151 protein-coding genes, 2 tRNA genes and 1 pseudogene are annotated in these 185,797 nt (G+C 71.3%); 49 read left to right on the top strand and 105 right to left on the bottom strand.

All coding sequences use genetic code 11. The annotated features are described in order from the left end of the window. Nucleotides 1-683 precede the first annotated feature (683 nt). Together ACF07B_RS02720 and ACF07B_RS02715 are read left to right on the top strand one after the other, a co-directional pair. A complete protein-coding gene (locus ACF07B_RS02720; RefSeq protein WP_369482107.1) occupies nt 684-1,202 on the top strand; it encodes a hypothetical protein in 519 nt (172 codons plus the stop codon). A 168-nt stretch (nt 1,203-1,370) separates the two neighbouring features. Next, complete coding sequence (locus ACF07B_RS02715; protein WP_369482106.1) at nt 1,371-1,994, top strand: class F sortase; 624 nt, start codon at nt 1,371-1,373, stop codon at nt 1,992-1,994. A 61-nt stretch (nt 1,995-2,055) separates the two neighbouring features. Here the strand turns inward: ACF07B_RS02715 and ACF07B_RS02710 are convergent, their stop codons facing one another. After that, entirely contained in the window at nt 2,056-2,838 is a 783-nt protein-coding gene (locus ACF07B_RS02710) for a sulfite exporter TauE/SafE family protein (RefSeq protein WP_392177501.1), read from the bottom strand. A 216-nt stretch (nt 2,839-3,054) separates the two neighbouring features. On the opposite strand from ACF07B_RS02710, the gene ACF07B_RS02705 reads away from it, so the two are divergent. The 3 genes from ACF07B_RS02705 to nirD are packed head-to-tail and all read left to right on the top strand — an operon-like array spanning nt 3,055 to nt 7,372. Then, nucleotides 3,055-4,395, top strand: coding sequence for an NAD(P)/FAD-dependent oxidoreductase (locus ACF07B_RS02705; protein WP_392177500.1), 1,341 nt, complete (start codon nt 3,055-3,057; stop codon nt 4,393-4,395). Next, nucleotides 4,395-7,013 (top strand): nitrite reductase large subunit NirB, encoded by a 2,619-nt coding sequence (nirB, locus tag ACF07B_RS02700; RefSeq protein ID WP_392177499.1) that lies wholly within the window; start codon nt 4,395-4,397, stop codon nt 7,011-7,013. Before ACF07B_RS02705 ends, nirB begins: the two co-directional genes overlap by 1 nt. After that, a complete protein-coding gene (gene nirD, locus ACF07B_RS02695; protein WP_369482102.1) occupies nt 7,010-7,372 on the top strand; it encodes a nitrite reductase small subunit NirD in 363 nt (120 codons plus the stop codon). The genes nirB and nirD overlap by 4 nt, the downstream gene beginning before the upstream one ends. 116 nt (nt 7,373-7,488) lie before the next feature. Here the strand turns inward: nirD and ACF07B_RS02690 are convergent, their stop codons facing one another. Then, nucleotides 7,489-8,415 (bottom strand): oxidoreductase, encoded by a 927-nt coding sequence (locus ACF07B_RS02690; protein ID WP_392177948.1) that lies wholly within the window; start codon nt 8,413-8,415, stop codon nt 7,489-7,491. 713 nt (nt 8,416-9,128) lie between these two features. Between ACF07B_RS02690 and ACF07B_RS02685 the strand changes: the two genes are divergently transcribed. Continuing rightward, entirely contained in the window at nt 9,129-10,124 is a 996-nt protein-coding gene (locus ACF07B_RS02685) for a hypothetical protein (protein ID WP_392177498.1), read from the top strand. On the opposite strand, the gene ACF07B_RS02680 is transcribed toward ACF07B_RS02685, so the two are convergent. The 5 genes from ACF07B_RS02680 to ACF07B_RS02660 form a co-directional block, all read right to left on the bottom strand. Continuing rightward, the gene (locus tag ACF07B_RS02680) at nt 10,091-11,599 is read right to left on the bottom strand and encodes a hypothetical protein (RefSeq protein WP_392177497.1); all 1,509 of its coding nucleotides are present in this window, start codon (nt 11,597-11,599) and stop codon (nt 10,091-10,093) included. The two genes, ACF07B_RS02685 and ACF07B_RS02680, sit on opposite strands and share 34 nt — an antisense overlap. Nucleotides 11,600-11,694: 95 nt before the next feature. Then, nucleotides 11,695-13,374 carry an LCP family protein gene (locus ACF07B_RS02675; protein WP_392177496.1) on the bottom strand — a complete coding sequence of 560 codons (1,680 nt, stop codon included), beginning with the start codon at nt 13,372-13,374 and terminating at the stop codon, nt 11,695-11,697. A gap of 297 nt (nt 13,375-13,671) precedes the next feature. Beyond that, nucleotides 13,672-15,147, bottom strand: coding sequence for a hypothetical protein (locus ACF07B_RS02670; RefSeq protein ID WP_392177495.1), 1,476 nt, complete (start codon nt 15,145-15,147; stop codon nt 13,672-13,674). Nucleotides 15,148-15,415: 268 nt separating this feature from the next. Continuing rightward, the gene (gene ppdK, locus ACF07B_RS02665) at nt 15,416-18,157 is read right to left on the bottom strand and encodes a pyruvate, phosphate dikinase (protein ID WP_392177494.1); all 2,742 of its coding nucleotides are present in this window, start codon (nt 18,155-18,157) and stop codon (nt 15,416-15,418) included. A 612-nt stretch (nt 18,158-18,769) separates the two neighbouring features. After that, entirely contained in the window at nt 18,770-19,996 is a 1,227-nt protein-coding gene (locus ACF07B_RS02660) for an ROK family protein (protein WP_392177493.1), read from the bottom strand. Nucleotides 19,997-20,157: 161 nt separating this feature from the next. Here ACF07B_RS02660 and ACF07B_RS02655 point away from each other — a divergent pair, with 161 nt between their 5' ends. Then, complete coding sequence (locus ACF07B_RS02655) at nt 20,158-21,774, top strand: hypothetical protein (RefSeq protein WP_392177947.1); 1,617 nt, start codon at nt 20,158-20,160, stop codon at nt 21,772-21,774. Continuing rightward, nucleotides 21,771-23,708 (top strand): glycogen debranching N-terminal domain-containing protein, encoded by a 1,938-nt coding sequence (locus tag ACF07B_RS02650; RefSeq protein ID WP_392177492.1) that lies wholly within the window; start codon nt 21,771-21,773, stop codon nt 23,706-23,708. The genes ACF07B_RS02655 and ACF07B_RS02650 overlap by 4 nt, the downstream gene beginning before the upstream one ends. 96 nt (nt 23,709-23,804) lie before the next feature. Here the strand turns inward: ACF07B_RS02650 and dusB are convergent, their stop codons facing one another. After that, nucleotides 23,805-24,971, bottom strand: a complete 1,167-nt coding sequence (dusB, locus tag ACF07B_RS02645) for a tRNA dihydrouridine synthase DusB (protein WP_392177491.1) — start codon at nt 24,969-24,971, stop codon at nt 23,805-23,807. 96 nt (nt 24,972-25,067) lie between these two features. On the opposite strand from dusB, the gene ACF07B_RS02640 reads away from it, so the two are divergent. Further along, the gene (locus ACF07B_RS02640; protein WP_369483017.1) at nt 25,068-26,531 is read left to right on the top strand and encodes an MFS transporter; all 1,464 of its coding nucleotides are present in this window, start codon (nt 25,068-25,070) and stop codon (nt 26,529-26,531) included. Between the two features lie 269 nt (nt 26,532-26,800). Here the strand turns inward: ACF07B_RS02640 and ACF07B_RS02635 are convergent, their stop codons facing one another. Beyond that, on the bottom strand, nt 26,801-27,838 hold the full coding sequence (locus ACF07B_RS02635) for a helix-turn-helix transcriptional regulator (protein ID WP_392177490.1): 1,038 nt from the start codon (nt 27,836-27,838) through the stop codon (nt 26,801-26,803). A gap of 101 nt (nt 27,839-27,939) precedes the next feature. Between ACF07B_RS02635 and ACF07B_RS02630 the strand changes: the two genes are divergently transcribed. The 3 genes from ACF07B_RS02630 to ACF07B_RS02620 all read left to right on the top strand — a co-directional run bounded on the left by ACF07B_RS02630 (nt 27,940) and on the right by ACF07B_RS02620 (nt 30,998). Further along, nucleotides 27,940-29,370: an MFS transporter gene (locus ACF07B_RS02630; RefSeq protein ID WP_392177489.1), complete on the top strand. Its 1,431-nt coding sequence runs from the start codon at nt 27,940-27,942 to the stop codon at nt 29,368-29,370. A 180-nt stretch (nt 29,371-29,550) separates the two neighbouring features. Beyond that, nucleotides 29,551-29,757, top strand: a complete 207-nt coding sequence (locus ACF07B_RS02625) for a hypothetical protein (protein ID WP_362390535.1) — start codon at nt 29,551-29,553, stop codon at nt 29,755-29,757. Between the two features lie 188 nt (nt 29,758-29,945). Further along, nucleotides 29,946-30,998 carry a chitinase gene (locus ACF07B_RS02620; RefSeq protein ID WP_392177488.1) on the top strand — a complete coding sequence of 351 codons (1,053 nt, stop codon included), beginning with the start codon at nt 29,946-29,948 and terminating at the stop codon, nt 30,996-30,998. 130 nt (nt 30,999-31,128) lie between these two features. Here ACF07B_RS02620 and ACF07B_RS02615 read toward each other — a convergent pair whose 3' ends face one another. Continuing rightward, entirely contained in the window at nt 31,129-32,511 is a 1,383-nt protein-coding gene (locus ACF07B_RS02615) for a glycine--tRNA ligase (RefSeq protein WP_362390531.1), read from the bottom strand. 197 nt (nt 32,512-32,708) lie between these two features. On the opposite strand from ACF07B_RS02615, the gene ACF07B_RS02610 reads away from it, so the two are divergent. The 4 genes from ACF07B_RS02610 to ACF07B_RS02595 are packed head-to-tail and all read left to right on the top strand — an operon-like array spanning nt 32,709 to nt 35,833. Further along, nucleotides 32,709-33,671: a metal ABC transporter substrate-binding protein gene (locus ACF07B_RS02610; protein ID WP_392177487.1), complete on the top strand. Its 963-nt coding sequence runs from the start codon at nt 32,709-32,711 to the stop codon at nt 33,669-33,671. Beyond that, nucleotides 33,671-34,456 carry a metal ABC transporter ATP-binding protein gene (locus ACF07B_RS02605; protein ID WP_384232859.1) on the top strand — a complete coding sequence of 262 codons (786 nt, stop codon included), beginning with the start codon at nt 33,671-33,673 and terminating at the stop codon, nt 34,454-34,456. Before ACF07B_RS02610 ends, ACF07B_RS02605 begins: the two co-directional genes overlap by 1 nt. Next, the gene (locus tag ACF07B_RS02600; RefSeq protein ID WP_369483022.1) at nt 34,456-35,358 is read left to right on the top strand and encodes a metal ABC transporter permease; all 903 of its coding nucleotides are present in this window, start codon (nt 34,456-34,458) and stop codon (nt 35,356-35,358) included. Before ACF07B_RS02605 ends, ACF07B_RS02600 begins: the two co-directional genes overlap by 1 nt. Before the next feature lie 58 nt (nt 35,359-35,416). Then, nucleotides 35,417-35,833, top strand: a complete 417-nt coding sequence (locus ACF07B_RS02595; RefSeq protein WP_369483023.1) for a Fur family transcriptional regulator — start codon at nt 35,417-35,419, stop codon at nt 35,831-35,833. A 13-nt stretch (nt 35,834-35,846) separates the two neighbouring features. Here the strand turns inward: ACF07B_RS02595 and ACF07B_RS02590 are convergent, their stop codons facing one another. The 5 genes from ACF07B_RS02590 to ACF07B_RS02570 form a co-directional block, all read right to left on the bottom strand. Further along, nucleotides 35,847-36,413, bottom strand: coding sequence for a YcxB family protein (locus ACF07B_RS02590; RefSeq protein ID WP_392177486.1), 567 nt, complete (start codon nt 36,411-36,413; stop codon nt 35,847-35,849). 74 nt (nt 36,414-36,487) lie between these two features. Next, on the bottom strand, nt 36,488-37,333 hold the full coding sequence (locus ACF07B_RS02585; protein ID WP_369483025.1) for an isoprenyl transferase: 846 nt from the start codon (nt 37,331-37,333) through the stop codon (nt 36,488-36,490). Nucleotides 37,334-37,441: 108 nt separating this feature from the next. Continuing rightward, complete coding sequence (gene recO, locus ACF07B_RS02580) at nt 37,442-38,188, bottom strand: DNA repair protein RecO (protein WP_339129238.1); 747 nt, start codon at nt 38,186-38,188, stop codon at nt 37,442-37,444. A 149-nt stretch (nt 38,189-38,337) separates the two neighbouring features. After that, the gene (locus tag ACF07B_RS02575) at nt 38,338-38,553 is read right to left on the bottom strand and encodes a hypothetical protein (protein WP_369483026.1); all 216 of its coding nucleotides are present in this window, start codon (nt 38,551-38,553) and stop codon (nt 38,338-38,340) included. A 5-nt stretch (nt 38,554-38,558) separates the two neighbouring features. Continuing rightward, nucleotides 38,559-38,717, bottom strand: coding sequence for a hypothetical protein (locus ACF07B_RS02570; RefSeq protein ID WP_328452692.1), 159 nt, complete (start codon nt 38,715-38,717; stop codon nt 38,559-38,561). A 242-nt stretch (nt 38,718-38,959) separates the two neighbouring features. Between ACF07B_RS02570 and ACF07B_RS02565 the strand changes: the two genes are divergently transcribed. Then, nucleotides 38,960-39,793 carry a helix-turn-helix domain-containing protein gene (locus ACF07B_RS02565; RefSeq protein ID WP_392177485.1) on the top strand — a complete coding sequence of 278 codons (834 nt, stop codon included), beginning with the start codon at nt 38,960-38,962 and terminating at the stop codon, nt 39,791-39,793. After that, nucleotides 39,775-39,969, top strand: coding sequence for a DUF397 domain-containing protein (locus tag ACF07B_RS02560; RefSeq protein ID WP_392177484.1), 195 nt, complete (start codon nt 39,775-39,777; stop codon nt 39,967-39,969). Before ACF07B_RS02565 ends, ACF07B_RS02560 begins: the two co-directional genes overlap by 19 nt. A 40-nt stretch (nt 39,970-40,009) precedes the next feature. Here ACF07B_RS02560 and ACF07B_RS02555 read toward each other — a convergent pair whose 3' ends face one another. Together ACF07B_RS02555 and ACF07B_RS02550 are read right to left on the bottom strand one after the other, a co-directional pair. Next, entirely contained in the window at nt 40,010-40,420 is a 411-nt protein-coding gene (locus tag ACF07B_RS02555; RefSeq protein ID WP_392177946.1) for a protein-tyrosine phosphatase family protein, read from the bottom strand. Between the two features lie 146 nt (nt 40,421-40,566). Next, a complete protein-coding gene (locus tag ACF07B_RS02550; protein WP_369483056.1) occupies nt 40,567-41,307 on the bottom strand; it encodes a FadR/GntR family transcriptional regulator in 741 nt (246 codons plus the stop codon). Between the two features lie 270 nt (nt 41,308-41,577). Here ACF07B_RS02550 and ACF07B_RS02545 point away from each other — a divergent pair, with 270 nt between their 5' ends. The 5 genes from ACF07B_RS02545 to ACF07B_RS02525 are packed head-to-tail and all read left to right on the top strand — an operon-like array spanning nt 41,578 to nt 48,228. Further along, nucleotides 41,578-43,206 carry an ABC transporter substrate-binding protein gene (locus ACF07B_RS02545; protein WP_392177483.1) on the top strand — a complete coding sequence of 543 codons (1,629 nt, stop codon included), beginning with the start codon at nt 41,578-41,580 and terminating at the stop codon, nt 43,204-43,206. A gap of 19 nt (nt 43,207-43,225) precedes the next feature. Continuing rightward, nucleotides 43,226-44,188 carry an ABC transporter permease gene (locus ACF07B_RS02540; RefSeq protein ID WP_369483030.1) on the top strand — a complete coding sequence of 321 codons (963 nt, stop codon included), beginning with the start codon at nt 43,226-43,228 and terminating at the stop codon, nt 44,186-44,188. Next, complete coding sequence (locus ACF07B_RS02535; protein ID WP_392177482.1) at nt 44,185-46,161, top strand: dipeptide/oligopeptide/nickel ABC transporter permease/ATP-binding protein; 1,977 nt, start codon at nt 44,185-44,187, stop codon at nt 46,159-46,161. Before ACF07B_RS02540 ends, ACF07B_RS02535 begins: the two co-directional genes overlap by 4 nt. Before the next feature lie 31 nt (nt 46,162-46,192). Beyond that, a complete protein-coding gene (locus ACF07B_RS02530; RefSeq protein ID WP_369483032.1) occupies nt 46,193-47,293 on the top strand; it encodes an oligopeptide/dipeptide ABC transporter ATP-binding protein in 1,101 nt (366 codons plus the stop codon). Beyond that, nucleotides 47,293-48,228 (top strand): dihydrodipicolinate synthase family protein, encoded by a 936-nt coding sequence (locus ACF07B_RS02525; protein ID WP_392177481.1) that lies wholly within the window; start codon nt 47,293-47,295, stop codon nt 48,226-48,228. Before ACF07B_RS02530 ends, ACF07B_RS02525 begins: the two co-directional genes overlap by 1 nt. Here the strand turns inward: ACF07B_RS02525 and ACF07B_RS02520 are convergent. From ACF07B_RS02520 to leuA, 6 genes are all read right to left on the bottom strand, one after another. Then, nucleotides 48,131-49,468, bottom strand: coding sequence for an exo-alpha-sialidase (locus ACF07B_RS02520; protein ID WP_392177480.1), 1,338 nt, complete (start codon nt 49,466-49,468; stop codon nt 48,131-48,133). The genes ACF07B_RS02525 and ACF07B_RS02520 overlap by 98 nt on opposite strands. Nucleotides 49,469-49,659: 191 nt before the next feature. Beyond that, the gene (locus tag ACF07B_RS02515; RefSeq protein ID WP_392177479.1) at nt 49,660-50,337 is read right to left on the bottom strand and encodes a response regulator; all 678 of its coding nucleotides are present in this window, start codon (nt 50,335-50,337) and stop codon (nt 49,660-49,662) included. Beyond that, a complete protein-coding gene (locus ACF07B_RS02510; RefSeq protein WP_392177945.1) occupies nt 50,334-51,674 on the bottom strand; it encodes a sensor histidine kinase in 1,341 nt (446 codons plus the stop codon). The genes ACF07B_RS02515 and ACF07B_RS02510 overlap by 4 nt, the downstream gene beginning before the upstream one ends. 84 nt (nt 51,675-51,758) lie before the next feature. Next, nucleotides 51,759-53,840: an MMPL family transporter gene (locus tag ACF07B_RS02505; RefSeq protein ID WP_369483037.1), complete on the bottom strand. Its 2,082-nt coding sequence runs from the start codon at nt 53,838-53,840 to the stop codon at nt 51,759-51,761. A gap of 155 nt (nt 53,841-53,995) precedes the next feature. Beyond that, nucleotides 53,996-54,691, bottom strand: coding sequence for a TerB family tellurite resistance protein (locus ACF07B_RS02500; RefSeq protein ID WP_362390496.1), 696 nt, complete (start codon nt 54,689-54,691; stop codon nt 53,996-53,998). A gap of 185 nt (nt 54,692-54,876) precedes the next feature. Beyond that, complete coding sequence (leuA, locus tag ACF07B_RS02495) at nt 54,877-56,625, bottom strand: 2-isopropylmalate synthase (RefSeq protein ID WP_392177478.1); 1,749 nt, start codon at nt 56,623-56,625, stop codon at nt 54,877-54,879. Nucleotides 56,626-56,945: 320 nt separating this feature from the next. On the opposite strand from leuA, the gene ACF07B_RS02490 reads away from it, so the two are divergent. From ACF07B_RS02490 to ACF07B_RS02475, 4 genes are all read left to right on the top strand, one after another. Further along, a complete protein-coding gene (locus ACF07B_RS02490; RefSeq protein WP_369483041.1) occupies nt 56,946-58,016 on the top strand; it encodes a M4 family metallopeptidase in 1,071 nt (356 codons plus the stop codon). Nucleotides 58,017-58,071: 55 nt separating this feature from the next. Beyond that, a complete protein-coding gene (locus tag ACF07B_RS02485; protein WP_392177477.1) occupies nt 58,072-58,338 on the top strand; it encodes a protealysin inhibitor emfourin in 267 nt (88 codons plus the stop codon). Nucleotides 58,339-58,432: 94 nt separating this feature from the next. Next, complete coding sequence (locus ACF07B_RS02480) at nt 58,433-59,737, top strand: GH1 family beta-glucosidase (protein WP_392177476.1); 1,305 nt, start codon at nt 58,433-58,435, stop codon at nt 59,735-59,737. Further along, complete coding sequence (locus tag ACF07B_RS02475; protein ID WP_369483044.1) at nt 59,734-60,996, top strand: MFS transporter; 1,263 nt, start codon at nt 59,734-59,736, stop codon at nt 60,994-60,996. Before ACF07B_RS02480 ends, ACF07B_RS02475 begins: the two co-directional genes overlap by 4 nt. A 99-nt stretch (nt 60,997-61,095) precedes the next feature. On the opposite strand, the gene ACF07B_RS02470 is transcribed toward ACF07B_RS02475, so the two are convergent. After that, nucleotides 61,096-61,974 carry an NAD-dependent epimerase/dehydratase family protein gene (locus ACF07B_RS02470; RefSeq protein ID WP_392177475.1) on the bottom strand — a complete coding sequence of 293 codons (879 nt, stop codon included), beginning with the start codon at nt 61,972-61,974 and terminating at the stop codon, nt 61,096-61,098. A gap of 119 nt (nt 61,975-62,093) precedes the next feature. On the opposite strand from ACF07B_RS02470, the gene ACF07B_RS02465 reads away from it, so the two are divergent. The 4 genes from ACF07B_RS02465 (at nt 62,094) to ACF07B_RS02450 (ending at nt 66,489) form a co-directional block, all read left to right on the top strand. Beyond that, on the top strand, nt 62,094-62,936 hold the full coding sequence (locus ACF07B_RS02465) for a helix-turn-helix transcriptional regulator (RefSeq protein ID WP_392177474.1): 843 nt from the start codon (nt 62,094-62,096) through the stop codon (nt 62,934-62,936). Between the two features lie 292 nt (nt 62,937-63,228). After that, nucleotides 63,229-63,705, top strand: coding sequence for a hypothetical protein (locus tag ACF07B_RS02460; protein WP_369483045.1), 477 nt, complete (start codon nt 63,229-63,231; stop codon nt 63,703-63,705). A 306-nt stretch (nt 63,706-64,011) separates the two neighbouring features. Next, complete coding sequence (locus tag ACF07B_RS02455) at nt 64,012-65,340, top strand: beta-xylosidase (protein ID WP_392177473.1); 1,329 nt, start codon at nt 64,012-64,014, stop codon at nt 65,338-65,340. A gap of 123 nt (nt 65,341-65,463) precedes the next feature. Then, the gene (locus tag ACF07B_RS02450) at nt 65,464-66,489 is read left to right on the top strand and encodes a WxL protein peptidoglycan domain-containing protein (RefSeq protein WP_392177472.1); all 1,026 of its coding nucleotides are present in this window, start codon (nt 65,464-65,466) and stop codon (nt 66,487-66,489) included. Here the strand turns inward: ACF07B_RS02450 and ACF07B_RS02445 are convergent. Further along, nucleotides 66,383-66,721, bottom strand: a complete 339-nt coding sequence (locus tag ACF07B_RS02445; protein ID WP_362390478.1) for a P-II family nitrogen regulator — start codon at nt 66,719-66,721, stop codon at nt 66,383-66,385. The two genes, ACF07B_RS02450 and ACF07B_RS02445, sit on opposite strands and share 107 nt — an antisense overlap. After that, entirely contained in the window at nt 66,718-68,025 is a 1,308-nt protein-coding gene (locus tag ACF07B_RS02440) for an ammonium transporter (RefSeq protein ID WP_392177471.1), read from the bottom strand. The genes ACF07B_RS02445 and ACF07B_RS02440 overlap by 4 nt, the downstream gene beginning before the upstream one ends. Before the next feature lie 259 nt (nt 68,026-68,284). Between ACF07B_RS02440 and era the strand changes: the two genes are divergently transcribed. Continuing rightward, nucleotides 68,285-69,277, top strand: a complete 993-nt coding sequence (era, locus tag ACF07B_RS02435) for a GTPase Era (RefSeq protein ID WP_362390475.1) — start codon at nt 68,285-68,287, stop codon at nt 69,275-69,277. Nucleotides 69,278-69,331: 54 nt separating this feature from the next. Here the strand turns inward: era and ACF07B_RS02430 are convergent, their stop codons facing one another. Together ACF07B_RS02430 and ACF07B_RS02425 are read right to left on the bottom strand one after the other, a co-directional pair. After that, the gene (locus ACF07B_RS02430) at nt 69,332-69,685 is read right to left on the bottom strand and encodes a cytidine deaminase (protein WP_362390474.1); all 354 of its coding nucleotides are present in this window, start codon (nt 69,683-69,685) and stop codon (nt 69,332-69,334) included. A gap of 43 nt (nt 69,686-69,728) precedes the next feature. Continuing rightward, on the bottom strand, nt 69,729-70,550 hold the full coding sequence (locus ACF07B_RS02425; RefSeq protein ID WP_369483057.1) for a helix-turn-helix transcriptional regulator: 822 nt from the start codon (nt 70,548-70,550) through the stop codon (nt 69,729-69,731). A 141-nt stretch (nt 70,551-70,691) separates the two neighbouring features. Between ACF07B_RS02425 and ACF07B_RS02420 the strand changes: the two genes are divergently transcribed. Then, nucleotides 70,692-72,251: an MFS transporter gene (locus tag ACF07B_RS02420; protein ID WP_392177470.1), complete on the top strand. Its 1,560-nt coding sequence runs from the start codon at nt 70,692-70,694 to the stop codon at nt 72,249-72,251. Between the two features lie 32 nt (nt 72,252-72,283). Here the strand turns inward: ACF07B_RS02420 and ACF07B_RS02415 are convergent, their stop codons facing one another. From ACF07B_RS02415 to ACF07B_RS02395, 5 genes are all read right to left on the bottom strand, one after another. Then, a complete protein-coding gene (locus ACF07B_RS02415) occupies nt 72,284-72,643 on the bottom strand; it encodes an MmcQ/YjbR family DNA-binding protein (protein ID WP_392177469.1) in 360 nt (119 codons plus the stop codon). Further along, nucleotides 72,640-73,956, bottom strand: coding sequence for a hemolysin family protein (locus tag ACF07B_RS02410; protein WP_392177468.1), 1,317 nt, complete (start codon nt 73,954-73,956; stop codon nt 72,640-72,642). The genes ACF07B_RS02415 and ACF07B_RS02410 overlap by 4 nt, the downstream gene beginning before the upstream one ends. Then, complete coding sequence (gene ybeY, locus ACF07B_RS02405; RefSeq protein WP_369483052.1) at nt 73,953-74,450, bottom strand: rRNA maturation RNase YbeY; 498 nt, start codon at nt 74,448-74,450, stop codon at nt 73,953-73,955. Before ybeY ends, ACF07B_RS02410 begins: the two co-directional genes overlap by 4 nt. Before the next feature lie 12 nt (nt 74,451-74,462). Beyond that, nucleotides 74,463-76,601 (bottom strand): PhoH family protein, encoded by a 2,139-nt coding sequence (locus tag ACF07B_RS02400; protein WP_392177467.1) that lies wholly within the window; start codon nt 76,599-76,601, stop codon nt 74,463-74,465. Between the two features lie 141 nt (nt 76,602-76,742). Further along, nucleotides 76,743-77,846, bottom strand: a complete 1,104-nt coding sequence (locus ACF07B_RS02395; RefSeq protein WP_384232830.1) for a carbohydrate kinase family protein — start codon at nt 77,844-77,846, stop codon at nt 76,743-76,745. A gap of 431 nt (nt 77,847-78,277) precedes the next feature. Between ACF07B_RS02395 and ACF07B_RS02390 the strand changes: the two genes are divergently transcribed. Beyond that, nucleotides 78,278-79,645, top strand: a complete 1,368-nt coding sequence (locus tag ACF07B_RS02390; protein WP_392177466.1) for an MFS transporter — start codon at nt 78,278-78,280, stop codon at nt 79,643-79,645. An 82-nt stretch (nt 79,646-79,727) separates the two neighbouring features. On the opposite strand, the gene ACF07B_RS02385 is transcribed toward ACF07B_RS02390, so the two are convergent. The 10 genes from ACF07B_RS02385 to hrcA form a co-directional block, all read right to left on the bottom strand. Further along, nucleotides 79,728-80,720 carry an adenosine deaminase gene (locus ACF07B_RS02385; protein ID WP_392177465.1) on the bottom strand — a complete coding sequence of 331 codons (993 nt, stop codon included), beginning with the start codon at nt 80,718-80,720 and terminating at the stop codon, nt 79,728-79,730. Between the two features lie 141 nt (nt 80,721-80,861). After that, nucleotides 80,862-81,767, bottom strand: a complete 906-nt coding sequence (locus ACF07B_RS02380; RefSeq protein ID WP_392177464.1) for a ribonuclease Z — start codon at nt 81,765-81,767, stop codon at nt 80,862-80,864. A 6-nt stretch (nt 81,768-81,773) separates the two neighbouring features. After that, complete coding sequence (locus tag ACF07B_RS02375; protein WP_362390455.1) at nt 81,774-82,151, bottom strand: histidine triad nucleotide-binding protein; 378 nt, start codon at nt 82,149-82,151, stop codon at nt 81,774-81,776. Between the two features lie 100 nt (nt 82,152-82,251). Beyond that, complete coding sequence (locus ACF07B_RS02370) at nt 82,252-85,464, bottom strand: S41 family peptidase (protein ID WP_392177463.1); 3,213 nt, start codon at nt 85,462-85,464, stop codon at nt 82,252-82,254. A 73-nt stretch (nt 85,465-85,537) separates the two neighbouring features. Further along, nucleotides 85,538-86,101: a hypothetical protein gene (locus tag ACF07B_RS02365; RefSeq protein ID WP_392177462.1), complete on the bottom strand. Its 564-nt coding sequence runs from the start codon at nt 86,099-86,101 to the stop codon at nt 85,538-85,540. 145 nt (nt 86,102-86,246) lie between these two features. Continuing rightward, on the bottom strand, nt 86,247-86,639 hold the full coding sequence (locus ACF07B_RS02360) for a VOC family protein (RefSeq protein WP_362390449.1): 393 nt from the start codon (nt 86,637-86,639) through the stop codon (nt 86,247-86,249). Nucleotides 86,640-86,688: 49 nt separating this feature from the next. Then, nucleotides 86,689-87,438, bottom strand: a complete 750-nt coding sequence (locus ACF07B_RS02355) for a 16S rRNA (uracil(1498)-N(3))-methyltransferase (protein WP_392177461.1) — start codon at nt 87,436-87,438, stop codon at nt 86,689-86,691. After that, nucleotides 87,435-88,529, bottom strand: a complete 1,095-nt coding sequence (locus tag ACF07B_RS02350) for a nitronate monooxygenase (protein ID WP_392177460.1) — start codon at nt 88,527-88,529, stop codon at nt 87,435-87,437. The genes ACF07B_RS02355 and ACF07B_RS02350 overlap by 4 nt, the downstream gene beginning before the upstream one ends. Nucleotides 88,530-88,638: 109 nt before the next feature. Next, nucleotides 88,639-89,775 carry a molecular chaperone DnaJ gene (dnaJ, locus tag ACF07B_RS02345; RefSeq protein WP_326787892.1) on the bottom strand — a complete coding sequence of 379 codons (1,137 nt, stop codon included), beginning with the start codon at nt 89,773-89,775 and terminating at the stop codon, nt 88,639-88,641. Further along, complete coding sequence (gene hrcA, locus ACF07B_RS02340) at nt 89,776-90,792, bottom strand: heat-inducible transcriptional repressor HrcA (protein ID WP_326787891.1); 1,017 nt, start codon at nt 90,790-90,792, stop codon at nt 89,776-89,778. A gap of 177 nt (nt 90,793-90,969) precedes the next feature. On the opposite strand from hrcA, the gene ACF07B_RS02335 reads away from it, so the two are divergent. Both ACF07B_RS02335 and ACF07B_RS02330 read left to right on the top strand, forming a co-directional pair. Continuing rightward, on the top strand, nt 90,970-91,710 hold the full coding sequence (locus ACF07B_RS02335; RefSeq protein ID WP_392177459.1) for an MBL fold metallo-hydrolase: 741 nt from the start codon (nt 90,970-90,972) through the stop codon (nt 91,708-91,710). 31 nt (nt 91,711-91,741) lie between these two features. Continuing rightward, nucleotides 91,742-92,548 (top strand): DUF3097 domain-containing protein, encoded by an 807-nt coding sequence (locus ACF07B_RS02330; RefSeq protein ID WP_369484729.1) that lies wholly within the window; start codon nt 91,742-91,744, stop codon nt 92,546-92,548. A gap of 96 nt (nt 92,549-92,644) precedes the next feature. Here ACF07B_RS02330 and hemW read toward each other — a convergent pair whose 3' ends face one another. Next, nucleotides 92,645-93,877, bottom strand: coding sequence for a radical SAM family heme chaperone HemW (hemW, locus tag ACF07B_RS02325; protein ID WP_369484728.1), 1,233 nt, complete (start codon nt 93,875-93,877; stop codon nt 92,645-92,647). A gap of 136 nt (nt 93,878-94,013) precedes the next feature. After that, complete coding sequence (locus ACF07B_RS02320; protein ID WP_392177458.1) at nt 94,014-96,137, bottom strand: SpoIIE family protein phosphatase; 2,124 nt, start codon at nt 96,135-96,137, stop codon at nt 94,014-94,016. A gap of 370 nt (nt 96,138-96,507) precedes the next feature. On the opposite strand from ACF07B_RS02320, the gene ACF07B_RS02315 reads away from it, so the two are divergent. Next, nucleotides 96,508-97,092 (top strand): two-component system response regulator, encoded by a 585-nt coding sequence (locus tag ACF07B_RS02315; RefSeq protein WP_369484726.1) that lies wholly within the window; start codon nt 96,508-96,510, stop codon nt 97,090-97,092. A gap of 144 nt (nt 97,093-97,236) precedes the next feature. Here the strand turns inward: ACF07B_RS02315 and ACF07B_RS02310 are convergent, their stop codons facing one another. Together ACF07B_RS02310 and lepA are read right to left on the bottom strand one after the other, a co-directional pair. Continuing rightward, the gene (locus tag ACF07B_RS02310; RefSeq protein ID WP_369484725.1) at nt 97,237-99,108 is read right to left on the bottom strand and encodes a long-chain fatty acid--CoA ligase; all 1,872 of its coding nucleotides are present in this window, start codon (nt 99,106-99,108) and stop codon (nt 97,237-97,239) included. 226 nt (nt 99,109-99,334) lie between these two features. Beyond that, entirely contained in the window at nt 99,335-101,203 is a 1,869-nt protein-coding gene (gene lepA / locus ACF07B_RS02305) for a translation elongation factor 4 (RefSeq protein ID WP_351866950.1), read from the bottom strand. Nucleotides 101,204-101,517: 314 nt separating this feature from the next. Here lepA and rpsT point away from each other — a divergent pair, with 314 nt between their 5' ends. Continuing rightward, on the top strand, nt 101,518-101,784 hold the full coding sequence (rpsT, locus tag ACF07B_RS02300; RefSeq protein WP_261702665.1) for a 30S ribosomal protein S20: 267 nt from the start codon (nt 101,518-101,520) through the stop codon (nt 101,782-101,784). Between the two features lie 338 nt (nt 101,785-102,122). Here the strand turns inward: rpsT and holA are convergent, their stop codons facing one another. After that, nucleotides 102,123-103,109, bottom strand: a complete 987-nt coding sequence (gene holA, locus ACF07B_RS02295) for a DNA polymerase III subunit delta (RefSeq protein WP_384232818.1) — start codon at nt 103,107-103,109, stop codon at nt 102,123-102,125. Here holA and ACF07B_RS02290 point away from each other — a divergent pair. Further along, the gene (locus tag ACF07B_RS02290) at nt 103,102-103,278 is read left to right on the top strand and encodes a hypothetical protein (protein ID WP_392177457.1); all 177 of its coding nucleotides are present in this window, start codon (nt 103,102-103,104) and stop codon (nt 103,276-103,278) included. The two genes, holA and ACF07B_RS02290, sit on opposite strands and share 8 nt — an antisense overlap. 88 nt (nt 103,279-103,366) lie before the next feature. On the opposite strand, the gene ACF07B_RS02285 is transcribed toward ACF07B_RS02290, so the two are convergent. The 7 genes from ACF07B_RS02285 to leuS all read right to left on the bottom strand — a co-directional run bounded on the left by ACF07B_RS02285 (nt 103,367) and on the right by leuS (nt 113,665). Continuing rightward, on the bottom strand, nt 103,367-103,612 hold the full coding sequence (locus ACF07B_RS02285) for a hypothetical protein (RefSeq protein WP_369484723.1): 246 nt from the start codon (nt 103,610-103,612) through the stop codon (nt 103,367-103,369). Between the two features lie 91 nt (nt 103,613-103,703). After that, a complete protein-coding gene (locus ACF07B_RS02280) occupies nt 103,704-104,534 on the bottom strand; it encodes an arylamine N-acetyltransferase (protein ID WP_392177456.1) in 831 nt (276 codons plus the stop codon). Nucleotides 104,535-104,538: 4 nt separating this feature from the next. Then, the gene (locus ACF07B_RS02275; protein ID WP_392177455.1) at nt 104,539-107,328 is read right to left on the bottom strand and encodes a ComEC/Rec2 family competence protein; all 2,790 of its coding nucleotides are present in this window, start codon (nt 107,326-107,328) and stop codon (nt 104,539-104,541) included. Between the two features lie 251 nt (nt 107,329-107,579). Then, a complete protein-coding gene (locus ACF07B_RS02270) occupies nt 107,580-108,869 on the bottom strand; it encodes a ComEA family DNA-binding protein (RefSeq protein ID WP_392177454.1) in 1,290 nt (429 codons plus the stop codon). 129 nt (nt 108,870-108,998) lie between these two features. Beyond that, nucleotides 108,999-109,844, bottom strand: coding sequence for a DegV family protein (locus ACF07B_RS02265; RefSeq protein WP_392177453.1), 846 nt, complete (start codon nt 109,842-109,844; stop codon nt 108,999-109,001). 72 nt (nt 109,845-109,916) lie between these two features. Further along, on the bottom strand, nt 109,917-110,648 hold the full coding sequence (locus ACF07B_RS02260; RefSeq protein WP_369484718.1) for a hypothetical protein: 732 nt from the start codon (nt 110,646-110,648) through the stop codon (nt 109,917-109,919). A 125-nt stretch (nt 110,649-110,773) separates the two neighbouring features. Continuing rightward, entirely contained in the window at nt 110,774-113,665 is a 2,892-nt protein-coding gene (leuS, locus tag ACF07B_RS02255) for a leucine--tRNA ligase (RefSeq protein ID WP_392177452.1), read from the bottom strand. Between the two features lie 406 nt (nt 113,666-114,071). Here leuS and ACF07B_RS02250 point away from each other — a divergent pair, with 406 nt between their 5' ends. Next, nucleotides 114,072-115,352, top strand: coding sequence for a cytochrome b/b6 domain-containing protein (locus ACF07B_RS02250; RefSeq protein ID WP_392177451.1), 1,281 nt, complete (start codon nt 114,072-114,074; stop codon nt 115,350-115,352). Further along, nucleotides 115,349-116,968, top strand: coding sequence for an NADH-ubiquinone oxidoreductase-F iron-sulfur binding region domain-containing protein (locus ACF07B_RS02245; RefSeq protein WP_392177450.1), 1,620 nt, complete (start codon nt 115,349-115,351; stop codon nt 116,966-116,968). Before ACF07B_RS02250 ends, ACF07B_RS02245 begins: the two co-directional genes overlap by 4 nt. A 138-nt stretch (nt 116,969-117,106) precedes the next feature. On the opposite strand, the gene ACF07B_RS02240 is transcribed toward ACF07B_RS02245, so the two are convergent. The 10 genes from ACF07B_RS02240 to ACF07B_RS02195 all read right to left on the bottom strand — a co-directional run bounded on the left by ACF07B_RS02240 (nt 117,107) and on the right by ACF07B_RS02195 (nt 123,185). Beyond that, a tRNA-Ala gene (locus ACF07B_RS02240) sits at nt 117,107-117,179 on the bottom strand. Nucleotides 117,180-117,734: 555 nt separating this feature from the next. Continuing rightward, nucleotides 117,735-117,968: a hypothetical protein gene (locus ACF07B_RS02235; RefSeq protein WP_037618755.1), complete on the bottom strand. Its 234-nt coding sequence runs from the start codon at nt 117,966-117,968 to the stop codon at nt 117,735-117,737. A gap of 3 nt (nt 117,969-117,971) precedes the next feature. After that, on the bottom strand, nt 117,972-118,145 hold the full coding sequence (locus tag ACF07B_RS02230) for a hypothetical protein (protein ID WP_261702676.1): 174 nt from the start codon (nt 118,143-118,145) through the stop codon (nt 117,972-117,974). 464 nt (nt 118,146-118,609) lie between these two features. Beyond that, nucleotides 118,610-118,682 (bottom strand) — tRNA-Ala (locus ACF07B_RS02225). Nucleotides 118,683-118,799: 117 nt separating this feature from the next. Next, entirely contained in the window at nt 118,800-119,486 is a 687-nt protein-coding gene (locus ACF07B_RS02220; protein WP_392177449.1) for a histidine phosphatase family protein, read from the bottom strand. Then, nucleotides 119,483-119,926: a ribosome silencing factor gene (gene rsfS / locus ACF07B_RS02215; protein WP_392177448.1), complete on the bottom strand. Its 444-nt coding sequence runs from the start codon at nt 119,924-119,926 to the stop codon at nt 119,483-119,485. Before rsfS ends, ACF07B_RS02220 begins: the two co-directional genes overlap by 4 nt. A gap of 125 nt (nt 119,927-120,051) precedes the next feature. Further along, a complete protein-coding gene (locus ACF07B_RS02210; RefSeq protein WP_392177447.1) occupies nt 120,052-121,887 on the bottom strand; it encodes a LytR C-terminal domain-containing protein in 1,836 nt (611 codons plus the stop codon). Nucleotides 121,888-121,904: 17 nt separating this feature from the next. Further along, complete coding sequence (nadD, locus tag ACF07B_RS02205; protein WP_392177446.1) at nt 121,905-122,636, bottom strand: nicotinate-nucleotide adenylyltransferase; 732 nt, start codon at nt 122,634-122,636, stop codon at nt 121,905-121,907. Between the two features lie 68 nt (nt 122,637-122,704). Continuing rightward, nucleotides 122,705-122,866, bottom strand: coding sequence for a hypothetical protein (locus ACF07B_RS02200; RefSeq protein WP_037618764.1), 162 nt, complete (start codon nt 122,864-122,866; stop codon nt 122,705-122,707). Between the two features lie 127 nt (nt 122,867-122,993). Beyond that, nucleotides 122,994-123,185 carry a hypothetical protein gene (locus tag ACF07B_RS02195; RefSeq protein WP_392177981.1) on the bottom strand — a complete coding sequence of 64 codons (192 nt, stop codon included), beginning with the start codon at nt 123,183-123,185 and terminating at the stop codon, nt 122,994-122,996. 70 nt (nt 123,186-123,255) lie between these two features. Between ACF07B_RS02195 and ACF07B_RS02190 the strand changes: the two genes are divergently transcribed. Then, complete coding sequence (locus ACF07B_RS02190) at nt 123,256-124,410, top strand: M48 family metallopeptidase (RefSeq protein ID WP_392177445.1); 1,155 nt, start codon at nt 123,256-123,258, stop codon at nt 124,408-124,410. A gap of 88 nt (nt 124,411-124,498) precedes the next feature. Here ACF07B_RS02190 and ACF07B_RS02185 read toward each other — a convergent pair whose 3' ends face one another. From ACF07B_RS02185 to proB, 5 genes are all read right to left on the bottom strand, one after another. After that, nucleotides 124,499-125,566 (bottom strand): hypothetical protein, encoded by a 1,068-nt coding sequence (locus ACF07B_RS02185; RefSeq protein ID WP_392177444.1) that lies wholly within the window; start codon nt 125,564-125,566, stop codon nt 124,499-124,501. Between the two features lie 123 nt (nt 125,567-125,689). After that, a complete protein-coding gene (locus ACF07B_RS02180) occupies nt 125,690-126,295 on the bottom strand; it encodes a hypothetical protein (protein ID WP_392177443.1) in 606 nt (201 codons plus the stop codon). A gap of 236 nt (nt 126,296-126,531) precedes the next feature. Then, nucleotides 126,532-127,818 carry a glutamate-5-semialdehyde dehydrogenase gene (locus ACF07B_RS02175; protein ID WP_392177442.1) on the bottom strand — a complete coding sequence of 429 codons (1,287 nt, stop codon included), beginning with the start codon at nt 127,816-127,818 and terminating at the stop codon, nt 126,532-126,534. Nucleotides 127,819-127,879: 61 nt separating this feature from the next. Continuing rightward, nucleotides 127,880-128,347, bottom strand: a complete 468-nt coding sequence (locus ACF07B_RS02170; protein WP_384236581.1) for a hypothetical protein — start codon at nt 128,345-128,347, stop codon at nt 127,880-127,882. Nucleotides 128,348-128,529: 182 nt separating this feature from the next. Continuing rightward, complete coding sequence (gene proB / locus ACF07B_RS02165; RefSeq protein WP_392177944.1) at nt 128,530-129,636, bottom strand: glutamate 5-kinase; 1,107 nt, start codon at nt 129,634-129,636, stop codon at nt 128,530-128,532. Nucleotides 129,637-129,892: 256 nt separating this feature from the next. Here proB and ACF07B_RS02160 point away from each other — a divergent pair, with 256 nt between their 5' ends. Further along, nucleotides 129,893-131,290, top strand: coding sequence for a polysaccharide pyruvyl transferase family protein (locus ACF07B_RS02160; protein WP_392177441.1), 1,398 nt, complete (start codon nt 129,893-129,895; stop codon nt 131,288-131,290). Between the two features lie 80 nt (nt 131,291-131,370). Here the strand turns inward: ACF07B_RS02160 and ACF07B_RS02155 are convergent, their stop codons facing one another. From ACF07B_RS02155 to ACF07B_RS02105, 11 genes are all read right to left on the bottom strand, one after another. Further along, the gene (locus ACF07B_RS02155; RefSeq protein ID WP_392177440.1) at nt 131,371-132,588 is read right to left on the bottom strand and encodes a glycosyltransferase family 2 protein; all 1,218 of its coding nucleotides are present in this window, start codon (nt 132,586-132,588) and stop codon (nt 131,371-131,373) included. Nucleotides 132,589-132,809: 221 nt separating this feature from the next. Then, nucleotides 132,810-134,915 (bottom strand): hypothetical protein, encoded by a 2,106-nt coding sequence (locus tag ACF07B_RS02150; RefSeq protein WP_392177439.1) that lies wholly within the window; start codon nt 134,913-134,915, stop codon nt 132,810-132,812. Between the two features lie 170 nt (nt 134,916-135,085). Then, the gene (locus tag ACF07B_RS02145; protein WP_369485419.1) at nt 135,086-136,585 is read right to left on the bottom strand and encodes a D-ribitol-5-phosphate cytidylyltransferase; all 1,500 of its coding nucleotides are present in this window, start codon (nt 136,583-136,585) and stop codon (nt 135,086-135,088) included. Between the two features lie 516 nt (nt 136,586-137,101). After that, on the bottom strand, nt 137,102-138,652 hold the full coding sequence (locus ACF07B_RS02140) for an alkaline phosphatase D family protein (protein WP_392177438.1): 1,551 nt from the start codon (nt 138,650-138,652) through the stop codon (nt 137,102-137,104). Nucleotides 138,653-138,929: 277 nt separating this feature from the next. Then, entirely contained in the window at nt 138,930-140,438 is a 1,509-nt protein-coding gene (locus ACF07B_RS02135) for an FG-GAP-like repeat-containing protein (RefSeq protein ID WP_392177437.1), read from the bottom strand. Between the two features lie 365 nt (nt 140,439-140,803). Next, nucleotides 140,804-142,240, bottom strand: a complete 1,437-nt coding sequence (gene obgE, locus ACF07B_RS02130) for a GTPase ObgE (protein WP_369485416.1) — start codon at nt 142,238-142,240, stop codon at nt 140,804-140,806. Between the two features lie 190 nt (nt 142,241-142,430). Beyond that, nucleotides 142,431-142,685: a 50S ribosomal protein L27 gene (gene rpmA, locus ACF07B_RS02125; protein ID WP_037618784.1), complete on the bottom strand. Its 255-nt coding sequence runs from the start codon at nt 142,683-142,685 to the stop codon at nt 142,431-142,433. A gap of 16 nt (nt 142,686-142,701) precedes the next feature. Next, the gene (gene rplU / locus ACF07B_RS02120; protein WP_164320786.1) at nt 142,702-143,022 is read right to left on the bottom strand and encodes a 50S ribosomal protein L21; all 321 of its coding nucleotides are present in this window, start codon (nt 143,020-143,022) and stop codon (nt 142,702-142,704) included. 267 nt (nt 143,023-143,289) lie between these two features. Next, nucleotides 143,290-147,345 carry a ribonuclease E/G gene (locus ACF07B_RS02115; protein WP_392177436.1) on the bottom strand — a complete coding sequence of 1,352 codons (4,056 nt, stop codon included), beginning with the start codon at nt 147,343-147,345 and terminating at the stop codon, nt 143,290-143,292. Between the two features lie 261 nt (nt 147,346-147,606). Then, nucleotides 147,607-148,395, bottom strand: a complete 789-nt coding sequence (locus tag ACF07B_RS02110) for a TIGR03936 family radical SAM-associated protein (RefSeq protein ID WP_362390379.1) — start codon at nt 148,393-148,395, stop codon at nt 147,607-147,609. Nucleotides 148,396-148,443: 48 nt separating this feature from the next. Continuing rightward, the gene (locus tag ACF07B_RS02105) at nt 148,444-149,682 is read right to left on the bottom strand and encodes a hypothetical protein (RefSeq protein WP_392177435.1); all 1,239 of its coding nucleotides are present in this window, start codon (nt 149,680-149,682) and stop codon (nt 148,444-148,446) included. Nucleotides 149,683-150,004: 322 nt separating this feature from the next. Here ACF07B_RS02105 and ACF07B_RS02100 point away from each other — a divergent pair, with 322 nt between their 5' ends. Further along, entirely contained in the window at nt 150,005-150,772 is a 768-nt protein-coding gene (locus tag ACF07B_RS02100) for a hypothetical protein (RefSeq protein ID WP_392177434.1), read from the top strand. Nucleotides 150,773-150,927: 155 nt separating this feature from the next. Continuing rightward, nucleotides 150,928-151,101 carry a hypothetical protein gene (locus ACF07B_RS02095; protein ID WP_362390373.1) on the top strand — a complete coding sequence of 58 codons (174 nt, stop codon included), beginning with the start codon at nt 150,928-150,930 and terminating at the stop codon, nt 151,099-151,101. A 3-nt stretch (nt 151,102-151,104) separates the two neighbouring features. Here ACF07B_RS02095 and ACF07B_RS02090 read toward each other — a convergent pair whose 3' ends face one another. Beyond that, nucleotides 151,105-152,445: a hypothetical protein gene (locus tag ACF07B_RS02090; RefSeq protein WP_392177433.1), complete on the bottom strand. Its 1,341-nt coding sequence runs from the start codon at nt 152,443-152,445 to the stop codon at nt 151,105-151,107. Nucleotides 152,446-152,773: 328 nt separating this feature from the next. Between ACF07B_RS02090 and ACF07B_RS02085 the strand changes: the two genes are divergently transcribed. Next, nucleotides 152,774-154,204 (top strand): DUF2252 domain-containing protein, encoded by a 1,431-nt coding sequence (locus ACF07B_RS02085; protein ID WP_392177432.1) that lies wholly within the window; start codon nt 152,774-152,776, stop codon nt 154,202-154,204. 33 nt (nt 154,205-154,237) lie between these two features. Here ACF07B_RS02085 and ACF07B_RS02080 read toward each other — a convergent pair whose 3' ends face one another. Further along, complete coding sequence (locus tag ACF07B_RS02080) at nt 154,238-154,726, bottom strand: potassium channel family protein (protein WP_392177431.1); 489 nt, start codon at nt 154,724-154,726, stop codon at nt 154,238-154,240. Nucleotides 154,727-154,966: 240 nt separating this feature from the next. Between ACF07B_RS02080 and ACF07B_RS02075 the strand changes: the two genes are divergently transcribed. Further along, the gene (locus tag ACF07B_RS02075; RefSeq protein WP_392177430.1) at nt 154,967-155,692 is read left to right on the top strand and encodes a hypothetical protein; all 726 of its coding nucleotides are present in this window, start codon (nt 154,967-154,969) and stop codon (nt 155,690-155,692) included. Nucleotides 155,693-155,767: 75 nt separating this feature from the next. On the opposite strand, the gene ACF07B_RS02070 is transcribed toward ACF07B_RS02075, so the two are convergent. Further along, the gene (locus ACF07B_RS02070; RefSeq protein WP_392177429.1) at nt 155,768-156,169 is read right to left on the bottom strand and encodes a hypothetical protein; all 402 of its coding nucleotides are present in this window, start codon (nt 156,167-156,169) and stop codon (nt 155,768-155,770) included. A 389-nt stretch (nt 156,170-156,558) separates the two neighbouring features. Between ACF07B_RS02070 and ACF07B_RS02065 the strand changes: the two genes are divergently transcribed. Continuing rightward, a complete protein-coding gene (locus tag ACF07B_RS02065) occupies nt 156,559-156,894 on the top strand; it encodes a VOC family protein (RefSeq protein WP_392177428.1) in 336 nt (111 codons plus the stop codon). Between the two features lie 111 nt (nt 156,895-157,005). Here ACF07B_RS02065 and ACF07B_RS02060 read toward each other — a convergent pair whose 3' ends face one another. The 21 genes and pseudogenes from ACF07B_RS02060 to ACF07B_RS01960 form a co-directional block, all read right to left on the bottom strand. Further along, the gene (locus ACF07B_RS02060) at nt 157,006-158,994 is read right to left on the bottom strand and encodes a hypothetical protein (RefSeq protein ID WP_392177427.1); all 1,989 of its coding nucleotides are present in this window, start codon (nt 158,992-158,994) and stop codon (nt 157,006-157,008) included. Nucleotides 158,995-159,266: 272 nt separating this feature from the next. Beyond that, nucleotides 159,267-160,631 carry a glutamate decarboxylase gene (locus ACF07B_RS02055; protein ID WP_392177426.1) on the bottom strand — a complete coding sequence of 455 codons (1,365 nt, stop codon included), beginning with the start codon at nt 160,629-160,631 and terminating at the stop codon, nt 159,267-159,269. A 107-nt stretch (nt 160,632-160,738) separates the two neighbouring features. Then, on the bottom strand, nt 160,739-161,914 hold the full coding sequence (locus tag ACF07B_RS02050) for an amino acid permease (RefSeq protein WP_392177425.1): 1,176 nt from the start codon (nt 161,912-161,914) through the stop codon (nt 160,739-160,741). Next, on the bottom strand, nt 161,911-162,426 hold the full coding sequence (locus tag ACF07B_RS02045) for an ISAs1 family transposase (RefSeq protein WP_392177424.1): 516 nt from the start codon (nt 162,424-162,426) through the stop codon (nt 161,911-161,913). The genes ACF07B_RS02050 and ACF07B_RS02045 overlap by 4 nt, the downstream gene beginning before the upstream one ends. A gap of 389 nt (nt 162,427-162,815) precedes the next feature. After that, nucleotides 162,816-163,400, bottom strand: coding sequence for a hypothetical protein (locus ACF07B_RS02040; protein WP_392177423.1), 585 nt, complete (start codon nt 163,398-163,400; stop codon nt 162,816-162,818). Nucleotides 163,401-163,495: 95 nt separating this feature from the next. Beyond that, entirely contained in the window at nt 163,496-164,248 is a 753-nt protein-coding gene (locus tag ACF07B_RS02035) for an ABC transporter ATP-binding protein (protein WP_392177422.1), read from the bottom strand. 12 nt (nt 164,249-164,260) lie between these two features. Further along, complete coding sequence (locus tag ACF07B_RS02030) at nt 164,261-164,842, bottom strand: hypothetical protein (protein ID WP_392177421.1); 582 nt, start codon at nt 164,840-164,842, stop codon at nt 164,261-164,263. Further along, nucleotides 164,839-166,215 carry a hypothetical protein gene (locus tag ACF07B_RS02025; protein ID WP_392177420.1) on the bottom strand — a complete coding sequence of 459 codons (1,377 nt, stop codon included), beginning with the start codon at nt 166,213-166,215 and terminating at the stop codon, nt 164,839-164,841. The genes ACF07B_RS02030 and ACF07B_RS02025 overlap by 4 nt, the downstream gene beginning before the upstream one ends. 88 nt (nt 166,216-166,303) lie before the next feature. Next, the gene (locus ACF07B_RS02020; RefSeq protein ID WP_392177419.1) at nt 166,304-166,858 is read right to left on the bottom strand and encodes a hypothetical protein; all 555 of its coding nucleotides are present in this window, start codon (nt 166,856-166,858) and stop codon (nt 166,304-166,306) included. A gap of 581 nt (nt 166,859-167,439) precedes the next feature. After that, nucleotides 167,440-167,739: pseudogene (locus tag ACF07B_RS02015) on the bottom strand (transposase); the annotation flags it as partial. Nucleotides 167,740-168,141: 402 nt separating this feature from the next. Next, nucleotides 168,142-170,112, bottom strand: a complete 1,971-nt coding sequence (locus ACF07B_RS02010; RefSeq protein ID WP_392177418.1) for a TIGR03960 family B12-binding radical SAM protein — start codon at nt 170,110-170,112, stop codon at nt 168,142-168,144. A gap of 132 nt (nt 170,113-170,244) precedes the next feature. After that, a complete protein-coding gene (locus ACF07B_RS02005) occupies nt 170,245-171,756 on the bottom strand; it encodes a CHAD domain-containing protein (protein ID WP_392177417.1) in 1,512 nt (503 codons plus the stop codon). Between the two features lie 140 nt (nt 171,757-171,896). Beyond that, nucleotides 171,897-173,093, bottom strand: coding sequence for a rod shape-determining protein RodA (gene rodA / locus ACF07B_RS02000; RefSeq protein ID WP_362390349.1), 1,197 nt, complete (start codon nt 173,091-173,093; stop codon nt 171,897-171,899). A 34-nt stretch (nt 173,094-173,127) separates the two neighbouring features. Then, the gene (mrdA, locus tag ACF07B_RS01995) at nt 173,128-175,386 is read right to left on the bottom strand and encodes a penicillin-binding protein 2 (RefSeq protein ID WP_392177416.1); all 2,259 of its coding nucleotides are present in this window, start codon (nt 175,384-175,386) and stop codon (nt 173,128-173,130) included. A 193-nt stretch (nt 175,387-175,579) separates the two neighbouring features. Continuing rightward, nucleotides 175,580-176,251, bottom strand: coding sequence for a rod shape-determining protein MreD (gene mreD / locus ACF07B_RS01990; RefSeq protein ID WP_369480975.1), 672 nt, complete (start codon nt 176,249-176,251; stop codon nt 175,580-175,582). Nucleotides 176,252-176,269: 18 nt separating this feature from the next. Next, the gene (gene mreC / locus ACF07B_RS01985; protein WP_369480974.1) at nt 176,270-177,208 is read right to left on the bottom strand and encodes a rod shape-determining protein MreC; all 939 of its coding nucleotides are present in this window, start codon (nt 177,206-177,208) and stop codon (nt 176,270-176,272) included. 219 nt (nt 177,209-177,427) lie between these two features. After that, on the bottom strand, nt 177,428-178,447 hold the full coding sequence (locus ACF07B_RS01980) for a rod shape-determining protein (protein ID WP_355851969.1): 1,020 nt from the start codon (nt 178,445-178,447) through the stop codon (nt 177,428-177,430). Nucleotides 178,448-178,887: 440 nt separating this feature from the next. After that, a complete protein-coding gene (ndk, locus tag ACF07B_RS01975; RefSeq protein WP_057615965.1) occupies nt 178,888-179,301 on the bottom strand; it encodes a nucleoside-diphosphate kinase in 414 nt (137 codons plus the stop codon). Between the two features lie 255 nt (nt 179,302-179,556). Next, entirely contained in the window at nt 179,557-179,928 is a 372-nt protein-coding gene (locus tag ACF07B_RS01970) for a DUF4233 domain-containing protein (RefSeq protein ID WP_392177415.1), read from the bottom strand. Between the two features lie 5 nt (nt 179,929-179,933). After that, nucleotides 179,934-181,469 (bottom strand): bifunctional folylpolyglutamate synthase/dihydrofolate synthase, encoded by a 1,536-nt coding sequence (locus tag ACF07B_RS01965; protein ID WP_392177414.1) that lies wholly within the window; start codon nt 181,467-181,469, stop codon nt 179,934-179,936. A gap of 359 nt (nt 181,470-181,828) precedes the next feature. After that, complete coding sequence (locus ACF07B_RS01960) at nt 181,829-184,480, bottom strand: valine--tRNA ligase (protein ID WP_392177413.1); 2,652 nt, start codon at nt 184,478-184,480, stop codon at nt 181,829-181,831. Nucleotides 184,481-184,617: 137 nt separating this feature from the next. Here ACF07B_RS01960 and ACF07B_RS01955 point away from each other — a divergent pair, with 137 nt between their 5' ends. Continuing rightward, the gene (locus tag ACF07B_RS01955; RefSeq protein WP_369480970.1) at nt 184,618-185,568 is read left to right on the top strand and encodes a hypothetical protein; all 951 of its coding nucleotides are present in this window, start codon (nt 184,618-184,620) and stop codon (nt 185,566-185,568) included. Nucleotides 185,569-185,797: the final 229 nt, after the last annotated feature.

The following is a 185,797-nucleotide window of genomic DNA, read 5'->3' as shown; positions in this document are numbered from 1 at the left end:
GGGGGGGGGTGGGGGGGGTTGCTGGGGGTTTCCCCCGCCTGGGCGGGGGGGGCGCTGTGGGTTTGGTTTTTTGTTGTCTGCGGCGGGGGGGGGGGGGGGGGGCGCGGGCGGGGCCCCCCCCCCACGGCTCCGGGGGAGCATGTCCGTCCCCGGCCGCCGCTACTCCTCCCGCACCGGCCGTTACCCACGCACGTCCGCACCGGGTCCTCGCGGTGACGGCGGAAACGTGTTCGAGCGGGCGTTCCGTCCCGCCCTCGGGGAGGATCGTCGCCCCGCCGCCGAGGATCACCGGCGTCCGGATCGGCCGAAACTCCCGGAGGACGGACGCGGACTCCCCGGCGAGAGAGCCCGCACCCCCGGCGGGCGGGCCCGCACCCCTCGGCGGACGGGCCCGGACTCCCCCGGCGGACGAGCGCCGGGTCACCCGTCACCCGTTCACACCCGCGCCCCGGCTCCTTCGGATTCCCGTGCGCGGTACACCAGGTTCACACCGGTGACCTGCCGGAATGCCGGGGCTCCCGCCCCGTCCGGCGTCATGTCTGACACCCGTTCACATCATTTCTGACGCTCCATCAGAGAGCGGTTCCGGTCCTGTGCCACTTACCTCGGAAGAGCAGGGGTGCGACCGACGCTGCGGCACTTGAGGGTGCCGCGGGCCGTGCCCCCTCGGAGGAGCTGGCACGATGCGACGTACCGCCCGTCTGCTGACCGGCACCGCGCTGGCCGTCGCCGTCGCGGGGCTGGCCGCCGCACCCGTGTACGGCGGGGACACCGGAAGCCTGGAGGTGTTCCCCTCCAGCGTCGTCCCCGGCGCGGACGTCACCGTCAACACGGCCGCGTGCGGCTCGGACGGCACCGCGAGCGGGGACGCGGGCGCGGTGGGCGGCGGTTCCTTCACGCTCGCCGCCAGCGCGCACGAGCACGACGCGATCGGCCAGTTCCAGGTGCCGCCGAGCGCGCAGCCGGGGACGTACGAGATCGTCGCGACGTGCTCCCACGGCCTGCGCGTCACCGGCGACCTCCTGGTGACCCTCGCCGCCACGCGCGAGCAGGTCCAGCCGCGCGGGCATGTGGACACGGGTGTCGGCGGCGCGCTGGGCCCCGACCCCGTTCAGACCGCGGCGGGAGTGGCGGCTCTGGCCGTCGCCGCCGCGGGCGGTACCTGGCTCCTGCATCGCCGGGCGAGAGGCGACGGGATCTGACGGACACCCTCCGCTGTCCGTCCACCGGTACCGCCGTCCCTCCCCCTCCGTGGCCCGACGCCCCTCGCGGCCCGGAGGGGGAAGGGACCGGCATCGTCCGAACACCCCCACGGCCGTCGCGGGCGCCGGCCGGTCCCACCCCTGAAGGGAACCCGTGAGGAGGCTCGCGTGCGCCGGGTCAGCAATGCCGTCATAGCGTCGGTCACGGTCGTCGCCCTGTGCTCGGGTGCCTGGCTGCTGGGCAGCGGCGCCGAGGCGCACCCGCCTCCCCAGCCGTCCGCGGCACAGGCGGCGTCCGCCGGAAACCGTGCGCGGTCCACCGCCCCCGCGATGCCCCACTCCCCGCCCGACCGCATCCGCATCCCCGGGATCGGCGTCGACGCTCCCCTGATCGGCCTCGGCCTCACCCCGCAGGGCAGCCTGGACGTGCCGCCCGCGCGGAAGAAGAACCTGGCGGGCTGGTACGAGGCCGGGACCAGCCCCGGTGAACGCGGTACGGCGATCGTGGCCGGGCACGTCGACAACGCGGAAGGCCCCGCCGTCTTCTACGACCTGGGCTCGCTCCGCACGGGCAGCACCGTCGAGGTGGACCGGCTCGACGGCAGAACGGCCGTCTTCACCGTCGACGCCGTCGAGGTGTACGACTCCCGTTCCTTCCCCGACGCGAAGGTGTACGGCGCCGCGCGCCGGCCGGAGCTGCGGGTCATCACCTGCGGGGGCGGCTACTCGCAGACGACGGGCTACCAGGGGAACGTGGTCGTCTTCGCCCATCTCACCGGCAGCAGCCGGTAGTCCGGCGCGGGCCGCCGAACGTCACCGGGGCGCGAGGAACGAACGGCTGCCGGGGCCGGGTTCAGGCGAGCCACTGCTGGTACGCCAGGTTCGCCACCAGCGCGAACACCACCGTCAGCAGGACCGCCCGGACGAACCCGCTGCCCTGCTTGAGCGCGGTCCGCGCCCCCACCATGCCGCCCGCCAGATTGAACACGGCCATCAGGGCGGCGAGCTCCCAGAACACCGTGCCCTTCCAGGCGAACGTCGCGAGGGCGCCCGCGTTGGTGCAGCAGTTGACGATCTTGGCGGTGGCGGAGGCGGTCACCAGGTCGAGGTGGAGCAGCGCGGTGAGGGCGAGCACGAGGAACGTGCCCGTGCCGGGGCCGATGAGCCCGTCGTAGAAGCCGATGCCGAGGCCCGCCAGGCCGATCGCGGCGAGGACCCGGCGCGCGCTGACCGGGGTGGTCGGCGGCGCCGTGCCGAAGGCGGGCCGCAGGATCACGAACGTACCGACGGCGAGCAGGACGACCATGACGACCGGCTTGAGCACGTCGGTGCTCAGCCCGGCCGCGACGAACGCGCCCGCCGTCGAACCGGCGAGGGCCGCGACGCCGATCCGTACGGCCAGCCGCACGTCCACGGGGGTCTTGCGCGCGTACGTCACCGCTGCGCCCGTGGTGCCGACGATCGCGACCGCCTTGTTCGTGCCGAGCGCGTACGCCGCCGAGGTGCCGGCCGGCAGCCCGAGCAGCATGGCGGGCAGCAGGAGCAGCCCTCCGCCGCCGACCACCGCGTCGATCCAGCCGGCCGCCAGCGCGGCGACACAGAGCACAAGAAGCGTGGTCAGAGATATGTCGGGCATGATCGCGACCCTAAGGGACGGATGGATGCGCGATGCACGGACCCCGGGAAGCTTGAGCGATTCCAGAGGTTCGCGCGGCCGGTCACCGCGCCCTCCGGCCCGGGGCCCGCCTCCCCCGCTCCCTCACACCGCCGCCCCGTCCCCGCTGAGGGCAGCGTTCCTCCCGGGAAACAGGGGTGATGCCACCGGGTAACACCGGCACCGCACGGTGTGGTCATGACCTCGAATACGCGTGTGGTGGTGATCGGTGCCGGCCTCGCGGGCGTCCGGTTCGCCCGGCGGCTCGGTGAGCTCGGCGGGTCCGCGCTGGTCGTCGGCGAGGAGGAGCACCTGCCCTACAACCGGGTGCTGCTGGCCGAGGTGCTGGCCGGACGCTACGCGCCGGAGGTGATCTCGCTCCCGGCCCCGCCGGAACTGGTCCGCGCCCGGGTCACCGGCATCGACCGCCTCGCGCGGACCGTGCGCTGCGCGGACGGTACGGAGATCGCGTACGACACGCTGGTCCTGGCCACCGGCTCCAACCCGGTGCTGCCGCCGCTGCGCGGCCTGTTCACGGACACGCACCTCGCATCGGCACACCGGGCAGGCGATCCGGCCCGCTCTTCCGGCCAGGAGTCCGGGGGGCGTCCCCCGGGAAGGCACAGCGCCCCCGACCACGAACTGCCCGAGGGTGTCCACGCGTTCCGCACCATGGACGACTGCCTGGGCCTGTCGAAGGCGCTGCGGCCGGGGACACGGGCGGTCGTCGTCGGCGGCGGTCTGCTGGGCGTCTCCGCCGCCCGGGCACTCGCCGTGCGTGGCGCCCAGGTGGTCCTCGCCCAGCAGTCCGAGCGGCTCATGGAACGCCAGCTCGACCCGAGCGCCTCGAAGCTGGTGCTGCGGCATCTGCTCGGCCTCGGCGTCGAGGTGCACACCGAGTGCCGGGTACGGAACGTGCGCTGCCCGGGCGGCGCGGTCCGCTCGGTGGAACTGGCCGACGGCTACGCGCTCGACGCCGACCTGGTGGTGCTGGCCTGCGGGGTGCGTCCGCGCGCGGGCCTGGCCAGGGAGGCCGGTCTCGCCGTCCACAAGGGCGTCCTCGTCGACGACGAACTGCGCACCAGCGACCCGCACATCCGCGCCCTCGGCGACTGCGCCCAGCACGACGGCACGGTCTACGGTCTCGCCGCCCCCGCCCTGGAACAGGCGGACCTGCTGGCCGGACTGCTCGCGGGAGCCACCGACGCCCGCTACACCGGCACCCGTTCACTGACCCGGCTCACCCTGACCGGACGGGGCGCCCCTTCCGGGCCCACGCCCTCCGGTCTCGCCCCCTTCGACCTGGCCGCGTTCGGCGAGACCGAACCGCGCCCCGGCGACGACGTCGTCCAGCTCACGGACGCCACCCGCGGCACCTACCGCAGGGTCGTCGTCCGCGACGACCGCCTGGTCGGCGGGGTTCTCGTCGGCGAACTCGGCACCGTCGGCGCGCTCGCCCGCGCCTGGGAGGGAGCCGAGCCGCTCCCCGCGGACGGCGCCCCCCTGCTCCACCTGCTCACCAACGATGGAGGCTCCTGATGTCCACGACCGCCACCGACGGGGGCCGGCCCCGCCCCACGATCGTGCTCGTCGGCCACGGCATGGTCGGCCAGCGCTTCCTCGAAGCGCTCGCCGAACGCGGTCTGACCGCCACACACCGCGTGGTCGTGCTGTGCGAGGAGCCGCGCCCCGCCTACGACCGTGTCGCCCTCACCTCGTACTTCTCCGGGAAGACCCCCGAGGATCTCTCCCTGACCGACATGGAGTTCATCCGCGGGCACGGCATCGAGCTGCACGTCGGCGACCCCGCCGAGTCGGTCGACCGGGCCGCCCGCACCGTGACGGCCAGGTCCGGTCTGACGGTCGGCTACGACACCCTCGTCCTGGCCACCGGTTCCTTCCCCTTCGTTCCGCCGGTCCCCGGCAAGGACGCCGAGGGCTGTTTCGTCTACCGCACGATCGACGACCTGCTCGCCATCGAGGAGTACGCGAGGTCGCGGGCGACGACCGGAGCCGTCGTCGGCGGCGGTCTGCTGGGCCTGGAGGCCGCGGGTGCGCTCAAGGGCCTCGGACTCACCAGCCACATCGTGGAGTTCGCACCCCGGCTGATGCCGGTGCAGGTCGACGACGGAGGCGGGGCCGCGCTCCTGCGCACGATCGAGGACATGGGCCTGTCCGTCCACACGGGCGTGGGCACACAGGCGATCGTGGTCGGCGAGGACGGCGCGGTCACGGGCATGAAGCTCTCCGACGGCTCCGAACTCTCCACCGACCTGGTGGTGTTCTCCGCCGGTGTCCGCCCCCGCGACCAACTCGCCCGCGACTGCGGTCTGACGGTCGGCGAGCGCGGCGGCATCACCGTCGACGAGCAGTGCCGTACGGTCGCCGACCCCCGGGTGTTCGCGATCGGCGAGTGCGCGCTGGCGGCGGACGGCCGGGTGTACGGCCTGGTGGCGCCCGGCTACGAGCAGGCGGAGACGGCCGCGGCGACCCTCGCCGAGGACGAGAAGGCGTTCACGGGCGCGGACCTGTCCACCAAGCTCAAGCTGCTCGGCGTCGACGTGGCCTCCTTCGGTGACGCCCACGGCACCACCGAGGACTGCCTGGACGTCGTCTACTCCGACTCCCGCGCGGGCCTGTACAAGAAGCTGGTCATCGGCCGGGACGGCACCCTGCTCGGCGGCATCCTGATCGGCGACGCGGAGGCGTACGGAACGCTGCGCGCCTTCACCGGCTCGGTCCCGCCGGTCTCCCCGGAGTCCCTGGTCCTGCCGGCGGGGGCGGGCGGGACCGTACAGCTCGGCCCGTCCGCGCTGCCGGACGAGGCGGTCGTCTGCTCCTGCCACAACGTCACCAAGGGCACGATCCGCGGCGCGGTGAGCGAGCACTCCTGCACCACCGTCCCCGAGGTGAAGAAGTGCACCAAGGCCGGTACGGGCTGCGGCAGTTGCGTCAAGGTGCTCAGCCAGCTGGTCACCGCCGAGCTGGAGGCGAGCGGCGTCGAGGTCGACAAGGGCCTGTGCGGCTGCTTCGGACAGACCCGCGAGGAGCTGTACGAGATCGTCCTGGCGCTCAGGACCACCTCGTACCGGACGCTGCTGGACCGGTACGGCCGCGAGGACGCCCGGGGCGGTGACGGCTGCGAGGTCTGCAAGCCCGCCGTGGGCTCGGTCATCGCCTCCCTCGCCCCCACGATCGGCGCCGACGGCTACGTCCTGGACGGCGAACAGGCCGCGCTCCAGGACACCAACGACCACTTCCTCGCCAACCTCCAGAAGAACGGCTCGTACTCGATCGTGCCGCGCATCCCCGGCGGCGAGATCACTCCCGAGAAGCTGATCGTGATCGGCGAGGTGGCCCGGGACTTCGGGCTCTACACGAAGATCACCGGCGGTCAGCGGATCGACCTGTTCGGTGCTCGCGTGGAGCAACTCCCGCTGATCTGGGCACGGCTGGTGGACGCCGGCTTCGAGTCCGGGCACGCGTACGGCAAATCGCTGCGGACGGTGAAGTCCTGCGTCGGGCAGACCTGGTGCCGGTACGGCGTGCAGGACTCGGTCAGGATGGCGATCGACCTGGAGCTGCGCTACCGGGGTCTGCGGTCCCCGCACAAGCTCAAGTCGGCGGTCTCCGGGTGCGCCCGCGAGTGCGCCGAGGCCCAGTCGAAGGACTTCGGCATCATCGCCACCTCCAACGGCTGGAACCTCTACGTCGGCGGCAACGGCGGCGCGACCCCGCGCCACGCGGACCTGCTGGCCCAGGACCTGTCGGACGCCGAACTGGTCCGTCTGATCGACCGCTTCCTGATGTTCTACATCCGCACCGCGGACCGCCTGGAGCGCACCTCGACCTGGCTGGAGCGGATCCCCGGCGGCCTCGACCACGTCCGCGAGGTGGTCGTGGAGAACTCGCTCGGCATCTGCGAGGAGTTGGAGTCGCTGATGACCGCGCATGTCGCGAACTACCGGGACGAGTGGGCCGAGACCATCAACGACCCGGAGAAGCTGTCCCGGTTCGTGTCGTTCGTGAACGCCCCGGACACCCCGGACCCGGTCGTCGGCTTCGTTCCCGAGCGCGACCAGATCAAGCCCGACCTGCCGCTGCTGACCATCGGACACCGTCCCCTTGAGGCCCTGGAAGGAAGTGCCCAGCGATGACCCTGGCACCCGAGACGACCCGGACGACGACGGCCCCCACGCTCCAGCTCCTGCTGGAGGGCGACTGGTTCACGGTCTGCGAGCTGTCCCTGCTGACCCCGGGGCGGGGCGTCGCCGCCCTCCTCCCGGACGGCCGCCAGGTCGCTCTGTTCACCGACCGCGCGGGACGGCCGTACGCGATCGACAACCGTGATCCGTTCAGCGGGGCCGCGGTGCTCTCCCGCGGGCTGACCGGCACCCACCGGGGCCGCCCCTTCGTCGCCTCGCCGCTGCTCAAGCAGCGCTTCGACCTGGAGTCCGGGCGGTGCCTGGACGACGAGGAGGTAGGGGTGGCGACGTACGAGGTGCGGGCCGCCTGAGCCGGCCCGGCCACCGGATCACCCGGCCCGACCGCCCGGCCCTGCCACCGGCCCGACCGCCCGGCCGGACCGCCCGGCCTGCCACCGGCCGAACCGCTGGGCCGGGCTCGCGGCCGTCAGCCCTTGAGACCCTCGTAGACGACGCCCGTCAGCCGCTCCGAGGCGGCCCAGAGCAGCTCCGCCCTGGTGTCGTCGCGGGTCCGGCCGGCCCGCCAGGACGTCGAGGGCGAGCCGCGCCACATCGCGAAGGACGGTCCGACGAAGGTGTCGGGCCGCACTCCGGGCGCGGTGGCCGCGTACAGCGTCGGCAGGGCCCCGGCCTCGGCGCTCTGCCCGAAGACGCGGTTGCCGATCTCCATCAGCCGCTCGGCTCCCTTGCGCCCTTCCAGCCGGGGCCCGGTGGTCTGCAGGTTGGTGGAGGCGTACCCGGGGTGCGCCGCGGCCGCGACGACGTCGGACCCGGCGCCGGACAGCCGCCGTGCCAGCTCGTGAGTGAAGAGGAGGTTGGCGCTCTTGGACCGGCCGTAGGCGATCCACTTGCGGTACGCCTTCTCGCTGTTGAGGTCGTCGAGGTCGAGGTCGGCGAGGGCGTGCATCATGCTGGACACGGTCACGATCCGCGCGCCGGGCGTCGCGAGCAGGACGGGGGCCAGCAGCCCGGTGAGGGCGAAGTGCCCCAGGTGGTTGACCCCGAACTGCGTCTCGAACCCGTCGGCCGTCGTCCCGTACGGCAGCGCCATCACGCCCGCGTTGTTCACGAGCAGGTCGAGGCGGTCGTAGGAGAAGGAGTCCGCGAACTCCCGTACGGACGCGAGGTCTCCGAGATCGAGACGGCCGAACTCCACCTCGGCTCGGGGCACTTCGGCGACGATCCGCTCGGCCGCCTCCCTGCCACGCACCTCACTGCGGCAGGCGAGCACCACCCGGGCCCCGCCTCGCGCCAGCTCGCGCGCGGTGACGAGCCCCAGTCCGCTGTTGGCCCCGGTGACGACGGCGATCCGCCCCCGCTGCGCCGGTATGTCCTTCGCGCCCCAGCCACCCATGCTCCGCGCCTCCCACTGCCTCGACATCGCCCTCGGCCTCAGCCTACGGAAGCCGGTCCGCCCGGCACGCGCCGCTCCGGATCCCGTACCGCGCGCCCACCCCGGTCACCTGCGAAGTCCCCGTACTCCGCGAGGACAAACCCGAGGCCGGCGCCCGCGTTGCGGGGCGCACCGACCAGGTGAACAGTGGAATGTGGGCCCGGTCCGCAACGGATGAAGCAAGCACCCCGCGAAGCGCATCTGGAACCCCCATGGCCAGAACCTCCAGGCGACGCGCCGTCCACAGCGTCAACGCATCCCTCTTGGCCGCGACCCTCGCGTTCCCGGCAGGCCTGACCAGTGCGATAGCCGCGCTCCAGACCCCCGGCACGAGCGGATCGTCGGCGGTCGCGAGCACACCACCCCCTCCTCCGGGGGACAGCCCGCCTCCCTCGCCGACGCCGAGTGACCCGCCGGCGCCCAGCGGCACGGCCTCCGCACCGAGTGGCACGCCCACGCCCGGCGGCACCACCTCCGCACCGAGTACCGCGTCGTCGGATCCGGGGCACACAGCGGCCTCTGACGAGTCGTCACAGCCTCCGGGCTCCGGTGACACGGGCCGGGGGAACACCGACCCCCTCGCCGAACAGGCGGAACAGATCAAGGACGTCTCGACGCGCCTGAACGAGACGAAGGCAATCGTTCCCGGGGAACTCGCGCCGACTGTCGACGAATTGACCACCACGCTCGAAGCGGTCCAGGACCCCGAGACGTCGCTGCGGGACCGGCAGGGAGTCATCGAGAGCGCCGACCATCTGACCATCGCGCTGACGGCCACCGGCGACGACGGCACACCTCCGCGGCTCCGGAAACAGCTGACCGCACTCGTGAAGCAGGTGTCCTCCGCCCTGAAGGCGGGATACGACGCGCAGGTGCCGCCCGAGACGCGGTCCTCCGTCCTCCTGGTCATGAAGCGCACGACGTCCGCGCTGGACATGATCTGCGACTCCCGGACACCCGCGGAGCTGCGAGAACAGCTGCTGGCGATCACGGAAGGGCTGAGCAGCGCGGTGACGGGTGACCATCAGACGGCCTCGCTTCGGGGGTTCGAGGAACAGATGAGCGTCGCGCAGGCGGACGCCTCCACCACCCCGCGGACGTCCCCGGCGAGCACGGCCGCGGCCATGCCTCCGAAGCACCGGTACGCGCTCGTTCAGGCCGTGCACGAGCAGAACGAGAAACTGCGGGTGTTCAGCGATCCCGAGTCGTCGTCGAAGGACCGGACCGAAGCCGAGAAGGACATGCGGGACCGGTCCGCTCGCATCAGCGACCAGCAGGAGGCCGCGGGCTCGGCCCGGGGACGGCCGGAGGACCCCCTCGGCAAGGCGGCCGAGACCTGCACCAACGCCATATTCGAATCGTCGGCCGGGGACGAACTCCCCCAGGAGCTGAAGGACCTGGTTCCCGGCAGTTGGCGCCCGGAAGGGGTCAAGGACTTCTGGAAGAGCAAGGAGAAGAGCGACATCGCGCTCGACGTCCTCGCCGAGTTGCGGAACAACGAGAACGTCCGCGCGCCGATCAAGATCGCACCGCTCGTCACCGAGCTCGCCAAGGTCGTCCCCAAGGACGATCTGTGGTCCACCATCGGCCAGCGGGCCTCCTACTGCCAGTCGACCGCCGCTTACCTCGACGAGGACTACGGGGTCGCCGTCGGCACCTGGCTCGAATAGCCCGGTGGCAGCAGGACAGGGGGCGGAGCCAGCAGCTCCGCGAGGGAGACCTCGTAACTCACATGCGCCTCCGCGACCCCGTATCTTCCCAGCTCCCTCTTCTCCTTCTGCACCAGACCCGTCTCCCCTTTGAAGTCGAACGGGGAGATGAACGACTCGGGGTCGCGTCCCGGGGACCAGATCGCCGTCACATAGCGCGGCCTGCGCGTCAGATTGACGAGGTTGTCGTTGTGCCGCACTTTCCCGTGGTAAATGATCTGTCGGAAACAACCCTTCTCCGGGGCGCAGTAGTATCGCCCGGCATGCGGATCCCATGAATAATGAGGGGTTTTGAATTCCTCCACGCCGAGTTTCCCCCGGTCCTTCCTCATGTAGGAGATCGTGAGGTCGACGCTCAGGATGTCGTACCTGGCATCCTTGGGAAGCTGGAACACATGCTTGCGCGCGTATTCCTCCCCGATTTCGAGCCGGTTGCCGGGGCCGTAGAAATGTCCGCTGCTGATCGTGGTGTGCACGAGGTGGTCGACGTAGCGCTCCGCTTCCCCCGAGTCCTCGCCCCGCCGGCCCGCGCTCTCCCGCCACTCCCGCATCAGGTCCCTGTCGGCAGGGTTTCTGGAGTACGCGCCCCCTCTGCCGGAGACCGTGTAGCTGTCGTTCAGGATGTACACCGGAATCCCTCCGGTGTTCTTCATGTAAAGCGTCAGCGGGACCTGGAGAAACCCGAGTGAACGATCCACCCGCGACCTCCCGAATTCCGCCTTCAGATGGAGGTGCATCGGGGCCGCCGCGGGCTGGTACATGGTCGAATACGCCAGGCTGACGCCGGTCAGGAGCGCGGTGGCGACCACTCCGGCCGCGAACCTCTTGGGCTGGGGGATTTCCTTCCACGACCTGTTCCGCACAAGAAGGCAAAGGGCCCACAGAGACCAGCACCAAAGGGGCATGAACACCAGCACATAGGGCGTGAACTCCCTCTCTTCGAGCCACATGAACAGCAGCAGACTGTCGGTGGCCAGGGAGATGAGCACGCCGAGCAGGACGATCGCCCCGGAGGCACGGAACTGTCGTTTCCCCCCGTAGTCGAGTGCCGCGGCGGCCGCCACGCCCTGCACCGCGCCCGACAGGACGAACACGATCCCGTTGAGCCGTTGCGCGAAGGTCAGGGCCCCGAAGGCGTCCGGCCCCCCGACGATCGCGCTGAGGACCATGGACGCGAGCAGCCCGGCCGCCATGAGCGCGGTGACCGCGTGCCGTCTCCCCGCGCGGTCGGGCCACGCCCCGCTGTCACCTCCGCGCCAGCAGACGGTTGCCGGATCCTCCAGGTCCAGGTCCTCCGGGTGACCGAGACGCCCGAGGATCCTCCGCAGTCCGGCCGCCGACCAGGCATGACCCACCGTCTCCCCGCCCACGACGACCCGCCGCAGCCCACGGCTGTCCGGCGGCTCGACAACGACCCAGGGACGGATGCTCATCATGGGCCCAGACTGGAACCCGCCATGGCCCGGTGCACGCGGGGCTACCCCGTTCGGCTCCCCGGAGTCCGGGTTGCGGCACTCGCGTCAGCCCACTGTCAGCCGACGCACACGTTCTTGTCGGCATGCGACTGCGGGATGCCGGCCGGGGGCTTGGCCGGGCCGGTGAGAGGCACTCCGGGCCCCTGGAAGTCACGTCCGAGGGTGAGCGTCATGTCGGTGCCGGTGCGTGAGCCGTCCTTGGCGGGGTGGAGGGCCGAGGCGGACAGACCCATCATCGCGGCGAGGGACCGGGCCTGGTCGGCCTGGTCGGGCCCGTAGGCCAGGGTCGTACGGTCCTGCCGCGCCCCGGAGGCGTTGCCGCCGTTGGTGGAGTGGGCGACGCCCTTGGTGTTCTGCAGCCACTGAAGGGTGGTCTGCGCCGCGCCCTGGGGGCCGCCCCCGTTGTAGACGACGACCCGCACCCGCGACGGGTCCGCCTTGGAGCCCTTCAGCTTGGCGTCTGCGGCCGTGGGCTTCTTCGCGACCTCGGTCAGCGAGACGTCGTTCTTGATCGCCGCGAGAAGCGCGGGCGCCCTGGTCCCGTCGGCCACCACGGTCCGGTGATTCTTCCCCTCGGCCGGGTTGTCGACGACCGGGAACGTCGTGAAGGTGATGTGCTCGGAGTCGACCCGGTTGAGATCCTTGGCGAGGTCGGTGAGCTTGCCGACCCCGCCGATCCCGGTGTCCACCGTGAGCGACTTGGTGGCCGCGTTCGCCAGTTTGAAGAGCTTCCCGGGATCGGTGAGGGTGTTGCGGGACTTCATCTGACGGATCATCGAACCCAGGAACTGCTTCTGCAGGTCGATGCGGTCCAGGTCGCTGCCGTTCTTCAGCGAGTGACGGGTCCTGACGAACTGCAGAGCCTGTTCGCCCTGGACCGTGTGCGGGCCGGCGGCCAGACGCAGATGGGAGCCCTGGCCCTGGCGGTCCGTGTCGTCGATGGCGTGGGTGAGACAGATCGGGACGCCTCCGACAGCCGAGGAGAGGGTCTTCACCGCCTCGAAGTCGACCAGGATGAAGTGGTCGACCGGCAGGCCGGTGAGTTGGGTGACGGTCCGCATGGTGCAGCCCGGGTCGCGGCCCGCCTGGCCGAGACTCTCGTTGAAGCGCGGGCTGAAGGTCGCTCTGGGCGTCCCCTTGATCGTCTTGGTGGAGCCGTCCTTCTGCTTGGTCGGGCAGTCCGGGATGCCGGTGACCATGTCGCGCGGGATACTCATCGCCGTCGCGTTCGACCGGTCCTTCGCCACATGGAAGAGGATCGTGGTGTCGGCGTGGCCCGGGCTCCCGGCGTCTCCGTACTTCCCGCCCAGGCCTATTCGGCTGTCGGTGCCGATGACCAGGATGTTCACCGCGTCGTCGCTGGTCGCGTTCTTGCTGCCCGCCGTGCCGACGTCGACCGTGCTGATGTTGTCGTTGAAGTGGCGGTACAGCAGGTAGGCCCCGGTACTGCCCGCCAGCAGCACGAAGCCCAGCGTCCCCGCGGTCCACGTCAGGACCTTCCGCTTCGTGGACCGCTTGGCTTTCCGCGGCCTCCCCGCACCGCCGCGGCGAGCGCCCTCGCCCGGCTCCGGGACGGGCCGCGGCTCCCCGTCGCGGCGCGCGCGACCCCTTCTCTGCCCCGGCACCGTGGCGGCCGACGCGCCATCGGCTCCTGTTCTCAGCCGGTACTCGCCGGTCTCCGGGTCGAGGACCCACTGGTCCGCGGGGTCGATGTCGCTGCCGCCTTGCGTGTCCACGGTCCTCCGTCTGTGCTGCGCGGCCCCCGGGGGTCCTGCCACCCGACCCCTGCCGGATCCGCCCCGCGGCCGACCTCGGGATGCCCGTTCAGACATTCGAACGCGCCCGATGGTTGCACGCGGACACCACACAACAGCCCTGCCGGCCGGCGACCTTGCCGGAACCCCTCGCACGCAAGTGCCGGGCTGCATCGGGTCGGTGGAGAGCATGCCGGCGCGGGCGCTGCTGCTGCGACCGTCACCGACGGCTTCCGTCCCTGACCCGTCCGGGGCCCCTCCGGACCCCCGGACGAGGCGTCAGTTCCCGCCGCGGGACCGTCGGGAGAGCGCTACGGCCACACCACCGGCCAGCAACAGCGCGCCGGCCGCCCAGCCGATCCAGCCGCCGCCGAATCCGGTGCCGGCCAGCGGTCCGGACCCTGCGGAAGAGCCGCCCTGCGCCAGCCGCAGGATCAGCGGCGCGCTGTCGTTGGAGGCGTCGGGGTCGAACCCCTCGAAGAACTCCTGCGTCTGGATCTGGCCCGCGGAGACGGCCGGGGTACGGGGGCCGATGGCGAAGGTGAACGACAGGACGTGTCTGTCTCCCGGGGCGGGGTCGCCGAAGTAGCACTCGTAGGTGGTCCAGCCCAGCCGGGGGCCGTGGTACGACCCGTCCGTGCCCGGCGGGTAGCAGTCGTGCGGGATCTTCGTGGCCTTCGTGCCCGGCGGCAGCTTGACGAGGACCGTGAGACCGGTCTCGTCGTCGAGGAGGTCCTCCACCAGCGCCGGCCCCCGGTCGACCACGGTGACGTGCAGCGTGGCGTGACCGCCGCGCCGCCCGGTGGCGGTGTCCCCGGTGACGGCGAAGTCGGCGTGGTTGACGCTGTCGACGTAGGTGGTGAAGGACGGCTCGTGGTTGTCGTCGGACGGCGTCGCGCCATCGGGGACCAGGGTCAGCGGGGTCCCGGGGCCGTTCGCCGGGGCGGCGTCGGCGAGCGGGGTGACGTCGTAGTAGATCTTGTCGTGCAGGGCCTCGTCGCCGACCTTGACCCGCAGCGGCGACGACAACGCGTACTGCCGGCCGGGCTCCACCGGGGTGGGGAAGTCGCACAGGGTCTCGTGCACGATGTGCCCCCCGCGGCCGCTCGCGGACACGTCGCGGCAGTTGGCCCAGGAGCCCTGGAGGTGCAGCCCGGCGGTGGTGTCGATCCGCAGCTCCACCCCCTTGGCCGCCGGGAGTTGGCCGGTGTTCCACACGTCGAGCGGAAAGGTCAGCATGTCGCCCGGCACCTGGTCCAGCTGCTCGGCGGACTCGCTCACCTTCAGCTGCGTCTTGCCGTTGGTCAGGGTGACGTGGTCGCCGGTGACGGTGGCGTCCGACGCCGTGCCGGCGACGGTCATGGTGCCGCTGCTGCCGATGGCCGCACCGGGCTTCGGCACCAGCGTGATGGCGTGGTAGTCCGAGGTGGCGGACGTCAGGTCCAGCGTGCAGAGGTTGCCGTCGCAGTGCTCCGACGGTGCCGGCTCGGCGAAGTCGGCCACTCCGGACAGGTCGACGGTCAGGTGGACGTGGTGTGCCGCGCCCCCGCCGGCCACCTTCCACCGGTAGGCCACGAACGCGTTCGCCGGCTCCGTCCCGATGAAGATCTCGTGCTCGACGAACCGGACCGTCATCCCTCGTACGCCGTCCGCCGCGTCGGCGCGGGCCGGACCCGTGCCGAACAGCCCCGCCATCAGCGCCAGCGCGCCCGCCACCGCCGTCGCGACCGCGCGTACCCGTGATCGTCGTGCCATCCGGCCGAACCCTTCCCCGCGCGCCGGGAGGGTCCCGGCCCGCCGTACTTCACAGGTGTGACCCGCCAGGTGCGGAAATGGTTGTGGCCGGCCGTGCATCACGTGTCCGCCTTGCCTGGTCAGCGACGTAGCTCGACAGCGCCCGCCGAAAACCCCGAAAGGGCGGCACCCCCGCACAGGGTGTCGCCCTTTCTCGTGGGCCGGGCCGCCGCCCATCGGTGTTGAGGGTCGGGGACAGGCGGCGGACCCGGGGTCCGGTGCTCAGGGGCTAGCGGTGGTCGCTGCCCTTCGAGCTGGAGGCCGCCCGGCCCGCTTCCAGGCGGGCGACCGGGATGCGGAACGGGGAGCAGGAGACGTAGTCGAGTCCCACCTCGTGGAAGAAGTGGACCGACTCGGGGTCACCGCCGTGCTCGCCGCAGACGCCGAGCTTCAGGTCGGGGCGCGTCTCGCGGCCGGCCTTCACCGCGGACTTGACCAGGGAGCCGACGCCGTCCCTGTCGATCGTCTCGAAGGGGCTGACGCCGAAGATGCCCTTCTCCAGGTACGCCGTGAAGAAGGAGGCCTCCACGTCGTCGCGGCTGAAGCCCCACACCGTCTGGGTGAGGTCGTTCGTGCCGAAGGAGAAGAACTCCGCCGCCTCGGCGATCTGGCCGGCCGTCAGCGCGGCGCGCGGCAGCTCGATCATCGTGCCGATCGCCAGCTTCAGGTGCACGCCGGTGGCCGCCTCGACCTCGGCGATGACCTGGTCGGCCTCCTCGCGGACGATCTCCAGCTCCTGGACGGTGCCGACGAGCGGGATCATGATCTCCGCGCGCGGGTCGCCCTTGGCGTTCTTGCGCTCGGCTGCCGCCTCCGCGATGGCCCGTACCTGCATGGTGAACAGGCCGGGGATGACCAGGCCGAGGCGCACACCGCGCAGGCCCAGCATCGGGTTCTGCTCGTGCAGCCGGTGCACGGCCTGGAGGAGACGGAGGTCGTTCTCGTTGGAGTCCTTGCGGGACTCGGCGAGCGCGACCCGCACCGACAGCTCGGTGATGTCCGGCAGGAACTCGTGCAGCGGCGGGTCGAGGAGACGGACGGTGACCGGGAGGCCGTCCATCGCCGAGAACAGCTCCACGAAGTCCTTCTTCTGGAGCGGCAGGAGCGCCTTCAGCGACTCCTCGCGCTCGGCCTCGGTGTCCGCGAGGATCAGGCGCTCGACCAGCCCACGGCGGTCGCCCAGGAACATGTGCTCCGTGCGGCACAGACCGATGCCCTGGGCGCCGAAGCGGCGGGCGCGCAGCGCGTCCTCGGCGTTGTCGGCGTTGGCGCGTACACGCAGGCTGCGCTTGCGGTCGGCGAAGGCCATGATCCGGTGGACGGCCTCGACCAGTTCGTCGGCGTCGTCGGCGCCCGCGTGCATCCGGCCCTCGAAGTACTCGACGACCGGGGACGGCACGACGGGGACCTCACCGAGGTACACCTTGCCGCTGGAGCCGTCGATCGAGATGAGGTCGCCCTCCTCGACGACGTGCCCGCCGGGCACGGTCATCCGGCGGCGCTTGGTGTCGACCTCCAGCTCCTCGGCGCCGCAGACACAGGTCTTGCCCATGCCGCGGGCGACGACGGCCGCGTGGGAGGTCTTGCCGCCGCGCGAGGTGAGGATGCCCTCGGCGGCGATCATGCCGTCCAGGTCGTCGGGGTTCGTCTCGCGGCGGACCAGGATGACCTTCTCGCCGGAACGGGACCACTTCACCGCGGTGTACGAGTCGAAGACGGCCTTGCCGACGGCGGCGCCCGGCGACGCGGCGATGCCCCGGCCGACCTGCTGGACCTTCGCGTCCTCGTCGAAGCGCGGGAACATCAGCTGCGCGAGCTGGGCGCCCGTCACCCGCTGGAGTGCCTCGGCCTCGTCGATCAGGCCCTGGTCCACGAGCTGCGTGGCGATGCGGAAGGCCGCGCCCGCCGTGCGCTTGCCGACGCGGGTCTGGAGCATCCAGAGCTGGCCGCGCTCGATGGTGAACTCGATGTCGCAGAGATCCTTGTAGTGGTTCTCCAGGGTCTCCATGATCTGCATGAGCTGGTCGTACGACTTCTTGTCGATCGACTCCAGCTCGGCGAGCGGGACCGTGTTGCGGATGCCCGCGACGACGTCCTCGCCCTGGGCGTTCTGGAGGTAGTCGCCGTAGACGCCCTGGTGGCCGGAGGCGGGGTCGCGGGTGAAGGCGACGCCGGTGCCGGAGTCGGGGCCGAGGTTGCCGAAGACCATCGAACAGACGTTGACGGCCGTGCCGAGGTCGCCGGGGATGCGCTCCTGGCGGCGGTAGAGCTTGGCGCGGTCGGTGTTCCAGGACTCGAAGACCGCCTTGATGGCGAGGTCCATCTGCTCGCGCGGGTCCTGCGGGAAGTCCCGGCCGGCCTCGGTCTTGACGATCTTCTTGAACTTGGTGACGAGCTTCTTGAGGTCGGCCGCCTCCAGGTCCGTGTCGACGGTGACCTTCTTGAGGTCCTTCGCCGCGTCCAGAGCCTCCTCGAAGAGCTCGCCGTCCACGCCGAGGACGGTCTTGCCGAACATCTGGATGAGACGGCGGTAGGAGTCCCACGCGAAGCGGTCGTCGCCGGACTGCCGGGACAGACCCAGCACGGACTTGTCGGAGAGCCCGATGTTCAGGACGGTGTCCATCATGCCGGGCATGGAGAACTTGGCCCCGGAGCGGACGGAGACGAGCAGCGGGTCGTCGGCCTGGCCGAGCTTCTTGCCCATCGTGGCTTCGAGGGCCACGAGGTGCGCACTCACCTCGTCACGCAGGGCCGCCGGCTCCTCGCCACTGTCGAGGTAGGTCTTGCACGCCTCGGTGGTGATGGTGAAGCCGGGCGGGACGGGAAGACCCAGGTTGGTCATTTCGGCGAGGTTGGCACCCTTGCCTCCGAGCAGGTCCTTGAGGTCCCTGTTGCCCTCGGTGAAGTCATAAACGAACTTCGCTCCGCCAACGCCGCTTTCGGCTACGTGGGGATCTTTGTTTTCCGACACGAGTCTCGACTCCTCGACGTCGCGGTGGCTGCCCTGACGACGGGGAACATACCCAGATCGAAGGCACCTGGGTACGTCCACTTGCGCGTCATGTGCCTGTAACCAGTCGTCCGCCACCAGATCCAAAGTCAAGGCTTGGCAAGTCATCGCGTCTGATGTTTTCACTTCTTGAACGAATCAACGCCCGTAGACCGTCCCTGACGCTCAAGTGAGCAGGCTCAGGCACGTCTGAGTTTAATCGATGAACGATCAGAGGGTGGCACTGAGTGCCACCCCTTAGGGAAGTGCAGTCGCACAAGATCCGCTCATCTGAGCGTGACCCTTATCAAGGGTGGCGAGAATCACGCCACCAGGAGGAGTCAGATTTCATCATCCGGACCACGATCCGGGCGCGACACACGGGGATACGGGCGCGGCCCGCGGATGTCTCACACGGATGCCGCGCCGCGATGCCCGCACGAGTGAACCCGGCCGCGATGACGGCAGGGGCGAACTCGCTCGCGATGACCGCTCGAGTGATCCCGGCCGCGACGTCCGCGCGGGCGAACTCGGTCGCGGCGCCCGCACGGATGGCCCCGGAACCGATCACCCCGGAACGCGTGGCCCCGTCCGTCACACCCCGAGAGCCGCCAGCCGCTCCTCGGCCCGCTCCGGCGCGTACAGGTGCTCCACGACCAGCGCACCCGCGCCCACGAGGCCGGCCCGCTCGCCGAGCCGGGAGGTCACCACGTCCAGATGGGCGGTGGAGCGGGGCAGCGCCCGCTGGTACAGCAGTTCCCGTACGCCCGTGAGGAACGGGGTTCCGGCCAGATCCCCGGCGATCATCAGCACGCCCGGGTTGAGCAGCGTCACCACGGTGGCCAGGACGTCCCCGACCTGGCGGCCCGCCTCCCGCGCGAGCGCCGTCGCCTCGGGGTGCCCGGCCGCCAGCAGCTCGCGCACGTCCGAGCCGGACGAGGCCGCGACGCCGGACTCCGCGAGCCGGCGCGCCACCGCGCCACCGCTGGCGACGGCGGCCAGACAGCCGTACGAGCCGCACCGGCACAGCGCGTCGGCGCCCACCCGGATGTGCCCGATGTCCCCGGCGCCGCCGTCGACGCCCCGGTAGACGGTGCCGCCGACGACCATGCCCGCGCCGATACCGGTGGAGACCTTGACCAGCGCGAACGCCGAGCAGTCCGGATAGCCGGCGCGCTGCTCCCCGTACGCCATGAGGTTGGCGTCGTTGTCGACGAGCACGGGGACCCGGACGGCACCGGTGCCCGCGTGCTCGGCGAAGGCGCGGCCCAGCCGGCCCCTTATGTCGTAACCGTCCCAGCCCGGCATGATCGGCGGCTGGACCACGCGGCCGGTCTCGCTGTCGACGGGACCCGGCACCGCGAGCCCGATGCCGCAGACGGCGTCGGCCGGCCGGCCGGACTTCACGACCAGCTCGGCGAACCAGCGTCCGAGCTCACCGAGGACCGCCTCGGGGCCGTCGTCGATCACCAGGGGTCCCGCGTGCTCGGCGAGGATCTCACCGGTCAGGGTGAGGACGGCGGCCCGGCCGTGCCGGGTGTCGAGGTCGGCGGCGAGGACGACGGCGTGTTCGTCGTCGAACTCCAGGGTGATGGAGGGGCGCCCGCCGAGCGGCGAGTCGACGGGACCGCCCGCCCCCTCGCGGAGCCAGCCCGCGCGGAACAGCCGGTCCAGGCGCTGGCCGACCGTGGCCCGCGACAGACCGGTGGCCCGCTGGAGCGCCCCGCGCGTGGTGGCCCGGCCGCTGCGCACCAGTTCGAGCAGTTCTCCGGCGCTTGCCTGGTTCCCGGTCTTCACGGTCACTCCCCGCCTTTCTGTCATGCGCACCCTCTTGCGTTCCCCAACTCTGCATTACATATTGAGTTTTGCGTGTTAAATAGACGTAACCCTACGGCAGATACTGCCGAACCGGCCGGCCGGACGTCTTCGGGGAGACCTGAGTGGACAGCACAACCCAGCTCACCGCCCTGCACCGGGGCCTCATGGCCCCTGCGGGCACCACCGGGATGCCCTCGCGCGCCTCCGGCCCGCCCTCCCCGCCCCGTGCGGCCGAGATCGTCCGCAGCGGACCACCCGTATACGATCCCGGCGGTCCGTCGGGGTCGCTGCACCTCAGGGCCTGCCGGGTGCTGGACGGCAACTGGACCGGAACGTCCACGGTGCCCTCCCGCGGTCTGTACCCACACCAGTGGTCCTGGGACTCTGCGTTCATCGCGATCGGCCTGCGCCATCTGTCCCCGCTGCGGGCGCAGACGGAGCTGGAGACCCTGCTCGGCGCGCAGTGGGCCGACGGGCGTGTGCCGCACATCGTGTTCAACCCCTCCGTCCCGCTCGACGCGTACTTCCCTAGCCCCGACTTCTGGCGTTCCTCCACCGCCGGGCGCGCCGCGGGCGCCCCGCGCACGGTACAGACGTCGGGCATCGTGCAGCCACCGGTGCACGCGCTCGCGGTGTGGCTGGTGCACCGGGCGGACCCGGGACTGTCCAGGGCCCGCTCGTTCCTCTCCCGGATGTATCCCCGCCTGGCGGCCTGGCACCGCTATCTCCTGCACCGCCGGGACCTGGGCGGCGGCGGCCTCGCCAGCGTGGTCCATCCCTGGGAGCAGGGGATGGACAACAGCCCCTGCTGGGACGCCCCGCTCGGCCGGGTCACCCCGGCGCCGGCCCGCTCCTTCCGGCGCGCCGACCTCGACCACGGCGCTCCCGAGGACCGGCCGACGGATCTCGACTACGGGCGGTATGTACGGCTGGCCGCGGACTACCGGGACCGGGGGTACGCCGACGGCGGCGGCGAGTTCGCCGTCGAGGACCCGGCGTTCAACGCCCTGCTGATCGCCTCGGAGCACGCGCTGGCCTGCATCGCGCAGGAGCTGGGCGCGGCGGGGACCGCCCGCCACGCGCGCGCGGAACGGCTGACGGCGGCGCTGGTGGACCGGCTGTGGGACCCGGCGGAGGGCATGTTCTTCTGCCGCGACGGGCGGAGCGAGGCGAGCGGCGACGGCGGCGGCGACAGGACCGGTGCGGGCGGCGGCTCCGCGGGAAGCGGCGGGAACGGCGGGCGTGGGGCGCTGATTCCCGAGCGCAGTGTCGCCGGGCTGCTGCCCCTCATCCTGCCCGCGCTGCCACGTGACATCGCCGCCACGCTCGTACGGACGGCGGGCGGGCCGCATTTCGGGCTGGGTGAAGCGGCGCGCCTCGTACCCAGTTACGACCTGACGGGCGAGGCGTTCGATCCGCACCGCTACTGGCGGGGGCCCGCCTGGTTCAACACCAACTGGCTGCTGGAGCGCGGGCTGCGGCTGCACGGGGAGCACGGACGGGCGGACGCGCTGCGGGCCGCCCTGCTGGACACCGCCGGGGAGTCCGGGTTCGCGGAGTACGTGGACCCGTTCACCGGCGAGGCCTGCGGAGCACTCGGTTTCAGCTGGACGGCGGCACTGACGCTCGATCTGCTGCACGAGCCCTCCGGCGCGCCATCGCTCGTGACCCCGCAGGGGCGCGACGCGTTGACCGACACGGCGTTCGGCACGGGCGCCGGCGGTGCGGGACAGCGCGCATGCGAGTTCGGGACGGAAGCCAAGGGAGGGGACCGGGGATGACGGACCGGCATCATCTGCTCGTGCACGGTGGGACGTTCGCCGCCGTGGGCGACGGAGGGGACATCAGCGGAGTACGAGGCGGCAGTTCACCGGACGGGTTATTCGTACGGGACGCCCGGCACCTCAGCCGCTGGCAGCTCACCGTGGACGGCGCGGTGCCCGAGGCACTCACGCCGGTCGCGGACGGTGACACGGCGCGCTGTGTACTGGTGCCGCGCGGCGGCCGCAACGAGCCGCCCGCCTACACACTGTTCCGTGAACAGGCCGTCGCCGAGGGCTCGTTCGTGGAGGCCCTGCGCGTCACCAGCAATCGTCCGACGGCCACCACGGTCCGCATCGCGGTCACCGCGGACGCCGACTTCACGGATCAGTTCGAACTGCGCTCCGACCACCGTACGTACGCCAAGACAGGGGTCGTACGTCAGCGCCAGGTCCTGGACGACGGCGTGGAGTTCAGCTACCGGCGCGGGGAGTGGCGGTCCCGTACGACGGTCACCTCCGAGCCCGCTCCGGACGGGGTGGAGGAGACGGGCACGGGCGCGCGCCGCCTCGTATGGACCCTCGACCTCGAACCGCACGGCTCGGCGGAGCTGGCGCTGCGCGTCGCGGCCCGGCCGCACGGCGCCACGCACGAGCCACGCGTTCCCGCCTCGCCCGCCGCGGCGGGCGAGCGGCTCCTGGCCCTGGAGGACGAGTTCGCGCAGGGGGTGCCGTTCCCGACCGGCTGGCCCGAGCTGGCCGCGGCCTGTGCGCGCGGCCTGTCCGATCTGGCCGTCCTCCAGGTGCCGGCGACGGGCCTGGACGGCGAGGAGCTGCGGGTGCCGGCGGCCGGGGTCCCCTGGTTCCTCACCCTGCTGGGCCGCGACGCCCTGCTCACCTCGCTGTTCGCGCTGCCCTACCGGCCTCAGCTCGCCGCCGCCACCCTGCCCGCGCTGGCGGCCACCCAGGCGGTCGAGGTGGGAGCGGGCGCGGTCGCGCAGCCCGGCAAGATCGTGCACGAGGTGCGGCACGGCGAGCTGGCGCACTTCGGGCAGGTGCCGTACGGGCGTTACTACGGTTCGGTGGACGCGACTCCGCTGTTCCTGGTGCTGCTCGGCGCCTACACCGAGCACACCGGCGATACGGCCCTGGCCCGCCGGCTGGAGCCCAACGCCCGTGCGGCGATCGGCTGGATGCTGGACCACGGCGGGCTGACCTCGCGCGGCTATCTCGTCTACCGCGCGGACGGCGGCGGCCTCGCCAACCAGAACTGGAAGGACTCCCCGGGCGCCATCTGTTCGGCCGACGGCAGCCGCCCCACGGGGCCGGTGATGGCGGCGGGCGCGCAGGGATACGCGTACGACGCGCTGCGCCGCACCGCCCAACTGGCCCGCGCGGTCTGGGAAGACGAGGTCTACGCGGCGCTCCTGGAACAGGCCGCCGCCGACCTGCGCGACCGTTTCCAGCGGGACTTCTGGATGAGCGAGCACGCCTTCCCGGCGCTGGCGCTCGACGGCGAGGGCCGGCATGTCGACGCGCTCGCCTCGGACGCGGGGCATCTGCTGTGGTCCGGTCTGCTGGACAAGGAGTACGGCGAACTCGTCGGCCGGCGGCTCCTCGAACCGGACTTCTTCTCCGGCTGGGGAGTGCGCACGCTCGCTTCCGGCCAGCCCGCGTACCACCCGCTGTCGTATCACCGTGGTTCCGTCTGGCCGCACGACAACGCCCTGATCACCTTGGGGCTCGCGCGGTACGGGCTGCACGACGAGGCCCGTACGGTGGCGCACGCGCTCGTGGACGCGGCGACGGCCGCGGGACACCGGCTCCCGGAGGTCATCGCGGGCTACGACAGAGACACCCATGCGCAGCCCGTGCCCTACCCGCACGCCTGCGTACGGGAGTCCCGTTCGGCGGCGGCACCGCTGGCGCTGCTCGCGGCGGTGGGCGGCGCCTGACCGGCCGCCGCGCCGGGAGACCGGGCGGCGCCGGGGGACGGCGCCCGGGCCGTCCGGTGCGCGCGCGGGCGGCGCGCGTGCCGGACGGCCGACGGATCAGCCGCCGGAGGTGTCCAGTTCGGCGTCCTCGGACACGCCCGCGCAGTCGTAGGGGTCCTTGAGCCAGCCGTCCGGCAGCACGACCCGGTTGTTGCCGGAGGTACGGCCGCGCGGCCCGTCGGCGCCCGACGGCCACGGCTGGTCCTGGTCCAGCTCGGCCAGCCCGTCGGAGAGTTCGGCGAGCGAGGAGGTGATGGCCAGGCGCTTCCGCATCTCCGAGCCGACGGAGAAGCCCTTGAGGTACCAGGCGACGTGCTTGCGGAAGTCGATGACACCGCGCGTCTCGTCGCCGATCCACTCGCCGAGCAGGGTGGCGTGGCGGACCATGACGGCCGCGACCTCGCGGAGCGTCGGCCGCGCGTAGGCGTCGGGGCGGCCCTCGAAGGCGGCCACCAGGTCGCCGAACAGCCACGGCCGGCCGAGGCAGCCGCGCCCGACGACGACCCCGTCGCATCCGGTCTCGCGCATCATCCTCAGCGCGTCGTCCGCCGACCAGATGTCGCCGTTGCCGAGGACGGGGATCTCGGGCACGTGCTCCTTCAGCCGGGCGATGGCGTCCCAGTCGGCCGTGCCGCCGTAGTGCTGGGCCGCGGTACGGCCGTGCAGCGCGATGGCCGTCACGCCCTCCTCGACCGCGATCCGCCCCGCGTCCAGGAAGGTGATGTGGTCGTCGTCGATGCCCTTGCGCATCTTCATGGTGACGGGCAGGTCCCCGGCACCGCTGACGGCCTCGCGCAGGATCGCGCGCAGCAGGTTGCGCTTGTACGGGAGGGCGGAGCCGCCGCCCTTGCGGGTGACCTTGGGGACCGGGCAGCCGAAGTTGAGGTCGATGTGGTCGGCGAGGTCCTCTTCCGCGATCATGCGGACGGCCTTGCCGACGGTGGCGGGGTCGACCCCGTAGAGCTGGATCGAGCGCGGCTTCTCGGTCGCGTCGAAGTGGATCAGCTGCATGGTCTTCTCGTTGCGCTCGACCAGCGCCCGTGTGGTGATCATCTCACTGACGAACAGGCCCTTGCCGCCGCTGAACTCACGGCACAGCGTGCGGAACGGCGCGTTCGTGATCCCGGCCATGGGGGCCAGGACGACGGGCGGCCGCGCCGTGTGGGGGCCGATCGAGAGCGAGGAGTTCAGCGTGGAGTCCACCGTGGACATGGGCGTGGGCATTACCCCATTGTGGCGTACGGCGCCGGGTGCTCGCGCGGAAGATCGTGTAGCGGTCATTAGTTAGACACACTATCGACAACGACGTACCCTGACGGCATGCCTGAGCTCAGCCACCGCCACCGGATGCTGGTGCTCTCGATCTGCTGCCTGAGTCTGCTGATCGTGAGCCTGGACGTCACGGTGCTGAACGTCGCCCTGCCCTCGATGCAGCAGGAGCTGCACGCGAGCGTCGCGGGGATGCAGTGGACCATCGACGCGTACACCCTGGTGCTGGCCTCTCTGCTGATGCTCGCGGGCTCCACCGCCGACCGCATCGGCCGGCGCAAGGTGTTCATGACGGGCCTGGTCCTGTTCACCATCGGCTCGGTGCTCTGCTCGCTTGCCCCGAACCTCGACACCCTCATCGTCTTCCGGATGGTCCAGGCCGTCGGCGGCTCGATGCTCAACCCGGTGGCGATGTCGATCATCACCAACACCTTCACGGACCCGCGCGAGCGAGCCCGCGCGATCGGCGTCTGGGGCGCCGTGGTCGGCATCTCCATGGCCGCGGGACCGCTGGTGGGCGGACTGCTCGTCGACACCGTGGGCTGGCGGTCCATCTTCTGGATCAACCTCCCCGTCGGCCTCGCCGCGCTCCTGCTGACCCTGCGCTTCGTCCCCGAGTCCCGCGCCCCGAAGGCCCGCCGCCCCGACCCCGTCGGCCAGCTCCTCGTCATCGCCCTGCTCGGCTCCCTGACGTACGCGATCATCGAGGCGCCCACCTCCGGGATCGTCCACACCCTCTTCTTCGGCGCGATCGCCCTCGCCGCGCTGCTCGGCCTCCTGCGGTACGAGCCCCGGCGCGACGAACCCCTCATCGACCTGCGCTTCTTCCGCTCGGTGCCGTTCAGCGGGGCCACCGTCATCGCGGTGAGCGCGTTCGCCGCGCTCAGCGGCTTTCTGTTCCTGTCGACGCTGTACCTCCAGAACGTGCGCGGTCTGAACGCCCTGCACGCGGGCCTGTGGATGCTGCCCATGGCGTTCCTGTGCTTCGTCTGCGCCCCCGTGTCGGGACGCCTGGTCGGCAGCCGCGGTCCCCGGCCCTCGCTGCTGATCGCCGGTGTCGCGATGACCGTGAGCGGGGTGCTGTTCGCCGCGTTCGAGGCGGAGACGTCGAACGCCACGCTCGTCATCGGCTACGTCTTCTTCGGCATCGGCTTCGGCTTCGTGAACGCGCCCATCACCAACACGGCCGTCTCCGGCATGCCCCGCTCCCAGGCGGGCGTGGCCGCCGCCGTCGCCTCGACCAGCCGGCAGATCGGCGGCACCCTCGGGGTCGCCGTCATCGGCGCGGCCCTCGCCTCCGGCATCCAGGCCTCCGCCTACCGGGACACCTTCGTCGCGGCCTCCCGCCCCGGCTGGTGGATCATCACCGCCTGCGGTGTCGCCGTCCTCGTCCTCGGCTGGCTCAGCAGCGGGCGCCGGGCCCGCGCGTCGGCGGAGGACACGGCCCGCCTGCTGGAGTCCCCGGAGATCCGGGACACCGCGGGCGTACGCGCCCAGGACCCGTCGGCCGCCTGAGAGGACCGGCCGCACTCGGACCGGCGGCGCCCGGACCGGTGGAGGCCGAACCGGTGGAGGCCGGACCGCCGGAGGCAGAACCGGCGACGGCCGAACCGCCGGAGGCAGAACCGGCGACGGCCGGACCGCCGGAGGCAGAACCGGCGACGGCCGGACCGCCGGAGGCAGAACCGGCGACGGTCGGACCGGTGGAGGCCGGACCGCCGGAGGCAGAACCGCCGATGCCCGGACCTGCGGTGCCCGGGCCGCCGGTCCGAACCGTCCCCGGATCAGACCGCCCCCGCCGCCTCCACCCGGGACCGCGCTCCGGCCCCGTCCTGGTTCTCCGCCCGCGCCTCGGCCTCGGCCTCCAGGGCGATCGCGTACAGCCTGTCCAGCCGTTCGCGGCTCTCGTCGTCGTGGGGCGCGTACGTCACCATGCGGGCGCCCAGGTCGGGGGCGAGCCACAGGTCCGTGTGATCGACGGTGACCAGGCCGACGTACGGGTTCAGGAACTTCTTGGTCTTGCCGCGGCTGCCGGCCACCTCGTACCGGTCCCAGTTCTCGCGGAACTCGGCCGACTCGGCCCGCAGCCGCTTCAGCAGCGTCTTCCAGGCGGGTTCCCCGAGATGCCCGGCCATCGACGCGCGCAACCGCGCGGCCATCAGCCGCATCGTCTCGTCGAGCAGGACGATCGACGCGCGCCACTCCGCGTCGGTGTAGGCCAGGAGCACGCAGTTGCGGTCGGCGGGCGGGACCGTGTCGAGGTCGCGCATCATCAGCCGGGCGTAGGTGCGGTTGTACGCCAGGATGTCGTACCGGTTGTTCTGGATGCAGGCCGGCACCGGCTCCAGGTGCGTCAGGATCTGGCGCAGCGCCGGGGTGATGACCGCGCACTGCGCGGCGGGCGAGGGGTCGACCGCTCCGGCGAGCTGGAAGAGGTGGGCCCGCTCGCTGGTGTCCAGCAGCAGGGTGCGGGCCAGGGCGTCGAGGACCTGTTCGGAGACCTGGATGTCGCGGGCCTGCTCGAGCCAGGTGTACCAGGTGACCCCCACCGCGGAGAGCTGGGCGACCTCCTCGCGGCGCAGGCCCGGCGTGCGCCGCCGGCGGCCACGGGGAAGCTGGACCTGCTCGGGCGTGATGCGTTCGCGGCGGCTGCGCAGGAAGGTGGCCAGCTCGTGCCGCCGGATCTCCCCCGCACGGGACGCCGCACCGGCGCCCGGACCCGCCCCGCCGCCGGCCGGGCGTACCGGGTCAGGATCCTGGCCCGTGGCCGCCGGTCGCGCGGGCACCGCGCTCGTGGTCGTCTCGCGTGCCATCGTCGTCATGCCTCCAGCCTGCCGCTCGGCGCAGCCTGTTGCCAGGTACTGCTTCTACCAGGATAAGAAGACTCTGGTACCCGTCTGAGTTCGGGAGAAGTCTGGAAGACGTGACCGAAACCGGAACTCTCACGACCACCGTCCGCGCCCCCACGACGCCACCCGCGCTCAGCGGCCTCGGACTGTTCACCGTGCTGCTCGGCGCGGCGCTCCCCCTGATCGACTTCTTCATCGTCAACGTAGCCCTTCCGACCATCGGGCATGACCTGAACGCGAGCGAGGCCGTCCTCGAACTCGTCGTCGCCGGCTACGGGGTCGCGTACGCCGTCCTGCTCGTCCTCGGCGGACGGCTCGGCGACCTGTTCGGGCGCCGCCGGCTCTTCCTCGGCGGCATGGCGGCCTTCGGCCTGACCTCGCTCGCCTGCGGCCTCGCGCCCACCGCGTGGACCCTGGTGGCGGCGCGGGTCGCGCAGGGCGCGGCGTCCGCGGCGATGCTGCCGCAGGTCCTCGCCACCATCCAGTCGGCGACCTCCGGGCCCCGCCGGGCCAAGGCGATGGGCCTGTACGGCGCCACGGCCGGCCTGTCCATGGTGGCCGGGCAGATCCTCGGCGGCCTGCTGGTCGCGGCCGACATCGCGGGCACCGGCTGGCGCTCGGTCTTCCTCGTGAACGTGCCCGTCGTCCTGCTCGGCCTGGTCCTGGCCCGCCGTGCCGTCCCCGAGACGCGCTCGCAGCGCCCGGAGCCGATCGACACCCCCGGCACGATCCTGCTCGCGGTCGCCCTGCTGGCCCTGCTCGCCCCGCTCACCGAGGGCCGGAACGCGGGCTGGCCGCTGTGGACGTGGGTGTCCCTCGCCCTGTTCCCGCTCGCGGCCGGCACCTTCTACCTCGTCGAACGCCGAGCCGACCGCCTCGGCCGCACCCCGCTCGTCCCGCCGAGCCTGTTCTCGCTGACCTCGCTGCGCCGGGGCCTGATCATGATCGTGCCGTTCTCCATCGGCTTCAGCGGCTTCATGTTCGTGATCGCGGTGGCGCTGCAACGCGGCGCGGGGCTCGGTCCCGTCCCGGCCGGGCTGGCCCTCGCGCCGATGGCGGTCACCTTCTTCGTCACGTCCCTGTGCGGCCCCCGGCTGATCGCCCGGTACGGCACCCGCGTGGTCACCGCGGGCGGACTGATCCAAGGCACGGGTCTGGCCCTCATCGCGCTGGCCGTCCGGCGCTCCTGGCCGGACCTCGGGGTGATGGAACTGCTGCCCGGAGCGGCCGTCGCCGGCGCGGGCCAGGCGCTCCAACTGCCCGTCCTGATCCGGATCGTCCTCTCCGAGGTGCCGCCCGCGCGGGCGGGCGTGGGCAGCGGCGTGATGGCCACGACCCAGCAGGCGGCGTTCGCCGTCGGGGTGGCCACCCTCGGCACCCTTTTCCTGTCCCTGGTTTCGTCCCACGGAATGCGGGGCGCCCTGGTGACGACCCTCCTGGTCCAACTGGCCGGCGTGGCCCTGACCACCGCGCTGAGCCTGCGTCTGCCGCGCACGGTCGGCTGAGGTTCCGGCCCGCGGCCGAAGGCCGGAGGCGGGCGGCGGCGGGTGACGGGCGGGCGGCGGGCCTTCGTCCGTCCCACCCGCGCCGGAGGCGGCGAACTCACCGCCGAAGAACCCCCGTTGATCTTCGCCATGCTGCACACTCCTTGCTGCGCAGACGAAGCGGGAGAACCAGGAGGCGTCATGCTTCAGATGAACACGAGCAAAGTGAGCCGCTGGGACCAGCACGGCCGCGAGCACACCGTCCGCGTACAGCGCGCGGGGGTCCAGCGCACCATCCGGTGCGAGACGTGCGGCTGGCGCAAGAACACCCAGTTCCTGCCCTGGCTGAAGGCGGAGGAGCACCTGGCCGAGGAGCACCAGGCGACGGTCGACCCCAAGGAGGCCTAGGGGCCGGTCGACCCCGGGGAGGCCCGGGGCGGGGAGGGCGGAACGGGCCCGGGTCCGGTCGGCGACGGTCGACGGCCGTCGGCCGGACCCGGTGCGGGCACTTTGGTCCAGACCTATTGACGAAAGGTCTGGACCGCGCGACTGTCATGCCTACGACACCTCACCGCACCCCCACCGGGAGGCCTCGCATGATCCGTCGGAAACCGCGTCTGCTCGCCGTCGCGCTGGCCGCGGCCGTCCTCACCCCCCTGTCGATCGCGGGCGCCCCCGGCGCCCAGGCCGCGGACACCTGCGCGGTGAAGTCCCGTCCCGCCGGCAAGGTCCTCCAGGGCTACTGGGAGAACTGGGACGGTTCGGCCAACGGTGTGCACCCGCCCTTCGGGTGGACGCCGATCACCGACTCCCGTATCGCCGCGCACGGTTACAACGTGCTCAACGCGGCCTTCCCCGTCATCCGCTCGGACGGCACCGCACTGTGGGAGGACGGGATGGACGCGGGCGTGAAGGTCGCCACGCCCGCCGAGATGTGCGCGGCCAAGGCGTCGGGGCAGACGCTCCTGCTGTCCATCGGCGGAGCGGCCGCCGGAATCGACCTGAGCTCGACCGCGGTCGCCGACCGTTTCGTCGCGACGATCGTGCCCCTCCTGAAGAAGTACAACTTCGACGGCATCGACATCGACATCGAGACCGGTCTCGTCGGCAGCGGCAGCGTCGGGCAGCTCTCCACGTCCCAGGCCAACCTGATCCGGATCATCGACGGCGTGCTGTCCCGGATGCCGTCGAACTTCGGGCTGACGATGGCACCGGAGACCGCCTACGTCACGGGCGGCAGCATCACGTACGGGTCGATCTGGGGCGCCTACCTGCCCATCGTGAAGAAGTACGCGGACAACGGGCGCCTGTGGTGGCTGAACATGCAGTACTACAACGGCAGCATGTACGGCTGCTCCGGTGACTCCTACTCCGCGGGCACCGTACAGGGCTTCACCGCCCAGACCGACTGTCTGAACAAGGGGCTTGTCGTGCAGGGGACCACGATCAAGGTCCCCTACGACAAGCAGGTCCCGGGGCTGCCGGCCCAGTCCGGAGCGGGCGGCGGGTACATGACGCCGAGTCTCGTCTCCCAGGCCTGGCGCCACTACGGCACCTCCCTCAAGGGCCTGATGACGTGGTCGGTCAACTGGGACGGCTCGAAGAACTGGACCTTCGGCGACAACGTGAAGGCGTTGCAAGGCCGCTGAGGCCCGCAGGGCCGCCGGGCGGCGCTCCACCCCCGCCGGCCGCGCAGACGCCCGGACACCCCATGGTCCGGGACAACGCGAAGCCCCCGGTTCCCTGCTCGGGAAACGGGGGCTTCGTGCAGCGCGTGGGTCAGCAGCCGACGAGACGGGCGGCCAGGTAGCCCTCGATCTGGTCGAGCGAGACACGCTCCTGCTTCATGGAGTCGCGCTCGCGCACCGTGACGGCGTTGTCGTCGAGGGTGTCGAAGTCGACGGTGACGCAGAACGGGGTACCGATCTCGTCCTGGCGACGGTAGCGGCGGCCGATGGCGCCGGCGTCGTCGAACTCGATGTTCCAGTTCTGGCGCAGCGCCGCGGCGAGGCCCTTGGCCTTCGGGGACAGCTCCGGGTTGCGGGACAGCGGCAGCACCGCGACCTTCACCGGGGCGAGACGGTGGTCGAGGCGCAGCACCGTGCGCTTCTCCATCTTGCCCTTGGCGTTGGGGGCCTCGTCCTCGACGTAGGCGTCGAGCAGGAAGGCGAGCATGGCACGGCCGACACCGGCGGCGGGCTCGATGACGTAGGGGGTCCAGCGCTCCTGGGCCTCCTGGTCGTAGTACACGAGGTCCGTGCCGGAGGCCTTGGAGTGCGCGCCGAGGTCGTAGTCGGTGCGGTTGGCGACGCCCTCCAGCTCACCCCACTCGTTGCCGCCGAATTGGAAGCGGTACTCGATGTCGGCGGTGCGCTTGGAGTAGTGGGAGAGCTTCTCCTTCGGGTGGTCGAACCACCGCATGTTCTCCTCGCGCATGCCGAGACCGGTGTACCAGTTCCAGCGCTGCTCCATCCAGTACTCCTGCCACTGCTCGTCCTCGCCCGGCTTGACGAAGAACTCCATCTCCATCTGCTCGAACTCGCGGGTGCGGAAGATGAAGTTGCCGGGCGTGATCTCGTTGCGGAAGGACTTGCCCATCTGCGCGATGCCGAACGGCGGCTTCTTGCGCGAGGCGACCTGCACGTTGGCGAAGTTGGTGAAGATGCCCTGGGCGGTCTCGGGGCGCAGGTAGGCGACGGAGCCGCTGTCCTGCGTCGGGCCGAGGTGGGTGGAGAGGAGGCCCGAGAACTGCTTGGGCTCGGTGAAGGTGCCCTTGTTGCCGCAGTTGGGGCAGTTGAGGTCGGCGAGGCCGTTCTCCGGGAGGCGGCCGTGCTTGGCCTCGTAGTGCTCCTCCAGGTGGTCGGCGCGGAACCGCTTGTGGCACGAGGTGCACTCGGTCAGCGGGTCCGTGAAGGTGGCGACGTGACCGGAGGCGACCCACACCTCGGGGGCCAGGATCACGGACGAGTCGAGACCGACCACGTCCTCGCGCGACGTGACCATGTAGCGCCACCACTGGCGCTTCAGGTTCTCCTTGAGCTCGACGCCGAGCGGGCCGTAGTCCCAGGCGGCCTTCTGTCCCCCGTAGATCTCACTACAGGGGAAAACGAAGCCACGGCGCTTGCTCAGGCTGACGATGGAATCGATCTTGTCGGCGGCCACGGTGCTCTCTTCATTACGAACGGACGGCAGCGAATGCTTCAGGTTACCGGCGTCGCCCACCCCCGCATCAAATCGGTTCCTGCGGTAGGCCGCTTCCTGCCGATTGGATCCGCTTGATACCTGTTGCCGGAGGGCGCGCGGGCGCCGCCACGAGGGCTTGTTGACAATCGTTTCCAGATTTGTTGAAAATGACTGTCATGAACGTACGACGACGCCTCATACCGGGATTCGCCGCCGTGGCGGCCACCGCCCTCGGCCTCGCCGCCCTCACGGCCTGCTCGGGTTCCGCCTCGGCCGACGCCCGGAACGACGGCAGACTGGACGTCGTCGCGTCGTTCTACCCGCTCCAGTACCTCGCCGAGGAGATCGGCGGGTCGCATGTGAGCGTCACGAATCTCACCCGCCCCGGCCAGGAACCGCACGACCTGGAGATCAGCGCCCGCCAGACCGCGCGGCTCCAGGAGGCCGACGCGGTGTTCTACATCAAGAACCTCCAGCCGGCCGTCGACGACGCGGTCGCCCAGTCCGGGGTGAGGACCAAGGTCGACGCGGCCTCGCTGACGACGCTGGAGAAGCACGGCAACGAGGTCGGCGGGCACGCCGCCGCCCACGACCACAGCGAGGGCGAGGAGACCGGCGCCACCGACCCGCACGTCTGGCTCGACCCCGTGCGCTTCGGCCAGGTGGCCGAGGGAGTGTCGGCCGCGCTGAAGAAGGCCGACCCGAAGCACGCCGCGGACTACGAGAAGAACATGACGGCGCTGCGGACGAAGTTCACCGCGCTGGACAAGGACTTCCGCGACGGGCTCGCGGACACGAGGACCAAGACCTTCATCACCACCCACGCCGCGTTCGGCTACCTCGCCGAGCGCTACGGGCTCACCGAGGAGGCCGTCAACGGCCTCGACCCCGAGTCGGAGCCCAGCGCGAACCGGGTGAAGGCCCTGGAGAACATGGCGAAGGCCGACGGCGTCACGACGGTGTTCTACGAGACGCTCGTCAGCGACCGGACCGCCGGCACCATCGCCCGGGACGTGGGGCTGCGGACGGATGTCCTCGACCCCCTCGAAGGCATCACCGACAAGTCCAGGGGCGGCGACTACATGCAGGTCATGCGGTCGAACCTGAAGGCCCTCCAGACAGCTCTCGGAACGAAGTGATCACTGTGGAGGACGTCGTGAGCGAGTCCGTCGTAACCCTGCGCGGTGTCCGGGCGGAACTGGGTTCACGCCCGGTCCTGCGCGGCGTGGACCTGACCGTGCGCCGCGGGGAGGTCGTCGCGCTGCTCGGCGCGAACGGCTCCGGCAAGTCGACCGCCGTGCGCAGCGTCATCGGCCAGGTCGCCGTCAGCGCCGGCGAGATCGAGATCTTCGGCGTTCCGCGCCGCCGATTCCGCGACTGGCACCGGGTGGGCTACGTCCCGCAGCGGACCACGGCCGCGGGCGGTGTGCCGGCCACGGTCACCGAGATCGTCGCCTCGGGACGGCTGTCCCGCGCCCGCCTCGGCATCCTGCGCAAGGCCGATCACGCGGCCGTACGACGGGCCCTGGAGCTCGTCGGGATGGCGGACCGCGCCAAGGACTCCGTGAACGCCCTGTCGGGCGGACAGCACCAGCGGGTCCTCATCGCCCGCGCGCTGGCCTGCGAACCCGAACTGCTGATCATGGACGAGCCGATGGCGGGCGTGGACCTCGCCAGCCAGGAGGTGCTGGCCGCGACCCTGCGCGACCAGGTCGCCCAGGGCACGTCCGTGCTGCTCGTCCTGCACGAACTGGGCCCCCTGGAGCCGCTGATCGACCGCGCCGTCGTCCTGCGGGACGGCTGCGTCCTGCACGACGGCCCGCCGCCGCGGGCGGTCGGCCAGCACGCCCTGCCGGGCCACGACCACGTACACCCGCACGCGGCTCATGACGCCGAACCCCTCCGGACGGGACTGCTGAGCTGATGGACATCCTCGACTACGCCTTCATGCAGCGGGCGCTGCTCGCCGCCGTCCTGGTGGGCGTCATCGCGCCCGCCGTCGGCATCTACCTCGTCCAGCGCCGTCAGGCCCTGATGGGCGACGGCATCGGCCATGTGGCGATGACGGGTGTCGGCCTCGGTTTCCTGCTGTCCACGTCACCGGTGTGGACGGCGACCATCGTGTCCGTGCTGGGCGCCGTGCTCATGGAGCTGATCCGCTGGTACGGGAAGACCCGCGGGGACATCGCCCTGGCCATGCTCTTCTACGGGGGCATGGCGGGCGGCGTGATGTTCATCAACCTCGCTCCGGGCGGCTCGAACGCCAACCTGACCTCGTACCTCTTCGGCTCGCTGTCGACGGTGAGCGAGTCCGACGTGACGGCGATCTTCCTGCTGGCCGCCTTCGTCATGGTGGTCACGCTCGGGCTGCGCCGGCAGCTGTTCGCGGTCAGCCAGGACGAGGAGTTCGCCCGGGTGACCGGCCTTCCGGTGCGGGCCCTGAACCTGCTGACGGCGGTCACGGCGGCCGTCACGGTCACCGTCGCGATGCGGGTGGTCGGCCTGCTGCTGGTGAGCGCGCTGATGGTCGTGCCGGTCGCGGCGGCCCAGCAGCTGACCCGGAGCTTCGCGGCGACCTTCGCCGTCGCGGTGGCGATCGGGGTGAGCGTGACGATCGGCGGCACGGTGACGTCGTTCTACCAGGATGTGCCGCCCGGCTCGACGATCGTCCTGCTGACGATCGGCGCGTTCATCGCGATGACGGCGCTGGCGTCACCGCTGGCCCGGCGCCGGGCCCGTGCGCGGGCCGCCGCCCAGGCCGCCGGGGATCCGGCGGAGTGCGCGATTCCGGCCACCCGTGGCCCGGAGAGCACCGTCGGCGTCTGACCGGGTACCGCCCGGACTGGCACAATGGCCGGGCAAGGGCAGACGTGAGGAGGCAACGGTGACAACCGCTGGATCGCCCGTCCGGGGCCGCTCCACCCGGCAGCGTGCCGCCGTGGCGGCCGCGCTCGACGAGGTGACCGAGTTCCGCAGCGCGCAGGAGCTCCACGACATGCTCAAGCACAAGGGCGACTCGGTCGGGCTCACCACCGTCTACCGCACGCTCCAGTCCCTCGCCGACGCCGGCGAGGTCGACGTCCTGCGCACCTCGGAGGGCGAGTCCGTCTACCGGCGCTGCTCCAGCGGCGAGCACCACCACCACCTCGTCTGCCGCGTCTGCGGCAAGGCCGTGGAGGTGGAGGGCCCCGCGGTCGAGAAGTGGGCCGAGGCCATCGCCGCGGAGCACGGCTACGTGAACGTGGCGCACACGGTGGAGATCTTCGGCACGTGCGCGGAGTGCGCGGCGGCGAGCGTCTGAGCCCCCGGGGGGATCAGACGCGCGTCGCGTTGCTGTCGAGGATCGCCCGCAGCCGGTCCACGTCCTCGGGGGCCCGTACGGCCCGCTTGGGCAGCACGGTGAAGCAACTGGCGTTCTTGTCCCCGCTGAACATGACGAACACGTCCGGCCTCTCGCGGTAGCGGGGCTGGGCGGTCCAGTCGACCGACGCCGTCGTGTTGTCGGTGACCACGGACACCCCGGCGTCCGTCACCGTCACCCGGAAGGTGCCCCGCTGCTGCGAAAGACGCTGGATCTGGCGGGCCTGGAGCCGGGGCATGAAGGCGACCAGCAGCACGCAGAACAACAGCCAGACCAGCAGGAAGTCCGGCTTCTCCCCGCTGATCACCGAGGCCGCGGTCCCCATGACGACGCAGAAGCCCACGCCGGCGAACATCCGGCGCTGGATCCGGCCCGCCCGGCTGACCCCTCTGCGCGCGATGAGCGCCGACGTGAAGTCCTCGACGACCGGCCGGTACTCCAGCTCGACGGCGTCCGCCTCCGGCCCCTGCGGCTGTCCCGGCAACTCCTGATGCTGCGCAGCACCCTGGCCCTCGGCCACGGCCCCTCCCCGGTTCGGTGGTGATGAGCCGTGATCGTAACGCCGGACGCGAACAGCGCTCCGGGCCGCGGGTGTTACGACCCGTCGCCCCGCATGGCCTGCTCCATCGCGAGCAGTTTCTCGTTCGGGACGGCGCCGCCGAAGCGGCGGTCGCGCTGCGCGTACTCGATGCAGGCGCGCCACAGGTCACGCCGGTCGAAGTCGGGCCACAGCACGTCCTGGAAGACCATCTCGGCGTAGGCGCTCTGCCAGAGCAGGTAGTTGGAGGTGCGCTGCTCACCGCTCGGGCGCAGGAACAGGTCCACGTCCGGCATGTCCGGGTAGTACAGGTACTTCTGGAGGGTCTTCTCGTTGACCTTGGACGGGTCGAGGCGGCCGGCCTTGACGTCCTCGGCGAGCGCCTGCGCCGCGTCGGCGATCTCGGCGCGGCCGCCGTAGTTCATGCAGAAGTACAGCGTGAGCGCGTCGTTGTCCTTGGTCTGCTCCTGGGCGATCTGGAGCTCCTTGGCGACCGACTTCCACAGCTTGGGCATGCGGCCCACCCAGCGCACCCGGATGCCGAGCCCGTCGAGGGTGTCGCGGGTCTTGCGGATGAAGTCGCGGTTGAAGTTCATCAGGAAGCGCACCTCGTCGGGCGAGCGCTTCCAGTTCTCGGTGGAGAAGGCGTACAGGGAGATGCTGCCGACGCCGACCTCGACCGCGCCCTGGAGCACGTCGAGGACGCGCTCGGCACCGACCTTGTGCCCCTCGGTGCGGGGCAGTCCGCGCTCCTTGGCCCAGCGGCCGTTCCCGTCCATGACGATCGCGACATGGTTCGGGACGAGCTCGCCGGGGAGTTTGGGCGCGCGGGCACCGGAGGGGTGCGGTTCCGGCGCCTTGTACTCGCGGCGCCGGCTGCCCAGGATCCCGCGTACGACCATGTGCTTCTCGTCTCCCTCTTGCTCGCGTGCGCCGGGCGCTCGTCTCGCTCTGCTTGCTGTCTGTGCTGCTGTGCCGCGCTGCCGCCGCCCCGGTCCGCCGGGCGGCGCCTACTTCTCCACGTACCGCAGGGAGCGCAACCCGCGCTCCAGATGCCAGTGGAGATAGGCCGACACCAGCCCGCTGCCCTCCCGGACGTGCCGCGGCTCGCACGCGTCCGCGGTCTCCCAGTCTCCCGTGAGCAGCGCGCCGAGAAGTTCGAGGGCCTGAGGCGAGGGTACGACGCTGCCGGGCACCCGGCAGTCGACGCAGACGGTTCCTCCCGCGGCGACCGAGAAGAACCGGTTCGGTCCCGGCATGCCGCATTTGGCACAGTCGCTGAAGCTGGGCGCGTATCCGTTGACCGCGAGGGAGCGCAGCAGGAAGGCGTCGAGGACGAGGTGCGGCTCGTGCTCGCCGCGGGCGAGGGTGCGGAGCCCGCCGACCAGCAGCAGATACTGCTGCACCGCGGGCTCCCCCTCGTGGTCGGTGAACCGCTCGGCGGTCTCCAGCATCGCGGTGCCCGCGGTGTAGCGCGGGTAGTCGGTGACGATCCCGCCACCGTACGGAGCGATCGTCTCGCTCTGTGTGCACAGGGGCAGCCCGCGGCCGATGAGTTCACTGCCCCGCGCGAAGAACTGCACGTCCACGTGGGAGAAGGGTTCGAGGCGCGCCCCGAACTTCGACTTGGTCCGGCGGACCCCGCGCGCCACCGCCCGTACACGGCCGTGACCGCGTGTGAGCAGCGTGATGATCCGGTCCGCCTCACCCAGCTTCTGGGTGCGCAGCACGATGCCGTCGTCGCGGAACAGACTCATGCGGCCCATTCTCGCCTACGGCGCACGCGCCCCGGCCCGGATGGGCCGCTTTGCGTCCGGGGCCTTCCCCGGAGCGCCGCCCGGGCCGCCTCACCGCGCCCCGGGAGCACCCCGGGGCCACCCCGGCGCTTCACGGCGCCCCGGCCGGCTCACAGCACCTCGCCGCGGCTGCGGGCGTTGACGTACGCGGTCGCCGCGCTGATCCGCTCCGCCGAGGTCGCCTGGCGGACCGCCTCCGGCACGCAGTCCCACTCCCTGCCGCCGCCGAGCGGCCTGAGCTGTACGTACGGGCCCTCGTGCCCCATGACCACGCCGACCCTGCCCGTACGGGTGTCGACGGCGCAGGAGCCGGTCGCCGGCCGCACGGCCTTCATCGCAGGGCCGCCGCGAGCCTGGCCGCGACCTCGACGGAGCAGCCGCCCAGGACGATCAGCGGACAGGGTGTGTCGCGCGCCACGCTCGCCGGGTCGATCCGCAGGGACGGCAAGGTGATGCCGGCCCGCGCGAGCGCCGTCCGTAAGTCCTGCACAGTTTCCTCCGCCTCTTCGACGCGATGCGCCGAGTCCCGCCGACCGTCAGGTGGCGCGTGTACGTGGGTCTGTCCGTGCGTTCGTCCGTGCGTTGGCGCTTGTGCTCGTGCGTGCTCTTCCTTCACCTGTCTCACCGGCCCCTGTCGATTTCACGCTTCGCATCCTCATCGTGACGCTCCGCATCTAAAATCGGCAGGGTTCCGTCCGCTACAAGCACGGTGCAGTGCAAGGGGGTTGGCCCATGGCCAACGGTTCGCGGCAGGCTGCCTGGGAATTTTTCGGTTCAGAACTGAAACGACGCAGGGAGGACGCGGGTTTCACCCAGGTGGAACTGGGGGCTCGGGTTTTCGTCTCCGGTGGCTATATCGGCCAGTTCGAACAGGCCATCCGCAAGCCGCAGTTGGACGTGGCCCGGCGCATCGACACGCTGCTGCGCGGCGACGGCTTCTTCGAGCGCATGTGGCACAAGCTCATCGACGACAAGCGGTACGCGGGGTATTTCGCGGCGGTCGTCGAACTGGAGCGGACGGCCACGAAGATCGCGGAGTTCGCGCCCGCGCTGGTGCCGGGTCTGTTGCAGACGGCGGGGTATGCGCGCGCGGTCATGCTCGCGGGCAACCCGTTCGCCCCGGACGAGTACATCGAGGAGAAGGTGAGCGCCCGCCGAGAACGGGCGCACATCCTGGACGACACGGGCGTGCCCGTCTACTGGGTGATCCTGCATGAGCAGGTGCTGCGGGTCCCGGTCGGCGGACCGGTGGCGATGGCAGAGCAACTGGACCACGTCATCGGCCTCGTACGGCGACGGCGCGTGCTCGTGCAGGTACTTCCGTACGCGGTGGGGGCGTATCCGCTCATAGGCCGGATGGTCCAGCTCATGGAGTTCCCCGACGCCCCGCCGACGGCCTATACAGAGGCCGTGTATTCCGGCAACCTGCTCGATGAACCGGCCCTGGTTCAGCGGGTACGGGAGGCATACGATCTGCTCAGGGCCGCCGCACTGCCGCCTGACGCGTCCCTGTCTCTGATCGAATCGGCGACGGAGGACCACAGACGATGCGCGAGTACGACCTGAGCCTTACTCAGTGGCGCAAAAGTACTTACAGCGACGACAACGGCGGCAGTTGCCTCGAAGTCGCCGACGGAGTCCCCGGTGTTGTTCCCGTCCGGGACAGCAAGGTGCCGGACGGGCCCGTGCTGCTGATCGGCGCCGCCGCCTGGGCCGCGTTCGTCGCCGGCGTCGAGGGCTGAGCGGGGGCACCCCTCGCACATCGGGCGTCCGTCGGCCCGATCAGTCCTGGGCGCCGAAGCCGCGTACGTACGCGCGCTGCCAGGGAGTCTCCACCGCGTGCCGGTCGTAATGCACACGCACGAACGCCACCGCCTCGCGGGGCGGTACGCCGTCGAGGACGGCGACGCAGGCCAGGGCCGTGCCGGTGCGGCCCCGGCCGCCGAAGCAGGCGATCTCGACGCGTTCGCCGGCGGACCGCCGCCAGGCCTCCGTGAGCACCGAGCGGGCCTCCGCCCGGTCGGCGGGCAGCCGGAAGTCCGGCCAGCGCAGCCAGTGGGCCTCCCAGGGGACCGGGGGCGGCTCCTTGCCGAGCAGATACACGGCGTACGCCGGTTCGGGACCTCCGTCGGCCGGAAGCGGGCGGCGCAGCCCCCGGCCCCGGATCAGCCGTCCGGAAGGCAGCGACAGCACCCCGGCGCCGTCCGGGTCCCAGGTACCGCCGTCGGCGCCGGTGCCTGCTCGCGCGCCGGTCGGCGCGCCGGGTTCGGTTTCGGGTTCGGCCACGGGACCAGCGTAGACCGGTGCGCGGGGGCCGAGCGGTCGGGCGCGGACAGCGTTCAGCTCACGCCGCGGGAGCCCTGGGCGGCGCGCGCCTCGATGCCCCGGAAGTGGTCGGCCATCGCGCGCTGGGCGCCCTCGACGTCCCGTACCCGCAGGGCGGTGAGGATGTCGCGGTGGCGGCGGGCCGTGACCTCCGGGGTGATGTCGTCGGTCCAGCCGCGCACCACGGCGACCCGCCGGAAGACGGTCCAGAACGCGCCGAGCAGCTGGGGAACGAGCGGGTTGCCGAGCGAGGCGTACAGCAACTCGTGGAACCGGCTGTCGAGTTCGGGGAAGGAGCGGCCGTCGTCGCCCGCCGTCTCCATCTCCGTGACGACGGCTTCGAGCCCGTCCAGCTCCTCCTCGGTCAGCACCTGGGCGACCCGGCTTATCAACCCCTCCTCCAGCACCTCGCGGACCTGGAGGATCTCGGCCAGCGCCGCGGTCGGATCGTCCGGACGGGCGAGCGTGCGGAAGGTCAGTCCGTCGACGAACGGCGTCATGGACGCCTCACCCACATAGGTGCCGTAGCCGTGCCGGATCTCGACTATGTCGAGCGCCTGAAGGGCCTTGAGCGCCTCGCGGACCGAGTTGCGGCTCACGCCGAGATCGTTCATCAGCTCGGTCTCGGTGGGCAGCGGCGCCCCGGCCTGAAGTCCCTGGTCGAGGATCAACTGCATGACCTCGCGCTGGATCTGGCTGCTCACCCGGCGCTCGGGCCGGCGCCGGTTCCCGGTCTCCTCAGGCATGCGCCGCATCGTACGCTCGCTGGACATCGGACGTCCCACCTCCGGGCTGATTAAACGCCAAGTTCGGCCAACTGCCCCTGTATTCCAACGCCATTGGTCGCACCTGTGGAAGATACGCCATTCGTGTGCGGGCCCTTGACCCCCTCCGCGCCCCCTCCTAGGGTCGCGCTGCCGTCCATGACGTAGGACGTCGTATCTCCTGCTTCCCGGGCCGGCCGCACCGACCGTTCCACCGCCTCACCGGACCGCTCAACTGGACCACTCCTTGCTGGAGGAACCGTGCGCGACGTGAACCGCACTCCGGCGCCGCACCGCCGGTCGTTCCTGAAGTACACCGGGGCCCTGGGCGCGGCCGCCGCCCTCTCCTCGTCCCTGGCCGCCTGCTCGTCCGGGCCGGAGTCGACCAACGACACCGGCGGCTCGGGCAGCGGCCAGAACGCCACGCTGACGGCCGTGATCGGCTACGGGAACGACGGGAGCTGGGACCCGACGCAGACCGCGTCCGCCTTCTGCATGGCCGCCAACAACCACATCTACGAAGGCCTGCTCGACACCGACCCGATCTCCCGTGAGCCCTACGCCGCGCTCGCCACCCAGGTACCCGCCGACCTCACCGGCACGTCCTGGAAGTTCACGCTGCGCGCCGGTGCCACGTTCCACGACGGGAAGCCGGTCACCGCCGACGACGTGGTCTTCGTCTTCGACCGGATCCTCGATCCCAAGACCCAGACGCTCGCCAAGGGCTTCTTCGCGAGCTGGCTGAGGGAAGTCCGCAAGATCGACGCGCAGAACGTCGAGCTGGTCCTCAAGTTCCCCTTCCCGGAGGGGATCTCCCGGCTCACCCTGGCGAAGATCATGCCCCGGCACGTCTTCTCGCGGCCGGGCGCCTGGGACGACGCGATCAAGGGCAAGGCGGTCGGATCGGGGCCGTACCGGCAGACCGCGCACCATCCGAAGTCCAACACGACCTTCGAGGCGTTCGCCGCCTACAACGGGCCGCGCAGGCCCGCCTTCAAGAAGATGAACTGGCTGACCATAGTGGACGCCGCGCCCCGCGTCGCGAAGATCTCCGGGGCGAGCGCCGGAGCCCAGATCGCCGACAACGTCCCGTACGCCAACATCGCGCGGCTCCGCGAGGGCGGCATGCGCGTCCAGGGCGGCGCGGGCATGAACAACCTGTTCCTGATGTTCAACACCCGGCACAAGCCGTTCGACGACGTGCGCGTCCGGCAGGCGCTGCACTACGCCATCGACACCGACACGTTGGTCGAGGTCGCGCTCAAGGGCCACGGGAAGCCGTCGAGTTCCTTCCTCAACGAGGCCAACCCCTCCTACCGGCCGGCCAGGACGGTCTACTCCTACGACCCGGAGAAGGCGAAGAAGCTCCTGAAGGAGGCCGGGGTCAAGGGGCTGAAGATCGAGATCCTGTCGGTGAACGTGAGCTGGGTCGTCGACTGTCTGCCGACCGTCAAGGCGTCCTGGGACGCGATCGGGGTGCGGACGACACTGTCCCCGCAGGAGACCACGGCCGTGTTCACCAAGATGGACCAGAAGCAGGACTACCAGGTCGTCGCCGCCGCCTCGAACCCCAATCAGTTCGGCCTCGACGCCGACCTGATCATGCACTACAACTACGGCCCCCAGAACCTCTGGATGGGCTACGCCCGCTGGGCCGGTGACCCGGTCGCCAGGCAGCTCTTCAAGGACATGGACCGGGCGACACGGGAACCGGACGCCGACAAGAAGAAGGCGATGATCCAGGACTGCATCGACGTCGTCGCCGAACAGGCCGTGCTCTACCCGGTCGTGCACAACGAGCTGATGACGGCCTGGAATCCGCGCCGGCTCGCGGGGATAAGGCCTCAGCCCTATCCGGGCATCAACCTGCTGCAAGCCACGTGGGTCTAGACGACGGAGGAGTTCGTACGTGGTCGCCATCGTCAGGATCCTGCTGCGCCGCGTGGCGCTGCTCGTACCGCTGATGCTCGGGATCGTCCTGTTCGTCTTCCTGGTGATGCGGTTCTCGGACGTCGACCCGGCGTCCGCGTTCTTCCAGGGGGCCAACCCGACCCCGCGGCAGCTCCACGACTTCAGGGAGAGCAACGGACTGCTCGACCCGCTGCCCGTGCGCTACGTCGACTTCGTGGCGGACCTGCTGCACGGCGACCTGGGCACCAGCGCGCTCACCAGGGCGCCGGTCCTCGAACAGGTCACCACCGCACTGCCGCTCACGCTCCAGCTCACCTTCCTGGGGCTCGGCATCGCGGTGGTGCTGGCACTGCTCGGCGGGGTCACGGCCGCGATCCACCGCGACCGGCTGCCCGACCAGATCATCCGGGTCGTGTCCCTGACCGGCGTCGCCGCACCGGGCTTCTGGCTGGCCCTGCTGATGATCCAGTATCTCGCCGTCGACCAGGGCTGGTTCCCGACCGGCGGCTACATCAACCCGGCCGACTCGCTGTCCGGATGGCTGAAGACGATGGCGCTGCCCGCGCTCGCGCTCTCCCTGCCGGTGGCGGCCCAGCTCACCCGGATCGTGCGGACGTCCGTGGTCGAGGAGCTCGACAAGGACTATGTGCGCACCGCGATCGGCAGCGGGCTGCCGCCCCGGGTGGTCGTCGGGCGCAACGTCCTGCGCAACGCCCTGATGAACCCGCTCACCGTGCTGGGCCTGCGCGTGGGCTATCTGCTGGGCGGGGCGGTCGTCATCGAGACGATCTTCTCGCTGCCCGGCATGGGCAAGCTGATGATCGACGCCGTGCAGAACGGGGACCCGGCCGTCGTGCAGGGCGTGGTGCTGACCACGGCCATGGGCTTCGTGGTCGTGAACCTCGTCATCGACATCCTGTATCTGCTGGTCAACCCCCGGCTGAGGGAGGCGACCCGATGATCACGCGGAAGGATCTCGCGAGGGCTCTCGCCCGGCCCGGAATCCGGCTGCGCGGCTGGCGCAGGCTGCCGCCGCTGTCGAGGATCGCGGTCGGTTTCCTGGCCGTGGTCCTCGTGGTGGCGGTGTTCGCCCCGCTGCTCGCGCCGCACGACCCGCTCGACCAGCAGTCGCAGGCGGACGGCACCGGGCATCCCTCGGCGGACCACTGGATGGGTCAGGACAGCCTCGGCCGGGACATCCTCAGCCGGCTGATGTACGGGGCGCGCTGGTCCCTGGCCATCGGTCTCGGCGCCACCGCGCTCGCCCTGGTCGTGGGAGCACTGCTCGGCGCGCTCGCCGCGACCTCGCGCAAGGCGGTCGACGAGACGCTGATGCGCTGCCTGGACGTGGTGATGGCGTTCCCCGGGATCGCGCTCGCCGCCGTTCTCGTCGCCGTGTTCGGCGGCGGCATCACCGTACTGATCTGCGCGATCGCCTTCCTGTTCACCCCGCCCGTCGCCCGGGTCGTCCGGGCGAACGTCCTCGACCAGTACGGCGAGGACTACGTCACCGCCGAGCAGGTGATCGGCGCCCGCACCCCGCACATCGTGCTGCGGCACGTGGCCGTCAACTGCGCCGCCCCGGTCCTGGTGTTCTGCACCGTGCAGGTCGCCGAGGCGATCGTGTTCGAGGCCTCGCTGTCCTTCATCGGCGCGGGCGTGCGGCCCCCGGACCCGTCCTGGGGCAGCGTCATCGCCGACGGCAAGAACATGGTGCTGACCGGCGGCTGGTGGGCCACCGTCTTCCCGGGCCTGCTGATGCTGGTCACCGTGCTGTCGCTGAACATCCTCTCCGAGGGCGTCTCCGACGCGTGGGCCGCGCCGGCCGCCCGCGGGGTGTCCGTACCTCCCGCCGAGGACCGGCTGGAAGCCCCGGAGCCGGGCAGCGGCACGGTCGTCGAACTGCCGGGACTGGCACAGGCAGCGGCCCGGCTGCGCGCGCGGGCCCGCCCGCCGGTCACGGACGGACAGCCCGTCCTCGCCGTCGAGCGGCTGGCCATCGGCTTCGACGAACGGCACGACGGTGTGGACATCGTCGACGGCATCAGTTTCGAGGTCCACCCCGGCGAAGTCCTGGGCCTGGTGGGCGAGTCGGGCTGCGGGAAGTCGCTGACGGCCCTGGCCGTGATGGGCCTGGAACCGAAGGGCGCCCGGGTCCGCGGCCAGGTCCGGTTCCGGCAGCGGCAGTTGGTCGGCGAGCCGATGCGGGCACGGCGCCGGCTGCTGGGCCACGAGATGGCGATGGTCTACCAGGACGCGCTGTCGTCCCTGAACCCTGCGATGACGATCAGGGCGCAGCTCAAGCAGGTGACACGGCGCGGCGGCCGGCGCACGGCGGCCGAACTGCTCGCCCTGGTCGGCCTCGATCCCGAGCGGACCCTGCGCAGTTACCCCCACGAACTCTCCGGGGGCCAGCGCCAGCGCGTCCTGATCGCGATGGCGCTGTCCCGCGAACCCGCGCTGATCGTCGCGGACGAGCCGACGACGGCCCTGGACGTGACGGTCCAGGCGCAGGTCATGGAGCTGCTGCTGCGCCTGCGGGCGGAACTGGACTTCGCCCTGGTCCTCGTCTCGCACGACCTCGCGCTGATCTCGGCGGTCACCGACCGGGTGGCCGTGATGTACGGCGGCCAGATCGTCGAGACGGGGGTGACGGCGGACCTGGTGGAGTCCCCGGCCCACCACTACACGCGCGGGCTGCTGGGCAGTGTCCTGTCCCTGGAGTCGGCGGCCGAGCGCATGACGCAGATCAAGGGGGTCGTCCCCTCCCCCGCCGGCTTCCCGGCCGGCTGCCGGTTCGCCGACCGGTGTCCGCCGGCGGACGAGGTGTGCCGGACGACGGCGCCGGACCTCGTCGGCACGCGCACGCACACGGCGGCCTGCCACCACCCGGCCGTCGACCTGGTGACCGCGGAGAGCGAGGCCGTGACATGACCATTCCGGCGATGACCCTCGGGGCAGTCGGATGACCGCGCCGGTGCGGGAGGCCGAGATCCACCGGACGGACGCCCTCGTCCGGCTCACCGACGCGCATGTCGTCCACCGGGCGCGCAGCGGTGGTGTGTTCACCCGGGACCGGGTGTACGCGCTGACGGGCGTCGATCTCAGCGTCGCGCCCGGCGAGACGGTCGGCGTCGTCGGCGAGTCGGGCTGCGGCAAGTCGACGCTCGCGAAGGTGCTGGTGGGGGTGCAGCGGCCGGCCTCCGGCACGGTGACCTTCCGCGGCCGCGACCTGTGGTCCCTGAAGCCGGACGAGCGGCGCACGGCCGTCGGCGCGAGCACGGGCATGATCTTCCAGGACCCCTCGACGGCCCTGAACCGCCGGCTGCCCGTGCGCCGGATCCTGCGCGACCCGCTGGATGTGCACCGGCGCGGCAGCGCGGCCGAACGGACCGAACGGGTGAAGGAGCTGATGTCCCTGGTCGGCCTGCCGCGGGCCCTCGCGGACGCGCTGCCCGGCCAGCTCTCCGGCGGTCAGCGCCAGCGGGTGGCGATCGCCCGCGCCCTGGCCCTGGATCCCGGTCTGGTGGTGGCCGACGAGCCGACGAGCGCGCTGGACGTGTCGGTGCGCGCGCAGATCCTCAATCTGCTGCTCGACCTGAGGGAACGCCTCGGCCTGGCCCTGGTGTTCGTGTCCCACGACATCCAGACGGTCCGCCGGATGAGCGACCGGGTGATCACGATGTACCTCGGCCGGATCGTCGAGGAGTGCCCGGCCGACGAGGTCACCGACGGCTCCCGTCACCCGTACACCCGGGCGCTGTTCTCGGCGACCCCGGGTCTGCTTGACCCGATCGAGCCGATCCCGCTGACCGGGCCCGTCCCCTCGGCGACGCGCCCGCCGAGCGGCTGTCCCTTCCGCACCCGGTGCTGGAAGGCGGACGGGGCGTGCGCGACCCGGATGCCGGAGTTCACGGCCGCGTCGGCGCCCGGCCACCGCTTCCGGTGCCACCATCCTGTCGAGGAGGGCCGGTCGACGCGCGCCCTGGTCGCGCAGGCCGAGAGCGCCGCGGAGGCCGCCGCCCCGGCCGACGTTCCGTTCCAGCAGCACCTCAGGGAGCCTTGATGACCTTCCCCGCCCCGCTGACCGGTGTCGTACCGCCCGTCTGCACGCCCCTGACACCGGACCGCGAGGTGGACGTCCCGTCGCTCACCCGGCTGATCGACCACCTGGTGGACGGCGGGGTGCACGGCCTGTTCGTTCTCGGCTCGACGTCCGAGGTGGCCTATCTGACGGACGCGCAGCGCCGACTGGTGGTGGAGACGGCGACCGGGCATGTCGCCGGTCAGCTCCCCGTCCTCGCCGGCGCGATCGACATGACGACCCCGCGCGTCCTGGACCACGCGCGCACCGCCCGCGGCGCGGGCGCCGACGCGATCGTCGTCACGGCCCCCTTCTACACCCGCACCCATCCCGCGGAGACCGACCGCCACTTCCGCCTCGTCGCCGCCCGCGCGTCGCTCCCCGTGTTCGCGTACGACCTGCCGGCCTCCGTGCACACCAAGCTGAGTTCCGAGCTGGTCCTCGAACTCGCCGCCGACGGCGTCCTGGCCGGTCTGAAGGACTCCAGCGGCGACCTCGGCGCCTTCCGCACGGTCGTCACCGGCGCTCGTACGCGCCCCGGCATCGACGGCTTCACCGCGCTCACCGGCTCCGAGGTGATCGTCGACTCGGCCCTGGCCCTGGGCGCGGACGGCGTGGTCCCCGGTCTGGCCAACGTGGACCCGGCGGGCTACGTACGGCTGTACGACCTGTGCGCGGCGGGCGACTGGCAGCGGGCCCGGGCGGAACAGGAGCGGCTGTGCGAGCTGTTCGGCCTGGTGGGCGTCGGCGACCCGGCCCGGATGGGCGGCAGCTCCTCGGCGCTCGGCGCCTTCAAGGCCGCGCTGGCCCTGCGGGGCGTCATCGACTGCCCCGCGACGGCGGAACCCCAGGTGCCGCTGTCGCGGGGCGAGGTGGAGAGGGTCGGGAAGTACCTGGCGTCGGCGGGACTGCTCTGAGCCAGGGCTTGTCCGATGAGCCCTGGCCCAGGAGTCCGCTGAGCGGCAGGCGCCGGAACTCGATCGTCTCGTACGGTCCCGCGTCACCGGTCTCGTAGAGGACGCCGACCCGGGAGGCGCCGAGCTGGACGAGGTCCGAGTAGGCGGCCCGCCGCGTGGACAGGGTGGCCGCCTTCACGAAGGTCGCGCCGCCGGTCGTACCGCGCCAGACGGCCATGGACCGGCGCTCGGTGGGGACCGAGGGGCCGGAGAAGAGGAGCGGGGCGAGACGGCCGGTGAGCTGGAGGACGCTGCCCTGGACGACGGGGACGTCGTTCAGGTCGGGCTGGACGGCGAAGGGGCGGTCCAGGGTCTCGGCGCCATCGCTGGAGTAGGAGTCGAGGCGGTTGCCGGCGCTCGTGCCGTTCTGGTCGCGCGAGGTGAAGTAGAGCCTGCCGTCGGAAAGTTCGGCCACCGAGCTCTCGTTGGCGTTGTCGAGGCCGTCGTAGGAGTCGTCGACGAAGCCGAGCCGCCAGGTGAGCCCGCCGTCGTCGCTGTAGAGCGCGTGCGCTCCGTAGTACCTCGCCTCCTGGCCGGTGTCCGGGGAACCGGCGGGCGGGGCCGCGGAATGGTTGGCGGGCACGACCAGGCGCCCCGCGTGGGGTCCGTGGCGCAGGGCGATCGCGTGGCCGGGCCCGGTGGCGTACCAGCGCCAGCCCGGCGGCTTCACCCGGTCCGTGATGTCCCGCGGGGCGGTGAAGTGCCGCCCGTCGTCCCGGCTGGTCTGGACGAAGACGCGCCGGCTCTGCTCCGCCGTGACCTCGCCGCGCATGATCTGTGCCTCGGTCACCGCACCGCTGTTGTAGGACGTGAGCAGGACGATCCGGCCGGTCCGGGGGTCCACCACCGGCGCCGGGTTGCCGCGGGTGTCGCCGTCCCCGGACGCGACGACCCGCGGCGGGCCCCAGGTGCAGCCGCCGTCGAGGGAGCGCCTGAGGACGACGTCGATGTTCCCGGTGTCGCCCGCGCCGCTGTGCCGTCCCTCGGCGAAGGCGAGCAGCGTGCCGGCCCGGGTCGTGACGGCCGCCGGGATGCGGTACGTGTCGTAGCCGTCCTGGCCCGCGGTGTACGGGACGGAGGAGGCGCAGTCCCCGCCGCCCCGGGGCGCGGCCGAGGCGGGGCCGCCGCCGGCGGCGAGGGCGGTGAGGGTGGTGAGGAGTCCGGTGGCGGCGAACGCGACCATGCGGCTCATGCTGGTCATGACACTCCCTGGACTACGTCGGCTATGTCGGCTGCATCGACTGCCTCGGACTGGGGACATGGGACGTGGGATGTCCCGGTGAACCTAATGTGCCCCCGAGCCGCGGCAATGCCCGTATTCGCAGAGTGTGCTGAAGGGATGTCAGTTCACTCGGGCCGCGCCGTGGGCCGCCGCTGTGGGCCGCCGCCGGGTCAGGCGCGGCCCGTGTCTCCCGGAGCCACCAGGCCCGACTCGTACGCCACGATGACGAGCTGGGTCCGGTCGCGGGCGCCGAGCTTGCCCATGATGCGGCTGACATGGGTCTTCGCCGTGAGCGGACTGAGCCCCAACGCCGCCGCGATCTCGGTGTTGTTGAGGCCGCGCGCGACCAGGGTGAGCACCTCGCGCTCCCGCTCGGAGAGCCCCTCGGGACCGCCCGCCGTGAGTTCGGGAGGGGAGGGGGCGCGCAGGAAGCGGGCGACCAGGCGGGCGGTGGGGCCCGGCGAGAGCAGGGCGTCCCCGGCGGCCACCGTGCGGATCGCGTCGAGGAGTTCGGCCGGCCGGGTGTCCTTGACCAGGAAGCCGGAGGCGCCCGCGCGCAGCGCCTCCACGATGTGCTCGTCGGTGTCGTACGTGGTGAGGACGAGCACCCTGACCCCGGCGAGGCCCTCGTCGGCCGCGATGAGCCGGGTCGCCTCGATGCCGTCCAGGTCGGGCATGCGGATGTCCATCACGACGAGGTCGGCGCGCCCGGTGCGGGCCAGTTCCACCGCCTCCCGCCCGGTGGCCGCCTGCCCGACCACCTCCATGTCCCGCGCGGTCTCCACGAGCATGGCGAACGCGGCCCGTACGAGGTTCTGGTCGTCGGCGAGGACCACGCGGATGGTCATCGGATCCCGCCCTCCCCCGGCCCGGCCACGACCGCGGGACCGCTGTCCCGCGCGGATCCGGGATCCCGTACGGGAACGGAGGCGGCCGGTGCTCCGGACGGGTCCGCGCCGTCCGCCGGTGTCCGGCGCTGCTCCGGCCGCTGATCGGGCACCGTCGCACGCAAGGGCAGTACCGCCACCACCGCGAATCCGCCTTCCTCCCGCGTCCCGGTCTCCACGGTGCCGCCCACACTGCGGGCCCGCTCCCGCATCCCCACCAGGCCGAAGCCGGGCGGGCCGCCCGCGTCGCCCATGCCGTCGTCCGTGACCCTCACGCGCAGCGCCCAGCCGTCCATGTCCAGGTCCACGCGGACGCTCGCCCCGGGGCCCGCGTGCCGTACGGCGTTGGTCAGCGCCTCCTGGACGATGCGATAGGCCGCGGCGCCCACCGCGGTGGGAACACCATCGGCGCCCACCACGGACGCCGCCTCCACGTTCGTGCCCGCCGACCGTGCCGCCGCCACCAGATCGGCCACCGCGTCGAGGCCGGGCAGCGGCCCCCGGCCGTCGCCGCCGCCGCGCTCGGAGTCGCGCAGCACCTCCAGCGTGGTGCGCAGTTCGCCCCGCGCGGTCCGGCAGGTCTCGGCGATGTCGTCGAGTGCCCTGGCGACGGCCGTGCGGTCCAGGCGGTCGGGGGCGGCGGCCAGCACGTGCGCGGCGACGGAGGTCTGCACGCCGATCAGGGTGATGCTGTGGGCGAGCAGATCGTGCAGGTCCCGGGCGATGCGCAGCCGCTCCTCGGCGACCCTGCGGCGGGCCTCCTCCTCGCGGGTGCGTTCGGCACGCTCGGCGCGCTCGACGACCGAGGCGAAATACTGCCCGTGCACCCGGACGTACACACCGAGCACGATGAACGCGACGATCCAGCCGGTGACGCGCAGCGCCTCGGTGCCCTCGGCGGTGCCATGCCCGAACTCGACCGCGAGCATGATCCCGATGACACCGCTGCCGATGACCAGGGAGCGCAGCGGGCTCCCGGTGACGGCGACGGTGAACAGCGCGGTCATCGAGACGAGCAGCGGCGCGCTGTGGTCGAAGTCGAGTGCGTGGTACGGGGCGACGCAGGCGACGAGCCCGAGGAACGCGGCGAGCGGGGCGCGCCGCCGGAAGACCACCGGAAGGTGCGCGGCGATCAGCAGGGTCCAGCCGAGCGCGTCCGGCCGCCGGCCGTCCATGGGCACGGTGAGCGTCACGGCGCTGTCGAGGATCAGCAGCAGGCCCGCGAGGAACGCGTCCTGGCGCAGGACCCGCGCCGGGTCGACGTTGCCCCGGTGCCCGAAGCCGGTCAGGTGCAGCATGCGTTTGACGTCCACCGCTTCATCTTCCGTGAGGGGGCGCCCCCGCGGGAGGCGGGGGCGCCCTGTGTCCGTCCAGGACGCGGGTCAGCCGACGGGGACGGGCTCCTGTCGTCCGGTCTGGTCGGGGTCCGGCTCGCGGGAGAGGCCCCCCGGCCACCACACCTTGCGTCCCAGTGCCACGCTCGCGCTGGTCACCAGGTACGTACGGACGAGGAAGGTGTCGAGCAGGACGCCGACCGCGATGACGAAGCCGAGCTCGACGAGCTGGAGGAGCCCCATGTTCGTGAGCACCGCGAAGGTGGCCGCGAGGACGAGGCCGGCCGAGGCGATCACACCGCCGGTGGTGCGCAGCGCGGTGAGCGCGGCGGCCGCCGGTTCGGCGCCGGAGAGCGATTCCTCCCGCATCCGGTGCATGAGGAAGATTCCGTAGTCGACGCCGAGGGCGACCAGGAACACGAAGGACAGCAGGCCGAGGCCGGGGTCGGTCCCCTCGAACCCGAGCAGCGGACCGAAGACGAGGCCGCCGATGCCGAGTGCCGCTCCCCACACCGCGATGACGGCGGCGACGAGCATCAGGGGCGCCACGAGCGAGCGCAGCAGCAGGACCAGGATCAGCAGCACCGACACGAGCACGATCGGGACGACGACGAGCCGGTCGCGGGCGTTGGTGTCCTGGAGGTCGATCTGCTGGGCGCTCGGGCCGCCGACGTACGAGCCGCGCAGGTCGGCCCGCAGAGCCTTGATCGTGGCGGTCTCGGCCGCCGACTGCGGGGCGCCGCGCGCGATGACGGAGATCTCCGTCCAGCCTCCGCCGCTGCGTCCGCGGTCGGCGCTCGCGACCCCGGTGTGCCCGCGGACGGCGGACAGTGTCGTGTCCGTCCGTCCGGTCGGCGTGATCACGGTGATCGGCTGGGTGCCCCGCCCGGGGTAGGCGCGGGCGAGCGTCTCCATGGCGGCGACCGAGTCGGGCCGGTGGGCGAAGGAGTCCTGCTGCTTGAGCGGGCCGGGCAGGTTCAGGGTGCCGAGGGCGAGCACCCCGAGCAGGGCGGCTCCGCTCGCCAGGACGACGAGCGGCCGGCGGCCGGCCGAGGAACCCATCGCGGCGAACAGGCTCCGCCGTTGCCGGGGCCGACTGCCGTAGGCGGGGACGAGCGGCCAGAACACCCGCCGCCCGAGCAGGACGAGCACGGCGGGCAGCAGGGTCAGCATCGCGACGAGGGCGCAGAGCACCCCGACGGTGCCCGTCGGGCCCATGCCCCGGCTGCTGTTGAGGTCGGCGGCGAGCAGGCAGAGGAGTCCGGCGGCGACGGTCCCGGAGGAGGCGAGCACGGCGGGCCCGCAGCCGCGCAGGGCCTGCTTCATGGCGTCGTAGGGCCGCTCCACGCGCCGCAGTTCCTCCCGGTAGCGGGAGATGATCAGCAGGGCGTAGTCGGTGCCGGCGCCGAAGACGAGGATCGTCATCACGCCCGAGCTCTGTCCTGAGACGCTGGTGCCGAACGCCTGGTGCAGGCCGTAGGCGACGCCCATCGACAGATAGTCGGCCACGCCGGCGACGGCGAGCGGGACGAGCCACAGCAGCGGGCTGCGGTAGATGAGGATCAGCAGGACGGCGACGACGGCGACGGTCGTGTAGAGCAGCGGGCCGCCGAGGGAGTCGTAGACCTCGCCCGCGTCGGTGGCCAGGGCCCCGGGCCCGCCGACGACGACGCTCATCCCGTCCGTCGGCCGGGCCACGTCACGGACGCCGTTCACGAACGCGTCGCGCTTCTTCTCGTCGGTGCCGGGCGCGGTGCTGGCGACCGGGTACATCAGGGTGCTGCCGTCGGAGGACGGCACGGCACGAGGGGTGCCGGTGAGCGGGTTTGCCCGGGTGATCGCGGCGACCTGGCGGGCCGCGGTGTCCCGGTCGGCCGGACGGAGCCCCCCGTCGCGGTGGTACACGAGCACCAGCTCGGTGCTCTCGCCGCCGGGCAGTTGATCCTCGATCTTCGCGACCCGGGTGGAGTCGGCGCTCGACGGCAGATAGTCGACGGCACGGTCGTGCTGCACGTCCGACAGCTTCGCCGCGAACGGGCCGACCACGGCCAGCAGCCCGATCCACAGCGCGAGCACCGCCCACGGCACGGCCCGTCGGCGCGACCGCGTACTTGTCTCTCCGGCCCCCATGGACTGGGCCTCCCTTCGGTCCGGATGTCTGTTTTCCGTGTTCCAGACTTCCGGACCGCGAGATCCCTTTCGTCGCTCGCACGACCGAGCCGGGCCCTACTGCGCCGGGTGTGCGGGGGCGGTCGTTACTCCCTGGGGAGTACGGCGGCGGGCGTCTACGACGGCGTACGGGCCGTTGCCAGGAGGCGGGTCACGTCGTCGGAGCAGATCGTCAGGGCCGCGCCCACGGTGGCGAGGACGTCCCGTTCGGCGGGGGTGTAGGGGCCGTCGGCGAGGGCGATGCGGGCGCCCTGGAGAAGGATCGCCTCACGGCCCGTCGCGGCGAGGTGCGGGGCCAGCGGGTCCAGGGCCTCGTGCAGCTCTATGGCCAGGCTCGCTCCGCAGGGCTCGCCGAAGAAGCGGCCCGTGTCGGCGGCGAGGGCCTCGACGAGGGCGCTGAGCTGGTCCTCGGTGCAGTCGTCGAAGCCGGCCGAGCGGACGGTCGCGGCGGCGGTCTCCAGGGACGAGCGGGCGCAGCCGCCGCCCGTCGCGAGGACCGCGAGGGCGACGGTGTGGACGGCGTCGCGGAGCATCGCGGAGAAGCGGGTGGTGGTGGGGTGGTCGAGGACGTCGGCGCCGTAGTGGCTGCGGCAGGCCGCGCACTCGACGACGGGCCCCGTCTCGCCGCGCGGGAGGACGGGAACACCCAGAAGAGTGAAGCGGCGCCGGCCGGTGAGCCGCTGGTAGTTGCGGTCGCCCCCGCAGCCGGGGCAGAAGAACTCCCCGTCGCCGACGGTGCTCCACGCCGTACGGGAGCCCAGGATGCGGGGAACCTGAACTGCACGACCGTTTCGTCCCCATCCTGGCAGCACGTCGCACACCTCCGTAACGCCACGGCAACATCGCCGCGCTGGCGTGATGTTAGCCACATTGTTGAGGTGTAGTCAGTACCTGGGACGAGACCTGCTTGTGACCTGCACATGGATTGGCCGGGAAACGACCGGGCCCCGCCCGCCTCGAAAGGCGGACGGGGCCGGAAAGAGCCAGGTGAACGAGGTCAGCGGGCGGCGCGGTTGACGGCGGAGACGACGGCCTTCAGCGAGGCGCGTGTCGTATTCGCGTCGATGCCGATTCCCCACAGAACCTTGTCGCCGATCGCGCACTCGATGTAGGAGGCGGCCTGCGCGGAGGCCCCCTCGCTCATCGTGTGCTCCTGGTAGTCCAGCAGGCGTACGTCGATGCCGATGGACTGCAGGGCGTCGAAGAAGGCGGAGATCGGGCCGTTGCCGGTGCCGCTCAGGACGGTGTCCGCGCCGTCGACCGTGGCCTCGACGGTCAGCGTGTCCACGCCGTCCTTGTCCGTGGTGGACTGGCCGGTCCTGACCTGGATGCGGCCCCACGGGTTCGACGGGTTGGGCAGGTACTCGTCCTGGAAGGTCGCCCAGATGTCCTTCGGCGTGACCTCGCCGCCCTCGGCGTCGGTCTTCGCCTGGATGATCTTCGAGAACTCGATCTGCATCCGGCGCGGCAGGTCCAGCTTGTGGTCGTTCTTCAGGACGTACGCGATACCGCCCTTGCCCGACTGCGAGTTGACGCGGATGACGGCCTCGTAGGAACGGCCGACGTCCTTGGGGTCGATGGGCAGGTACGGGACGGCCCACTCGATGTCGTCGACGGTGACGCCCTTCGCGGCCGCCTCGGCCTCCATGGCGTCGAAGCCCTTCTTGATGGCGTCCTGGTGGGAGCCGGAGAAGGACGTGTAGACCAGGTCGCCCACGTACGGGTGGCGCGCGTGGACCTCCATCTGGTTGCAGTACTCCCACGTACGACGGATCTCGTCGATGTCGGAGAAGTCGATCTGCGGGTCGACGCCCTGCGAGAACAGGTTCATGCCCAGGGTGACCAGGTCGACGTTGCCGGTGCGCTCGCCCTGGCCGAACAGACAGCCCTCGACGCGGTCGGCGCCCGCCATCAGGGCCAGCTCGGCGGCGGCGACGGCCGTGCCGCGGTCGTTGTGCGGGTGGATCGACAGACAGACGTACTGGCGGCGGGACAGGTGGCGGCCCATCCACTCGAAGCGGTCCGCGTGCGTGGAGGGCGTCGAACGCTCCACCGTGGCGGGCAGGTTGAGGATGATCTCGCGGCCCGGACCGGGCTGCCAGACGTCCATGACCGCCTCGCAGACCTCCAGGGCGAAGTCCAGCTCGGTGTCGGTGAAGATCTCGGGGCTGTACTGGTAGCCGAACTCGGTCTCGGGGCCCAGCAGTTTCTCCGCGTACTCGACGACCAGGCGCGTGCCGTCGACGGCGATCTGCTTGATGTCGTCCCGGGAGCCGCGGAAGACCACGCGGCGGAAGACCGGGGCGGTGGCGTTGTACAGGTGCACGTTGGCGCGCTTGGCGCCCTTCAGCGACTCGACGGTCCGCTCGATCAGGTCCTCGCGGGCCTGGGTCAGTACGGAGATCGTGACGTCGTCCGGGATCGCGGTCTCGTCCTCGATGATCGAGCGGACGAAGTCGAAGTCCGTCTGGCCCGACGCCGGGAAACCGACCTCGATCTCCTTGTAGCCCATCTTCACCAGCAGGTCGAACATCTCGCGCTTGCGCGCGGGCGACATGGGGTCGATCAGGGCCTGGTTGCCGTCGCGCAGATCCGTGGAGAGCCAGCGGGGGGCGACGGTGATCCGGTTGTTCGGCCAGTCGCGGTCGGCGATGTCGACCTGCTCGTACTGCCCGTACTTGTGGACCGGCATCGACGTGGGACGCTGACGGTTCGGGCGGGTTTGCTGGCTCTGGCTGTTCGCCATGATGCGTAGGCTCCTCAGGATGTCCGAAAGGACGGCCGACGGCGCAACGCCAGACTCCGCGGGGAGGGGGTCGGCCTCGACTACAGGCCCTCGCCGCGGCAGCTAAGGAGAAGCAGCCCGAAACGCATGATGCTCCGCAGCGTAGCGGAGCCGCGCTCCGTACGGAGGGCTGTATCAGTATGCGGGATCGCGCGCCCCGAAAGGGACAAAAAGTGCGCCATACCACTTCCGGGCGGAATCGCAGGCTCCTTATCCTCCCGTTTCACCAATCATGGTTGCACGTAGTGACATATACGTCACTCAGTGCAAGGGTGCCGGGCATGACGACCAACGGGGGCTTCGAGCCCGTCCACTGCACCATCGTTCCGCCCCATGTCCTCGACCGGCTCGCCCGCCACGAGGACCCCGCGCTCTCCGGTCCCGCGCGCCAGACCCTGGAGCGCGACGCCTACGAGCGCACCCACCGCCGGCTGACCACCGTCATCGGCGCGCCCGCCGTCGCCCCGCCCCCCGGCGCCCCCGACCACGCGCCGCACCGCACGATCTACGACGCCCGCCACCGCCAGGACCTCCCCGGCAAGAAGGTGCGCGCGGAAGGCGACAAGCCCGGCAAGGACGCGACCGTCAACCGCGCGTACGCCGGCCTCGGCGCGACCTTCGACCTGTACCTGAACGCCTACGGTCGCACCTCGATCAACGGCGAGGGCCTGCCGCTCGACGCCACCGTGCACTTCGACAGGGACTACAACAACGCCTTCTGGAACGGCGAGCAGATGGTGTTCGGCGACGGCGACGGCGAGATCTTCCTCGACTTCACCCTCCCGGTCGACGTCATCGGCCACGAGCTGACCCACGGCGTCACCCAGTACACGGCGAACCTCACCTACTACGGCCAGCCGGGCGCCCTGAACGAGTCCATGTCGGACGTCTTCGGTTCGCTGATCAAGCAGTACACGCTCGGCCAGACCGCGGGCGAGGCGGACTGGCTGATCGGCGCCGGGCTGCTCGCCTCGCGGGTCACCGGCACCGCCCTGCGCTCCATGAAGGCGCCGGGCACCGCGTACGACGACGACGTGCTCGGCAAGGACCCGCAGCCGGGGACGATGGAGCACTACGTCCGGACCGGCCGGGACAACGGCGGCGTCCACATCAACTCCGGCATCCCCAACCACGCCTTCTACCTCGTCGCCCAGGCCCTCGGCGGCCACGCGTGGGAGCGGGCCGGACAGATCTGGTACGACGTACTGACCGGCGGGGAGCTGCCGGAGCAGGCCCTGTTCTCGGACTTCGCGCGGCTCACCCTCGCCGCGGCGCGGACCCGGTACAACGAGGGGGAGGAACTCCAAGCCGTGACCAAGGCCTGGGAGCAGGTCGGCGTGCCGTCCGCGTAGGCCCGGCGGAAAGCGCCATAGCCCCGGGCGCCCGACTCGTACTAGACAGGACCCCATGCATATCGAAGTGCGGCGCACGGGCGGGTTCGCGGGCATCGAGCGCCGTGCCGAGGTGGACACCGCGGCACGGCCCGACGCCCGCGCATGGCACGCCCTGGCCGAGCGGGCACTCACCGCCGGCCGGGACACGCCCCCGGCCGGCGTCCCGGACGGCTTCCACTACGAGATCACCGTGGACGGCAGGACGGTCCACGCCGCCGACCCGGGACTCACGGAGGACCAGCGTGAGCTGATCTCCCGGGTATTGAAGGAAGGAGCCTGAAAGAAGGAGCCTGAGGGAGGGAGCCTGGACACAGCCGACGGCGGGTTCACGACGACCCGTTGACTTCCGTTACCGCGGGTACAGATGATCGCGCATGGCGACGATCCCCCTCCCGCAGTTCCCGGACGGCTTCCTCTGGGGCGTGTCCACCTCGGCCCATCAGATCGAGGGCGCCGTCGACGAACGCGCCCCCTCGGTGTGGGACACCTTCACCGCCGGGCCCGGACACATCAAGGACGGCTCCACGGCGGCGGTGGCCTGCGACCACGTCCACCGCTACCCCGAGGACGTGGCGCTCCTGGCCGGCCTCGGCGTGGACGCGTACCGCTTCTCGGTGTCCTGGCCCCGGGTGAACTCCCCCGGCGGCCTCGACTTCTACGACCGCCTCGTCGACGCGCTGTGCGCGGCGGGCGTACGGCCGGTGCCGACCCTCTTCCACTGGGACCTGCCGGCGGAGCTGGACTGGACGGACCGGGACACCGCTGAGCGGTTCGCCGAGTACACCTCGGTCGTCGCCGGACGCCTCGGCGACCGCGTCAAGAAGTGGATCACCCTCAACGAGCCGGCCGAACACACCCTGCTGGGCCATGCGCTCGGCGCGCACGCCCCCGGCAAGCGGCTCCTGTTCGACGCGCTGCCGGTGGCCCACCACCAGCTCCTCGCCCACGGTCTGGCCGTACGGGCGCTGCGCGCGGCCGGGGCGGACGACATCGGGATCGCCAACTCGCACGGCCCGACCTGGGCGGCCTCGGACCGTCCCGAGGACGTGGAGGCGGCCGACTTCTACGACCTCCTGCTCAACCGTCTCTTCGCCGACCCCGTCCTGCTCGGCCGGTACCCCGAAGGCATCGACGCGCTGATGCCCGGTGACGTCGAGGCCGACCTGAAGATCATCGGCGAGCGGGTCGACTGGTACGGGATCAACTACTACCAGCCGACGAAGGTGGGCGCCCCCGAGGGAGCCGAGATCGAGTTCGGCGGACTCACCCTGCCCGCCGAACTGCCCTTCACCGTCAAGGAGCTGGAGGGATACCCGGTCACCGACTTCGGCTGGCCGGTGGTGCCAGAGGCGCTCACCGAACTGCTCGTCGGCTTCCGCGAGCGCTACGGCGACCGGCTCCCGCCCGTCGTCATCACCGAGAACGGCTGCTCGTACGACGGCATCGACGACCAGGAGCGGATCGCCTTCCTGGACGGTCATGTCCGGGCTCTGCACCGGGCGCTGGAACAGGGCGTCGACGTACGCGGCTACTTCGTCTGGTCGCTGATGGACAACTTCGAGTGGGCGGAGGGGTACGCGCGCCGCTTCGGCCTCGTGCACGTCGACTTCGACACCCTGGAGCGGACCCCGAAGGCCTCGTACGGCTGGCTGCGGGACGCCTTGCGGGCCCAGAGATGACGGCCGCCGACCCGGTCGTACCCGCGGCGGCCCTCGCCGAGCCCGTCGAACGGGTCGGCCGGGGCTGGACCTCGGCGCTCTCGCTCGCCAACGGGGCGATCTGGGTGGGCTGGTACGGCCCGCTGCAGATCCTGCTCGCCTCCCAGGCGGAGGACTTCGCTCCCGGTACCGGCATGTCCAAGGAGACGATGCTGGCCTGGGTGACGGGTGCGGGCGCGGTCGTCTCGCTGGTCGCCAACCCGCTCTTCGGCGCGCTGTCCGACCGTACGACCGCGCGGTGGGGCCGCCGCACGCCGTGGATCGTGGCCGGGGCGGCCGGCGGCGCGCTGTCCCTGCTGCTCCTCGCGGGAGCGGGCGGCGTGTGGACGATGGCGGCGGGCTGGTGTCTGGTCCAGCTCACCCTGAACGCCGCGTTCGCCGCCGTCACCGCGGCCGTGCCCGACCGGGTGCCGCGGCTCCAGCGCGGCAGCGTGGGCGGCTGGCTGGGGGCGGCCCAGATCCTCGGCGTGGTCGTGGGCACGGGGCTCGCGACGGTCGCCGGGGGCATCGGCGGCGGGTACGCGGCGTGCGCGGTGTTCACCCTGGTGGGCGTCCTGCCGTACGTCCTGCGCCACGAGGACCTGCGGCTGCCGGTGTCGGCCCGGCCACCTTGGTCGGGGCGGGCGTTCCTCGCCTCCTTCCGGCTCAGCCCGCGCGAACACCCCGACCTGGCGTGGGCCTGGCTGACCCGCTTCCTGATCAACCTCAGCAACGCCCTCGTGCTGCTGTACCTGCTCTACTACCTGCGGGACCGGCTGCGTCTGGACGACCCCGAACAGGGCGTGCTCGTCCTCACGGCGGTGAACGGGCTCACGCTGCTCGCCACCGTGGTGGTGGGCGGGGTGTGGTCGGACCGGCTCGGCCGCCGCAAACCGTTCGTGATCTGGTCCGGCGTCCTGATGGCGGTGGCCACGGCGGCGCTGGCCTCCTGGCAGACCTGGCCCGGCGCGATCGCCGCCGCGGCCGTCCTCGGCATCGGCTTCGGCGTCTTCACCTCCGTCGACTTCGCCCTGATGACCGACGTCCTGCCGAAGGCCCTCGACCGCGGCAAGGACCTCGGCGTCATCAACATCGCCAACGCCCTCCCCCAGGTCGCGGCCCCCGTACTGGCGGCCCCGATCGTGACGTACCTGGGGGGCTACCGCGTCCTGTACCTGGTCGCGGCGGTGATCGGCCTCGCGGGGGCGGTGCTGGTGGTGCGGATCAAGGGGGTGGACTGAGGGGGTGGACGGAGGGGCCGGCCCCGGTCACTGGGCCGGCCGTCGGCCCGGTCGGAGTGCCGGTCAGCGGGCCGGTCAGCGGGCCGGTCAGCGGGCCGGTCACAGGGCCCCGGCGTCCCTGGCCGTCCACAGGGACGGGTACACCGGGCGGAAGCCCAGGTCGTGGCGGATGCGGTCGGTGGACACGACGCCGTGCCAGGGGTCGGGGTCGGTGCGCTCGTAGAGGGCGGGCGGTACCTCGACGCCGTTGATCCGGTGCAGGTCGACGGTGGTGACGGGGGCGTCGTCGGCGATGTTGTAAATCCGGTTGCCGCCCACCCCCGGGGCGTACAGCAGGCGGAGCAGCCCCTGGGCCACGTCCACGTGGTGGACCATCTGGAGCCGCTGTCCGGCGGCCCAGTGCGCGGCCCACCTCATCGACGCGGCGAGATGGGGATCACCCTCCCCGTACACGAAGGCGAGCCGGCCGACGCGGACGTCCATGCCGTCCTCCAGCGCGAGCAGGCCGCGCTCCGCCTCCGCCTTGGCCGCCGGGTAGGCACCCCACATCCCGCCGCCGGGCACGCTCGGGTCGTCCTCGCTCAGCGGGCGGCCCCGGCCCGTTCCGTACACCAGGTTGGTGCTGACCTGCACGAACCTGCGCACACCCGAGGAGACGGAGGCGCGGCCCAGTTCCAGCGCGGCGTCGCGGTTGACCGCCCAGGCCTCCTCGTCCGGCACCCCGCGGAAGGCGGCCGCGATGTTCACCACCGCGTCGACGCCCGCGAGGGCCTTGCCCAGGGCCTCGGCGTCACGCAGGTCCCCGAGGACGGCCTCCGGCCGGAGGCCGGTCGGGCCGGTGACGTCCGCCAGGGCCGCGGCCCGGGTTTCGTCGCGGACCAGGACCCGTACCCGGTCGCCGGGGGGTGTCCGCTGCAGAAGGCGGGGCACGAAGCGCCGTCCGACCTCGCCGGTGGTTCCGGTCACCAGTGTCAGCATGTTCTGCTCCTCTCGTCGGCCTCCACCGTCCCCCCGTGCCGGACGAAGCGGGAGAGACCTCCTGATCCAGGGACCGGCGGTCCCTGGATGGAACCGGCGGTCCGCGTCACGCTGGAGAGATGGACCGAACCGAGCTCGCCGACTTCCTGCGCCGCGGCCGCGCCCGGCTGGAGCCCTCCGACGTGGGGCTCCCGGCCGGCTCCCGGCGCCGCACCCCCGGCCTGCGCCGCGAGGAGGTGGCGGCACTCGCGGGCATGTCCGTGGACTACTACACCCGCCTCGAACAGTCGCGCGGGCCGCACCCCTCCCGCCAGATGCTGGGCGCGCTGGCGCGGGCCCTGCGCCTCACCGGCGACGAGCGGGACCACCTCTTCCACCTGGCCGGCGAGGAGCCGCCGCGGGCCACCAGCGCGTCGCCGCACGTCCGCCCCGGGCTGCTGCTGATCCTCGACCGGCTGCACGACGCGCCCGCCCACGTCGTGACCGACTACGGCGAACTGCTCGCGCAGAACGCGATGTCGGCGGCGCTGACGGGCGGGACGGAGCCCGGGGAGAACCTCGTGCGGCGGTTCTTCACCGACCCGCGGGGCCACACGCTCTTCCCGCCCGAGGACCGTCCCGAGCACGCCCGCTCCCATGTCGCCAACCTCCGCGCGGTCACGGCGGCCCGCCCCGACGACCCCGCACCCGCCGCCCTGGTGGCCGAACTCCACTCCACGAGTGCGGAGTTCGCGACCCTCTGGGAGTCCCACGAGGTGGCCGTGCGGCGCTCGGCGACGAAGCGCTTCCTGCACCCCACGGTCGGTCTGCTGGAACTGGACTGCGAGGTGCTGCTCAGCTCCGGCGACCACCAGTTCCTCATCGTGCACACGGCACGGCCGGGAACCGAGTCCCACGAGCGTCTCCGGCTGCTGCGTGTGGTCGGCCTGCAGAACATGGCCCCGGCCACCGGTCGCCGGTGAACTCCCGGGCCCGGGAGCCAACTTCGGCCACTTTCTCCAACCGTTGAAGGAAAGGGTCCCCTTCCCTTGCAATCGTGAGGCACCCGCGCCTCAATGGAACCGCACATTCCGACGGACCGTCGGTCACGCCTCCGCACGGCGTCCCGCACCCCACGAGCGGACGGTCCGCGTACACGTCTCCCCGCACCCTCACCGGGCACAGAGGTGAGGAGCCCGTGTGCCCGGACCAGGGCGGACGGCTCCGTCCCGACCATCCCCACATGGCAATTCCCCCACAAGGGAAGGGATTTCGATGAGAGGCAAGCGACTCGCAACGGTCTCGGCGTTAGCCGCCGGCACCCTCGCCGTGACCGGTCTGGCCTTCGCGCCGGCCGCCGCGGCCGTCACTCCCCAGACGGCCACCATCAACGCCACCTGCACCATCGGTGGCGGCGGTGAGGCCACCCTCACGGCCACCCAGGACGGCACGGCCGCGACCATCACCCTCAGCTCCACCGCCATCACGGCCCCGATCCCCATCGCCGCGGACTCGGTCACCTCGACCCTCTCCCTGGTGGACGCGAACGGCGGGACCACCGCGTTCAGCGGCAGGAGGAACCCGGCGATGGCCACCGGCAGCGGAGTGTCGGTGGGCCCCCTCGACGGCACCGTCGCCTCCGGCGACAGCCTGGAGTTCTACGGCGGCTCGCTGAAGATGACCATCTTCGGCATCACGATCACCTGTACGGCGGACGGACCGCAGTCCCCGGGCCCGTTCGTCTTCGACTGACCCGGCGCTCCCCGAGGTGAAGAGGGCCGGTGCCGCCCGCGCGCAGCGGCACCGGCCCGGTTCCCGCTCCGGCCCGGTTCGACCCGGCCCGACTCCCCGCGAGCGTCCCGTGGCCGGCTCGCGACCGGCCCGTGATTGGCCAACTCCTCGACCAGTGAAGCGCGTTGGCGACCATGACAGAAACTGATGGGCCATCAGTCACTGCACCGGGACTCCATTGACTTCTCACACGGCCGGCACATCAATGTCCCCCTGGCGGCGCAGACGAGCCGCTGCGCCCGCATCCCTCAGGAGGGGGCAACACCCATGGCAACCACGGGTCCGACAACCCGAAGACGCCGCCTCGCGGCACTGCTCGGGGCGACCGTACTCGCGCTCACCGCGGGAGGTGCGCTGGCCGCCCCGGCCGGCGCCGCTTCCGTGAACGTGGACTTCGCCACGCACTGCATCCCGCCGGCGATCGCGGGCCTCCCCCCGATCGACGGCACCACCACCGCGAAGATCACGGTGGACAACGCGAGTCCCCAGGTCGGCGACACGGTCACCGTGACCTACACGGTGGTCACACCCGCCGCGAGCAACCCCACCGACCTCGCCCTGCCGGCCGACATCATGACGCCGACCGGCAAGGTCACCGTCGGCGGGGCGCAGACGGGCAGTGTCACGGTCGCGGGGCCGAAGAAGAACGACCCGGTGCCGGGGCGGGGCGCCTTCCCGTCGTTCTCCATGACCGGCACGTTCACGGTCACCGCGCCCGGGGCGATCACCCTCTCGCCCGGTGACTACAACATCCACACCAGCTACATCCTGGAACTGGACACCCCGTGCACGGTCACCAACCCGCCCGCCCCGGTGTCGGAGACGGTCACCGCGACCGGCGGCGGACAGACCAACACCCGGGCCATCCAGCTCGGTTCGGCCTCCGGGAACCCCGGTGACAGCGTGACCGTCACCGGAAGCGACTTCACCCCGGGTGCCACCGTCACCCTCGCCGGACGGTCCGGGGCCACCCAGACCGCCGACACGGCGACCGTGACCGCGAACGCCCAGGGCTCCTTCAGCGGCTCGCTCGTCGTCAACGACAAGACGACGACCGGCGTGGTCGCGTACGAGGGAGGAAGCTGGGACCCGGACACCGGAGCGGGTCCCGCCGCGTATGTCGTCGTCGACAACACGCCCGTCCCTGACGGCAGTCAGAAACTCACCACCACGGTGAGGGCGGGAACCCTGTCGATGACCCAGGCCGGGGACGCCGTAGCGCTGTCGGCGGTCGACTACGGCAAGGGGGGTGCCTCCACGGGCGCCCTGCGGACGGTGACGGTCAAGGACTTCCGCGGCGGCCCCGCGGGCTGGTCCCTGACGGGCAAGGTCACCGACTTCACCGGTCCCGGCGCGAAGATCGACGCCGGTGCCCTGACCTGGACCCCGGCCTGCGCCACCAAGGCCGGCAGCCCGAGCACCTGCCAGTCCGGCTCGTCCGGCACGGTCGGCCTCTCGGGAGCGACCCTGGCGTCCACCCCCAACGGAACCCTCACCGGTGGTGAGTTCACCGTCGACGCCGGACTGTCGCTGAACGTACCGGAGTTCACGCCTCCCGGCTCCTACTCCGGTGTGCTCACGCTGACGCTCAGCTGACCGGTCCGCCACTCGACCGGTCGTCCGCACCCCGGTGGCCGGGCGCGCACCCGCCCGTCCACGCAGGGGCTGTCACGACGACAGCCGCCAGTCCGCCGATGCCGTCCGCGGGGGTCCGCACCCATGCGCAAGCCGTACGCCCTCCTCCTGAGCGTGTTCCTGGTCCTGCCCGCCCTCGTGGCCCTCATGACCACGCCCTCGTACGCGGCCGACAACGGAAGCTGGTCGGTCTACCCCGTCTCCTCGCGCGTCGCCGCGCGACCGTACTTCTATCTCTCCGCCGATCCCGGCCAGACGCTCCGGGACAAGGTCACCGTCGCCAACAAGACCGGTGACCCGCTGACGTTCCGGCTGTACGCCGCCGACGCCTACAACACCGCCCGCGACGGCGGTTTCGCCGTGCGCACCCTGGCGGAGAAACAGCGCGGGGTGGGGGCATGGGCCCGGCCCGCGCGCTCCCGGGTCACCGTGCCCGCGCACGGCAAGGTCACCGTGCTGTTCACCCTGCGGGTTCCGGAGCGGGCCGAACCCGGCGACCATCCGGGCGCGCTGGTGGCGCTCGACGAACGGATCGAGAAGGGCTCCGGCTCCCTCTCGGTCGGGGTGCGACGCGCCGTCGCGGCCCGGGTCTATCTCCGGGTCGGCGGCCCGACGGTCCCCGCCCTCGCGGTGGAGAAGGTCCGCCTCACCCACCACCAGCCGCTCATCCCCGGCACGGGCTCCGGCACGGCGACCGTCTCGTACACCCTCCACAACACGGGCAACGTCACGCTGAACCCGAAGGTGCGGCTGAAGGCCGAGGGGCTCTTCGGGCGGACGCTGCTGTCCCGCGAGCTCGCCGGCATTCCCTCGGAACTGCTCCCCGGCCAGCGGGTCCGGCTCACCGCGCCCTGGCACGGGGCGCCTCAACTCGACTGGGGCGACGTGACGTTGACGGCCAGCGCGGCCGGGACCAGAGAGTCGGCGCGAGTGTCGTTCCTCGCGCTGCCGTGGCTCGTGGCCGTGCTGGCGGCGGTCGCGACCGCCGCGGCCCTGATCACGCTCAGAGTGCGTCGGGCCCGCGTTCGCCCGTCCGAACCCGGACGACCGTCTCCACCGGTACGGACCACACCTTTCCGTCCCCGATCTTCCCGGTCTGCGCGGCCTTGACCACCGCGTCGATGACCGCGTCCGCCTCGGCGTCCCCGACGACGACCTCGATCCGGGCCTTCGGGACCAGGTCGACCTGGTACTCCGCGCCGCGGTACACCTCGGTGTGCCCGCGCTGACGCCCGTACCCGCTGGCCTCGGTGACGGTCATCCCGTGCACACCGAGCTCCTGGAGAGAGGACTTGACCTCGTCGAGTCGGTGGGGCTTGACGATCGCGGTGATGAGTTTCATGCCCGGGGCTTGACCTTCTGCGTGGTGGGAAGGGACGACGACACCGGGGCGCCGTGGCCCAGGACCCCGTGATCGTAGGCGCTCTCGGCGTGCACCGTAAGGTCCAGGCCGGTCCGCTCGTGCTCCTCCTCGGCCCGCAGCCCCATGAGCCGGTCGATCACCGTGCCGATGCCGTACGTGGCGGCGAACGCGTACCCCCCGACGGCCGCCACGCCGACGAGCTGCCGGCCGAGCTGTCCGAGCCCCCCGCCGTACAGCAGCCCCTCGGCCCCGCCGGTCATCCCGTGGACGGCGAAGACGCCGATGAGGAGCGTGCCGATGACCCCGCCGACCAGATGGACGCCGACGACGTCCAGCGAGTCGTCGTAGTTCAGCCGGAACTTCCAGCCCACGGCGTACGAGCAGACGGCGCCGGCGGCGAGCCCGACGGCGAGCGCGCCCAGCAGGGACACCACCCCGCACGACGGGGTGATGGCCACGAGACCGGCGACCGCGCCCGAGGCCGCGCCCAGGGTGGTCGGGTGGCCGTCGCGGCGCTGCTCGACGAGGAGCCAGCCGAGCAGGCCCGTGGAGCCGGCGGCGAGGGTGTTGAGGAAGGCGGCGGCGGCCAGACCGTTGGCGCCGAGGGCGGACCCGGCGTTGAAACCGAACCAGCCGAACCACAGGAGACCGGCGCCGAGCATGACCATCGGGAGGTTGTGCGGCCGCATGGCGTCCTTCTTGAAGCCGAGCCGCGGTCCGAGCACCAGACACAGCGCGAGCCCGGAGGCACCCGAGGTGATCTCGACCGGCATACCGCCCGCGAAGTCGAGGGCGCCGAGACCGTCGCGTATCCAGCCGCCCGGGCCCCACACCCAGTGCGCGACGGGAACGTATACGAGCAGCGCCCAGGCGGGCACGAAGACCAGCCACGCCCCGAACCTCGCCCGGTCGGCGACCGCCCCGCTGATCAGCGCGGCGGTGATGATCGCGAAGGTGAGCTGGAAGGTGGCGAAGAGCAGGGTGGGGACGGACCCCTGCACACTGCCGGGCCCGAGCCCGGCCATCCCGGCGTGCTCCAGGCCGCCGACGAGCCCGCCGAACGCGTCCTCGCCGAAGGCGAGGGAGTATCCGGCGGCCAGCCACACGACCGTGACCAGGGCGATCGACACGAAGCTCATCATCAGCATGTTGAGCACGCTCTTCGCGCGGACCATACCGCCGTAGAACAGGGCGAGCCCGGGGGTCATCAGGAGCACGAGCGCGGTGGCGGCGAGCAGCCAGGCTGTGTCGCCGGTGTCGATCCGGGAAGCGGCCAGAGTCACGGTCTCTCCAACGGAGTGGGGGCACGAGGTGAGGGCGTCGTCAGAGCGTCGTGGGCGTGCGTTTCCGGTTGCGTTCGCCCACGTTTCGGGCGTGTTTCATTGCGCCGTGATTTCCGATTCCTCACCGGGGAGGACCGCGGCCCACGGCTCCGGAACGCCTCGCGCCGACGAACCGGAACGATCGCTTCACTCGTGCGGAGGCGACCGCTCCGCGCCTCTCGAACACCTTGGTACGGCGGGCACCCGACGATCAGGGACAATGGGCGCCATGAGCGTTCGCAATCAGTCATCCGAGCCGTCCGAGGAGAGGGGCACCTCGCGTCCCCTCGACGCGGTGGAGAACCACCGCGCCGGCTTCGCCTGCTTCGTGGGCCGCCCCAACGCGGGCAAGTCCACCCTCACGAACGCTCTGGTCGGCCAGAAGGTGGCGATCACCGCGAACCAGCCGCAGACCACGCGGCACACCGTGCGTGGCATCGTGCACCGGCCCGACGCGCAGCTGATCCTGGTCGACACCCCTGGCCTGCACAAACCGCGCACCCTGCTGGGCGAGCGGCTCAACGACATCGTCCGCACGACCTGGGCCGAGGTCGACGTGATCGGCTTCTGCCTGCCCGCGAACGAGAAGCTCGGCCCGGGTGACCGTTTCATCGCGAAGGAACTGGCGTCGATCAAGAAGACGCCGAAGATCGCGATCGTCACCAAGACCGACCTCGTCGACAGCAAGACGCTCGCCGAGCAGCTCATCGCGATCGACCAGCTCGGCCGGGAGCTCGGCTTCGAGTGGGCCGAGATCGTCCCGGTCTCGGCGGTCGGCGACTCGCAGGTGGGTCTGCTGGCGGACCTGATCGTCCCGCTGCTGCCGGAGGGGCCCGCCCTCTACCCCGAGGGCGACCTGACGGACGAGCCGGAGCAGGTCATGATCGCGGAGCTGATCCGCGAGGCCGCCCTGGAGGGGGTCCGCGACGAGCTTCCGCACTCCATCGCCGTCGTGGTCGAGGAGATGCTGCCGCGTGAGGACCGCCCGGCCGACAAGCCGCTCCTGGACATCCACGCCTTCGTCTACATCGAGCGCCCCAGCCAGAAGGGCATCATCATCGGCCCCAAGGGCAAGCGCCTGAAGGACGTCGGCATCAAGTCCCGCAAGCAGATCGAGGCCCTGCTGGGCACGCCGGTCTTCCTCGACCTCCATGTGAAGGTCGCCAAGGACTGGCAGCGCGACCCCCGGCAGCTCCGCAAGCTCGGCTTCTGAGAGGGCTTCGCCCCGGGGGGTGCGCGTCGGCTCCGCCCCCCGGGAGTCCGCTTCTCAGCCCGCGGTCACCGTCGTGTGCACGGCACCGTCGAGCCCGGCCAGCAGCACCGGCGTCGCGGCCCCGCCGAGATCCCGTACGGCCGCGCGGTCCGCGTCGCTGACGGCCTCGGCCCCGGACACCACGGCCGCCGACTCCAGGGACTTCGCCCCGGACGCCACGGCCATCGCCACGGCCGTCTGCAGAGCGCTCAGCCGCAAGGACTCCAGCTCCACTGTCCCGGCGACGTAGGTACGTCCCGTCTCGTCGCGTACGGCCGCGCCCTCGGGCACACCGTTGCGGGCCCGTGCGGAACGGGCCAGGGTGACGATCTTGCGGTCCTCGGGGTCGAGCGCGCTGCTGTCGGTCATGACCAGAGCATACGAAGTGCCGGCGCCCCCTCCCTCCGAAGGGTCATCCGGCCACCGGGTACATCGACCCCCGGCGCCCCTCGGGCGAGGCGAGCCACTCCAGTTTCGCGGCCGTGTTCGCCTCCGGCAGCGGCGTGTGCAGCACGATCGTGAGGTCCGGCCGGACCGGCACCTTCATCGCGGTGGACTCGACGGCGAGCAGTCCCACGAGCGGATGGTCGAGCTCCTTGCGGATCTGCCCGGCGTCCTCGATGTCCCGCCGCCCCCACAGCTCCGCGAACTCGGCGCTGGCCTCGGTCAGCCGGGCCAGCACCTCGCGGAACCCCTCGTCGTCCGGCGCGGCGGCGCACGACGCGCGGAACTGGGCCACGACGGTACGGGCGTTGTGCTCCCAGGTGCGCGAACGGCCGCGGTAGAGCGGGTCGGTGAAGAAGTCGACGATGCAGTTCTGGGTGTTCTCCGGACGCATGCCGAGGACCACGGCGGCGGCGTCGTTGTACATGACGCAGTTGTAGTACGGGTCCATGATGTGCGCCGGATACGGCATCCACGTGTCGATCAGCCGCCGCAGCCCGTCGCACATGTCCCGGTCCCCGGGGGCGACTTCGGGCGCGGGCGGGTTCAGTCCGGCCAGGGTGTACAGATGGCGCCGCTCGGTGTTGCTGAGCCTCAGCACGCGGGCGACGGCGTCCAGGACCTGCGGCGACACGGATATGTCCCGCCCCTGCTCCAGCCATTGGTACCAGGAGGCGCCCACTCCCGCGAGGACGGCGACCTCCTCACGGCGCAGCCCCGGGGTCCGGCGGCGGGCGCCGCCGTCCGGGAGCCCGGCCTCGGCCGGTGACACCCGCGCCCGGCGGCTCATCAGGAACTCGCGTAGTTCCGGGCGCCGTTGGGTCTTCGTCGCCTCCTCCGCCACGTGTCTCCCCCTTCGGTGACTGGTGGTGCGGCCACCAGCATAAGTTGCGGCTCCCCACGGATATTCCGGCCGCCGCAGGCTCTTGCCATGACCACAGAGACGACCACGAAGACGACCACCGGGTCCACCGCCCGCACCCCCGGCACCGGCACGCCGGGCATCGATCCGGGCACCACGAACGGCCCCCGGGCCGACACCTCCACCACCGCGCCCGCCCGCCCGGAGGACGGCCGGCCACCGCGCGCGGACCGCCTGTCGCGGCGCGACGCACTCGTGCTCTTCGTGCTGTGCGCCGCCCAGTTCATGGTCGCGCTGGACTTCTCCGTGCTGAACGTGGCGCTGCCCGTGCTCGGCCGGGACCTCGGCATGAGCCCGTCCGCGCTCCAGTGGGCGGTCACCGCCTTCGCGCTGCCCTCCGGCGGCTTCCTGCTCCTCTTCGGCCGTATCGGTGACCTGTTCGGCCGCCGGCGGCTCTTCCTGACCGGGCTGACCGTGTTCGGGGCGGCCTCGCTGCTCGCGACCTTCGCCTGGGACCCCGCGTCGTTCCTGGCCGGACGGGCCGTGCAAGGGCTCGCCGCGGCGGCGATCGTGCCGACCGGCATGTCGCTGCTGACCACGACCTTCCGCGAGGGGCCCGCACGGGACCGCGCGCTGGGCATCTCCGGCACGCTCCTGTCGCTGGGCTTCACGGTCGGCATGGTGGCGGGCGGCGTCCTGACCGACGTGCTGGGCTGGCGTTCGACGATGGGGCTGCTGTCGCTGTTCGCGCTGCTCGTGCTGCCGCTCGCCACCGGCCTGCTGCCCGCGTCCGGCCACCGGCACGCGGACACGGCCGGTGCCGGTGCCCCGGACCGCCCCCGTCTGGACCTCCCCAGCGCGGTCACCGTGACCGGAGGCCTGCTGGCCCTGATCTACGCGCTCTCGACGGCGGCGGACCGCGGATTCGGCGGCGCGGACGTCGTCACGACGCTCGTCGCGGGCGTGCTGCTGCTCGGCGCCTTCGTACGGATCGAGTCCCGTGCCGACGCCCCGCTGGTCAGCCTGAGGATGCTGCGCCGCCGCACGGTGGCGTGGGGCAACCTGGGCGGCCTGGTCACCTTCTCGATGATGTCGACGGTCGTCTTCGCGCTGACCCTGTACCTCCAGGAGGCGCTCGGGCTCTCGGCCTTCGAGACCGGCCTGGTCTTCGGCGCGCAGGGCGCCCTGTCGGCCGTCGCCGGGATGGTCGCGCCGAAGGTCATCGGCCGGTTCGGCGCCCGGCGCACCCTGGCCGGCTCGCTGGCGGGACAGGGGCTGTTCGTGGCCGCGATGCTGCTGCTGAACGCGCACACCTGGTCCGTCTGGATCGCCACGGCCGGGGTGTCGCTGGCCAGCATGTGCCACCTGGGCGCGATCATCTCGTACGGCCTGACCGTCACCTCGGGCGTCCCCGACGAGGAGCAGGGCCTGGCCACCGGCCTGGTGACCTCCACCCAGCAGGTGGGCATCACCGTCGGTATCCCGCTCCTCGGGGTTCTCGCGACCACGTCGGACGACCTGCTGGCCGGCGTCCACACGGTCCTCGCCCTGGACGCGGCGATCGTGCTCGCGGCGGCCGCGCTGGTCGCGGTCGGACTCGGACGGCAGGGCGCGGGGCGCACCCGCTGAGGGCGGGGCGGGTTCTGCCGGGTCGCGAGGGGTCAGGGACGGTCGAGACGGAGCCGCTCGGCCCGCGGCAGACCGGCCACGACGAGGTCGTACGAATCCTCGATGAGCTCCCGGACCAGGCCGTCCGGGAGCTCGCCGTCGACGGTCACCGTGTTCCAGTGCCGCTTGTTCATGTGATAGCCGGGGACGATCAGTCCCGGGTGCTGCTCACGCAGCCGGATCGCGTCGTCCGGGTCGCACTTCAGGTTGACCGTGAGCGGGCGTCCCTCCAGGTTCGTCAGCGCGAAGAGCTTGCCCAGCACCTTGAAGACCGAGGTCTCGGGGTTGAAGGGGAAGTCCTCGACACCGGCGTTGAAGGACAGGCAGAACGCGCGCAGTTGCTGCGGGGTCATTCCTGCTTCTCCTCCTTGGCCCCCGCCCGGGTCGGCCCGGCCGGGTCGACCGGCTCGACGAGCACCGTGACGATCTTGTTCCGGCGGCCGGCGGCGGCCTCCGCGGTAAGCCGCAGCCGGCGTCCGTCGGGCAGTTCGACCACCGAGGAGGCACCGGCGATGGGCACCCGTCCCAGGGCCTTGGCGAGCAGCCCGCCGACGGTCTCCACGTCCTCGTCGTCGTAGGCCTCGAAGCCGTACAGCTCGCCGAGGTCGCCGATGTCGAGACGGGCGGTCACCCGGAAGCTGTCGTCGCCGAGCTTGTGGACGGGCGGCAGCTCGCGGTCGTACTCGTCGGTGATCTCGCCGACGATCTCCTCGAGGATGTCCTCGATGGTGACGATGCCGGCCGTGCCGCCGTACTCGTCGATGACGACGGCGACGTGGTTGCGCTCCTGCTGCATCTCGCGCAGCAGATCGCCGGCGTTCTTGGTGTCGGGCACGAACGTGGCCGGCCGCATGGCCGTGGACACCAGCTCGGACTCGGCGTCGCGGCTGATGTGGGTCTTGCGGGCCAGGTCCTTGAGATAGACGATCCCGACGATGTCGTCCTCGTTCTCGCCGGTGACGGGTATGCGCGAGAAGCCCGAGCGCAGGGCCAGGGTGAGGGCCTGCCGGATGGTCTTGTAGCGCTCGATGACGACGAGGTCCGTGCGGGGCACCATGACCTCGCGCACGAGGGTGTCGCCGAGCTCGAAGACGGAGTGCACCATGCGGCGCTCCTCGTCCTCGATGAGCGACTCCTTCTCGGCGAGGTCGACCATCGCCCGCAGCTCGGCCTCGGAGGCGAACGGGCCGCGCCGGAATCCCTTGCCGGGGGTGAGCGCGTTGCCGATGAGGATCAGCAGCGGCGGGATGGGTCCCATGATCCGGGCCAGCGGCAGCAGGACGTACGCGGCCGCGGTGGCGGTGTTCAGCGGGTGCTGGCGGCCGATGGTGCGCGGCGAGACACCGACCGCGACGTACGACACGAGGACCATGACGGCGATGGAGACGGCCAGGGCCTGCCAGGTCCGGTCGAACTCCTTCAGACAGGCGAAGACGACGAGCGCGGCGGCCGCCATCTCGCAGGCCACGCGGACCAGCAGCGCCACGTTCAGATAGCGCGTCGGATCCGCGGTGACCTGGACGAGTTTGGCGCTGCCGCGCCGGCCGCCGCGGACCGCCTCCTCGGCGCGGAAGCTGGAGACACGCGCGAGGCCCGCCTCCGCGCAGGCGGCGAGCCAGGCGACGACGACCAGAACGATGGCACCGATGACCAGCTGTGGACTCATGACACGGTCGGGGCCGGAGACGGACCCGTGATGCCCTTCTCCGCGCGCCAGCCGTCCACGATGGCGGCCTGAAGCCCGAACATCTCGGCCTTCTCGTCGGCTTCCTCGTGGTCGTAGCCGAGGAGGTGCAGCACGCCGTGAACGGTGAGGAGCTGGAGCTCCTCGTCCATGGAGTGCTGCGTCGGGGCGTCCTTGCCCTGCTGCTCGGCGACCTCGGGGCAGAGCACGATGTCGCCGAGCAGACCCTGCGGCGGCTCGTCGTCGTCCTTCGACGGCGGGCGCAACTCGTCCATCGGGAAGGACATGACGTCCGTCGGTCCCTGCAGGTCCATCCACTGGATGTGCAGCTGCTCCATGGCGTCGGTGTCCACGACGATCACCGAGAGCTCGGAGAGCGGGTGGATGCGCATCCGTGCGAGCGCGTAGCGGGCGATGTCGAGGATCGCCTGCTCGTCGACCTCGGTTCCGGACTCGTTGTTGACGTCGATCGACATGGCGGTGCTGGTCTACTTCCCTTTGTGGCCCCGGCTCTTGTGGGAGCCGTTCTCGGTGCCGTTCTCGCTGTCGTACTTCTCGTACGCGTCGACGATACGGCCGACCAGCTTGTGCCGGACGACATCCTGGGACGTGAGCCGCGAGAAGTGGACGTCCTCGAGACCCTCCAGGATGTCCTGGACCTGGCGCAGACCCGACTTCGTGCCGCTCGGGAGGTCGACCTGCGTCACGTCACCCGTGATCACGATCTTCGAGTCGAAGCCGAGCCGGGTGAGGAACATCTTCATCTGCTCGGCGCTCGTGTTCTGAGCCTCGTCCAGGATGATGAACGCGTCGTTGAGAGTGTTGTGCGTCAACAAATAATCCTGCGTGACGTACAGCGAGTCCTCGGCCGCGACCTGGATACAGACGGCCTCCTCCCGGCCCGCGGGCTCAATGGAGTCGATGAAGCGCATGGGGCGTCCGCCGCCTCCGGCCGCGAGGTACTTGTCGCGCTTGCGTGCGAGGCGGAAGGGCTCGATGCCTTCGGGGAGGCGGATGTCGATGATGTGGGCGTCCCGGTTGAAGGGAACGTCACGGCCACGGGCCCTGCCGGACTTTCGGCCTTCGGCCGTCCGGCGGCGGGTGTACGCCACGCCGCCGAGCGACTGCACCAGGGAGATCACGTCGTCGCGGAGCAGGATCGACGTCGTCGTGTACTGGATGCGGCAGGTGCGGTCCGCCTGGGTGACCGGGCCGCCGTCGGAGTCGAGGAGACCCTGGAGAACGGCCAGCCGCACTTCGACGGAGTTCTGCAGATAGTCGTCCGGGACGAACTTGGAGTGCGAGCGAGTACGCAGCAGGTCCGTCTCACGCAGGATCCGGGTCACCGGATTCTCCAGAGTGACGACATCGCCAGGGCTCTTGATCCGGTTGAGGACGTAGTCGGGCCCGCCCTTGTGCCGCAGAGCGACACCCGGGAGCGCGGCTTCCAGAGCTTCGGCCAGTTCCGGGTCCGCCGTCGCGAAGGAAGGGGTGGTGGACCCTGTCAGACAGCCGTCGCCCAGCAGCAGCCCCAGCGCGTACGGATCCATGGGGACCTCACGCTCGGGGAAACCGACCGGTGCGGTGAGCATCGGCAGCTCGTAGCGGCGCGCGTGCGCCGCACGCAGGTTGCCGATCATCTCCTTCGTCTCCAGGACCCTCCACGGCTTGTCGCGGCGCTTGTCCGAAGCCGTGCGCACGGTCCACAGGTGCTCGCCGCAGCACAGGGTCCAGGAGCCGTCCTGGGCGGTGACGCGGTAAATGTCCTTCTCGCCCTGCGGGTAGACACCAAGGACCGGGGTCGGCTCGCCGTTCGAGCCGACGACGAGGTCACCTACCTGCAGGTCGCCGATAGGCCGCCAGCCGTCCGGCGTCAGGACGTTCGTGAATCGCGGCTGCGCGCGGCCGCGCATGTAGGCCAGCGGCGCGACCTCGATCGTGCCCGAGGCCATCAGTTTCGGGATCGAGTCCGGGTCGAGCATGTCGTGCAGCGCGTCGTAGAGCGGGCGCAGATAGGGGTCGATCTTCTCGTAGAGCGTGCCGGGCAGGAAGCCGAGCCGCTCGCCGGCCTCGACCGCCGGGCGGGTCAGGATGATCCGGTTGACCTGCTTGTGCTGGAGCGCCTGGACGGCCTTCGCCATGGCGAGGTACGTCTTGCCCGTACCGGCGGGGCCGATGCCGAACACGATCGTGTGCTTGTCGATGGCGTCGACGTAACGCTTCTGGTTGAGCGTCTTGGGGCGGATGGTGCGGCCTCGCGAGGACAGGATGTTCTGCGTGAGCACCTCGGCCGGAGTCTCCTGGCCGTCGCCCTCCCCGTTCTCGCTCGCCCTGAGCATGGCGATCGAGCGTTCCACTGCGTCCTCCGTCATGGGCTGCCCCGTGCGGAGCACCAGCATCATCTCGTCGAACAGGCGCTGGACGAGCGCGACTTCACCGGCGTCGCCCACCGCGCTGATCTCGTTTCCCCGGACGTGGATGTCGGCCGCCGGGAAGGCCTTCTCGATCACACGCAGCAGCGAGTCTCCGGAACCCAGAACGGTCACCATGGGGTGCTTGGCCGGGACGGTGAAGTGCGCGCGTGCCTGCCCCTGAGCGGGGCCGTGAGCTGTGGGTGTCTGAGTCATGGGCCGGCTCTGTAGGCCTGCGTATCCTCCTCGGTCGGCACGCTTGCCACACGGGCAGCCTTGCGTTTCCCAGCGTACGTCGCGGGGCTCACGGACCCGTAGGGCTTTTCTCGCGGTGACGAGGTCGTGACCTGAGGGCGTTCAGGCCGAGCGGCCGAAACCGATCGTCGGCACCGCCCGGCGCAGCGGCCAGGGGCGGGTGACCTCGGGGAGCCGGCCCTCCAGGAACGCGTACCGGCTCAGGGCCGCGGGATCCTGGTCGGGGACCGACTGGACCCGGCGCCACCAGGCGGCGATCTCCGACCAGCCGGGCGCCGACAGCGATCCGCCGAACTCCTGGACCGACAGGGCGGCGGTCAGCCCGGCGAACGCGAGCCGGTCGGCGAGCGGCCAGCCGGCCAGCGTGCCCGTGACGAAACCGGCGACGAAGACGTCCCCGGCGCCGGTGGGGTCCAGCGCCTCGACGGCGATCGCCGGGACCTCGGCGCTCTCCCCGGAGCGACCGTCCACGGCGTAGGCGCCGTCGGAGCCGAGGGTGACGACCGCCAGCGGCACGTGCTCGGCCAGCGCGTGCGCCGCCGCGCGGGGGCAGTCGGCGCCGGTGTAGCGCATGGCCTCCTCGGCGTTCGGCAGGAACGCCTCGCAGTGCGCCAGATCGGCGAGGCCCGCCAGGTCCCAGCGGCCGGTGTCGTCCCAGCCGACGTCCGCGAAGATCCGGGTGCCCCGGCTCGCGGCCTGCTCGATCCAGGGCGCGGTGACCCCCGGGGTCAGCGAGGCGACGGCGGCACGGGCGTGCGGCGGGGAGTCCGGCGCGGGCTCCTCCGTGGGTGCCTCGTGCCCATGGCTGACCATGGTCCGCTCGCCCTCGTACGCCATCGACACGGTGACCGGCGAGTGCCAGCCGGGCACGGTCCTCGACGTCGACAGATCGATGCTCTCGCCCTGTTCCAGGGCGTCCCAGCAGTACTCCCCGTAGTGGTCGTCCCCGAAGGCGGCGGCCAGCGAGGTGCGCAGGCCCAGCCGGGCGAGGGCGGTCGCCATGTTCGCGACCCCGCCGGGGCTCGAACCCATGCCGCGCGCCCAGGACTCGGTGCCGCGCACGGGGGCGGAGTCGAGCCCGGTGAAGATGATGTCCAGGAAGACCGTGCCCGTCAGATAGACGTCCCAGGGCGGGTCGTCGGCCCTGCGCAGCCCGGCCAGCGGGTCGACATGGGCCTGGAGGAATGGTCCCTCGCCGTTGATCACGGTGCGCTCCCTGGGATGGTCCGGATCTGGCCAGTGTGCACCACACCGGTCGCGCGGGCCGTGCTTCACGCTGGGGTATCCGAGGTCCGTGGGGCGGCTGGGGCACGTCCCGCCCGCGGGTGCCCGTGGCCCGCGCGTTCCGCGTCCGGGGCCCGCTCCGGCCCGCTCACCTGCCAGAACGCCCCCGCGTCCGCCCGCGCGCACGGCGAGAGCGGTGGCCCGGCGACGGGCTCCGCTTCGCGCGCGGCGCCCCGAGGGGGGTGGGGTTACCCCGGGTCCGTCTCCGCAAACAGGAAGTGCCCCAGATCACACCGTCACGCCTTCTTCGCGGACCCCCCACCTTGATACAAATTGCCCGCGCGTTCCTGTCCGTCGACAGCCGCCCCTCCCCCTCTCTTCTTGAGCCGCTCTCGCCTGCCCTGGGAACGCCCGTGTCCGCCCGCACCCCCACGCCCTGGCCCCTCGTCGCCCTTTTCACGGCCGGGTACCTCGCCGCGTATCTGCTCCCCACCACCGTCGGCCGCCTCGACGCGGGACTCCCGCTGTCGGCCACCCAGGCCGGAGCCGTCGGCAGCGTCCTGCTGCTGAGCTCGGCCTCGGCCGGTTTCCTGCTCGCCTCCCGCGTCGACCGCTTCGGCCCGCGCGCGCTGGCCCGCGCCGGGCTGCTCCTCGCGGCCACCGGCTTCGGCACCGCCGCGCTCTCGACGGCCGTCCCGCTCGTGGTCACCGGCGCGGTCGTCGGCGGCTTCGGCTCCGGTACGGCCACCACGGTCGCCGCGACCGGGATCGCCGGCCGCAGCGATCCGCACCGGGTCACCACGCTGGGTCTGCTCGGCGTCTCCGGCCTCGCGGGCGCGCTGTACCTGACCATCCCGCGGCTGGGCCCGGGGCACGGTCTCCCGCTCGCCGCGATCGCCTGCACCGCGCTGCTCGCGCTGTGCCTGACGGGACGGCTTCCCGCCCGAGCGCCGGCCGATCGCGCCGTGCGCGCCACCGCCCCGCTCCCGCACCGCCGCTCGGGGCTGCTGCTCGCCGGCGCGATGCTCCTCTGGTCCCTGGCGCAGAACTCCCTGTGGGGGGTGAGCGGCCGGATAGGTCTGGCACAGGCGGGGCTCACCGAGGTCGAGGTGGGCGCGGTCTTCGCGGTGGCGCTCGGCGCCGGACTGCTCGGGACGATCGGCGCCGGCGCCCTCGGCCCGCGGCTGGGCCGGGCGCTGCCCATCGGTCTGGGCACGGCGCTGATCGCCGGCTGCATCGCGCTGAGCGCGGCGGCCACCGATCTGACGTCCTTCGCGACGGGCGAGATCGCCTGGAACGCGCTGTACCCGGTCGTGCTCTCGTACGTGATCGGCCTCGCCGCGTCCATGGACCCGCGCGGCCGGTGGGCGGTCCTCGTCGGTTCCGCCTCTTCCCTCGGCACGGCGTGCGGTCCGCTCACCGGCAGCCTGCTGTCCGCGTCGGCGGGTTACCCGGCGATGGGCAAGGTCCTGGCGGCCGGCCTGCTGCTGGTCGGCGTCCCGATGACGCTCGTGGCCCTGCGCCCCCGGCGCACCGGCCAGATCGTCGAGATCCCCGTGCCCGGACTCCCCGCGGTGGAGATCCCCGCGGCCGGAATCGCCGCCCTGGAGATCCCGGTGGCGGGGCTGCCCAGCCTGGAGACCGCCGTGGCGGGGCTGCCCGTCGTGGAGATCGCGCTGGAGGGTGTGCCCGCCCAGCGGGGGGCGTACGGGACGGCGGGGCCCCGGCACTCGGCGGGCGCGGCGGCCGCGGCGCACGCCGCGGGGCCCGTGGGCGTCTGACACCCGAGGGGCCCCGGCCGCCGGAGCACGGGGCGGCCGGGCGCGAGGAGGGGAGGCCCGGGGACGGGCGACCGGACAGGTCCTAAGGGAACTCGTACGCCTCGACCTCGGCGATGTACCGCGCGCGCCGCTCCTCGTCGTGCTCCAGGAAGGACGCCTCGAACGAGTTGCGCGCCAGCTCCCGCAGCCGCTCCTCGCCCAGTCCGAGGGCCTCGCGCACGGCGCCGAAGTTGTCGCCGGCGTAGCCGCCGAAGTAGGCGGGGTCGTCAGAGTTGACCGTGCAGAGCAGCCCGGCGTCCATCATGGCGGGCAGCGGGTGCTCCGCCAGGACGTCCACGGCGCGCAGCCGTACGTTCGACAGCGGGCACAGGGTCAGCGGCACCCGTTCCCGGACCAGCCGCTCGACGAGCTCGGGGTCCTCCATGCAGCGCAGCCCGTGGTCGACGCGCTCGACGCCGAGGAGGTCGAGGGCCTCGGTGATGTACGCGGGCGGCCCCTCCTCGCCGGCGTGCGCGACGCGCCGCAGACCGAGCCCGGCGGCGGCCTCGTACACCTCACGGAACTTGACCGGCGGGTGGCCGACCTCGGCGGAGTCGAGGCCGATGCCGACGATCCGGTCGAGGTAGGGCTTCGCGGCCCGGAGGGTGTCCATGGCGGACTCCGCGGACTCGTCCCGCAGGAAGCACATGATCAGCTGGGTGGAGACGCCGTGGGTCTCCTCGCTGCGCCCGAGCGCCCGCCACAGCCCCTCGACGACCGTCCCCATCGACACGCCCCGGGCGATGTGCGCCTGCGGGTCGAAGAAGATCTCCGCGTGCCGTACGCCCTGCGCGGCGGCGCGCGCGAGGTAGGCGTCGGCCAGGTCCGCGAAGTCCGCTTCCGTCCGCAGGACGGCCATGAGCTCGTAGTACAGGTTCAGGAAGGTCTGGAGGTCGTCGAAGAGGTACGCCTTGCGCAGCTCCTCGGTGTCCGCGTACGGCAGGGTGACGCCGTTGCGCGCGGCGAGCGCGAAGGCCAGCTCGGGTTCGAGGGTGCCTTCGATGTGCAGGTGCAGTTCAGCCTTGGGGAGGGACATCGAAGCATCGTACGGTCGTTTCCCGGGCATACCGAAACCGGCACCTTCCCGGCACCGGGGCGTCGGAGCGGCACCGGGCGGACCCGGAGCGGGAGCGGCACCGGGCCTGCCCACCGGGCGGACCCGGCGCGGCCCGGGCCGTCACCGGCGCTTCGGGACCGGCACTCTCACCAGGTCGTGCGCCACCGTCAGCTCCCCGTCGAACCCCGCAGCGCGGGCCTCGCGCTCGAACTCGCCGGGGTCGGGGTAGCGCTGGCTGAAGTGGGTGAGCACGAGGTGCCGCACCCCCGCCTCCTTGGCCACCCGGCCCGCCTGGCCCGCGGTCAGATGACCGTGGTCGAGAGCCAGCCGGTGATCGCCGTCGAGGAAGGTCGACTCGATGACCAGCAGGTCGCAGCCCTCGGCGAGCGCGTCCACTCCCTCGCACAGCCGGGTGTCCATGACGAACGCGAACCGCTGTCCCCGCCGGATCTCGCTGACGTCGTCCAGGGTGACGCCCCGCAGTGAGCCCTCGCGGTGCAGGACACCGACGTCCGGTCCCCTGATCCCGTGCTCCGCGAGCCGTTCCGGCAGCATCCGCCGCCCGTCGGGCTCGACCAGCCGGTACCCGAAGGACTCGACGGGATGGGAGAGCCTGCGGGCCTCCAGCGTGTACGCGGGAGTCGTCGCGAGGACGCCGTCGTCCGCGACCGGAGCCTCGGTCAGCCGGACGGTCTCGCGGTAGGCGGTGGCGTACCGCAGCCGCTCGAAGAAGTGCTGCCCGGAGAGCGGGTAGTGCGCGGTCACCTCGTGCGGGACGCGGTCGAGGTTGATGCGCTGGATCACCCCGCCGAGTCCGAGCGCGTGGTCGCCGTGGAAATGGGTGACGCAGATGCGGTGCAGGTCGTGCGCGGCGACCCCGGCACGCAGCATCTGTCGCTGGGTGCCCTCGCCGGGGTCGAAGAGGAGGCCCTCACCGTCCCAGCGCAGCAGATACCCGTTGTGGTTGCGGTGCCGGGTCGGGACCTGGCTGGCGGTACCGAGGACCACCAGTTCGCGTGCGGACAAGGCCGGTTATCCGGGAGGCCACTGCATACCGCGGCCGCCCAGGAGGTGGGCGTGCGCGTGGAAGACGGTCTGTCCGGCCCCGCTGCCCGTGTTGAACACGACCCGGTAGCTCTCCAGTTTCTCCTCGCCCGCGACCTCGCCGGCCTCGCGCAGGACGTCCGCCGCGACGGCGGGCTCGGCGGCGGCGAGGGACGCCGCGTCCGGGTAGTGCACCTTGGGAATGACCAGGATGTGGGTCGGCGCCTGAGGATTGATGTCGCGGAACGCCACCGTCGTGTCGCTCTCGCGCACCAGCGTCGCCGGGATCTGCCCCGCCACGATCTTGCAGAACAGGCAGTCGTCCTGCGGCTGCCCGCCCTCGTCCCGCCTCGGCTCCTGCGCCATGCGTGTGCCTCCTCACGCCAGCCGATCATTACCTGCGCATGCTAGCGGCCCCGCCGGGCGGACGGCTCGCGCCGCCGCCGTCCGCGCCGCCGGGGGAAGGTCACAGCGGTGGCAGGACGGGCGCGGTCTTCGCCGGGTTCTCCTCCAGGGCGGCCAGCGCGATCCTGACCGCCTCGTCGAGCTGGGTGTCACGGCCGGCCGCGTGGTCCTGCGGCGTCTGGACGACCTCGACGTCGGGATCGACGCCGTGGTTCTCGACGTTCCACGCGTAACCCTCCATCCAGAAGGCGTACTTGGGCTGGGTGACGAGGGTGCCGTCGACGAGGTGGTAGCGGCTGTCGATGCCGATGACGCCGCCCCAGGTGCGGGTGCCGACCACGGGTCCGATGCCGAGCGCCTTGATCGCCGCGTTGACGATGTCGCCGTCGGAGCCGGAGAACTCGTTGGCGACGGCGACGACGGGGCCGCGCGGCGCGTCCTCCGGGTAGCTGTAGGGGCGCAGACCGCGGGGCAGGTCCCAGCCGACGATCCGCCGGGCGAGCTTCTCCACGACGAGCTGGGAGGTGTGGCCGCCGCGGTTCTCGCGGACGTCCACGACAAGGCCCTCACGGGCCACCTCGACCCGCAGGTCGCGGTGGAGCTGCGCCCACCCGGCGCCGACCATGTCCGGCACGTGCAGATACCCGAGGCGCCCGCCGGACCGCTCGTGGACGTAGGCGCGCCGGTCGGCCACCCACGCGTGGTAGCGCAGCGGCTCCTCGTCGGCGAGCGGTACGACGACCGCGTGGCGCGGATCGCCGCCGCCCGAGGGCGAGACGGTCAGCTCGACGGGCTTGCCCGCGGTGCCGACGAGCAGGGGCGCGGGCCCGGCCACCGGGTCCACCGGCCGGCCGCCGACCGCGACGATCGCGTCCCCGGCGCGCACCGCGACGCCGGGCGCGGCGAGCGGGGCCCGCGCGTCCGGGTCGGAGGTCTCCGAGGGAAGGATCCGGTCGATGCGCCAACTGCCGTCCTCGTGAAGGGAGATGTCCGCGCCGAGGAGTCCCTGGGCCCGGTCGCCGCCGCCCCAGCCGCCGCGCGGCATGACGTAGGCGTGCGAGGTGCCGAGTTCGCCCTGCACCTCCCACAGCAGGTCGACGAGGTCGTCGTGGGTGGCGACGCGCTCCAGGACCGGCCGGTACCGGTCGAGGACGGCGTCCCAGTCGACACCGCCCAGGTCCGGTCGCCAGAAGTTGTCCCGCATGAGACGGCCCGTCTCGTCGTACATCTGGCGCCACTCGGCGGCCGGGTCGACGTTCTGGCGCACCCGCGACAGGTCGACGGTGATGTTCGTGTCGCTCTCGTCGTCGTTCGAGGCCCGCCGGTCGCTGGGGACGAGCTTGAGCTTTCCGTCGGTCCACAGCAGGACCCGCTTGCCGTCGCCGGTGACGGTGAAGTGGTCGGCGTCGGCGGCGAGATGCTCGATGCGCTGCTGGGCGAGGTCGTACCGCTCCAGTTCGGTCTTCGGGTCCGGGTCGTCCGGGGTGGCACGGGAGGAGCCGAGCACGCCCCGCACCGGGTGGCGCAGCCACAGCAGTCCGTCCTTGGCGGCGCGCAGCGTCGAGTAGCGGGCGGCCTCGACGGGGAACGGCACGATCCGGTCGGCGAGTCCGTCGAGGTCGATGCGGGTGCTGGGGGCGCCCTCGCTGTCGGGCGTCTCGTCCTTGTCGGGCGCCTCGAAGGGCCTGCCGTGGCGCTGCGGTCCGAAGGGGGACGGGGTCGTCGCGGCCAGGGTGATCAGATACGGCCGGGAGCCGCCGACGAAGGCCAGGTCGAAGACGTGCTCGTCGTAGACGGGGTCGAAGGCGCGGGCCGACAGGAAGGCGAGGTGCTTGCCGTCGAGGGTGAACGCCGGTGCGTAGTCACGGAAGCGCAGCGGGGTCGCCTCGGTCACCGACAGGTCGGTGGTGTTGGCGAGCTTGAGCTGGCGCAGTGGGCGCGGCCCGGGGTGCGACCAGGCGAGCCACGCGGAGTCGGGCGAGAAGACGAGGCCGGTGACATCGCCGTCCTCGCTGCGGTCGACCTCGCGGACCTCTCCGCTCTCGCGCTCGACGAGGAGCACGCGCCCGTCGTGCGAGGCGACGGCGGCGCGGCTTCCGTCGGGGGCCATGGCGAGGCCGAGGACCCGGCCGAGCGCGCCGGCGGCGAGCCGTCGCGGGGTGGCTCCCGGGGCGACGCCGGTGGCGGGGGCGAATTCGAGGGCGTCGTCGCCCTCCGCGTCGGTCACCCACACCACGTGTTCCTCGCCCTCGGCGCGGAAGGTGCGGGGCAGCCGGGCACGGACACCCTGCTCGGCGGCGAGCGCGCGGGCCGGGCCGGAGCGGTGGGTGACCCAGTGGACGGCACCGCGCACGGAGACCGCGCTGCCGCGTCCGGTGTGGTCGGGCGAGGCGGCGGAGAACCAGCGCGAAGCGCTGACGGGGTGCGGCTGCTGGTCGACGCGCTGGCCGCCGAGGCGGACGTCGAGGCGGCGCGGCTCGGCGCCGTCGAGGCCGTCGAGGAGCCACAGTTCACCGGCGGACGCGTAGACCACGCGGGTGCCGTCGGTGGCCGCGTGACGGGCGTAGAAGGCGTCCAGCGGCGTGTGGCGGCGCAGGTCGGAGCCGTCGGCGAGGGAGGAGTAGAGGGCCCCGACGCCCTCGTGGTCCGACAGGAAGGCGATCCGTTCGCCCACCCAGAGGGGGTGTTCGAGGTTCCCGTCGATGTCCTCGTGCAGCCGGACGAACGCGCCGTCGCCGTCCCGGTCGATCCACAGCTTGCCGGCCGTGCCGCCCCGGTAGCGCTTCCACCAGGCGGCCTCGCGTCCCATCGGGGCGGACAGCAGGACGACACCGCCTTCGCCGTGGGCGACATCCCCGACGGGCCCGTACGGCAGGGTCGTCGCGGGGCCCCCGTCGAGCGGGACGGAGCGGGCCCAGGTGCGGCGCAGGCTGGCCTGTCCCTGGCTGCTGAGGGCGAGCACCTGTCCGTCGGGGGTCCAGCCGCGCACCTGGGTCTTCGCGCTGCCCCAGTACGTCAGCCGTTTCGCGGGACCGCCGTCCAGGGAGGCCGCGTGGACCTCGGGGGCTCCGTCCCGCGTCGACGTCCAGGCGACCGTCGTGCCGTCCGGGGAGATGCGCGGATGGCTGACCGGGACGTTGTCGGCGCTGACCCGCCAGGCGCGGCCCCCGCCGTCGACCGGGGCGGCCCAGATGTCGTCCTCGGCCGTGAAGACGACCAACTCGCCGTGCAGATGCGGAAACCGGATGTACGCGGAGGCTGCGGACTCAGTCACCCGGTCACCCTACGCAGCGCGCCCGTGGCCCGACAGGGGTTTGGATCACTTGATCCCCGTACGGTCCGGCAGGTCACTTGCCCTGTGAGGGCCAGCAGGTGGGGTCGCCCTTGCACCACATCGTCCGGGTCACGGTGACGGTGACGGTGGGATCGGGCTGTCCGTTCGTGGGGTGGTAGGTGACCGGCGGGGTGGGTCCCGCGTCGCAGTCGCCCAGGCCGTTGACGCGGAAGACCTGCCTGCCGCCGACGGTGGCGCGCAGATCGCCGCGTACGCAGGCGCCGTTGACGGCGCGGGTGACCTTGCCCTTGACGGTGATGTCCCGGCCGTCGCCGGTCTGGCCCTGGCAGTCGACGGTGGCCACGGTGTTCTCGCTCGGCGAGGGCGACCTCCCCGGCGTGTAGGCCTTGCCCGCGTTGCCCAGGCGGGCGGTGCAGGTGAGCCAACTCACGTCCACCTGCCGCCGTTTCAGTTCTCTGGTCGCCGTCTGGTCGGTCGTGTAGGCGACGGTCGCGGTGCTGAGTCCGTCCACGGGCTGGCACCCGGTCACCGCGAACACTCCGGCCGCGCCCAGCCCGACGGTCACCAGGATCCGCCCGTGCCTCGTGCGGCCTCTGAAATACCTCGAAGCCCCCATGGACGGCAGCGTGCCACCGCACGGCGACGTGCGGTAGACCGCATGCGGCCATCGGGGGCACAACCACCCGAAGGAGTTGCCCGGCGGGCCGGGGAGGTCGTAAGGTTCCCGTTTCCCCGGCCCCGGACGGGCTTCCGGCGGCCCGTCAGCCGAGCAGCAGCAGCCACTCCTGGAGTTCCACCAGGTTGCCCTCGGGGTCCTTGAGATGGGCGACGCGCATGCGTTCCGTCATGGGCGCCGGGCCGTGCAGGAGGGTCGCGCCGCGCGAGACGACCTGTTCGCAGTAGGTGTCGAGGTCGTCCACCCGCAGCACCACCAGGGAGCGGTGTCCGGTCACGGCGTCGCCGATCTCTCCCAGTATTTCCGTCATCATGGCCCGGTCCTGGAGGGCGATGCCCGCCGATCCGGTGACCGGACTGAACTTCTCGTACGGTCCCTCGGCCGCGCCCGACTGGGGCTTGAGGCCGAGGACTTCGGAGTAGAAGCGGTAACAGGTGGCGAAGTCGGAGACGAGCAGTCGTACCTGAGCGAGTTCCATGAGCTCCCCGGTGAGGTGCGGACGGTGAGGTCGTGCCGTGGGCGGTGGGTCAGGACCAGCGGCCGGTGCGGGCCAGCAGCAGTGCCGTGGCCACGGTCCCGGCCGTCGAGGTGCGCAGTACCGTGCGCCCCAGGTGGAAGGTCTTCGCGCCGGCCTCGGTGAACAGCGCGACCTCTTCGGCGGAGATCCCGCCCTCGGGGCCGACCACCAGGACGATGTCCCCGGAGCCGGGCAGCGCGGCGGTCGCGAAGGGCTCGGTGCCCAGGGCGGTGTCCTCGTGGAGCACGGCGGCGAGATCGGCTTTGGCGAGAAGCGCGGCAACCTGCCTGGTCGTCATCGCGTCCGCGACCTCCGGGAAGCGCGCCCGGCGGGACTGCTTGCCCGCCTCCCGGGCGGTGGCCCGCCACTTGGAGAGCGCCTTCAGGCCCCGCTCGCCCTTCCACTGCGTGATGCAGCGGGAGGCGGCCCAGGGGACGATCGCGTCGACGCCGGTCTCGGTCATGGTCTCGACGGCCAGCTCGCCCCGGTCCCCCTTGGGCAGGGCCTGGACGACCGTGATGCGCGGCTCCTCGGGGGCTTCCTCGGTGACCGTGCCCATCCGTACGATCAGCCGGTCCTTGCCCTCGGTGCCGAGGACCACGCAGTCCGCCCGGCGCCCGGCCCCGTCGGTGAGCACGACGTCCTCGCCGCTGTGCAGCCGTTTCACGGAGACGGCGTGCCGTCCCTCGGGTCCGTCGAGGACATGGCGTCCCTCGCCGTCCGTGTCGAAGTGCTCGACCAGGAACACCGGTGCCGTCATCGGGCCGCACCCTCTTCCGGGATCTCGGCGGCGGCCGACAACGCTGTCTCGGCGGCCGCGATCTCTGCGTTCAGTACCTCCACGAGCTGCCCGGCGGGCAGGTCGCGGGCCATGCGGTGACCCTGTCCCGCCCACAGTGCCATGCCCTGCGCGTCGCCCGCCCTGGCGGCCGCCTTGCGCAGCGGCAGGGTGAGGTGGTGGACCTCGGGGTAGGCGGCGGGCGCGTACGGGCCGTGCTCGCGCATGAAGCGGTTGGCCAGCGCGCGCGCCGGACGTCCGGAGAAGGCGCGGGTGAGCTCCGTGCGGACGTACAGGGGGTCGGTCAGCGCCTGCTTGTGCACGGCGCTCGCGCCGGACTCGGGGGTCGCGAGGAAGGCGGTGCCGAGCTGGGCCGCGTTCGCGCCCGCGGCGAGGACGGCGGCGATCTGGCTGCCGCGCATGATGCCGCCGGCCGCGACGACCGGGATCCCCACGGTCTCGCGTACCCGCGCGACCAGCGTGAGCAGGCCGACGCCGGTGCCATCCGTCTCCGGGTTGTCCCGGTGGGTGCCCTGGTGTCCGCCGGCCTCGATGCCCTGCACGACGACCGCGTCGGCGCCGGCCCGCTGCGCGCTGAGGGCCTCCTCGGCCGTGGTGGCGGTCACCAGGGTGAGGGTCCCGGCGCGCCGCAGCGACTCCAGCACCTCCTGCTTCGGGACGCCGAAGTGGAAGGAGACCGCCGCCACCGGGTTGTCGAGGAGGACGGCGAGTTTGGCGTCGTAGCCGTCGTCGCGTCCGCTGTCCGGATCGCCGAGCTCGGTCTCGTACCAGGCGGCCTCGCCGGCGAGCTGGTGGGCGTACACCTCGACCGAGGCGGCGTCCGCGTGCTCGGGCTGCGGGAGGAACAGGTTGACGCCGAAGGGACGGCCGGTCAGCCCGCGCAGCTGCTTGATCTCCTGGTACATGCCGTCGGCGGTCTTGTACCCCGCCGCGAGGAAGCCGAGCCCGCCGGCCTCGGACACGGCGGCCGCGAGCTGCGGGACGGAGACTCCGCCCGCCATGGGGGCCTGCACGATCGGGTGAGGGAAGAGATCGGTCAGCGCGGAGGACATGACGGCATGTTGTCACGTCCCCGGGACAAGTCAGAAACCGGTCACCCGTCCGGATAGGGCCTCCGACGTGGAAGGCACGGGGCGTGTCCCGCCCCGTGCCCCACATGGATCAGCGGCCGTTGAAGGCGTCCTTCAGCCGGGAGAAGAGACCCTGCTGGCCGGGCTGGAACTGACCCGTGGGCCGCTCCTCGCCACGCAGCTTGGCGAGCTCGCGCAGCACCCGCTCCATCTCCGGGTCGAGCTTGGTCGGCGTGGTGACCTCGACGTGCACGATGAGGTCGCCGCGGCCGCCGCCGCGCAGGTGGGTGACACCCCGGCCGTGCAGCGGGATCGACTGGCCGGACTGCGTGCCCGGACGGATGTCGACCTCCTCCATGCCGTCGAGGGTCTCCAGCGGCACCTTCGTGCCGAGGGCCGCCGCCGTCATCGGGAGGGTGACCGTGCAGTGCAGGTCGTCCCCGCGCCGCTGGAAGGTCGAGTGCGGCAGCTCGTGGATCTCGACGTACAGGTCGCCGGCGGGGCCGCCGCCGGGGCCGACCTCGCCCTCGCCCGCGAGCTGGATCCGGGTGCCGTTGTCGACACCGGCCGGGATCTTGACCGTCAGGGTGCGACGGGAGCGCACCCGGCCGTCACCCGCGCACTCGTGGCACGGGGTCGGGACGACGGTGCCGAAGCCCTGGCACTGCGGACACGGCCGTGAGGTCATGACCTGGCCGAGGAAGGACCGCGTCACCTGGGACACCTCGCCGCGACCGCGGCACATGTCACAGGTCTGCGCGGAGGTGCCGGGTGCGGCGCCCTCGCCGTTGCAGGTGCCGCAGACGACGGCCGTGTCGACCTGGATGTCCTTCGTGGTGCCGAAGGCCGCCTCGTCGAGCTCGATCTCCAGCCGGATCATGGCGTCCTGACCCCGGCGGGTGCGCGAGCGCGGTCCGCGCTGCGACGCCGTGCCGAAGAACGCGTCCATGATGTCCGAGAAGTTCCCGAAGCCGCCCGCGCCGAAGCCTCCGGCGCCCGCGCCGCCCTGCTGGGACAGCGGGTCACCGCCGAGGTCGTAGACCTGCTTCTTCTGCGGGTCCGACAACACCTCGTACGCGGCGTTGATCTCTTTGAACCGCTCCTGCGTCTTCGGATCGGGATTGACGTCCGGATGCAGCTCGCGAGCGAGCCTCCGGAACGCCTTCTTGATCTCGTCCTGGGACGCGTCGCGGCGCACGCCGAGTACGGCGTAGTAGTCCGTGGCCACTTACGACTCCGCCAGGATCTGTCCGACGTACCGTGCCACCGCTCGTACCGCTCCCATCGTTCCCGGGTAATCCATGCGGGTCGGGCCGACCACGCCGAGTTTGGCTACTGCCTCAACGCCCGAACCGTAGCCGACGGAGACCACGGACGTGGAGTTGAGTCCCTCGTACGCGTTCTCGTGCCCGATTCGCACGGTCATGCTCGAATCTCCGGCCTCTCCAAGCAACTTGAGGAGCACGACCTGCTCCTCCAGCGCTTCGAGCACCGGCCGGATGGTGAGAGGGAAGTCATGTCCGAATCGCGTCAGATTGGCGGTACCGCCGATCATCAGCCGCTCCTCGGTCTCCTCGACGAGTGTCTCCAGCAGTGTGGAGAGCACCGTCGAGACCGTACCCCGGTCTTCCGCCTCGAAGGCGTCCGGGAGGTCCTGGACGAGCTGCGGGACGTCCGCGAAGGGGCGTCCCGCGACCCGGCTGTTGAGCCGGGCGCGCAGGTCCGCCAGCGACGTCTCACCGAACGGCGCCGGACAGTTGATCATGCGCTGTTCGACCCGGCCGGTGTCCGTGATCAGCACGAGCATCACCCGCGCGGGAGCCATGGACAGCAGCTCCACATGGCGCACGGTCGAGCGGGTCAGCGAGGGGTACTGCACGACGGCGACCTGCCGGGTGAGCTGCGCGAGCAGCCGCACGGTCCGGCCGACGACGTCGTCCAGGTCGACGGCACCGTCCAGGAAGTTCTGGATGGCGCGGCGCTCGGGCGCGGTCATCGGCTTGACGCCGGCGAGCTTGTCGACGAAGAGGCGGTACCCCTTGTCCGTGGGGATGCGCCCGGCACTGGTGTGCGGCTGGGCGATGTACCCCTCGTCCTCCAGGACCGCCATGTCGTTGCGGACCGTCGCGGGCGAGACGCCCAGCCGGTGCCGCTCGGTGAGCGCCTTGGAGCCGACCGGCTCCTCGGTGCCCACGTAGTCCTGGACGATGGCGCGCAGCACCTCGAGCCTGCGTTCGCTGAGCATCGCGCACACCTCCAGGAGTCGACTCGGTGGTCTTGTGGCCTTCGTGGCTTTCGTCTGGCACTCAGCGCACGCGAGTGCCAACGTTCCCCAGCTCAGTGTACGGCGGTGAGGCACGCCCCGGGCAAGGGCGGGCCTGCGAGGTCGTGCACGGCACCCGGTCACCGTTAGCGTCGCCGCATGAGGCTGACTTGGGAAGAGCTCGGGTGGGAAAGGGTGACGTCCCGGGTGGGGCGACGGCGGCTTCCGGACTGGGACTGCACGGCCGGGCTCGTCGTCGGCGAGGGGGCGGCGCTGATGATCGACGCCGGGTCGAGCCTCGCGGAGGGCGCCGCGCTGCGCGCCGACGCGCGGGCCCTCACCGGCGGGCGTGTGACTCATATCGCGCTCACCCACCCACATTTCGACCACGTGTTCGGCGCCGCGGCGTTCGCGGGCGCTCGGATCCTCGTCGCGGACGGTTCGTCCGGGGTCTACGAGAACGGCCGCGACGCGCTGTGCGCGGACGCGGTGCGCAACGGTCTCGACCCGGGGGCGGCGGAGGAGGCCGCCGACACGCTCGTACGTCCCCGCGGCTTCGTCCGGAGCACCTGGGACCTGGATCTCGGCGGCGGCGTCGAGGTCCGGCTGGTGCGGACGGGCGAGGGCCACACCGCCCACGACCTCGTGGCCGTCGTGTCCGGCGACCCGGCCGTGGTGTTCTGCGGCGACCTGGTCGAGGAGTCGGGCGAGCCGCAGGCGGGCCCCGACGCCGTACCGTCGCGCTGGCCCGCGGCGCTGGACCGGCTGCTCGGACTGGGCGGCGAGGACGCGCTGTACGTCCCCGGGCACGGGGCGATCGTGGACGCCGCGTTCGTCCGCACCCAGCGGGACACCCTGACGGCACGCTTCGGCACGACGGGTTCCGGCGTGTCGCGGTGAGCGCCGCCGGACTTCTCCTATCGTCATCCGAATGCGCTCGTACTCTCCGGACCTGACCCCGCCGTGGAAGAAGCCCCGGTCCGTGCCCGAGGTCCCGGCGGACCCGGGTCTGGTCGTCGAGGAGGCCGGCACCGGCTTCTGCGGCGCGGTGATCCGCTGCGAGGCGGGCACGGTGACCCTGGAGGACCGCTTCGGCAAGCACCGGGTGTTCCCGCTGGAGCCGCGCGGCTTCCTCCTGGAGGGCAAGGTGGTGACCCTGGTCCGCCCGGCGGCCACGGCTCCCGTACGCCCCAGCCGTACCGCCTCCGGCTCGGTGGCGGTACCCGGCGCCCGCGCCCGGGTCGCGCGCGCCGGGCGCATCTACGTCGAGGGCCGCCACGACGCCGAACTGGTGGAACGGGTCTGGGGCGACGATCTGCGCATCGAGGGCGTCGTCGTGGAGTACCTGGAGGGCGTCGACGACCTCCCGGCGGTCGTCGACGCGTTCGCCCCGGGCCCGGACGCCCGGCTCGGCGTCCTCGTGGACCACCTGGTCCCGGGGTCGAAGGAGTCCCGGATCGCCGAGGCGGTCACCAGCGAGCACGCCCTGGTGCTCGGCCACCCGTACATCGACGTCTGGGAGGCCGTGAAGCCGTCCTCCGTCGGCATCGCGGCCTGGCCGACCGTCCCGCGCGGCCAGGACTGGAAGACGGGCGTGTGCCGGGCCCTGGGCTGGCCGGAGAACACCGGCGCGGCCTGGCAGCACATCCTGTCCCGGGTCCACTCCTACAGGGACCTGGAACCGGCACTCCTGGGCCGCGTGGAGGAACTGATCGACTTCGTCACGGCGCCGGAGTGACCGGACGGCGGCCGGTTCCCCGGGAACGGTCGCGTCCCCGGCCGGCCGTCCCGGTCCCGCGTGAAACTTGGCCGGGAACCGCGCGGGAACAGGTGTTCAGTCCACCAGATCCCGGACGACGGCGTCCGCGAGGAGGCGGCCGCGCAGGGTGAGAACGGCGCGGCCGGCGTCGTACGGACCGGCTTCGAGGAGTCCGTCGGACAGAGCGCGGCGGGAGGCCGCGAGGCCGTCGGGGCGGAGCAGGGAGAGCGGGCAGCCCTCGCGCAACCGCAGTTCCAGGAGGATCCGCTCGACCCGGCGGTCCTCGTCGGACAGGAGTTCACGGCCTGCCCCCGGGGAGCGGCCCTCGGCCAGCGCCGCCGCGTAGGCCCCCGGATGTTTCACGTTCCACCAGCGAACGCCGCCGACGTGGCTGTGCGCGCCGGGGCCCGCTCCCCACCAGTCGGCGCCGCGCCAGTACAGCTCGTTGTGCAGACAGCGGCCGGCCTCGGAGGTGGCCCAGTTCGACACCTCGTACCAGTCGAAGCCCGCCGCCGACATCACCTCGTCCGCGATGAGATACCGGTCCGCGTGCACGTCGTCGTCCGTCATCGGGACCTCGCCGCGGCGGATCCGGCGCGCGAGCTGGGTGCCCTCCTCGACGATGAGCGCGTACGCGGAGATGTGGTCGGGACCGGCGCCGAGGGCGGCTTCGAGCGACGCCCGCCAGTCGTCGTCCGACTCCCCCGGCGTGCCGTAGATCAGATCAAGGTTCACATGCGCGAATCCGGCCGCGCGGGCCTCGGCGACACAGGCCTCGGGGCGGCCCGGGGTGTGCGTGCGGTCGAGCACCTTCAGGACGTGCTGCCGGGCGCTCTGCATGCCGAAGGAGATCCGGTTGAAGCCGCCGGCGCGCAGGGTCGCGAGGTACTCCGGGTCCACGGACTCGGGGTTCGCCTCCGTCGTGATCTCGGCGTCGTCCGCGAGCCCGAACTCGTCCCGGATCGCGCCCAGCATCCGTACGAGATCGTCGGCGGCCAGCAGCGTGGGCGTACCGCCTCCGACGAAGACCGTGCGGACCGGGCGGGGGTCGTCGCCGAGGACCTTGCGGGCGAGCCGGATCTCGTCGGTCAGGGTGTCCGCGTAGTTGTCGCGGGAGGCGAGCACGCCCCCGCTGCCCCGCAGCTCGGTCGCCGTGTAGGTGTTGAAGTCGCAGTAACCGCAGCGGGTCGCGCAGTACGGCACGTGGAGGTAGAACCCGAGAGGCCGGTCGGCCGCCCCGGCCAGGGCGTGCGCGGGCAGCGCCCCGTCGTCGGGGACGGGCTCACCGTCGGGAAGTGCGGAAGGCATGCGTTCCATTGTCCAGCACAGCCGGGGTGGACATGCCCGGCACGGTCCGGGGGGCGCACCGGGGGCGGGGACGGGGCATGTCCACGGGGAGGGGCGACGTGCCGGGCCCAGAGTCCCCGGTCCTCGGAGGGGCCCGCTACTCGGCCTGCAACACCAGCAGGGCCATGTCGTCCTCCGGCGGGCGGGTGCCGAACGCGTGCACCAGCCCGCGGATCCGTTCCGCGATCATCTCGGCGTTCAGGCCGGTACAGCCCGCGAGGGCGTGCGCGAGACCGTCGTCGTCGTCGAACTGACGGGACCCGTCGCGCCGCTCCGTCACGCCGTCGGTGACGCACAGGAGGCTGTCCCCGGGGTACAGCTCGAAGGACTCGGAGGTGTATCCCGGGTCCTCGAAGACGCCGAGCAGGGTCTGCGGCCGGGCCATCTCCCGTACGCCCCCGTCGGGGCCCAGCAGCAGCGGCAGCGGATGCCCCGCCGAGGCGAGGGTGCAGCGCACTCCGCCCTCGAAGGGGACCAGCTCGCCGTAGAGCATGGACAGGAAGCGCGTCTGCGGGCCGGGGTCGGTGCCGAGCCCGGGCCCGCCCGCGGCCACGAGAGCGCGGGCCGCCGCGTCCGCGGCCTCCGTCGCGTCGTCGAGGAGCAGCTCGTTGAGACGGTCGAGGACGTCCGCGACGTCGTAGCCCTCACGCGCCAGCAGGCGCAGCCAGGGCCGCGCCAGGCCGATCACGACGGCGGCCTCGGGCCCCTTGCCCTGGACGTCGCCGACCGCGAAGCACCAGCGCCCGTCGCCCGCCGGGAACACGTCGTAGAAGTCACCGCTCGGGCCGCCCTTGTCGAGCGGTTCGTAGACGAGGGCGCTGCGCACCCCGGGGATCTCGGCGACCGCGCCCGGCAGCAGCCCGCGCTGCAGGACCCGGCTGATGGTCGCCTGGCGCGCGTACTGGCGTGCCGCTCCGATGGCCAGGGCGATACGGCGGCTGAGGTCCTCGACGAGTCCGGTGACCTCGTCGGGGAAGTCGGGCGGTCCGGCCCGGCCGATGACGAGCGTGCCCAGCGGCCGGCCGCCCGCGATCAGCCGGTACGCCAGCGCCGCCCCGCTCGCCCCGCGGGCACCCAGCGCCTCGCCGGGCCAGGGCACCGGGACGGCGCGGGAGCGCACCGCGTCGGGCAGCCGCGGCGGGTCCTTCTCCAGGGCCTGGCGCAGCCCCTCGATGAGGTTCTCGCTGCCGTGCCAGACGCGGGCGAGGCGGGGGCCGAGGGCCAGACCGAGTCCGCCGGCCCGGTCGGTGGCTTCGTCCTCCAGCCATACGGCGCACCAGTCGGCGAGACGCGGCACGAGGAGCTGACCGGCCAGCGCGGCGACCAGGTCCTCGTCGAGCTGACCGGCGAGCAGGTCGGAGGCCTCGGCGAGAAAGGAGAGGGCTCCCCGGTCGAGCCAGTCGTGGCCCCGCCCGGTGCTCCGGCCGGCCCCCGAGGCGGGCAGGGCGCGGTACGGCTCGGCGCCGGCCCCCGGCCGGTACCCGGGGAGCGGCCCCTCGGCGTACGCGATGGCCCCGACGGACTCCGTGTCCTCCGCCGCCCCGGCGAACCCGCCCGTTCCCGCGAGCCCGTCGGCGGGCCCGAATCCCCCCGGGCCGGCCGGACCGCCCGCGGCCCCGAATCCCCCGGGCCCGGGAAAACCGTCGTCGTCCGCGAACCCTCCCGACACGGAGAGATCGCCCGCACCCGCGAAGACGCCCGGTCCGGCGAGTCCGCTCACGTCGTCGAAGCGGCCCGGCCGGCGCGGGTCGTCGGCCTCCGCGAAGACGCCCGCGGCCTGCGGAGCACCGGCGGTCCCGTCGACCAGCAGCCTCGACCACACCGTCTTGACGCCCGGACGATAGGTGATGCCCCAGGCCTCGGAGAGCGCGGAGACCAGCCGCAGGCCCCGCCCGTACTCCGGTGTCCCGTAGGCCGGTTCGGCGCCGTCCTCCCGTATGGCACGCGAGGGATGCTGGTCGGAGACCTCGACGACCAGCGGGCCGGGCGGGCCGTCGGCCGGGCACTCCAGGCGGCACAGCAGCTCGACGTCGGTGCCCGCGTGCACGACGGCGTTGGTGACGAGCTCGCTGACCACCACGGCCGCGTCGCCGGTGAGCCGGTCGTCGATGATCTCGGAGCCGGGCAGGGCCGGTTCGGTCCAGCTCAGGAGGGTGTCGCGGAGGAATCGGCGCGCGGCCGCGGGGGCGAGCGGAGTGCCGGGCAGCGATGTACGTGACACGAGGTCCCGGCCGGCGGGGTGGTGCGCGAGCGCGTCCGGTGCGCATGGCGTGGACTCCCGTTGCGTCGGAATGGCCCCCACTGTGCGGCTCCCTGGGCAGTTCGGACGAAGACACCTCGAATGCGGCCAGGGTGACAGACCGGCGGCGCCCATAAGCGCCGAGTCACCGAACTGGGCCGTCATGAGTGAGAACAGTGGTATGGATGTGCTCGAAGACGGACAGAATCGAGCATCCGATCCACGTCCGACGCCCCGCCGCGACGACGGCGACGCGGGACGGAGACTTCGGCGCGGCGCCCGGAGCGGTCATGGACCGGTCGCCGGACCGCGCGGCACCGAGAACCCACGGACCGAGTGAGGCACCGTCATCATGAGCGCCGAGACGACGACCTACGAGGGAGCGAGCATCCTCCTGGTCGACGACATGGAGGACAACCTGGTCGCGCTGGAGGCCGTCCTGCGCTCCCTCAACGAGCCGCTGGTGCGCGCGCGTTCGGGCGAGGAGGCGATGAGGGCGCTGCTGCGGCAGCGGTTCGCGGTCGTCCTGCTCGACATCCGGATGCCGGGCATGGACGGATTCGAGACGGCCGCGAACATCAAGCGGCTCGACCGGACCAAGGACGTGCCCATCATCTTCCTGACGGGCACGGACGCCGACGCGGGCTACGCCTTCCGCGGGTACGCGACCGGTGCCGCCGACTATCTGGCGAAGCCGTTCGACCCGTGGGTCCTGCGCGCCAAGGTCAGTGTCTTTCTCGACCTGCACCGCAAGAACCGTCAGCTGGAGTGCCTGCTCGCCCGTGAGCAGGACCAGTTCGACGAACTCGCCGCCCGCCTCAGGAGGATGGACACGCACCTGTCGGCCGGCGCCGTCCCGGACGTGCCCGAACTCCGCGACCAGCTAAGACGGATGGACGAACTGCTGAGCAGGATGCGGCACAGGCGCGACGGATAGGCGAGATCGCGCGGGGTGCTCCGAGGCGAGCGGGAACGCGGGAGTGCTCCGACGGGAGCGGGGGCGCGCGGACTCCGCCGCTCGGTCGCGGAGAGGTCCTGCGCGCCCCCGCTCCCGTACGGGCGAGGGCCTATGGCCGGGGGGCTACGCCTCGCGGGAGCCCGCGTACATCTCGTCGATCAGGTGCTTGTACGCCTTCTCGACGACCGGCCGCTTCAGCTTGAGGCTCGGAGTGATCTCGCCGTGCTCGATGTCCAGGTCGCGGGGCAGCAGACGGAACTTCTTGATGGTCTGCCAGCGCTGCAGGCCCGCGTTGAGCTCCTTCACGTAACCCTCGACGAGGGCGACCGTGGCGGGCGCCGCGACGACCTCCGCGTACGACTTGCCCGCCAGGCCGTTGTCCTTGGCCCAGTCGAGGATGGACGGCTCGTCGAGGGCGATGAGCGCGGTGCAGAAGTTCCGGTCGGCGCCGTGCACGAGGATGTTGGAGACGTACGGGCAGACCGCCTTGAACTGGCCCTCGGCCTCGGCGGGCGAGATGTACTTGCCGCCCGAGGTCTTGATGAGGTCCTTCTTGCGGTCGGTGATCCGCAGGTAGCCGTCCGCGGACAGCTCGCCGATGTCCCCGGTGTGGAACCAGCCGTCCGCCTCCAGGACCTCGGCGGTCTTCTCGGGCAGCCCGTGGTAGCCCTCCATGATGCCGGGGCCGCGCAGCAGGATCTCGCCGTCGTCGGCGATGCGCACCTCGGTGCCGGGCAGCGGCTTGCCGACCGTGCCGGTGCGGTAGGCCTCGCCCGGGTTCACGAAGGAGGCGGCGGAGGACTCGGTGAGTCCGTAGCCCTCCAGGATGTGGATGCCGGCACCGGCGAAGAAGTAGCCGATCTCCGGCGCGAGCGCGGCGGAGCCGGAGATGCAGGCACGCAGGTTGCCGCCGAAGGCCTCGCGGATCTTGGCGTAGACGAGCGCGTCGGCGACCTTGTGCTTGGCGCCGAGCGCGAACGGCACCGAGGCCGAACCCGTGCGGCGGAAGTTGTCCTGGCTCGCCTTCGCGTACTCCCGGGAGACCTCGGCGGCCCACTGGAAGATCTTGTACTTGGCGCCGCCGCCGGCCCGCGCCTTGGCGGCGACCCCGTTGTAGACCTTCTCGAAGATGCGCGGCACGGCCGCCATGTACGTCGGCCGCACCACCGGAAGGTTCTCGATGATCTTGTCCACGCGGCCGTCGACGGCGGTGACGTGCCCGACCTCGATCTGGCCGGAGGTCAGGACCTTGCCGAAGACGTGCGCGAGCGGCAGCCACAGGTACTGGACGTCCGCCTGGCTGACCAGGCCGGTCGCGGCGATCGCCTTGGCCATGTACGACCAGTTGTCCTGCGGCAGCCGGACGCCCTTGGGGCGGCCCGTGGTGCCGGAGGTGTAGATGAGGGTCGCGAGCTGGTCGGCGGTGATCGCGCCGACGCGCTCCTTGATCAGCTCGGGGTGCTTCTCCAGGTACGCGGAGCCGCGCGCCTCCAGGTCGGCGAGCGTCAGGACCCAGTCCTCGGTCTCCACGCCCTCCGCGTCGATGACCACGACGTGCGTGAGCTCGGGGAGCTCGGCGCGCTTCTCCCGGGCCTTGGCGAGCTGGGCCGCGTCCTCCGCGATGAGGACCCTGCTCCCGGAGTCGGACAGGATGAACGCCGACTCCTCGGCGTTGGTCTGCGGATAGACGGTCGTGGTGGCCGCCCCCGCGCAGAGGATGCCGAGGTCGGCCAGGATCCACTCGACCCGGGTCGAGGAGGCGAGCGCGACGCGCTGCTCCGGCTGGACGCCGAGCTCGATCAGCCCGGCGGCGACGGCGTAGACCCGCTCGGCGGCCTGCGCCCAGGTCAGCGACTTCCAGGTGTCCGGTCCGTCACCCGGGGCCGGTACCGGGTAGCGGTATGCCTCGGCGTCGGGTGTGGCCGCCACGCGCTCCAGGAAGAGGGCCGCGACGGACGGCGGACGGTTCTCGATCAGGGTCTGTGTGTCGCTCACGACATCCTCCGGGGCCCGCGGCAGTGCGGCTGGCTCAATTGCGGCTGTTGTTTAACTCGCGAGTAACTACCGAGCAGAGATCAGACTAGAGCGCGTCCGGCCGGCGCGTAAGAGGCGGCGGCCGGTCACTTCCCGGACACTTCTCGCAGGACACACCCCTGAGACAAGCACAGGGCCCGCCGCGCCGAAGCGCGACGGGCCCTGAAAAAACCGGGATTCGGCGTGACTACTTCTTGCCCTTGGCCGCGGGGCCGCTGTCGTCACTGGACAGCACGGCGATGAAGGCCTCTTGCGGAACCTCCACAGAGCCCACCATCTTCATCCGCTTCTTGCCTTCCTTCTGCTTCTCCAGCAGCTTCCGCTTCCGGGAGATGTCACCGCCGTAGCACTTGGCGAGGACGTCCTTGCGGATGGCGCGGATGGTCTCGCGGGCGATGACCCGGGAGCCGATGGCCGCCTGGATGGGCACCTCGAAGGCCTGCCGCGGGATCAGCTCGCGCAGCTTGGCGACCAGCCGGACCCCGTACGCGTACGCCTGGTCCTTGTGCGTGACCGCCGAGAAGGCGTCGACCTTGTCGCCGTGCAGCAGGATGTCGACCTTGACCAGGCTGGAGGTCTGCTCGCCGGTGGGCTCGTAGTCCAGCGAGGCGTAGCCGCGGGTCTTGGACTTGAGCTGGTCGAAGAAGTCGAAGACGATCTCCGCGAGCGGCAGCGTGTAGCGGATCTCGACCCGGTCCTCGGAGAGGTAGTCCATGCCGAGCAGGGTGCCGCGCCGGGTCTGGCACAGCTCCATGATCGAGCCGATGAACTCGGAGGGCGCGAGGATGGTCGCCCGCACGACAGGCTCGTACACCTTGTCGATCTTGCCCTCGGGGAACTCGCTCGGGTTGGTGACGATGTGCTCGCTGCGGTCCTCCATCTCGACGCGGTAGACCACGTTCGGGGCGGTCGCGATCAGGTCGAGCCCGAACTCGCGCTCCAGCCGCTCACGGATCACGTCGAGGTGCAGCAGCCCGAGGAAGCCGACACGGAAGCCGAAGCCCAGCGCCGCCGAGGTCTCCGGCTCGTACACCAGCGCGGCGTCGTTGAGCTGGAGCTTGTCCAGGGCGTCGCGCAGCTCGGGGTAGTCGGACCCGTCCAGCGGATACAGGCCCGAGAAGACCATGGGCTTGGGGTCCTTGTACCCGCCGAGCGCCTCGGTGGCGCCCTTGTGCAGGGTGGTGATCGTGTCACCGACCTTGGACTGGCGGACGTCCTTCACACCGGTGATGAGGTAACCCACCTCACCGACACCGAGCCCGTCGGCCGCCTTCATCTCCGGGGCCGAGACACCGATCTCCAGCAGCTCGTGGGTCGCGCCGGTGGACATCATCCGGATGCGCTCACGCTTGTTGAGCTGGCCGTCGATGACACGTACGTACGTCACGACACCGCGGTACGAGTCGTAGACCGAGTCGAAGATCATCGCGCGGGCGGGGGCGTCCTGGACGCCGACCGGGGCGGGGATCTCGGCGACGACCTTGTCGAGCAGCGCCTCGACGCCCAGACCCGTCTTGGCGGAGACCTTGAGAACGTCCTCGGGGTCGCAGCCGATGAGGTTGGCGAGCTCCTCGGAGAACTTCTCCGGCTGGGCGGCCGGCAGGTCGATCTTGTTCAGTACGGGGATGATCTTGAGGTCGTTCTCCATCGCCAGGTAGAGGTTGGCGAGAGTCTGCGCCTCGATGCCCTGCGCCGCGTCGACGAGCAGGACCGTGCCCTCACAGGCCGCGAGGGACCGGGACACCTCATACGTGAAGTCGACGTGCCCGGGGGTGTCGATCATGTTGAGGATGTGGGTCTTGCCCGGATCCTCGGACGGGGCCCAGGGCAGCCGGACCGCCTGGGACTTGATCGTGATCCCACGCTCGCGCTCGATGTCCATACGGTCGAGGTACTGAGCGCGCATCTGCCGCTGATCAACCACCCCGGTCAGCTGGAGCATGCGGTCGGCGAGAGTGGACTTGCCGTGGTCGATGTGCGCGATGATGCAGAAATTGCGGATCAGAGCCGGGTCGGTACGGCTCGGCTCGGGCACATTGTTAGGGGTCGCGGGCACGCAGGGTCCTGTCTCTTGAGGCGCCTGTCGCCTCGGGTCGGATCGATACGTAGGTTCCATGGTCCCACGCGCGGCGGGCTGCGACCGGTTCGGGCCGCGCGAGGGGGACGGCGGCGGCCGGTCCGAAGGCGCCGACCAGGGCATCGGCGAGCGGTCCCCGTACCGGGGTGTACGGCCGGTTTGGGCCGGTCGCGCGGGGACTGGTAGCCTGGGTGGCTGTGTCTCGTGCCCTCTCAGCAGGAGACGCACCCAAGAAAATCAAACGGCGAGCGAGACGTGCTGTCTCGCGCGCCTGAACCTGTAAAGGCTCATTCGTGGCGAACATCAAGTCCCAGATCAAGCGGATCAAGACCAACGAGAAGGCCCGGCTGCGCAACAAGGCCGTCAAGTCCTCTCTGAAGACCGCGATCCGTAAGGCCCGCGAGGCGTCTGCCGCGGGTGACGTCGAGAAGGCCACCGAGTACACGCGCGCCGCGTCGCGCGCTCTCGACAAGGCCGTCTCGAAGGGCGTCATCCACAAGAACCAGGCCGCCAACAAGAAGTCGGCGCTTGCTTCGAAGGTCGCCGCGCTCAAGGGCTGAGTCGGCTGAGCCCTCCAGGGCTCAACCCCTGACTTGACCGTCGGCCGGACCCGAGCAGGCCCTCTCTCCCGCTCCCGACCGACACCCCGGATTCACGCACGATCTGCGTTCGCCACGCGGGCGTGAATCCACCGGCTTGAACCGAAGGCCCCGCTCCTCCCTTCCCCGGGAGACCGAGCGGGGCCTTCGGTGTGTGTACAGCCAGATTTCCCTGCGGCACTTCGGCTGCCGGCGCCGCCGCCCGCCACGAGTCGAGTTCCGGCGCCGGTGCCTGTCGCGGGGCTTGAGGCTTGGGGCTTGGGGCTTGGGGCTTGGGGCTTGGGGCTTGGGGCTTGGGGCTAGCGTCGGCCGGAGCGGGCGGCGCGGGCGACGGCCACTACCGCCTTCTCCAGGGCGTACTCGGGATCGTCCCCTCCGCCCTTGACCCCGGCGTCCGCCGCCGCGACGGCCGTGAGCGCCATGGCGACCCCGTCCGGCGTCCAGCCGCGCATCTGCTGGCGCACGCGATCGATCTTCCACGGCGGCATGCCGAGCTCACGGGCCAGGTCGGCGGGCCTGCCGCCCCGCGCGGAGGACAGCTTTCCGATCGCCCGCACCCCTTGCGCGAGCGCGCTGGTGATCAGGACGGGGGCCACGCCGGTGGACAGCGACCAGCGCAGCGCCTCCAGCGCCTCCGCGGCCCGCCCCTCCACGGCCCGGTCGGCCACGGTGAAGCTGGACGCCTCGGCCCGCCCCGTGTAGTACCGCCCGACGACGACCTCGTCGATCGTGCCCTCGACGTCCGCGGTCAGCTGCGAGACGGCGGACGCCAGCTCCCGCAGATCGCTCCCGATGGAGTCCACCAGCGCCTGGCAGGCCTCCGGAGTCGCCGCCCGGCCCAGCGCCCGGAACTCGCTCCGCACGAACGCCAGCCGGTCCGCCGGCTTGGTCATCTTGGGGCAGGCCACCTCCCGGGCGCCCGTCTTGCGCGCGGCGTCGAGCAGCCCCTTGCCCTTGGCCCCGCCCGCGTGCAGGAGCACCAGGGTGATCTCCTCCGCGGGAGCCCCCAGATACGCCTTGACGTCCTTGATCGTGTCGGCCGACAGGTCCTGGGCGTTGCGGACGACCACGACCTTGCGCTCGGCGAAGAGCGAGGGACTCGTCAGCTCGGCGAGCGTGCCCGGTTGAAGCTGGTCCGGGGTGAGGTCCCGGACGTCCGTGTCGGCGTCGGCGGCCCTGGCGGCGGCCACCACCTCCTGCACGGCACGGTCGAGCAGGAGATCCTCCTGGCCCACTGCCAGCGTGACAGGGGCGAGAGGGTCGTCTTGTGCGGTCTTCTTGGCCATCACCGAAAGCATCCCACGCGCCACTGACACCAAGCGCCGCGAGCCACGCCCCGACACCGACCGCGCCGCGCACGGCCCGGCCGACCTGACCGATGTAGGCGACGCGGCCGACCTGACCGGTCCGGGTGGCGCGGCCGACCCGACCGTGTGGGCGACGCGGCCGACCTGACCGATGCGGGCGGCGCGGCCGACCTGACCGGTCGCGGGTGGCGCGACCTGACCGTGTGGGCGGCGCGGCATGGCGTGGCCCGGCCGGGCTACGGCTCCTCGTGCCAGCCGTCCCACTCGGCCGCGAACTCGTCCAGGTCCTTCGGGTCCAGCCGTGCCTCGGGGTCGGCCAGCACCACCAGCCACTGCGCGTCCTCGGCATCGTCCTCGCCCGCGAGTGCGTCCCGGACGAGCTGCGGCTCCTCCAGCAGCCCGAACCGGTCACCGACGGCCTCCGCCGCCTCCTCCGCGGCGTCACGGTCGGGCAGCACCAGTACATGTCTCACATCGCTCACCCGAACATTTTCCGGTACGCCGGGCACGGTCGACGCCGGGATCCGGGTCCGACGCGTGTGATCTTCACGGCTTGCCGGTCCGCGGGCGCGGCTACCGGGCCTCCTTGACCTCGGGCACCCGGTCCAGTTCGATCCCGAAGCGCTCGCGATACGTGGCCAGCACCTCCTCGTCACTTGCCAGTTCCGACACCTCCTTGGTCCCGTCGGCCGTCGACACGGTGAACCTGCGGCCGCTGAGCGTGATCCTGCCTCCGTCCTCGGTGACCCGTGAGCAGACCAGCGACCTGGTGAAGTGCGACCGCGGCGAGGTGGCGTGCCACCAGGCCCCGGCCACGAAGTCCCCGAGCACACGGGGCCGTACCTCCAGCCGGTACTGGCGCTTGTCGCCCAGGAGCACGTCGAGGTCCTCGCGCTCCCGGGAGCCGCCCGCTCCCCGCACCCCCGCCGCGTCCGGCGCCGACTCCACGACCCGGAACATCCCCCCGGGGTCCCGCTGTTCGCCCCGCTCCACGAACGACAGCGGGTAGTGGCTGTGCGCCCCGAAACCGACGTCGGTCAGCCAGTCGCCCCCGTCCACCGTCCGCACCCGCAGCGCGAGATGGTCGTAGGGGATCCCCGGCTTCCCGTCGTCCCCGTACACCCGCGCCGCGAGAAGCGTCACGTCGAAACCCAGCGCACCCAGCAACGCGCCGAACACGCCGTTCAGTTCGTAGCAGAACCCCCCTCTGTGCGCGCCCACCACCTTGTCCAGCAGCCTCTCCTCCTCCAGCACGATCTCCTCGCCCAGGTGGATCGACAGGTTCTCGAACGGCACCGTCCGCAGATGGCACAGCTGAAGGTCACGGAGCACATCGGACGTGGGCCACGCCGGGTGCTGGGCCCCGATGCGGCGTAGGTAGGCGTCGGCCTGTGCGGAGTTCATGCGTTCAGTGTCGCGCCACCCCCATCCCTTCGCCCGCACCGGTGACGGCGAGATCACCGTCCTCGTCGGTCCGCAGCACCACCGCGCCCCGGGCCCGCAGGGCCGCGACCGTGCTCGGGGCGGGATGCCCGTAAGGGTTGTCGCCGCCGACGGAGACGAGCGCGAGCCGCGGAGCCACCCTGCGCAGGAGCTCCGGATCCTGATACGCCGATCCGTGATGGGCGACCTTGAGCACGTCCACGGCCTCCAGTTCCGCGGCGGCCGGGGATCTCGCCAGGGCCCGCTGGGCGGGCGGCTCCAGGTCGCCGAGCAGCAGCAGCCGCAGCCCCGCGGACCGCACGAGCAGGGTGACACTGGCATCGTTCGGGCCGTCCGGCGGCGGGACCGGGTCCGGTGGCGGCCACAGCACCCGCCAGTCGAGGCCTCCCGCGCTCCGCCTCTCCCCCGCCACGGCCCGGGTCACGGGGATGTGCCGTGCGCGCGCCTCCCGTCGCACGAACTCGGCCTGTTCCAGAGGCTCTTCGAAGCCGGTCGTCTCGATGGCGCCCACCGAACGCCCCCGGAGCACACCGGGCAGGCCCGCGACATGGTCGGCGTGGAAGTGCGTCAGGACGACGAGCGGGATCCTGGTGACCCCGAGCGTGCTCAGACAGCGGTCGGCCAGCACCGGGTCGGGCCCCGCGTCCACCACCACCGCGCTGCCGTCCCCCACCGCGAGCACGCTCGCGTCGCCCTGCCCCACGTCACACATCGCGAACCTCCACCCGGGCGGCGGCCATCCCGTGATCACCCTGGTGAGCGGCGGCGGCTGCACCACGAACAGCAGGAGCAGCACCGCGCCGACCCCGCTGGGCAGCGGATGTCTCAGCAGCCGCCGGCCGAAGGCCACGGCGGCCACCGTGACGAGGGCCAGCAGCAGCGCGCCCGCCCAGCTGTCCGGCCAGTCCACTCCCGCGCCGGGCTGTGCCGCCCCCGCGCGCGCGATGCCCGCGATCCACCGGACCGGCCAACTCGCCACCCAGGCAAGAGCCTTGGCCACGGGCATCGCCCAGGGCGCGGTCGCCAGCGTCGCGAACCCCAGCACCGTGGCCGGAGCGACCACGAACTCCGCGAGGAGATTGCACGGCACCGCCACCAGACTCACCCGCGCCGACAGCACGGCGACCACCGGCGCGCACAGGGCCTGCGCGGCGGCCGCCGCGGCCAGCGCCTCGGCCACGCGTGCGGGCACCCGGCGTCGCTGGAGTGCCGCACTCCAGCGCGGGGCGAGCGTGAGCAGGGCCCCGGTCGCGAGGACGGAGAGCAGGAACCCGTAACTGCGAGCGAGCCAGGGGTCGTACAGCACCAGGAGCAGAACCGCGGCGGCCAGCGCCGGGATCAGCGATCTGCGGCGCCCGGTCGCGATGGCGAGCAGCGAGATCGCTCCGCAGGCCGCCGCCCGCAGCACGCTCGGGTCCGGCCGGCACACGACGACGAAGGCCAGGGTCAGCGCTCCGCCGAGCACGGCGGTCGCCCGGAGCGGAACCCCGAGCCGCGCGGCGAGGCCCCGGCGCTCCACCCGCTGGGCGAGGCCCGGCGGCCCGATGAACAGGGCGAGGACGATGACGAGATTGCCCCCGCTGACGGCGAGGAGATGCGTGAGGTCGGTGGCCTTGAAGGCGTCGTCCAGTTCCGGCGTGACACGTGCGGTGTCCCCCACCACCAGCCCCGGCAGCAGAGCCCGCGCGTCCGCGTCCAGGCCGTCGGTCGCCCTGCGCAGCCCTTCGCGCAGCCTGCCCGCGAACCGCTGCGGACCGGACGGCGCTCCGACCACCTCCGGCGGCGCGCTCCCCCGTACGCGCAGCACCGCCGCGATGTCCTCCCCGTCCGACAGGGCGGGCACGACGCGCGCGGCCACCCGCAGCCGGGTCGACGGCAGCAGCGACAGCCAGGGCGAGCGCCCGCCGGTCTCCCGGGGCACACCGCGTGCCGAGGGCCCGCCGAACCTCCGAGGCACGCCTTGTCGTGAGCGGGCGTCGACGATCACCAGCACCGGTGTCCGGGTGGCCAGCACCGTGCCGTCCGCCTCGGTGACCCGCGTGACGTCGGCGTCGAACAGCAGAGCCGTCGGAGCGACGTGGTCCCCGCTGATCCGGGGCCGGGTGAGCCGGGGATCGGAGGTGATCTCCACCTCCGCGGTCACCTCGGCGAATCTCTCCGCGAGGGCGGGAACGGGGCCGCGCCGCAGATCCGCCGCGTGCAGCCCGGCGGAGGCCGCGGCGGCGCCGACGCAGAGGAGCACGGCGGCGACGGACACCCACAACCCGCGGAGCCCCACCGCTCGCCCCCGCCCAGCGCCGGAGCCTCCCCGCCCCGTACCCGCTTCCCCCCGGCCCGCGCCGGAGCCTCCCTGTCCCCTACCCGCTTCCCCCCGCCCCGCGCCGGAGCCCCGCCACCCCGTGCCCGCTCCCCCTCGCCCCGCGCCGGAGCCCCTCCACCCCGTGCCCGCTCCCCCTCGCCCCGCGCCGGAGCCTCCCCGCCCCGTGCCCGCTTCCCCCCGCCCCGCGCCGGAGCCCGTCCACCCCGTGCCCGTATCTTCCTGCTCCCTCCGTGCGGCTCTCCGTCCCGCCAGCGACAGCGCGCCGGCCGCGGCCAGGGACGCGGCCACGACGGCCGTGACCCGGCCCGGCGACGCTCCGACGCTCACGGCCGCCGTGAGCCAGACCGCCACGGCGGGTGCCACGAGCCGAAGATCGGCCGGCCCCTCCGCCCTGGGGTGCGAGGCCCCCAGCCGCCGCCCCGAGGCCGCGTGCACAGAACTCCGGCCGGTGACATCGGGCAAACCCGCGGGGCGCGTCAGGGCACCTCGCGTCTCCCCCGCCTCCGCCGCCGTCCCGGACCGGGGCCCCATCGCCGGCCGAGGCCCGGACGCCGCCGTCGTCCGAGGCGTGCGCGAGCCTCTCGCCGCCAAGGACGTGGACTCCCGCGGCATCCTCACCGGCCCGCCGGACAGCCCGCTCGCCGCCGGGCCCGCCCCCTCGTCCCCCCTCCCGGAACCGGAACCGCTCATGGCCGCACCAGATGCCGGAGATCGGCGAAGCGTCGGTCTCCGATCCCGCTCACTTCGCGAAGCTCGTCGACCGAGCGGAACCCGCCGTGCGCCGTGCGGTAGTCGATGATGTGGCGGGCGAGGACGGGTCCGACGCCGGGCAGGCTGTCGAACTGGTCGACGGTGGCCGTGTTGAGGGGAATCGGCGCGGAGGGCACCGCTCCCGCCGCGGATCCTCCGGCGCCGAAGGCCACGGAACCTCCGGAGCCACCCGGTCCGGCTCCCGCCGGGGCCGCGGACGCGCCGACCACGATCTGTTCGCCGTCCACGAGGACCCGGGCCCGGTTGAGGCCGTCGGTGTCCGTGCCGGACCGTAATCCGCCGGCGGCGCGCAGGGCGTCCTCGACGCGGGACCCGGCCGGCAGGTGCTGGAGTCCGGGGGCGCGCACCTTTCCGCCCACGTCCACGACGACCACACCCCCGCCGACGGCGCTCGAAGCTCCGGACGGGGCACCGGAATCCCCGCCCGGCCCCTCGCCCGGTGGGTGCTTCCCGCCGTACGGTGCGCCGGCGCTCACCACCTCCGGGGCACGGACCGGTCGCGTCCGGCCCGCCCAGAAGTGCTGCGCGGCGAAGACGGCGGCCACGACCAGCAGCACGCTCAGCGCTGCCACGCTCCTGCGTTCCAGACCGCACCGCGACTGGAGCCACAGCGGAAGCCGCTCCCGCACGGCGAGCCCGGCCCGGTCCCGCCACGCGCCCGCTTCCCCGGCCGGATCATGCAAGGCCGGGGCACTCGCGGTGCCGGGAACCGGACCACCGCCGGGGACCGGCCCACCGCCGGGCGCCTCGCTCCCGGTCCACGCCCTCGCGGTCCACGCGCTCCCGGTCCGCGTGCTCGCCGTCGGCGTGCTCAGGGGCGCCGTCCTGTCGGCCGTCGAACCCTCTGCCCGTGGTGTCCGTCCAGGGTCCGGGACGGTGTCGCGGCCGTGGGCCCCGGCCCCGGGGTTCCAGGAATCCCGGACCAGGCCGGCCATGACGCCCGTGCCCACAGCCGTGTGCGCCCTGGGGACGTCCCCGCCATCGCGGTCCGGCCGCGGCGGGCCGTGGCCCGACTCGCGCCGCTCCTGGGCGCGTTCGGTGAAGAGCGCGTCGGCGCGCAGCCGAAGCGCCGCGGCCGAAGCCTCGTGACGACGGGTCCGGTTTCGCCCGTCGCGACGGCGATGGCGGCTGCGGCTGTCGGAATGGGGGCCGCGACCCGGGCCGCTGGTCGGGGTCGCGGTGCGTGAGCTCGATCGAAGTGCCATGCGGCGAGGATGCGGCAACCCGCCACCCTCGCGATGATCTTGCTCAATTCCGGTGGAAAGCGCCCCAGTTGTGGATAACTCCATCACTCGCGCGAGCGACGCACGCGGGCGACGGGGGTGCCGGCCTCCTCATCGGGGCGAGACGACCGCCGCCAGCAGACCGGGTCCGGTGTGCGCTCCGATCACCGCGCCCACCTCGCTCACATGCAGTTCGGCGAGTCCCGGAACCCGTGCCCGCAACCGGTCCGCGAGGGCCGACGCCCGCTCGGGGGCCGCCAGATGGTGAACGGCGATGTCGACCTGCGCGGTGCCCGCCCGGTCCACGACGATCTCTTCCAGGCGCGCGATCGCCTTGGACGAGGTCCGGACCTTTTCGAGAAGTTCGATACGGCCGTCGCGGAGTTGCAGCAGCGGCTTCACCGCGAGCGCGGAACCCAGCAGTGCCTGGGCGGCCCCGATCCTGCCGCCACGGCGGAGGTAGTCGAGGGTGTCGACGTAGAAGTGGGCGGACATGCCCGCGGCCCGCTTCTCGGCGGCGGTGACCGCGTCGTCGACGCTCCCGCCCGCCTCGGCGGAATCGGCGGCGGCCAGCGCGCAGAACCCGAGGGCCATGGCGACCATCCCGGTGTCGACGACGCGCACCGGCACCGGGGCGTCGCGCGCCGCGAGCACCGCGGCGTCGTAGGTGCCCGAGAACTCGGAGGAGAGGTGCAGCGAGACGATCCCGGTGGCGCCGGACTCGGCGACCGCGCGGTAGGTCGCGGCGAACGTCTCGGGGCTGGGCCGGGACGTCGTGACGGGGCGCCGCTTCTGCAGTGCCAGGGCCAGGGAGCGCGCCGAGATCTCGGTGCCCTCTTCGAGCGCCTGGTCCCCGAGGACCACGGTCAGCGGAACGGATGTGATGCCGTGGCGCTCCATCGTCCGCGGCGGCAGGTAGGCCGTTGAATCGGTGACGATCGCGACATGGCGGGACATGAGCTGGAGATTACCTGGCTGGGCGGGTCCGCGGCAGCCCGGCCCCGTCCACCTGCGGTCGCGACGGCCGGATCATGTCGTGCTCTCGGGGCGGGGCTTCTTCTGCCAAGGGTAGGTGGGCCGTTGGCCGGGCGGCGTGATGGCCGAACGCCTCGACAGGTCCTCGGGACGGGACTGCGGGCTCCGGGGCCCGCTCTGCTCGTCCGAGACCCCCGCGTCCGCCGTGGAAGCGTCGGGCCAGGACGTGGCCGGACCCGGCTCCTTGGTCCAGTGGCGCAGCGCGCCGGCCTCCACGTCGATCTGGGCGCTCAGCGTGTCCAGGTCGTCTCCGGCGAAGCGGTGGGCGCGGTCGCGGGCGGCCCAGCGCAGCGAGTCCGCGGACCGCGTGATCCGCTGGGTGCGTTCCCGCAGGCCCGGGAGCCGGGTGGCGAGCGTGTCCCGGTCGGGCTCGGCCTCCAGACGCTTCAGTTCGGCGTCCAGCTCGTGCCCGTGGGCGCTGAGCCGCTCGAAGAGGCTCAGGGACTCCTTGAGGGACTCGTCCTCCGCCGCACTCGCCTGGAGCGCGTCCTGGGTGGCGCGCATCGAGGTGCGCAGCGTCAGTCTGAGCTGGGCCAGCTCGCCCTGGGGTCCGAACTGGGCGAAGGTCTTCGCGCGCAGGGTGGTGTCCTCGACCGTGCGGCGGGCCTGCGAGATGGTGCGGTCCACACCGCGCTTGGCGGCGCCGATCACCTTCACCGTCGCATACGCGCCGAACACCACGAACAGCAGGAAGAGCAAGGCGATTACGGTGATCACGGTACCCATCACACTCCTCCTCCGACCGGCCGCGGCACCTTGCGCCGCGCTCTCAACGGTAAACGCTGCGGGCAGGTTCGGAGTTCCGGAGGGACCCCGAACCTGCCCGTAGGGGACTACCCCGAGCCGGTCGGCTACGCCGTGACGATGTTGACCAGCTTCGGCGCGCGCACGATCACCTTGCGGATCCCGGCGCCGTCCAGCGCCGCGACGACCTTCTCGTCGGCCAGCGCCACCTTCTCCAGCTCCGCGTCGGTGATCGACGGGGAGACCTCCAGGCGGGCCTTGACCTTGCCCTTGATCTGCACGACGCAGGTCACGGCCTCGTCGACGACGTACGCGGGGTCGGCGACGGGGAAGTCCTGGTGGACGACCGAGTCGGCGTGGCCCAGCTTGCGCCACAGTTCCTCGGCGATGTGCGGGGCCAGCGGCGCGACCATCAGCACCAGGGCCTCGGCGACGGGGCGCGCGACCGGGCCGCCCGTCTTGGTCAGCTGGTTGTTCAGCTCGGTGACCTTGGCGATGGCGGTGTTGAACCGCATGCCCTCCAGGTCCTGGCGTACGCCGTCGATGGCCTTGTGCAGGGCACGCAGCGTGTCCTCGTCCGGCTCGGCGGAGGCGACGGTGACCTCGCCGGTCGCCTCGTCGACGACGTTGCGCCACAGCCGCTGCAGCAGGCGGTACTGGCCCACCACCGCGCGCGTGTCCCACGGGCGGGAGACGTCCAGGGGGCCCATCGCCATCTCGTACAGGCGCAGGGTGTCCGCTCCGTACTCGGCGCAGATCTCGTCCGGGGTGACCGCGTTCTTCAGGGACTTGCCCATCTTGCCCAGCAGCCGGGAGACCTTCTCGCCCTGGTAGTAGTGAGCGCCGTCGCGCTCCTCCACCTCGGCGGCCGGTACGGCGATACCGCGGCTGTCGCGGTACACGTAGGCCTGGATCATGCCCTGGTTGAACAGCCTGTGGAACGGCTCGGCCGACGAGACGTGGCCCAGGTCGAACAGGACCTTCGACCAGAAGCGCGCGTACAGCAGGTGCAGCACGGCGTGCTCGGCGCCGCCGACGTACAGGTCGACGCCGCCGTGCGGCTGGCCCTCGCGGGGGCCCATCCAGTACCGCTCGATGGCCGGGTCGACCAGCTTCTGGTCGTTGTGCGGGTCCAGGTAGCGCAGCTCGTACCAGCAGGAACCGGCCCAGTTGGGCATGGTGTTGGTCTCGCGGCGGTACTTCCGCGGGCCGCGGCCGTCACCCAGGTCCAGGGTGACGGCGACCCAGTCCTCGTTGCGCGACAGCGGGGTCTCCGGGGACGTGTTCGCGTCGTCCGGGTCGAAGGTGCGCGGCGAGTAGTCCTCGATCTCCGGCAGCTCCAGGGGCAGCATCGACTCGGGCAGCGAGTGGGCGACGCCGTCCTCGTCGTAGACGATCGGGAAGGGCTCGCCCCAGTAGCGCTGGCGGCTGAACAGCCAGTCGCGCAGCCGGAAGTTGACGGTGCCCTCGCCGATGCCCCGGCGCTCCAGCCACTCCGTGATGCGCGCCTTGGCGTCGACGACACCCAGGCCGTCCAGGGAGATGTCGTCCCCGGCGGAGTTGACGATCTTCGCGTCGTACGAAGCGAAGGCGTCGTCCCAGGTGGAGGCGTCGGTGCCGCGGTCGTCCGAGGGCTCGACCACACAGCGCACGGGCAGCTCGAAGGCGCGCGCGAACGCGAAGTCGCGGGTGTCGTGCGCGGGGACGGCCATGATCGCGCCGGTGCCGTAGCCCATCAGCACGTAGTCGGCGATGAAGACCGGGACCTTCTCGCCGTTGACCGGGTTGGTCGCGAACGCGCCGGTGAAGACACCGGTCTTGTCCTTGGCCTCGGCCTGCCGCTCGACATCGGACTTCGAGGCGGCCTGCGCGCGGTAGGCGGCGACGGCCTCGGCGGGCGTCGCGTGACCGCCGGTCCACACGTCGTGGGTGCCCTCGGGCCAGGCGGCCGGTGTGAACTTCTCGACCAGCGGGTGTTCCGGCGCCAGCACCATGTAGGTGGCGCCGAACAGGGTGTCCTGGCGGGTGGTGAAGACCGTGATCGCTTCGCCGTCGATCGGGAAGTCGACGCGCGCGCCCTCGGAGCGGCCGATCCAGTTGCGCTGCTGCAGCTTGATGGCCTCGGGCCAGTCCAGCGCGTCCAGGTCGTCCAGCAGGCGGTCCGCGTAGGCGGTGATGCGCATGTTCCACTGGCGCAGCTTGGCCTTGAAGACGGGGAAGTTGCCGCGCTCGGAACGGCCGTCGGCGGTGACCTCCTCGTTGGCCAGGACGGTGCCCAGGCCGGGGCACCAGTTGACCGGCGCGTCGGAGGCGTACGCCAGGCGGTAGCCGCTCAGGACGTCGGCGCGCTCGACGGCGCTCAGCTCGTTCCACGCGCGCGTGGTGCCGGCGACGGTGGGGACGGCACGCTCACCGCTCTCGAACTGGGCGACCAGCGCCGAGATCGGGCGGGCCTTGCCGGCCTCGTCGTCGTACCAGGAGTTGAAGATCTGTACGAAGATCCACTGGGTCCACTTGTAGTACTCCGGGTCGATCGTGGCGAACGACCGGCGCTTGTCGTGGCCCAGGCCCAGTGCGCGCAGCTGGGACTTCATGTTCGTGATGGCGGCGTCGGTGGTCACCCGGGGGTGCTCGCCCGTCTGGACGGCGTGCTGCTCGGCGGGCAGGCCGAAGGCGTCGAAGCCCAGGGTGTGCAGGACGTTGTGACCCGTCATGCGCTGATACCGGGCGGATACATCGGTGGCGATGTAGCCCAGGGGGTGACCCACATGCAGACCCGCACCCGAGGGGTAGGGGAACATGTCCATGATGAACTTCTTGGGCCGGGCGGCCAGCTCGGGGTCCCCGGCCAGGTCACCGGTGGGGTTCGGGGCCTCGTACGTGCCCTCGGCGTCCCAGAAGTCCTGCCAGCGTGCCTCGATGTCGGCGGCCAGGGCGGCCGTGTAGCGGTGCGGCGCGGCCGACTCGGCGGTGGCGGCAGCGGTGTTCGTCTCGCTCATGTCCTCAAAGCTCCATCGATCGTCTCTGCCGGCGGAAATGAAAAAACCCCTCGCACAGGAGGGGACGCCGCGCTGATGCCGACCGCGATACGTCAGCGGTCGGGGCTGATCAGCGCGGCTCGCTAAGCAGAAGGCGTACGGCACGCATGGCGTCAGGGTACCGCAGCGCCCGCACGGGCCGCGACGAGCTTCCGGGCCCGTGGGCACCGCGCCCGCCGGGACAGCCGGCAAAAAAATGTTGACCGATGTTCAAATTTTACTTCGCTTAACGGACGCTTGCGGACAACACAAAGACCTCATTGCCCTTTGGTAACAAGGCAATAACTCAAACGTGGAGCTCGACGCCATTTCTCGACCTAGAGTGCGCCTTCGGGACCGCTTCCCCGAACCGTAGGGAGTACCCCTCATGAACCCTCGTCGTAACAACAGCTCGCTTCCCCGGGTGGGCCGTTCGGCCTACGGGGCGGCGACGGCTGCCGTCCTGCTCCTCATACCCGTGATCGTGGTGGTGGGCGGCAACGCACTCCAGGACTTCCTGAACTTCGGCGCCGGCGTGCTGTCGCTGGTCTCCCTGTCCTGTTCGGTGATCTGGGGTCTGGTCGCGACCGACCGGATCTTCCTGAACACCCGCCAGCGGCTGGTGGCCCAGGCCGTGCACCGGACGACCGCCGTGTCCTCGGTCGCCTTCCTCCTGCTGCACATCACGGTGAAGATCGCGCTCGACCACACGAGCCTGCTCTCCGCCCTCGTCCCCTTCAGCCTCGGCGTCACGGGCATCGGCGGGCTCATCGGCCTCGGCTCCCTGGCCGGTCTGCTCATGATCTTCACGGCCGTCACCGGTGCCCTGCGCAGCGCCTTCGCCTCGCCCGCCCCGGTCGCGGCCCGCTGGCGCGCTATGCACATGCTGGCCTACCCGGCCTGGTGCGCCGCGCTCGTCCACGGCCTCTACGCGGGTCGCGCGGCGAAGCCGATCTTCACGATCCTCTACAGCCTGTGCCTGCTCGCGGTCATGGGGGCCCTGGCCCTGCGGACCTCGCCGGCCCCCTTCAAGCACAAGGTCGCGGCCAAGGTCCTGGCGCTCATCGGCGGCGGCAACGCCCGCGGGTTCCGTGAGGACCTGGAGGCGTCCCGTGCCGCCGCGATGGAGTCGCAGCAGGGTTCCGGCGGTCGCTCCGCCCAGCGTTCCCCGGGCGACGGCTTCGTCCCGCCCCAGCGCAAGGAGCCCTCGGCCCCCCAGTTCGGCGGCGCGCCCGACCCCGCGGACGCCGGCTTCGCGGCGGCCTACCGGGCCGTGGCGACACCCGGCGACGGCCCCGCGGCCCCCGGGACGCAGCAGTTCCCGATGCCCGTGAACGCGCAGCCCACCGAGACGTTCCCCCGCGCCGGCAACGGCGCCCCGCAGGGCGGCTGGCCCGTTCCCACGTCGGCCCCCGTCGGTGAGGCCCCCGTGTCGGCGTACGACCCGCTCAACGACACCGGATACACCGTCCCGGTCTACGGCAATCCGCCCGCCGGGAACTACGGCACGAGTGATGTGTACAACACCGGTGAGACGAACGTGTCCTATCGCACGTACAACACCAACGACACGTACGACAGCGGTCCCACGACTGACGTACTGCCGGGCGCCTTCGACGCTCCTGGCTCCGGTGAATCATGGAATGCCCCTTCCGGAGGCTTTAAGTGAACGAGGCCCTGCCCGACGTCCCGGAAGTCCGCGTAGTCGGACTTCCGCAGCTCACGTCGGGTTTCGACCTGGTTGAACGCCTTGATCTGCCCATGCACCTCAAGGTGCACGGTCCGCTCGAACCCCTGGGCGGAGAAGAGCTCGCGAGCCTCGCCGAGGACATCAATCTGAAGGGCCGCGGCGGGGCGGGCTTCCCGTTCGGCAAAAAACTGCGCTCGGTGGCCGAATCAGCCATCAAGAAGGGCATCCGCCCGGTGGTGGTCGTCAACGGAAGCGAGGACGAACCGGCCTGCCGCAAGGACACGGTGCTCATCAACCGTGCCCCGCACCTCATCCTCGACGGCGCACTTCTGGTCGCGGAGGCCATGGGCGCCCGCCAGCTCGTGATCGGCGTGACCCGCGAGTCCACCCAGCGCTCCATGGAAGCGGCGCTGTCCGAGCGGGGCCTGAGCAACCGGAGGGGATCGCCCCTGCGCGCGCGCGTGCAGCGCAACCCCGTGCGCATGGTGACCGGCGCGGCCGCGTCGCTGATCCGCTCGATCGACGGCGGCCCGGCGGTGCCGCCCGGCCGCAAGGTCAGCGCCTCCCAGTCGGGTGTCGGGGGCGCGCCCACCCTCCTGTCGAACGCCGAGACGTTCGCGCAGCTGGCCATCGCCGCGCGCATCGGCCCCGACCGCTACCGCAACACGGGCCTGTACGACGAGCCCGGCACCGTCATGCTCACCGTCTCGGGCGCGGTCGCGCGCCCCATGGTGATCGAGGTCCCCACCGGCGTCCCCCTGCGCTACGTGCTCCAGCTGGCCGGCGCCCCGGCGATGCCCCAGGGCGTCCTGACCGGCGGCTACCACGGCAAGTGGCTGGACGCGGCGACGGTCAACGAGGCGATCATCTCGCGGGACTCCCTGGCCGCGGTGGGCGGCGCGCTCGGCGCCGGCGCGATCCTCCCCATCACCCAGGAGACCTGCCCCCTGGGCGAGTCGCTGCGCGTGGCGCAGTGGCTGGCCGACGAGAGCGCGGGACAGTGCGGCCCCTGCTACCTGGGCCTGCCCGCCGCGGCGCGCGGCCTGGCGGACATCCTCAACGGCGGCGGCCCGGCGGCGCTGGAAGCCGTGAAGCAGGTCGCCAAGTCCGTGAAGCGGCGCGGCGCCTGCTCCCACCCGGACGGCTCGGCGATGTTCATCGAGTCGACCCTCAAGGCGTTCACGGACGACCTCGCCGCCCATGTCCTCGGAAACGGCTGCGGAAGGCCCGTGGAAGGCGTTCTGCCGCTCTTCGAGGACGGCCGGCTGCCCCTGAGCATCATGGGCGGCCAGGGCGAGCAGGAGACGGGTCCCAGCCGCCAGAAGATCTTCGTCGACTGGACGCTGTGCCGCGGGCACGGCCTGTGCGCCGATCTCCTTCCCGAGGTCTTCGAACTGGGCGCCGACGGCTTCCCGACCGTCGCGCAGGCCCCGGTGCCGCGCTTCGCCGAGGCGAAGGCCCTGCGCGCGGTGCGCCGCTGCCCGGCGCTCGCCCTGCGGATCGAGGAGGACACCAGGGGCTCGTCCCCGGCGCGCAACAACCTGCCGGTCCTCTCCCAGGGCCGCGGGCGCCGCGCGCTCGGCAGCGGCCGCTGACACGAAGGAGCGGGCCACCAGGAACCGGTGGCCCGCCTTCGACACGTTCCGCGCGGGGGCCGGACGGCCGTTCCGCGAGAGGCACGGGAGAACGAAGAAGCGGGCCACCCTGATCGGGTGGCCCGCTTTCAACGACTGTGGAGCTAAGGAGAATTGAACTCCTGACCTCCTGCATGCCATGCAGGCGCTCTACCAACTGAGCTATAGCCCCTTGTGGCCACGCGGCGAGACCGCGTTTTCACCGTGTCGCCCGGTTTCCCCGGCGGCGACGCCAACATTACACGGTTCCCCTGGTGCACCACCAAATCGTTTCCCGCCTGTACCGATTCAGGCTTTATGTCGCGCTGTGCGGGCCCTGCCGCGTGCCACCTCCGCCCGGATACGACCACTGGGCCGAACGGGTTCGGGGAGGCGCGGAGCGGGGTTCTCCGGGCATCGACGGACGGGGAACGCTCCCCGGGGCCGCCACGCGACTCCTGGCGGGCTTCACGGGGCCCTGACGGGCTTCACGGGCTCACGTGAGACCCGTCCGGCCTGCGGGGCACCGAGGGGCGCGCGGAGGCCGCTCCAGGACGGCTGTGGTGTCCCGCTCGCGTGAACGCGAGCGGGTGCGGCGCCGGCACGGCACGGTGCGGGCGGGGCGGGAACTGCGCCGGAACGGCAGCGGATTGACGCCGCCGGGCCGGCCGGAACGGCGGCGGACCGGCCGGCCCGGCGTCGGACGCGCGCCGGGATCACACGGCCCCGGGGGCACACGGCCCCCCGGTCAGGCCGTGGCGAACGAATAGAAGCGCTTGAGCGTGCAGTGCTCGTCGAGGAGCCGTGCGTAGATCGGCTCGCCCTCCAGCTCGCGGTACGTCTCGATCGGGTCGCCTTTTATGATCAGCGCCCGCGCGCATTCCTCGCACCAGTACTGGTAGTCGTGGTTGACCGGCTCCATGTCGCGGACGATCGGCGTACCACTGCCGCACCAATCGCATTTCCGCCTGTGTGCACCCATCAATCAGCTCCAGCTGTGGCCGCAGGCCGTGCACACGTAGGAGATTCCACCGTTGTCACCGAGAACCTGGGCAACGTGGACCGATCCGCAGGAAGGGCAGTCGAGGAGGGTGGCTTTCTTACGGTTCAGTGCCACTTCGAGGAGATCGTCGACCTCCTCGAGGATGCTGGCAGGCATCGCTACTCCCTCCCGTCGGGCCGCGCCCCCTTCCGGCCGTTTGATTCTGCCACGGCCGGAGCAATACGGTCAGCGACGCCTTCGTACCAGTCCGGACACGGGCACCCAGCACGGCCCTGGGGACCGGCGCATACGAGCACGCCAGGAGCGTGTCCGCCAAGGTATACGCCCCAGGGACCCCAAGTGACTCAAGCGGGTTCGAGATGAGTGTGCCCAAGACCACGCCACTCCATGAGCGGGAGAGCGCGCGCGGCTCCTGACGGTGTCACGGCGGCCGCCGGGGCGACGCGTCCGGCGGTGGCCCACGACACGGCTTTCGCAGTCCGTCCGCCCAACTGCGCCCGCCTCGGCGCGTTCTTCCGGGGCCGGGTCCCAACTCGGGTGTGAACAACGAAAAATCCCGCTCCCTCACGGGAACGGGATCTTTCATCACTCTGTCCGACAACTCGAGGAGAGTCGGTCTGTGGAGCTAAGGAGAATTGAACTCCTGACCTCCTGCATGCCATGCAGGCGCTCTACCAACTGAGCTATAGCCCCTTGTGTTCTTCCCGCCCTGCGGGCCGAACAAGAAGAACTTTAGCCTGCGACCAGCCGGAAAGTGAAATCCGGTCCCTCCGGGCCCGGGCGACCGGACGGAGGGCCGTCCGGCGCCTCTCAGTCGTCGTCGCCGAGGACCGGCTCCGGCAGTGTGCCGGCGTTGTGCTCCATGAGCCGCCAGCCGCGGACGCCCTCGCCGAGGACGGACCAGCAGCAGTTGGACAGGCCACCGAGGCTCTCCCAGTGCTGGGACTCCAGATCGAGCAGACGGCCGATCGTGGTGCGGATCGTGCCTCCGTGGCTGACGACGACGAGGGTGCCGTCGTCCGGCAGCTTGTCGGCGTGCCGCAGCACCACGGGGGCCGCGCGGTCGGCGACCTCGGTCTCCAGCTCGCCCCCGCCGCGCCGCACCGGCTCACCGCGCTTCCACGCGGCGTACTGCTCGCCGTGACGCGCGATGATCTCCTCGTGCGTCAGCCCCTGCCAGACGCCCGCGTAGGTCTCGCGCAGGCCCTCCTCGTGGGTGACGATGAGGCCGGTGAGAGCGGCCAGCTCGGCGGCCGTGGCGGCGGCACGCTTGAGGTCCGAGGCGACGATGGCGTCGGGCTTCAGCGAGGCGAGCAGCCGGGCGGCGCGGCTCGCCTGCCCGATGCCCGTCGCGGTCAGCTCGACGTCCGTGGAGCCCTGGAAGCGGCGGTCCACGTTCCAGGAGGTCTGGCCGTGCCGCCACAGGATGACGCGGCGGCCCCTGCCCGGCTTCGCCTCGGTGGTCGCGCCCGCGGCCTCGTGGGCCTCGGCGGTCACCGCAGCTCCTCCATGCCGACGGAGTCCTCCTCGGCGTGGAACTTGGCGTGCTCGGCGGCCTTGCCGCGGGTCGCCTTGGCCTCTTCGGGCAGGTCGAGCTCCGGGCAGTCCTTCCACAGACGCTCGAGGGCGTAGAAGACGCGCTCCTCGCTGTGCTGGACGTGCACCACGATGTCGACGTAGTCGAGCAGCACCCAGCGTGCCTCGCGGTCGCCCTCGCGGCGCACCGGCTTGGCGCCGAGCTCCTTGTTCAGGCGCTCCTCGATCTCGTCGACGATCGACTTGACCTGACGGTCGTTGGGCGCGGACGCCAGCAGGAAGGCGTCGGTGATGGAGAGAACATCGCTGACGTCGTAGGCGATGATGTCGTGCGCGAGCTTGTCTGCGGCCGCCTGTGCGGCGGTCTGAATGAGCTCGATGGAGCGGTCCGTGGCGGTCACTACGCGGCTTTCCGTCGGCGGTCGGTTACGACTCAAGGGTCTCACGGCCGCCGAGGACACCCCACGCGTTTCTCGGGCCACGCCCCGGGGCCGGGCCCCGGGGCGTGATACCGGTCACCCGCGGGTCATCCCGTCGAGCGGCTGGTGATCTTGTAGTCCTGGCCGAGGACCACGGACACGTCCGCGTTGCCGGTGGCCTTGCCCTTCTTCACGGTGCTGGTGGGCAGCCCCAGGGTCTTGGCGACCTCGACGGCGTCCTCCTTCTTGGCGGCGTCGCTGTACGTGATCTGGGACACGCTCCGGGCGGCGGCCGAGGTGCCGGAGTCCAGGAACGTGTAGCCGCCGTTGACCAGGGCGACCCGGGCCTGGCCCGTGGCCGCCTTGACGCCGGTGGCGTTCTCGATGCCGACGCGGACCGCGGCACCCGCCTCGGGGCTCTTCGCCGTACCGCCCAGAACGTTCTTGATCACGCTGCTGGAGGTGCTCGCCGTCAGCGTGCCGTCCTGCTGCACGGGCAGCAGCGCGGTCTTGTAGTCGCCGCCCTTGGCGAGGTCGGCGAGCTTGGCGAGGAAGGCGCCGAGGTCCTGGTCGGTCAGGGACGGGTCGAGGATCTGGGCCAGCGTCTGCACGGTGGTGGTCGCGGCCTGCTTGTCCGAGGACAGCTTGCGCATGACCCCCTGCATGACCTGGCCGAACCGCTCGAGCTGCGCGTTCTGGGCCTCGTCCGCGGCCTGGTAGGTGGCGTAGGCGACGGCCATCTTGCCGCTGAGCGTCTGGTCCTCGCCCTTCTTGACGAGCGGGGGGTCGCTCTTCTTCTTGGAGGCGGGGTCCGGAACGTCGGTGTTGGTGGTGACCTCGATGTCGCCGACGAGTTCGACCAGGTTGTTCAGGTAAGGGGTGTCGAGCCGCCAGGTGCCCTGGATGCTGGTTCCCAGCACGGTGTCCAGCGCCTCCCGTGTTCCGGAGGAGCCGTCCGTGTCGACGGACTTGGCGAGCGTGGTCGTCGAGCCGTCGTCGTCCGTCAGGGCGAGGGAGTTGGGCAGCAGGACGGTGGTGCCCTGCTCGGTGGTGGTGTTGTCGACGAGCAGGGCCGTGGCGGTGCCGCCGCCCTTGGTGTTGTGCAGGTGGACGACGACCACGTCCCGCTTCTGCGCGGCGACGGGCGTCGTGGCCCCCGGCTTGGCGTCCTCGGCGGTGCCGGGAAGCTTGCCCGCGTACCAGAGGTAGCCCGCGCCACCGACGACGACCAGGGCCAGGACCACGACCAGGGCGACGATCCGGCTGCGGGTACGGCGCTTGGCCTCCTCGCGCCGCTCGGTCCGGTTCTCCGTGAACTTCAGCCAGTCGATGACGTCCTCGGACTCGGCCTCCTGGTCCTCGACGAAGGCGAACTGCTCGGTGCCGTAGTCCCGGTCGGCCCGGGGGGCGTCGTCTTCGGCCGGCCCGGCCTGCTGCGGGATGCGGGGGGCCTGCTCGGCGACCCGGGGCTGCCCGCCGGTGCTCGCGGCGCCCGCCGTGCCGGCGCTCCGCCCGTAGCCGTCGTACGGCGTCCGGGCGGTCCCGGTCCCGCCGGCCCGGGGCGCACCCGTGCCGAACGGGTCGAAGGAGGCGGCCGGCTGCTGACCGGTGTCGTACGGCGACACCGTCTCCTGCCTGCCGGTGTCATAGGGAGACACCGTCTCGTGCTGACCGGTGTCATAGGACGACACCGTCTCGTGCTGACCGGTGTCATAGGGCGACACAGGTGCCTGGTGGCCCGTGTCGTAGGGCTGGACAGGTTCCTGACGGCCCGTCGCATAGGGGTCGTAGCCGTAGCCCTGCTGCTGCCGGGCGTCGTAGCCGTCGTACCCCTGGGCGGGCTGCTGCGGGACCTGCCGGTACACAGGCTGCCCGTACTCGTCGTAGCCGACGAGTTCGTACTGCTGGTCGCCGCCCGCGTATCCGTCGTATCGGTCGTTCACCGGGTGCCCCTCTCGGCTCACTGGCCGCGGTACAGCTCACGCTTGTCGATGTAGCGCACCACACCGTCCGGCACCAGGTACCAGACGGGGTCGCCCTTGGCGACTCTCGCACGGCAGTCTGTGGACGAGATGGCGAGCGCGGGAACCTCGACCAGCGAGACACCGCCCTCCGGGAGCCCCGGGTCGGTCAGGGTGTGACCGGGCCGGGTGACCCCGATGAAGTGCGCGAGGGAGAACAGTTCTTCCGTGTAGCGCCAGGTGAGGATCTGGCCGAGCGCGTCCGCGCCGGTGATGAAGAAGAGATCCGCGTCGGGGTTGAGCGCGTGCAGGTCGCGCAGGGTGTCCGTCGTATAGGTCGGGCCGCCGCGGTCGATGTCGATCCGGCTGACCGAGAACTGGGGGTTCTCGGCGGTCGCGATGACCGTCATCAGATAGCGGTCCTCGGCGGGCGTGACCATGCGGCCGGTCTTCTGCCACGGCTGCCCGGTCGGCACGAACACCACCTCGTCGAGGTGGAACTGCGCGGCGACCTCACTGGCCGCGACCAGGTGCCCGTGGTGGATCGGGTCGAAGGTGCCGCCCATGACGCCGAGCCGGCGCTTGCCCGGATTCGAGGGGGCGTTGCCGGGGCCGGTCACGAGGCGCTTCACCGCACCGCCGGCCGCCGCGCCCGCTCCGCCCGTGGCGTCGCCGGCGGCGGCGCTCTCCGTGTCACTCGCCGGACCGGTAGGCATGTCCTGCTCTCCCATGCGTGCAGACCCTACCGGCCCGGCCGACGGGCTCCGGCCGACAGGGGCCCCGAGCGGGCCCGGGAGACTCAGCGGTCGCGGTTGAAGCGCGTGGTGATCCACAGCAGCAGGAGCAGGATGAACAGGGCCCCGCCGCCGGTCAGGTACGGGCTGAGGCTCTCGTGGTTGCCGCCGTTCTCGCCCTCGGCGACGACGGTGGCCAACTGTGCGGCGGTGTGCTGGAAGCTCATCTCGGCAGAACCTATCCAGTGGGTGCGGGATAAAGATGTCGGCCCATCGTATGCGGGCGCCCACACAGCGAACACGCCGACTCCGCCGTTGGGGACGGCGCTCCGCCCGCCGGTCCGCGGCCGGCCGTCAGTCGTCGCGCTTGTAGCCGCGCAGCAGGAACCAGGCGGCCAGGACCACCCCGATGACCACGACGATCAGCACGACGCGGAGCAGATTGCCCGGACCCTGCCTGTCTGCCGCCGAGGCGGCCTCCGTGAGCCACGCGGCCGCGGGGATGTGCTCCATGTCGTACGACTCCTTCTCTGTACTGCCCGTCAACGGTATCTCCGCCTAGGCTGGGCTCTGCCTCGGGGGGGCAGAGGGCACTCAGACGCACATGGGGGAACACATGTCCGACGGCGACCACGAACGGAACGGGCACGAGAACGTGCCGAGCAGGCAGCGCAGGCGCTTCGAGGGGATCTCGTCGCGGGCCTACGAACACCCGGCGGACCGCTCGGCCCTGGTGGCCCTGCGCAAGCTCAGCGGTTTCGACACGGTCTTCAAGGCACTGAGCGGCCTGCTGCCCGAGCGCAGTCTGCGGCTGCTCTTCCTGTCCGACTCCGTGCGCGTCTCGGACGCCCAGTTCGCGCACCTCAACGACATGCTGCGGGACGCCTGTTACATCCTGGACCTGGAGAAGGTCCCGCCGATGTACGTGAACCAGGACCCGCAGCCCAACGCGATGTGCATCGGGCTGGACGATCCGATCATCGTGGTGACGACCGGGCTCGTCGAGCTGCTGGACGAGGAGGAGATGCGGGCGGTCATCGGCCACGAGGTCGGCCACGCGCTGTCCGGTCACGCCGTCTACCGCACGATCCTGCTGTTCCTCACGAATCTCGCGGTCCGGGTGGCCTGGATCCCGCTGGGGAACCTCGCGATCATGGCGATCGTGACCGCGCTGCGCGAGTGGTTCCGCAAGTCGGAGCTCTCGGCGGACCGGGCGGGGCTGCTGGTCGGCCAGGACCTGCGGGCCTCGATGCGCGGTCTGATGAAGATCGCGGGCGGCAATCACCTGCACGAGATGAACGTGGACGCGTTCCTCGCGCAGGCCGAGGAGTACGAGTCGGCGGGCGACCTGCGGGACTCCGTGCTCAAGATCCTGAACGTGCTGCCGCGCACGCACCCCTTCACCGCGGTCCGCGCGGCCGAGCTGAAGAAGTGGGCGGAGTCCCGCGACTACCAGCGGATCATGGACGGCCACTATCCGCGGCGGGACGCGGACAAGGACACCTCGGTGTCGGACTCCTTCCGGCAGTCGGCGGCCAGCTACGCCACCGACATGAAGAACTCCAAGGACCCGCTGATGAAGCTGGTCAGCGACATCGCGGGCGGCGCGGGCGACCTCGGGGGCCGGGTACGGCGCGGCTTCGGGGGCTTCGCGGGCGGCGCGCCGAAGGACGGCGCGGCCGGCGGGGACGCCGGTGGCACGGGCACCGGGCAGGCGCCCCGTGAGGACCGCTCCGAGGACGAGGGCACGGAGACCGACGGCCGGGACTGATCGCCCGCGCCGGGTCGCGCCGCCGGGCCGCCGGACCCCGCCGGGGGTGCCGCCGATCGCATCCGGGCGGCGCCGCCCGGCGCTCCGGTCAGACCTTCGGCTGTGCGCTTCCGGCCAGTGACCCGCACACGGCGGTGGCGCTGCCGGTGGCGTACGGGTCGGTGCCGGCCGGGCCGCCCGCCTTGGCCTTCTCGCCCGCGATCAGCGGCCGCAGCCGGCTCACCGGGTCGTCGGAGCAGGCGAGCGGGCCCGCCTGGACGTAGGACACGACCAGTTCGGCCTGGTGCATGCGCAGGTCGTCGCGGTCGAAGCGGAAGGTCAGTTCGCGCCGCACGGTGAACAGGGAGGCCTTGGCCTCGGCGTTCGCACCCGCCGGCTTCAGCGCGTAGACGAAGGTGTGGTCGGCGACGACCTCCAGGGTGTTCGCGTCGGACTCGGCCGCCTGGAGGGTGCCCTGCACCCGGATCCCCTGGTCGGCGAGCTGCGTCCGGGTCGCGTCGAAGCGGATCAGCCAGCCGGTCGGGGCGTGCCGTCCGTCGGCGGCGGGGTGGTCGAAGCTGCGGTCGAACTGGTCGAGCTGCCGCGGGTCGAGCAGGATCCGTACGGGCCGGGTGGCGCCTCCGGTCAGCACGCTCGGGTCGAGGGACGACTCGACGAGGTAGTCCTTCGCGGTGGTCAGGGCGGTGACGACCTGGCTGTCGGAGAAGTGCGCGGTGCGCCGGACGGCGGGCATGGTGATGCCGTCGGCTCCGGTGCGGAACTGGGCGGCCGGGCTGCCGGTGTACAGCTTGTCGGTGCTGGCCGAGCCCGGGACGGCGGTCTGCGGGGCGAGCGGGATCACCGTCATGCGCAGCGGTTCGGCCGGCCGGGTGGCGGAGGGCGGATACGGGTGGCGTACGCCCATGTAGATCGCGGTGCCGAAGGCCAGGGCTATCAGCAGGACGAGGATCAGCGCCTGCCGGGACAGCCCGCGCTCAAGGGGCGGGCGGCGGCGGACGGCCGGGCTGTGGTCGGCCATGCGTTCCCGGGCGGAGAACTCCTGGAGGCGGGCAGCGCGGACGAACGACTCGTCGAAGACGACGGATCGGTACTCGTCCTCGCCACCGGCGGGAGCACCCTCGGGTGTCCCCTCAGGTGGGTCCACAGGCCCGCCCATACCTTCAGAGTAGGTCTCCGGGGGCTCCGGTAAACGCTGTGGTGCGCGACAAGTTCTGACAGGTTCCCACCAGGACGGTCACGCTGTGCGACGAACGTCGGCGCCTCGGCGGGGGGACCGGCGTCAGGGGGTGCGCGGCACCGCCGACACCGCCGGCCGGGAATCCCCGGCGGAGGCCGAGGGGCCCGGGCCGGTGATCTTCTCCTGGCCCTGTTCGAGGCCGGAGGAGGCGGGTGAGGGGACCTGGTCCTGGCCGTCGGAGGAAGCGCCCCGGTAGACCGCCGTGAAGGCGAGGGCGACCATCCCGATGCCCATGACGAGGGCGAGGAGCCAGGCGACGGGCCGGTGCCAGCGGGTCTGCTTGCCGTAGGGCCGGCCATACATCCCCGGGAAGCCGTGACGGCCCTCCAGGACCTCGGAGTCGTCCGGATCGTCCAGGTCGGGATCGTGGGCGAAGTCGTCGGGGCCGAAGCCGTCCTCGTAGCGCTCGTCGTCGCCGCGGGCACCGCGGGCGTGTGCCCGGCGCGCCTCGGCCTCGGAGGCCTCCGCGCGGGCCTGGGCGGCCGCGAGCAGCCGCTCCACGGCGGTCGGTTCGTGGAACGCCGCCGCCCGTACGAAGTCCTCGTCGAAGACCACGGAGGCGAACTCTTCGTCCGCGCCCCCGCGGTCGTGGTCGTCGTCGGGCTCCCAGCCGTCAGGGAACGGCGTGCCCCCCACGTCCTCCGGCACGGATCCAGAGTAGACCTGAGGGGTCAATTTGGGCAGACGGTACGGAAATTCGACCGCAGGACGGGACCGCGCCCCGGTGGACCGCGGGCCGTGAACCGTCCGCCGCGCGCCCCGGCGCCCGGCACCGCGCCGCCGCGCGCCCCGCCGCATCTCCGAGCCGGACCGCGGCCTCCGCGCTCTCACAGGGCCGCCTGCGGGTTCGGGGACGCCGCCGTGGCCGCGCCCCCGCCGGTGTCTCAGCGGCGGATGTGACCGTCGCCCGTGACGATGTACTTGGTGCTCGTCAGCTCCGGCAGTCCCATCGGACCGCGCGCGTGGAGCTTCTGCGTGGAGATCCCGATCTCGGCACCGAAGCCGAACTGGCCGCCGTCGGTGAAGCGGGTCGAGGCGTTCACGGCGACGGTCGTGGAGTCGACCAGCTGGGTGAAGCGGCGCGCGGCCTGCTGCGAGGTGGTGACGATGGCCTCGGTGTGGCCGGAACTCCACAGCCGGATGTGCGACACGGCCTTGTCGAGCGAGTCGACGACCGCCGCCGCGATGTCGTAGGAGAGGTACTCGGTGTCCCAGTCCTCCGCCGTGGCCTCCACGACCGTGGCCTTGGAGTCCTTGGCGTGGGCGAGGACGCGTTCGTCGGCGTGCACGGTGACCCCGGCGTCCGCGAGGGCGTCCAGGGCGCGCGGCAGGAACGCGGCGGCGATGTCCTGGTGCACCAGGAGGGTCTCGGCGGCGTTGCAGACGCTGGGCCGCTGGGCCTTGGAGTTGATCAGGATGTCGATCGCCATGTCGAGGTCGGCGTTCGCGTCGACGTACACGTGGCAGTTGCCGGTGCCGGTCTCGATGACCGGGACGGTGGACTCCTGGACGACCGTGCGGATCAGGGAGGCGCCGCCGCGCGGGATGAGGACGTCGACCAGGCCGCGGGCGCGCATCAGTTCACGGACCGACTCGCGTCCCTCGCCGGGCACGAGCTGGATGGCGTCGGCGGGCAGTCCGGCGCCGCCCACGGCGTCGCGCAGGACCCGCACGAGGGCCGTGTTCGACTCGTAGGCGGAGGACGAGCCGCGCAGCAGGACCGCGTTGCCGGACTTCAGGCACAGGGCGGCCGCGTCGACGGTCACGTTCGGGCGGGCCTCGTAGATGATGCCGACGACGCCGAGCGGGACGCGGACCTGGCGCAGGTCGATGCCGTTCGGGAGGGTCGAGCCGCGGACGACCTCGCCGACCGGGTCGGGCAGCGCCACCACGTCGCGGACGTCGGAGGCGATCGCGCGCACGCGCTCGGGGGTGAGCGTGAGCCGGTCGATGATGCTCTCACTGGTCCCGGCCTCGCGGGCCTTCGCGATGTCCAGCGCGTTGGCGGCGACGATCTCGCTCGTACGCACTTCCAGCGCGTCCGCGATCGCGAGCAGCGCGTCGTCCTTCTCGGCCCGCGGCAGCGGCGCCAGGTCGGCGGCGGCGGACTTCGCGCGATAGGCGGCCTGGGCCACCGGGGACATGGAGTCGTACGGCGAGAGCGTGGTCATGGGGGAAGGGTAGTGCGCCCGGCGGGCCGGGCCGGCGCTTGTCCCATTCGGCGAGACGGGCTCAAAAGGGATGAACCCCCACAGGGGTCGCGGGCAGTGGTCCGTACCCCTCGGCGATCCGCTGGTGGTACGTCTCGCGGTCGATGACCTCCAGGCCGACGATCTCCCAGGGCGGGAGTTTGGCGGTCTGGCGGTGCTCGCCCCACAGGCGCAGCGCGACGGCCGCCGCGTCGTGCAGGTCGCGGGCCTCCTCCCAGTAGCGGATCTCCGCGTGGTCGTTGGCGTACCGGCTGGTCAGCAGGAAGGGGTGGTCGTGGGCGAGCTGTTCGAGACCGCGCCGCACCTCGGTCAGCGGGGCCTCGCCGCCGGAGACGCTCAGCGTGACGTGCCACAGCCGGGGCAGGTCGGCGGGCTGCTCGCCCTCGTAGGTGTCGCCGGCCGCGACACTGGTGAGGGCCCGTTCCTCGCCCACCGCGCGGGAGGCGGGACCACCGCGGGACGCCGCCACCCCAGGGCGCACTCGTCTCACGACGGCCTCCTTTACCCGATGGTCGTACCGAATCCCGGACTCTCCCTGCCACAAAGTTGAGCAGGTGAGAAGCCGCCGTGTGGCGGTTTTACGGAACGTCCACCGGTGGGGGCGGGGGATTCGGCCGTTTACGGATGTAGCGGACAGGGGTCCCGGCGGTGGCCCCTGGGACGCCGCGTGTTCTACGGGTTCAGCAGGACGAGGTCGTCTCGGTGCACGACCTCGCGCTCGTACGCGGGGCCCAGCTCGCGCGCCAGTTCCCGGGTGGAGCGGCCGATCAGCTGGGGGATCTCCTTGGCGTCGAAGTTCACCAGCCCCCGCGCGACGGCCCGGCCCGCGCCATCGCGCAGTTCGACCGGGTCTCCCGCGGTGAACTCGCCCTCGACGCCCGCGATGCCCGCGGGCAGCAGCGAGGTGCGCCGCTCGACGACCGCGCGTACGGCGCCGTCGTCGAGGGTGAGCGCGCCCTGCGGCGTGGAGGCGTGCTGGAGCCACAGCAGCCGGTCGGCCGACCGCTTGCCGGTGGCGTGGAAGAAGGTGCCGGTGTCCCGGCCCGCGAAGGCGTCGGCCGCGTGGACGGCGCTGGTCAGCACCACGGGGATGCCGGCCGCGGCGGCGATCCTGGCCGCCTCGATCTTGGTGACCATGCCGCCGGTGCCGACGCCCGCCTTGCCCGCGCTGCCGATCTCGACGCCGGCGAGGTCCGCGGGCTCGCGCACCTGCGCGATCCGTGAGGTGCCGGGCCTGCTGGGGTCGCCGTCGTAGACCCCGTCGACGTCGGAGAGCAGGATCAGCAGGTCGGCGCGTACGAGATGGGCGACGAGGGCAGCGAGACGGTCGTTGTCGCCGAAGCGGATCTCGTCGGTGGCCACCGTGTCGTTCTCGTTGACGACCGGGAGGGCGCCCATCGCGAGGAGCTTGTCCAACGTGCGCGAGGCGTTGCGGTGGTGGGAGCGCCGGCTGGTGTCGTCGGAGGTGAGGAGCACCTGCCCGACGCGGATGCCGTAGCGGGCGAAGGAGGCGGTGTAGCGGGCCATCAGGAGGCCCTGGCCGACACTGGCGGCCGCCTGCTGGCGGGCGAGGTCCTTGGGGCGGCGGCGCAGTCCGAGCGGCGCGAGGCCGGCGGCGATGGCTCCGGAGGAGACGAGGACGATCTCCTTCTCGCCGCCGTCACGGGCTTTGGCGAGGACGTCCACGAGGGCGTCGACCCGGTCGGCGTCGAGGCCGCCGGAGGCGGTGGTGAGCGAGGAGGAGCCCACCTTGACGATGATCCTGTGGGCCCGCGTCACCGCGTCCCTGTCGGCGTGCGTCTCGGTCTGCCTTGCCGCTGCCACCTGCGGTGTGTCCCCTCGCGTCGGTCCGGGTGCCCCGCCCCGCAATCTACGCGAAGAGGAAGCCTCCCGGCCCTCCGGTCCAGCAGGCGGACGGCACCGTGTAGTTGCGTGATCACGTGCCGCGTACGGAGAAAAGGTTGTACGGGTTCCTCATGGGAATTAAAGGCACTGCAAAGTTATGTTGAGCAATGTGTCACCTACTGTTCCCCCCGTGAAGCGCATACTCCTGAGATCGGGCAAGAGCCCCTATGACGTCGTCCCCGTGGAAGAGGCTCTCCACCAGGACGTCTTCGCCACCAACTCGGGCAATCTCATCTTCAGCGACGCCACGCACAAGATCCTCGAGACTCCGCGTACCGAGGTCGTGTCCAACGGCATCCGAACCGACGTGGCCGCCGCGGGCCGGATCAACGAGGAGTTCGACGCGTTCGTCGTCCCCCTCGCCAACGCGTTCCGGCCCTCGTTCGAGGCGCAGCTCAGACGGCTGACGCGGCTCATCGGCAAGTTGAAGATCCCGGTGATCGTCCCGGGCATCGGCGCGCAGACCGGGCTGAACTACAACCCGGCGCGGCTGAAACCGATCGAACCCGCCGTGCGGGAGTTCGTCTCCGCGGTGCTCGACCGCAGCGCGTCCATCGGCGTGCGCGGCGAGTTCACCGAGAAGTACCTGCGGGACATGGGCTTCAACGACGTCGAGGCCATCGGCTGCCCCTCCCTGTTCATGTACGGCGAGCGGCTCGACGTGCGCAAGCGGGCCGAATCGCTCGGTCCCGAGTCCCGGATCGCGGTCAACGGTTCGCACAGCGCGATGCGTACACAGGGCCTCGACCCGGTCGTCCGCAACGCCCACGCGCGCTATCCGCATCTGCGCTTCATCGGCCAGAACCTCAGCGACGCGCGGCAGCTGCACTGGCGCGACCTGTCGGACCCGAACGGCACGGTGACCGAGATGCCCACGCATCCCGACCACCCGATGTTCCGGGAGGACAAGGTCCGCGTCTACATCGATCCCGTCACCTGGATCGACGACCTGCGCGACTTCGACTTCTCCTTCGGCTCCCGCATCCACGGGAACATCGCGGCGCTGCTCGCCGGCACGCCCGCGACGGTGCTGTGCGGCGACTCCCGCACGCTGGAGCTGTGCCGCTACTTCGGCATCCCGCACCGGCCGATCACCAAGCTGCCCGCGGACCTCGATCCGGCCGAGCTGTACGCGGAGGCCGACTTCGGCCCGCTGATCCGCGGACACCAGGAGCGCTTCGAGCGCTTCACCGGGTTCCTGACCCGCAACGGCCTGGAGAACACCTTCACGCACGGCGACGGGGGCGCGGCCCACGAGGAGCGCCTCCGCTCCCTGGCCTTCCCGCCCGGTGTCCGGCCCTGGAACGACGCCGACATCGCCTCGCTCACCACGCGCTTCGGTTTCCTCCAGAGCCGCATCACCGAACTGTCCACGGAGAACGGCCGTCTGAAGCGGGAGCTGACCCGGGGGCCCAAGATCAAGCTCGCCGCGGGACCGGCGGGAACGTCCGGAGGCTCGGTCTACCGGATGGCCCGGCGCGCCGTGGGCCGGCCCCTGCGCAAAGCGTTGCAGTCGGGACGCCAGTAGAGCGGCGGGTTCCTCCTGACGGGCTCCTCCTGGCGGCGGTCTGCGTGACGGACGCCGGGAGGAGGCCCAGCGGCGCGCTGTCAGCGCCGGGGCCCGAGAACCCTCCGGGCCATCCGGCGCAGGCGCCGGAACCGTGCGGGACGGGGCTTGAAGCCCTCGATGGTGACTGTCTCGCGGGTGGTCGGGACGTAGTAGCTGTCCGGGATGCCCGCCGCGGCGGCGCGGAAGTGCGGGTAGGCGAGGTAGACCTTGCGGCCGCGTGACTCCAGCACTATCTCCGGGGCCTTCTTCGACTTGACGAACTCCACCACGTCCAGGAGGAGATCGCCCCGGCCGAGGGCCACCAGATGCAGCCGCAGCCGCTCGTGGACCTTGAGGCGGCGGGCGATGCCCTCGTGCCAGTAGGCGTCCATCAGCGGCCTGGCCAGTTCGAGTTTGTGGCCGCGCACCTTCTCGCTCTGCTTAAGTAAGCCCGGCCCGAACTGCGGGAGCAGGGTGATCAGGAACGGCCGGACCATCAGGTTGTCGCGGCGGGGCCCGGCCAGCACGAGTTCCGCGATGAGGTTCATCAGGGCGCGGGCCGAGTCGAAGCGCAGGCTGTAGCCGCCGCTCTTGGTCACGTGCTTGCCGTCGTCGCGGCCGACCAGGTGGTAGCAGTCGTAGTCGGCGATCACCGAGACACCGTCGGCGCGGAGGTAGGCCTCCATCGTGAACAGCGCGTCCTCGCCGGTCTTCAGCGACTCGTCGAAGACCATTCCGTGCCGGGTGAGCAGGTCACGGCGGAAGAGCTTCTGCGCGCTGAGCGTGAATTTGATGTTCGAGGAGAAGACGTCGGTACGGGGCAGGTTCTTGCCCCACATCGACTTCGGAGCCGACCTGTTGACCCCGACGACCTTGCCGAGCACCACGTCCGTGCCCTGTTCGTCGGCCACGGTGACCATGCGTTCCAGCGCCTCGGGGCCGAAGTAGTCGTCGGCGTCGAGGAAGAAGACGTAGCGCCCCCGCGCCTTGCCGAGGCCGGCGTTGCGCGGGCCGCTGGGGCCGCCCGAGTTGGCCTGCCGGATCACCATGACGGACATGGCCGAACGCTCGGCGAACTGTTCCAGGTACTCCCCCGTGCCGTCCGTGGACCCGTCGTCGACGGCGATGATCTCGATGCGTTCCGGTCCGAGCGTCTGATCCTCGACGGATTCCAGGCACTTGACCAGGTACGGCATCGCTTCGTACGCCCCGATGACGATGGTCACGTCAGGTTGCGTCACGTTTCCCCCTTGTTTCAGGAAATGCCACAAGAACATTTCCCTCTTATCACCTCAATCGCACTCTGGAAGACGACTGGAAGTACGGGGTGGTTGCCCGGAAGGACTCATTTTGTGACCCAGGTCACAGGAAATGGCGGGTGGCCCGGCCGTGAACGCTCGCACAACCCCATAAGAGGAAATCGCGGCGGACGCGAGAAACGGGCATGGCCCCGGGGAGAACTCCCCGGGGCCATGCCCGTGTGCGCGTGCGGACCGGATCAGCCGGTGACCGCGGCTCCGTCCGTCTCGTCGGTCACCCGCTGGGCGGGAACCGTGCTCGCGAGGTCGACGTCCACGAGTTCGGCCGACGTCACGCTCTGCTGGCCGCGGTTGCGCCGCTCGGACTCCCGCGCCAGCTCCCGCACCGCGGCGTTGAACTGGTCGATGGAGGCCGGCTCGTCCGGGCCGAGCAGATAGCGCTTGAGCTCCTGGCGGCCCTCCGCCTGCGCGTCCGCGGCCGGGTCGGCCACCGCCGCGAGCAGCTCGCCCAGTTCGGCGGCCGAGTTCGTCAGGATCACCGCGGAACGCACCGCGGTGTTCTGCCGCTTGAATTCCTCGGCGCCGAGCTCCGCGGAGTCCGTGACGGCGTACGGCTTGCCGCTCGCGATGAAGTCGGAGACGACGCTGGAGATGTCCGAGACCATCGCGTCGGAGACGTTGAAGCAGTCGTACAGGCGCGGCTCGGCGCCCGTGATGACACGGTGCTCGGCGGCGTTGAAGGAACGCCAGTAGGCGTCGTTCCACTCGGCGCGCAGCCGAGCGGCCTCCTCGTGTCGGGCCGCGTCGACCATGCCGTCGCGGGTGGCCTCGGCCTCGTCGCCCTTCTCGCCGCCGGTGCCGGACAGCTCGGCGAGACGGGCCCCGATACGGGTCAGCTCGGCCTTGGCCAGTTCCTGGGCGGCCGCGTCGGCGGTGAAGCGGGCGTCGCCGGCGCGCTCGACGGCGGCCTTCTCGACCAGGGCGGTGATGCGCCGGTGCGCGGCCCCCGCCTCGGCGCTGACGGTGCCCGTGAAGGGATGCGGCTTGTACAGGACACGGACCGGCGGGTCGGCCGCGACCAGCTTCTTCACGATGTTCTCGCCGGCGAGGACGATCGAGGTGTTGCCGGGGTTGCCGTCCCAGCCCTCCCAGGTCGGCGCGTACAGGACCGTCGGGATGCGGCCGTCCGGCACGCCCTGCCAGGTCTGGATCGGGGCCAGCTGCGGGCGGCCGACCTCGACGATGTCGTCGTCACGGACGCCGACGTCGGCTATGGCGTAGCGGTCGCGGCCCGCGCGGCCCGCGGTCCACACCTCGTCGTAGACCTTGCTGAACGGGTTGACGCTGGCGAGCTTGTCGCTGTCGCCGTGGCCGATGAAGACGTGCTGCATGGTGGGCACGCGCAGCATGTGGATGTTCTTGCCGACGTTCGCCGCGTAGAGCGCGACCCGCACCGTCGACAGGTCCATGTTCATCAGGTGCACCCCTCCGGGCACGCAGATGACCGGCACGGTGGTGGGCGCCATGCGCTCCAGGATCGCCCGCTCGCGGAGGATGATCAGCGGCCGGGTGTCCAGCTGCTCCATCGTCTCCAGCCACATGTTGACCTGGTAGGCGGAGTCCTTGGAACCCGAGAAGTAGAGCACCGTCTCCGGACGGTAGTCGCCGAGCCAGCCGTCGACGGCCGCCAGGACCTTGTCCGCGTTCGGCGGGACCCTCCGGCCGCGCACGAACGGGACGAGCGCCGCCACGTAGCCGAAGGCCAGCAGCAGCGACACGCCGACGCCCGCGAAGCCGTAGACGCCGTCGTCGGTCGCCCCGGCGACCAGGAGGCCGGCCACGGCCACCAGGTCGAGGTGGAGCATCTTCTCCGCGGACCGGGACAGCAGCGGGCGCGGCGGCGCGTCCGGGATGCGCACGCGAGAGGCCAGGTCGACGTTGCGGGTGGCGACGGGCATCTTGCGGCGCAGCCGTATCAGCGTGATCAGCGCGCCGTGCGGTGCCTGGAAGCCGTAGAAGGCCAGGAAACACGCGATGGCCGCGTAGAAGACCATGCTGTCGGACAGGTCGAGTCGCGCCAGGAGCAGGACGAGCAGCAGCTGCCGGATCAGGAACCTGATGGACAGACCGGCCCGCACCTTGCTGAGGCGGTTGACCAGATAGCTGCCGCGCCGGTGCAGAAAGTGGTCCGCCAGGTACGTCACGGCGGCCGCGGCCGCGAAGGCGCCGACGCTCGGAACGAGCGCGGCGAGCATCAGGCAGGGGAAGCCCAGCATCATGAGGGCCGCCGCCGCCAGCTCGGCCGCGCTGCCCACCCGGGCAACGCGAATAGCGGTGGAAATCACGGAGAAACCTGCTCTTGAGGGGTGAGTGCCGGTTTTGATACCAAAAGGTCTTTTGATACCGAAGAGGAACCAAAAAGCGAAAAGTGAATTTTACGGACTCAGGCCCTTGTGAATACGCGTCGAACGCGCGGACACAAAGGCCTGAATTCCGAAAGACTATTCGTTTTTGATTATGCCACGCCGTCCTGGCGGTCCAGAACGGCGGCCAGAGCCGCCTCGAAACCGGTGGCGCGGCCCGCGCCGGCCGTCGGGTCCTGCTGGCGGACGTCGATGACGTGACCGGTCAGTTCGGAGAGCAGGACGTCCAGCGAGGTCCGCGCGACGGCCTCGGAGGACAGCAGCGAGCCCGCGGGCTCCTGGCCGAACGCCTTGGTGCGCATGGGGGTCGCGGTCCGCTCAGGGTTGATGCAGTTGACGCGGATGCCGTCTCCGGCCCACTCGTCCGACAGCGCCTGGGTGAGGTTCACCATGGCGGCCTTGGTCGAGGAGTAGAGGCTGTACTCGGCGCGGCCGCGGGTGTAGCTGCTGGAGGTGTAGAGCAGCAGCTGGCCCTTGCTCTCGGCCAGGTACTTGTACGAGGAGCGGGCGATCTGCACCGGGGCCAGGTAATTGACCTTCAGCGCTTCCTCGATGGTCGCGTTGTCCGTCTCGGCCAGCTTGCCGATGCGCAGCACGCCCGCGGTGTTGATGACGTAGTCGATGCGCCCGGTCTCCGCGTACGCCGTGGAGAGCGCGTCGTCGACCTCCTCGGGGTTCTCGACGTGCGTGCCGGTGGTGGAGCGGCCGAGAGCGTACGTCTTCGCGCCGTAGCTCTCGGCGAGCTCGGCTATGTCCTTGCCGATGCCGTACGAGCCGCCGAAGACGACGAGGGTCTTGCCGGTGAGCAGCTCGCGGTAGGCGGCCTCGTCGGCCTGCTCGGGCGCGGTGGTGGAGGCGAGCTGGAAGAGCTTGTCGGCGATGAAGACGTCGACCGGCTGGGTGACCTTCATGTTGTACTCGTCGCCCGCCACGACGTGGATCGGCACGTCCGGCAGGTACTTGAGCACGACCGAGCAGTCGTCCGTGGCCTGGAAGTTGGGGTCACCGGCCGCGACCTTGTAGGCGCGCCGGATGGTGGACAGCTTGAACGCCTGGGGCGTCTGGCCGCGGCGCAGCCGGGAGCGGTCCGGGATCTCGGTGATGAACTCGCCGTCCTCGCCGTGGGTGCGGGTCACGATGATCGTGTCCGCGGACGGGATGGCGACGTCGACGGCCTGGTAGCGCTCCAGGGCCGTGACGCAGTCGTCTATGACGCGCTCGGACAGCAGCGGGCGCACGGCGTCGTGGAACAGGACGTTGGCGTCCTCGCCCTCGGCCAGACCCTCGCCGAGGGCCGCGATGGCGCGCTCGGTCGTCTCGTTCCGCGTCGAGCCGCCCTCGATGACACGGGTCACCTTGGTGAAGCCCGCCTTCGCGACGATCTTCTCGACGTCCGGCACGTAGCCGGGAGCCATGAGCACGATGATGTCGTCGATCGAGTCGGCCTGTTCGAAGGTGGTCAGCGTGTGCTCGATGACCGCCTTGCCGGCGATCTTCAGCAGTTGCTTCGGAATCGACAGACCCACGCGCTGACCGGTCCCGCCGGCCAGGATCACTGCGGTGGTACGGGGCTTGGCAATGTGCTCAGACACAGGTGACCTACCTTGGGGCGACAGGGAACGCGGGAATGGTCCCACCTACGGTTACCGCCATGCAAGGTGAGCGCCCTCCACTGCATATGTGCGCGCCACCGGGCATTCACCTTGCACACAGGCGACTTCGCGGACACCGGGGCGAATTGTCCGGATTTGCTGTGAGTAACTCCACACGTCCCGCGCGGGTTCCTCACGTACTTCTCAGACGCCTCGGCGCCCGGTGACCGAGTACACGCACGAGTTCCCCCGAAGGCGTCCGGTGAACCGGTCGGACCCCCGCGATGCGCGCGGACTCGGCGGCCACCGCGGCCGCGGTCGTCCCACCGAGGTGGTGCCGGTCTTGTGCGGGCCGATGTTCAGCAGCCGGGCGGCGGGCAGCGGCCCGGGCGTCACGGGAGCTGTCGTATCAGGTGTCGAACAGTCGCTCTCCACGGCGAGAGGACCGTAAGGACGGAGGCCGAGCGCGGCCTGCGAACGCCCTGGGACTCCGATGAGTCCCAGGGCATGCCCATGTCACACGAGCCGCACGCCCGGATCCCCCGCGTCGACCCGCAGGCGGGCCAGGGTGCTGGAGGCGGCGTCGGGCTTCAGCACCGTCTCCGCGACGCGCACCTGGGCGTCGATGCCGTCCCGCCGGATGTCGAAGAGGTGGTAGCCGCGGTGGGCGTCGATGAACTTCCAGTGCGGGTTGTCCGGCATCCGCGCGTCCCACTCCTTGTGGAAGGCGGCCTGGTCCTGGTCGCCTCCGCTGGCGATGGACGTACCCACGAACTCGGCGCCCACGACGTCGGAGTCCGGGTCGGCGAAGTCCGTCCTGAGGTCGCTGATCATCGTGAGGTGCCGGTCGCCGGTGAGGACGACGGGGTTGCGGATGTCCGCGAACTCCCCCATGAGAGCGTTGCGTTCGGCCTGGTAGCCGTCCCAGGCGTCGTAGTACCAGAGCTTGCCCTCGCCGACCTGGAGGTCGGTCTCGGCCATCATGATCTGCGAGGCGACGAGGTTCCAGCGGGCGGGCGAGTGGCGCATCCCGTGGAGCAGCCAGTCCTTCTGCGCCGCGCCGAGCATGGTGAGCGCCGGATCCTGCGCGCCTTCCTGGCCGGTCGCCTGGTCGCTGCGGAACTGGCGGGTGTCGAGGACGTTCAGCCGGGCGAGGCGTCCGAAGTCCAGGCGCCGGTACATCCGGATGTGCGGCCCGTCCGGGATCGCGGTGGCCCGGACCGGCATGTGCTCGTAGTACGCCTGGTAGGCGGCGGTCAGCCGGGCCACGAACGCGTCGTGCGTCTGCTTGTCCGGGTCCTGCGGGATCTCCCCGGCGAAGTCGTTGTCGACCTCGTGGTCGTCGAAGGTGACCACCCAGGGGGCGTTCGCGTGCATGGCGGCGAGATGCGGGTCGCTGCGGTACTGGGCGTACCGGTTGCGGTACTGGACGAGGGTGTACGGCTCCCCGGTGCCCTCGTGGCGGCGCACGGCCGTCGCCGAGGGTGAGGACTCGTAGATGTAGTCGCCGACGAACAGGACGACGTCGGGGTCCTGGTCGAGCATGTCGGCGTACGGGGTGAAGTAGCCGTTCTGCCAGTTCTGGCAGGAGGCGAGGGCGACGCGCAGCGAGCCGCCCGCCCGGGAGGGGTGCGGCGCGGTTCGGGTGCGCCCGGTCGGGGAGACCTGGCCGTCCGCGCGGAAGCGGTACCAGTACGCGCGGTCCGGGCGCAGCCCGCGGACGTCGACGTGGACGCTGTGGCCGTACTCGGGACGCGCCTGCGCGGTGCCGCGGCGCACCTGCTTGCGGAAGCGGGCGTCCTCGGCGACCTCCCAGTCGACCGGCACCGTGCGGTCGGGCATGCCGCCGCCGTTCAGCGGGTCGGGGGCGAGCCGGGTCCACAGCACGACGGCGTCCGGCAGCGGGTCACCGGAGGCGATGCCGAGGCTGAACACGCCGTCGGGCAGCGGGGTTTCGGCCGCGCGGGCGGAGCCGGGCAGCCAGAGCTGGGCCGAGGCGGCGGCGCCGAGCACGGCGGCCGAGGCGGTGAGAAAGTGGCGACGATCGCGTGAGACTGCTCCGGACATGGGCGAACTCCCTTGCGTCGGTTGCCTCTTGGACACCGGGAAGCCCACACGGCACAGCGGCCCACCTCCTGAACAGAGCGCATCGTAAGCATGACGAACACACGAGCAACGAACGACCCGCCGCGACAGGGGATTTCGAGGTCCCTCCGACGGCTTCCGGGGGAACCGACCACTGTCCCGGCGGGCTGACACTCGTTCAGGGGGCGGGGGTCCGCCCCGGCCGGGCGCGCGTCGCCACCGTGCCCGGCGTGTCCGCGCCGAAGGCGGAGCGGGCGGGTCAGTCGTCGAGGGACCGTCCGAAGCCCGAGCCCGTGGCGGGAAGGCCGAGGGTGGACCCGCCGAAGGAGGCCGAACCACTCGCCGTGATGCCGCCGGAGCCTGCGGAGAAGGTCCAGACGGCGCCGTTGCCCGCGTTCTCGTCCGGGTCGCCGACGATCAGACCGTCCTTCTTGTCGCCGTTGCCGTCGACCAGCGCCGTCTCGGCACCGAAGCGGTCCAGCCGCTCGGCCGTACCGGGCACGCCGGAGGTGCTCTGGGTGAACGACCTGGCACCGGTGCCGGTCAGGCCCGAGGCACTGCCCCTGAGGACGAGCACACCGCCCGCGTCGACGGTGGTGCCGACGTCCTCGCCGGGCAGTCCGGTCGCCACGTCGAGGTAGCCGTCGCCGTCGGTGTCGCCGACGGACAGGCCCGTGCCCATGCCGTCGCCCTTCTCGTCGGTGCCGGGCACGCCCGCGGTGTCCTGGCTGATCCACACCGGCTTGCGGGTCGCCGAGACGCCTCCGGGGCCGCCGTAGACGACGCCCACCACACCGCCCCCGGCGGGCGATCCGGCGCCGCCCGCGACCGCGCGGCCGACGACCACGTCGCCGTATCCGTCCTTGTCCAGGTCTCCGATCGCGACGTCCTCGCCTCCGACGGCGCGCCCCTGGGCGTCGCTCAGCCGGCCCTTGCCGGTGAAGCCGTCCCTGCCGCCGGCGAGCAGCGCCGTGGTGCGCGAGCCCGGGTCCCCGGTGGTCACCGCGAGGTCGGCCACCCCGTCCCCGGTCACGTCACCGGCCGCCATCACCGGGTGGAACAGGCTCTTGTGCGGATCGACGGTGAAGTAGTCCTTCCCCGCGTTGCCACCGCCGCGGGTGAACGGGCCGTGCCGCACCGTCCCGTCCTCCTCGGGCGGGGTGTCCGGGTCCTCGGAGAGCCATTGGTCGGCGCCCGCGGTCACCAGGTCCGGGTGCTTGTCGCCGTCCACGTCACCGACGGTGAACTGTCCCTGCCACTCGGCCCCCGGACTCCAGGCGAGGGTCGTGGCGGTCGCGGAGAGCCCCTTGGGCCCGCCCCAGTTCACGACGACGGCGTAGCCGTCGTCGATGTCCATCACCGAGACGTCGACGGACGAGAGCAGATCCGCGTATCCGTCGCCGTCGAGGTCGGCGCTCTGCAACCCGGAGCCGTAGACGTGCTCGGGAGTGTCGCCGGGGACGCGTCCGGGCCAGGTCAGCACCTGCTTGCGCGCGGTGGACAGTCCGCCGGAGCCGCCGTACAGCACGCTGACGGACCCGGCGTTCTTCAGACCGCTCACCGTGGTGCCCGGCGCGCCGATCGCGAGATCCGGATAGCCGTCGCCGTTGAAGTCGTCGTGCAGCCGCTTGGCGCTCGGCGTGGTGGCGGTCGCCGGCGTGGGCACGGCGTTGACGGCGGGAACGGCCAGCGCGCCCGCGGCCAGGGCGACACCGGCACCGACGACGAAGGGTCTGCGGCGGGCGAAGAAGGAACGGCGGTGCGGCATGGGGGTCCTGACCTGAAGGGAACGACGGCTCCTGGGCAGCCGCTCCGACGGAAGGAGGGGGCGTGGCCGGCCGGCGGAACGGACCTGCCGACGGGCGCGGCCCGCCGGGTGGTCGCGAGGGCGACCGCCCGGCGCGTCCTCACTCGTCCGGGCTCGGTGACGTCCGATCCGGGTGTCCGGGATACACAACGGGCGTGGAGAGGGAGATCCTCTCCACGCCCGCTACGACTCACGGCCCGGCCGTTTGGTTGCCCTGTGCCCGCCCGGGCTCCGCCTCGCGTTCCACCGGGACCGCCCGGCGGCGGAGGCGGACGCGCGGCCCGCCGAACGAGGCCGCCGGGCGGACCGGGATGGTCAGGCAGGCCCTAGAACGGCTCGAAGTCGTCGTACTCCTTCTGCGACTCGTCCCGCTCGGCCTGCTTGTCGCGGCGGCGCTGGGCGGCGGGGCGAGGCTCGTCGAGGCGGTGGTCCTCACCACGGCGGCCCAGCATCTCCGCACCGGCCATGACGGTCGGCTCCCAGTCGAAGACGACCGCGTTCTCCTCGGGGCCGATGGCGACGCCGTCGCCCGAGCGGGCGCCCGCCTTCATCAGCTGCGTCTCGACACCGAGACGGTTGAGGCGGTCGGCGAGGTAGCCGACGGCTTCGTCGTTGTTGAAGTCGGTCTGGCGCACCCAGCGTTCGGGCTTCTCGCCGCGCACGCGGAAGAGGCCGTCCTCCTCCTGCACCACGGTGAAGCCGGCGTCGTCGACCGCCTTCGGACGGATGACGATCCGGGTCGCCTCCTCCTTGGGCTTCGCGGCGCGTGCGGCGGCGACCATCTCGGCGAGCGCGAAGGACAGCTCCTTGAGGCCCATGTGGGCGACCGCGGACACCTCGAAGACGCGGTAGCCGCGGCTTTCCAGGTCGGGGCGGACCATCTCCGCGAGGTCCTTGCCGTCCGGCACGTCGATCTTGTTGAGGACGACCATGCGCGGACGGTTGTCCAGGCCGCCGTACTGCTTCAGCTCCTCCTCGATGATGTCGAGGTCGGAGATCGGGTCACGCTCGGATTCGAGGGTGGCCGTGTCCAGGATGTGGACGAGCACGCTACAGCGCTCGACGTGGCGCAGGAACTCCAGGCCGAGGCCCTTGCCCTGGCTGGCCCCGGGGATGAGGCCGGGGACGTCGGCGATGGTGTAGACGGTCTCGCCGGCGGTCACGACGCCCAGGTTCGGGACGAGGGTCGTGAACGGGTAGTCCGCGATCTTCGGCTTGGCGGCGGACAGGACGGAGATGAGCGAGGACTTGCCGGCGCTCGGGTAGCCGACGAGGGCCACGTCGGCGACGGTCTTCAGCTCCAGGACGATGTCCTGGAGGCCCCCGGGCACGCCGAGCAGCGCGAAGCCGGGCGCCTTGCGGCGGGCCGAGGACAGCGCCGCGTTGCCGAGGCCGCCGCGGCCGCCCTCGGCGGCGACGTACGTCGTGCCCTGTCCGACGAGGTCCGCGAGGACGTTGCCCGCCTTGTCGAGCACGACCGTGCCGTCGGGCACGGGCAGGACGAGGTCCTGGCCGTCCTTGCCGGAACGGTTGCCGCCCTCGCCGGGCTTGCCGCTGGTCGCCTTGCGGTGGGGCGAGTGGTGATAGTCGAGCAGCGTGGTGACGGACTGGTCGACGACCAGGATCACGTCACCGCCACGGCCGCCGTTGCCGCCGTCCGGGCCGCCGAGCGGCTTGAACTTCTCCCGGTGTACGGAGGCACAGCCGTGACCTCCGCTACCCGCGGCGACATGCAGCTCGACGCGGTCCACGAAGGTGGTCATGTGGGGTGCCTCCAGCACTTCGGTTACATCAGTACGTACGGAATGTCTCTTACGTAACACGCGAAAGGCGGACCCTCTTCCCGTGGGGGAAGTGAGGTCCGCCTCGCGAGGAACTCTGTTCTACGGAGCCTGGGCCCCGAGGCACCCGACCCGGTCCGCGTGGAACCGGGGCAGCCTCGACGGGACTCGATCAGGCGACCGGAACGATGTTCACGACCTTGCGGCCACGGTGCGTGCCGAACTCGACCGCACCGGCGGCCAGCGCGAACAGCGTGTCGTCCTTGCCACGGCCGACACTGACGCCGGGGTGGAAGTGGGTGCCACGCTGGCGGACCAGGATCTCACCGGCGTTGACGGTCTGACCGCCGAAGCGCTTCACACCGAGCCGCTGAGCGTTGGAGTCGCGACCGTTCCGAGTGGACGATGCGCCCTTCTTGTGTGCCATGTCTCAGTCCCTACCCTTACTTCGCAGCCGCGGGGATCTCAGTGACCTTGATCGCCGTGTACTGCTGGCGGTGGCCCTGACGACGGCGGTAGCCGGTCTTGTTCTTGTAGCGAAGGATGTCGATCTTGACGCCCTTGTGGTGGTCCACGATCTCGGCCTGGACCTTGATGCCCGCGAGGACCCAGGGGTCGCTCGTCACGGCTTCGCCGTCGACAACGAGCAGGGTCGAGAGCTCGACCGTGTCGCCAACCTTGGCGGTGGGAATCTTGTCAACCTCAACGATGTCGCCGACAGCAACCTTGTGCTGGCGACCACCGCTGCGCACGATGGCGTACACGCGGATCTCTCTTTCGCTCGGAACGGGACCCCGCAGTCCAGCCGCCGACTCGCGCGAGCGGCCTCTCCCGGAACACGGAGCACGAGGCTCTCGAAACCAGGAGGAAGAGGTTTACGGGGATGCGGCGTGTCAGGAGACACGCCGACGGTCAAGGTTACGGGGCCACGGCCGAAAGGGTCAAACCAGCCCGGGCCCCGCGGGTGTGCCACCGGTCACGCGGTGTCCCCGGCCCGCTGGACGCGCGGGCCGGGGACACCGTGCGGAGCCTCAGCTCTCGTCGGTGGACGCCGTGACGGTGGAGAGCGTCTGCTCGGCCGCCGCGGTCTTCTTCGCCGTGGACTTGACGGCCGCCTTCTTCGCGGTCGTCTTCTTGGCCGTGGCCTTCTTGGCGACCGTCTTCTTGGCCGCCACGGCCTTCTTGGTGGCGGCCTTCTTCGCCGTCACCTTCTTGGCCGTCTTGCGGGCGGCCGTCGTCTTGGCGGCCGGGGACTCGCCGTCGGCCTCGGCGGCCTCCGGCTCGGCGGCCTCGGGCTCGGCGACCGGCTCCGCGGCGGCCGACGGGACGACCACGACGGCCGCCTCCGCGGACGCGGTGGGCGCGGTGGCCTTGCGCACGGCACGGCGGCGCGGACGGGCCGGCGCGGCGCTCCCGGCGGGAGCCTCGGCCACCGGCTCGGGCGCCGTCTCCGTCTCGTCGGCGGCCGGCGCGGGGGCCTCGGCGACGGGCGCCGCAACCGGCTCCGTGACCGTCACGACGGCCTCCCCGGCCGACCTGGGCGAACCGGCCGGAGCCGACACCTTGCGGGTCGCACGGCGGCGCGTACGGCCCTGAGGAGCGGCCTCGGCCTCCGCCACCGCGGCCACCGGGGCCTCGACGGTCTCGGCGGGAGCCTCGACGACCGGCTGCTCGGCCGCCGGCCGCTCAGCGGCCGGCGCCTCCACGACCGGGTCCTCGGCCGCGAACGGCTCGGCCTCGACGGCCTCACGGGACCGGGAGGCGGCCCGCTCGGCGCGCTCCTCGCGCCTGGTCCGGGGAGCACGCTCCTCGGTCTTCGGCGCACCGGCGGGAGCGGACGCGCGCCGGGAGGCCCGACGTCGCGAACGGCCACGGGTGGCTGCGGCCTCCGCCTCGGCGGCGCTGCCGTAGAACTCCTCGTCCGGCTGGAACTCGGTCTCGACCAGAGCGACGGGCGCGGCGACCTCGGCGGCCACCTCCGCCTCGGTCTCGGCCTCCGGCTCCTCGGCCACCTCGTGCTCGTGGTCGTGGTCGTGGACCTGCTCGGCACCGCCGCGGCCGCGCTTCTTGCGCTTGCCGCCGCCGCCGACGGACGTCGGCTGCTCCATGTGCACGATGACACCGCGGCCGTTGCAGTGGACACAGGTCTCGGAGAAGGACTCCAGCAGACCCTGGCCCACCCGCTTGCGGGTCATCTGCACGAGGCCCAGCGAGGTGACCTCGGCCACCTGGTGCTTCGTACGGTCGCGGCCCAGGCATTCGAGCAGACGCCGCAGCACCAGGTCCCGGTTGGACTCCAGGACCATGTCGATGAAGTCGATGACGACGATGCCGCCGAGGTCGCGCAGCCGCAGCTGGCGCACGATCTCCTCGGCCGCCTCCAGGTTGTTCCTGGTGACGGTCTCCTCGAGGTTGCCGCCCTGGCCGGTGAACTTTCCGGTGTTGACGTCGACCACGATCATGGCCTCGGTCTTGTCGATCACCAGCGAGCCGCCGCTGGGCAGCCAGACCTTGCGGTCCAGCGCCTTCATGAGCTGCTCGTCGATCCGGTACGTGGCGAAGACGTCGACCTCGGAGGTCCACTTCGACAGCCGGTCGGTCAGGTCGGGCGCCACGTGGGAGACGTAGCCGTGGACGGTCTCCCACGCCTCGTCACCGCTGACGATGACCTTGGAGAAGTCCTCGTTGAAGATGTCGCGGACGACACGGACGGTCATGTCCGGCTCGCCGTAGAGCAGGGTCGGGGCGTTGCCGCTCTTCGCCTTCTTCTCGATGTCCTCCCACTGCGCCTGCAGACGCTCGACGTCACGGCGCAGCTCGTCCTCGCTCGCGCCCTCGGCGGCGGTGCGCACGATGACGCCCGCGTCCTCGGGGACGATCTTCTTGAGGATGGTCTTCAGACGGGCGCGCTCGGTGTCGGGCAGCTTGCGGCTGATGCCGGTCATCGAGCCCTCGGGCACGTACACGAGGTAGCGGCCCGGCAGGGAGACCTGGCTGGTCAGACGCGCGCCCTTGTGACCGATCGGGTCCTTGGTGACCTGCACGAGGACCGACTGGCCGGACTTGAGGGCGGACTCGATCCGGCGCGGCCCGTGAGCCATGCCGAGCGCCTCGAAGTTGACCTCACCGGCGTAGAGGACCGCGTTGCGGCCCTTGCCGATGTCGATGAACGCGGCCTCCATCGACGGCAGCACGTTCTGGACCTTGCCCAGGTAGACGTTGCCGACGTACGAGGTCGCCTGCTCCTTGTTGACGTAGTGCTCGACGAGCACGTCGTCCTCGAGGACACCGATCTGGGTGCGCTCGCCGCTCTGGCGGACGACCATCACCCGCTCGACGGCCTCGCGGCGGGCCAGGAACTCGGCCTCCGTGATGATCGGGACACGGCGGCGGCCCTGCTCGCGGCCCTCGCGGCGGCGCTGCTTCTTCGCCTCCAGACGGGTCGAGCCCTTGATGGACTGCACCTCGTCCGAGGGCTGCTCCTCGCGCCTGCCGCGCGGTTCGCGGACCTTGACGACGGTGCGCTCGGGGTCGTTCTCGCCGGGCTGCTCGGCCTCTCCGCCGGAGTCACCGGCGCGACGGCGGCGGCGACGACGGCGACGGCTGCTGCTGGAGCCGCCCGACTCCTCGCGCTCCTCCGCGTCCTCGGCGTCCTCCTCGGCCTGCTCCGCGGCGTCCTCGGCGTCCTGCGCGGCCTGCTCGGCGGCGTACTCGTCCTCGCCGTCCGCGTCCGACTCGGCGGACTCGCCGCGGCGGCGACGGCGGCCACCGCGACGGCGACGGCGACGGGAGCCCGCGGACTCCTCCTCGCCCTCGTCACCCTCGACGGCGTCCTCCGCGTCCTCGGCGGCTTCCGTGTCCTCGGCGGCTTCCGCGTCCTCGACGGGCTCCGTGTCCTCGACGGACTCCTGCGGCTCCTCGGTCACGGCCTGCGGCTCGTCCTCGAAGCCCCGGCGACGCCGGCGCCTGCGGCCGGCGGCCGGCTCCTGGACGGTCTCGACCGGCTCGGGGGCCTCGACGGGCGCGACGGGCGCGACGGCTTCCTCGGCGGCCTCGGCGGCAGCCGCGGCGGCGGCCCGCTCGGGCGTCTGGAACATCGGCTCGGTGAACACCGGCGCCTGGAACACGGCGACGGCCGGACGGCCCGGGCGCCGCGAGGAGTCGTCGGTCTCCTTCGGCGCGGGCGCGGAGAATCCGACGGCGGCCTTACGGGTGGCACGGCGGCGGCCACGGCGCGGGCCGCCGTCCTCGGGCTGCGCCGCCTCGGCCGGTGCGGCCTCGGGCTGCGCCTCGACGGCCTGCGGCTGCGCGGACTCCTCGGACGTGCTCTCGCTGCTCACGGGCGCCTCCACGCGCTCGTCGGCGGTGTCGCCCTCGGGCGCACCGGCGGGTGCGGAGACCCTACGGGTGGCGCGGCGGCGGGTCGTACGGCGCGGCGCGGCCTCCTCGGCGACGGTCTCGGCGGCGGGCGCCTCGGGCTCGGCGTCCGCGGCGGCGGGGGCGGCCACCGGCTCGGCGGCGGTCGTCACGGCCTCGGCGGCCCCGTCCGCGGCGGGCGCACCGGCGGGCGCGGAGGCCCGGCGGGTGGCGCGGCGGCGGGTACGGCCGGCGGGCGCGGTCTCCTCGACCGCGGCCGGGGCCTCCTCGGCGGGCCCGCCCTCGGGCTCGGCGACGGCGGCGGGCTCGACGGTCTCGGCGGCCTCGTCCGGCGCGGGCGCGCCGGCGGGAGCGGAGACACGACGGGTGGCGCGGCGGCGCGTACGGCGCGGCGCGGCCTCGTCGGAAGCTGTGGTGGCGGCCTCGGCCGGAGCCTCCTGGGCCGTCTCGGCGGCCTCTTCGGTCTCGTCCGTCTCCTCGGCCTCGGCGTCGGCGGAGGTCACGGCCCCTGTGGGGGCTTCCTCCGCCGCAAGGTCGGCGGACGCCACGGTCGGTATGGCCGGCGCGGTGGTCTCGGCCGCGGCCTCGTTGGCGGCGGTCGGCGGACCGGCGGGTCGCGACGCCGCACGGCGGCGGCGCCGCGGCGGCAGGGTGTCGCTGGGGGTGTTGTTGTTGTCGGAACCCTCGGTGGGTTCGGTCGGCTCGAGCATGCGGGTGGATCTCCCGTCAGGCTCCCGGGCGCCGCGCCTGGTCCGGCGATGCCGGTGACGTCCGCGGCTCGCGCGATGCGCGGTGCCGCCGTCCGGGGCGCGGGCGCCGCACGGGAGCTCTCTTTGTCCTGTCTCGCCGGTTCCGCACGCCATGTGTGCGTACGGCCTGGCGAAAGTCTTAAGGTCGGTGCGCTGCCCGACCCAGGTGGCTCCCGGATACGAGGGCTGCGCTACGACATCTGTCCTTACGCGGGACCTTCCTTACGCCGACGCCTTCGCGGCGGCAGTTTCGGCGGCCCCCGCGTGATCGGCTGGGGCGGCTGCGACTGCCTCGCGGTCGGGCGCGAGCGGGTCGGTCACCGTGCCGGTCTCTTCATCGAACAGCCCCTGCGCCAGCCTGGTCACCGCAGCGGCGACCGGCGGCGCCAGGTCGGCCACGGCGCTAAGACCGGACAGGACGTCGTCGGGTCGAACGGCAGGCGTCACGTGCCGAACAACCAGCCGCAGTATCGCACAGGCCTGGTCGGTCGGCCTATCAGCCTGTGGACTGTCCGTCTCGGAGATCGTTTCGAGGCTTGCCACGGCACCGCGGGCGTCGAACGTCCGCATGCCGTTCTTGGCCTTGCGGCTGACCTCGACCGTCTCGGCCGTGTTGAAGGCCTCCACCGCGCGCTCCGCGTCCGCCGGGTCCACGCCGTCGAGGCGCATCTCCCACACGGAAGCGGTGAGCCGGTCGGCGAGACCCGAGACGCGGGCCTCGACCGCCTCGATGATGTCGAGCCCCTGGGGCATCGACTCGTCGAGGAGCTCGCGCAGCTTCTCGGGGTCGCGCTTCGCGGTGAGCGCGATCTCCAGGTACTCCGCCTCGCTGCCGGTGCCGGTGGGTGCGGCATTGGCGTACGACACCTTCGGATGGGGCGTGAACCCCGCCGAGTACGCCATGGGTACGGCGGCACGGCGCAGGGCACGCTCGAAGGCGCGCTGGAAGTCACGGTGGCTGGTGAACCGGAGGCGGCCGCGCTTGGTGTAGCGCAGTCGGATGCGCTGCACCGCGGGTGCGGGCGGCGGGCCTTCGGGCTGTCGCTTGCCCAGTGTCGCTCAGTCCTTCATGAGTGCGGTCGTACTGCTACCTAGAGTACGTGTGTCGGCGGCCGCAGGTTCCCGCCGGGCGACCGGCTGTGGTTCCGGGGGTGTTCCGAAGAGCATCCGCCGGAAGTCGGCGCGGGCCTGCCGGGCACTGTCCCGGGCGGCTTCCAGAGCCTGCCGCGCCGTTCGCCGGATCGCGCGCGCCGCCTCGGCCGCGGGCTTCAGCACCAGGTCGCGCACGGCGTGGCCGACCGGTGTGAGCACGGTCCGGTAGGCCCAGCGCGCCGGTTCGACGAAAGTCCACCGGAAAAGACGCGCGAGGAACCGTCCGACGGCGAGCGAGACGTACCCGGCGACCCGCCAGGCGTGCCCGAGGGCCTCGCCGATCTCCCTGGCCACGACGGCGAGGGCCCGCCCGACGGGCGCGAGGACCCAGCGCCACAGGGCGAGAGCGGGAAGCACCAGCAGGACGCGGGCGGTCCAATAGAGCGCGGTACCGATGCCCGTGAAGATCATCCGTACGAGCCGCACGAACCGGTCGGCGAGGAAGGCGACCGCCCTGCCGACGGGGGTGAGGACCCAGGTGTACAGCCACAGGGCGGGGACCACGAGCAGGTACCGCACCAGCCGGGCGAGGACGGTGTACACGCCGAGCGCGACGGCCGCGAGGACCATGCCGACGCCCTTGAGCAGCCAGGCGACCGCGCGCCCGAGGGGCGTGAGCAGCCGCGCGTACACCCAGCCGCACGCGGCCTCGACACCACCGAGGACCCAGTCGAGTGCGGTCAGGACGCCGCCGACGAACCACATGAACGCGGCCAGTGCCCCCGTGAACACCAGAGCGAGCAGGGCACCGACCCCCCGGGCCGCCCAGGCGAGGGCATGCCCGACCGGGGTCAGGACCGTGCGGTACAGCCAGACCGCGGGCACGACGAGCAGCACCTGCCCGAGCCGGGCCAGTACACGGCCGAGCGGGAGGGCGACGTAGCGCCACAGGGCCACCCAGGGCCACACGAACAGCGCCCGTCCCACCCAGCCGAGAGCCTGCCCGAGCGCTCGTCCCAGCGGTCGGAGCAGCGTGTCCCGGAGGAACCGTCCTCCGACGACGAGCGCGTCCCACACCATCCGTACCGGTACGACGAGGACGAGCACCACGATCCGCACCGGAAGGCGGATCGCGACAGCGAGACATCCTTCGGCCTGCGTACCGGGCGTACCGGGCGGGGCGGCGGACGGCTTTTCCAGATCCATACCTGCGTAGACGCACCGGCCGCCACAATGGATGCGACATATCGGCACCCGGCATCCCGGCGCCGCCTGGACCGAGCCGACGCCGCGGTTCGCCCACCCACGGCGATCGGGCACCCGCCGAACGGTCCCGGCCGCGGCAGGTCCAACTTCGGATTCCCGGCTGACAGTTGAGCCGGAGTCACCAGACTTTCCCGAATTGGGCTGATCTGATGATATGTATGGCGCGTTATCGCAGAATGCGCCGGTCCGACCGGCGTCGGCGGGTAAAGCTCGCGATCGGCTTCAGGAATTTCCCACCGATCGACGCAAGGAGCGCCCCCGTATGAATTCCGAGTCCCGGACCGCCCGCCTGCCGGGCCCGTCGGCCCGCGGCCGGTTCAAGAGGGCGGGTGTGGTCGCCTCGCTGGCACTGGTGATGGCGTCGGGCGTGGTCGGCCCCGCGACACCGGCGGACCTCACCGCACCCGATCACGCGGGGGCGGCCCCGGACGGCGGCGACCGCTGCGGACCGCGCCGCCTCGAAGGCCGGGCCCCGGCGAGCGGACGCCCCGACGACGGACGCTGGTGCAGGGGCCCACGGGGCCCGAGGGGCGCGACCGGGCCCGTCGGACCCCAGGGCCCGCCCGGCCAGACCGGAGCCACCGGCGCGACCGGCCCCCGGGGCGAAACCGGCCCGGTGGGCCCGACGGGCCCCTGCGTCGGGATCGACGCCGCGCAGGAATCGGCGGACTTCGAGATCCGTCTCGCGCTGACCGGCGGGAGGACGTACGCGGGCATCCGCGACCAGCGGACGGGCGAGCAGCAGACGCTCCTGTGGACCGACCTCAGCGCCCGTCCCGACTATCCCGCGGGCGGAGCGGCCGGCCTGCCCTGCGACGTCACCGTCAACGCGCACAACCGGTCCGAGACGGTGAAGCGCGTCAAGTTCGACGTCATCACCACCACCGGTCAGGTCTGGGAGGCCGCCTGCGTCGCGTTCACCACCACCCACCCCGCGACACTGAACTGCGCCGACCGCACGGGCCGCCCCAAGCCCTGGATCCTGGTCGCCCGGCAGCCGACGCCCGAAGCCGTCAACGGCGGAGCGTGACCCATGCGCGGTGGGGTTTCCGAGGAGGCGGGCGGGGGACGTCCCCTCGGACACCCCTCGCGGCACGCCGTGCCGGCGGTCACTCCCCCGGGGCGCGGCGTTTCCCCACCTGTCACAGGGGAACCCGGCCGGTGAGATTCCGCGGAGGTACTGCGATGAGCGCCGGAGAACGGGCCAAGGCAAAGGCCGAACAGGTCGTCGGCAGGACCGTGCGAAAAGCGGCCCACGCACTGCACAAGGAAACCCTCGCGGCGAAGGGCGCCGCACTGGAGACACGGGGCAGGATGCGCGGCACGAAGGAACGGGCCAAGGGCACCTTCGACCGCTGACGTTCAGCGGCCGTCGCCCGGCCCCGGTGCCGCGACCCGCTCCGCCTCGGTCGTGACGCGCCCGGAGGCGGCGAGGAGCGCGAGGAGCGCGAGCAGGGCCAGCAGGATGAGGACGAGCAGCAGGATCGTCAGGACCGTGGGGTGGTTCCAGAGGGCGAAGACCAGGGCCACGATCAGCAGCGCGGCCAGGGCGATCCAGCGGCGGTGTGCCTGCGCCCAGGTTCCCGCCCGGCCGGTGCGGACCTGATGGGCGTACGCCCACCGGGCCGCGGAGTCCGCCGCGCGTTCGGAGGTGCCGCGGACCGCGAGCGGCAGCCGCCCGGGACCGATGAGGTAGGCGCCGAGCGCGATGACGACGCCGAGCACGATCGCCGTACGGAGGCTGACCTTCAGGAAGTGGAGCAGCGTGTCGAAGACGGCCGCCGCGGCGGCCTCCGACTGGACCTGGGGCGGGAGGTGGTCCAGGTAGTAGCGGCGGGCGACGACCAGGACGATGGCCACGATCAGGCAGGCGAAGGCCGCGCCGAGCGCCGTGCGGGCCAGGGCTCGCCGGCGTCGGTGGGCCAGCAGCACCCCGGCGGCACCGATCACCACGACCAGCACGGGGAACCAGTTCCCGATCACGTCCAGCAGATGAGCTCCGCCGCGGATCTTCTCCAGTTGGTCGGACTGGACGAGCACCATCTGTTTGTCGACGTCGGGGATCGCGGCCGCCGGGGACAGGCCGGCGTCCACGAGTGACTGTTTGACCTGCTCGACGGCCTCGCCGACGTTCAGGGTGACCGTTCCGCCGTTCACGCCGATGGCTCCCCGGCCCTGGCCGGTCAGCGCGTGGACGACAGCGGCGTGGGCGTCTCGGTTGGCGGTTGTCCAGATCTTCTCGAAGCGGTCGCTCCGCACGAAGCGCGTGGCCACCTTCTGCACGGTGTCGGTGACAGCGGAGTCGAGCTGGGGGCCGAGCCCCTTCACCGCCTGAGCGGCCTTCGGCGGCAGACCCTGCGCCTGGAGCCACGCGGCGATGTCGGAGGCCGCCTCGTTGCCGTCGACCCGCACGTCGGCGGCATGGGTGATGCGCTTGATCGCCGCGTCCTCGATCGCGGGGTCCGAGGCCAGCGGGGAGACCGTCGCCACGTACCGGTCGGTGTCCAGCGCGATGTCGTGCACCCACACGGTGAGCAGCGCGATCGGTACGAGGACGCAGGTGAGGAAGATGAGGACCGCGGAGGCGGTGTTCCTGGCGATCCTCGCCGCCGTCGAGCCGCCCCGGTGTCCGCTGCCCACCGCGTCACCCGCGCCCTTCTCCGGGCCTGCGGGGGGATCGGACGGCTCGTGGGGGCTGGTCATGGCTGCTCCGGGGCTCCTGGGCGGCTACCTCCCTCCATTTGCCTCGCTCCGGGGCCGTACGGCACGCCCAGACGGGCCGTACGGGCTAGGGGTATACCGGGCGGCCGGCGCCGAGCGATCGGTGCCGACGCTCGGAGGGGGCGATCCGCGCCGCCGTGCGGGGCACTCTCGACGGATCTACCGTTGAGGGGAAGCCCGGCGCTCACGGACGCTCGATGCTGGACGCCACCAGGCACAGACGATCGGCACGGCACACCAGGTGGGGGGCACGGCAGCGCTCCGGCGCCGTGGTTCCCGGGGGCAGCAGAGCCAGGCAGGAGAGCCGCCCATGCCCAAGCACGCGACCACGGCGATGCGTACGTCGCCCCACGCGACCCCCGCGGAGCGCGCGGCCCTCGGCAAGGAGGCGCGGAGCCGCTGTCCGCGGTCGGGGCACGCGGTGTACAGGCCCGGTTCCAAGAGAACGGACCCGCTGGCGATCCTGGAGGGGCAGTCCGCGGCCCGGGTGCGGGAGCTGGTGCCGATCCGGTACAGCCGGATGACCGAGTCCCCGTTCCGCTTCTACCGGGGCGCCGCGGCGATCATGGCGTCCGACCTGGCCGGCAGTCCCGTCTCGGGAATCGACGCCCAGCTGTGCGGAGACGCCCATCTGCTCAACTTCCGGCTGCTGGCCTCGCCGGAGCGGAAGTTGATGTTCGACATCAACGACTTCGACGAGACCCTGCCGGGCCCCTGGGAGTGGGACGTCAAGCGGCTGTCGGCGAGCTTCGTCATCGCCGCCCGGGCGAACGGCTTCGACGACGCCGAGCGTGCCCGGATCGTGAGCGGCACCGTGCGCTCGTACCGCGAAGCCATGCGCCGTTTCGCCGGGATGAGCAACCTCGACGTCTGGTACGCGAGGATCGACGCCGAGCGCCTCACGGACCTCACGACGGGCCAACTCCGCAGGAGCGGCCAGAAGAAGCTGGACCACGCCCTGACGAAGGCCCGCTCGCGCGACACCGTGCAGGTCTTCGACAAACTCACGCGCGAGGTCGACGGCCGGCCGATGATCGCGCCGGACCCCCCGCTGCTGGTCCCCCTCGCCGACCTGCTGCCGGACGCCGAACGCACCACGCTGGAGCGCCAGTTCCGCGGGCTCATCGAGCGGTACGGGATCACGCTTCCGTCCGACCGGCGGTTCCTCCTGGACGACTACCAACTCGCGGACGTCGCCCGCAAGGTGGTCGGGGTCGGCAGCGTCGGCACCCGGTGCTGGATCATCCTGCTCCTCGGACGGGACGGCCGCGACCCGCTGTTCCTGCAGGCCAAGGAGGCCGACACCTCCGTCCTCGCCGACCACGTCGGGGCCAGCCAGTACCGCAACCAGGGCGAACGCGTCGTCGCGGGACAGCGGTTGATGCAGGCGGCGAGCGACATGTTCCTCGGCTGGGAACGCGTGGACGGCGTCGACGGCAAGCGCCGCGACTTCTACATCCGGCAACTGCGCGACTGGAAGGGCATCGCGATGCCGGAGACGATGACGCCCCTCCAGCTGGAGACCTTCGGCGGCATCTGCGGCCTCACCCTCGCCCGGGCGCACGCGCGGTCCGGCGACCGGATCGCGATCGCCTCCTACCTGGGAAAGAAGGACTCCTTCGACCGGGCCCTCGTCACCTTCGCGGAGGCGTACGCCGACCAGAACGAGCGCGACCACCAGGCACTCGTCGACGCCGTGAAGGCGGGACGGCTGCCCGCGCAGGACGTTCCCGCCGGCTGACCGGCTCTCGGACGCCCCGCCACGACCGGCCGGCTACTCCGCCCCGCTCTGCGCACGCCGGCCCTCTTCGACCGCGTTCACCAGGACCCGGGCCGCCACACCGAGCAGCAGAAGGTTGGCCGTGATCTGTCCCGTGACCAGGAGCCGGGCCGTCTCGCTGCGCGGGCTGATGTCGCCGAACCCGACCGTGCTGAACACCGTCATCGTGAAGTACAGGGCGTCGGTCCTCGACATCGCTTCACTGAAACTGCCGGGGGCGCTGCGGTCCAGCAGGTAGTCGGTCGTGGCGAAGAGCAGCAGAAACAACGGAAGTACCGTCGCCAGCGCCGCCATGGCACGCAGCCGGGGACGCTCGGAACTCACGATCCCGCGCACCTGCCACCCCATGAGCAGCGCCACCGCCACCAGCCCTCCGACCAGAGCGAGGACGGACGTCACCGTGAAGGCCGAGTCCAGCGGCAGCAGGTAATAGGCGGCGACCAGGGCGGTCGCGACCAGGATGCACCGCACCGTCGTGAGCACGACCGTCCGACGTCCACCGCGCCGCTTCCCGTCCACGATCCCCTCTCGGACCCACCCGATGCCGTGCGCCCCTGCCGCCCTGCCCGCTTGTGGACAGCCACTCTCCCCGAGTGGTCCCGGTCCCGTACGGACGGCGCACCACAAACTCACCGAAATGGCCCGTGTGGACACCCCGCCCGCCCGGGAACAGACTGAGGAGATCTGCCGCGGAGGGGGCCGCCGACACCGGAGGAACGCACGATGCCCGCTTCCGGTACCGGCCCGGCGACGACGTCCGCGAACGGGTGGAACACCCGCCTGTACTGGCAGTGGATCGGCTACAACACGATCGCCTTCGTCACCGTCCTGACCGCCGGTTTCGTCCTGGCCCTGCTCGGCAGCGACGCCCTCCACCTGAATCTCGCCAGCGGCCACGTCCTGGTGGCACTCCTGATCGCCACCCTCGGGGCCATCCTGTTCGGGGGCGTTCTGGGAGCGCTGCAATGGCTGGTCGTCCGGCAGCGGGTGCCCGTCCCCCGCAAGGTGTGGATCACCGCCAACGTCGGGCCGGCGCTGCTGGCCTGGCTCCTCGTGATCATGCCCGCGGTGATCAACGCCCAGGACACCGACGGTGACGTGTCGACGACCTACCTGCTGGCCGCCAGCCAGAGCCTCGCGCTGGGCCCCCTGCTCGGTCTGTCGCAGTCCATGGTGCTCCGCGAGGTGACTCGACGCTGGGCCTGGTGGATCGGGGCCAACCTGGCCTCATGGCTGATCGTCGACGCCCTCATCTACCTGCTGGGCCGCCTGACCAGTGACCTCGACGTCCTCACCGGCGACGGATCACTCGTCGAGATCTACCTGACCCTCATCGCCACGACACCCCTGACCGGCCGGGCCCTGCTGTGGGTACTGGCCCCCTCCGCTCTGACCGGACCCGCGGCCCCGTCGCCGCCTCCGCCTCCGTCTCCGCCGGCGACGACATAGGCCGGGCCGCGCAGATCGGTTCTCGTCAGGAGGGAACCCTGACGAGGCCGGGGTAGATCCGGGCGGTCCGGTCGTTTACTCCTCGTAGCGCGGCTGTCGTCCCGTCTCCGCGGTGAAGGCACTGATGTAGTCGATGACGAAGCCGTCCATCGTCGGCCGCGCGCCGGAATCCCGGGGCGCGTTGAACGGGGCGGCCATCCGTTCGGACATGACACCCCGGTTGCCGGGCGGGTCGATCAGGCCGAAGAGCTGGGTGTTGACGTGCGTGAACTCCTCCCCCGGATCCGGGTTCGGGGCGTCCATGTCCGCCGAGATCCCGTAGGGCACGATCTTGCGGTCGGCTCCGTGCTCGGCCCACGAGGGGATCGAGTTGGTCAGTTCCTTGCCGATCACGCCTTCGAACGAGGCGACCTCACCCGGCTGGTACAGCCGGCCGAGCAGGTTGTCGAAGGACCGGTTCTCGAACATCACCGACACGACATGATCGAACCTGGGCCCGCTCCCGGCTCCGGCCACGACCCACCTCCCACGGCGGCCACCGGAAGACTGCCGCGGTTCGGCAGAGCACCGGGCCCACCTTCCTCAATGGTGATGGATCGGCCGAATCCCGGCCAATCAGCAGACACCCGTCACGAGACCGGCCCGGAATCGGCCGAGCACCACCGATGAGTTCCGCCGGCCGTGCCGGTCTACCAGGACGTACGCCATCGAGCCACCGTCTGGAGACCCGCCATGACCACTCCCGCACACCCCGGCCGCATGCTGTTCGTGAACATCCCCGTAGCGGACCTCAAGCGCAGCAAGGCGTTCTTCGCGAGCTCGGGTTCGGCTTCAACCCGAAGTTCACCGACGAGACAGCCGCCTGCATGCTGGTCGGCGAACACGCCTTCGTCATGCTGCTCACCCGCGAGAAGTTCGCGGAGTTCGCGAAACTGCCGATGGCCGATCCCGCCACGCACACGCTGGCCCTGTACTGCTTCAGCGTGTCGTCCCGCGACGAGGTCGACACGGTCGGCGCGGCCGCGCTCGCGGCGGGCGGCACCGAGGTGGACGGCGCCGAGGACTACGGCTTCATGTACTCCCGCAGCTTCTACGACCTCGACGGCCACGGCTGGCAGGTCATGTGGATGGACCCGGCCGCGGCGGAGCAGGGCCCCGAGGCGTTCGCGGCCTCCGCGCAGGACGCCGACACCCCGGCCTGACCCCCACCGCGTTCCGCACGCGCGCCGTCCCGTGCAGCCGGCCGCCACACCAGGAGCCCCTCCCGGACTTCCCGGACTTCCCGGACGGGGAGGGGCCCGCGGGCCGCGGAGTCACGGGAGGCCGCCGACGGGGACGGTCAGCGCGGTCGCCTCGGCCTCGGTCTCCGGGGTCACGGGACTGTCCGGTGTACGGAAGCGGTAGAGCAGGACGAGCGCGACGGCGGGGACGACGAGGTAGAGAAGCAGGACGATCAGGGCCTGTGTGGTGCCGTGGCCGTCGAAGTAGACCGTGTTGCGGAGCAGGATGTAGGCGTTGCGGGGTGGCAGGTACGGGCCGATGGCACGCCAGAACGCCGGCAGATACGGAACTCCGTTGGCTCCGCCCGACGACGGATTACCGAAGAGCATGACCACGATGACGGTCACGAGGGTTCCGGCGGCGCCGAGGAGTTTTTGCAGGACGGCGGCGACGACGGCGACCGCCGCGATGACCAGGGCAAGGATCGGCCAGACGATCCAGAACTTCTGTGCGGGGTAGCCCTTGAGCCAGGTGCAGACGACGAGGTTGACCAGCAGGGCGGCGAGGACGGCGAACCCGGCGAGTGCGGGCAGGCGCCAGCGTCCGACGGAGGTCCCGGTCGTCGCTCTGAGCATCGTCGCGCCCATGTAGCCGCCGACGAGCAGCGGGATCAGCATCAGCGAGGGGACCAGGCCGAAGGGGTCCTTCTTGGCCAGTGGATGGGGCGCGTACTGCTCGACGTGGAGGGGCTGCCCCAGCTTCTTCGCGGCCTCCTCGAAGGTCCCCGCCAGATCGAGGGGCGCGACGTCGCTGATGGTGGGGACGACGAGCAGTGTGGTCGAGGTCGGTCCGGGGATGAGTGCGCCGTAGATCCTGGCCTGGTCGATCGCGTCCTTCGCGGCGGTCTCGTCGGCGTACTGCGTGACCTTGAGGGAGAGGTCGCCGCGGGCGGCGTTCAGGATCGGGGACGCTCCGGTGGCGCCGATCGGGAGGTCGGTCGCGACGGGCTCATGGGCGGAACTCATGTAGTTCGCGGTGAACAGGCACTGCATCACCGCGGCGACGGCCAGAGCCGCCAGGACTGCCACGACGGGACGCCCGGAGGATGCCGCGGGGGCGGAGTCCGCCCGATGGGAGGGAGCCTTCCCGCCGACCTTCCTGACGGGTCGCCAGCGGCCCAGGAAGCCGATGACGACACCGCCGACCAGCGCGTACAGGCCGAGGACGATGAGCGGCGTGGTGATGTTGTTGCCGTCGAAGTAGATGACGTTGCGCAGCAGGGTGATGCCCTGCTGGGGCGGGAAGACGGCGCCGATGTGCTGCCAGTAGACCGGGAGCAGGGAGACACCGACCCCGCCGGCCGCTGAGCCGCCCACGATGATGAACAGGGTCGCCACCAGGAGAGTGCCCAGCGGTCCGACCAGGCGTTGGAAGGCCGCGGCGGCGAGCGTGACGGAGGCGGCGATCAGGATGAAGCAGGGCAACAGCGGCCAGAAGTGGCTGTTCTCGTAGGCGCCGATGCCGGGCCCGGCGATGAGGTCGGTCAGCACGGCGCCGGCCGTCGAGTAGCCGAGGAGCATCGCGACATGCCAGGGCGCGGCGGCCGTCCTGGTCGCTTTGAGTACCAGGACGGCGGCGAGATATCCGCCGATGAGCAGTGGGATCAGGAGCAGTCCGGAGACACCGCCGAGCCGGTCGCTCTTCGGCAGCGGTTTGACGGTCTTCACCGTCATGGGCTTGCCGAGCTTCTTGGACGCGTCACCGAAAGCGGCTTCCAGCTCCACACGGCCGAAGAAGCTCTTGGTCGGGACCACGATCAGGGTGTCACTCCTGGGGCCGGGCAGGTAGGCGCCATAGAGCTTGCTCTGGCCGATCGCATCGAGCACCGCCGACTCGTCCGCATAGTTGATCGTCTGAAGTGACACCTTCGATCTCACCGCGTTCACGACCGGGGACGAGCCGGTCACGCCGATCGGGGCGTTGCGCAGCACGAGCAGTTGCAGCGAACTGACCAGACACAGCGCGAAGAGGCTTTGCAGGACCAGCACGATGCCGAGTGCGGCCAGGATCTTCTTCATCACGGGAACGCCACCCGCCCCACGCCGAACGGCCGGCCCGGGCCGCGTCCAACTCGGCCGAGCCCGCGTCGCACCGGTAGCCCAGGCCCACGGCAGACGCCCCCGGCTCCGGCCTGACCGCTACGTATCGCACTCATACGGGCACGCTACGTTCACTCCTCGCGGTGGGCACTCCGAGCGGGGCAGACGAGCGGGCCGGTCCGGACGCCGGCCTCTCGCCCGCCCCCGCCGCACCCGCACAGCCGGCAGGTGCGGGCGACCGGGGTGGAGGTGCGTCAGTAGCCGGTGCCGCGCTTGACCTGGGCCCGCTCGATGTCGTGGGTCGCGCCCTTGTCGTCCAACGTCCGGCAGGCGTCGGCGATGTCCTGGCCCAGGCGATCGATCTGCTCGCGGCTCAGCGTCTCCTTGACCAGGGCACGCATGATCTTCACCCGCTCCGCGTTCGGCGGGAGCGTGTACGCCGGCACCATCCAGCCGCGCTCGGCCGAGAGCTGCCAGGCCACGTCGGACTCGTCGTAGGCGTGCTTGCCCGCGAGACGGAAGGCGACCAGCGGCAGCTGTTCCAGGTCGCCGCCGATCACTTCGAAGCGACCGCCGCTCCGCAGGTTCTCCGCCAGCGCGTGGGCGTTCTCCTGCATCATCTTCATGACGTACGTGTAGCCCTGGCGGCCGAGCCGGACGAAGTTGTAGTACTGCGCGAGCACCATCGAGGCGCCGGTGGAGAAGTTCAGCGTGAACGTGGCGTCGGTCTTGCCCAGGTAGTTCTCCTGGAACACGAGGCGCTCGGCCAGATCGGACTGCTCGCGGAAGACCAGCCAGCCGATGCCGGGGTAGACCAGGCCGTACTTGTGCCCCGAGACGTTGATCGAGCGGACCTGCTCCAGCCGGAAGTCCCACTTGGAGTCCGGATAGAGGAAAGGCCACACGAACGCGCCGCTGGCGCCGTCGACATGGATCGGGATGTCGAGGTCCCGCTTGTCGCGGACGTCCCGCAGGAGCTTGTCGATCCCGACGATGTCGTCCTTGTGGCCGGTGAACGTGGTGCCGAGGACGGCGACGACGCCGATCGTGTTCTCGTCGAGGTGGGGCTCCACGTCCTCCGGGCCGATGGTGTACTTGTTCTCGGCGAGCGGGACGATCCGCGGTTCGACGTCGAAGTAGCGGCAGAACTTCTCCCACACGACGTGGACGTCTCCGCCGAAGACCAGGTTGGGCCGGTCGACCGACAGGTTGGCCGCCTGGCGGCGCTCCCGCCACTTCCACTTCAGCGACAGCGCCCCGAGCATGATCGCTTCGGAAGAGCCCTGGGTCCGGCACCCGGTCGTGGCGCCCGGCGCGTGGAAGAGGTCGGCGAGCATGCGCACGCACCGCTGCTCGATCTCGGCGGAGATCGGGTATTCCGCGTGGTCGATGAAGTTGCGGTGGAGGTTCTCGGCGATGATCCGCTGAGCCTCCGGCTCCATCCAGGTGGTGACGAACGTGGCGAGGTTGCGCTGCGGATCCCCCTCCATCGCAAGGTCCGCGTCCAGCAGCCGCATCGCGTCCGTCGCGGCCATGCCCTCGTCGGGGAAGGTCTTCGAGGGGGCCGGCGCGGTCAGGAACCGGTTACCGAAAAGGGCCGAATCGTCACGCATGCTCATGCCGCGATTCAAACAGCGGCGGAGCCTGCCGCGACGGCGGACACGCCGCACCGGTGCGACCGCGAACCAGACGAGGCCGAAGCACCCGCCGAAAGCCGCCCTGACGATCAGGAGCAGCCCTGCGCCGGCGGGGGCGCGGAGTGCGGAGGCGCGGAGTGCGGGGCGCGGAGTGCGGAGGCGTCCGTCCGGAAGGTCAATGCCTGAAGGCGCTCACGTCTCCGGGCTCGGTCTCCAGCGCCTCGCGGTCGAATTTCAGCATGAAGAGCAGGAACAGCCCACCCGCGGCGAGCAGGCCGGCCACGATCACGACGGACACGAGCGCTTCCCGGGGTGCCACCAGCACGAACAGCGCCACGAGCGTCCACGAACAGCGCCACGAGCGTCCACACCAGCGCGCAGATCGCGACGGGCAGCTCGAAGCGCCTGAGGTCGAACGCGCCCTTCCTGCGGTCCAGTCGTTTGCGCACCGCCAAGTAGAGGACGACCGTCGAGCCGTAGGTGATCGCGGGGAGAATCGTCGACGCCGTGATCAGCTCCAGCAGTGCGGCACCCGGCAGGGCGACCATCAGGAGGACCCCCAGGGCGAAGATCAGGACCGTCGCCGGGATCGGCGTCCTCGTCCGCGGATTCACCCGTCGCATCAACCGGTGGGCAGGGAAGCGCGAGTCCCGCGACATCGCGAAAATCATCCGCGAGCACGCGACCATCCCCGCGCCGAAGAACGCGAACGTGATCGCCACCAGCAGCGTCTTCTCCATCACCGGACCGAGCTGATCGCGCATGATGGCCGCGACCGGCGAGCCACTGGCGCTGCCCCGGGGATGTCGTCGATCGCGACGGTGAGCGCGATCAACCCAGCACGGGATGATCGAGACGAGGTTTCGGTAGGTGGCCATGGTGCGAGGTGCGTTGCCCGTTCGTAGCTGGGAGTCGTCCTCGGCGAACGTCACGTCTCTCACGTGATGCAGGGCCTTGATCGTCCGGTGCCGACGGATCAGCGCGGCGAGCCGGGGCGGGGCGGCTTGCTCGGCGATGAGGCTGGCGACCGCGTGAACGGTCTTGAAGCTGGCCTTCCCGGTCTTGCGGCTGACGCGGCGGCGGACGATCTGGATGGCCTGGTGGGCGCCGGGGAAGAGCAGGTTGCTGACGGTGCAGGCCTTGAGCCGGCGAATCTCGTGGCGGCCGTGGCCGGTACTTCGGGTCCGATCCTGGAGCGGGATCTGTTTCCAGGGAAGGGACTTGAGCTGCTTGCGGAGCTTCTTCTGGTTGCCCTTGGCGATCACGATGTAGTGGGCCCGCCGTTCAGGAGGTAGGTGGCGTGGTCGTGCTGGGTGTGCATCGCGTCGCTGGTCACGACCGTTCCCGTCAGGTCGGGCAGGGTGTCGAGGAGCGGCCGGAAACGGGTGATCTCGTTGGTCTTCTCGCCGACGTCCATCTGGGCGAGGACCAGGCCACTGACGTGGTCGCACGCGGCCAGGAGGTGGATCTTCCGCCCGCTGGCACGGGTGGCGCCCCGCAGCGACTTGCCGTCCACAGCCAGCCCGCGCAGACTTTCGGGCTCGCCCCGGCGGTCTGCGAGCCAGGTCCCCACGGCCTGGTCCAGGGCGTCCGCGTCGACTCTCACGAGAAGCCGGCGGACAGTGGACTCCGCGGGCCAGGACCGCTTCGGGAACAGCGGATCGATGGAGACACCGAGTTGTTCGAGCACGGCGGGTGGAGCGTCGGCCACCCATTCACCCACCGCGAGCAGCGACTTCGCACCGGCCAGGACCGCACATGCGGTCAGCGCGAGCACCGCCACGAGTGGGTGCCGGACCCGCGCGGGCCACGCGGGTCCGGCACCGCTGCCAGACGCTCCAGCAGGCCGGACACCTCGCGGACCAGGGCTTGGGGATGCGGTCTGAGCTGGTCAAACGTGGGCGAGACCAGAGATGATGCATCGGCAGGCACGGGCTTCCCAAGATCACAGAGCGTAGAGAACTCCATGACCACGGACGTCCGTGCCTGCTTCGTACCGGACCCCGTCCAACCCGACGAGACGTCAGCAACCGGACGTCAGCCGACTACGCCGAAGCCCTGGAACATCTCCCCCAACGGCACGGGAGCCTCGTGCGTTGCGCACACCGTCGACATCACCCGATCAGTGGCCACTCTGAAACAGCTCAGTTGATCAAGAGCGCTCGATCACTTCCTGCTCGCACGATCGAGTTCGCGGGTGACAGCTTGTTCGCCTTGACCGAGAAGCGTCTTTTCGAGGCTGTGATCGTCCAAGCGAGAGAACTGCTCACCTCGTGCGACGTCTTCCTTGCTCAGAACGCGTCCGCACCACTCCCCCTGGCCTGCGGTGTGATCGTCGAATGGGACGACAGCGCCCTCTCCCAAAACCATCCACCCGTCGTCGTCCCAGCGGAGGGCGAGAAGGTAGGTGTGGCCGGTTTCTAATCTTGGAGCGTAAGCGGCTGTCTTCTTTTCGCGATTGTCACTCGCCCGGTACACCCGCCAGCCGGGGGCCGTCATGTCGAAGTCCTTGCCCATCGGTTTTGCGGGATCGCGGGCGGACCAGACGATGTTGTCCGTCCGGAACGTGACCTCGCGATCGGTCTCGTACTGGATCGGCCCCTTTGTGAAATCACGCCGATGGGTTTCCTGCTCCCGTATCGGAGTAGCCACAACGACCTGATCAGCATGGGTGACCCATTGCTTCGCGGTCTGGGACGGGTAGCGGTCTTCGGCGCCTCCGCAGCCGACCACCGTATCCAGACCGTTCATACCGACCATGGCACCTGCGACGGTCCCAACGACGGCCAGGCAGGCGGCGGTGGGTCGACTCACGGTAAGGGCACCGGAACGAATCCGTCGCATGGCTAGAAGGAGTCCTTCACGGTGGCGAGCTCAGAGACAGTGGCGTAGGCGGCTTCCGCCCGACGCGCCTCGGGACTTTCGCGAGGAGCGTGAGCCAGGAAATCTCCGGCGAGACCGGTGAAGGCGATCTGTCCGCGCTGAAGGACGGTGACATGGTCGGCCTCCTCCGCCAGATCGGCGACATCGTGGGTGGACATCAGCACACGGACTTCAGTTGTGGCAAGACCGAGGATCAGATCGCGGAACACGCGTCGCTGAGTGGGGTCCATGCCGGCAGTCGGCTCGTCGAGGAGGAGCACCTTGGCTCCGTGGACAAGGGCGGAGGCCACACCCACACGCCTCAGCTGGCCGCCTGAGAGCTGCTTGGTCTTGACATCAGCTCGGTCTGCCATGTCGACCCGGCCCAAGGCGGTAAGCGCGGCGTCCCAGGCTTCGGACTTGCCCATACCTTTGAGCCAGCCGGTGTAGGCAACCTGTTCACGGGCAGTCAACCCAGTCATTGCGGTGATGGTCTGCGGCATCCACGCCACCTGTTGCAGGTAGGCGAAGTCGCGGGAGGCCAAAGATCCCATGGTTATGGTTCCCGAGTGCGGTTGGTGGAGGCCGCTTGCAAGCTTCAACATGGTGGATTTGCCGGCTCCGTTGGGGCCGAGCAGGACGGTGAAGCCCTCCGGGATGCTGTAGGTGAGGCCATTGAGGATGGGGGGCACGGTCCGGCCATAGCTGAACGTGATGTGCTCAAGGTGAATCGACACAGACAGGACCTTTCATGCGCGGCGGACGCGGGCGTGGACAGTGAGTCCGGCGACGAAGACGAACAGGCAGAACCCGAGCGTGGGTAGGTAGCCAGCGGGGTGAAGAGTGACAGCCCACGGCCACGGGCGGCCGAAGTCGCGGTAGCCGAGGAACATGACTGCGAACACCCATCCCACGGGGAGGGCAGAGGCTGCTTGCTCGTGAGCCGTGCGGGCCAGCAGCATGCCCCCGGCGAGGAACATGGTGTTGCGACCCGTCATGATCGCCTCCTGCGAACCTGCGAGGATTCCGATGACCAGGCCCGCCAGGGCAGCTGCCACGACCAGGGTGGTGACCAGGGCTGCATCCAGGGCCCGGATCCTACGCTTCGCTGTCGCCTCGATCTCGCGCGAACCCTGGGCGAGGCTGTAGGCCAGCGTGGAAGTGATGATCAGGGGCGTCATCTGCATGAGAAACACCCGATTTCCCCCAGCGGCCAGCAGGCTTGGCAACCGGACGTACTGATCGTGTGCCACCGCGACGACCACCACGAACGCGGCCAGCGCCGGGGCCAGAACCGCCTGGACGCGGCGGGCTTTGAGCCACAGGGTCACCGTGAGCCACCCTGTACAAAACTGCACGCCTTCGTCTGCTCCTTGTGGAACCAAGCCGTCTGCTTGTGAGGGGAGAGCTTTCGGGCCTCGCTGACTCGCCGCTCGACCTGCGTCAGAACCTGACGGGGGTTCTGGGCAATGCTTGCGTACTCACCTCGCCGCCACGCCAGATAGGGCTTGTCGGCGTCGATGACCCCTGCTGCCCACAGCATCGCAGCGTCGTGGTTCACGACCCAGTCCGCGTGCTTGCCGGGCTCGAGCGACGCAGGGAAGGCGCAGGGAAACTCGACCGCAGTGAGAAGGACGTCGTAGCGGACCACAATCGGGCCAGGGCTGCTCCTCCCTGACTGCTGTGACAGCGGCAGCCACCACACGGTCCGGGTCGAGTGCTTCCTGGTGCGTCCGGTGAGCAGACTGTCCGAGACGGTCTGCGGCACGGTAGCGCTCACCCCGGCCTCACGGAGCTTGGTGAGGGAACGGACGATCTCGCTACGCACCTGCCCGAGCCGGTCTACTGCGCCGCCTGTCTCAGCGATACACACTCTGGGAGCAACGCCGGCACAGCGGGCAGACGCGTGGCCCGCGCTGATCGGCCCATTGCCGTAACCCCACCCGCTGGCGGTGTGCGCGCACACCGCCATCACCACCAGGGCTGCGATCCCGGTCGCGACGCGGGCACCGCGTCGTACCGCACGGACAGCGGGCAGCCACCATACGGCCAGCGCCGCCGCGACGGAGGCGGTGAAGAGGAACGGGACGAGCAGCGTCAGCGCCTCGTACTGCTCACCGAAGTCCAGGGACGTGTCTGGAGCGCCGGAGACGTGACGCAGCCACACCGGTTCCACCTGTCCCGTCTCCGTGATCAGGTAATAGGCGACGACGGCGGACAGTGGGGCGGAGATCAGCCGTGGGCTGATGTGCCCGAGGGTGCAGCCGATCACGGCCCACGCGACTACGAGACCCATACCGAGCAAAAGGGGTGCAAGAGCCTGAGGCGTCGGCAAGAGACGGGTCTCTATCAGGCGCATCACGACCGGTAGCCCGAGGATGAGCCAGCCAGCCGCGATCACGGGGGCAAGGGTGTGGGCGGCAACCCGGTATCGGGTGCGTGCCGGAGCGAGATTCCACACCCCGTCGCGTTTGAGCCGTCCGCCTTCCCAGACAGCGAGACCGCAGGTGATGGCATAGGCGAAGGCGTAGAAATAGAAGAGCGACCGAACAACCTGCTGCGGCGCCCACAGGGGGCCTGTGATGACTTCTTCGTAGGAGTCCTCGAAGTGAAGTGCGTAGAAGAAATAGAAGACGACGATGCCGACCCAGATGGGTGCGGTCCACACCGCCGAGGTGGTGCGCAGACGGGCTCGAAGGTTCAACAGACGACACCGTTCTCGAACAAGGCAGGGCCGGGAAGCACCACACGGGCGCCTCCCGACCTCAACAACGTTGTACGGACAAAGAGGCTCAGTCGGCCTTCGTGGTGTCCACGTGCACCTTCTTCACGTTCAGTACCGCAGGGGTGAACTCGGACCCGTTGAACTTGGGAACCGTGAAGTACCGGTTGTCGCCTTCGTCGTAGTGCACGTCCCACTCACCGCGGGACGTCTTGGTCGCGCCTTTGAAGCAGTTCGTGAACGTCTTCGATCCCATGTCCTTGTCACGGCCGAACGGGATGGCCTGCCACAGTTTCACGTCGGCGGAGATGGTCGGAGGGTTGGAAAAAGAGCAGCCGGTCCACTGGATCTCGGTGTAGTCGTTGTCCGCCCAGTGACGCGACTCCTTGCTGCCCGGGGCCCAGCCCCTGAGTTCACTGCTGAAGCTCCGCGGCTGAATCACACCGTTGCCCGCGGCGGGGGCCTCAAGCTCGAACAGCCCCTCTTCGTTAGGGTTGAACGTGTAGGCGTCGTTGCCGCCCGTTTCGGTGGCGTCGGCGCTGGCGGCTGTGACGGCACCCGTGAGCGCCGCAGCGGCTACGGCCGCGATCAGGCCGGCGCGTATTGCGTTCCTGTGTTTCTTCATATGGCTCCCCTTACCAAAAGGTGTTGGCTTCCTGCTCCACGGTCAAAGCCGGAACTCCCAGCCCGCATGGAGGTGCACAACGCCAGACAGGAATACGGGTAAAGCCGGTACCGCGGGATAGCCATGCATTCTTCCCCGTAGCGACACCGTTCCCCCGGTCGCTGGTTGACATGCGCGACGGCGGAGTGGTCAAGATCCGCCAGACATAGCGATCACAATAGACATAACCCAGCAGAGTGGAACCATGATAGATCTTCCATCTGGCGGGAAATCGCTCACGAGACACCCGGCTCGACATGTATAAGTTCTGCACACATGCCATGGGCTACCTGCACACCATCTGCACTGAAGGGGCAAATCGGGCGCAATGCCCGGGCCTCGACTTGACCAAAAATCACTACGCTTGACTCTCTCGGGGGTCTTGGAGTTTCGCGGTGCGGCAGCATGATCAACGGGAATGCTCGGCCTGTTCCGGTGAGCAAGTCCCGCCTCTGTCCGCGCGGATCGCGGGGGCGAGCAATCCGGGCAGCGCGGCGGCAATGCAAGAGGGCGTTTGAAGTAGGCAGATTGCCCTTGATGCCCTAGTAAGTGCCTCGCCAGGTAGGGGCGGTCTCGTCCGTTATACGCCTGGTGAGGTTGTCGACGGAAGCGATGTGGATCATGGCTTCGGAGCTGGCGGTGAGGGTCTCGTAATCGCGGGCCAGGCGGCGGTGCATCATGATCCAACCGATACTCCGCTCGACCACCCAGCGTCCTTTCACGACGTGGAATCTGCGGGTGTCCGGGTTTCTGTTGACGACTTCGACATCGATTCCGAGGCGGACGCCGTGCTCGACGACGGCGTTCTTGAAGCCGGCGTCAACCCAACTCTTGGTCAAGCTAAAGCTGAGCGTAGACAGGAGTACAGTTTTCGGCTTGGGTCCGCGCTGTGAGCGAAGCGAGCCATCTTTCTGGCGTAGAGAAACTGAAGCCAGCTACGCAAGGCACCCCTAGCGCCGAGTCCACGGGCTCACTCGCGGTCGAACGCCAACGAGCCCCCTTCCCGGTCAGGGAAGGGGGCTCGCGGCTACACAGTCACGCACAAGCCGGTAGAGGCCTCAGACCCACTCCACTTCGGAAACGATGTGCAGCGAAGCCTCAGGGCCCGGCAGCGGCGTCCGGAGGGGTGCTGACGGCGCCGGTGAGCGAGGGACCGACACGCTGGCCGCAGACAGTGCAGCCGTCACCTCGTCCTCGCTAGCCCCCGCCAGCGCCTCAATCACCGATCGAGTGGCCCGCTCACGTCAGTGAGAGTGACCGCTCGATGCCGGGGTCGGGCCCGCGTTCTTCACGGTCAGCGGCAGCAGCTTCTTGCCGGTCGGGCCGATCTGGATCTGGGTGTCCATCTGCGGGCAGACGCCACAGTCGAAGCACGGGGTCCAGCGGCAGTCCTCGACCTCGGTCTCGTCGAGGGAGTCCTGCCAGTCCTCCCAGAGCCAGTCCTTGTCGAGGCCCGAGTCGAGGTGGTCCCAGGGCAGGACCTCCTCGTAGGTGCGCTCGCGGGTGGTGTACCAGTCGACGTCCACGCCGAAGGCGGGGAGGGTCTTGTCGGCGCAGCGCATCCAGCGGGCGTACGAGAAGTGCTCGCGCCAGCCGTCGAAGCGGCCGCCGTCCTCGTAGACGGCGCGGATGACGGAGCCGATGCGGCGGTCGCCACGGGAGAGCAGGCCCTCGACGATGCCCGGCTTGCCGTCGTGGTACCGGAAGCCGATCGAGCGGCCGTACTTCTTGTCACCGCGGATCTTGTCGCGGAGCTTGGTGAGGCGGGCGTCCGTGTCCTCGGCGGAGAGCTGCGGCGCCCACTGGAAGGGGGTGTGCGGCTTGGGGACGAAGCCGCCGATGGAGACCGTGCAGCGGATGTCGTTCTGGCCGGAGACCTTGCGGCCCTCGGCGATCACGTTCATCGCCATGTCGGCGATCTGCATGACGTCCTCGTCCGTCTCCGTCGGCAGGCCGCACATGAAGTACAGCTTCACCTGGCGCCAGCCGTTGCCGTAGGCGGTGGAGACGGTCCGGATGAGGTCCTCTTCCGAGACCATCTTGTTGATGACCTTGCGCATGCGCTCGGAGCCGCCCTCGGGGGCGAAGGTCAGGCCCGAGCGCCGGCCGTTGCGGGTCAGCTCGTTGGCCAGGTCGACGTTGAAGGCGTCCACGCGGGTGGAGGGGAGGGACAGACCGATCTTGTCCTCCTCGTACCGGTCGGCCAGGCCCTTGGCGATGTCGCCGATCTCCGAGTGGTCCGCGGAGGACAGGGAGAGCAGGCCGACCTCCTCGAAGCCGGTCGCCTTCAGGCCCTTCTCCACCATCTCGCCGATGCCCGTGATGGAGCGCTCGCGCACCGGGCGGGTGATCATGCCCGCCTGGCAGAAGCGGCAGCCGCGGGTACAGCCGCGGAAGATCTCCACCGACATGCGCTCGTGGACGGTCTCCGCGAGCGGCACGAGGGGCTGCTTCGGGTACGGCCACTCGTCGAGGTCCATGACCGTGTGCTTGGACACACGCCACGGGACGCCCGACTTGTTCGGGACCACGCGGGCGATCCGGCCGTCGGGGAGGTACTCGACGTCGTAGAAGGCCGGGATGTAGACGTTGCCCGTCTTCGCGAGGCGGAAGAGGACCTCCTCGCGGCCTCCGGGGCGGCCCTCGGCCTTCCAGGCGCGGATGATCTCCGTCATGTCGAGGACGGCCTGCTCGCCGTCACCGATGATCGCGGCGTCGATGAAGTCGGCGATCGGCTCGGGGTTGAAGGCCGCGTGACCGCCGGCCAGCACGATGGGGTCGTCGAGCGTGCGGTCCTTGGACTCCAGCGGGATGCCCGCCAGGTCGAGGGCGGTCAGCATGTTCGTGTAGCCCAGCTCCGTGGAGAAGGACAGGCCGAACACGTCGAAGGCCTTCACCGGGCGGTGGCTGTCCACGGTGAACTGGGGGACCCGGTGCTCGCGCATCAGCTCCTCCAGGTCGGGCCAGACGCTGTAGGTGCGCTCGGCGAGGACGCCCTCGCGCTCGTTCAGCACCTCGTAGAGGATCATGACGCCCTGGTTGGGCAGGCCGACCTCGTAGGCGTCGGGGTACATCAACGCCCAGCGGACGTCACAGGCGTCCCAGGGCTTGACCGTGGAATTGAGCTCTCCGCCGACGTACTGGATCGGCTTCTGCACATGCGGGAGCAGAGCTTCGAGCTGTGGGAAGACCGACACGGCGGTTTCGGCAGGCATCTCGCGAACCTTCGTGAGCTGATGGGGGGTGACCATCTAGCGTAACGCGACCGGAGGGGCCCACCGCACCGCCGGACGGGCACGGGCACCGGGCACCGCCGCCCGCCCCCGCTCCGGCCTGCGGCGACGCCCTCAGACCGCCGTCTGTGCCTCGATCTTCTCCCAGGCCCCCGGCAGCGCCGCCTCGGCCTCGGCGGCGCGCTGTTCCTCACGGCCGTAGAGCACCCCGTAGGTGAAGGAGCTCTCCCCCGCCGCGTGGGCCAGGGCGGCCAGTTCCCGCAGGGCTTCCCTGGTCATCACGCTGTCCTGGTGGTCACCGAGGAGGCTCTGGAGCGACTTCATCGACTTGACCAGGCCGGCGGCCGGTGCGCCCAGGGCCGGGGCCGCGGCCTCGGCGGCGTAGCGGGTGCGCTTCGCCTTCTTGCGGGCCTCGTGCATCGCGTGGTCGCGGTCGGCGCCCGGCGGCCGGTCGAGGGCCTGCTCGACGAGGTCGGAGACCTTTCCGAAGTCCTTGCGGACGGCCTTGGCGATCACCTTGCCGGGGTCGCCGGCTGCCGCCTTGAGCAGCGGCGGGTCGGTCACGAGCGCGTCGAGCGCGGTCAGCAGCGCGAGGTAGCGCTTTCCGTCCAGGACGGCGATCAGGCGGCGCCGGGAGCCTCCGTGGCGGGCGTGCGCCCAGCTCCGCAGCCGGGTGCGGACGGGTCCGGAGAGCAGGGTGCGGGGCAGTTGGGCGAGCGACTCGGTGAGCCGTTCGGTGAGGACTTCCTGGTCGCGGTCGACGCCGAGCTCGCCGGCCAGCCATTTCAGCTCGTCGCCGATCGGGTCGGTGACGGCGCGGTCGAGGATCTTCCCGTACGAGCGGAAGGTGCCGCGCATCCGGCGGGTGGCGACGCGCATGCTGTGGACGGAGTCGGGGAGGTCGCGGCGGACGGCGGGGTCGAGTTCGACGATGGCGTCGTACTGGGCGCGGAGGTAGGCGAGGACGTGGTCGCCCGCGGTCTCCGGGTCCGTCCGCGGGGCGGGTTTCCCGGCCCGTTTGCCGGTCGTGCTCAGCGCCTTGGCCAGTTTGGAGGACGAGGCGGAGCGGCTCAGGCCGGCCTTGCGGAGCTTCTTCTCGACCTTGTCGAGGAAGGCGGGGTCGCCGTCGTCGGCGAGTTCCACCTCGATCTCGGTCCATGCCGCGGTGCCCTCTCCTCCGCCGAGCCGCTCGGCGCGGACGCGGTCGAGGCTGACCTCGGCGAGCAGGGCGCCGGAGTCGTCGACGAGGTGGCGGATGTCGCGGGCGGACCGCAGACGTACGAGGGGGGCGAGTTCGGCGTCGCGGACGCGGGAGCGGACGAGGCCGGCGATGGCGCGGGGCACGGTGTCGGAGAGGGGGGCCTGGATCTCGTCGCGCACGCCCTCGGAGACGGGGAGTTTCAGGTGCCAGCCGGCGTCGTGGCCGCCGGTGCGGCGGCGCAGGGTGAGGGAGGCGGTGGCGAGCCGTTGGTCGGGGGTGTCGTAGTAGGTGGCGTCGAGTTCGGCGACACCTTTGTCGATGACGCGCGCGACGCCGGGGACTCCGCTCAGGTCGGGCATCCCGGTGTCGCCCTCGGCGGCCGGACCTTCGTACTTGCGCTCGATCTCCCGCTTCGTGTCCGCCATGACCCGAATCTAGACGCGTTTACGGGCCGTGGGCAGTACCCGATCGGCCCGGGCTTGGCCGGAGGCCGACTTTTCCCGTTGGGCCGGGTGTCACCTCGTGTTCCGCGAGGCGGCACCCGGCCTTCGGTGTCCCTGGCCGGCTAGGCCGACATCGGGCGCTGCACTCTGATCGACTGAAGGAGTCCGATCGCGACCCAGACCGCGAACATGGACGAGCCTCCGTAGGACACGAACGGGAGGGGCAGACCGGCGACCGGCATGATCCCGAGGGTCATGCCGACGTTCTCGAAGGACTGGAACGCGAACCAGGCGATGATCCCGGCGGCGACGATCGTGCCGTACAGCTCGGTCGTCTCGCGGGCGATGCGGCAGGCGCGCCACAGGACGATGCCGAGGAGCAGCAGGATCAGGCCCGCGCCCACGAAGCCCAGTTCCTCGCCCGCGACGGTGAAGACGAAGTCCGTCTGCTGCTCGGGCACGAACTGACCGGTCGTCTGCGAGCCGTGGCCGAGGCCGGTGCCGAAGAGGCCGCCGGAACCGATGGCGATCCGGGCCTGGTTGGTGTTGTAGCCGACGCCGGCCGGGTCGAGGTCGGGGTTGGCGAAGGCCGCGAAGCGGTTGATCTGGTACTCGTCGAGGACGTGCAGCCGCCAGGCGGCGACCGCGCCGAGGGCGCCGGCGCCGATGAGGCCGAACACCCAGCGGTTGGAGGCGCCGGAGGAGAGCAGCACGCCGAGCACGATGACGACCGCGACCATGATCGTGCCGAGGTCGGGCATGAGCAGCACGATCACCATCGGGACGGCCGCGAGGCCCAGTGCCTGGACCACCGTGCGGTGGTCGGGGTACTGCTTGTCGCCCGCGTCCACCCGTGTGGCCAGCAGCATCGCCATGCCCAGGATGATGGTGATCTTGATGAACTCGGCGGGCTGGAGCGACAGGCCGCCGGCGACGAGCCAGTTGCGCTGGCCGTTGATCGTCTCGCCGAGCGGGGTCAGCACCAGCAGGATCATGAAGACCGAGATCCCGTACAGGATCGGTACGGCCGTGCGCAGGGTGCGGTGGCCGAGCCAGATGGTGCCGATCATCAGGGCGAGGCCGATGCCGGTGTTCATCAGATGGCGGATGAGGAAGTAGTACGGGTCGCCCTGGTTGATCTCGGTGCGGTTGCGGGTCGCCGAGTAGACGAGGGCCGCGCCGATCGCCGAGAGCGCGATCGCCGACAGCATGATCGGCCAGTCGAGCCGTCGGGTGATCGAGTCGCGGGCCAGCAGCCGTGTCCATCCCGCGCGCTCGGGTCCGTACCGGGAGACGGAGAAGTTGTTGGCTCCGGTCATGTCAGGATCCTCAGTGCCTTGGTCGCCGCCCTCGTCATGTCAGGATCCTCTTCCCCCGCCCCTTCGGCGGGCGGGCCGTAGGCCGTCGGGTGACGCGGTTGGCGGTGTTGGGCGAGGCGGTGGTGCCGGCGGGCAGGTCCGGGTCCGTGGTGCTGTCCTTGGGGGCCTGGCTGAGCTGCTGGTCCTTGGCCGGGTCCTTGGAGATGGCGGGGGCCTCGATCGTGCCGTCGGTCTGGATCTTCGGCAGGCTCTTCTGCGGGGTGGGCAGGAGGGCGTTCTTCTTGTCGATGCTGCCGTCGGCGGAGACGCCGTAGAGCGCGTTGTAGATCTTGCGCACGGCCTCACCGGACGCTCCCGAACCCGTACCGGCCTGGGAGATCGTCATGATGATCGAGTAGTCCTTGGAGTACGTGGCGAGCCAGGACGTCGTCTGCTTGCCGTAGACCTCGGCGGTACCGGTCTTGGCGTGCAGCGGGATCTTGTCCTGCGGCCAGCCGCCGAACTTCCAGGCGGCGGTGCCACGGGTGACGACGCCGGCGAAGGCCTCGTTCATGCCCTTGAGCGTCGCCTTGCTGACCGGCAGCCTGCCGTTGACCTTCGGCTTGATCTCCTGGACGGACGTGCCGTCGGCGCTGACGATCGCCTTGCCGATGGTCGGCGCGTACAGGGTGCCGCCGTTGGAGACCGCGGAGTAGATGGCGGCTTCCTGGATCGGCGTGACGAGGGTGTCACCCTGGCCGATCGAGTAGTTGATCGAGTCGCCCTCGCGCATCTTGTTGCCTTCGAGGCAGTTCTCGTACTCGATCCGCTGGACGTAGCTGCCGTTCTTCTTGCCGGTCTTGCACCAGGCGTCCTTGTTCGCCTTCCAGTAGTTCTGCTTCCACTTGCGGTCCGGGACGCGCCCGGTGACCTCGTTGGGGAGGTCGATGCCGGTCTCCTGGCCGAGTCCGAACTGGTGGGCCGTCTTGTAGAAGAAGTCCTTGGGGGTCTTCTTCGGGTTGATGCCGCCGTCCTTCTTCCACTCGTTGTCGGCGAGTCCGTAGAAGACGGTGTCGCAGGAGACCTCCAGCGCCCGGCCGAGCGAGATCGGGCCGAAGCTCTCCCCCTCGAAGTTCTTGAAGACCTGGCTGCCGACGGAGTACGAGCTGGTGCACGGGTAGTGCCCGTTGAAGGCGTATCCGGCCTGGACCGCGGCGGCGGTGGAGACCACCTTGAACGTCGATCCGGGCGCCGACTGACCCTGTATGGCGCGGTTCAGCAGCGGGTAGTTGGACTTCTTGCCGGTGAGCGCCGTGTAGTCCTTGCCGGAGATGCCGCCGACCCAGGCGTTCGGGTCGTACGTCGGCTGGGAGGCCATGGCGACGACGCGGCCGGTCTTGGCCTCCATGACCACGACCGCGCCGGAGTCGGCCTTGTAGTTCTCGCCGGTGATCTTGTCGAACTGGGTCCGGGCGACCTTCATCGCGTAGTTCAGCTCGTACTCGGCGACGCGCTGGACGCGGGCGTCGATGCTGGTGACGAGGTTGGCGCCGGGTTCGGCCTTGTCGGCCTTGGCCTTGCCGATGACCCGGCCGAGGTTGTCGACCTCGTAGCGGGTGACGCCGGCCTTGCCGCGCAGGGCCTTGTCGTACTCGCGCTCCAGGCCGGAGCGGCCGACCTGGTCGGAGCGCAGGTAGGGCGAGTCGGTGTCCTTGGCCTTGGTGATCTCGTCGTCGGTGACGGGCGAGAGGTAGCCGAGCACCTGCGCGGTGTTGGCCTTGCCGGGAGCGGCGTAACGGCGCACGGCCTCCGGTTCGGCGGTGATGCCGGGGAAGTCCTCGGAGCGCTCGCGGATCTGAAGGGCCTGGCGCGCGGTGGCCTTGTCGGTGATGGGGATCGGCTGGTAGGGCGAACCGTTCCAGCACGGCTGCGGCGTCTTGGCGTCGCAGAGGCGGACCTTCTGGATGACGTCCTGGGGCTTGAGGCCGAGCACGCCGGCGAGCTTGGTGAGGACGGACTTGCCGTCGTCCGCCATCTTCATCAGGTCGGTGCGCGAGGCGGAGACCACGAGCCGGGTCTCGTTGTCGGCGATCGGGACGCCCCGGGCGTCGAGGATCGAGCCGCGTACGGCGGGCTGGACGACCTGCTGGACGTGGTTGCCGGAGGCTTCCTTGGCGTACTCGTCGCCGTTGCGGATCTGCAGGAACCACAGGCGTCCGCCGAGGGTGCCGAGCAGGGAGAGGACGAGGATCTGGATGACGACGAGGCGGATCTGGACCCGTGGGGTCCGGCCGGTCTCGGGAATGTTGGTCATGGGCGCGGCCCATCCCCTGGAAGGGTGGTGGTGGGCGACGGGTGGGCGGTGGTCACTGCTGCTGCCTCCCCCTCTCAGTGTGTGTACGAGTCATACGAGTACACGGCGAACCTGTGCGCGGTGGCCCGACGGCCGGTCACGTCACGTGCCGTCCGGGGCGCTTGAGGTCTTCGCCGGGCGGGGCGGGTCGCTGTCACAGCCGCTTGACCCCCTTGATGCGTCCGGCGCGGGCGACCCGTGCCTTGGCCGCCTTCACGCGCAGTCCGCCGCGCTGGCTGCCGATGCGCAGGCCGGTGCCGGAGGACAGCCAGCCCGAGGAGACGTCGGCCGTCTTGGAGGCCGAACCGCCGTCGCCGAGCGGATCGTTCTCGGCCCGCCGGGCCAGCGCCATCAGCACCGGCACGACGAAGGGCGCGAGCAGCAGGTCGTAGAGGGCGGCCGTGACGAGCAGGCTGCTGAACCCGACGTGGCGGGCGGCGGTGTCGCCGACGAGCGCGCCGACGCCCGCGTAGAGCACGGTGGAGCCGATCGCGGCGGCGACGACCACGATCATGGGTCCGGTGGCCGACTTGAGCCTGCCGTTCTCGGGCTTGGCGAGGCCGGCGAGATAGCCGACGACGCAGAGCACGAGGGCGTAGCGTCCGGCGGCGTGGTCGGCGGGCGGGGCGAGGTCGGAGAGCAGACCCGCGCCGAAGCCGATGAGCGCCCCGCCGACATGGCCGTAGACCAGGGCGAGGGCGAGCACGGTCAGCAGCAGCAGGTCGGGGACGGCGCCCGGGAGATGGAGTCGGGCGAGGACGCTCACCTGGATCACCAGGGCGACGACCACCAGGGTGACGGAGAGCAGCATCCGGTTGAAACGCATGGGATTCGGCTCCTCCTGCTACTGCTGCTGGCCGGTGTCGGGGGCGCTCGCCGAGGGGGTGACCGTCACGGTCACGGTCGGCGTGGGCGTCGGTTTGGGTTTCGCCGGCAGCACGGTGTCGCGCGGGTCGCTCTTGGGTGCCGCGACGACGACGCCGACGATGTCGAGCTTGGTGAACGAGACGAACGGCGTCACGTAGATCGTGCGGGTCAGGTCGCCGCCGGACGGGTCGACCCGGGAGACGACACCGACGGGGACTCCGGGCACGAACGGCTTGTCGGACTGCGATCCGAAGGTGACCAGCCGGTCGCCCTTCTTGATCTTCGCCTTGGCGTTGAGGAGTTCGACGCGCAGCGGGCGGTCGCCCTGCCCCGAGGCGAAGCCGAGTTCGTCGGTCGACTCCATGCGGGTGCCGACGGTGAAGTCGGGGTCGTTGGCGAGGAGCACGGTCGCGGTGTCGGGGCCGACGGTGGTGACCCGGCCGACCAGTCCGTCGCCGTTCAGGACGGTCATGTCGCGCTGGATGCCGTCGTTGGCGCCGACGTCGATGGTGACGGTCCAGGAGAAGCCCTGGGCCGCCCCTATGGCGATGACCTCGGCGCCCTTGATGCCGTACTGGCCCTCGCCCGCCACCTTGATCATCTTGTCGAGCTGCTTGAGGCGGCTGCGGTTGCGGTCGTCGCTGCCGAGCTTCGCCTTCAACGCCGCGTTGTCGTGCTCCAGTTGGGCGACGCGGTCATGCCGTTCGCCGGAGTCGCGGACCGCGGAGATCGCGTTGCCGACGGGGTCGACCGCGGACGACACCCCGTTCTCGATCGGGCCGAAGACCGTCGCGGCGGCCTGGCGGGCGCCGTCGACCGGTGAGTCCTGCCCGCCGCGGATGTCCACCGTGATCAGTGCGAACGCGATGGCGATCAGCAGCACCAGGAGCAGCCGGCTCTCTCGTGTGTCCCTCACGTGCGGCGGCCGTGCCTTCCTCGTCGTATTGGGTCAACAGGGGCGCGCCCTGGGCGAAAAGGATGCCCACGGGTGCGATGAGGCTGGAGTGGGGGGGGTGTGACGGCGTGGCTGTTATGGGGGGATTTACGACTCTATGTCGCAGGAGTTTATGCCTCTATACCAACGATCCGCCGTACGAGAGGGGCTGATCTCGTACGGCGGAATCGAAGTGTTACCTCATCTGCGGGGCTGGGCGTCCAGAACCTGCTGGAGCGCCTCGAACTCCTCGACACACTTGCCGGAGCCGAGCGCCACGCTGTCGAGCGGGTCCTCCGCGATGTGGATCGGCATCCCGGTCTCACGGCGCAGCCGCTCGTCCAGGCCGCGCAGCAGGGCTCCGCCACCGGTCAGGACGATGCCGCGGTCCATCACGTCGCCGGAGAGCTCGGGCGGGCACTTGTCGAGCGTCGTCTTCACGGCGTCGACGATCGCGTTGACCGGTTCCTCGATCGCCTTGCGGACCTCCGACGCCGAGATGACGACCGTCTTGGGCAGGCCGGAGACCAGGTCCCGGCCGCGGATCTCGGTGTGCTCCTCGGTGTCGAGGTCGTACGCCGAACCGATCGTGATCTTGATCTGCTCGGCCGTCCGCTCACCGAGAAGGAGGCTGTACTCCTTCTTGATGTACTGGATGATCGCGTTGTCCAGCTCGTCGCCCGCGACGCGGATGGACTGAGCGGTGACGATGCCGCCGAGCGAGATGACCGCGACCTCCGTGGTGCCGCCGCCGATGTCCACCACCATGTTGCCCGTGGCCTCGTGGACCGGCAGGCCGGCGCCGATGGCCGCGGCCATGGGCTCCTCGATGATGTGCACCTGGCGGGCGCCGGCCTGGGACGACGCCTCGATGACGGCACGGCGCTCGACGCCCGTGATGCCGGAGGGCACGCAGACGACGACACGGGGGCGGGCGAGATAGCGGCGCTTGTGGATCTTCAGGATGAAGTAGCGGAGCATGCGCTCGGTGATCTCGAAGTCGGCGATGACGCCGTCCTTCAGGGGGCGCACGGCAACGATGTTGCCCGGCGTCCGCCCGATCATCTTCTTGGCTTCCGCGCCCACCGCGAGGATCCCGCCGGTGTTGGTGTTGATCGCGACGACGGACGGCTCGTTGAGTACGATCCCTCGACCCCTGACGTACACCAGCGTGTTGGCGGTCCCGAGGTCGACAGCCATGTCACGGCCGATGAACGACATTGAGTTCCCCATCAGGATTCGTCTGGCCTTCCCAAACGGAGCTTTGACGGCTTTTTAGGGACGGCGCGAGGTTGGTGCAGCGACGTGAACGCTTCCATCGTAGACGCGCCTGCACGAACACTGCGCGAGGGTCTTGGCCATTGTCGGCAGATGGCGGAGCGACTCGCTTGTGGAGACGGGCCATCGGGGTCACGCGTTCCCCCGATCAGCGCGCATATGCCACGGGACGGCCGGATTTTTCACGGCCGTCCCAGGTCAGACTGTCGCGGTCGTACTGACGCAGTCTCAGAAAATTCTTTGAAAATGTCGTGCCCCACGCGCTCCGGAGATCGCCCGGACGGCCTCGCCCGAGGCCGTCCGTGACCTCGGCGAGGCCGTCCGTACGCGAGACCGTGACCGTCCGTGCCCGCGGACGCCCCGCGGAGCCGTCGTCCGTACGCTCAGGCGCGGCCGGGGAAGAAGATCTTGACCTCGCGCTCCGCGGACTCCTCGGAGTCGGAGGCGTGGATCAGGTTCTCGCGGACGATCACGCCGTAGTCACCGCGGATGGAACCGGGGGCCGCGGCGATCGGGTCGGTCGGGCCGGCCAGGGCGCGCACACCCTCGATGACCCGCTCGCCCTCGACGATCAGGGCCACGACCGGGCCGGAGGCCATGAACTCCACCAGCGGCTCGTAGAAGGGCTTGCCCTTGTGCTCGCCGTAGTGCTGCTCCAGCGTGTCCTGGTCCAGGGTCCGCAGCTCCAGCGCGGTGATCTGCCAGCCGGCCTTGCGCTCGATACGGCTGATGATCTCGCCGGTCAGGCCGCGACGGACGGCGTCGGGCTTGAGGAGGACGAGGGTGCGCTGGCTCACGGGAAAGCTCCTTCGGGTCACACTTGTGCGGATGACCGAGGCTACAGGGCGTGTCCTGGTGGCTGTCACACAGCGTCAGGTGCTACGGGCCCGCACCTCCGTCCGCCGGTGCGCGCGCTCACGCGCCCCGCGGCCGGTACCACGCGCCCCTCACGGGGCGGCGCGGGCGCCGTACGCCGTCTGAACGGGCGGGCGCCCGCGAGCAGGTGCCGCGGAGGCGGGGCCGGCTCGGAACCGGCACCCGCCCGCGCCCGGCTACGCCGGGTTGCCGCCCGGCTCGCCCTGGGCCGGGCCCTGCGCCTGCGCGGCGAACCTGGCCTTGGCCTCGTCGATCTTCCGGCCGTAGTGGACCGAGGCCCACCACAGGGCCGCGAAGGCCACGCCGAGGACGAACATCGAGGGCACGACGAACCCACCGGCGATCAGCAGGATCTGGAGCGCCCAGCCGAGCTGGACACCGCCGGGCCGCGTGATCATGCCGCACAGCAGCACGCTCAGCGCCATCAGGACACCGCAGACCGTCCAGACCGTGGCCGTGGACAGGTCAGGTTCCTTCATGGCGACCAGACCGGCGAAGCCGATGACGAAGAACTCGCCGATCAGCGTGGAAGCACAGAGCGTACGCACGAGAGTCAGCCCCTCCCCAGGAGCAGTCGGACCTCGCCGACCGTGATGACGGATCCGGTGACCAGGACGCCCCCGCCCGCGAACTCGCCCTCTTCCTCGGCGAGCGTGATCGCGGCCTCCAGGGCGTCGTCGAGCCGCGGTTCGACCTGCACCCGGTCCTCGCCGAAGACCTCGACGGCGATCCCGGCGAGCTCGTCCGCGTCCATCGCGCGATGGCTGGAGTTCTGGGTGACGACGACCTCGGCGAAGATCGGCTCGAAGGCTTCGAGCAGCCCCCGCACGTTCTTGTCGCCGCTCGCGCCGACGACGCCGATGAGCCGGCTGAAGTCGAAGACCTCGCTCACCGCCTCGGCGGTGGCGCGGGCACCCGCGGGGTTGTGCGCGGCGTCGAGGACCACGGTGGGCGAGCGGCGCACGATCTCCAGGCGGCCCGGCGAGGTGACCGTGGCGAACGCCTTGCGCACGGTGTCGATGTCGAGCCGCTGGGCGTGCGCCGAGCCGACGCCGAAGAACGCCTCGACCGCGGCGAGCGCCACGGCCGCGTTGTGCGCCTGGTAGGCGCCGTGCAGCGGCAGGAAGACCTCTTCGTACTCGCCGCCGAGACCGCGCAGCGTGAGCAGCTGCCCGCCGACCGCGATCTGGCGCGCCACGACACCGAATTCGAGTCCCTCGCGGGCCACCGTCGCGTCGACCTCGACGGCCTTCTTCAGCAGCACCTGGGCCGCGTCGACCGGCTGCTGCGCCAGGATGACGGTGGCGTCCTGCTTGACGATGCCCGCCTTCTCGGTGGCGATCGCGCCGGGGGTCTCACCGAGCCGGTCGGTGTGGTCGAGGTCGATGGGGGTCACGACGGCGACATCCCCGTCGATCACGTTGGTGGCGTCCCAGCTGCCGCCCATGCCGACCTCGACGACGGCGACGTCCACGGGCGCGTCGGCGAAGGCTGCGTACGCCATACCGGTGAGCACCTCGAAGAACGACAGCCGGTACTCCTGCTGCCCGTCGACCATCTCGACGTAGGGCTTGATGTCGTTGTACGTCTCGACGAACCGCTCGGCGGCGATCGGCGCCCCGTCCAGGCTGATCCGCTCGGTGATCGACTGCACGTGGGGGCTGGTGTAGCGGCCGGTACGCAGGTCGAAGGCGCCGAGCAGCGCCTCGATCATGCGGGCGGTGGAGGTCTTGCCGTTGGTGCCCGTGATGTGGATCGAGGGGTACGCGCGCTGCGGCTCGCCGAGGACGTCCATCAGCGCGGCGATCCGGTCGACGGAGGGCTCCAGCTTGGTCTCGCCCCAGCGGGTGGCGAGTTCGGCCTCCACCTCACGCAGTGCCTTGTCGACCTCGGGGTCGGAAGGACGCCCGGGTACGTCTGCCTGCGGGCCGCCACCGCCCTGGGTGCGCAGGGTGCGGCTGCCGGCCTCGATCAACGCGAGGTCCGGGTCGCGGTCGGTCTCGGCCTCGACGATCTCCTCGAAGAGACCGAGCGGATCACGCTCCGAGTCGTCGGACGCGCTGCTGTCGTGCGGGGGGAGGTCGCTCACGGGGCCAGTCTACGGAGGCGGCGGGGTGTGGGGACGTGTGGGGGTTTCGCCCCCTGCGCCCCCACCCGGCCCGAACCCGGGGCGGCCGCCCCCCAGACCCCTGCTCCGGCCTGAACGGCCTCGTCCTCGGCCGCCGGACGGGCCAAGACTTTCCGGCACCGGACGAGAGAGATTCAGCCTCTCCGGCGCTTGAGGAGCGGGGGTCCGGGGGCAGCGCCCCCGTCACGGGACGGGAAGGGGCGGAGGGGGCGGAGCGGGCTGAGCGGGCTGAGGGGGCGGACAAGAGTCCGGCCGGGTACGGCGGAAGGCCCCCCGGGACCGAACGGTCCGGGGGGCCTTCACTTGGTCAGGGCGGGCCGCTACGCCTCGGGCAGGCGCTCCAGTTGCTCCTGGATGCGGGCGATGTCCTCGTCCGCCTTGGCGAGCCGTCCGCGGATCTTCTCCACGACGTTGTCCGGGGCCTTGGCGAGGAACGCCTCGTTGCCGAGCTTGGCGTTCGCCTGGGCCTTCTCCTTCTCGGCGGCGGCGAGGTCCTTGGCCAGACGCTTGCGCTCCGCGGCGACGTCGATCGTGCCCGACAGGTCGAGCGCGACCGTGGCGCCCGCCACCGGCAGGGTCGCCGTGGCCGAGAAGCTCTCGCCCTCCGGCTGGAGCCGCAGGAGCTGGCGGATGGCCGCCTCGTGCGGGGCCAGCGCGGTCCCGTCGAGGGTCAGCCGGGCCGGGACCCGCTGGCCCGGCTGGAGGCCCTGGTCGGCACGGAAGCGGCGGACCTCCGTGATGACCTGCTGGAGCTTCTCGATCTCCTGCTCGGCGGCGGTGTCGCGGAAGCCGCCCGCCGCGTCGGCGCCCGGAACGGACACGGCCTTCGGCCACTCCGCGATGACGACCGACTCGCCGCCCGTGAGGGTGGTCCAGAGGGTCTCCGTCACGAACGGGACGATCGGGTGCAGGAGGCGCAGCGTCACGTCCAGGACCTCGCCGAGGACCCGGCCGGAGACCTTCGCGGGTTCGCCGCCCGCCATGAACGTCGTCTTGGACAGCTCGACGTACCAGTCGAAGACCTCGTCCCACGCGAAGTGGAACAGCGCGTCCGACAGCTTGGCGAACTGGAAGTCGTCGTACAGGGCGTCGACTTCGGCGACCGTGGCGTTCAGCCGGGACAGGATCCAGCGGTCGGTGGCCGACAGCTCCTCGGCGGACGGGAGCGGGCCCTCGACCGTCGCGCCGTTCATCAGCGCGAAGCGGGTGGCGTTCCAGATCTTGTTGGCGAAGTTGCGCGAGCCCTGGACCCAGTCCTCGCCGATCGGCACGTCGACACCGGGGTTGGCGCCGCGCGCGAGCGTGAACCGCAGGGCGTCACTGCCGTACTTGTCCATCCAGTCCAGCGGGTTGACCGCGTTCCCGAAGGACTTGGACATCTTCTTGCCGAACTGGTCGCGGACCATGCCGTGCAGGGCGATGGTGTGGAACGGCGGGGTGCCGTCCATCGCGTACAGGCCGAACATCATCATCCGGGCGACCCAGAAGAAGAGGATGTCGTAGCCGGTGACCAGGACGGAGTTCGGGTAGAACTTCGCGAGGCTCTCGGTCTGTTCGGGCCAGCCGAGCGTGGAGAACGGCCACAGACCGGAGGAGAACCAGGTGTCGAGTACATCGGTGTCCTGGTGCCAGCCCTCGCCCGTCGGGGCCTCGTCGTCGGGGCCGACGCAGACGATCTCGCCGTTCGGCCCGTACCAGACGGGGATCCGGTGGCCCCACCACAACTGCCGCGAGATGCACCAGTCGTGCAGGTTGTCGACCCAGTCGAAGTACCGCTTCTCCATCTCCTGCGGGTGGATCTTGACGCGGCCGTCGCGGACGGCGTCGCCCGCGGCCTTGGCGAGCGGGCCGACCTTGACCCACCACTGCATGGACAGCCGCGGCTCGATCGTGGTCTTGCAGCGCGAGCAGTGGCCGACGGAGTGGCTGTAGGGCCGCTTCTCGGCGACGATCCGGCCGTCGGCGCGCAGGGCGGCGACGATGGCGGACCGGGCTTCGAGACGGTCCAGGCCCTGGAAGGGGCCGGGGACCGTGATGATCGCGTGCTCGTCCATGACGGCGATGTTGGGCAGGTTGTGGCGCTGCCCGATCTCGAAGTCGTTCGGGTCATGGGCGGGCGTCACCTTGACGGCGCCGGTGCCGAACTCCGGGTCGACGTGCTCGTCCGCGACGACCGGGATGGAACGGTCGGTCAGCGGCAGCTTGATGAGCTTGCCGACCAGGTGCTTGTACCGCTCGTCGCCCGGGTGGACGGCGACGGCGGTGTCACCGAGCATCGTCTCGGCACGGGTGGTGGCGACGACGATGGAGTCGTCCCCCTCCCCGTACTTCATGGAGACGAGCTCGCCCTCGTCGTCCAGGTACTCGACCTCGATGTCGGAGATGGCCGTCAGACAGCGCGGGCACCAGTTGATGATGCGCTCGGCGCGGTAGATCAGCTCGTCGTCGTAGAGCTTCTTGAAGATCGTCTGGACGGACTGGGACAGGCCCTCGTCCATCGTGAAGCGCTCACGCGACCAGGCGACACCGTCGCCGAGGCGGCGCATCTGCCCGGAGATCTGCCCGCCGGACTCGGCCTTCCACTGCCAGACGCGCTCGACGAACGCCTCCCGGCCGAGGTCGTGCCGCGACTTGCCCTCCTTGGCCAGCTCACGCTCGACGACGTTCTGCGTGGCGATGCCGGCGTGGTCCATGCCGGGCTGCCACAGCGTCTCGAAGCCCTGCATGCGCTTGCGGCGGGTGAGGGCGTCGATGAGGGTGTGCTCGAAGGCGTGTCCGAGGTGCAGGCTGCCCGTGACGTTCGGCGGCGGGATGACCACCGTGAACGGAGGCTTGTCGCTCTTCGCGTCCGCCTCGAAGTAGCCGCGCTCTACCCAGCGCTCGTACAGCGGCCGCTCTACATCGGCCGGCGCGTACTGGGTCGGCAGTTCGGTGTTGGGCTCTGATGGCTGCTGCTGAGCGTTCTCGGTCACGGGATCAGTTTAGGGGCGTCACGCCCGTGTCCCGAAACGGGATTACTTCGTAACGGTGCACCCCCTGCGCACTTGGGGGCTTGACCTGTGCGTCAGGATGTCAGGAACACATAAGGCATCTGGAGGGGAACCCAGAAATGAGCTACAACCAGCCGGGCCCGTACGGCGGGCAGCCCCAGCAGCCCGGACCCTACGGTCAGCCGGGCGGCCAGCCGGGCCCTTACGGCCAGCAGCCGCCGGCTCCCCAGCCCGGCTACGGCTACCCCCAGCAGGCTCCCCCGGCGCAGCCCGGCTACGGCTACCCGCCGCAGGCTCCCGGTGTCCCGCCGCAGACTCCCCCGTACGGGCAGCAGCCCCCCTACGGCACGGTCCCGATGCCTCCCGAGCCGTCCGGCGGCAAGAAGAAGACGGCACTGATCATCGGCGGCGTGGCCGTGGTGGCGGCCATCGCGGTGGGCGCGTACCTCATGTTCGGCGGCAGCAGCAGCGGCGCCGACGTGGCCGACGACGGCCCGCACAAGCTGACGACGCCCGCGTCGATCCTCGGTGGCGAGTACAAGAAGTCCACCGACAGCAGCGACAGCGGTGGCGGCATGACCAAGGACGACCTGAAGGACGCCGAGGGCTGGGGTGTGAAGAGCCCCAAGGACGTCAACGCGGCCTACCAGTCCGGCGACAAGAGCAACCCGCTGGCGATGAAGCAGATCTCGTTCGGCGGTGTCTGGGGAACCATCGACAACCCGGAGAAGGCTGTCGACAACATGTTCGCCGACATGAAGAAGAACCAGGAGAAGGAAGGCACCAAGGACGGCGAGCTCATCGGCAGCCCGAAGGCGTACACGCCGAGCGCGCTCGACGGTGCCGTCCTCAAGTGCCAGGAGATCAAGGTCAAGAACGACTCGTCGAGCACCGGTGCCGCCGGGCCGAAGGAGTTCACGATGCCGGTCTGCATCTGGGGCGACCACAGCACGCTGGGGTTCGTGATGCCGATCGACTTCGCGAGCATGATGGCCGGCAAGGGCAGCACGCCCGAGGCCGCGGCCGAGATCGCCGCGAAGCTCCGCAACGACGTGCGGCAGAAGGTCTGACGTCGCCCGCGTTCGGGCTCGACTCGTGGGGCGCGGCCATCCATCGGGCCGGGCCCCACGCGGGCGTCGTACCTCTCCGGGTGACATACCCGGACGGACGAGAAGAGGGGGGGGGCGGGCGGGGGGGGGGGGGGGGCCCCCGCGGGGGGGGGGGCGCCCGGGGGGGGGGGGGGGGGCCGCCCCCCCCCCGGGGGGGGGGGGGGGGGGGGGCGCGCGCCCCCCCCCCCCG

It is taken from the genome of Streptomyces sp. NPDC015532, assembly GCF_043078065.1.
GTDB lineage: Bacteria > Actinomycetota > Actinomycetes > Streptomycetales > Streptomycetaceae > Streptomyces.
Note: the sequence above shows the minus strand (reverse complement) of the source record. Positions and strands in the feature narration are given on the sequence as shown.

Bases quoted from the DNA above. Each gene is read 5' to 3' on its own strand.
- ACF07B_RS02065 (WP_392177428.1), top strand. From the start codon at position 156,559: ATGCTGGTCGGCGAACACGCCTTCGTCATGCTGCTCACCCGCGAGAAG.
- ACF07B_RS02230 (WP_261702676.1), bottom strand. From the start codon at position 118,145: ATGCCTGCCAGCATCCTCGAGGAGGTCGACGATCTCCTCGAAGTGGCA.
- ACF07B_RS02075 (WP_392177430.1), top strand. From the start codon at position 154,967: ATGCCCGCTTCCGGTACCGGCCCGGCGACGACGTCCGCGAACGGGTGG.
- ACF07B_RS02005 (WP_392177417.1), bottom strand. From the start codon at position 171,756: ATGGCGGACACGAAGCGGGAGATCGAGCGCAAGTACGAAGGTCCGGCC.
- ACF07B_RS02355 (WP_392177461.1), bottom strand. From the start codon at position 87,438: ATGACGGCACCGGTGTTCCTGGTCGAGCACTTCGACACGGACGGCGAG.
- ACF07B_RS02635 (WP_392177490.1), bottom strand. From the start codon at position 27,838: ATGACGACGATGGCACGCGAGACGACCACGAGCGCGGTGCCCGCGCGA.
- ACF07B_RS02530 (WP_369483032.1), top strand. From the start codon at position 46,193: ATGACCGCGCCGGTGCGGGAGGCCGAGATCCACCGGACGGACGCCCTC.
- ACF07B_RS02335 (WP_392177459.1), top strand. From the start codon at position 90,970: ATGAGGCTGACTTGGGAAGAGCTCGGGTGGGAAAGGGTGACGTCCCGG.
- ACF07B_RS02625 (WP_362390535.1), top strand. From the start codon at position 29,551: ATGCTTCAGATGAACACGAGCAAAGTGAGCCGCTGGGACCAGCACGGC.
- ACF07B_RS02085 (WP_392177432.1), top strand. From the start codon at position 152,774: ATGCCCAAGCACGCGACCACGGCGATGCGTACGTCGCCCCACGCGACC.
- rodA (WP_362390349.1), bottom strand. From the start codon at position 173,093: ATGACCGGAGCCAACAACTTCTCCGTCTCCCGGTACGGACCCGAGCGC.
- ACF07B_RS02385 (WP_392177465.1), bottom strand. From the start codon at position 80,720: ATGTCCCTCCCCAAGGCTGAACTGCACCTGCACATCGAAGGCACCCTC.
- ACF07B_RS02350 (WP_392177460.1), bottom strand. From the start codon at position 88,529: ATGTCCTCCGCGCTGACCGATCTCTTCCCTCACCCGATCGTGCAGGCC.
- dusB (WP_392177491.1), bottom strand. From the start codon at position 24,971: ATGCCCACGCCCATGTCCACGGTGGACTCCACGCTGAACTCCTCGCTC.
- ACF07B_RS02315 (WP_369484726.1), top strand. From the start codon at position 96,508: ATGAGCGCCGAGACGACGACCTACGAGGGAGCGAGCATCCTCCTGGTC.
- ACF07B_RS02175 (WP_392177442.1), bottom strand. From the start codon at position 127,818: ATGACCACGCTCTCGCCGTACGACTCCATGTCCCCGGTGGCCCAGGCC.
- ACF07B_RS02010 (WP_392177418.1), bottom strand. From the start codon at position 170,112: ATGCCTGCCGAAACCGCCGTGTCGGTCTTCCCACAGCTCGAAGCTCTG.
- ACF07B_RS02485 (WP_392177477.1), top strand. From the start codon at position 58,072: ATGCATATCGAAGTGCGGCGCACGGGCGGGTTCGCGGGCATCGAGCGC.
- ACF07B_RS02710 (WP_392177501.1), bottom strand. From the start codon at position 2,838: ATGCCCGACATATCTCTGACCACGCTTCTTGTGCTCTGTGTCGCCGCG.
- ACF07B_RS02400 (WP_392177467.1), bottom strand. From the start codon at position 76,601: ATGACTCAGACACCCACAGCTCACGGCCCCGCTCAGGGGCAGGCACGC.
- recO (WP_339129238.1), bottom strand. From the start codon at position 38,188: ATGAGTCTGTTCCGCGACGACGGCATCGTGCTGCGCACCCAGAAGCTG.
- ACF07B_RS02650 (WP_392177492.1), top strand. From the start codon at position 21,771: ATGACGGACCGGCATCATCTGCTCGTGCACGGTGGGACGTTCGCCGCC.
- ACF07B_RS02610 (WP_392177487.1), top strand. From the start codon at position 32,709: ATGAACGTACGACGACGCCTCATACCGGGATTCGCCGCCGTGGCGGCC.
- era (WP_362390475.1), top strand. From the start codon at position 68,285: ATGGGCGCCATGAGCGTTCGCAATCAGTCATCCGAGCCGTCCGAGGAG.
- ACF07B_RS02105 (WP_392177435.1), bottom strand. From the start codon at position 149,682: ATGGATCTGGAAAAGCCGTCCGCCGCCCCGCCCGGTACGCCCGGTACG.
- ACF07B_RS02365 (WP_392177462.1), bottom strand. From the start codon at position 86,101: ATGGGGGCTTCGAGGTATTTCAGAGGCCGCACGAGGCACGGGCGGATC.
- ACF07B_RS02510 (WP_392177945.1), bottom strand. From the start codon at position 51,674: ATGCTGCACCTGACCGGCTTCGGGCACCGGGGCAACGTCGACCCGGCG.
- ACF07B_RS02095 (WP_362390373.1), top strand. From the start codon at position 150,928: ATGAGCGCCGGAGAACGGGCCAAGGCAAAGGCCGAACAGGTCGTCGGC.
- ACF07B_RS01955 (WP_369480970.1), top strand. From the start codon at position 184,618: ATGAGCTACAACCAGCCGGGCCCGTACGGCGGGCAGCCCCAGCAGCCC.
- ACF07B_RS02600 (WP_369483022.1), top strand. From the start codon at position 34,456: ATGGACATCCTCGACTACGCCTTCATGCAGCGGGCGCTGCTCGCCGCC.
- mrdA (WP_392177416.1), bottom strand. From the start codon at position 175,386: ATGACCAACATTCCCGAGACCGGCCGGACCCCACGGGTCCAGATCCGC.
- ACF07B_RS02550 (WP_369483056.1), bottom strand. From the start codon at position 41,307: ATGCGGCGCATGCCTGAGGAGACCGGGAACCGGCGCCGGCCCGAGCGC.
- leuA (WP_392177478.1), bottom strand. From the start codon at position 56,625: ATGGCGAACAGCCAGAGCCAGCAAACCCGCCCGAACCGTCAGCGTCCC.
- ACF07B_RS02480 (WP_392177476.1), top strand. From the start codon at position 58,433: ATGGCGACGATCCCCCTCCCGCAGTTCCCGGACGGCTTCCTCTGGGGC.
- ACF07B_RS02415 (WP_392177469.1), bottom strand. From the start codon at position 72,643: ATGACCCCGCAGCAACTGCGCGCGTTCTGCCTGTCCTTCAACGCCGGT.
- ACF07B_RS02420 (WP_392177470.1), top strand. From the start codon at position 70,692: ATGACCACAGAGACGACCACGAAGACGACCACCGGGTCCACCGCCCGC.
- ACF07B_RS02525 (WP_392177481.1), top strand. From the start codon at position 47,293: ATGACCTTCCCCGCCCCGCTGACCGGTGTCGTACCGCCCGTCTGCACG.
- ACF07B_RS02505 (WP_369483037.1), bottom strand. From the start codon at position 53,840: ATGGGGGCCGGAGAGACAAGTACGCGGTCGCGCCGACGGGCCGTGCCG.
- ACF07B_RS02265 (WP_392177453.1), bottom strand. From the start codon at position 109,844: ATGTCCCGCCATGTCGCGATCGTCACCGATTCAACGGCCTACCTGCCG.
- ACF07B_RS02720 (WP_369482107.1), top strand. From the start codon at position 684: ATGCGACGTACCGCCCGTCTGCTGACCGGCACCGCGCTGGCCGTCGCC.
- nadD (WP_392177446.1), bottom strand. From the start codon at position 122,636: ATGGGAGAGCAGGACATGCCTACCGGTCCGGCGAGTGACACGGAGAGC.
- ACF07B_RS02020 (WP_392177419.1), bottom strand. From the start codon at position 166,858: ATGAAGAAACACAGGAACGCAATACGCGCCGGCCTGATCGCGGCCGTA.
- ACF07B_RS02270 (WP_392177454.1), bottom strand. From the start codon at position 108,869: ATGGCACTTCGATCGAGCTCACGCACCGCGACCCCGACCAGCGGCCCG.
- ACF07B_RS02260 (WP_369484718.1), bottom strand. From the start codon at position 110,648: ATGGGTACCGTGATCACCGTAATCGCCTTGCTCTTCCTGCTGTTCGTG.
- ACF07B_RS02680 (WP_392177497.1), bottom strand. From the start codon at position 11,599: ATGATGAGCATCCGTCCCTGGGTCGTTGTCGAGCCGCCGGACAGCCGT.
- ACF07B_RS02090 (WP_392177433.1), bottom strand. From the start codon at position 152,445: ATGACCAGCCCCCACGAGCCGTCCGATCCCCCCGCAGGCCCGGAGAAG.
- ACF07B_RS02410 (WP_392177468.1), bottom strand. From the start codon at position 73,956: ATGAGTCCACAGCTGGTCATCGGTGCCATCGTTCTGGTCGTCGTCGCC.
- ACF07B_RS02425 (WP_369483057.1), bottom strand. From the start codon at position 70,550: ATGAGCCGCCGGGCGCGGGTGTCACCGGCCGAGGCCGGGCTCCCGGAC.
- ACF07B_RS02190 (WP_392177445.1), top strand. From the start codon at position 123,256: ATGTCCGACGGCGACCACGAACGGAACGGGCACGAGAACGTGCCGAGC.
- ACF07B_RS02450 (WP_392177472.1), top strand. From the start codon at position 65,464: ATGCGCAAGCCGTACGCCCTCCTCCTGAGCGTGTTCCTGGTCCTGCCC.
- ACF07B_RS02330 (WP_369484729.1), top strand. From the start codon at position 91,742: ATGCGCTCGTACTCTCCGGACCTGACCCCGCCGTGGAAGAAGCCCCGG.
- ACF07B_RS02055 (WP_392177426.1), bottom strand. From the start codon at position 160,631: ATGAGCATGCGTGACGATTCGGCCCTTTTCGGTAACCGGTTCCTGACC.
- ACF07B_RS02705 (WP_392177500.1), top strand. From the start codon at position 3,055: ATGACCTCGAATACGCGTGTGGTGGTGATCGGTGCCGGCCTCGCGGGC.
- nirB (WP_392177499.1), top strand. From the start codon at position 4,395: ATGTCCACGACCGCCACCGACGGGGGCCGGCCCCGCCCCACGATCGTG.
- ACF07B_RS02655 (WP_392177947.1), top strand. From the start codon at position 20,158: ATGGCCCCTGCGGGCACCACCGGGATGCCCTCGCGCGCCTCCGGCCCG.
- ACF07B_RS02430 (WP_362390474.1), bottom strand. From the start codon at position 69,685: ATGACCGACAGCAGCGCGCTCGACCCCGAGGACCGCAAGATCGTCACC.
- ACF07B_RS02560 (WP_392177484.1), top strand. From the start codon at position 39,775: ATGCGCGAGTACGACCTGAGCCTTACTCAGTGGCGCAAAAGTACTTAC.
- ACF07B_RS02470 (WP_392177475.1), bottom strand. From the start codon at position 61,974: ATGCTGACACTGGTGACCGGAACCACCGGCGAGGTCGGACGGCGCTTC.
- holA (WP_384232818.1), bottom strand. From the start codon at position 103,109: ATGGCCAAGAAGACCGCACAAGACGACCCTCTCGCCCCTGTCACGCTG.
- hrcA (WP_326787891.1), bottom strand. From the start codon at position 90,792: ATGCTCAGCGAACGCAGGCTCGAGGTGCTGCGCGCCATCGTCCAGGAC.
- rpmA (WP_037618784.1), bottom strand. From the start codon at position 142,685: ATGGCACACAAGAAGGGCGCATCGTCCACTCGGAACGGTCGCGACTCC.
- ACF07B_RS02280 (WP_392177456.1), bottom strand. From the start codon at position 104,534: ATGAACTCCGCACAGGCCGACGCCTACCTACGCCGCATCGGGGCCCAG.
- ACF07B_RS02515 (WP_392177479.1), bottom strand. From the start codon at position 50,337: ATGACCATCCGCGTGGTCCTCGCCGACGACCAGAACCTCGTACGGGCC.
- ACF07B_RS02375 (WP_362390455.1), bottom strand. From the start codon at position 82,151: ATGGCGCAGGAGCCGAGGCGGGACGAGGGCGGGCAGCCGCAGGACGAC.
- ACF07B_RS02565 (WP_392177485.1), top strand. From the start codon at position 38,960: ATGGCCAACGGTTCGCGGCAGGCTGCCTGGGAATTTTTCGGTTCAGAA.
- ACF07B_RS02155 (WP_392177440.1), bottom strand. From the start codon at position 132,588: ATGTTCTTGTGGCATTTCCTGAAACAAGGGGGAAACGTGACGCAACCT.
- ACF07B_RS02135 (WP_392177437.1), bottom strand. From the start codon at position 140,438: ATGCCGCACCGCCGTTCCTTCTTCGCCCGCCGCAGACCCTTCGTCGTC.
- ACF07B_RS02585 (WP_369483025.1), bottom strand. From the start codon at position 37,333: ATGGTCGTACGCGGGATCCTGGGCAGCCGGCGCCGCGAGTACAAGGCG.
- ACF07B_RS02445 (WP_362390478.1), bottom strand. From the start codon at position 66,721: ATGAAACTCATCACCGCGATCGTCAAGCCCCACCGACTCGACGAGGTC.
- ACF07B_RS02140 (WP_392177438.1), bottom strand. From the start codon at position 138,652: ATGTCCGGAGCAGTCTCACGCGATCGTCGCCACTTTCTCACCGCCTCG.
- ACF07B_RS02660 (WP_392177493.1), bottom strand. From the start codon at position 19,996: ATGACAGAAAGGCGGGGAGTGACCGTGAAGACCGGGAACCAGGCAAGC.
- ACF07B_RS02455 (WP_392177473.1), top strand. From the start codon at position 64,012: ATGGCAACCACGGGTCCGACAACCCGAAGACGCCGCCTCGCGGCACTG.
- hemW (WP_369484728.1), bottom strand. From the start codon at position 93,877: ATGCCTTCCGCACTTCCCGACGGTGAGCCCGTCCCCGACGACGGGGCG.
- ACF07B_RS02490 (WP_369483041.1), top strand. From the start codon at position 56,946: ATGACGACCAACGGGGGCTTCGAGCCCGTCCACTGCACCATCGTTCCG.
- ACF07B_RS02620 (WP_392177488.1), top strand. From the start codon at position 29,946: ATGATCCGTCGGAAACCGCGTCTGCTCGCCGTCGCGCTGGCCGCGGCC.
- leuS (WP_392177452.1), bottom strand. From the start codon at position 113,665: ATGAGCGAGACGAACACCGCTGCCGCCACCGCCGAGTCGGCCGCGCCG.
- ACF07B_RS02115 (WP_392177436.1), bottom strand. From the start codon at position 147,345: ATGCTCGAGCCGACCGAACCCACCGAGGGTTCCGACAACAACAACACC.
- ACF07B_RS02235 (WP_037618755.1), bottom strand. From the start codon at position 117,968: ATGGGTGCACACAGGCGGAAATGCGATTGGTGCGGCAGTGGTACGCCG.
- ACF07B_RS02040 (WP_392177423.1), bottom strand. From the start codon at position 163,400: ATGAACGGTCTGGATACGGTGGTCGGCTGCGGAGGCGCCGAAGACCGC.
- ACF07B_RS02670 (WP_392177495.1), bottom strand. From the start codon at position 15,147: ATGGCACGACGATCACGGGTACGCGCGGTCGCGACGGCGGTGGCGGGC.
- ACF07B_RS02690 (WP_392177948.1), bottom strand. From the start codon at position 8,415: ATGGGTGGCTGGGGCGCGAAGGACATACCGGCGCAGCGGGGGCGGATC.
- ACF07B_RS02520 (WP_392177480.1), bottom strand. From the start codon at position 49,468: ATGACCAGCATGAGCCGCATGGTCGCGTTCGCCGCCACCGGACTCCTC.
- ACF07B_RS02475 (WP_369483044.1), top strand. From the start codon at position 59,734: ATGACGGCCGCCGACCCGGTCGTACCCGCGGCGGCCCTCGCCGAGCCC.
- ybeY (WP_369483052.1), bottom strand. From the start codon at position 74,450: ATGTCGATCGACGTCAACAACGAGTCCGGAACCGAGGTCGACGAGCAG.
- ACF07B_RS02250 (WP_392177451.1), top strand. From the start codon at position 114,072: ATGAACCCTCGTCGTAACAACAGCTCGCTTCCCCGGGTGGGCCGTTCG.
- obgE (WP_369485416.1), bottom strand. From the start codon at position 142,240: ATGACCACCTTCGTGGACCGCGTCGAGCTGCATGTCGCCGCGGGTAGC.
- ACF07B_RS02360 (WP_362390449.1), bottom strand. From the start codon at position 86,639: ATGGAACTCGCTCAGGTACGACTGCTCGTCTCCGACTTCGCCACCTGT.
- mreD (WP_369480975.1), bottom strand. From the start codon at position 176,251: ATGCGTTTCAACCGGATGCTGCTCTCCGTCACCCTGGTGGTCGTCGCC.
- ACF07B_RS02535 (WP_392177482.1), top strand. From the start codon at position 44,185: ATGATCACGCGGAAGGATCTCGCGAGGGCTCTCGCCCGGCCCGGAATC.
- ACF07B_RS02185 (WP_392177444.1), bottom strand. From the start codon at position 125,566: ATGGGCGGGCCTGTGGACCCACCTGAGGGGACACCCGAGGGTGCTCCC.
- ACF07B_RS02200 (WP_037618764.1), bottom strand. From the start codon at position 122,866: ATGAGCTTCCAGCACACCGCCGCACAGTTGGCCACCGTCGTCGCCGAG.
- ACF07B_RS01980 (WP_355851969.1), bottom strand. From the start codon at position 178,447: ATGTCGTTCATCGGCCGTGACATGGCTGTCGACCTCGGGACCGCCAAC.
- ACF07B_RS02460 (WP_369483045.1), top strand. From the start codon at position 63,229: ATGAGAGGCAAGCGACTCGCAACGGTCTCGGCGTTAGCCGCCGGCACC.
- ACF07B_RS02465 (WP_392177474.1), top strand. From the start codon at position 62,094: ATGGACCGAACCGAGCTCGCCGACTTCCTGCGCCGCGGCCGCGCCCGG.
- ACF07B_RS02100 (WP_392177434.1), top strand. From the start codon at position 150,005: ATGAATTCCGAGTCCCGGACCGCCCGCCTGCCGGGCCCGTCGGCCCGC.
- nirD (WP_369482102.1), top strand. From the start codon at position 7,010: ATGACCCTGGCACCCGAGACGACCCGGACGACGACGGCCCCCACGCTC.
- ACF07B_RS02640 (WP_369483017.1), top strand. From the start codon at position 25,068: ATGCCTGAGCTCAGCCACCGCCACCGGATGCTGGTGCTCTCGATCTGC.